Below are 230,686 nucleotides of genomic sequence, written 5' to 3'. Positions count from 1 at the left end.
CTGACGCTCATGGGGGGTAATGCGCTGGATCCGCTGCCTCCTCGACTCTTCTTCGAAGCGGTCGAGCAGTCGCCCGTGGCCATCTCCATCACGGACCACAAGGCGGCGATCCTCTACGCGAATCATGCCTTCGAAACCTTGACGGGATACAGCCGCGAGGAGGTCCTGGGACAGAACGAGTCGATCCTCTCGAGCAACGCGACGCCGCTGAGCGTCTATCAGCAGCTGTGGCGAACCATCCAACGCAAAGAGACCTGGACCGGCACCCTGGTGAACCGCACGAAGGCGGGCCTCGACTATCTGGCGGAGCTGATCATCTCCCCGGTTCTGGATCGCGACGGGGATCTTCAGTACTTCCTCGGGATGCATCGCGACGCGACCAAGGTCCACGAGCTCGAGGGGGCGCTGCGTCAACAGAAGGCCCGCATCGAGACCGTCCTGGATGCGGCCCCGGTGATCGTCGTCCTGCTCGACAGCAAGGGCCGGATCATCCTGGACAATCAGGAATACAAAAAGCTGCTCGGGGATCTGCGCGGCAAAGAACCGGCCGATGTCCTTCGCGCGGCGGTCAGCGAGCAGCTCGGCGTGGATGCCTTTGCGGCCTGTTTGGAGGGGCGCGGCTTCAAGGATGTCGAGGTCGCCATCGAGATCCCCGGTTCAATGGGACCACGCTGGTTCGCCTGCTCCGGGACACCGGTCGAGGAGAGCGACGCCAGCGCCCGGACCTATTTCGGTCGCCAGGTCCCCGGTGACCGGCGCCTGTTGCTGCTCGCAAGCGAGGTCACCGCACGGCGGCGCGAGATCGAGCGCGCCCATCTGGAAAACCTGCGCGCCCGACTCGCCGAGCAACAGCTGATGCACGGGATGCGCGAGGCACTCGCTGCGGCCATCTATCAGATTCAGGTGCCGCTCAACGTCATCAACGCCGCTGCGGCCATGGTGCGCGGCGGTGCCGGCAACGTCGACACCCTCGCCGGGATGCTCGACCAGATCAGCGTCTCCGGCGCCAAAGCACTCGCGACCCTGACCTCGGCACTGCCCGAGGAGCCGCGCGAGGCCGGGGTCATGGTCAACGTCAACGAACTCCTGCGCCAGGTCCTGGAGCTGGAGACCGACCGCCTCTTGGCCACCGGAATCGTGGTCGACTGGCGCCCGGCGCATGTTCTACCCGAGCTGCCTGGCCACAAGAACCAGCTACGCGCCTTGTTCAAGCACCTGATCGACAATGCCATTCAGGCACTCTGCGAGACCAACCGCGCGCACCGCGAGCTGCGCCTGACCACCCGCCGGGTCGACGAGGCCGTTGAGGTCGAGATCGAAGACAACGGCGCGGGGATCCCGGCCGAAGACCGCTATAAGGTCTTCGAGCCCTTCTACATCGGTTGGCGCAACCGTCGCGGCAAGGCCGGTATGGGTCTCGCGCTCAGTCAAGAGATCGTCAACGCCCACGGAGGCAGTATCGAGGTCGACCCGACGATGACCGATGGCTGCCGCATTCGCCTGTCACTGACCGCCGTCCCCGACGACGACTGAGCTTGCACGAACCCTCATGAATGCCGACTATCCCGTCCCCGGCAGCGCCGAGCAGGCCTGCCGGTTGGATCTGCTCGAATCCCAACTGGGCGCACTCTTCGAGGTGAGCTCGGTGCTCAGCCGTTCGCTCGATCTGCGCCAGACCCTGAGCGAGGTGCTCGGCGTCCTGCACGAGCGCGGGCGCCTTCAACACGGGATGGTCAGTCTGCTGAGCGAGGATCGCGGCGAACTCTTGATCCGCGCGCTTCACACCGACGACCCCCACGCGACCGACCGCATCGCCTATCAGCCCGGCGAGGGCGTGATCGGCAGCATCCTCTCCCGGAATCGGCCCTGGATCGTGCCGCGCATCGGCGACGAGCCACGCTTCCTCGATCGACTCAGTCTCTACGATCCGGACCTGCCCTTCATCGGTGTCCCGATCCGACTCGGCGAAGGCGGTGCGATCGGGGTCTTTGCGGCCCAGCCTCCCGTAGCCGACGGGCTGCTCGAGGAGCGTGCACGTTTTCTGGAGATGGTCGCCAATCTGATCGGCCAAGCGGTGCGTCTGGCCCGCAGCGTCGAGGCCGAGCAACAAGCCTTGCGCGAGGAGCGCGACAAGCTCCGCCGCGAGGTCAAAGGCACTCACGGATTCGACAGCATCATCGGACACACGGACACCATGCGCCTGGTCTTCGATCAGGTGCGCCAAGTCGCGAAGTGGAATACGACCGTCCTGATTCGGGGCGAATCGGGCACCGGCAAGGAGTTGATCGCCAACGCCATCCATTACAACTCGCCGCGCGCCCGTGCCGCCTTCGTCAAGCTCAACTGCGCGGCCTTGCCCGACAATCTGCTGGAATCCGAGCTGTTCGGGCATGAGAAGGGCGCCTTCACCGGCGCGATCAGCCAGCGCAAGGGTCGGTTCGAGCAGGCCGACGGCGGCACCCTCTTTCTCGACGAGATCGGCGAGATCACGCCTGCCTTTCAGGCGAAACTGCTGCGCGTGTTGCAGGAGGGCGAGTTCGAACGGGTCGGCGGCGGTCGCACCCTCAAGGTCGATGTCCGCGTCATCGCCGCGACCAATCGCGACCTCGAGGCCGAGGTACGTGCCGGCGAATTCCGCGAGGATCTCTATTATCGCTTGAATGTCATGCCCATACGCATGCCCGCGCTGCGCGAGCGCATCGAGGACATCCCGGACCTCGCCCGCTTTCTCGTGGAGAAGGTCTCGCGGATGCAGGGACGCGAGCTCTCGATCACCGACAGCGCCCTGCGCATCCTGATGCGACACGACTGGCCCGGCAACGTCCGCGAGCTCGAGAACTGCATGGAGCGCGCCGCGGTCATGAGCGAACAGGGGGTCATCGATCGCGCCGTGATCGAGCTGACGGGTCTGAACGTGGCCGCACTCGCGAGCGAGCCGCTCCCGGCCACGCCTGCGAAGATCTCCACGATCGACTTCAACGACCCCGACATCGACGAGCGCGAGCGGGTGATCGCCGCGTTGGAAGAGGCCGGCTGGGTCCAGGCCAAGGCCGCACGACTGCTCAACATGACGCCGCGTCAGATCGCTTACCGGATCCAGACGCTCAATATCAAGATGCGGCAATTTTAAACCGCGTCCAGAGCGAGATGCTCATCTTCGAGTGAGTTCGACGTTTGCCGCACCCACATCCCTTTGTGGAGACGCGATTTAAAATACTATATTTTTTAATATCTTAAACCGCGCCAACTCCAACGATCGTCAAGTCTGCCGAGGCCGATCCCATCCAGAAGCATCGCATACCGCACTGAGCGCGGTTTAAGCCCGCACCACGCGGATGTGTCTGCCCTGCGGGCTGCGCGTCTCGACGCTGCCCGTGCGCTCGGCGATCGGCGGTTGGCCGGCGCGGCGGTCGAAGATCACGAGCCAGCCGGCGTCGAGCCCGAGACCGGCGAGATACCCATCCAACTGCACCAACCCCTCGGCCAACGGATCGGGCGCACCGTCGCGCCAGACCTTCAGCTCGATGCCGAGCGTGACCGCTCCGTAACGCAGGCACAGATCCATCCGGCCTGAACCGATTGCATATTCGCGTTCCAACGTGCCCTCGCCGTTGGCCACGCGATGCAGAAAGGCCATGAGAACCAGATGCGGGGCGATCTCATGGTAGGCGGCGCTGCCCAAGAGAGGTTGGCCGTGTTGGCGCCAGAAGACCAGGAAGGCGCTCAGGAGACGGTCGGCGTTCAGGCTGGCGTCCGGATTCAGCCAGGTCGGGGCGATCTGCGGCAGGGACGCCTGAGGTGTGAAGGTCAAAATTCGGGGCAGGACCTCGCGGTAAATCGGATTGGCGATCGTCAGGCCCCGACCCGGCGCCATCCGGCAGAGACCGAGATCGATGAGGTATTGGATGTCGTCCTCGGGCACCTCGCCCAAGGCGGTCCCGGCCAACATCGGCTCGATGACCCGGCGCACACGCGGCTCGCGCAGCTTGTCGGCCAGCTGATCCAGATGCGTGACCCGGCGCAGGATAAGGTTCTCCTTGGCCTGCTCGATCATCTCCAACCCGATCGGGCGGCTGCGGTCACGGCCCTCGGGCATCTCGAAACAGGTCTCGTAGGCCAGCGCGTTGACCAGCCAGGGTTGGCCTTGGGTCAGAGTCCACACCCGATCCAATGTCTCGGGCGCGAAGACTTGGCCGGTCTCGGCGGTGTGCTCCTGCAACAGCGCCCTGACCTCCGCGGCATTGAAATCGCCCAAGCGCAGCGACTTGGCCTTGATGTTGATGTTGAACGCACTGCCGCCGGTGATCGGCGCCTCGGAGCTGGAATGGATGCGATAGTCGCGCAGATCCCGCACCCCGCAGAGGATCACGGTCTGCGGAAAACCCGTGGGGCGCTGGGAATAGCCCGCACGCAACTGGCGCAGCAGCGAGATGAGCGTGTCGCCGACCAGCGCATCCACCTCGTCCAGAAGCAGGACGGTCGGCCGCGGCGACTGCGCGCACCAGCGGGCGAGAAACTGACCCAGCGCGACCGTAGCCGACTGCTCGGCGAGCACCTCGCGCGCCAGAGCTTGTGGCGCGGAGTCGCCGAGCCAGAAGTGTGCGCTGTTCGCCAGCGTCTGCACGATGCCCGTCATCGCCAATTCCACATTCTCGCGCGCGGGCTGCGCCGTCTCGATATTGGCGTAGAGCGCCAGATAACGCCCTTCCCGATTCAGATACTCCATCAGCGCCAGCAGACAGGTCGTCTTGCCGGTCTGCCGAGGGGCATGCAGGAGGAAGTATTTCTCCTGATCGATGAGCGTAAGCACCTGCGCCAGATCCCACCGCTCCAGCGGCGGAAGGAAATAATGCTTGTCTTGCTTGATCGGGCCTTCGGTGTTGAAGAAACGCATGGAAACAACTCCGGGGCTGTCGCGGCGGACCGAGCGTCAAATTACCATATGCGTTCGGAAGGGCATGCTGCCGACACGCGAAGGTGACGGCGTCTCGTCACGCCAGGTGGCCCCGTCGAATGCGGCACCATCGTCAGTGTGCAGGAGCTGAACCGCGGACAGAACTTAAAGGTCCCGCAAGTTCCGGGCGAACTGGGTAGCCCGGCACCCGGGCCGGCAGAAGCACAGGATTGAGCCGGGATCAGGTGACTGTTCGGCCATCGAGCTGGAGGAGCACATCCATCAGGCGCTCCGCGAAGCCTCGTGGTTGATTCTGTGCCGATTTCACACTATCGTTATCGACAACACGGCCCCTCTCGGTCGAGCCGCTCCGGCGGGGAGATCGCTGAGGGGTTTTTTGTTTCCTCTCAGTTTTTCAGTCGATAGAAGTCAGCTTTCCGGCATCCTGAAGTTTTTCACCAGGCATCTTCCCAGTCCGCTGGTGCACCCAACCCTCGCAGATCGATCCCAAGGCGGGACAACTCCGGAAACTCCCGCAGATGCCGTCGCAGTCGCGTAGGCCAGGTCGACCGCGGATTGACCGTTGCCAGTAGAAAAATCGTCAGCGTTCGTCCACCATCCGGTGTGCCTGCCATCTATTCGCTCAGAGTGACTCGGTCACGTCGAGCCACGGCCTACCGGGATGGCGAGTTCATGCGTCTGTTGACGATTGCACCGGACCACGACCGAACCGACGGCAAGAAATGACGCCCATGCGTCAGCGGCGTGGTCCCGCGCAGGCCACGGCGTTCGGGTCCCGGCCGATGCCGGCGGGGTAACCACGCACCGGGACGAGCGCGTCGTAATCGGATTCGAAGCCGGCATGAAGCAGGGCCTCGCGCAGCGGTGACTCAAGCGACGGGAGACCGTCGATCTGTTGGATGGCAAGGCGCTTGCGCCCACGCTGCGGGACGCGATGCAGGGCCGCGAGCGCAAGGGCCAATTCGCCGCCTTCTTCGCTGATCGAGCCGGGAAACCGCGTCAATTGGCGCCCGCCCGAGCCGAGATAGAGCACCGGCTTGCCGGCGACTAGGATCAGGTAGGCGCCGTTGATGCGTTTAGGTGGCGGACCGCCGGCGTGGTCGGGCCAAGGCAGGAGCGCACCGAAGGGATTGGCCGGGTCGATCGCGGCGAGGATCCGGACCGCGTCAGCGCCGAAACCCTCGATCGGGATCTCCTCGATCCGGGCGCTGCGCAGTCGATCGATCGCGCCGTTCAGGGCGAACTGCGCACCGGATAGCCCCTCGACGAAATAACCCCGGCGGACCTGTCCGCCCTCTTCCATCTGTTTGAAGACCCGATAGAGCGGCCCGAAGCCTCCCGGGATGCCCTCGGCCTGCACCGCCTCGCGGCTGACCACGCCGTAGCGTTCGAGCAGGATCCGGGCGCGGGCGAGCAGGCGCTCGGTGTCGCTCGCATCGCATCGCAGATCGGCCACGCGTGACCAGCGCCCGCCAGCCAAGGTGACGCCGCGACCGCGCTTGGGTGCGCGTGTCCCGCCGAGCGCACGCAGGGGCGCGAAGGTGTCGTTGGTGATCTCGCCGGCCCAGACCAAATCCCAGAGTGCGGACTCGAAGGCGTCCTTGCCGAGCTTGAGCCCGGCACGTTCGAGGGCCTGCATCAGCTCCATGAGGAAGGAGGCCCCGCGTGTGCGCAGGTGGTCGAGCAGGATCCGGCGGACGTCGGGAGCGTCCGCGGCGGTATCGCGCGTTGCCGTATCCACGACCGCATCCGAGGAAGCACTTGGCCGATCCGAGTGACTCGGTTCGCTATCGACGACACCCAGATCGGGGCTACCGCGCCGATAGAGCGCGACCCGCCCGTCCTTCGGGCCTGCCGCTCCGCGTCCGACCCAGACGATCTGTCCGGTAGCGGCGAGCATGTCCAGATCCTCCGAACGGTAACCAGACACCCGGGCCGGCAGGAGCACGCGATCGAGCTGGGACCAGGTCACGTTCAGTCCCTCCAGTTGAAGCAGCGCCTCCATCAGGCGATCCGGTCCCTTGATCTCCTCGCCGATCCCATGCCAGGCGGGCAGGAACCGACCCAGGGTCGCCGCATCGACCGGGGCGACTGCATCGCGCGCCTTGGCCAGGGTGCGGCGGCGCAAGCGGCGCAGAACCTCGGGGTCGCACCACTCGGGCTCGCTGCCGAGCGGTCGGATCTCGCCGCGGATCAACTCCTCGCGCGTCTCCAGAAGACGCAGGACGGGTTCGAGCTGGGTCGCCCTCAGACCGTAGCGTGCGGCCGGGTCGCGTGTCGGAAAGGGGCCGTGCGTGCGTGCATAGCGGTGCAGCAGATGCTCCAACGGCGCATCCGCGGAGACCAGGAAGGCATCGGGCAGACCGGGCGGCGGGACCAGACCTAAGGCGTCGCGATAGAGACCGGCATCCTCGGCCGCGATCCAACGGGGTCCGTCCATGAACCGCAGCGCGACCGCCCGGCGCTGCTCGGCCAAGGTCGCGAGCCAGGGCGCGGGATCGCCCTCTGTGCGCTCCTCCAGCTCCGCAGACGAGAGATCGCCGAGCCTGCGCAGCAGGTCATGCAGCTCGTCGGCATCCCGCGCCTTGCGGCCCTCGGCCGTGTGTTGAAGCTCCCGTTCCAGATCATCGAGCACCGCCGGATCGATCAGCTCGCGCAGCTCCGCCTGACCCAGCAGCTCGGCGAGGAGACCGCGATCCAGCGTGAGTGCTTGGGCACGGCGCTCGGCGAGTGGGGCGTCCTGTTCGTAGATGTAGGCGGCCACGTAGGCGAAGACCAGCGAGCGCGCGAAGGGCGAAGCGCTGCGGGTCTCGACCTCGTGGACGCGGATCGAGCGGTTGCGGATCCCGGTCAAGACGTCCTTGAGACCGGCGAGGTCGAAGACATCGCCGAGCGCCTGTCGATAGGTCTCGAGCACGATCGGAAAGGCCGGATAGCGGCGCACCACCGCGAGCAGATTCTGCGCCTTGAGCCGTTGCGCCCAGAGCGGTTGGCGGCCCTTCGCCGAGCGGCGGGGCAGGAGCAGCGCGCGGGCGGCGTTCTCGCGGAAGAGCGAGGCGAAGAGCGCGGTGTCGGCGAGCTGCTCGGTGGCCCGGTCGTCCAGCTCCTCGGGTGCGGGCAGGAGGTCAGTCAGCTCCGGCAGCGTCTCGCCGTCCGCGAGGCGCAAGACGATGCCGTCGTCGGTGTACATCATCTGGATCTCGAAGCCCTCGCGGCGCCCCAGATGCCATTGCAGGGCCATGGCCCAGGGGGCGTGGATGCGCGCGCCGAACGGGGTGAGGATGCAGATGCGCCAGTCGCCCAGTTCGTCGCGGAAGCGCTCGATGAGGATGGTGCGGTCGCTCGGCACCTGGCCGGTCGCGGTGCGCTGATCCAGGATGTAGGCCGCCAGGTTCGCCGCCGCAAGTGCATCCAGCGGCGTTTGCTCCCGAATCCAGTCGGCGGCACGCTCCGCCGGGATGGCCGCGACCGCTCGCGTGAAGGCGCCGACCGCCCGTCCCAGCTCCACCGGCCGCCCCGGACCGTCGCCGCGCCAGAAGGGCAACCTGCCGGGCTCGCCCGGTGCCGGCGAGACCAGCACCCGGTCGCGCGTGATGGCCTCGACCCGCCAGGTCGAGGCGCCGAGCAGGACGCAGTCGCCCGCCTTGGTCTCGAAGACCATCTCCTCGTCCAACTCGCCGATCCGCGGCCCTTCCTCGCCGAGATGCACCGCATAGTTGCCGCGATCCGGGATGGTGCCGGCGTTCAGGCGGGTGATCATGGCGGTGCCCTTGCGCACGCCGAGCGTATCCGCGGTCCTGTCCCACACCAGAAGAGGCTTGAGGTCGGCGAAATCGCTCGACGGATAGCGGCCCGAGAGCATATCCAGCACCGCCTCCAGTGCGGAGCGCGACAGCTCGCGATAGGGACCGGCACGGGTCGCCAGACGATGGATGTCGGCAACCGAACGCTCGGTCTCGACACAGTGGGCGGCGATCTGCTGGGCCAGCACGTCCAGTGCGTTGCGCGGCATCCGGAAGGGCTCCAGCTCGCCTGCGAGCATCCGCGCCCCGATCACCGCGCATTCCAGAAGATCGCCCCGGAACTTGGGGAAGATGCGCCCGGTGCTGACCTGCCCGACCCCGTGCCCTGCACGTCCGACACGCTGCAGGCCGCGCGCCACCGAGCCGGGCGACTCGACCAGCAGGACCTGATCGACACCGCCCATGTCGATGCCCATCTCAAGCGAGCTGGTGGCGACGATGGCCTTGAGGTCGCCGCGCTTGAGCCCTTCCTCGATCTGGGTGCGCTGCTCGAGACTGACGCTGCCGTGGTGGGCGCGGACCAGCTCGGGACGGTCCGCCTTGGCCAAAACGTCCGGGGCTGAGTCCGAATCCGGGTCCGCCTCGGCCAGCTCGTTCAAGCGCTGGCAGAGCCGCTCGCAGAACCCGCGGCTGTTGACGAAGACGATGGTCGAGCGATGCGCGCGGATCTCGGCGAGGATCGCCGGATGGATGGCCGACCACAGTCCTTTCTCGGCGGGGGCCTGAGGCTTCGCTTGGCGATACAGCTCGCCGAGGATAGATCCGCCTTCCGGCTGAAGCATGAGGGTCTCGGGCGGGCGCTCCATGTCGGGCACCGGCACCTGAACGCGCAGATCGAGATTCGGCGGCGCGGCGGCGTCGACGATCTCGACCGGCCGGTCGCCCCCGAGATAGAGCGCGGCCTCGGCCAGCGGGCGCACGGTGGCCGAGAGCCCGATGCGTTGAGGATCGCTTGTGCAGCGCTCGGCCAGGCGCTCCAGGGAGAGGGCGAGATGCGCACCCCGCTTGGTCGGCGCGAGCGCGTGCACCTCGTCGATAATGAGTGTATGAACCCGTGTGAGGTTGGCCGCAGCCTTGGAGCCGAGCAGCAGGTACAGGGACTCGGGCGTGGTCACCAGGATCTCGGGCGGATCCTTAATCTGCTGCTGCCGCTCCTTCGCCGGGGTGTCGCCGGTGCGGATGCCGACCCGCGGCAGACGCACCAGCACGCCCGTCGCCTCCGCCGCGCGCGCAATCCCGGCGAGCGGGGCGCGCAGGTTGCGCTCGATGTCGTAGACCAGGGCCTTGAGCGGCGAGACGTAGAGGACTTGGATCCCGGCGGGAGCGGCCTTGGAATCGGTGATCGGCCCGCCCTGCATCAGCCGATCGATCGCCCAGAGAAAGGCCGCCAAGGTCTTGCCGCTGCCGGTCGGGGCCGTGATCAGGGCATGCCGGCCCGAGGCGATGACGGCCCAGCCCCGGATCTGAACCTCGGTCGGTGCATCGAAGTTCTGCGCGAACCAGCGGCGGGTGGCGGGGCTGAATATATCCATGCCCGACACATGGGGGGGATGGGTCCGGTCTTCGAGCTGCCGACCATGGCAAGGGCAAGGTCATGCGCGATGCCCGATCGACTCGCAGTCGGACTAAACCGCGTCCAGAGCGAAATGCGTCATTTTCACGCTGTGTTCAGCGTCGGGGGCTTCCTCGATCTCGGCGCGACGCGGTTTAAAATTTAATCTTTATTAATATTTTAAATCGCGCCGGCTCCGACAGTCGTCGGAGCCGGCGCGGCCAAGCCATTCCAACAAACAACGCATACCGCACCGGGCGCGGTTTAGAATACCTGCGAGGCATGCAACGCGACGGTCGTCGAATCCGGCGGATTCCCGGTCAGGGCGCTTCGCATTCCGCTCTGGAGAAGGATACCGATGAGGAGATTTAAACCGCGTCCAGAGCGAGATGCTCACTTTCGAGTGAGTTCGAGGTTTGGTGCATCCACGGCCCTTAGCGGGGACGCGGTTTAAGATCATATATTTTTTAATCTCTTAAACCGCGCCGTCTCCAGCGATCGTCAAAACTGCCGGAGCCGATCCCATCCACAAACATCGCATACGGCGTGGGGCGCGGTTTAAACCGCACCAGCTCCAACAATCGTCAAGTCTGCCGGGGCCGATCCCTTCCAAAAACATCACATGCCGCGCTGGGTGCGGTTTAGGTCGAAGACGATGGCACGGAAGAACCCAATGAAGGCATTGATTCAGCGTATCGGCTGCTTGCTCTGCGTCTGCGCTGCAGCGGCCGGCGCCGCTCCCGGCCCGGACGATATCGAGATCCCTGTCCTCCCCTACCTCAGCACCGAGCGCCTTCTGACCCTTTACGAACCGCTGCGCCGACATCTCCAAGAGACCCTCGAGCGACCCGTCCGGATCGTCACGTCCCCCGATTATCGGCGCTTCGTCGCGGACGTGTCGCAAGGCAATCATCTGCTCGTCCTCAACGCCGCTCATCTGGCACGACTCGCGGAGGTGGATTCCGGCTACCGGTCGATCCTGCAGACCACCAATCCTCTCTACGCCGTGGTGGTTGTCCGGGCCGGGGATCCCGTTGCCGAGGTCGCGGATCTGCGGGGCACCAGGATCGTGACCCCGGATCCTCTGGCGCTCATCACCCTGATGGGCCACCGAATGCTCAGGGAGGCTGGCCTGACGCCGTCGATGGATGTCGAGATGTCGACGGCCGACACCCACAACAATGCCTTGATGCTGTTGCTCGGCGACCAGTCGATCCTGGCGGCCATCGTCTCAAACCGGGCCTTCACGACCCTCGACGCGGACACGCGCGCACGCTTGCGAATCCTCGCCGACGGCGCGGATGTCGGCGGGATTCCCTCGATCGTCTATCAGACCGGCCCCGGCCACGAGGCTGCGGACCGCGCCGTTTTGACACGTGAGATCCTGCACTTCACCAACGACACTCCGACAGGTCGCGCCATGATGCAAACCCTTGGACACGGCGGATTGCGCGAGACCACGGAGGCCGACCGAGAGGCAATCGACCCCTTCCTTCCGGAAACACGAGAGGTCTTGGCTGCGCCATGAGGAGCCTTCTCGCGCGTGTCCCGATCGGCTTGCGGTTCGGCGTGTTGATCCTGATCACCCAGGCCGCCTTGATCGCCTGGGTCGTCTACGACAACCAGCGTCTGAGCAACGCCGCCCTGACCCAACTGCACGAGACGCGACTGACCGTCCTGACCACGCTCCTGAGCGAATCCTTGACCCCTTTGCTCGTGCAGCGCGACATCGCCGCGCTGCAGGAGTCGCTCGACCGGTTCGGCCATCTGCCGGCGGTGCGCTATCTCAAGGTCGACGACGTACGGGGACGGCGCCTCGCCGAGCACAGCCATCCACATGACTCGCCGTCTCCCGCCGGTGGAGATCGGCACCATGATTCGGCTTCGGGAGAGGCGGCCCTGTGGGAAACGGCCATCCCGCTGCAGCTCGTCGGCCAAACCTACGGCACTCTCCATGTCGGTATCTCCACAGATATCTTCGCCGAAACGCGGCAGGGCTTGATCCGACAGAGTCTGCGCAACGGCATGATCGGGCTGCTCGGACTCCTGCTGGTGATCATCCCGCTAGCGGTCTGGGTCGGCCGTCGACTCGGGCACTTGGATGCCGCCGCGCGGTCGATCGCCGCCGGGGATCTCGATCAACGTCTCGACGATACCGGCGACGACGAAATCGGCCGCTTGGCTGTTTCCTTCAACCGCATGGCCGACGCGCTCGGTCAACGCGAGGCCGCCTTGCGCGAGGCGAAGGCCGACCTGGAGCGCATTGAGACCTCGAAGTACCGGACCCTGTTCGAGGCGACCACGGATGCGGTGATGCTGTTCGATCGGGACCGGGGACTGTTCGACTGCAATCCCGCCGCGCTGGGACTCCTCGGCTGCACTCGCGAAGCGCTGCTCGGCGCACGGCCGAGCGACCTCGCGACGACGCCCGTGCCCATTGCAACCGATGTCCTCGCGCCCGCTCCGCCGGCGGAACATGCCCGGGAGAACAGAGGCTTCGAGTGGTGTCTGCAACGCCGAGATACCGGCGATCCGGTCGAGGTCGAGGTCCTGCTCACCTCGGTTCCGCTCGACGGCTCGACCCTCCTGCAGATGGTGGCGCGCGATATCGGCGCGCGCAAAGGGGCCGAGGCGGCGATCAAGCGCTCAGAGGAAAAGTACAGGTTCCTGCTCGAATACAGCTACGACATCATTTATCTTTTCTCGACCGACGGCAGCTTCATCTTTGTCTCGCCGAGCTGGTCGCGGCTGATGGGCTATTCGATCGACGAGACCCTGGCCACGCACTTCTCGGTGTATGTCCATCCTGACGACCTATACATCTGCGACGACGCCTTCAGCGCCGTTGTTCAGACCGGGGAGATGCGTCGGGATATCGAGTATCGCGTCCGGCATCGGGACGGCACCTGGCGCTGGCACGGCTCGAGCGCCATGCCGTTTCGCAACGAAAACGGCGTGGTCGTCGGCTTCCAGGGAATCGCGCGCGACATTACCGAACAGAAGCAGGCTCGGGAGCAGCTGCGCATCGCCGCGATCGCATTCGAAGCCCAGGAGGGCATGGTGGTGACCGACACCGAAGGGGTCATCCTGCGGGTCAACGGCACCTTTACCCGGATCACCGGCTACCGCGCCGAGGAAGCGATCGGTCAGACCGCCCGACTGCTCAAATCCGGACGCCATGAGTCCGATTTCTACGTCGCCATGTGGTCGAGCATCCTCGAGACCGGATCCTGGCAAGGCGAGGTCTGGAATCGGCGCAAGAGCGGCGAGATCTATCCACAATGGCTGACGATCTCGGCCGTACCCGGCCCCGGCGGCGAGATCACGCATTATGTCGGCACCATGACCGACATTACCCAACGCAAAGCCGCCGAAGACGAGATCCGCGAGCTCGCCTTTTACGATCCGCTGACACGTCTGCCGAATCGCCGCTTATTGCTGGACCGTCTGCAGCAGGCCCTCGCAACGGGTCGCCGCCAAGGCGGTTGCGGGGCGCTCTTCTACATCGACCTGGACGATTTCAAGACGCTCAACGACACCCTGGGCCACGATCAAGGCGATCGACTGCTCCAACTGGTGGCACGGCGACTGTCGACACGCCTCCGCGAGTCCGACACCTTGGCGCGTCTGGGCGGAGACGAGTTCGTGGTCATGGTGGAGCACCTGAGCCCGAACCCGGTCGAGGCTGCGAGCCAGGCCGAGATCATCGGCAACGGGCTTCTCGGCGTGCTGCGCCAGCCCTACGACCTGGCCGGCCAGACCCACTACAGCGCAGCCAGCATCGGGATCACACTCTTCGATCCGCAGCCGATCCGCGTTGAAGAGTTGATGAAACAAGGCGACATGGCGATGTACCGAGCGAAGGCCGCCGGACGCAATACCATGCGTTTTTTCGACCCGAGCATGCAGTCGGAGGTCAGCGCCCGTGCGACCCTCGAGTCACAGCTGCGTTACGGTCTTCGTGACGAGCGCTTCTTGCTTTACTACCAGATCCAGGTCGATCGCGACGGCGCAATCGTCGGCGCCGAATGTCTGCTGCGCTGGCAGGATGAGCACGGCGGTTTGATCTCGCCGGCGGTGTTCATCCCGCTCGCCGAGCAGAGCGGGCTGATTCTGCCGATCGGGCACTGGGTTCTGCACACCGCATGCACGCAGTTGGCGGTCTGGTCCGAGCGGAGCGAGACTGCGCAACTGACACTGGCCGTGAACATCAGCGCACGTCAGTTTCGCCGGACGGATTTCGTCGACCAGGTCTTGGCCTGCATCCAAGACACGGGCGCGAATCCATACCGACTCAAGCTCGAAATCACCGAGAGCCTCTTGCTCGACGACGTCGAAGACACGGTCGGCAAGATGATGGCTTTAAAGGCCCGAGGTGTGGGTTTCGCGCTGGATGACTTCGGCACCGGCTACTCATCCCTGTCGTATCTGAAACGCCTTCCCTTCGATCAGCTCAAGATCGATCGCTCCTTCGTCCTGGACGTCCTGACCGATACAAACGCCGCCGCGATTGCCCGAACCATCATCGCACTCGGCCGAACGCTGGAGCTGGCGGTGATCGCCGAAGGCGTGGAGACCGAGGAGCAGCGTGACTGGCTGGCCGCTCATGGTTGCCATGCATACCAAGGCTATTTCTTCGGCCGGCCCGAGCCGTTGGAGCGTTTGTCGCTGGAGGCGCCGAAAACCCTCCTCCGACCCACTGCGCGCGGGTGAACTCTCCACCAGGCTCGAGGCGGAAACCATGCCATCGCCTCAACGATAAGCAGCGATCAAAAACAACCCATCCTCCCCCGCTCCGCCCCCCACTCCCGGCACCAACAGAACACAGCGAAACCCATCCAACCGTCTACCGTGAATCAAGATGATGGCGCTCACCCATCTGCACACTATGTTTACGAACCGTCACTAGGGCCAAGCCCTTGGGTTGAACTCAGACCCGTAGCCCTGTAGGGTAAAAAAGCTGTCGTCGGAGTTCGGGTCTTGACCTGGACGATCCGGCGCGATTCATCGTCCCCATGCCCGCCGGATGCTCAGGCTCGCCCTGCCGGTCGATCGGGACACGCGGCGTCTTTTGCCGCAAATCAAGTTGCGGGGCCAACCCCGGCCGCGCACATCAAACTTCCGTCAGGACCATCAGGGCCATGCCCGCAGAACAATCCGTCAAGATCGCCGTGCGCGGTCTCACCCGAGCAATCGGGGCCTTCCTCTTCGGGATGCTGTGCGCACTCCCGGCGGCGGCCTCGGCCGATGTCGATGCGCTCGAGCAGCGCGTTGCTGAGCTCACACGCCAGCTCGAAGAGGCTCGGCGCACACTCGCCGCAGCGAAGGGCGAACCCATCGGCACGGGCGCACTCGATACCGGAGCAGACGACGCGGCGGTTGTCTCTCAGAAGATGATTGCCCCGGGCGTCGTCGCCGAAACCGATGCGGCACTGGACGAATCCGCCCCGGAAAGCACGGTGCTCAAGATCGGACCCCTGACCGTGGGCGGCGCCATGCGCGTCAACTATGTCCTGGGCAGCTACAAGGTGCAGGAGGCCGTCGCCGGACCGAACCGCGGCGGCAACGGCGGCAATATCGAGCTGGATACCTTTCGGATCAATCTCGCGCTCGACTATGAAAACATCATTGGTCGGCTCGAGTACCGTTGGTATGCGGCGGGGACCGGCAAGAGCTACAACTTTCTGCATACCGGCTGGCTCGGCTATCGGTTTGCGGACGACAGCGAGGTCCAGGTCGGTGTCAATCGCGTGCCGTTCGGCCCCGGACCCTACGGCGTCTCGCAAAGCTGGTTCTTCGATCAGCACTATTATGTCGGGCTGTCCGACGACATGGATCTCGGCATCAAGTACAGCACCGCCATCGATCAATGGACGCTGGACGTGGCCTACTATCCGTCGAGCGAAGGCAGCTATTTCGGTCGTAGCCTCAACAGCACCCGCTACAGCTACGACGCGGTGCGTTGGGAGGAGTCGGTCGATGGCGACGGCAATGTGTCGTTCGGCGGCGAGCACAACGGCTTCGACGAGCGTAATCAGCTCAACCTGCGCGCCATCTACAGCTTCGCCGACACCACGATCCCGACCGATCTAGGCGTCTCGCTCCAATACGGTCAACTCAAGGGCCAGCGGACCGACGACGGCAGCCATTGGGCAGCCTCGGCACACATGGTCAACCGGATGGGGCCGCTCACCCTCGCCTCGCAACTGACCCGCTACGAATTCGATATCGATAGCGACAATCCCTGGGGCACGGATACCTTGATCCCGATGGGCGCGTATGACTTTGCTTGGCCGGTCGCGACCAAGGCGTGGATTCCGGCGGTCTCCGTCAGCTACTTGGTGGAAACGCCGCAGATCTCCTGGCTCGACTCCGTGCTGCCCTACATCGAGTACAGCAGTATCGTGAAGGACGAAAGCACGTTCAACGACAGCCAGATGTGGGTGGCCGGAGCGGCATGGGCCAGCGGTGGCTGGTACATCTACAGTGATCTCGCCTACTCCAACGGCAATTACTTTGTCGGGAACGAGGCCGCCGGAGGCGGCATGGATGATTACGGACGCATCGACGGCGTCGGGGATTTCGGCGTGAACGGAAACGACAAATGGAACTATCGCTTCAACCTTAATCTCGGGTACTACTTCTAAATCGCGTGCGGTGCGGGATTCAGGTTTCGGACACCTGTCGAAGACGTCGGTTCGTCACGTCGCACCGCTCACGCACTCACTGGTTTATCGCCCGACTCGGGCGGCTCCGCTCACGCAGCGGTGAGGCGCTTGCTCAGATCCGACGGCGTCTTCAGCCACCAACATCACTCCCGTTCCGGGAGCCAGGAGGTGACATGAAGCTCGAACGCACCAAGCAAGACTACGGGACCAATCCGCTGAAGGTCCGCGACACGAATCATTACCAAGCCGAATACATCCAATCGTTCGTGGAGAAATGGGACGAGCTGATCGACTGGGACGGACGTGCCCAGAGCGAAGGCGACTTCTTCATTCGGCTCCTCGAAGAGCACGGCGCGCGCAAGGTCCTTGACGTTGCCACCGGAACCGGATTCCATTCGGTGCAACTGCTGCGGGCCGGGTTCGAGGTGACCAGTGCCGACGGCAATCCGGTCATGCTGGCGAAGGCCTTCGAAAATGCACGACGCCGCGAGAAGATCCTGCGCACCGTGCAAGCGGACTGGCGATGGCTCAATCGCGATGTCCACGATTACTACGACGCCGTCATCTGTCTGGGCAACTCATTCACCCATCTGCACGACGAGAACGACCGCCGCAAGGCATTGGCCGAATTCTATGCCACCTTGCGACACGACGGCATTCTGATCCTCGATCAGCGCAACTACGACGCGATTCTGGATCATCAGATTCCCCCGACGCACAACTACTATTACTGCGGCGAAAATGTCCGTGCTCAGCCCGAGCATGTCGACGACACGCTTGCGCGTTTTCGCTACGAGTTCCCCGGCGACCATGTCTTCCATCTCAACATGTTTCCCTTGCGCAAAAATTACACGCGCCGACTGCTCCACGAGGTGGGATTTCAGCGCGTCACGACCTATGGCGACTTCAAAGAAACCTATCGCGACGACGAGCCGGACTTCTTTATCCACGTTGCCGAGAAAAGCTACGTGGAGGGAGGCGACGACGCATGAGCGACACCTATTCCGCGGTCGTCGAAACCGCGCGCACCTATTACAACAGCGAGGATGCCGACAACTTCTACTTCCACGTCTGGGGCGGGGAAGACATCCATATCGGGATCTACGACGCAGCTGACGAGGCGATTGCCGCTGCGAGCCGTCGCACCGTCGAGCGGATGGCGGGGCTGGTACCCGGTCTGGGACCCGACACCCGGGTGCTCGACATGGGCGCCGGTTACGGCGGGGCGGCCCGTTGGCTCGCCGGGCATCTCGGCTGTCGGATCACGGCGCTGAACCTGAGCGAGCGGGAGAACGCGCGTCACCGAGAGATGAACCGTGAACAGGACCTCGAACACCTGATCGAGGTGGTGGACGGGAGCTTCGAGACCGTCCCCTCACCCGGCGGGAGCTACGACCTGGTCTGGTCGCAGGACGCCATTCTGCACAGCGGGCGGCGTGAGCAGGTTATTGCGGAGGCCGCGCGCGTGCTGCGTCCTGGAGGGCGCTTCGTGTTCACGGATCCAATGCAGGCGGACGACTGCCCGCCCGGCGTGCTCGAGCCGGTGCTCGCCCGGATCCATCTGGACAGCTTGGGATCCATCGGCGCCTACCGGGAAGCGGCCGCCCGCCATGGACTCGCGCCGATGGAAGTGATCGAGATGACGGACAACCTGGTCACCCACTACAGCCGCGTGCGCGAGGATCTGATTCAGGCGCGCGGGTCGCTCGGCGGGAAGGTTTCGGATGCCTACATCGATCGCATGATCGCCGGCCTCGGGCATTGGGTCGACGCGGGAAGCTCAGGCTATCTTCGGTGGGGAATCCTTCACTTCAAAAAGGCTGCCGACTAAACCGCGCCTTACCGAGATCGAGGATTTCTCCAAAGCCAAACGCAACGTGAAAACGACGCATTTCGCTCTGGGCGCGGTTTAATACGGAAGGATCACGACCATGAACGACACGAACGAATCGGACCCGGCCGCGGAGACCAAACCCTGGATTCAGTGGAATCCCCCGGTCTTCATCATCTCGGCGGTGCTGACGCTGGCCTTGGTGCTCTTCGCCACCCTCGCCACGGAGACCGCCGAGCCCCTGTTCAAATCCATTCAGGGCTGGGTGATCGGATCGGCCGGTTGGTTTTACGTGATGGCCGTGGCCGGTTTTGTCGTCTTCGTGATCGCGCTCGCCGTCTCGAGCCTCGGGCGAATCAAGCTCGGACCCGATCACTCCGAGCCGGACTACAGCTATGTGTCCTGGTTCGCGATGCTGTTCTCCGCCGGCATGGGGATCGGTCTGATGTTCTTCGGGGTGGCCGAGCCGGTGATGCACTTCGTCGCCCCGCCGGTCGGCGACCCGGAGGTCGCCGAGGCCGCCCGCCAAGCCATGCGCATCACCTTCTTCCATTGGGGCGTACATGCCTGGGCCATCTACGCCGTCGTGGCGCTCTCGTTGGCCTACTTCGCGTTCAGGCACGGCCTGCCCCTGACCATCCGCTCCTCGCTCTACCCGCTCATCGGCGATCGTATCTACGGCCCGATCGGCCATACGGTCGATATCTTCGCCGTCTTGGGGACCATCTTCGGCGTGGCGACCTCGCTCGGATTCGGGGTGATTCAGATCAACTCGGGGCTCAACTATCTCTTCGATGTGCCGACATCGATCGGCGTCCAGGTGATGTTGATCGCCGGCATCACGGCCATTGCGACCCTCTCCGTGGGTCTCGGACTCGACTCGGGGATCCGGCGCATCTCGGAATTGAACATGATCCTGGCCGTGGCCTTGATGGCATTCGTCCTGATCGCCGGACCGACCGTCTTTCTGCTTCAGTCACTTGTTCAGAACACCGGGATGTATCTGTCCAGTCTGTTCGAGATGACGTTCAATCTTTACGCCTACGAGCCGACCGACTGGATCGGCGGCTGGACGCTCTTCTATTGGGGCTGGTGGATCGCCTGGGCGCCCTTCGTCGGCATGTTCATCGCGCGCGTCTCGCGCGGACGCACCATCCGTGAGTTCGTCACCGGCGTCCTGCTGGTGCCGCTGGGCTTTACCTTCATGTGGATGACCTTCTTCGGCGGCACAGCCATCCACATGATCATGATCCAAGGGATCGGCTCGCTCGCCGCTGCGGTGTCGGCCGATACCTCGGTGGCGCTCTTCCAGTTCTTCGAGCATCTGCCGTTTTCGAGCGTATCCGCGCTGCTCGCGACCCTCCTGGTCGTCACCTTCTTCGTGACCTCGTCGGACTCCGGATCCCTGGTGGTGGACATCCTGACCTCGGGCGGCAAAGAGGAATCACCGCTCTGGCAGCGCATCTTCTGGGCGGTCGTCGAAGGCGTGGTCGCCGCAGCCTTGTTGGTCGCAGGTGGGCTGGCCGCACTGCAGACCGCCACCATCGCCAGCGCACTGCCCTTTACGGTCGTGATGATTCTCATGTGCTGGGGCTTGCTGCGGGCGCTGCGCATCGACGCGATCAAGCATCTGAGCCTGCGCGAGGCGCGGGTGACACCCGGCGGCCCGCAGAGCCCGGTGAACTGGCGCCGCCGACTGCGCGCACTCGTGCACCAGCCGACCCACGACGAGGTGTTGCGTTTCATCCGCGACACCGTCAAACCGGCCTTGGGCGAGGTCGTGGAGGAATTGGGCAAGATGCGCCTGGATGCCGGGCTCGTGGAAGGCGAGGACGGTCGCGTCTGGGTCGAGGTCCGTCATGGCGCCGAGATCGATTTCTTCTATTCGGTCCGACCGCGCCCCTACGAGGCACCCAGCTTCGTGATGCGCGACACCCGCGCCAGCCGGGCGAAGGCACTCGAGTATTTCCGCGCGGAGGTCCACCTGCGCGAAGGCGGCCAAGACTACGACCTCATGGGTTGGAGCGCGCAGGACATCATCGGCGACGTTCTCGACCAGTACGAGCGGCATATGCATTTCCTGCAGACGATGCGGTGACGGTCCGAGTCGCATACCGCGCCGGGCGCGGTTTAGGGTCGCCGCGTAAAGCGTGATTGGCGGGCCATGAGTCCTTCGATGCGCTGGCGGATGTCGCGTAGACTCAGGCGCCCGACCGGCTGGCGGCTCGCAGCCCTGGCCGCATCCGCGGCATCGACCCGCTCCTTCACGATGCGGGCGAAACGCTCGGCCAGCTCGGGGCGTTTGGCCAACAACGACCGCAGGCAATCCAGGTCGATCCGGATCAGGTTCACATCGCTCTTGGCCCGCAGCTCCAGGAAGGAGGGTTCGTCGGTCAACATGGATGTAATCCCCAGGTGATGGCCGGGACCGATGACCTCCGTGACCTTGCGAGTGCGATCCGGCAGCGTAATGGCGGCCTCCACGAGTCCGCCGACGATCACGTAAAAGGCATCGCTCGGGGCGCCTTCGGCGAGGATGACATGCCCGCTGTCGAAGTGAGAATAGACGCTGCGCGCGGCCACCTGCTCGAGCTCCTCCTGCGTGAGCAAACCGGCCACATCCAGACCCTTGAGCGCGAGCAGGATCGTCGGCGGCTCGGCCTGGACCACGGCGGCTCGACGTGTGTGAAGCTCGTGGACCTCCGGCGCGATGCTGATCCCCGCGCGTTGCATGGCCCAATGAATCTCGCGGAACAGCTCCTCGCGACCGCGAAACACCGCGGGATAGTTCTTCAAATGGACCCACACCATGTACTGGTAAGGGATGGTCGTCGCATCCGCGAGGCGAACGATCGGATAGGGGAACTTCAGAACGCTTTCACACCGCAAGGCCGCGTCGAGAATAAGTGCCGTGGCGAAGCGCGGATCGACCTCGGCCGGGATCCGGACGAAATACCATGGGGCGAAGAGATGCTGGTCGTCGTGCAGATTTTTCAGCGGCTCGCCCGCCATCTTGGAATTCGGGATGACATGCGTGGCATTGTCCCAGCCACGTAGGCGGGTGGCACGCCAGTTGAGGTCGATGACCTGACCGACGGTGCCGTCGCGCAGCTCCACCCAATCCCCCATCTTGAACGGCCGCTCGATGCCGAGTGCGATCCCGGAGAAGAGATCCCCGAGCGTGCGCTGGAGCGCAAGACCGAGCACCGCCGCGGCGACACCCGTGGAGAGCCAAATCCCGGCGAAGGAATAACCGCGCTGCCAGAGCACGATCGCAATACCCACGAGCATGAGCGCGACATAGATCAAGCCGACGACCAGCTTCGGCACGCGCTCGGGTAGGGTATCGTCGGCCTTGCGCAGGATCATCACCTCGATCAGGCGCGCGAGCAGCCAACTGGCGACCAAATAGCACACGACCAGGGTCGCGGTGCGCACCCCGGTGTTGGCATTCTCGACTTCCAGCCACGGCGTGAGCAACAGGAGCAGGCTCCCCGCCACCAACACCAGGAGAGGCCACAAGAGCAGATCGCCGACGGCGAGCATGATCGGAACGCGCTTGCGCAGCCAGCGGCCCTGAAGCGGCCCCGACCCGAGGCGCCAGAGCATGAGCACGAAAGCCACTCCCAGTAAAATGGGCCAATGCAGTTGAGCCAGTCGTTCGAATAGGATCATCTTCTCTCCGGGCGGTCTGCGTACGACCCGGGGCACGCGCCGGGCGGGCAGATTCGACGGCGTACCGTCGCGAGGTCACCTCGATCGGATCAGTGTTGGCAATGGATGCAAAAAAAACTTGAGCGTTGCCCGATGCGCCGCTGGCGAACAGGCACACCGCAGGCGACGCAGGGCTCGCCGGTGCGGCCGTAAACCCGCAGCGATTGGGCGAAATAGCCGGGGTTGCCGTCCTCCTGCACGAAGTCGCGCAGCGTGGTACCGCCTTGTGTGATGGAGGCTTGGAGCACGCCGCGGATCACCTCGGCCAAACGGCGGTAGCGCTCCAGACCGATTCGATGGCAGGCGCGAGCGGGATGGATCCCGGCCAGAAAAAGCGACTCGTTCGCATAGATGTTCCCGACCCCCACCACCACCGAGGCATCCATCAGGAAGATCTTCACGGCGACCCGCCGTTCTCGGCTCAGGCGATGGAGATGATCGCCGTCGAACGCCGTCCCCAGCGGCTCGGGGCCGAGGCCGCGCAGCAGCGGATGACGGCTCTCGGCAAGCTCGGGGGTCTCCGGGAGCCACAGAAAAAGACCGAAGCGGCGAGGGTCGTGAAACCGAAGACAACGCCGATCGCCCAGCACCAGATCGAGGTGGTCGTGTTTCTTCGGCGGGCTGTCCGCGGGGACGACCCGCAGGCTGCCGGACATCCCCAGATGGATGAGGAGACTACCCTGCTCCAATCCGATCAAGAGATATTTGCTGCGCCTGGACAAGGACCGCACGCCCTGACCCGCCACCCGCTCGGCGGTCTCGGGCGGGATTGGCTGGCGCAGTCTCGGGTCGCGCACGATCAGACGCTCGATGCGACTGCCCTCCAGATAGGGGCGGATGCCGCGGAGCGTGGTCTCGACCTCCGGAAGCTCGGGCATCAGGGTTGTCCCCTCGGCGGATCGGGCTCCGGGACTGCGAGATCGGCATCCGCAGGATCCGGGGCGAAGGGATCCAGACCGAATCCCTCCGGGAGTTCTCGCCCCTCCTCGACCCCGAATCCCTCCCGCTCGAAATCGTCCCGCGTCAGCACCTCCTCGCGAATCACATCATGCGGACGCAGCCGGACCTCGGGTGGAGAGCCGAGCGGAAGTTCACCGGAGAGGGGGGCGTCCGGATCCATCAGCGCATCCAACGTGCCCGGCGATTCCCGCCACTCGGGTTCCGGGGCAAAGACATCCGACCCCGGACTCAAGGGGGACTCCGGCCAAACGGTGTGGATCGGCGCGGCGTCCGTGTCGCCATCGGGGTCGGCAAAAGGCACCGCAAGCGAGACCGGCGGCGTCGGGTCGATCGCACTCGGGTCCTCGATCAGCTCGGGGGCCTCGCCGAGCACGTAGGTGAGCCTCAGATCCGGGCGTGTCCAACGTCGACCGTCCTCGGAGACCCGGAAGAGCATCCGCGTCCCGTCCATTGCGACCAGCTCGAGCGGCGCGCCGGCGGGCTCGCCGACCAAGGGCTCGATGCGTTCGGCGATCAGGCCCGAGAGCCGGGCCAAGGTGTCGCTACTCAACGGGACGGTGTCGCGCGTCGCGAAGACAGGCACGGGATCGCGCGGGAGCGGCATGCAAGCCACATAGTCGATCGGCGGCGCGATCAACAGATGCTGGAAACGGTCCGGGATGAGGTGGACCAGGTTGTCGCTCGCGACATAACGCCATTGCGCGATCGGGTCCAGACCGCCCATCGCGATGTCGGTCGTATCCAGGCGCAGACGCAGCTTGACCGGGTCCAGACCCAGCGTGTCGAGCGCGGCGGCCTGCGCCGGCACGCTGCGCAGGAGCGGCGCATCGCGGATCGCCAGCAGAGCGGCGACGCGTCCCGGGTCCGCATCGACGTCCCAAGGAGAGCGCATCCGCCAGCCGGAGGCGAGACGCTCGAGCGCGATGGTCGGCTCGCCCTCGCGGGCGATCTCGATCAGGTGGGGCTCGGGTGCGCCGGAGCCGCCCAATGTCGGCGGGGCTCGCGTGACGGCAAGCTCGTGACGAATGGCCCAGACGAGTGCCGAGAGGACGAGGATCAAGACCAGATTCAGGATCCAGCGCGACCTCATGTCCCCCTCCAGCGCAGCCAGCGGATACCGAGCCCGATCAAGAGGAAGAGCCCGGGAAAGATGACCAAAGATCCGAGCCCGATGCGCAGCCGTTGCTGCTCGTCGAGGATGAGCGCAGCGGGCTCGCGCGGGTCGGGCGGGAGCACCGTGAGGTCGCCGGGATCGCTCAGCCAGGCCAGCAGGGCGAGCGCGAGCGCCCGGTTTCCGTAGGCGCCGATCTGGGCGTTGCTCGCGAAGTCGCCGTCGCCGACCACCAGGACGCGCTGCTCGCGGCCATCCTCCGGCACCGGGCGACTCATGGCCAAGACGACCGGGAGCGGACCGGCCTGCTCGCCGATGACCTCGTCGCGGTCGATCGGGCCGTCCAGCCGACCGACCTCGTTCCAGCTCCGCGCGCCGGTCGCCAGGTAGGTATCCAGAAGCCAACCGGGTGCGAGCTCGGTTCCGAAGGCGATACTGCCGGGCAGCAGGGCCGGGACGTCGAGATCGACCGAAAAGGGGTGATCCGGATACTCGGCGATGACCGCGACGGCCGGGATCGCGACACCCAAGGCGGCGGCGTCCGCATCGACGACCGTGCCGGGCAGGATCCTCAGACCCAGAGTGTCGGCCAGGGGCTCAAGTCCGTTGAGTGCTCCTGGATCCATGAGCCAAAGCAGATTGCCGCCCCGATCCAGATACCGGATCAGGCGCTCGACCACGCCCGGAAAGAGCGGGATACGCGGCGTGGAGAGGACCAGGATCCGGGTGTTGATCGGCACCTCCTCGACCCGGCCGAGATCGAGCGGACGGGCGAGAAATCCGCGCTCGGACAGCTCGCGACCCAGACGCCCGAGGTCCGCACCCGCCTCGCCCTGAATGGCGCGTTCGCCGTGACCCTCGATCACGGCGACCCAGGGGACACGGCTGGCGCCGAGCCGTGCGATGGCGGCGCTGATCGCCCGCTCGCTGACCTCCGCGAGGGTCTCGCGCCGTCCGCGATAGTCGAGCAGGATCTGGCCGATCAGCGTGACATCGGCATCGCGGGTGCGCTCCGGGAAGAGCTGCGGGTCCACGACCTCGATCAGCATGCCGGGCTGCGCCTGTCGATAGCGCATGAGCAGCCGCTCGATCCCCTTGCCGAGCGGACTCGCGGGATCGGCAAAGACGGTGGCGCGCAGCGGTCCGTCGAGTCGACCGAGGATGGCCAGACTCTCGGGCGCCAGGCTGTTGGTGCCGACGGCGGTCCAATCCCAATAGCGGTCATGGCGGGCAACCAACCAGCCGCCCGCGATCAGGACGGCCAGCAGAAGCACGAGGAACAGGACATCCGCGAGCGGTCGCTCGAGCCGACGGAGCTGCGCCGTCGCGAAAGGCAGGATGCGTCTCACTGCAGAACCCGGTTCGCGAGCCGACGGTGGGTCAGGGCCAGAAAGAGACCGGAAAACCCGAGCAGATACGCCAGATCGCTCAAACGCACCGCCCCGAGCAGAAACCACAAGAGATGCTCGTTCCAAGAAAGCCAGCCGAAGAGCGAGAGATCACGCGCGCCCAACGTCTCGACCCGACCGATGACGGAGAGGACCAGCAGGATCGCGAAGGCGGCAATCACGGATGCACCCGTCTGAGCGCTCAGGCTGGAGGCATAGAGCCCCACCGCGCAAAACATCAGGCCGACCAGCCAGAGCCCGAGTGTTGCGGCGGCGATCTGCCCCGCGTCGAGCTGGGCGCTGCCGGCCAGCAGCGCGATGTTGAGGACCGGCAGCACACACAGCGGCGTCATCAGGAGCGTCAACGCGAGAAACTTCCCCGCCACCAGCTCGGCGATACGCACCGGCGCGGCGGCCACCAGCTCGAAGCTGCCGTCGCGAAACTCCCCGCTCAGCATCCGCATCGCCATCAGCGGCGCCGCGAGCATGAGGATCACCGCAGCGAATCCGAACAGGTTCAGGGCCAGCTCCACCGTCAGACTCGCGACCCGCTCGTCGGCCCCCAGACCCGTGAAGTCGTCGACCACCTTCAGAAAGATCCAGGCGAGCACGACCTGACTGCCGCCGAGCAGGATCCAGGGCAAAGGCGAGACCAGCGCACTGCGCAGCTCGCGACCCGCGATCACCCCGATCATGCCGTCCCTCCCGCGCCGATCAGATCGAAGAAGACGCGTTCCAGGTCCGGTCGCTCCGGACCCAGCTCGCAGAGATCCAAGCCGGCGGTCAGGATCTGGCGGGCCAGATCGGCAGACTCGGCCCCCTCGGTCAGGATCACCCGAAATCGCTCCGAATCCTGTGCGATTGCAGCCTCGACACAGGGCAGGCGCTCGAGTCGCGCGGCCTGCGCAGACCTACCGGAGTCGCCCCGCGGGCGCAGACGCACCCGCCAGAGCACGGTCGGACCGAGCGCGCCGAACCGCTCGCTGCGCAGCATCCGGCCCTGATAGAGCACCAGGACACGATCGCAGACCGCTTGGACCTCCGAGAGGATATGGCTCGACAGGATGATGCCGCAGTCGCGCGACAGGTCTCGGATCAGACCGCGGACCTCGCGGATCTGCACGGGATCGAGTCCCTCGGTCGGCTCGTCGAGGATCAGGAGCTTCGGTCGATGCAGGATCGCTTGGGCGATCCCGAGCCGCTGGCGAAAACCCTTGGACAGCTTGGCAATGAGCGTCCGCCCGACAGCATCGAGCCCGCAGCGCTGCTTCGCCCCATCCACGGCATCGGCGACATCGGCGCGCGGGACGCGATGCAACCGGGCGCAGTGGCGCAGATACTCGTCGACACGCAGCTCGGGATAGAGCGGCGGGCGCTCCGGCAGATAGCCCAGATGCCGCTTGGCCGCGACCGGGTGCCGCGCAAGATCGATATCCAGGATCTGGACCCGCCCACCGCTGGGCGCAAGTGTCCCGCTCAGCAGGCGCAGACAGGTTGTCTTGCCCGCCCCGTTCGGCCCGAGCAGGCCCAGCACCTCGCCCTGCCGCAGCTCGAGATCGAGGCCGCACAAGGCCCGACGGGCTCCGAAGCGGCGGCTGAGATCGGTGACGCGGGCGAGTGTGTCCATGACGAGGGAACGATACCCTGTGCGTGCGGCATTGCCAAACCGCCCCCTATCGGACGGTGGACGGATCGACGATCACCTTGAATAATGTCGGGGACTCGCCCCGACCCCCGCCTCGAGCGGGGCCCACCTTAAACCGCGTCCAGAGCGAGATGCTAGATTTTCGAGTGGGCTCGACGTTTGGTGCCTCCACGGCCCTTAGGGGGACGCGGTTTAAAATGATCTTTTTCTTAAAATCTTAAACCGCGCCGGCTCCAGCGGTCGTCACGTCTGCCGGGGCCGATCTCATCCAAAAAACATCCCATACCGCGCTGAGCGCGGTTTAGCAGACCCCCGGAGCAGAGAATAAAACATGTGGCTGAACCTGGTTTTCCTGTTGTTGCTCGCCCTGATCATCATGCCCACGGCCGTTCTGCTCCTGGGGATTTCGCGCTGGCAGTCCGGCACGACACGCCTGCAATCGCGCCTCGAGGCCGGGCGCGGCAGGATCATTCCCAACACCTATGAGTCGAGCGAGCTGGAAGGGCTGCCCGCGCCCGTGCAACGCTACTTCCTCGCGAGCTTGACGGACGGCCAACCCATCATTTCCGCTGCCGAGCTGGGGCTCGAAGGCGAGATCGACCTCGGCCGCGGTCAGGGCAAGTGGTCCTCCGCCAGAGCGACCCAATCGGTGGTCATGCAACGTCCGGGATTCCATTGGGACGCCCGGGTACGCATCGCTCCGGCGACGAAGATCTTCGTGCTCGATGCCTATATCGCCGGCACGGGCGTCTTGAAGGCCGCGCTCTTCGGTCTCTTCCCGATCGTGAAGATCCCGAGCAGCCCTGAACTCACACATGCCGAGCTGATGCGTTTCCTCGCCGAGGCACCCCTGTACCCGACCAAGCTCTTGCCGAGCCAAGGTGTCGTTTGGGAGCCGATCGACGATCGCTCCGCCCGCGCCACGCTCGCCGACGGCGATCTGAGCGTGTCGCTCGTCTTCGATTTCGACGAGGCCGGCTTGATCTGCGGCGTGCGCGCAAGCGGGCGTTACCGTGCGTTGGACGGGAAGATGGTCCAAACGCCCTGGGAGGCCAGCTTCTCGGATTACAAGAACCGCAGCGAGATGCAGATCCCGGTGCGGGCCGAGGTCGCCTGGATCCTGCCGGAGGGGCGCACGCCTTACTGGCGGGGTCGGGTGACCGAGGTGATGTACAAGTTCTCGGCCTAAACCGCGTCGCTTGAGCAACAGACTGCGTCGGCGGGAAACGGGGCCGCTCGCGCGACAATTACCCTTTTCGTTGACGCGGTTTAGAAGATTAAAAGCAAAAGAATCAATTGGTTGGGTTTTATATTCGCGGCGGCGCCAGGGGGGCATGGCCGCTGCGTCGGCGAATCCAATTGATTCCGCTGAGGATGCGCCGGTTGCTTGCGAGTCGGCGCTCGAGCGCGTACTTCCCGGGGAAATCGCTCAGCACCAAGCCCATGATGATGGTGAGGATGCCCTGCCCGGGGAGCACCAGCATCAGGATGCCCGCCAGGACCAAGACCCAGCCGACCAGGTTCTTGAGCAACCACAGGCCGAGATAGACGAGCGGATGGAGGCTTTTTAGCCGCGCGGAATGCCGGTGCGGGTCCGCGAAATAATCCTCCGGGATCCGCGCCAAGAGGAACGGCAAGGCGATCAAAGATCCCACGAACATCAGGACCGAAAGTCCGGCCAAGGACAGCAACAGGCCCTGATGGGCCTCGACCCAACTCATATTGATCGTCACCCTCGCCTCCTCACCCTCGGCGGGCTCTTCTTCGTGCACGGCACCCGAGCGCCATCTGCGGCAGGCTCGGGAGGCAAAACGAGACCCGTGTTACAAACCTTGCCCTCCACCGTCGCGTCGATCCACTCGGCGCCGTCTATGTTGGAGAGGCGACACGGGGACACTTTGACGGTCGGGGAGCAGGCTCGCGCCTCGTTGCGAAGACACCACATCAACGCGAAAAAATCAAACTCACGCGTGTCTCGGAGTGTCCGGAGGGTCGGAACGCGCGTCTCGAACGGCCGCGGATCAGCAGATCCGCGGCAGCTGCTCTCCTGCGAGCCAATCGACGATCCGGCTTCCGCCGAAACCGGTCTCCATCTGCACGAAACGATGCGGGTCCTCGACGACCTCGCCGATGATGGCGGATTCCGCCCCAAGCGGATGGGCACGCATGGCTGCGAGAAGACGCTCGGCCTGATCGGGCGGGCAGATGGCGATCAGCTTACCTTCGTTGGCGACATAGAGCGGGTCGAGCCCGAGCAGCTCGCAGGCGGCGGCTACTTCGGAGCGAACCGGGATGGCATCCTCGCGGATCTGCATGCCGACGCCGGACTGATGGGCCAACTCGTTGAGCGTCGTTGCCAAGCCGCCGCGGGTGGGGTCGCGCAGACAGTGGATGTCCGGAACAGCCGCGATCATGGCGGCGACCAACTCATGCAGCGCGGCGCTGTCAGAGCGGATCTCGGTCTCGAAGCCGAGGTTCTCGCGCTTGGAGAGGATGGCGACACCGTGGTCACCCATGCTCCCGCTGACCAGGATCACATCGCCCGGCTCGGCACGATCGCCCGAGATCAGGATGCCCTCCGGAACCACGCCGATCCCGGTGGTGGTGATGAAGACCCCGTCGCCCTTGCCGCGCTCCACGACCTTTGTATCACCCGTCACCACCGGCACGCCCGCGGCATTCGCGGCTTGCGCCATGCTCTCGACGATACGGGCCAAATCGCCGAGCGGGAAGCCCTCCTCGAGGATAAAGCCGGCAGCCAGATAGAGCGGCCGAGCACCGGACATGGCCACATCGTTGATGGTGCCGTGCACGGCGAGCGAGCCGATGTCGCCGCCCGGAAAAAAGAGCGGCGAGATCACATGACCGTCGGTGCTCATCACCAGACGACCGGGCGGCGGCGTGAAGAGCGCCTGATCGTTGCCCAGCGTCAGCAGCTCGTGGTCCAGATACCGCTGAAAGAGCTCGCCGATGAGCTGTGCCATGGCGCGCCCGCCGGAGCCATGACTCATGTCCACGGCGCCCTTCTTGAGATCGAGCCGCACGGGAAAGCGCCGATCGGATGTCATTCTGAGACCTCGTTGTGAGACGACTAGGTCGGCCGGGGGATGCCTCCTGCCTCCTGCCTCCTGCCTCCTGCCTCCTGCCTCCTGCCGCCAGCTATCAGCTATCAGCTATCAGCTATCAGCCGCCAGTCTTGTGCTTTGAGACGATCAAGTCGTTGCATCCTCGGCGACACTCAGTCGAGCATCAAAGCCGGAGGCTGGGTGCTGGTGGCTCTGAACCGCCCGTAACTCCAATAGGCCGCACAGGCGCCTTCGGAGGACACCATACAGGATCCCATGGGGTTGTCGGGTGTGCAGGGGTTGCCGAAGAGCTTGCACTCGGTCGGTGTCTTCACGCCACGCAGGATGGCCGGGCACTCGCAGCCTTTGATCTCTTTGGCCGGGGCGATCTCGACCGGAAAGCGCTGCTCGGCATCCAGGTCCGCGTAGGCGTCGGCCAGCGCCAGGGCGCTGTTGGGCAGGAAGCCGAGCCCGCGCCATTCGAACTCGGGGCGGATCCGAAAGACCTCCTCGATCAGGTCCTGCGCCTTGCGGTTGCCCTCTTCGCTCACCGCGCGGGTGTACTGGTTCTCGACCTCGCAGCGGCCCTCGTTGAGCTGCCTGACCAGCATCAAGGCAGACTGCATCACATCGAGGGGCTCGAAACCGGCGATCACGACAGGCACGCCGAACTGCTCGGCCACGAAGCGATAGGGCCGGCTGCCGATGAGCGTGCTCACATGGGAGGGGCCGAGGATGCCGTCGAGCTGCACCCCGTCGGGTCCGGCGGTGCTCAGGATCGTCTGCAGTGCCGACGGGGTCAGTACATGATTGCAGAAGACCGAGAAATTGGTCAGCCCCTCGGCACGCGCCGTCTTCACGGCCACCGCGGTCGGCGGCGTGGTGGTCTCGAAGCCGATGGCAAAGAAGACGACCTGACGATCGGGGTTGTCGCGCGCGATCCGCAGGACGTCTTGGGTCGAGTAGATCATGCGGATATCCGCGCCATCGGCCTTGGCCTTGAGCAGACTCTTGCGCTCGCTGGCCGGTACGCGCATCAGGTCGCCGTAGGTGCAGAGCGTGACAGCATGCTGTGTGGCGAGCGCGATCGCATGGTCGATCCGGGCCATCGGCAGCACACAGACCGGACAGCCGGGGCCGTGGATAAACCGCAGGTTCGGCGGCATCAGATGCTGCACGCCGTAGCGGAAGATGGCATGGGTATGACCGCCGCAGAACTCCATCAAGCGATAGTCGCGCCCGGGATGTGCCTCGGCAGCGATCGTCTCGGCGAGCCGGCGGGCGAGCCCCTTGTCGCGGAACTCGTCGATGTATTTCACCGCTGGTCCCCGGTCCCCGCGGTGGCCGATGTCGGCTCGGACTCGGGCTCGAGTTCCAGCTCCTCCTCGAGCAGCCCCATCTCCGCGATCAGCTCGAGCGTTCGCTGCGCCTCCTCTTCACTGATCTTATTCAGGGCGTAACCCACATGGACGAGGACATAATCGCCGACGGCCGCGTCCTCGATCAGGGCCAACGAGATCTCTTTGCAGACGGGTCCGAGCGCAACCTTCGCGGTATCGGCGGCGACATCGATGGAGGTAATGCGCGCAGGAATGGCAAGACACATAAACAAAAGACCTCGCAGGATAAAACGCGTCCAGGGTGATCAATGAAGCGTATAGATCGGGACGAACCTCCTCGCCAACCGGAACCTTGGCGAGACGCGTTTTAAATTCTAAACCGCGTCTCAACGGAATGGAGGACATCTCCGAGGCCAAAGGCAAAATGAAAACAACGATGTCTGCCTGGACGCGCTTTATATCAATAAATTAAAAATCTTAAAACGCGCCATCCACGAGGGTATCAGACTCGCAGCCACCCTGCGCCGAACGACGACATCACATGTCGCTCGGGGCGCGTTTTAACAGGTGAGCTTGAAGGCGACACAGGGATCGATCGCCGTGATCAAGAGTTCGGCTTGTCGACGCAACTGCTCCTCGGGGCCGGGCGGCAGACTCTCCAGCGCTCGGGCAACGACGCCGCGCGGGTGAAAATTCCACTCGGTCGGCGCAAGGATTCGATACTCGCGGACCCGGCCGTCCTCGACGTGGACGAAATGAGCCAGAAGCCCGCGTGCCGCGAAGACGCGCCCGAGTCCGATCCCGTTGCCTTCCGCGCTCGGAGCTGCCGGGACGGCACGCCCCGAGACGTTGCCGCCGAGGAGGCGCAAGCCGGTTGCGACCTCCGTGAGTTGAGCGGCAAGACGGACCAAGAGGCCCGTCCCGTAAACCTCGATCAGCGGCAGCGGGTTCACACGCGTGAAGGGGCTGGTCTCGCGCGGTTGGCCCTGCCAGGTCGGACGGGCGACGAAATCGGCCCAATCCGGTGCGCTCATCCGTGCGATCAGATCCTCGGCGGAGAGTCGCGGCAACGCAGTAATCGGGGTCTGTCCGAGCGATGCCTCGCCCGATTCCAGCAGTGAGCGCAACAGGCGAGCCGCGACCGTCTCCGTCGCGCGACACCAGCGCGCGAAGCCCGACGGGTCGCCGATCAGGCTCAACCAATGCTCGGGCGAGACCCCGAGGACCTTGTGCGTCAGCAGGTCGGTCAGATCGGTGAGCAGGACATCGAGGCCGGGGGCGGGGGCGGGAGCGGGGGCTTGACCCGCCGCCGCACTCGCTCCGGCGCGGAACAGATCGCCGGCGGGGTCGATCCGCGCCAGGATGCGGTTCGATAGTGCAAGGACCGCAGCCATGTCGTCACGACTGGGCGACTCGCCCAAGATCGGGGGCCAATCAAGCAGGATTCGCCACAGGTGCTCGCGGATCGTCTCCGCGGCGATCGCCGCCTCGCGCCGTCCGCGGAGGATCGGGCTCGCAACCCACCCGGAGGCGTGCTCGAATGCCGCCGCACAGGCGCCGGCTTGAGCGCGTGCGCAGATCGAGAAGAGCAGCGGCAGGCGCGCCGTCGTCTCTTCGGGCGAGCGCCCGATGAAGGCCGACGCGGCAGCGACCGGGCGTGTCGAGCCGATCGTGCAGACGAGACCACCCGAAGACGGCGTCAATTGGATGTCGAGACTTCCACCCGGATCGGACATGCGGCTTGCGGACCTCCGGATTGGCGATGCAATGCTTGCAGTGTAGCCGATCGGGCTGCAGGATAGCTCAAACCGCGTCCGTGGTCCGGGTGGGACAGGAGATTGAGAGACAACGCACGGTGCAACCCGAATGACTTGGAGCTGACGCGGTTTAAGGATCTGAAAAGCGCTGGGGTTGATGCCTTCGTCCCCTACACCGCAAGTCTCTGACAAACCATCGCAGAATTTCTCGTTCCCGGCGCAGTATCGCCGATCGCCCAACCACATCACCTCCCGGCAGGACAATCCCACGTGCTGACGCCCGAACAACTCGCTGCCCTTCGCCGAGACATCGTCTTCAATGCCGAGCTCGGCGGACGCGACCTGACGCTGCACAGCACCTGGGGTCTGTTCTCGCCGCGCGAGATCGACGAGGGCACCCGTCTACTGCTGTCGCATCTTCAGGTCCGACCGGACGACGACTGCTTCGATCTCGGCTGCGGATATGGTGCGATCGGCTTGGCAATGGCAACGCTTGCCCCGCAGGGCCAAACGCTGATGGTCGATAAGGATTTCGTGGCGGTGGATTACGCCGCGCGCAACCTCAAGCTCAACCGGCTGGAGAACGCACGCGCGCAGCTCAGCAACGGGTTCGATCAGGTCGACCCCGAGTTGCGGTTCGACCTGATCGCGAGCAATATCCCGGCGAAGGTCGGCAAGGAGCTGCTTGCGCTCTTGCTGCACGACGCGCACGCCCGCCTGCGCCCGGGCGGGCGGCTCTATCTTGTGACCATCAACGGGTTGCGCCAGTACATGAAACGCAACCTGACCGAGGTCTTCGGCAATTACGACAAGCTCAAGCAGGGGGCGCATTACACGGTGGCGCTCGCCGAGCGGGCTAGAGTGGTTAGTGGTTAGTGGTTACGTCGCGCGGCGGGGCCGGGTCGGACGTTTGAGGAGGGCCGCCGCGACGACGACGGCCGTCGATCCGGATCACTGCTCCTCGATCAGGTCCAGCAACCGGGTCGCCTCCTGACCGACACCCGTGTCGGCACCCAGGTCGCGGGCGCGCTCGAGCGCCGTGCGGGCCTCGGCTGCATCGCCGGCCTGCAGGCTCACGAAGCCAAGGGTCAGCCAGATCCGCTGGTGCGCCACGTCTTTGGCTGCACCGGCGCGCAGTTGTGTGCGTGCGCCGTCGGAGTCGCCCATGTAGTGCAGTGCCAAACCGAGATCGTTGTGAGCCTCGACATCGTCCGGCCTGAGCTCGAGGAGACGACGATAGACGGGCACGGCCTCGCTGTAGCGGCGCTCTACGAAGAGCGCGTCGGCCTGTTGCGCCAAGAGATCGGGGTTGGTCTCGGTGATGGTCTTCGGGATCACGGTCGGCGCCGGGCGCGGAGCGGTCTGAGGCGGCATCCCGTGGGGAACGGACGGCGCGGCGGCGACGGCAGGACGCGCGGCGTGGCGGATGTAGTAGTCGCGCGTGACCGCAAAAACCGTGAAGCCGTAGAAAAACATCAACACGGCGAAGAGCAGCCACTGCAGCGGCGAGAGTCTGGGCATGGGATTGAGGGCGCATTGAGGAGGAAGGGGTCGCGCGATCCTAGGAAGACGGGCGATGCCTGTCAAACCGGGCCAACCGGCGCACTCCGAAGCGGCGGGGTGACGACCGGCAGATCGCCGAGCAAGCCGACGGCCGTCCTCGTGCGCAGACGCGACCTTGTCTGTGCTAAACCGCGTCGCCGCTAAGGGCCGTAGATGCACCAAACGTCGAGCTCACGCGAAAGTGAGCATCTCGCTCTGGACGCGGTTTAGAGGCGAGGAGCGTCGGTCCGCTCGGAGGGTTCGGTGGTCGGGCCGCGCACAAAAAAAGGTCGCGACGGCAGGGTGTGTAGCTGCCGTGGCGACCTAACTACTGGCTTGCTGCTCGTTTGCGGTTCCGACTCAGGACCGACGGTCGGATCCATCGGTCTGCCCGGCACCGGATATCGGTGAACGACGAGGCGCGTCGGCATCGTCGCGGTTGATGAGTGCAATCAGAAAGCCGGCGCAAAGGACGGCGGCGATCAAACCCGTGATCGTGAGTGCATCGAAGCTCATGCGTGCTCTCCTGTCTCCATCGGACAACTGCTCCAAAGATCCGCAGACCCGGAGATCCCATCGGTCTCGATCTCGAGCCTCCGAGTACGCTGCCATCTTGCACGCGTGTGATCGCCAGAGTATTTCTACTTAGCCCAATCTTGTAACAAGTTGTTACGGTCCGTTGACTCCGGCTGAACGAGAGCCTGCCGAGATGCCCGATACACCGATCCAAATCCTGGTTGTCGACGACGATTCGGCCCTGCGCGCCCTGCTCGGAGACTATCTCGCCGGGGAGGGCTTCAGCGTGGCCGGAGCCGAGGACGGCGTGGCGATGGACGCCTGGCTGGCGGAGCATGAGACGGACCTGGTGATCCTCGACCTGATGCTCCCGGGCGACGACGGACTGACCCTGGCACGCCGACTGCGCGCCCGCGCCGATACCCCGATCATCATGTTGTCGGCCCGCGGCGACGACATCGATCGGATCGTCGGCCTGGAGGTCGGCGCCGACGACTACATGCCCAAGCCCTTCAATCCGCGGGAGCTTTTGGCGCGAATCCGTGCGGTATTGCGCCGCCGCACCCCGAGCGCGCCAGCCGAGCCCCGCGAGGACGAGGGGGTTATCCGCTTCGGACCCTATCGGTTCGACTTCGGCCAACGCGAGCTGCGCCGCGGCGATCAAGCCGTCGTGCTCACCTCCGGCGAGTTTGCGCTGCTGCGGATCCTTGCCGAGCATCCGGACCGCGTCCTGGATCGCGACCTGCTGCTCGATCTGCTCAAGGGCTACGAGCGCTCGCCCTTCGATCGCAGCATCGATGTGCAGATCGCGCGTTTACGCGCAAAGATCGAGCCGGATACGAAGCGCCCGCGCTACATCCGCACCATCTGGGGCAAGGGTTACATGTTCACGCCGGCCGGCGACGCATGACGCTTTTTGCCAAGTTGATCCCGGCAAGCCTGTTCGGGCGCGCGCTGCTGACCTTGGTCTTCACGTTCGGATTGTTCGGACTCATCACCTTCTGGGTCATCGTCTCGTACGCGCTGACGCCGGTCGCGCAGCGCTCCGCCTCGGACCTGGCGAGCATCATGGTGCTCTCGGCTCGGACGTTGCGTCAGCTGCCCGCCGAGATGCGCGACGACTATCGCTCGCGGCTGGCGCGGGAGTACCAGATCCGACTGGCCGAGGAGCGTCCGCTCACGGATGTGAACCAGTTCTTCTTCCCGTATATCGGCCAGCTCAAACGCGCCCTGGAAGACCGGCTCGGCGGCGAGGTGGAAATCGTGACCAGTGTCGCCAACAACGAGCGGTGGTTCTGGGTCGCACTGGATGCGAGCGGAGAAACGCTCTGGGCAGGGTTCCCCCGCAGCCGGGTCGAGACGCGCCCGATCGAGGGCCTTTCCGTCATCATCGGTGTCGCGGTGCTCTTGATCGTCGGGAGTGCGCTGATCCTGGCGGGCCGCGTCACCCAGCCGCTCAACCGCCTCTCCAAGGCCGCCGAGCAGGTCGCGCTCGGCTACTCGCCGGCTGTCTTGTCGGAAAGCGGCCCCAAAGAGCTCGCAAACCTCGCGCGTCAGTTCAATACCACCAGTCGACGTATCCGCGAGCTGATCGCCAATCGCACCCTGCTGCTGGCCGGGATCTCGCACGATCTACGCACGCCGCTGACGCGCCTGCGTCTCGCCGTGGAGATGCTGCCGCGCGGCACCGCACCGGCGCTCGTCGCCCGGATGGAGCGCGACATCGAGGAGATGAACGCACTCATCACCCAGGCGATCGATTTCGGAAAGAGCCTCGAAACAGGCAATCGCGAGGACGTCGATCTTGCCGCCTTGATCGACGACCTGGCCGCCGGTCGACCGCGGGTGATCTGGCAACGCGGTCGATCGTGCCGTTATCGCGCCGACGCGTTGGCGTTGCGCCGCATCCTGAGCAATCTGCTCGAAAACGCCCTGCGCTACAGTCAAGATCTGGTCGAGATCCATCTCGACTGCAAGACAGCAACACCCGTGATCTTCGTGCTCGATCGCGGGCCGGGGATCCCGGAAGCCGAACGCGAGGCCGTCTTTCGTCCCTATTACCGACTGGAAACCTCGCGCAGCCGACTGACCGGCGGCACGGGCTTGGGTCTTGCCGTGGCTTATCAGCTCGCCTTGTCCAACCAGATGGAGCTTCATCTGGACACGCGTCGCGGCGGCGGCACCGTCGCGAGCGTTCGCTTGCCACCGCTCGAGCCCGAGCCTGCCCTTGCGCTTCGCAACGGCAAGGCGGTTGACGTGCCGTGCGAGGGTGCCTAAATTCCGCCCTGACATCCATCAATCCGCTCGACCACCCGGAGCCCTTCGCGATGCTGCAACCTGGCGATCACGCGCCCGTCTTCACACTCCCCAACGCGGACATGGGGCGGGTGAGCCTCGATCGGCTCCTCGGGCAACGCAACCTGGTGATCTACTTCTACCCGAAGGACGACACGCCGGGCTGCACGATGGAGGCGCTCGACTTCACCGATCTGCAAGCCGACTTCGACGCCGCCGAGACCGATGTCGTGGGCATCAGCCGCGATACCTGCACCAGTCACGGTGCCTTCCGCGACAAATACGGCTTGACCGTCCAACTGCTCGCCGATACCGAGGGCGAGGCGTGCGAGGCTTACGGCGTGTGGCGCGAGAAGGAGGCGCACGGCGAGAAGCGCATGGGGATCGTTCGTTCGACCTTCGTCGTCGACAAGAGCGGCGTGATCCGACACGCGCTCTACGACGTCAAACCCAAGGGTCATGCCGCCCAGATCCTGGAACTGGTCCAGGCGCTCTGACCCGCAATCCGAAGCGGCCCTCGAGATGCTCTCGCCGCCAACCGAGGAGAGAAGCCCGATCTCCTCGGTCGAGTCGGGATTCGCGTCGGGTTCGGGTTCGGGTTCTCCGGCGCTCGACTCCGAGCCACGCTCGGAGACCTCGCGAAGCGTGAAGCTGCGCGCCTACATCCTGATCTTTCTCCTGATTTTCGGCCTGACCCCGCTGGTGTTGGCGGTGCTGATCAACCTCCCGCTGGTGCTGGATCGCACCGCGATGTTCTACCAGCGCGCCTATCTGCAGAATCTACGCGCGGACTTTCGTGATCTCGACCAACATCTAGCCAGTCGGCACGAGATGATCAGGCTGCTCTCGAAGCTCCCCGAACCCGGCCTGATTCTAGGCGAGCAGGGTGATGCGGATCAGATCGATGTCGCACGCGCACGCTACACCGCGTGGATCAATCAAATCCTCGCCGATCAACGCGACATCATCCAGATCCTCTTCGTCGGCGACGACGGTCAGGAGCGTTTCTGGCTGGCTCGCGATGCGCGCACGCAGGAATGGCGACCGACCGCCGCGCCCCCGCAGGTCCCGAATCGCGAGTTCCTGACCGCGGGGCTCGATCTGCAATCCGGCGCGGTGATGGTGAGTCGAATCCGTATCGACCCCTTTGCGGGTGTCGATGACGCGCGCCAGCTCATGACGCTGAGTCTCGTGAGCCGAATCGGCGGGGAGAAGCCTGAAGACCCGCGAGGAGTGGTCGTGATGACCATCGATGTCGGCGGACTCGCCCAGTTCTATCGGGACACGCTTTGGGTGAATCACGACGGCAGCTATCTGCGTCCCGGTCAGCCAGCAAGCGGCCAGCCGGAAGCCTTCGACGCCTTCCCCGGCTTGGCCGAGATCTTTGCCGGCGGCACCCTTGCCGTCTGGAAGGGCCGACAAGGACGCCAACTGCTCTGGGTGCCGATGTTTCTAACCGAGGACGGGGTCCCGCTCTGGGTCGGCCGCGCGGTGGACCCTTCGCCGATCGAGGAGTTTCGCGACGCCTTGATCGTGCGCGTCCTCTCGATCATCTTCCTCCTGGTCTTGGTGGTGATGGTGCTGGCGCGGTGGATCGCGGCCCGTGCCGAGCATTTCGGCCAGGAACTCCGGGGCGGAATCGGACAGGTGCTGCGCGACGGTCGGCCGCTGCGCTTTAGTTGGCGCGGTCCGCGGGAGATCCGCGAGCTCGGCGAGCAGCTCACCGTACTGGCGCAGACCCACGCCGAGCACCTGCAGGCGGCGCAAGCCCATACCCGCGAGCTGGAGCGATCCAATCGGTACAAGTCCGAGTTCCTGGCCAATGTCAGCCACGAGCTGCGCACGCCGCTGAACTCGATCCTCCTGCTCTCGAAGATGTTGGCCGCCGAGACCAGCGGACTCAATCCGGGGCAGCGACGCCAAGCGCAGGTGATCCACGAAGCCGGGCGCGATCTGCGGACCATGATCGACAACATCCTGGACATCTCGCGGATCGAGGCCGGGCACGTTGCCGTGACCTCCGACTGGGTCGAGCTGCGTCCGATGCTCGAGGAGCTGATCGAGCTGGTTGAACCGATGGTGGCGGAGAAACCGGTGGTGCTCGACCTCGAGATCGACCCGCGCGCCGCGACGCGGGTCTACACGGACCGCGACAAACTGCGCCAGATCCTCAAGAACTTTCTCTCGAATGCCGTGAAGTTCACCGAGCAGGGTCGCATCACCCTGGCGGTCAACGCGGGAGGAGACCCCCAAAAAGAGGTCGCGCTCAGCGTCGCCGACAGCGGAATCGGGATCCCCCACGACAAACAGGAGATCATCTTCGAGGCATTCCAGCAGGCCGACGGATCGACGCGCCGCCGCTACGGCGGCACGGGGTTGGGACTCTCGATCAGCCGCGAACTTGCGTTGTTGCTCGGCGGACGGATCCAGGTCGAGAGCTCACCCGGAGCCGGCGCCTGCTTCACCCTCTACATGCCCGTCGCCGCGGTGGCCGTCGAGCCGGAAGGGGTCTCGGCGGCCGCTCCCGCGAGCGCACACGCCACGCCCCTTCCGGTGGAGGACTCTCCCGAGGACTCTCCCGCTGCGCTGCGTCCGACCTCGGCCCGAGGTAACGGCTCAGGTTCGAGCGGCGGCTGGGTACTGATCGTCGAGCGCGACGTCAAAACCCTCGTTCAGCTCGCCTCCGAGCTGTCGCGGCGCGACCTGCGCGTTCAAACCGCGGCCGATCTGGACGAGGCACTCGAAACCCTGCAGGACGAGGGCGAAGGCTGCGAGCTGGTGCTGCTGGCCGCCGGGGTGTCCGACGAAATGACCTGTGCTACGATTCGAACACTGTTGAGCCGAAATACGGGGCCTCACCCGGCCGTTGCCGTGCTCGGCGATCGATCGGCCAAGACCCGGGTTGCCGACTGCTTGGGTGCGGGTGCCGTCGAATTTTTATCGAAACCCATCGATCCCGATCAACTCACGGCGCTGCTCGCCGACGTTCTGCCGGACAGATACGTCCCGGAACCATCCGCAGCGATCCGCGAACCGATCGTTTGAGCCGCCGAGTCCAGCTCGCGACGGTTCCGGGCGCACAAGGGCAGACGACATGACCCGCTACGCCGGCTTCAAGCTGCTGATCGTCGACGACCACGCTCACAATCTCTTCACGCTCCGAACCCTGATCGAGAGCGAGATGGATGTCGAGGTTCTCGAGGCCACGTCGGGTCAGGACGCCATCGACCTGACCCACAGGTATCCGGACATCGATCTGATCATCCTCGATGTTCAGATGCCCGAGATGGACGGCTTCGAGACCGCGTCCATGCTCAAATTGCGCAAGCGCACGCGCGATATCCCGATCATCTTCCTGACCGCGGCCTTCAAATCGGAAGAGTTTCAACAACGCGGATTCGCCGTCGGCGCCGTCGACTATCTGCTCAAACCGATCGACGACAACCTTCTGATCAATAAGATCAGCACCTACTTCAGGCTGATCGAAAAGGAGCGCGAGCTCAACCGCACCCTGGAGCACACGGTCGCGGAACGCACGAGAGAGCTCGCCGAAGCACGGCAGTACCTGGAGAACATCATCACGCACATGGGCGAAGCGCTCTTGGTCTTGGATCCGAGCGGCACCATCACGCACACCAATCCGGCGGCGTGGAGGATGCTCGGCTACCGCGGGGAGGATCTGCGCGGCATGCCCATCGGAGACGTCTTCGAAGAGGAAGGCGACGCCGAAGCAGGGGCCTTTATGGGAACCTGGCTGGAAGCGCTGATCCGCACCGGGGCCTTGAGCCGGATCGAGGCCCGATTCATCGCTCGCGACGGGCGGCGGGTCCCGATCCTCTTCTCGCGCACCGCGGTAAAGGATACCGAGGGGCGGATCAGCGATATCATCTGTATCGCCAAGGATATGACCGGCTACGTGCGGGTCGGAGAGAACGGGAACGCGAGAGCCCTGCCGACAGGGGGATAAGCAACGAGACGATAAGATTGAAGCCCCTAGGGAGGAGCAAGAATGAGTGAACCGATGGTCCCCGAGACCCCCGAAGACGATGAAAACACGACCCTGACCGCCAACGCCCTGAAAGCCATGGCCCACCCGCTGCGCTGGAAGATCCTCTGCTCGCTCGGCGACAAGGAACTCTCCGTCGGCGAGATCGTCGACCGCACCGGGACCTCGCAAAGCAACATCTCCCAGCACTTGGAACAACTGCGCAACAAGAACATCGTGGTCGCCCGCAAAGAGGCCAATCGCATCTATTACCGCATCCGCAACGATCAGTTGCTCGACCTCATCGGCATCATGCGCGACGTGCTGTGCCCAGCGAACCTGGACGACCGATTCCCCAAATAGGCCGCGCGTCTTTTGTACCGTTCTTATAGAGAACGACCGCCCACCCCACTCAGGACACTGCCCTCATGCTCGACCCCAACACCTGGTTCTCCGAGGTTGCCGCCGCGGACGGTGCCGCCTTCTCGCTTCGTATCTCCTCGAAACTCCACGAGGAGCAGAGTCCCTATCAGCACATCGAGATCTACGAGACCGAGGGCTTCGGCAATCTCATGGTCATCGACGGCTGCACCATGCTCTCGACCCGCGACAATTTTCTCTATCACGAGATGATGTCGCACCCGGCGCTCTTCACACATCCGGATCCCAAGCGGGTTTGCATCATCGGGGGCGGCGACTGCGGCACCTTGCGCGAGGTGTTGAAGCACCCCGGCGTCGAGCAAGCGGTTCAGATCGACATCGACGAGCGGGTGACGCGTCTCGCCGAGATGTTTTTTCCGGAGCTCACGGCCTCCAACGGCGATGCGCGCGCACACCTGTTGTTCGAGGACGGGGTGCGTTGGATCCAGGAAGCGGATGCCGGCAGTCTCGACATCATCATCGTCGACAGTACCGACCCCGTCGGGCCTGCGGTCGGCCTCTTCACCAGCGACTTCTACGCCCACTGCCGACGCGCCTTGGGCCCGGGCGGCATCCTGGTTCAGCAGAGCGAATCCCCCCTGTATCACATGCGCATCCTGACCGAGATGCACACCGCGATGCGCAGCGCCGGCTTCCGCGACACCCGCACCCTCTTTTTCCCCCAAGCGATCTATCCCTCCGGCTGGTGGAGCGCGACGATGGCGGGCACCGACCTGTCGCTCGCAGATTTTCGTGTCGAAGACGCTGCTCGCAAGACCTTCGACACCCTCTACTACAACGCCGAGATCCATCGCGCCGCCCTGGCGCAACCGGAGTTCTTTCGCCGCGCGCTCGCCGAGGTTTAAACGCGTTTCGCTGCGCTCCTACCCATCCGACGACGTCGGGCGGGGGCAAAAAAATGGGGCCCGACGGGCCCCGAAGAATTCACAACAGCGCAAATCAGGCGATTATGAGGCGCCGCGAGCTCCGACAAACTCGGGATAGGCCTCCAGCCCGCACTCCCCGATGTCGACACCCTCGTATTCCTCTTCCTCGCTGACCCGGATGCCCATGATGAGCTTGAGGATCAGCCAGACGACAAAGGAGGTCACGAAGACCCACGCCAGAATGGTACCGAGGCCGATTCCCTGCGCGGCAAAGCTGGCGTCACTGTTCGTGATGGGCACCGCCATCAGGCCCCACATCCCGACCACGCCGTGCACGGAGATAGCACCGACCGGATCATCGACCCGCAGCTTGTCCATGGTCACGATCGCAAACACGACGATCACGCCGCCGATGGCCCCGATCATGGTCGCGAGCAAGGGCGAAGGCGTCAGTGGCTCGGCCGTGATCGCGACCAGCCCGGCGAGAGCACCGTTGAGGGCCATCGTAAGATCGGCCTTGCCGAACAACAGCCGCGCCGTGATCAGACCGAAGATGGTACCGCCGGCTGCGGCCATGTTGGTGTTGACGAAGACCGCCGCCACCGCATTGGCATCCTCGATGTTCGAAATCACCAGCTGCGAGCCGCCGTTGAAGCCGAACCAGCCAAGCCAGAGGATGAAGGTGCCGAGCGTGGCGATCGGCATGTTGGCGCCGGGGATGGCGTTGATGGAGCCGTCTTTGCCGTACTTGCCCTTGCGCGCGCCCAGCAGGAGGACGCCGGCGAGTGCGGCCGAGGCGCCGGCCAGATGCACGACGCCGGAGCCTGCGAAGTCAAGGAAGCCCAGCTCGTCGAGGAACCCGCCGCCCCACTTCCAGTAACCCTGCATCGGGTAGATGAAGCCGGTCATCACGACCGCGAAGAGCAGGAAGGCCCAGAGCTTCATACGCTCGGCCACGGCACCCGAGACGATCGACATGGCGGTCGCCACGAAGACCACTTGGAAGAAGAAGTCGGCCATTGCGGAGTAGTAGGTCTCTCCGTCGCTGCCCATGACCTCGTCGACGCTGTTGTCGCCGCCGAACATGAAGCCCCAATCGATGGCGGGGATAAAACCGTTGCCGTCGGCCGGATACATGATCCCGTATCCCACCAGCATGTACATGATCGAGGCGATCGCGAAGAGTGCGATGTTCTTGGTCAAGATTTCGGCGGTGTTCTTGGCACGGACCATCCCGGCCTCGAGCATCGCGAAGCCGGCGGCCATCCACATGACCAGTGCGCCGGAGATGAGAAAATAAAAGGTATCGAGCGCGTAGCTCAACTCGGTAATTGCTTCCACGTAAGAATCTCCAAGAGGTTCGAGGCGAGGCAGGCGCCGAGGCGAACGCATCCGCCTCGGCTAGCGGCTTAAAGGATGTAACCGCGCTCGCCGTGCTGGGAAAGATCGAGACCTTCGGTTTCCTGCTCCTCGGTGACGCGCAGCCCGATGACCAGGTCGACAAGCTTGAGGATGATGTAGGTCAAGATCACGGTGTAAACCAGGGTGAAGAGAACCCCCTTGATCTGGATCCAGACCTGCCCGAGCATACTGAGGCCCTCCTCCAGACCCGCCCCGCCGAGTGCGGCGGAAACAAAGACGCCGGTCAGGATGGCGCCGACGATCCCCCCGACGGCATGGACGCCGAAGACATCGAGCGAGTCGTCATAGCCCAAGGCCCGTTTAAGCTTGGTTGAAGCCAAGAAACAGATGATGCCCGAGGCGGCACCGATGGCGAGAGCACCGAGCGGGCCGGCCGTTCCGGCCGCAGGCGTGATCGCGACGAGTCCGGCGACGGCGCCGGTCGCGATCCCCAGTACGCTCGGCTTGCCGTGCGCCAACCACTCGGAAAACATCCAGGTCAGAGCCGCAGCCGCCGTGGCGACTTGAGTCACCAGCATGGCCATTCCGGCGCTCTCGTTTGCCGCAAGCGCACTGCCGGCATTAAAGCCGAACCACCCGACCCAAAGCATCGAGGCACCCAACAGGGTGTAGCCCAGGTTATGCGGAGGCATGGCCGTGTTCGGATAGCCCCGACGTTTGCCCAAGACCAGAGCGGTGACGAGACCCGCGATGCCGGCATTGATATGCACCACCGTGCCGCCGGCGAAATCCAAAACGCCCCAGTCCCACATCAGCGCCCCGTCGCCGCCCCAAACCATATGGGCAATCGGCAGATAGACGATGGTGAACCAGATCGCCATAAACCAGAGCAATGCGGAGAACTTCATTCGCTCGGCGAAGGCGCCGACGATCAATGCCGGGGTGATGATGGCGAAGGTCATTTGGAAGGTCGCAAAAACCGTCTCGGGGATCGCTTCCGTGAGACTCTCGCGTGTCACGCCACCGAGCAGCACCTTGTCCAACCCGCCGATGAAGGTATTGATATTGATGGCGCCCTGCTCCATACCCTGCGCCGAGAAAGCCAAGCTATAGCCATAGAGAACCCAGAGGATCGTCATGAGCGCAGCAATGGCGAAACACTGCATCAAGACCGACAGTACGTTCTTCGCGCGGACCATTCCGCCGTAGAAGAGCGCCAAACCCGGGATGGTCATGAATAGAACGAGTGCAGTCGCGGTCAGCATCCAGGCCGTATCGCCGCTGTTCAGAACAGGGACCTCCTCGGCCAATGCCAGTGCAGGCGTCAGCAGCGCGAGAGCCGCCAAGGCCGGCACGGCCAGTCGTCGCGGTTCCAATGTGTACATCGTTGCGATCCTCTCGGCGACGACTAGAGTGCGTCCGATCCGGTCTCGCCGGTACGAATGCGGATGACTTGCTGCAGATCGAAGACGAAGATCTTCCCGTCGCCGATCTTGCCGGTCCGCGCCGCGCTGCTGATGGCCTCGATCACCTTCTCGACCATCGCGTCGTCTACCGCGATCTCCACCTTGATCTTGGGAAGGAAATCCACGACATACTCGGCACCGCGGTAGAGTTCCGTATGCCCTTTCTGACGACCGAAACCCTTGACCTCGATGACGGTGATACCGGAAACGCCGATGTCCCCGAGTGCCTCGCGGACGTCGTCCAGCTTGAACGGCTTGATGATGGCTGCAACCAGTTTCATTGCAATTGGTCTCCTGTAGAGGCCAAGGGAGAACCCTTGGCCGAGGGATTGGAATCGCGAGTGCGGGGAGGGAGGATTTAGAATTCCTTCAGCCAGCCGACCCAGAACTGAGGATCGGTGTTGTAGGTATCGCGCCCGACTTGGTCGTAATTCAGGCTGAAGGTGCCGAAATCACCGGCTTCGCGGCTGATCGTGAGCCCCCAATGACCATAGTCGTTGCCGCCGTCGTTGTAATCGAAGTCATAATAGCCGCCGCGAATGCCGAGACCGAAATCGTAGGGCAGGGCGAAATCGAGGCTGGCGTAGTAATACCAGTCACCTTCGACGAAGAGCGCTTCGCCGGAGGGCACGCCGGGCGCATCGTCGGCCTGACCATAGACCGTGTAGGCCAAGCCGGCCGTCAACCATTTCCAGGTGGCGCTGCCGCCGACTTCCGCGAAATCGAGATCCTTGCCGTCAGGGTAGGCGTAGTAGATGGCATTGACGTCGAAACTTAGATCGTCGTTGATGGCCATGCTGTAGCCGAGGTAACCATCAAGCTCGTAACCGGGCGATTTGAAGGTGTCCACGACATCGAACGTCTTCTCGTCGAAGTCGACGTTGTATTCGACTCCGTCGCCGAAATCGACGTTGGAGATCCAGGCGCCCGCATAGAAACCGCTGCTGTGCTCGTAATCGAGCCCGCCTTGAACCGCCGGACCGTCGTCGGTCTGCGTCAAGCCGCGGAACAGATAGTTGCTGACCACACCGATATTGGCGCTGAAGTTATGCGTCTCGTTGGCCGCGGCGATCTGGAAGGTACCTGCGCTCATGGTCAGCGCCCCAAGCGCCAAAACGGTTCCGATGCGTCGTGTTGTCATTGCTGTGTGCCTCTCGATGATGCGGGCTTGCGTGTCGAGGTTGGAAGAAGACCGGTTGGTGCCCGAGTGACCTCGCCGGTTGTGACGTTGTAAAGTCGTGAAAGCAGATAGCATGCCAGGCGCAAGCACACCCGCCAAAAAGAGGTATTTCGGCATCATGTTGCAAAGACACAACGCCGCGCCGCACCACGACGAAGCATAAGCAGGCACCCAAAAGAACGACCGCACCAGAAAGGTGCGTCGCCGCGGACTCCGATCGAAAGCCGGCCCACTTGCCCGCCGGGCCGTCCTATAATGGCGGCTGCAGCGAGTCACGACGGCGCTCGCGACCATGGAGTCGCCGCGGATTCGGCACTCGCATCCAGGTTGGACCCACGGGTCAAGCACAGACCGCAGCACAGAGGAACCTCCATGTTGGATCCAAAACAGCTCGACGATCTCGCCCAGCGCCTCGCATCGGCGATGCCCAAGGGCCTTCAGATGTTGCAGGAAGACATCGGCCGCAATCTTCGGGCGTCGCTCGAATCCGGCCTGGACAAGCTCGACCTGGTCACCCGCGAAGAGTTCGACGTCCAGTCCGCCGTCCTGGCGCGCAGCCGCGAGAAGCTGGCGGTGCTTGAAGCGCGCATTGCCGAGCTGGAGCGTGCGCTCTCGCCCGGGCGGCCGGGAGCGGATTGAGGTCACGATACCGAGCCGGTCGTGGCCCTCTGTATCCTGCACAGCCGCGCCCGGGTCGGCATCCACGCCCCCGCCGTCACGGTCGAGGTCCATCTCTCCGGAGGGCTGCCCTATCTGTCGATGGTCGGGCTGCCCGAGATGGCGGTCAAAGAGAGCAAGGACCGCGTGCGCGGCGCCTTGCTGAATGGCCGGTTCCAGTTTCCGATCGGCCGGGTCACCATCAACCTTGCACCGGCAGACCTTCCCAAGGAGGGCGGGCGCTTCGATCTGCCGATCGCGCTCGGCATCCTCGGCGCCTCCGGACAGATCCTCACCGAGCGGCTCGAGCAGCACGAGTGGATCGGCGAGCTCGCGCTCTCGGGGGCCTTGCGGCCGGTCAACGGCGTCCTGCCCGTCGCCGTGGCGGCACGCGAGGCGGGCCGCGAGCTGATCTTGCCCGCCGAGAATGCCGCCGAGGCGTCCCTGGTCTCAGGACTCGAGATCCGGCCGGCGCGACACCTGATGGAGGTGTGCGAGCATCTGAACGGGACGCGTGTGCTGCCGACCTTCGTTGCGGGCGAGCGGGATTTCGTCGAACCCGTCTATCCCGAGCTCGCGGAGGTCAGGGGTCAAGAGCATGCGAAGCGGGCCTTGGAAATCGCTGCCGCGGGCGGCCACAGCCTGCTGTTGATCGGTCCGCCCGGCACCGGAAAGTCGATGTTGGCGAACCGACTCCCCGGACTCTTGCCGCCGTTGAGCGAGGACGAGGCGCTGGAGGCGGCGGCGATCCGCTCGGTGAGCGACCGCGACCTGTTCGAGCCGGCGCGCTGGCGCGAGCGTCCGTTTCGCTCGCCGCACCACACGGCATCGGGCGTCGCGCTGGTGGGCGGGGGCAGCAACCCGCGACCCGGCGAGATCTCGCTCGCGCACCAAGGGGTCTTGTTTCTCGACGAGCTGCCCGAGTTCGACCGCAAGGTCCTGGAGGTCTTGCGCGAGCCCTTGGAGTCCGGTCATATCGACATCTCGCGAGCCGCGCGGCAGGCGCGCTTTCCGGCGCGATTCCAATTGGTTGCGGCGATGAACCCCTGTCCATGCGGTTATCTCGGGGACAACAGCGGGCGCTGTCGTTGTACCCTTGACCAGGTGGCACGCTATCGCGGGCGTATCTCCGGACCGCTGCTCGACCGGATCGACATGCACGTCGAGGTCCCCCGGCTGGATCTCTCTCGGCTCGGCGAATCCGCCTCGGAGACGCGGGAAACGACAGCGCTGGTGCGACAACGCGTGGATTGCGCTCGCGCCCGTCAGATCGGGCGCGCAGGCAAGGCCAATCATGTCCTCGGACCCGCCGAGATCGAGCGCGACTGCGCCCTGGAGCCCGACGGCCAACGCATGATCCAACAGGCGATCACTCGCCTGGCCCTATCGGCACGGGCCTACCACCGGATCCTGAAGGTGGCCCGAACGATTGCCGATCTCGACGGGCTGCCGCGGATCGAGCAGCGACATCTCGGCGAGGCGATCGGTTATCGTCGACTCGATCGCGGCAACCCGACGCCGTGATCAAACCGCGTCCGGCAAGACATGCACTGTTTGATGCATCCACGGACCTTAAACCGCGCCCGGTGCGGTATGCGTCATGTGCTGGAATGGCTTGGCCGCGCCAGCTCCGACGACTGTCGGAGTTGGCGCGGTTTAAAGTATGAAAAAATATAAGATTCTTAACCGCGCCGACTCCAGCGGACGTCAAGTCTGCCGAGGTCGATCCCATCCAAAAACATCCCATACCGCGCTAGGCGCGGTTTAGACCCGACACCATGCTCCAGCTCCAATCACTCAGCCTGCGCCGCGGCCCGCAACTCTTGATCGAGAGTGCGGACGTTACCGTGTATCCGGGTCAAAAGGTCGGCCTGGTCGGCTACAACGGCTGCGGCAAGTCGAGCCTTTTCGCGCTGTTGCTCGGGGATCTCCACGCCGACGCCGGCGAAGCGAAGATCCCGACCGGCTGGGAGGTTGCCCACGTCGCCCAGCACACCCCGGACAGCGAGGGCCCGGCAATCGACTTCGTGCTCGACGGCGACGCGGAGCTGCGCCGCATCCAGGCCGAGCTGGCGCGGGCCGAGGCGGCCGGCGACGGTCTGCATCAGGGCGAGCTGCTGGGGCGGCTGGAGGCCATCGACGCCTACGGGGCCGAAAGCCGTGCCGCGCGACTCCTGCACGGGCTCGGCTTCGCTCCCGGCGACGAGCGCCGCCCGGTGAACAGCTACTCGGGCGGCTGGCGGATGCGTCTCGCCTTGGCGCGTACCCTGATGTGCCGCTCGGACCTCTTGCTGCTCGACGAGCCGACCAACCATCTGGATCTCGATGCCGTGATCTGGCTCGAAGGCTGGTTGAAGGCGTATCCCGGCACGCTGCTCTTGATCTCGCACGACCGCGACTTTCTCGACGCCGTGACCGGACACATCCTGCATCTCGAGCGTCAGCGGTTGACGCTCTATGCGGGCAACTACTCGGCCTTCGAGCGCCAACGCGCCGAGCGGCTCGCCCAGCAACAGGCCGCAAGCGAACGCCAGCAGCGCGAGATCGCGCACATGCGCAGCTTCGTCGACCGCTTCCGCGCCCAAGCCACCAAGGCGCGGCAAGCGCAGAGCCGACTCAAGGCGCTCGAGCGCATGGAGCTGATCGCGCCGGCCCACGTGGACTCACCCTTTCGCTTCGAGTTCGCCCCGGCCGAGAACCTGCCGCGGCCGTTGCTGCGCCTGGACGAAATAACGGCAGGCTACGGCGACAAACCCGTGATCGAGGGGGTTGGACTCAGCCTCAACCCCGGGGATCGCATCGGACTTCTGGGCCGCAACGGCGCCGGCAAATCCACCTTCATCAAGGTCCTGGCCGGCGAGCTGACCCCGTCGAGCGGGCGTCTGGAACGCGCTCAAGCCCTGAAGATCGGCTATTTCGCCCAACACCAGATCCACCAACTGCATCTGGACGACAGCCCGCTCGGCCATCTGCGGCGTCAGGATCCGGGCGCGACCGAGCAGAGTCTGCGCAGCTATCTGGGCGGATTCGGCTTCGAAGGCGATCGCGCACTTGGCCCGGTCGGCCCGCTCTCGGGCGGCGAGAAGGCGCGGCTGGTGCTCGCGCTGCTCATCCGCCAGCGGCCCAATCTGCTGCTGCTCGACGAGCCGACGAACCATTTGGATCTCGAGATGCGCCATGCCTTGACCGAGGCGCTCCAGGGCTTCGATGGGGCCTTGGTGCTCGTCTCCCATGACCGTCACCTGCTGCGGGTCACCGCCGACACGCTGCTCTTGGTCGACGCCGGTGCAGTGCGGGCGTTCGACGGCGATCTGGACGACTACCCCGCCTGGCTGGCCAACAACGATCCGAGTCGCGGCTCCGAGGGTGCGCGCCCGAACGGGGCGCTGTCGATTGCCCCCGGCGACGGCAGCGACCGCAAGCAACAGCGTCGGCAGGCGGCACAATCGCGTCAGACCTTGCAGCCGTTGCGACAGCAGGAGAGAACGCTGGAGAAGCGCATGGAGGCGCTAACGACCCGCCGCGCAGCCCTTGAGCAGTCACTCGCCGATCCGGACCTTTATGCCGCGGAGGCCAAGGTCAGACTGCTCGCGCTGCTCGAAGAGCAACGCCAGGTCAGCGCCGACCTGGAAGCAACCGAGGAGGCCTGGCTCGAGATCAACGAAGCGATCGAGCAGGCCCGATAGTTGCTTAATTGACTCGACGAGACCGTCAAGGAGACCTTCACTCAGCGACAGATCCCGCTCGACCAAGCTGTCGATATCTCTCGCACCCGATGCGAATCGACACCTCGGCTCGCGCTCAACCCCAACCGATCAAGGATCCAGCGGCGCCATGTCACCGTTTAAAAATCTCATCAGTGCCCGACCGAACGAGCAATTCTTCGACCTCCCCCCGCTACCGATGACCCCGGAGGGTATCGCACGCGATTTTCAGCACTACTACGCCTACACCTTCGGCCGGGACCGCGACTGCCAGTCCGCTTACTATCCTTACAAGGCGCTCGCCATCGCCCTGCGCGACCGTCTCATGGAGCGCTGGAAAGATACGCGTCATGCGTATGAAGACTCCGGCTGCAAGCGCACCTATTACCTGTCGCTCGAATTCCTGATGGGACGTACCCTATCAAACGCGATGCTGAATCTCGGGGTCAGCGATGCCGCCGCCAAAGGCCTCTACGACCTGGGGATCGCACTCGAAGAGATCGCCGGCAACGAGCCCGATGCCGGACTGGGCAATGGCGGTCTCGGCCGACTTGCGGCCTGTTTTCTCGACTCCTGCGCCACCTTGCAGCTTCCGGTCAGGGGCTACGGACTGCACTACGAGTACGGGATGTTTCGTCAAGTCATCGAGAACGGCAACCAGATCGAGGAGCCCGATCACTGGGTGCGCGACGGCAACCCCTGGGAGCTGGAACGCCCCGAGTTCACCCAACGCATCCAGTTCGGCGGCCATACCGAGACCCACAAAGACCACGCGGGCCGCGATGTCGTGCGCTGGGTCAATACCAACGACGTGCTCGCCGTCCCCTACGATATCCCGATCCCCGGCTATCGCAACGGCACCATCAATACCCTACGGCTCTGGAAGGCCGCCGCGACCGACGAGTTCGATCTCGGTGAGTTCAACTCGGGCAGTTATCCCGAGTCGGTCGCGCAGAAGAACGCCGCCGAGCACATCACCATGGTGCTCTACCCCAACGATGCGAGCGAGAACGGCAAGGAGCTGCGCCTGCGCCAGCAGTTCTTCCTGGCCAGCGCCAGCATCAAGGACGTGCTGCGCGATTGGATTCGTCTGCACGGGCAAGACTTCAGCACCTTCGCCGAGAAGAACTGCTTCCAGCTCAACGACACGCACCCCGCCGTCTCGGTCGCGGAGCTGATGCGCCAACTCATGGACGATCATGGTCTAGAATGGACGCAGGCCTGGGCCATCACCCGCAAGACCATGGCCTATACGAACCACACCTTGCTGCCGGAGGCACTCGAACGTTGGCCGGTGCGTCTCTTCGAGCGACTGCTGCCGCGCATCCTGCAGATTATCTACGAGATCAATGCCCGCTTCCTCGGGGAAGTGGCGACCCGTTGGCCCGGCGACAACGATCGCCTCAGGCGCATGTCCCTGATCGAAGAAGGCTACGAGTCTCAGGTCAGGATGGCCTATCTGGCGATTGTCGGCAGCTTCTCGGTCAACGGCGTCGCAGGGCTCCATTCACAGCTCTTAGTCGAAGGCCTCTTCCGCGACTTCTACGAACTCTGGCCCGAAAAGTTCAACAACAAGACCAACGGCGTGACCCCGCGTCGCTGGTTGGCCATGTGCAATCCCGGACTGCGCGAACTGATCGACGAGACCATCGGCACCGACTGGGTCAACAATCTAAGCGAGCTCGAACGCCTCGCGCCCTATGCCGACGACCCCGCCTTCAGAGAACGCTGGCACGCAATCAAGCAACACAACAAGCGCCGTCTGGCCGAGACGGTCGAGCAGGTCTGTCGGGTATCCTTCCCTCTCGACGCGCTCTTCAACGTCCAGGTCAAGCGCATCCACGAGTACAAGCGACAGTTGCTCAACGTCCTGCACGTGATTCATCTCTACAACCGCATCAAGCGCGGCGACACGCGTGACTGGACCCCGCGCTGCGTGCTGATCGGCGGCAAGGCCGCGCCCGGCTATCAGATGGCCAAGCAGATCATCAAGCTGGTCAACAACGTCGCCCGCGCGATCAACGGTGATCCGGAGACCGAAGGTCTGCTGCGGGTCGCCTTCATCCCGGACTACTGCGTCTCGCTGATGGAAGTCATCGCACCCGGCACGGACCTCTCCGAGCAGATCTCCACCGCCGGCAAGGAGGCCTCCGGTACAGGGAACATGAAGTTCATGATGAACGGCGCCATCACCATCGGCACCTTGGACGGGGCCAACATCGAGATCCGCGAGCAGGTCGGGGACGAGAACTTCTTCCTGTTCGGCCTCACGGCAGCCGGGGTCGAGTCTCGGCGCGCCCACTATGACCCGAACGGCATCATCGCCAGCGACTCCGCGCTCCTCGAGGTGATGAGTTTGCTGGAGTCCGGGCATTTCAACCAGTTCGAGCCGGGGATCTTCGATCCGATCATCCTCTCGATCCGCAACGCCCATGACCCGTGGATGACCGCCGCGGATTTCCGCAGCTATATCGACGCACAAGAGCAGGTCGATGTCGCCTACCGAGACCGGGAGCGTTGGCTGCGCATGAGCATCCTCAATACCGCTTACAGCGGCCATTTCTCCTCGGACCGCACCATTGCGGAGTACAACCGAGACATCTGGAAACTGACCCCGGTTTCCCCCAAGGCCCCGGGCTGAGCGAGGCGGCGCGCACGTGTCCGTTAGGACACCTGCGCGCCTATGGTATAAGGCACGGCTAGCCGGTCTTTGCGGAGCCAGTTTTTAGGCCATGCGTATCCTGATAGCCGACGACGCCAGCGACGCGAGAGAGATCCTCGGACGTCTTCTCAAGCGTTGGGGTCATGAGGTCGTCACCGCCAGCAATGGCCGGGAGGCGTGGGAGATCCTGAGGCAAGAGCCGCTCCGCCTGGTCATCAGCGATTGGATGATGCCCGAGATCGACGGCCTTGAACTCTGCCGGCGCGTTCGCGAAGCCCAGTGGGAACACTACGTCTACTTCATCCTCCTGACAGCCCGCGACGACAAGGAAGATCTGATCGAAGGCATGACGGCGGGTGCCGATGACTTTCTGACCAAATCATTCAATTTCGAAGAACTGCGTGTCCGGCTGCGTGCCGCCGAGCGCATCCTGAGCCTCGAAAGCCAACTCGCCTCGCGCAACAGCAAGCTCGAAGAGACCAACGGCAAGCTCCACGCCGCACTCGACCGAATCCAGCAGGACCTGCGTGCCGCCGCCGCCCTGCAGGCCAGCCTCCTGCCGAAAGATCCGAACGTCTCGCCCGCCGTGGCTTTGGCTTGGCTGTTTCTGCCCGCAACCGAGATCGGCGGAGACATCTTCGATTTTTTCCGTTTAAACGACCGCGATCTCGGGTTCTATCATCTCGATGTCGCGGGGCATGGCGTTCCCTCGGCGATGATGTCCGTCACCCTGAGCCGAACCCTGTCCGCGGAGCTCGGCGAGGGTCATCTGGCCGCCCCACCCGCAGACGAGCGTCGCGTCAAAGCTCCGGATGCCGTCGTCGCCGACCTCAACCGGCGTTTCCAATCCGGCGAGAATGCACCCTACTTCACCATGGTGTATGGCTACATCGACACCCACTCGGGCCGCGGCGAGCTTTGTCAGGCGGGTCACCCCCATCCGCTGCTGGCCCGCCACGACGGACGCGTCGAGCAGGTCGGACACGGCGGCTTCGCCGTCGGGATGCTCGAAGGCGTCCCCTATGACTCGGTCGACTTCACGTTGGAGTCCGGCGACCGACTGATCCTCTACTCGGACGGCATCACGGATTGTCGCAATGCCGAGGGCGAGAGCTTCGAGCTCGAGCGTCTCATCGGCCTGGCCGGCAACTGCATCGATACGCCTCCGGCGAGCTTGACGACGCGGGTGGACGACACCTTAAGACGCTGGCGCGGAGCGGGAGAAATCGAGGACGACATCTCGCTGTTGGTGCTCCAGCGGCGATGAGCGATCGGGCGCAGGCGCGAACCCCCTGCCCCGGAAAGTGAACCAAGACACTGCCCAACGCCCGCCCGGAGCGCTATCCTTAGGTTTAAGCGCCTCGCCTCGCCTCGCAACCGAACACCACCGACATCAAAGCGGCTCGAGTGCGCGAGCGGCCCGGTGTATTCGATCACCGCAGGGCCTCGGATCGGTCACACGACGCCCGGGGTCTCGCGCGACGACCACAATAGATATCGGATGGACAGCATGTCAGGTTCAGGAGAAGATCGAGTCGAGACCGTCATCGACACAAACGTCCTTGAAGACATCCGTGATCTGATGGAGGATGATTTTCCCGACTTGGTGCGGCGTTTTCTCGCGGATTCGTCCGATCTGCTCGCTCAACTGGATCAAGGCATCGCCCGCGGCGATGCCGATTCGGTGCACCACGCGGCCCATACGCTCAAATCGAGCTCCGCGGCCCTCGGCGCGCTGACTCTCTCCGACCGCGCCAAGCATCTGGAGGCTCTCGGTCGCTCGGGGGTTCTCGCCGGCGCGGAGGCAGAAGCGGCCGCGGCCCGCGTCCAGTTCGAACGCGCAAAGGAGGCGCTGGAGAGGCATCTCGAGGAGGGATCCCTACCATGATTGCCGACCTGATTCGGGCGCACGTCGACCTGCTCGGCAAGCGTCGTGCAAACGCACGAATCCCGAGGCGAATACTACCGCCCGAGTGCTGGAGTACATGAGGATGAAGGCAACCGTTACCCATCGAACGATCGGCAACGTCGACAGCGTCGCCATCGCCGGACGCTTGACCGCCGCCGAGGCACCGACCGTTCGGCAAGAGATCCTCCAGGTCATGGAGCGCGGCAACGCGCGCGTCGTCCTTGACCTGTCGGAGATGACCTTCTGCGATTCGAGCGGCCTCTCGGTGCTGATCTCCGCACTCAAGGCGGCGCGCGGCAACGGCGGCAACGTCTCGTTGGCCGGACTCACACCCTCGGTTCGCGCGCTCATCGAGCTGACCCGCCTCCAGCAGGTCTTCGAGATCTTCGACGACGCAGAGGTCGCCGCCGCGCGAATGGGTTAGGTCGATATTGCCGGGCAAACACTCGTCCGGATGAACGGGATCAAGCACTCGATCAAGTCGGGGGACTTGGGCCGACTCGGGCGTCTGCGTCCCCTTTCACATCGCGTGATCCGAATCGGGCTCGTTCTTCTGTGGGCGTCCATCCTGAGCGGATGCGGCGCTTGGGAAATCGTCCCCGGTTCGACCCCGTCGGCGGCATCGGATTTCGAGGTGCCTGAACGACGGATCGAGGCATCGAGCTTCGAGCTCCTCAAGCAGTTCGAGCAAGCCGGCGAGCCGATGTATCGGTTTGGTCCGGGCGACGAACTCGTCGTCTCGGTCGCAGCTCGACCGGAAATCTCCGGCCCGCATCTTGTAGGCCCGGACGGCATCATCACGATACCCTTTGCCGGTCCCGTGCTCATCGGCGATCTGACACGCGAAGAGGCCGCATCGCGGGTCGTCGAGGCGCTCGAGCCCTACTATCTCGATCTGTCGGTGACGGTCGGCGTGACACGCTACGGCTCGAATCGGATCGTGGTCCTCGGGCGTGTGGAGAATCCGGGCGTCCTGCAGTTCGACTCCCCGCCGAATCTGCTTGAAACCTTGGCCCAAGCCGGCGGCCTGCCGCTTCTGCGTCCCGAGCAGCTGCTGACGCGCTGCGCCGTGATTCGCGGCGACAGCATCCTCTGGGTGGATGTCGCCCGCCTGCTCACCGGCGACCTGTCGCTGAACATCCGTTTGCAGCGCAACGACATCGTCTACATCCCGGACTCCACCGACACACCGGTCTATGTCCTCGGCGAGGTCCAGACGCCGGGTGTCTATCGCCTGACGCCGCAGATGTCGTTCCTGGATGCCTTGAGCCAGGCCGGCGGCCCGACCCGGGATGCGAATCTCAATCGAATTCATGTCATCCGTCCGGCCGATCGAGTCAATTTCAGCTTCTCCTTCATGGAGATCCTGAAGCCGGATCCCGGGCTGAACGTCGCCATGAAGGAGGGCGACATTGTCTATGTGCCGCGCAGCGGCATCTCGCAGATCGGCTATATCCTGGAAAACTTCAATCCGTTCAGCTCGATCCTGATCATCAATCAGCTGATGAGCGGCGATTGATGAGTCGCCGGACCCACAGCTCCCCGCCATATCGGCCGTGCGACGACACGGAGGCTCGTCCGTGAGCGCACCGCCCGCACAGCCGGCCTCCTCCGGTGCCTTCCAGCCGCTCAACAGCATCTGGAATCACAAGCTTCTGGTCATCCTGGTTGCCTTCATCGTCGCGGTCGGCGGGACCTATGTCGCCTACATCAAGGGTACGGCGGTCTATCGCGCGACAGCGGTCATCTATGTCGCGCCTCGGTTCGCCAATATCCTGGAGGACTCCAAGGAACTCGAGTTCCAGTCCTTCAGCCAATTTCAGCAGTTCATGAAGCAACAGGCGCGCACCATCAATCGGTACGACATCGTGCTCGAGGCACTTGCGCGGCTCGGCAAGCGCGCTGACGACCTTTGGCGTAGGCCCGATGAAACCGATCGGCAGGCCGCCGAGCGCCTGCAGCAACAACTGCAGGTGCGTGACGTCCGAGATACCTATCTGATTACCGTCAGCCTCGAGTCCGAGAATCCGAACGGGCTCGACGAGATCGTCAACAGCGTCGTAAAGGTTTACTTGGAGAAGGCGAAAAGGGAGGAGATCTATGCCGGAGAGGATCGCATCGAAATCCTCTCTGCGCGACGCGGGGCGCATGTGCTGCGGATCCAGGCGCTCACGAAGCGGCGTGGCGAGCTGTCGCAGACCCTGGGCGTCACCACCTTCGTCGATGGCGCGCTCAATCCCTACGATACCCTCTTGATCGAGAGCACGAGCGCCCTGCTCCAAGCCGAGCGCGCGCGTATCTCGGCGGATGCCGAGCTGGCGACCTACGACGCCGCGACGGGCGGCGAGGCAGCCCGGCTGGCATTGACCGCGGCGGCGAGCGAGCTGGCCTCGAAGGATCCCGGGCTCAACAGCCTTAAGGCCAATCTCTACAAGCGACGCAGCGAGGTCCTCGAGCAGACCACCGGCCTCACGGAGAACCATCCGGTCAGACGCATCGCTCAGCGCGAACTCGATGATCTGGAGCGCGAGGTTACGAGCGCCTCGGCACACCTGATCGCCGAGAAATCCGCGATGCTTCTCGAGGAGCGCAGGGCGCGCGTGCGCGAACGTGCCGCGGTGGAGGAGGTGTTGCGCGCGCAGCTTCGCGGGCAACAGGACCAGGCGGCCTGGTTCGCAAACCATTACAACGATGCGCTGGACGTCAGCAACGAGATCGCACGCGAGCGCAAGGCATTGGACGCGATCGACGATCGCGTCGAGTTCCTGGAGATCGAGGCCACCGCACCCGGCTACCTCCGCGTCTCGACCTGGGCCATGCCGCCGATCCTGCCGGTGAGCGGCGGGCGCACCAAGCTCGCGGTCATCTTCGCCGCGCTCGGCGGCATCCTGGGCCTGGTGGCGGCGATTGCGGTCGACCTGCTCGACCGGCGTATCCAGACGAGTCGACAGGTACAATCGCTCGTCGGGTTTCCGGCATTGGCGGCCTTTCTCGAACCCTCCTCGGATCCGGCGCACCGAGCGTTGCTCGCTGATCAGATGCGGCGGCTCGCCCTTGCACTGAGACGCGAGCGCGACGCAAACGGTGTGCGCCGCCTCCTTGTCACGGCGGTCCGCCACGGTTGCGGTGCGACTACGATCGTGCTCGACTTGGCGTGCGAGCTCGAGCGGCAAGGCTTGCGCGTCCTGGTCGTCGAGGCAAATCTATTCGTCACCGACCCGCGCTACCGAACAACACCCGAACGTCCCGGACTATTGGACATCCTGAAGGACGATCTGGAACCCGCGGCGGCGATCGTGCCGGGAGATGCAAACTTGCCCGACCGGATCGGCACCGGAGCGTCCGCGGAAGGTCAACTGAGCGACTGTCGGCATCTGCAGGGTTTTCTGGAGCGTCTGGACGCCGATTACGACATGGTGCTCATCGACGCGGCGCCCATCCGACTCTCCGCCGACACGGAATATCTTGCCGGGATCTGCGACGCGACCTGGCTGGTGGTCAGGGCGCGGCTGGCACAGATCGGCGAGGTGAAGGGCTCGGCCGCACGGCTCGAGAAGGCATCGCCTCCGGCCGTGGGACTGATCATGACTGGTCTTACGGTCTTTTTGGGCGGCGGCTATTATGGGGCCATCCTGAAGGAATATCGAAGGTCTCTGCTCGCGAAGACACAACACGGACGCAATGGAGCACCCACATGAAGCCCCGGCTCTTGTACGCCCTGCACAGCGGCAATCTCTACGGCACCGAGCGCATGGCCTTGGCAACGCTCGAAGGGCTGCGCGAGGACGTCGATCCACTGCTGTGCGCGCCGCCGGGTCCGGCACTCGCGGAATCCGCTCGACGGGGGATACCCGGCATCGCCTTTACGGGACCTCGGGATCTCGCCGCCCTGATGCGTCGCGAGCTGGCGGCGCACCGAGAGGTCTCCTTCGCCGCGACGGCGGTCACGCATTCACTTCTTTTCGTTGCACTCAATGCACTCTACCGCCGGCCCGGCGTCCATCTCCACATGGTTCACGGCGGGACCGACGAGCGCGACAGCTACGGGCGTAAGAAGCTCCTGAATCATGCCGGGATCCGCTTCGTCGCGGTCTCCGACTATGTGCGCGAGCGCCTGATTGCAAACGGGGTCAGAGCTTCGCGGATCCAAGTCATCGAGAATTTCCTGAGCCCCGAGGATGTCGCCTCGCGACCGCGACGCACGCCGTTCAACGCCGCAGGGATCCGGCGCGTCCTGATCGTTTCGCGCGTGGATCCGATCAAGCGCATCGATCTGTTGCTGGACTGTCTCGACCGTCACCCTGAGCCGCGGGCACTCGCGTTTCGGATCCTCGGCACCGGATGGGATCTGGATGTCCTGCGCGCGCGCGCCGAAAAGACCCATCCGAACGTCACCTTCGCCGGCTTCTCGGACGATGTTCCGGGCGAGCTGGCCCGCAGCGACCTGCTCCTGCATCTGTGTCCCGTCGAGCCCTTCGGGCTTGCAATCCTCGAGGCGATGGCGGCAGGCGTACCCGTGCTCGTCCCGGACAGCGGCGGCGCCGGGTCCTTGGTGGACGACGGGGTAAGCGGCCTGCGGTTTCGCGCCGACGACGCCGACGCACTCGCACGCCGTCTCGCGGCCATAGACTGCGCAGACGGCGACACGCTCAACGGCTTGGTCGCGGGTGCCGATCGGCAGCTGGCGACCCGCTTCTCCGCTGCGGCACGCATCGCTGATTATCGGCGGATTTTCAATGGAGTCGAGACATGAACCCGAACGGATCCAGCTGTGCGCTCTCGGTCGTCGTCATCGGCCGCAATGAAGGTTCGCGCCTCATGCGCTGCCTGCGTTCCGTGCAGGCGATTCGCGGGGTCCGCGGCAGGATCGAGATCATCTACGTAGACTCGGACTCCAAGGACGGCAGCGCCGAACGGGCCAAGGCACTCGGAGCACAGGTCATCGTTGTCCATCCGCAACGCCCGTCCGCCGCGCTCGGTCGCAATGCCGGGTGGCGCGCCGCACAGGCGCCCGTGGTCCTCTTCCTCGACGGCGACACCCTCCTGGATCCGGATTTCGTCGCGAGCGCGTTGCCGCTGCTGAAGGATCCAAACGTCGCCGTCGTCTGGGGACACCGACGCGAGCTGCACCCGGAGGCGTCGATCTACAACCGGGTGCTGGATCTGGACTGGATCTATCCACCGGGTCCGAGCGAGTTCTGCGGCGGCGATGCCCTCATGCGCCGCGCCGCCTTGGAGCGCGTGAACGGCTTCGACGAGCGCCTGATCGCTGGCGAGGAGCCCGAGCTCTGCCAGCGGCTGCGCACGCTCGGTTACCGCATCGAGCACATCGACCAGCCGATGACCCTGCATGATCTCGCGATGACCCGCTGGGAACAGTATTGGCGTCGTGCCGAGCGCGCCGGCCATGCTTATGCGGAGGTCGCGTCGCGATTCCGCGACAGCGACTATCCGCTCTGGTCGGCGGAGGTTCGTCGCAATCGAATCCATGCGGCCATCCTGATCCTTGCCGCGCTGGGCGGGATCGTCTTCGCGGTCGTCGAGGAGAGTCTCTGGCCGCTGCTTCTGCCGGTTGTCTTTTATCTCGGGCTGATCGTGCGCACCGCGCGGCGGGTGGAGTGGAAGGATCCGAGCCTGGTCACCCGGCTGCTGTACGGCGTGCATTCGCACCTGCAGCAAATTCCGATTTTGATCGGCCAGTTGAGCTTCTACCGCGATCGTCGCGCCGGACGCCGACGACGCCTGATCGAGTACAAATAGCCCACATATCGGTCGCGCACGAGGCATGGGAGAACGCGCAATGAGCAAAGGCATCAAAGGTCTTGCGGTTTCCGCGCTGACTCCGCTCGCGCGGCTGCGACGTCGGCTTCTGGAGCCCCTCGGACGTCTTTGGAACCATGCGCGTCTGCGCGAGCGGATCACGTCCGCGCTGGATCCCTCGGTCGTGGTACTCGGTGTCCCCGAGATCCACGGCACGGGCAACATCCGCTTGGGCCGCCAGCTCTATCTCTACCCCGGTCTCTACCTCGAGACCCAAGGGGCGGGCGAGATCCGGATCGGCGACGAGGTGGTGATCTCGCGTGGGGTTCATCTGGTCGCCTTCGAGCGGATCCACATCGGCGAGGGCAGCATGATCGGCGAATACAGCAGCATCCGCGACGCCAACCATCGTACCGGGACGGATCGGGCGTTGCGTTGGTCCGGACACGAGAGCCGTCCGATCGCGATCGGGCGTCAGGTTTGGATCGGGCGAGGGGTCACCGTGCTGCCGGGGGTGACGATCGGCGACGGTGCCGTCATCGGCGCCAACGCCGTGGTGACCCGGGATATCCCGGCCGGTGCGGTCGCGGTCGGGATCCCGGCACGCCTCATCAAGTCGTCCTCGACGGCCCAACGGACCGAGCCGTCGAGCTGACAACCCTCCTCGACTGAGGGAGCCGACCCGGTGCTTGCCATCATTGCGCTGATTCCGGGCCTTCTGGCGGCCTGGATCGGACTCACCCGCGGACCCCACGCGGCATTCCTGATGGTCTATCTCCCGACCATGCTCCTTCTGCCGGAATACTATCGGTGGAACGCACCGGGGCTGCCGGATCCGACCTTCGGTCAAGCCGCTGCCGTCGGAACCGCATTCGCCTTCTTCGCGCGAGGAATGCCGGGGTTTCGCTTTCACGCGATGGATCTCCTGGTCTACGGCTTTGCGCTCGCCGCGAGCATTTCCGAATACCGTGCATCGGGTTACAGCGATGCCCAGAACCTCATGTTCAACATGCTGACCTGGGTGGTGCTGCCCTACATCTTCGCAAAAAGCCTGATCGAGCCGGCCGGGAATCGGGTGCGGTTCGCCAAGATCCTGGTGGTCTGTCTCTTCATCATCTCGGCGGTCTCGGTCTACGAGTTTCGCTTCGGCACCACGCCTTGGCGGATGATCCTGGATCCCTTTTTTCCCGGTCAGGCGCGTTGGGTCACGACCTTCCGCTGGGGTTTCGCACGGGTCGCCGGCCCCTACGGTCATGCCATCCTGGCCGGCGTCGTCTTGGTGATCGGCTACCGGATCCAGCGCTGGCTCGAATGGAGCGGCGCCTGGGAGCCGAAACCCCGTTTCGCCCCTTGGCTGCCGATCAGTCAGAGCCGGCTCATCACCCTCGGGCTGCTTGCCGGTGTCATCATGACCATGGTGCGCGGACCCTGGATGGCGGCCATCCTGGCGGCGATGCTGGTCATAATCGGGCGCTCGCGCCAACGGGTTGCGGCGATCGGTGCCGTCATTGCGGTCCTCGTCTTCGTCGGCATACCCGGTGTCATTTGGTTCCTCGACTATGTCTCGGTCGGGCGCGAGGGCGCGGAAACAGTCGCCCAAGAATCGGCCGCCTACCGCTGGGAGCTCTTGACCGAATACTCCGAGATCGCATCCGAGAAGCGCTGGTTCGGCTGGGGCCTGACCGCTTGGCCGAAGGTGCCGGGGATGCCCTCGATCGACAACTACTATCTGCTGCTGCTCTTGATGCACGGGCTGATCGCCCTGGTCTGCCTGCTCGCGATCATCCTGATCATGCTGGTGCGCCTGACCGCGCACGGGATGCGCCAACCGCTCGCAGAGCCTCGCGGGAGCTCTCTGGCCTTTACCCTGGCGAGCCTTTATCTGGCGATCGCCTTCTCGATCGCCACCGTCTACCTCGGACTGCAGACCGTGCCGCTCCTTTTCCTGATCACCGGATGGGGTATCGCCTATATGGACTCGGGCGTGGAAGGCATCGGCACCGAGACAGCCGTGCCGCCCGAGCCGAAACCGGCCCATCGGTTCCGCCGAGTCATGACATGAGTCACCTCTCGATGCCGTCTGCATCCTGTATTCTTTGGTCCGCGGTCAGTGTGGCGTCCAGGCATCGACTCGGACGCAGGCCGTATCTCGGGCGACAAACACCGACAGCGTGACAGGGATTCAGGGCAACCGACCCGGGCCACCGAGGCCGTAGCACAACGAGCCGACAATTATGACGGACAGCGATTCACCCAAGGACAGCACCTCCGCGGCAGCCCGCGGCGAGCCGCTCGACGCGGGCGGTATGAACCGTCTCGTGAGCCGCAACATCTTCAGCTCGGTCGGCGCCAAGCTCCTCTATCTGGCCACCCGCTTCTTTCTCCCGCCGATCATCCTGGCCTACATCAGTCTGGAGGAATACGGCATTTGGGCGATGTGCTTCATCCTGATCGGCTATTTGGGGATGAGCGCTTTCGGGGTCTCCAACGTCTACATCCGCTACGTGGCCCAGTATCATGCCCAAGGCGAGGAGCACCGGATCGGCGATCTCCTCTCGACCGGGGTGACGCTGGTCAGTCTCATCGGTGTCGTCGCGCTCGGGCTTCTCTGGATCGGACTGCCGACCCTGATCGAGGCCCTCTCGGTCTCGCCCGAGCTGCAGACCACCGCGTTCGTGCTCATCTTCGGCAGCGCAGCCATCTTCGTGCTCGAGCTGAGCTGGGGCGCCTTTGCCTATGTTCTCACCGGGCTGCAACGTATCGTGCAGCAGAATCAGGTCTGGGTCGGGACCTTCCTGCTCGAGACCCTGCTGGTCGTGGTCTTCCTGCTGGCTGGATTCGGCGTCTATGGCCTGCTGTATGCCTTCGCGATCCGCTATCTGATATCGATCAGCGTCAATGTCCTGCTCTGCTTCCGCAACCTCCCGGGCTTGAGGCTCTCGCTGCGGCGCTTCAACCGGGCCGATCTCGCGCTCTTTTACCGCTACGGCGGGATCGTGCAGCTCTCGGGCTTTCTCGGCATGTTTCTGCGTTCGATCGAAAAGCTGATCGCGGGACTCTTCATCAATGTGCAGGCGACCGGACTGTTCGACGTCGCCCAGAAATTTCCGGTGATGGCGACATCCATCCCGTCCTCCATGAACGCCGTCCTCTTGCCGGCAACCTCCTACATGCACACGCAGGAGCGCCGCGGCGAGCTGCTTGCGCTTTATCTGAAGGGCGCGCGTTACATCAATCTGGTGACCGGCTTCATGATGGGCTTCATGGCTGCCTTCGCCGCTCCCCTGATCGTCGCCTGGCTCGGTCCGAATCCGGAATTTGCCCTGGCCCCGCTGATCCTGGCCTGCTTCACCCTGCCCTTCCAGCTCAACGTCCTGACCGGTCCGGCCTCGAATATCTACCGCGGTATGGGGATCCCGGCACGCGAGCTGATCTACCCGCTATCGCAGCTTGCGCTGGTGATCATCTTGGTGGGTATCGGCTTCCTGATGTTCGGGATCGATGTGGTGGTGATCACCGTGGCGGTTGCCCTGGCCATGATCCTGAGTGCGCTGATCTATATGATCTATACCAATCGGTTCCTGGCACTGGGCCAGTACCGTTTTATGCGCGACGCCCTCCTGCCCGGTCTCTGGCCCTATCTGACCGGATTCGCACTCTATTTGCTGGCTCGGCCCTGGGTCGAGTCGGTCGGCGACGATCGTTGGGGCAGCGTCCTGCTGGTCTTGGTCGCCGGCATCACCTACTGCACACTCCAGGCGGGCTTTCTGTGGCTCGTTCAACTCGATGCGGGCGAAAAGGACTTCGTTGCGGGCAAGCTCAGGGGTTTGGTCGGACGCTTGAGCGGTACTCGGCGTCAACGCAAGAGAGGGCATCCGAATGAGCATTGATCTGCGGGCCTCGGCGCGCGTCGAAGACTATCGTCTCGCCGACTTCAAGCTACTCCTTCCGATCGGCCCCGAGATCCGCACCCTGGTCCTCGGCGTGCGCGAGCCGGCCTTTCTCCCCCATCTCGCCGGGGAGCTCGGCACGATCGATCTGGTCGTCGAGCCCCCGCACGACAGATTGCAGGAAAACACGCTCGCAGCGATGGCCGCCCTCGCGGCACCCGAGCGCGTACGCCGAATCGAGGCACCCGAAGGTCCCTATGACCTTGTCTTCTCGGACGACATCGCGGCCGGACGTTACCTGCGCCCGGGTGGTGTCCTGTGCCGATTTATCGGCCTGAAGGTCGTTGCGGCACCGGCTGGATTGACACCGGTCGGTCGCTGGCGCGCCTATCCGGACTGGCCCGCCTTCCGGGTGCTGATCCCCGACAACCTCGCTGGCTGGCGTGCCGCCGCGCGCGACCTTCGGCTCTTCCCGTCGCGCTCCGCGACAGGTCTGCGTGCACGTCTGTGGCCCCGCGCCGCGGCGCGGCTTCTGCCCGAGCTCGGGATCGCGCTCTATCGTCGCGATGGCGGCGAGCCGCTTCCGACACTGCTCGCAGCCCTGCGCCTGGCTCTGGCTTCCATCGGAGAGGACGCCATCCGATCGACGCCCCCGGAGCGCTGGTTGTTGGCCTCGGGTCGCCTTGGGCCGGGCAACCCGATCCTGGCCTTCAGTTTGGACGAGGACGGACGACCTCGACGCCTGATCAAGGCCGCACGCTTTGCCGGCGGGCAACACCTGCAGGCCGAGGCCGAGCAGCTCGATCGGATCGAGCGGGCCTTGGGTCCGGCCGAAGCCGTCCGAGTCATCCGCCCGACCGACTCCGCCGTGGTGGCGGGACGCTGGGCACTCGCATATACCTACGAGCCCACGCACGCCTTTTTCGGGATTCGCTGGCGTCTGCGCAGCCGCACACGTTTTTGCCTGGCCATGGCCGATTGGTTGGCGACGCTCGGATATACAACCCGACAGCAGCCCACGCGGGCAAACATCCAGGCCCGTCACGTCGCCCCCCTGCAGCGCTTAGTTGCGCGCGGTATCTTGCCCCGCAATGTCCAGCACCGGGCCGAGACCGCACTGGATGACCTGCAGCGCCTCGCGCCATCTCTCCCGATGGTCCTCGAGCACGGCGATCTAGGCATCTACAATACGCGCCTGACGCGCGCCGACGGCTCGGATTTTCGTGTGCTCGACTGGGGCTCTTCGACCTTCGAGGGCATCCCGCTCGGGGACCTCGCCTACCTGCTCTGCTCCGCTCGCGCGCCGAAGGCGCTGGCACGCCGCTGTCTCGGCGACTACCTCGTGCGCATGCACCTTCCGACCGGCGACGCTCCGGCCTTGTGGTTCAGCTACCTCGCTCGGCGCTGGGAAGAACTCGACGGCATCCGAACGCCGATCGCCGGTGACCCGACCTCCGGCGGCGGGCTCCTGCTACCCATTGAAGGTCGTGTCGCGTCTTACCTCGATGGCTTAACCTGAATGTGCGTACGCGCGCCCGCCAGGCACTCGATTCGAGTCTGCGTCAAGGCAACCTGAGCTGTTTCGAGTCGTTGTCGATGTAATTGCTGTAATGCTTTCCCGAGACCGTCGTGCCGTTTGAGAAGCGAATGTGTTGTGTACCGCCGATCTGCAAATAGACGCCAGACACCTCCGATGTCGGTTTGCCATTTGCGTCGCGCTTGTAGAAGACCTTGAAATTCGAGATCGGCTCATATCCGCTGCGATTGAAGTCAGTGATGCCTGCGAACTCAAAGAAGCCGTCCATGAACACGGTCGAGTTATTCCATGAATAAGAGCCGCTGTCTTGGTGTAAGAGGGGCAGCGCCCCGCCGCCCGCCAGGAATTTTTTCGTGAAATCCTCAAACGCTCGAAAAAGCTCCGCGACAGTGTCTTCGATGGCCTTTGGATCCGTCGACGTCTTGTAGCCTTCGGGGATCTCGTCCTCGGCGACCTCGTCTCCGGCAACATCTTCACGGCAGTTCGGCGGAACCTGACTCGCGAGCGTTTCCGATGTCTTCAGACAGCGCCAGACGATGCCGCCGTTCTCGCTCGGAACCAATTTCAGCACGGGATCAACCGTCGCCCCGGTGTTTTGAGTCGTCACCGAAATCACGCCGAGCCCCTCGATCGCAAGGTCTGCGACATAACGACTCACCTGCGGCGCGTCGCCGTCGCCGTCGCTATCTCCGGACAGACTCGCGAGCCCGCCGTTCGCCGCCTGTTCGACCACGCCGACCTTCAGCGAAGACGCCATGCCTAAGGCTTCGCTGACCTTGGAGCGAATGCTGTAGTCCCGATAGGCCGGAACGGCGATCGCTGCAAGTATACCGATCACGGCAACGACGACCATGATCTCGATGAGATTGAAACCCTTCTGCGCGCTGTTCATTAGACGATTCATTCGAAGACCTACTCCCTTTAATAGCTGTTGTGATCCGATTCGAGCACCCGCTCCGCAGCCGACACCGAACGAGCCAAAGGTCATCCGAGGGATCGAAACGGCGGTCTTCGATCCATCCGCATCACGGCCTCATGGCTTGAGGCAAAAAACAGACCATTCTGCACAAGGTAATCCGGCTAAATGATCTCCTCGGAGCGTGCCGGACCCGGCCGATCGACCCGATCAAGGGTCTTACGGGGCTGCAAGCCGCCTGATTCCTCATCGGGACATGGCCTTGAACGTGCTGCCCGCTCGGCCGCAGTGCCGGGGAATGGGGCAGCCGCCTGTCGGGGGGCAGAGGGCCGCTGTCGGTCGAAATGTGACCCAGGTCGCAGGTTCGCGTGACGCCCTCGTCCATGCTCTCGGGGAACGACTGGCGAACGCATCGGCACGATGCCCGCCCCGGTCGTTCTGCGGATCACACCGAATCCGGACGATATCAACGAGACTGCCGGCATCGACCCCGGGGCCGATCCTGTCGATGGGACTGGAGCCGGGCATCACCGGCATCTACACTGATCGTACGGGAGCATGAGAACAACGACAACGGCGGGACGGGAACGCTCATGAGTGCAGCACGAGGACCGCGTTTACTTCTGTCCGCCTACCAATGCGGCCCCGGCATGGGCTCGGTCTCGCAGATCGGCTGGCACTGGTACAGCCGACTCGCCCGTAGGCTGCCGACGACCTTGCTCACCCATGTCCGCAACCGCCCCGCCATCGAGGCGGCTGGCGGGCCGGTGGCCGACAGCCGAATCCTCTATATCGACACCGAATGGTTTGCCGGTCCCTTGTACCGGGTCGCCTCGCGGATCTTCCCCAAGAGCGAGCATGCCGTCTTCCTGGTCTCCTCGCTGGATTTCTATGTCTACGACCGCGAGGCGCTGCGCATCGCACGGGAGGAGTCACGGGACGGCACGCCCTGGGACATCGTGCATGCCCCGACGCCGGTCTCGCCGCTCGCGGCCACGCGCCTCCACCGTCTGGGCCTGCCGGTGGTGCTCGGACCCTGGAACGGCAACTTGGGTCTGCCGCCCGGGTTCCGCGACATCCTCCGTGCGGACGCGGCCTGGCTCTACCCGGTGCGCCATCTCGGGCGGGTCTTCGATGCACTGACGGGCGGGACGCGTCATGCGACGGCCATCCTGACTGCGACGCGCTCCACAGTCGAGGGCATCCCGCGCCGCTATCATCGCCTCTGCCTGCCCGTGCTGGAGAACGGGGTGGAGCTCGAGACCTTCCCGGCCGCACCCTGGCCGACTGCGCCCGGAGTGGCGGGCGAGCCGCTGCGGTTGGTCTTCGTCGGACGTCTGGTGCCCTTCAAAGGGGTTGGCATGTTGCTCGACGCGGTTGCGCGACTCGCTCCCGAAATGCCGGTCCGGCTCTGCATCGTCGGGGAGGGTCCCTTGTCCGGCGAGTGGCGCGAGCAGACCACGCGGCTCGGGCTCGACGAGCAGGTGCGTTTTACCGGCAATCTTCCGCCCCCCGAGGTGGCGGCCGAGATCCGCGCGGCACATGTCTTCTGTCTTCCCTCGGTGCGCGAGTCCGGCGGTGCCGTGCTCTTGGAGGCCATGGCCTGCGCCCGTCCGGTGATCGCGGTGGATTTCGGCGGGCCGGCGGAGATCGTCGACCCGGCGGTCGGCCTGGCTCTGCCGCCGAGCGGACCCGAGGCGGTCGTCGAGGGACTCGTGGCCGCGCTGCGCGATTTAGTCCGCGACCCCGAGAGCTGGCGACAGCGCGGGGAGGCCGGGCGACGCCGGGCCGAAGAGCGCTACGCCTGGGACGCGAAGGTGGAGTCGACGATCGAGCTCTATCGGGATCTGCTCGCCGACCCGGTCGCGGCCCGCAACCGGCGCCGGACCAGCGCCGGCTCATGAGCCACAGCAGACCTTAGCACTCTCGAATCGCCAAGGACGCAAGACACATGAACGACACCGTACGTACGCCTCTCGCGCTGGCCTATCTGGTCAGCCAATACCCGGCTGCCTCGCACACCTTTATCCTGCGCGAGGTTCGCCGTCTGCGCGAGCTCGGCATCCGCATCGACGTCGCCTCGATCAACAGTCCCGACCGCCCCGCCGCGTCCTTGGCCGAGGAGGAGCGCGAGGAGGCGGCGGCGACCTATTACGTCAAGGCGGACGGTGTGCGCGGGGCGCTGCGTGCGCATTGGACGAGCCTGCGCGCGCGCCCCGCCGCCTATGCCAAGGGTCTGCTCTTTGCCCTGAGACTCGGCGGCACCGATATCCGCAAGCTCATCTACAGCCTCTTCTACTTCGTCGAGGCCGTCATGATCGGCCACTGGCTGACCGGACGTGGGCTCGGTCATCTGCATGTCCATTTTGCGACCCCGGCCGCGACCGTGGGGCTGATCGCCGTACGGATCTTCCCGATCGGATTCTCGATGTCGGTCCACGGTCCGGACGAGTTCTACGACGCACCCGGCTACCGCTTGACCGAAAAGATCCAGGGCGCCGACTTTATTTGCTGCATCGGCTATTACTGCCGCAGTCAGCTCATGAAGCTCTCGACGCCCGCGCACTGGTCCAAGCTCGAGATCGCCCCGCTCGGGGTCGACCCGAGCGCCTTCGGCCCGCGGCCCTTCCGTGAGCACCCTTCGCCGTTCCAGATCCTGTGCGTCGGGCGCCTGGTCCCGGCCAAAGGGCAGCACATCCTCGTCGATGCGGTCGCGGCCCTGGTACGCACGGGTCACGACGTCCGCCTGCGACTGGTCGGCGGCGGTCCCGACCGTGAGTCGCTCGAGGCGCAAGTGCGCCGGCTCGGGCTGGAGGATCGCGTCCTCTTCGAGGGGGTCGTCAACCAGGATCGCATCCGTGCCATTTATGCCGAAGCCGATTGTTTCGCGCTGGCGAGCTTCGCCGAAGGCATCCCGGTCGTCCTGATGGAGGCGATGGCGATGGAGATCCCCTGCGTGACCACCTTTATCACCGGGCATCCCGAGCTGATCCGCGACGGGGTCGACGGCGTGCTGGTTGCACCCTCGGACGAGACCGCGCTGGCCGAGGCGATCGCGGTTCTGATCGCGGATCCGGAGCTTCGCCGCCGCCTCGGCGAGGCCGGACGCCGACGGGTGATCGAGAAGTACGACCTCGAGACCAACACCCGACGCTTGGCGGACATCTTGCGGCGCCGCCTGGGAGAGACGCCATGACACATCTGCGATCGCTGAGCGCGGCCGCGCTGGCCGCCCTGATCGCAGGCACAGGCGTCGCCCGCACGGAGCCCCTGCTTGAGACACCGACCAATCTGCGGATCCTGTCCGCTGCTCCCGTCTCGGTCGAGGCGCGCGTCGAAGACACGCCCTTGGTCGCGAACGTCGAGCGCATCGGGATGAATCTCGGTCATTCGAACTACTGGGGCGCGGAGCAGCTGTCGCGCAACGTCCTCAAGAATCCGGGCTTCGAGGGCATCGTCGACCGCGCATTAGTACGGGTTGCCCACGCCGATCGCGACCGCTTCAGCGACGATCAGACCTGGCTCGCCCGCGAGGACGGCTTCTGGTCCGGCGCCACTTACGAGATCCTGACCGGTGCTGCGGCCGGCGTACAGGGGACCCTCTTCGACTCGCGCGCCGTGGGCCGCCACGGTCTTCCGGAGCTGATTACCAACGGACTCGACGATCGACTCGCCCCCGGAGACATCGTTGCCTTGACAGGTATTCGCGACGATCTTCCGCCGACACATTGGTGGCTACCCGACAGCACGAAGGGGCGTGTACAGGTGGATCCGGCACGGATCGCCCCGGAGAGCCCCGGCCGGCGCTCATTGGCACTCTCACCGCTCTCCGGCGCGACCTTGCGCCTGAGCAGCCATCTCGACACCATCGGGACGCGTGCCGGGAAGCTTCTGCCGGTCGAGGGGCGGTGGTTGTTCTCGCTCTGGATCCATGCCGAGACCGGCGATCCGCCGCAGGTGCGCATCTTCTTTCGACGTCACGGCTCGGCGCCCTTTCTCGACCTGACACTGCGCCCGGAGCCGGGCTGGCAGCACATCGAGCAGAGGTTCGAAGCCGCGGACACGGGGCCGATCGGTGCACTGGAGCTCGCCATCGATGTCAGCGGCCCGGGGCAGGTCCATCTCGACGACATCTGGCTCGGCCCGATCACGGCGGAAAACGAGACGGCGACGGAATCCGACGGTCCCGCAAACCCGGGTATGAGTGCCTTCCGCCCCGAGGTCATCGCCGCACTGATGCAGTTGCGCCCCGGCTATCTGCGCGACTGGCAGGGTCAACTCGGCGACACGCTCGACAACCGCCTGGCCGAGCCGCATGCAAGGCGTGCAAGCCGTTATCGACCGGGCACAGGTGCCGAGTACGGCTACGGCTTGCCCGAGTTTTTCGACCTCAGTCGTAGCGTCGGGGCCAACCCGTGGCTGGTCATGCCGACAACCTTTTCGACCGACGAGGCGCGGCGTCTCGGCGCCTGGCTCGCCGAGCGCATCGAGACCGACGGGTTCGAGGAGGTCCTGATCGAATTCGGCAACGAGAACTGGAACGCCATCTTCCGCCCGGCCGGCATCCAAGACGCGGCACACCACGGCGCCGCTTCCGACCGGCTCTTCACCGCGCTCGAAGAGGGCGCGGGCGACCATCCGGCACTGCGCCGCGTCGTCAACGCTCAACACGCCAACCCCTATGCCGCAGGTCAGGTCGCCGCGGCGACGACGAAGGCCGACATCCTCGCCGTCGCGCCCTACATGCTGTCGCGCCTGCATGCGGCTGATCGGGATCGGGCGCTCGAGCTGTTGTTCGCGGATGACAATGGCCGTCTGGAGGAAATCGTCGCCAGACAGCCCGCCGAACAGGAATTGGCCGTCTACGAGGTTAACCTGCACACGACGCGAGGCGACGCCGACGACGAGGATCGCGCAGCGATCGTCACCGGCGCCGCCGCAGGTCCTGCCCTGGCCAAGCGGTTGCTCGAGGCGATGGCCTTCGGAGCACGACGCCAGTGCGTCTATACGCTCGCTGGCTTTGACACGCGCCTCGAGGGCCACGCGGGGCTGGTCCCGTTGTTCGGCGTCACGCGCGACCTGACCCGCGGCGACCGCCTGCGCCCGACCGGATGGGCGGTCGCCATGCTCAACGAGGTCATCGGCGGCGATCTCCACCGGGCATCCATGAGCGACGAGGGCGCCGGATTGCTCGTCGCACCCTTCCGCGGCTCGCATGGCTGGTCGGTCGCGATCGTCTCCGCTGCCCCCGAGTCTCGACGCCTGACATTGCGCTTTCCCGACACGCAGGTCGCTAGGCCGACCCGCGGGCAGGTCCTGGATGCCTCCGACCCGTTCAAAGGCAACGAGACCGCCGATGAGGTCCGACCGCAACCCCTTGCCTTGCAGCCGATCGGCAAGGACCGGATCCGGGTCACGGTTCCGGCTTACAGCCTGGTCGTCTTGGGCCCGACGGAGGTGCTGCCGTGATCAACGAGACCCTTTGGCCCTGGATGCTGCTCGGCATCCTGCTCGCCCTGCCGAGCCTGCCCGGCACGATCGAGCTGCTGCTCCTGACGCTCGGCGGAATCCTCCCGCCGCGGCGCGAAACGCAGCCGAAGATGGCGACGCCCATCGGATCCATCGCCATCCTGGTCCCGGCCCATGACGAAGCGGAGGGCATTGCAAGCACCGTCGCCTCGCTGCGCGCCTGCGATCCGGGCGATGCGGGTTTCGATGTCGTGGTCATCGCCGACAACTGCACCGACGACACCGCCGAGCTGGCGCGCTCCGCCGGGGCGCGCGTCTTGGAGCGTCATGACCCGCAGCGCCGCGGCAAGGGCTATGCGCTCGACTTTGCCTTCGGCATCCTCCTCGAGGAACCCTTCGATGGCTTCATCGTGGTCGATGCCGACACCCGGGTCGCGCCGAACCTGGTGACCGAACAGCGTCGACTGATGCGCCGCGGCGCCGCAGCGATCCAGTGCGGCTATCGCATCAACAACCCACAGCATAGCCTCCGGGCGCGGCTAAGGGGCATTGCCTGGATGGCGTTCAACGTGCTGCGGTTACGCGGACGCGAGCGCTGGAAACTCTCTGTTGGCCTGCTCGGCAACGGCTTCGGGCTGACCCGCGAAACCCTTCTGAAAGAACCTTACGAGGCAACCAGCGTCGTGGAGGACATGGAATACCATCTGCGCCTGGTCGCCGCCGGTCGGCGCGTGGTGTTTGCGCCGAACACCGGGGTTTGGTCGGACGCGCCCTACACTCGCGAGGCCGGTGCCGGTCAACGCGCGCGCTGGGAAGGCGGTCGCTTCAGGATGATTCTCGACTGGACCCCGATCCTGCTGCGCCGCGTCATGTCCGGCGAGCGTCGTCTGATCGAGCCGTTGCTCGAGCTATTGTTGCTGCCGTTGGCCTTTCATGTGTTGTTGCTGCTGGTGGCATTCCTGCCGCCCTTCGGACCCACCAGGACCTATGCGCTTTTGGGTCTGACCCTGGTCGCAGTGCATGTCTTGGCAGCGATTCGTATCGGGGGCGGCGGTTGGCGCGATCTGCTCGCCCTGGCGACGGCACCGTTCTACATCCTGTGGAAGCTCACCATCCTGCGCGCCATCGGACGGGCCTCCCGAACCGATGCCGCCTGGGTGCGCACCGAGCGCAACGATACCGAGCGGAAGGACTAAACCGCGTCCAGGGCGAGATGCTCACTTTCGCGTGAGTTCGACGTTTGGTGCATCCACGGCCCTTAGCGGGGGACGCGGTTTTGAATTTTATATTTTTTAATACTTTAAACCGCGCCGCCTCCGACAATGATCGGAGCCGGCGCGGCCAAGCCAGTCCGACAAACGACGCATACCGCACTGGGCGCGGTTGTAAGAGGGAGCCATGTCGATGTCCGATCCAACAACACCCGACGTCTCGGTCGTCATCGTCTCCTTCAATACCCGCGATCTGCTCGTGGACTGTATCGAGACCCTGATCGCGGAGGCCGGCGCGGTCAGCTACGAGATCATCGTGGTCGACAACGCCTCGCGCGACGGCTCGGCGGACCGGATCGCCGAACGCTTCCCGCAGGCGACCCTGATCCGCAGCGCGACCAATCTCGGCTTCGCGGCGGCCAACAACCTGGGATTCGAGTCGGCGCGCGGGCGCTATCTGGTCCTGCTCAACTCGGATGCCTTCCTCGAGCCGGGCGCGCTGGAGCGCGCGGTGCGCTACATGGATGCGGACCCCGGAATCGGTCTGGGCGGGGCACGGCTGATCGGACGCGATGGGGAATGGCAGCCCTCGGCCCGAATGTTTCCGTCGTTGCTCATCGAGCTCCTGACCCTCTCCGGGCTGGCGGCACGCTTCCCGCACAGCCGCTTCTTCGGTCGGTTCGACCGCACCTGGGCGGACCCGATGGAGCCGGCGGACGTCGACTGGGTCCCGGGCGCCTTCTCGATCATCCGCCGCGACCTGCTGGCCCGCATCGGCGATTTCGACGAGGCGTTTTTTCTCTATTACGAGGAGGTCGATCTGTGCCGACGGATCCGCGCAGCAGGCTTGCGGATCCGCTATTGGCCGGATGTTGTCGTAGTCCATATCGGCGGCGAGTCCTCGCGCACCCATGGCGACCTGGACATGAGCGCCGCCGGCAAGGGCGCCCAGCTCACACTCTGGCGGATGCGCAGCGGACTTCTCTACTATCGCAAGCACCACGGCTGGCTCGGCGCTTGGGCGGTGCGTCAACTGGAGGCGAGCTGGCATCGCGTCCGCGCCTGGCGCAATCGCGGCGACGACCCGCAGCGCGGGGCCAAGCGCGCCGAGTCGTCGGCGATCGTCGCGCTGCTCGATCGGGCCTGGCGCGAGACGGCCGGCGGGCGTCGCTCGCCGTCGAGACCCTGGTAATTACCGAGTCGGGAGCACGCCATGTTCGAGAACATTCGTGAAGACTGGCAGACCTACGAACGCGACTGGGCACGCCAAGGGTTCTGGGTCATGCTCGTCTATCGCTTCGGGCGCTGGCGCTACCGGATCGAGAACCGCGCTTTGCGCTGGCCGTTCTCGTTCCTCTACAAGCTCCTCAAGGTGCTCTCCCAAATCATGACCGGCATCGACCTGCCCTGCGAGGTGCAGCTCGGCCGGCGCTTCCTGATCGAGCACTTCGGCGGCATCATCATCAGCGGAGACGCCGTCTTCGGCGACGACTGCGTGGTGCGCAACGGGGTGACGGTGGGACTGCGTCATCGCGGGGTGCGCGGGGCGCCCGTGATCGGCGATCGGGTCGACATCGGGGCCGGCGCCAAGGTGCTCGGCCCGATCCGCATCGGCAAAGACGTCGCGATCGGGGCCAATGCGGTGGTGATTCAGGACGTCCCCGACGGCTGTCTCGCGGTCGGGGTCCCGGCCCGCATCATTTCCCGAGGCGATGCGACATCGATCCGCGCTTCGTCCGGTGCAGCGATCTCGTCCGGGAAAGACTCCCGATCCGAAGCCGGGGCGACGACGTCATGAAGCGCAAGCCCGACTTGCAGATCCCCGGTCCGCTCGGCCGCCGGCAGCGGCCGTGGCGCGCACTCTGGCTGCGGAGTCTCTTGCCGCCGCTCACCGTCCTCGGGGTTGTGCTCTCGCGTGCACTCGACCTGATGCTCGCGCTGCTGCTCATGGCGATGCTTGCTCCGCTGCTGCTGTTGCGCGGCGTGGTGGCACGCGGGCGCGAGGGTCGGATCTTCGACCGCGAGCCTTTGGTCGGGCGTTTCCGTGCACCCTTCGAGCGCCTTTACTTCGCCGGCTCGACGCCGGGTCGCGGTCTTGCGGTGCTGCTGAATATCCTGCGCGGGGACTTGGCCGTCGCCGGACCACGTCCCTTGACTGCGCGCGAGGCGGCGGTCGTCGGTGTCGAGGCGGCCGTACGCTTCACGGTCAGACCCGGTGTCTTCTCGCCCTACCGACTCAAGAGCCGCACCGGTGTGGCCTATGCGCCCGAGGCACAGATCGACAGCGATTATGCCTACGGGCAGAGCGCGCGCGGCGACGCCGGCTTGGTGGTGCGCTCCCTGATCGGGGAGGTTCTCGGCGGAGGCGAAGCGCCCACACCGCCCATCCTCGAGTTCTTCGGTGTCCCGATCGTCAACACCACCATGCCCGAGGCGGTGGACTGGATCGCGGCTCGCGCCGTCGGCGGGGACCCCGCGTTGCTGGCCTTCGTCAACCCGGATTGCCTCAACATCGCCTATGTCGATGCCGAGTATCGCCGGATCCTGCTCGATGCCGCGCGCGTGCTGCCCGACGGTATCGGTATCCACATTGGCTGTCGTATGCTCGGGGTCGCCCTGCAGGCCAATGTCAACGGTACCGACCTCTTCCCGCAGCTGTGCGAGCGGGCAGCGCAGACGGGCCTCGGGCTGTTCCTGCTCGGCGCGCGCCCGGGGATCGCCGAGGCGGTGGCGGCCAACATGCAGGCGCAGTTTCCGGGTCTGCGCATCGACGGGGTTCAAGACGGCTATTTCGACCCGGCCGACGAGGACGCCGTCATCGACCGGATCAACGCCTCGGGCGCCGCGATCCTGCTGGTCGCCTTCGGTGTGCCGCGTCAGGAGAAATGGCTCGCGCGAAACCATGCGCGCCTGACACTGCCGGTGCGCATGGGCGTCGGCGGTCTCTTCGACTTCTACTCGGGCCGCATCCCACGGGCGCCGGTGTGGATGCGCGAGATCGGGCTCGAATGGACCTGGCGGCTGATGCAGGAGCCGGGTCGCATGTGGCGGCGCTATGTGATCGGCAACCCCTTGTTCCTTTACCGCGTCTGGCGACAGGCGCGCGGCGGGGAGACCTCATGACGAGCAGCGACGAACGACCGAGCCAGACCTCGATGGAAGAGCTGCTGCTGCGCCGCTACAGCCGCGCCGGCCAGCCCGCGTGGTTGATCCGATTGCGCATCGGTGCCAAGCGGTTTGCCTGGGTGGCGGTCGTGCGCTCGGCCTATCTGCTCAAGCGCGCCCTGGATATCCTGCTGGCCGGCCCCTTGTTCATCCTGCTGTTGCCGATCTTCGGTCTGCTGGTGCTGGCGATCCGGCTCGAATCACCCGGTCCGGCGTTGTTTAAGCAGACACGCGTCGGGCGCTGGGGCCAGATCTTCACCATGTACAAGTTCCGCTCCATGTATATGGACGCCGAGGCGCGCAAGGCCGAGCTGCAGGACGAGAACGAGATGTCCGGCGGGGTCACCTTCAAGATGCAACGCGACCCGCGCATCACCCGCATCGGCCGGTTCATCCGCAAGGCATCGATCGACGAGCTGCCGCAGTTGTGGAACGTGATCAAAGGGGATATGTCGCTGGTCGGTCCGCGCCCGCCGGTCCCGGCGGAGGTCGACGAATACTCGCTCTCCGACCGGCGGCGCTTGGAGGTCACGCCCGGCATCACCTGTATCTGGCAGGTCTCGGGACGATCCGATATCCCCTTCCCCCAGCAGGTCGAGCTGGATGTTCGCTATATCGAATCACAGTCCCTGTGGACCGACCTCAAGCTCCTCTGGCAGACGGTGCCTGCCGTGTTGTTCGGACGGGGTGCCTACTAAACCGCGTCCAGAGCGAGATGCTCACTTTCGAGTGAGTTCGACGTGTGGTGCATTCACGGCCCTTAGCGGAGACGCGGTTTAAAATGATATATTTTTTAATACTTTAAACCGCGCCAGCTCCGACAATTGTCGGAGCCGGCGCGGCCAAGCCAATCCAACACACTACGCATATCGCGTCGGGCGCGGTTTAATACAGTCCCGGACATGATAGGTACCCGTGTCGCGTCGGCGCGACCTCGAAGACCACGACGATCGTCGCAGCCGACGCCCTTCGGACCTTCTCGCATTCCATCTCTTGGGTGATCGATATGGACCAGGCCGTCCTCTTTGCCGACCGTCTCGGCGCCGAGCTCACACCGCTGACCGAGCGCACCAGCATCGCGCTCTTACCGGTCGCCGGCAAACCGATGATCGAGCACGCCTTGGAGTCGCTCGCCAAGGCCGGTATCAAACGCATTCTGGTCGTGGTCTCGCCCTTTGCCGACGAGATCCAGCGGGTGATCGGCGACGGAACGCGTTGGGGCCTACGCCTGACCTACACCCTGACCCGCGGCGAAGAGGATCCGACCGCGGTGGTGGATCGACTGGGTACGCGCATGGATGGACCCATCGTCGCGCTGCGCGGCGACCTGATCCACGGCTTCGATGTCCCCGGTTGGATCTCCGCGGCCGAGACGACCCCCGGCGACTCGGTTTGGGCCGATGCCGACGGCGTATCCGCGGCCTGCGGGATCCACCGCGCGGGCGCGATCGACCTGACCCCGCTGTCGTGGCCGCCGACCGACCGAGCGGCGTCGCCTCCGCAGACCGCCTGGATCCCCGTCGCGGCCGAGCAGGTTCGCACCGTCCAGAGTCTCGCCGAGTATCACCGGGTCAATCTGGATGCGGTCGCGAAACGCCTGCCCGGTCTCATCCTGCCCGGCCGACAGGCCGCCTTGGGGTTGACCCTGGGGCGTGGATCGCGCGTCTCGCCGCGCTCACTGAAACAGGGCGTCTGCCTGGTCGGTGCCCGCTGTCGGATCGCACCGGATGCCGAGCTGACCGGGGAGGTCGTGATCAGCGACGACGTCATCGTCGATCGGCGTGCGACCATCAACTCCAGCGTCATCCTGCCGCACACCTATGTCGGCGAGCTGGTGGAGATCACCAATGCGATCGTCAGCGCCAACACCATGATTCGGGTGGACTCGGGCGCCGTCCTGCAGGTGACCGATGCGTGCCTCTTGGCCGATCTCGAGCAGGCAACGCTGAGCGGCGGGATCGCCGACCCCGTCCACCGTCTGCTCGGAACGCTGGGCTTGATCCTGTCGCTCCCGCTGTGGCCGATCGCCGCGTTGGCCGCACTGCCGAATCGCGAGCAAGGCTGGTTCGATACGATCACCCTGCGCGGCAACAAACGCGACCTCGACGCGTTCGGGCAGGTCACACGCCGAGACGTCCGCGTGCGAGAGTGGCGCACCCGCGTGCCGATCCTGCGCGCACTCCCGCGTCTGCTGGCCGTGGCCTCGGGCGATCTGCGGCTGGTCGGGGTCACGCCCTTGTCACCCGAGGCGGCGGACGGTCTCGGGGATGATTGGGAGCGGATCCGCGAAGAGGCCCCCGCCGGGCTCGTGGGTCCGACGCAGCTCGACGTCCCCGCGGATGCCCCGTTCGAGGAAAAGCTCATGAGCGACGTCTTCTACGCCCGACAGAGGCGCATCGGACGCGATCTCGTCTATCTGCTCAGGGGTCTGCTCGCCATCCTGCGCCCGGCAAGCTGGCTTGCGCCGCCGCGGCAACCGGATCTCGGTTAGGGTCTTTGCGCTGCAATGGGCTTGGCCATGAGCAGGCAGGTGGAGTCCCCGTCTGACTCCACCTCGCACGTGGACATGATGGACTTAATGATCCTGATGCCGCGGCCGCGCGGCTCGCAATCGAAGGCATCGAGTCCGCTCGGCAGATCGTCGAAACCCGCCGGTGTTGCCGCCACCCGGGCCGCATCGAGCGGCTCGCCGTGTTGACACACGCGCACCCGGAGACATCCGGCGTCGACCTCTGCCGTCACCCGAACCTCATGCCCTGGTTCGTTGCGGTAGGCATGTTCCACTGCATTGACGAAGGCCTCGTAGACACAGAGCTCGATCTGCGAGAGTTCGATCTCGCTCCAACCCAAGCCGTCGCAGAACGCCCGCACATCGGACGCCGCCTCGTGGGCCGCCTCGAGTCGACTGTCGAAGACTCGGGCGTCCGCCTTGACCGGCGTGCGGCGACTGGACCCATCCGATACCGCCGCCGCAAGCGCCCCGCCAGCCGCGTCATCGCGATTCCTGCTGTTCATAAGATGCCTTGATCGACGAGTCATCACCGACAGCAAGTGTAACGATTTTCAGCGGAGGTCGTCTCGGTCTTCGCGCGCTCGGGATCGACCCTCGCGCCGGCGGGCCTTCAGATGGTGGTCACTTTCGATGACTCGACCCCGAACTGAAGCCCGCCCCAGGCACGAACACCGAAAGCACCGGGGGTCTATTCCAGCTCGACTTTGGCCAATCTAGGCGGTCGCCGCGAGCTGCTCCAGCAGGCGATCGAGGCGATCGGGCGAAATTAGGAGCCGATCCTGCTCCGATGTTGAGTTGACGTAAATGTCTTCGGCCCAAATCGTGCGCCGCACCAAGGCCAGGCAATCCGAGAAGGTCGCATGGGACTTGAGAGACCAGCCGGTGGAGCGCGGCAGCGTCTCCCAGCGCTCGCGCCACCGGTAGACCATGAGACAGACCAGCGAGAACAGCGCCATCAGCATCGGCGTGGTGCGTGCGATCGCCAGCTCGTTCCACTGGCGCTGGGTCTCGACGCCGAGGTGGCGACGGACTTCCTCGAAGGTGACCTCGATCGACCAGCGCTGGACGAACAGCTCCACCACGCGCGCCGGCGCCATGTTCAGGTCGGTTGTGAAGAAGGCTTGCGTCGGCAGCCGGCCCTCGGGATCGACCACGAGCACCCAACGCATCGGCAACGGCGGCCATCCCGGGGTGTGCCACAGACACACCTCGCTGAGCAGGCGCAGCGCCTTGGGCCGTCCATACCATTGAACCGCGACCTCCTCGCCCCGGCTGCGCGCCTCCTCCTCGCGCGTGGCGAGCTTGGCCAGCACGCCGCCTTTCTTGGGCTTGGGACCACGCCGCCCGACGGGCACCGGCTCGGGAAAGGCGAACAGGCGTGCGTCCAGGCGCAGGCGCGTGATCAGGGTCGCCTGCGCGGCCAGCACTTCCCACCCCAGCTGGATGCAGGAGTCGCTGCCGTCGCCGAGCAGGATCCAGCGTCGTTGCTTCAGCCAGCGCGACACCAGCCAGACCATCCCGATGGTGAGCTCCACGACCGTGCGGTGGCGCCGCCCGGCCGCCTCGTTGGCCCGCTTCGACGGTGCCAAGCGGGTGAGAAAGGGCAGCGCCCAAGGCCGCGTGCTCCACGGCACGGGCACCAACACCGCCATGCAGATCCACTCCAGCCCCAAACAGGTCACCACCGTGCTGCGCGAGGAGCGCACCGCATCGCGATACATCCCCTTCGCCCGAATGCGCACCCCCTTGCGCCGTTCCAGCGTCTCGTCGACCGCCACCACGATCGGCACCTGCGCCGGCAACATCCCGAGCAACAGCCCCAGCAGAATCCGCGCCCCCTGCCGCGACGACCAGCGCGCCCGATTCAGCACCCGGTGATAACGCTCGAAGCGCCGCTCCGCGCTCAGCCCCATCGCCCGCAGCGCCGCCGTCACCGTGCGCGGCCCTTGCGCCAGCAGCGTCCCCGTCAGCAAGACGTGCAGATGCGCCAAAGTCGGCGCGGTGAACAGGCAGGCAAAGGGCTGCAGAACAGATACAATCGAGGCTGACAGAGGGAACATCCGCGGGCAGGTCCGAGGTTTTGGTCGACAGCGGACGATACCGTCTGCGGCCCTCTGCCGCTAAATCAATCGGGTCCGTCACTGTCGCTCTGGGGCACCTCGCGGCCCTGTCGCCGAGGCTCGGAAATGGCCTAAGTCGAACTAGCCACTTTGCTTGATCCAGATTCCCCCATCCAATATATAGGTCCCCGCGCCACCATTTTCTGATGCGTAGGCATCCCTGAAGGCATTGTTGCCGTTGATTGAGCCTTCTAATAGGTGATGTCGTCCATCTGGGTGAATATTGAAATTCAAATTCCCCCCAACCGTGATTTTTTGAAGTCCTGTAAATGCCTTATTTTCTATCGTCGTCACACTCTCTGGAATGACAACGGAAGTGATGTTGTTACCGTCAAAGGATAGCTGATCGATTCTTCGTAGACCTGGAGGTAGGGTCACTTCTGTCAATTCGTTGTCTCGAAATGCTCTGGCATGAATGTGTACGATTTGACTGTCATTTTCGAATGCAACGGTAGTCAACCCTTTGTTATTGAATACATCTTGCCAAATGCGGGTGATGGTTGTTCCCTCAAGCGTGGTTGGGATCTTGATGTTCTTGTCTTCCCCTTCATACTCACCGGTCAAGAAACTGGCACTCCAGTCATTGTTAGTTGGACGAAAGCGAAGTCCATTCCCCAATATGATTGTGTAGCTTCCATCGCCTGTCTGAATTCCACCACGACACATTGCCGGCACATGCCGAGGAAGGCCAGCTAACAATTGGCATTCCCAGTTGATCGAACCACCGCTCATGCTTGGAATGAGTGCGAGGATGGGATCATTGATGGCGCCAGTACGCTGAGTCTCAAGTTCGATCACGCCCAGGTCCTCGATCCGCACCTCTTTCACATAACGCGTTTCAGAGACTTGAGCGAGGTTTGCGCTGTTGCCATCAGTGATGCTCTCGAGCCCACGCATGGCGGCGGCCTCGACGACGGCGATCTTGGGCACGGACGCCATGATGAGCGCCTCGCTGACTTTTGCGCGAATCGTGTAGTCTTGATAGGCGGGAACGGCGATCGTCGCGAGGATACCGATCGCAGCAACCGTCACCATCAACTCGATCAGGCTGAATCCCTGCTGCGGATGAAACGTATCGTGGTGCATCTGTGAACTGCTCCTGTTCGAATGCTACGCGGATTCCGGCGTGTTTGATGGCCGTAGACGTAGACGGGCTCCGGACGGCGACCGGCCCTTGTGCATCCACTCAAGTCGAGACCGGGAGACGCCTATCTTCCGGTTTTGCGCCGTCTTCAATCGACCTAAACCGCGTCCCCGCTAAGGGCCGTGGATGCGCCAAACGTCGAACTCACGCGAAAGTGAGCATCTCGCTCTGGACGCGGTTTAGATTGGCAAAATTTAGGCCGACTTGAGATCTCGGAGCGTCGACCCGCTGTCCGCGCCGAGTTACCGTGTTTTCGCTGCGCGGAACCGGGGCACGCGAATAAACCTGGACCTTGTCGGCGTCACGAAGCGTCGGAATGTGACCGGGTTAACAAAAATCAGCTCCTGCCGCCGCACGGCGTCGCCCGATTCGCAGCCGCTTCGGATATCGGTTAGGTGTTATGCTCGATTTTTGGCTGGCTTCAGCGCGCCCACATCAACTCAGTGCGTCAGTCAACCGGGACGAAACCCGCGGAGTTTTAAAGATGCAGATCCGAATCGGATACGAGATGATCTTCGAGTGTCCTCAGCCGACACCCATGATCCTGACGCTGAACGTCCACTTCAGCAGGGTCTCCGACATGCTCCGGGCCGACCCCGTCGTCACCCGCCCGTCGGTCCCCATGACCGCCTATCGCGACGGCTTCGGCAACTGGTGCACCCGCATCGTGGCACCCGCGGGCGAGATCCGGATCTTTGCCGATGCACTCGTCATGGACAACGGCCTTCCGGACCCGATTCATGCGGACGCGATGCAGCATGCGGTGGAGGACCTACCCGGCGAGACCCTGGTCTATCTGCTGGGTAGCCGCTATTGCGAGACCGATTGCCTCTCCGAGATTGCGTGGAAGCGCTTCTCCCAGACACCGCCCGGTTGGGCGCGGGTCCAGGCGATCTGCGACTTCGTCCATGGCCATATCGAATTCGGATACCAGCATGCGCGCGCGACCAAGACCGCGCTCGAGGCCTACAACGAGCGCAAAGGTGTCTGTCGCGACTACACCCATCTGGCGATCGCCCTCTGTCGCTGCATGAACATCCCGGCGCGCTACTGCACGGGCTATCTCGGCGATATCGGGGTCCCCGCCTCGCCGGACCCGATGGACTTCTCGGCCTGGATGGAGGTCTATCTGGGCGGGCGCTGGCACACCTTCGATCCGCGCAACAAGATCCCGCGCATCGGACGGATCCTGATCGCGCAGGGCAGGGATGCAGCGGATGTGGCCATCAGCAATGCCTTCGGTCCGAATGTGTTGAAGAGCTTCAAGGTTTGGACCGACGAGGTATGAGCGCAGCGCCTCGAAGCCACGGGGTGCCGGGGTTGTTGGACCCGGACGAGCCACCGGCCTTTGAGATCGTCAATGCAGCAGGTGCCGGCAGTGCCGTCCTGGTCTGCGATCATGCCTCGAATAGGATCCCCCTGCGATTGGGCACACTCGGTCTCGCGCCCGAGCAGTTGGCGGATCATATCGGCTGGGATCCGGGTGCGGCCGAGGTGGCGCGCCGGCTCTCGGGGCATCTCGATGCGCCCTTGGTGTCGAGCGGCTATTCGCGCCTCGTGATCGACTGCAACCGCCCGCTCGCCAACACGGGATCGATCGCGGAAGAGAGTGCGGGCGTGCCCGTCCCCGGCAACCTCGGACTGAGCGCGGAGGCGCGCGCAGTCCGTGTCGAGACCCTCTTCCAGCCTTACCACGAGGCCATCGATCGGCTCCTCGACACCCGATCGAATCGCCCGAGCCTCTTGCTCAGTATCCATAGTTTTACGCCGGTCCTGAACGGCGAGCAACGGCCCTGGCCGGTCGGTGTCTCGCACTGGCGCGACCGCCGCTTCGCGGCACTCTTGTCGAAGGCGCTCGTCGGCCACGTGGACGGTATTGTCGGGGACAACCAGCCCTACCCGATCGAGGAGGCCGTCGACTACACGGTCCCCGTCCACGGTGAAGGGCGCGGGTTGCACGCCATCATGATCGAGATCCGCAACGACGGGCTTCGCACGACGGCGCAGTTCGACGCTTGGGCGGAGCGCCTGGCCGCCGCTTATCGCGAGATCGAGGCCGATGCGCTCAAGCTCGGCAGGTCGAGGGCAGATATCTGACGGGTATGCCGTCCTTTCCGGGCGCGTAGCAGGTCCAAAACGCTTGACCGGATGCATTGAATCCCGCCTTCAGATAGAGAAGCTTGTCATCGACGGGCGCGAATCCGTACTTGATGCGGATCTCCTTCTCCGTATTGTTCCACCAGATCCTCTTCGCAAAGCTGCCGGATGCCGCTCCCGAGACCGCACTGACGTTCAAACCCAGCTCGCTGAGCAGGGCGAGCGTGTTATTGCCTGGCACGTCCGGCAGACGCCCATGCGAGGCATAGTATTCGACCACAGCCAGCTTGACCGGACCGAGCAGCACCAGCCCCTCGCTGATCTTCGCCCGCGTGGTGAAGGTCTGATACTGAGGCACGGCCAGAGCTGCGAGGATGCCCAGGATGGCAACGACGATCATGACCTCGATCAGCGTGAAACCGCGCTGCTTCCCGATGACCTGCATGTCGGCTCCTGCTTGGATGGTCGCGGATTCAAGGCCCCGCCCGGCGGTCTGTCTCGATGCCGAGGACGACGGCGCGAACACGAAACGAGTATAGCGACTTCGTCTTCCATCATCCACGACCGATCGCGATTAAACCGCGTCCAGAGCGAGATGCTGACGTTCTAGTGAGCTCGACGTCTGATGTGTTCACAGCCCGCAGCGGGGACGCGGTTTAAAATGATATATTTTTTAGTATCTTAAACCGCGCCAGCTCCAACGGTCGCCGGAGCTGGCGTGGATAATCCATTCCAGCAAATGACGCATACCGCGCCGGGCGTGGTTTAAACCGCGCAGCCTCCCGCGGTCGTCAAATCTGCCAGGACCGATCCCATCCAAAAACATCGCATACCGCACCGGTGCGCGGTTTAGCCCTCGCCCAACACCCTCCGCCGCAGCAATCGATAGTCGATCGGCACCAAGATCAGGATCATCAACAGAAAGAGCCCGAAGGCTGCGGCGAGATGCATGCTGATCTCGCCGTTGACCAGAATCAGCCGCGTGCCCTCGGCGAGGTGATGCAGCGGATTCAGGGTCAACCAGGCGAGCGTCCAGGGCGAGTCGCCCTCCATCGGGAAGTAGGTGCTGCTGGCGAATCCGAGCGGCATGATCACCAGGAAGAAGGGGATATTCATATGGTCGATGCTGGGCACGATCGCCGTGAAGAGCAGACCCAGGGTCGCGAACGCCAGCGAGGCGAGAAACAGCAACGGTAGGGCGAGCAGCGCGCCGGTCCAGTTGAGATCCAGCCATCCGACCAGGGTGAAGCCCGCCAACACCAGCGTCACGATGAGGGCATAGGCGGTCCCCAGGGTCGCGGCCCAGAGGAGCTCGCCCCACACGACATGCTCCAACCGGATCTGGGTGATCAACTGGCCCTCCCAGGTCTTCTGGTAGTGCATACGGATGTAGGCCGCAAAGAGCGCTTGGAAGAAGGCGGTCATGAAGGCCGTGTAGGCGAGCATGCCGGGTGCCAGATAGGCGAGATAGGAGATCGACTGTCCGCGCCAGGCGAAGTTCGGAATGAAGGCACCCAGCCCGAAACCGAACGCCAGGAGCAGGATGATCGGCTCGAGCAAGGGCGGCAGGGCGGCGGTGTGCCAGTTGCGCAGATAGACGCTGAGATGCCGACCCAGGACCGCCCGGCTCTGCCACTGGAAGACCGCGAGATAACGGGAGAGGGTCAGGTCGCGGCGGCTCATGCCTGCTCCGAAAGCTTCATGAAGAGGTCGTCGAGCGATGGGCTTCGGACCTCGAATCGGATCTCGCCGAACCGGGCACTGAACTGTGCCAGACCCGGGCCGTCGAGTGCCAGATGCAGCGCCGAGAGAACCCGTGCGGGCTCGGGCAGACCGGCTTGGCGCGCCCAATCGCACACCGCGGGGACGGCCGGGTCATGCGCATCCAGCACCAGCATGTGCTCGCCCACCAGATCACCGAGGACCTTGCGGGGCAGGCCCTCGGCGACGACACGTCCGCCGCGCAGGACCAAGAGGTTGTCCGACAGACGCTCGGCCTCGTCCATGTAATGGGTCGTCAGGACGATCGCCAAACCCTCCCGCCTTAGGGTATCGATCAGCTCCCAGACGCCGAACCGCGCCTGCGGGTCGAGCCCCGTCGTCGGCTCGTCCAGAAAGAGGACCTTGGGCGCATGGACCAAGGCACGGGCGATCATCAGTCGACGGCGATAGCCACCCGAGAGTGTATCGGGCTTCGCCTGCGCGAAACGCTCCAGACCGAAGCGCGTCAGCAGCGCCGAGACCCGTGCCTGCACATCCGGCAGCCGGGGACGGAAATAGCGGCTCACCCGCTCCAGGTTGCCGCGCACGGTGAAATCGCTGTCGAAGGTATCGTCCTGCGTACAGACGCCGACCAGGCGCGCCGCTGCTTCCGGATCGAGGGCGCGGTCGATCCCGGCGATGCGTACGGTCCCGGCGTCCGGCTGCAGGAAGCCGTAGCACATGCGCAGCGCGGTGGTCTTGCCTGCCCCGTTGGCGCCGAGCAGGCCGAGGACCTGACCGGCACGACAACGCAGGTCGACGCCGTCGACCACGCGCGCTCCGGCGAAGCTCTTGACCAGACCGCTGGCGAGCAACACGGGTTCGTCCTCCGTGACAGCGTCGTTCATCACGAGAGGGGGCACTCGGCTAAACCGCGTCCGGTGCGGTATGCGTCATGTGTTGGAATGGCTTGGCCGCGCAGGCTCCGACGACTGTCGGAGCCTGCGCGGTTTAAGGTATTAAAAAGATGAAATTTAAACCGCGTCTCGCCAAGATCAAGGACGTCTCCGACGCTAAACACAACATGAAAATGACGCATTTCGCTCTGGACGCGGCTGAGTTGGGGATATCGGAATATTTGAACCGCAAAGCCACGAAGGACGCAATCGGCTATGGCCTTTTGTCGTGGATCGGGCGAAACAGCAGTAGCGGGCGCTGAGGCGGAGGATTTGAGACCGCGAGGGGTGAGCCATCAACCATGGGGGCGAAGGGCCGGCGTCTGCCGTGGCTCCCCGGAACGGCCCGGAAAGGGACACCGGCGACAGCGGCGGATCGATTCCGCCGCTTCTCGAGAGAGGGGCAGGTCAGGGCGCGAAGTGATCGAGCGGCGTTGCGGTGACGTGATTCGCGTAGCTGCTCAAGGTGACCAACGCGATTCCGGTGATGACCTCGAGGAGGTTCTCCCGGGTGAAACCTGCTCTCAGGAAGGACTCGACGTCCGCTTCCGGTACCCATCCGCGGTGCTCGGTCATGGTGGCGGTAAATCGGCGCAGCGCCTGCAGACGCACGTCGACGAGTCGCTGGCCGTGACGGATCGCCGTGGTTACTTCGACGGCTTGGTCGTCTTCCCCCAGCATCGGATTCGGAGCGGTGCAATAGTGGCACTGGTTGGTGTGTGCCGCAGTCACGTAGACGACCTGTTGCTCGATCGACGTCAGGCTCGAGCGGCTCAGAAGCGTCGCGAGCTGACGATAGGCGTCGAGCGCGACCGGAGACTCTGCGAGCGTACGCAGAAGGTTGGGCAGCTCCCCGCCGTGGCTTTGCATATCCGCCATGATGGCGCGCGAGGAGTGCGGTGCGGTCTGCATGTCGTGAAGTTCAAACGGCATCATGTGCGGTACCTGCTCGGGTGTGCGGGGTAAGTCCGGAAAGTGAACCTGAGTATAATAGTCAGGAATTCACCCGCAATCCGCCGACGCATCGAATAAGCTCACGAGATGCTTCGGTTTTTATCGTTACTCGCAGCAGGATGCAGTTCGCCCCGGACGAGATCTGTGCCGTTGTTCCGGGTCGACGCCATCACGAGGGCCGCTGCTTGATTCATACAGGCATTGGCCGTGTCCTTCTCGAGGACGCCGAGCCAACGTCGCGGAATCGCGGACGGACCGTAAAGCGCCCCGGCAATCATCCCGAGGATGGCCCCGGTCGTGTCCGCGTCGCCGCCGCGGTTGACGACATCCACCAGCGCCGTCTCGAAGGTGTCGGTCGCGAAGAGCGCTTGGAAGACAGCCCGCAGTGTTTCGACCAGATAGCCACCCGGATTCTCCATGCGGCGCCGATCGAAGCGATATTGCGGCTCGGCCGCGACCAACGCTTCCGCGAGCAGGCGCAGATCGCTCTTGGGCCGGCCCAGCAAGGCAAACTGGACCATGCGAATGACGGTCAGGGTGCCCGCGTCGCCCAAGCGGCTATGATGGGTCACGTGAGATTGAATACGGTTGGCCTCGGCGACCGCCTCATCGTCGGCCCCGAGCGTATAGAGCGCGATCGGCAGACAGCGCATGCAGGCACCGTTGCCGGCGTCGTGCTCGTTCTCGGGAACCTCGAGGGTGCCGTTCAGGCGATATTGGCTGATCCCGCGGCGAACCGTATGGCCGATGTCCACGGGTTTGGTACGCATCCAGTCGCTGAACGCCTCGGCGATCGTGTGCGCATCGACAGAACCGGCCGCGAGGATGCTGTTTCCCAGGGCGAGGCTCATCTCGGTGTCGTCGGTCACGCGCCCCTTGCGCAGTCTCAGCCACCCGCCGCCGATCAGATTGCGGTGCTCGCCGTAGACCTCGCGAATCTCACGCGGGGTCATGAACTCGACGGTTGCGCCGAGCGCATCTCCGACGGCGAGCCCCAGATAGGCTCCGGCCGCTCGGTCATAGAGGGTATTGATCTTGGATGGGTTCCAAGTCAGCTCAGTGCTCAGGTCCGAAACAAGCATGATAGTCGGTGCATACCTCGCACGACGGCGCTCGGCAGGTGTAGATCCCTTCCGCCTCGCAGAGCTGTTTGTAGAGGAACCGTTTCCATTTCATGTCGTTGACGTTGCGCCCGGCCAAAGAGGGGAAATTCCGGCGCATCAGCGCAGTCAGATCGGCTCGGTTCCAGAGTCCGAGATCCTGCCAGAGATGGTCGCTCGCCAGACAGCCGGCGGCCACCACGTGGGCCATCCAGACCTCGGACGGCGAGTCGCCGGCCTTGTGCATGAGCATCAACCGGACCAGCTCCTCGCGCTCGTCGCCGCGCACCTCGGGCGAGGCTGTCGCGCAGTCGATCGTATCGAGAAAGTCGCGCGTAGCCGCTCCGGGAAAATGGTGCCGCATCAAGCAATGAAACGCGGCCGGCTCAAGACCGAGCCAAGGCGGCATGGCGCCGCCGCCCGCGGCACGGGTCGCGATCATACTCGCAAACGCTTGATCATTGCCGGCCCCGATCGCCCTCACCATCAGGCGGGCATAGATGCGGGCGGCATCCTGTTCCGAGTCGAGGGCGAGGGCCGACATGACCTCAGTACTCCACGAGGATGTCTTCGTCGCGCACGATCATCTGGCAAGCCAGACGCCATTCGCTCGGCATGTCGTCGACGGCGATCCGATCGATGTCGTCCTTGGTCAGCTTGCCCAGCTCGACGAGCACGCCGCGCTCCTTGTCGGTCAGAAATCCGCTCATGCGGCCCTTGCGGTCGACGCTGGTGACACGCACCAGACAGTTGCCGCACTCGCCGTCCTGGCAGTCGTGGTGCAAAGGCACCTTGTACTCCTTGGCCAGCTTGAGGATGGTCTCGGTGTGGCTTCCCGCCACGGCATAGACGGTCTTGTCTTTGTAATCGGGGTTTGAAAAGGTCACGAGTGGCATCTTGAGAATCTCTCCGGGTCTCGGTTTCGGGGATCGGCCGCCGCACAGGCATCATGGCGATCCCGGGTTGGTCGCGAAACGGGGCGATAGGGGCGTCGCGCCTCGGCGTGGCGGCCCGTCGCGGTGAATCAGGCCGGCTTGACCTTGCAGTCGCCGAGGATCTGGGCCTGGCAGGCGAGCCGGTCATGACGGCTGGCCATGTTCTCGCGCAGGACCTTTTCCTCGAGCACGGAGGGCTCGGTCAGATTGTTCCAACCCTCCTCCACATGCATCATGCAGGTGCCGCAGTCGCCCTCGCGGCAGCCGTAGATGATGCCGGCACCGATCCGCTCGGAGACCTCGATGACCCGGGTTCCGGCCGGGACGTTCACGGTCTGCTCGATGTCGGTAAATGTAATCTTGGCTTTCGCCATGGTGTCTGACTCCTGAATAGTCGATGGTTGTGGATGGTGAAGTGGTTTAAACCGCGCCCAGCGCGGTATGCGTCGTGTATTGGATTGGCTTGGCCGCGCCGGCTCCGATCATTGTCGGAGCCGGCGCGGTTTAAAGTATTAAAAATTATAAAATTCTAAACCGCGTCTCCGCTAAGCTCCGTGGATGCACCCAACGGCGAACTCGCGCGAAAGCGAGCATCTCGCTCTGGACGCGGTTTAGCCCAAATCGGCGAAATCGATGACCCGCCCCTGCTCGCCGCGCACGAGGGCGCCGGCCAGCGCTCGCCCGAAATCGCGGCACTCCTCGAGCTCCTCGTCGGTCGGGATCAGCTTGATGCGCAGACCCGCAACCGGCACACGGAGCTTCAACCCGCGCAGACGATCCTCGATCATCTTCACCGCCTCGCCGGTCCACCCGTAGGAGCCGAAGGCAGCGCCGAGCTTGCCCTTCAGATCGATCACGGCGAGCGAGGAGAGCAGATCCCAGATCGGCTTGGCCGCGTCCCCGTTGATCGTCGGCGAGCCGAGAACGAGTGCATCGGCGGACTCGATCAGATCCACGAACGGCTGGATCTCACCGCCCTCCAGATCGTAGAGCGAGACGCGGATCCCGCCCGCCTCCTCGGCCCCGGCGCGGATCGCCTCGGCCATGCGCGCGGTGCTGCCGTAGGCGCTCATGTAGAAGATGATCAGCGAGCGCTCGCCCTGATCGATGCGCTCGGCCAAGCTCGGCGTGGACAGCTCGCGATAGCGGGTGACATAGCGGCGCGGGCGATCGCGCAGGACAGGCCCGTGCGTCGGGGCGATCAGCTTGATCGGCAGTGGCTCGATCAGCTTGAGCGCGTCGACCACGTAGCTCTTGAACGGCCGCATGATGTGCGCGTAGTAGTAGTCGAACGCGAAGCGGAAATCGCCGCAGAGGTCGTTGAAGAGCCGCGCATCGCAATGATGACAACCGAACACATCGCCCGAGAAGAGCACCCCCTCTTCCACCAGCCAGGTGCACTGGGTATCGGGCCAATGCAGGAACGGCGTGTGCAGAAAGCGCAAGGTCCGTCCGCCGAGCGAGACCTCGTCGCCTGTTGCGACCGTCTTGTAGACCAGCGGCCGGTCGTCGCTCGGTTTGAGCAGCGCCTTGAGCATGGCCGTCGCGCGCTTTGAGATGTAGAGCTGCGCTTGTGGCGCACGACGCATCAGCTCGGGCAGCGCCCCGGTGTGATCCGGCTCCAAATGGTTGAGCACGATGACGCGGATCTCGTCATAGCGGGCGACCGACTCCAGACGCGCAAAGAAATCGTCGGCGAACTCGGCCTTGACCGTGTCGATGACCGCGACCCCGTCGTCTCCCCGCACCAGATAGCTGTTGTAGGTCGTGCCGTTGGCCGTGCGCAGGATGATGTCGAAGGTGCGCAGACCCGGATCGAGCGCGCCGATCCAATGCACGCCGGGCGCGACCTCGACGGCCGGAGCCTGATCGGCAGCATCCCGCGCGATGACCGACGCGGCAGGCGACATCATGCTGCCGCTCCGTCGGTCGGAAGATCGCACCGGGGATCGGGGCCGCTCCGGGAACAGGACTGCAGATCCTGATCGACCGCGATTGCAACACCGAGCGCAGCCAGCAATGGTCCCGACTCGAAACCGCAGCCCATTCCATACTCGGATTCGATCAAAGGCCGGCGAATCAGAAGCGGATCTTCCACCATCAGGGCCAAAGCCGTCGGCTCGTCCAGCGTCTCGGGGAGAACCTCGCCCTGCTTGATGCGAGGGGCGGTCGGATTGAACCACTCACGAACCGGCAGAACCCCGAAAAACGGCCGCAACCGCTCGACGGTCCAGGGCTCGGCGAGCAAGTTCCGCACGCTCAGACGATGCCCGAGCGACGTCAACAACGCCTTCTGCTTGGCGTTGGACAGACACCCCGGCTTCTCGTAGAACAGCACAGACGACATCAACTCACCTTTCTGCATCAACCGAACAAAAATTCCTGAACCGCGCCCCGCCAAGGCTGCGGACGGAGCCGAAATCGGCACCACCCCAAGGTCGCGGATCACACTGAGCGCGGTTCAGCGCGCCTGGATCTGGGTGCGAATCTCCGCCCACCGATCCGGCGGGATCCCGGTCAGCGACCCGGGCGGATTCAGCGGCACGCCGAGACTGTCCAGAATGACCCCCTCGATCGGACAGATACTCGCGCACTGCGGATCGGCGAAGTCGCCCTCGCACTCGGTGCAGGCGCGCGCATCGATCGTGAAATGCGGGAGTGCGTCGCGGATCGCCTCGCTCGGACACAAGGGCAAGCACGCCCAGCAATTCACGCAACCCTCGATGATCTTGTATGCCATGAGTGAACCTCCGCTGCCTTTGCGATCGAAACCGCGTCCAGAGTGAAATGCATCGTTTTCATCGTGTGTCGGGCTCAAGAATTTTTCCGACCTTTACGGAGACGCGGTTTAGAATTTAATATTTTTTAATCTCTTAAACCGCACCGGGCGCGGTTTAAGCGCTCATCCGCTGTGTCGCACCGGCGGCCGGCTCGAGCAGCCCCGCCTCCCCCATCTCGCGATAGACCACGGCAATCGCGTCCTCGATCGGCTCCATCGCATGCTCGCCGTTCGGCGCGATGCCGGCGGCTTCCAACTGGCCCCAGGGCTCGTAGCCGATGCGCGAGCAGAGCACGACCTCGCAGCCGTCGAGCACACGGATGGTCTTGGCCAAGACCGACTCGCCGTCGCCGCAGGTCTCGTCGCCCGAGCAATAGAGATCGACCTTGCGGTGACCGACGAAGCGCACGTCGTTCGCGCTGGCCTCGTAGACCAGGAACTCGCGGGCGTGGCCGAAATGCTGGTTGATCACGCCGCCGCCGGTGCTCGCCACCGCCATCAACACCGGACGCGGCTCGGGGCGCGCGGGGCGGCGCCGGGTCAGGGAAGCGATCGAGACGAAGGTCTCGCTGGACTGGCGACGTTGCGCCGTGCGGCTGGCCTCGATGGCGGCATGGACCTCGGCGCGTCGGGCCATCGCCGCGGCGTAATCCACCTCTTGTTCTGCGATCTTGTCGAGCGTGAACTCATCCCCGCGATCCTCGCCGAGCATGCCCACCGCATCCGCGCGGCATTGGCGGCAATGGCGCATCATGGCCATGTCCCCGGCGCAGGCATCCTGCAGCGCGCTCAGCTCGTCGTTGGTCGGACCGCGCTGGCCCATCAATCCGAAGAAGGTGCCGTGCTCGGGCTCGGCAATAAGCGGCATGACATTGTGCAGGAAGGCGCCCTTGGCCTTGACGACCCGGCTGACCTCCTTCAAGTGCTCGGCGTTCACGCCCGGGATCAAGACCGAGTTGACCTTGACCAGTACACCGCGCGCGACCAGCATCTCAAGCCCCTTCTGCTGCTGCGCGATCAGGATCTCGGCGGCCTTGCGCCCGGTCACCCGGCGATTGTTCCAGAAGATCCAGGGATAGATCTTGGCGCCCACATCCGGGTCGACGCAGTTGATGGTGATGGTCACGTGCTCGATGTTGTGCTTGCAGATCTCGTCGACCAACTCCGGCAGCGCGAGCCCGTTGGTGGAGACGCAAAGCTTGATGTCGGGTGCCTTCTCGGAGAGCTGGCGGAAGGTCTCCAGGGTGCGCTGCGGATTGGCGAGCGGATCGCCCGGACCTGCGATGCCGAGCACCGTCATCTGCGGAATGGCCGCGGCGACGGCAATGACCTTTTTCACCGCCTGATCCGGCGTCAGCACCTCGGAGACAACACCCGGGCGCGACTCATTGGAGCAGTCGTACTTGCGATTACAGTAATGACACTGGATGTTGCAAGCGGGAGCGACGGCCACGTGCATCCGCGCATAATGATGATGCGCATCCTCGGAGAAACAGGGATGGTTGTTGATCTTGGCGCGGATCGCCTCGGGCAAATGGGCGAGCTTGTCGCCGCCGGCACCGCAGCCGCTCGACGCACAACCGCCGCCGGGCGCGCCCGCGGCTTCGGCAATAACCTTCAACTCCATCACGCAGCCTCCGGAGATGGGGCACAAGCCCCTCGATAAAGATGTCTCTGGAAGCATTGAAGCAAAGACCGTACCTAGTCTTTGCGATCGCTTAACCGACTGAAAAATGGTGCTCGGATTCCGCCGGAGCGACCTGCCTGTCGGGATCACGACAGCCTAGACCCAAACGATTTGTGGGAATCGACACGACGCCCGCGGCAATCGGGGGGTTCGCTCCGTAGGAACACGGATGGTCGCTGCTTCGGACCCTCATTATCCTGTCTCTACCGTATCAACTGACCTGATGTGAGGTGAGGATGAGCAAACGCGCGAAATCAGCGGACATGGCGTTCACTCCCGAGGCCGGCACATCACGAAGCGCTGCGGCCCCCTCGCCGGTATCGATCCACCGCACATCGGCACGTGCCGAGGAGCATGCCTGACTCGCCTGTCCACGACCTGGCGCCGACAGGGGGCGAATGACCCAGGGGCGCCGCAGCCTCAAAGCGTGTCTGCCGCACGGCCCGCACGAGCCAGTGGATCCTGACGGTAAAACGCTTTGAGCCGGTCGTAGACCTGCGGATATTCCCGGTGCAGCAGATCGGGAAGCTCGAAAAAGCACTCGCTGACGACGGCGAAGAACTCCGCGGGCGACTCGGTCGCATAGGGATCGATCGGGGTGTCCTCGTCGGCGTCGACCCGTCGACACAGGTCCTCGTAGGCGGCCGAGAAGGTCTCGGCCCAAACCTTCGGAGACATGCCGGCGTGCAGCGGCGGACAGCCGTTTGCGGCCCCGTCGCGCATATCGAGCTTGTGTGCCAGTTCGTGGATGACGACGTTGTAGCCGTCCCGCTCCATCCCGGCCTCGACATCCGCCCACGAGAGGATGACGGGGCCTTGCTCCCAGGCCTCGCCGCTCTTCGCCTCGTGCTCGGTCCAGACCACTCCGTCGTCGCCCATGACCTCGCGCTCGGGGACGAACTCCTCGGGATAGACGATGACGGCATACCAGCCGCGGTACCAATCCAGCCCCAGCTCCAGGACGGGAAGGCAGGCCTGCAGCGCGATCGCCAGACGCATCGCATCCGTCAGCTCGAGCCCCTGCGCGGGGTCCAGACGTTTGTCGCGCAGGAAGAGGAGCGCCAGATCGGCGAGACGCTGCATGTCCTCCTCGGTCAGGTCCTCAAGCAGCGGGAGTGCGTCGCGGACCCGCGCCAAGTCGTGCGGATCAACCGACGCACGCGCGCGCTCGAGCACCCGCTCCTGCCACCACGCGGTTAGGCCGCCCACGGATGATCCGCCTCCCGGCGAGGTCGAGCACGGCGGGGGCCGTAAAATCGGGGCGAATGACGCAGTGAACGGGTCCCATCGCACAAAAGCCCGAGCCCATCGGGGCCTTTGCCGTAAGATTGATGTGCGTCAAGGCGAATCGCACCCCGCGGCCCAAGATGGGCGGATAAACGTTTCCCCGCGGGGCTCTCGATCATGACGCGAAAGCTGTTGGTCATTGCTATCTTGGTCCTCGTCGGACTTTTGGCATGGCTGTTGTTTTGGACGCCGACCGCGGTCGATCTCGATCCGGAAGGGCCGCGACACGGCACACTGGATCTGGCCTCGCCGCCGCAAGGCGGAGACTTCGTCCTCGACTCCGTCGACGGCCCGGTCGCCCTCGCCGATCTGCGCGGCAAGGTGGTCCTGATCTACTTCGGCTACACCTGGTGTCCGGATATCTGTCCGACCAATCTGGTCCTGATCGCGGGTGCACTCAAGGCGCTGACGCCCGAGGAGCTGGAGCGGGTCCGGGTCCTCTTCGTGAGCGTCGATCCCGAGCGGGATTCGGTCGAGCGGCTCGCCGAGTATAGTGGCTATTTTCACCCCGAGATCATCGGCCTGACCGGAACGCCCGAGCAGATCGCCGAGGTCGCCAAGCTCTACGGCGCGGCCTACCGGCGCACCGATCTGGTCGATTCGGCGATGGGCTATGTCGTCGACCACTCCGCCTACAGTCATCTTGTGGACACGCAAGGTCAGCTCGTGCGCAACCTCGATCACGCCACACCCTCCGCGGAGATCGTCGCGGCGATCCGAACACTGTCGGGAACGACGCGCCCGTCCACCGAGAATCAGTCCGAGCCATAACAAGTCGAATCCCGTAACCCATACCGTCTGTTGGAGGACCTAATCATGCCCGGATACGCTTCGCCCCTGCTCGCCGCCACACTCTTCACCGCCGTCTCCTTCTCCGCTGCTTTTTCCGCTATGGGCGCAGACGTCTCGATCGGCGATCCCTACGCTCGTGCGGTGCCACCCGGCCAGCCCAACAGCGCCGTGTTCATGTCCCTGGAAAACCAAACCGGGGAGAATCAGGCCCTGGTCGGTGCCGAGAGCCATGTCTCGGAGACCGTCGAGCTGCACACCCATGTCGAAGAAGGCGGGATGATGCGCATGCGTCGGATCGAGAAGATCGAGGTTCCCGCGGGGGAGACCGTCACCCTGAAGCCGGGCGGCCTGCACGTGATGCTCATCGGCCTCAAACAACCGCTGGAGCCTGACGACGCGGTCGATCTCACACTGATCTTCGAAGACGGCTCGCGCATGCCGGTGCAGGCGCCGGTGCGCCGCATCGAGGTGCAAATGCAACATATGAACCATTGAGGCCGGACCCGCGCGGAGGACGGAATTATTCGTCTCCCTGCCTGTCTTCCAGCAGGTGAGACGGCGTCTTCCCGGCGGATAACATGACTCCGCTGGTTTGACCCATATGCGGATGTTCTGATATACATCCGTGGATTTTCTCGCCCCCCGACCAGGCCGTCGATCCGCGCAAGGTGTCGCGGCCATGAATCACGACCCGATTAGGCATCCTCCATGGTTAAGAATTGGCTGATAACGATTACGGTGGCAACGGCATTGGCGAGCGGCGCGGTCCACGCGTCCGCAGGGAATCAAGCCGCCGCGCCTCAGGTTGGAGACCCGCAAGCCGGAGAGGCGAAGGCCAACGGCGTGTGCATCGCCTGCCACGGCCCCCAAGGCAACAGTATCGTGCCGATCTGGCCCAAGCTGGCCGGTCAGCACCCGGAATACATCGTGAAGCAGTTGATGGATTTTAAGGCCGGTCGACGCGAGAACGCGCAGATGACCCCGATGGCAATGCCGTTGACCGACCAAGAGGTCCTTGATCTCGCCGCCTACTACGCGACGCAGCCCAAGGCCCCGGGCATGGCGGATGCCGAGTTGGCGAGCAAGGGTGAATCCATCTATCGTTGGGGCAATCCCGAGACCGGCGTCCCGGCGTGCGCCGGTTGTCACGGCCCTGCCGGCCAAGGCCAGTCGCTCGCGAAATTCCCGCGGGTCTCGGCGCAGCATGCGGACTATACGAAGCAGACCCTCGAGCACTTCCGCGGTGCGCTGCGTGCCAATGATCCAAACGGCATGATGCGCGGCGCTGCAGCTCGATTGAGCGATCAGGAGATCGCCGCGGTGGCACAGTACATCCAAGGGTTGAGCAAGTAGGTCACGCACGACAACCGGAACGGCTCACGGAGGAGTCGTTTCCGAACCATCGCTTTACACCCCCCGCCCGCACAACAGCCTTCGTTTTCGGAGATTGGTCATCGGAGCACTGGACTCAGGGCCGACAGATCCCGGCTTGATCACAGCCGAAGGAGGCGAGCGCTCGGCGGTCGCGGCAGATCAAACGGCGCAAGCCGGATCGGCAGAACCTGTCGATCCCGTCGATGTCGTGCCCGGACATGCACACCACCAAACCGTCTCCCGAGCCTCCTCGCTCTCGACCGACGCACGGCGACTCAAGCTGCTGAGTTTCAATGTTCAGGCCGGGATCTACTCGCGCAGCTACAGCGACTATTTCACCAACAGCTGGAAGCACATCCTTCCACACCCCGAGCGACTGGCCAATCTCACCCGTATCGGCCAGCTGCTGCATCAGTTCGATCTGGTCGGACTCCAGGAGGTTGACGCCGGCTCGCTGCGCAGCGCCTATATCGATCAGATTCAGTATCTGGCTCGCCACGGCGCCTTTCCGCACTGGTACAGGCAGGTCAACCGCAACCTCGGCCCCTTCGCACAGCACAGCAATGGGCTGCTCAGCCGTTTGCGTCCGCAGCAAATCACCGAGCACAAGCTCCCGGGCCTCCCCGGCCGTGGCGCCGTCGTGGCGGAACTCGGGCTTTCGGACCATGAGACCCTTGCCGTAGCGATTGTCCATCTGGCGCTCGGATGGCGCGCACGGCGGCGCCAACTCGATTACCTGATCGCACTGTCCGAACAGCACCCGTATCTCGTCATCATGGGCGACTTCAACTGCGGGTGCGACTCGAAAGGGCTGCGGGCCATGGTCAAGAAGGCCGAGATGCGCGGTCTGGATTGCGAGCTCAAGACCTTCCCGAGCTGGCGTCCAAAGCACAACCTGGATCACATCCTCGTCTCTCGACCGCTGCGCGTGATCGCCGCCCGCGTGGTCGATTACGCCTTGTCGGATCATCTGCCGATCAGCATGACGATCGAGTTGCCCGAGGGCGTCACCTTCTCGGCGGACGCGGACGGACCGGCTCCGAAATCGGCGCGCTGAAACGGGCGCGCCGGGCTTACCGGTGCCGCCGATCACATCACCGCCTAACTGGACCAATCACTGGGTGGCGCACTTAAACCGCGCCGGCTCCAGCGGTCGTCAAGTCTGCCGGGGTCGACCCCATCCAAAAAAATCGCATACCGCACCGGGCGCGGTTTAATCCTGCACGTAAAAGTAGCGCCACGCGCAGCCGCTTTCGCGCTCGAGCAGTGCGAGTAAGGCGTCAGTCGGCACCGCCTCGCCCGGAAAGATCTCCTCGACCTGGATGAGCAGTCGCGCAAACCCGCCCTGCTGCTTCCAATCCCAAGACCACATCGGACGGCGCTCTCCGCAACTCGGGCAGACCACGGCTGAATGCTGCCGATCCGATCCGGGCGTCCTCGCCGATTGCTCGAATTGCTCGACGCGCAGCGCCCAATCGCTCAAGCGCGCTCGACAACCGGGGCAACGCGGTGCGCGCGTATTGCGGCCGAGACACCCGCGCGGAGAGACCGAAGCCGGCGGGATCACGACGTGACAAAAGGGGCCGTCGGACTGCGGATCGCTCGCGATCGCGACCGCGCAGCCGACGAAGGCAAGCAGCTCGAAAAATTCGGGGCCGACGCGATAGGCGCACTCGCGATCCCAGATGCGATCCCAGATGCGATCCCGGTTGAGATCCGCGATGAACCCCGCCTCGAACAGGACGCGAACGAGACGGTCCCGATCCGGACAGCGCTCGGCATCGCGGGGCGCAAGGATCAGACGGCCCGCGTGATTGGCCGGCTTTGCGACACCCTCAAGGCGTCCGAACTCCTCGTGCGTCATTGCCTTTGATCCCCGAGCCGCGTCCACCACGAATCCCGCGGCGTCCACAGGCGGTCGCCATCGCATGAAACAGGACGGATCACTCGGAAAGCGACTCAGATGTCGTCGGTGGAGTGATGGAAATCGTAGCTCAACTCGCTGCTCGGCATCTGGACCGAGTTGCCTTGAATATAGTCGGGCCGACAATTCCAGACCCGAGCAATCGTGGCCTGGTCTTCGATGCCGGCCGCGATGACGGATGCGCCATGCGTTCTGATCTGCTGAACCACTTGGAGCAGCTCGGCCGGATCCGCGTTGATGAGCGTCGCGAAGGAGAGCTTGGCGAGGGCAACCGGCAGATCGGCAAGCAGGTCCAAATCCGCTGCACTGCCCGTGACATTGGCGACGCAGACCTGAATCCCGTACTTGCGCAAGACCTCGACAAGCGGTTTGGCCGTGACCAAGTGTTCTCGAACGTCGTGCATCTGGAACTGAAGCAACGGACGACGGCGGATCAGATTGCGCCGAACCATCTGTTCGCGGAACCAGGGAAGCCATTCTTCCGCCGCGACCGACCCCACGGTTTGATGGATCAAGAGCCGCAGCTTCGGATGCGACTTGCGCTCTGCGTCCATGATATCGAGCGCGTGCTCCAGCACCCAGCGATCGATCCTCGGCATCAATCCGCTGCGCTCGGCCACAGGGAGAAAATCGCCGGCAGGAACGTGTTCTCCGTCGAGTGTGCGCAACCGAAGCTGCACCTCGTAGAGCTCTCCGACGTTTGCCCCGAGCGAGACGATCGGCTGAAACATCAGCAGGAGTCCGTCCTGATTCACGGCGGTGTCGACCAGCTGCTTGAGCAGTCGCTCATAGTCCGAGCCGCGATCCGGGGCGATGACCGGAGTCCAGACCCGCACCCGATTGCCGCCCGCATGGCGCGCCCGCGCCACGGTGGTGCGGCTGCGCGAGACCATCGTGATGGCGTCGTCCGCAGGGGGCGTGAAGAGCCCGATTCCGATCGTTACGGTGAGCGCGAGGCGCTTGTCCTCAGCCCGGAGCTTGGTGGCACCGAAGGTCCGCAGAAGCTGCTCTCCGAGCCCCTCCAATGCCTCGCGGGTCGCCCGTCGAGCCAACACGGCAAAGGTAAAATCATCCAGACGGGCAGCGCACTCCTGCGCTGCGAGTTGGGCGACGAGCTTCTCCCCGAGCTGACGCAACAACCGCTCCATCCCGTCGACACCCACCGCCTTGGAGATGTCCTGAAACCGATCGAGTTCGATCAGAAGAAGGCCGACCCCGGGCGACGGCGCTTCTCGGTCGTGCACCACGCGATCGAGACCGCGCAGAAACGCCTCCTTTGAAAGCACACCCTGGAGAACATCGCTGCGCTCTTCCCCGACGCGACGATCCTTGAGCAAGCGCGACAACCGGATGCGATGCTCGATCGCGCCGATGAGCTGCTCACGCTGGATCGGCTTGGCGATAAAGCTGTCGCCGCCGACGCGCAACGCCTCCAATTGCTTGTCCGGGTCCGTCTCGGCGGAGAGAAAGATGATGGGCGTGTCGAAGTACTCGCCGTGGTCCCGGATGATCGCCGTCAGCTCGGTACCGCTCGCATCCGGCATGTAGAGATCCATCAGGACCAGATCCGGCTGGACATCAGCCATCTTCCGGAGGATCTCCAGCGGTTGATCGACGATGTGCGGCTCCATACCCGACTTGCTCAGCAGCAACGCGATGTATTTGGCTTGCAGCGGGTCGTCCTCGACCACCAGGATCCGGGGTTGGCTATCCTGAGCCGGACCGCTCAGCTCGATGAGGCGCTTCGCCAGGTCGGACAGGGCAACCGGGGTCGGAAAAAAGCCGCGCGCACCGGCGCGCATCACCTGGAGCCGCGTCTCGATGTTCTCGCCGTCGGCGATGCAGAGCACCTCGGGCTCGGTGGTCCCGGTTCCCGCGAGGGCTCCCGGCAGAGCCCCCGTCAGGCGCGCGATCAAGCCGGCTGGGCCGGTGCCGGAGGAGACGTAGCGCAGATCGAGGATCAGCACCCGAGGCCGCGTCCGCCCGAGCGCGGCTTCGAGGGCACCGAGATCCTCGAAGGCATCGAGCTGCAATCCGGCCGGCTGAATCAAGCTTGCGAGCCCGGTCAGTAGCGTCGAGTCATCGCCGAGGTAGAAGATCCTGTTTTCAGAAGTCGCGAAACGTGCGTCATTCATGAGCGAAAGCGCCTCGGTGGGGCGTCGAGAGATCCTGTCTGCCGTTGCCTGGTCCGACACCGTCACGCGAGCAGACTCCCTTGAGACCGACTTCAGGATCCGCAGCCCGAGCCCAAAGGTCAAGCCTAAAGCCTGCCCGCGGCGTACCCTCGGTTCGATCGGGTTGAAATCCCGGCGGCCTTTCGTTAGTTTCTCGCCACATGCTGCTGGGGGTGTCCGGCACGCGTGACCGAATCCGACCGAAAGGCCAGTCGATCGACCGGCGCCGTTCGGTCGAATGATGCAGTCACGCGACGGGCTGAGAAAGACCCTTCGAACCTGATCCGGATCATGCCGGCGCAGGAAAGCAGGCGACGAGGATGGATCAAGGGCGCCGGTCCGCAACGATGACCTCGCCCGCCGGGCACCGCCATCGAACGGCCGGCCCGACGATCCGGGTAGTGTATCGCATGAGCTTCGTGAGCTCTCGGTTCCTGCCGCCTCGACTCGGGATTCGTTTGAGTCCCGATCATCCCGCCGCTCCTCCCGCCGGATGGTCCCGACCATCGTCTGTTCGGACCGCAGCCTAAACGGCCGATTCGGCCCCCACATCTATGGCGCCACCATACGCCACGCGTCCGTCGAGAGGAGATTCCATGAGCGCCATCCCCCAGGCCTTCGTCCAGAAGACCGCCGAGCTGTCCGACGAGGTCACGCGGCCCTTTCCAAGTTCGCGCAAGATCTACGTGACGGGATCGCGCCCGGATCTGCGTGTCCCGATGCGCGAGGTCACGCTGACTCCGACGCAGACGAATGCGGGGGTCGAAGAGAATCCGCCGATCATGGTCTACGATACCTCGGGACCCTACACGGACCCCACGGCGCACATCGACCTCCTCGCCGGCCTGCCCGATCTGCGCGAGGCATGGATACGGGAGCGTGGCGACACCGAGCTGCTCGACGGACCCACCTCGGCCTTCGGACGCGAACGCCAATCCGACCCGCGGCTCGCACATCTGCGCTTCGAGCACATCCGCACCCCGCGTCGCGCCAAGCCGGGCCGCAACGTTACCCAGATGCACTACGCGCGTCAGGGCATCGTCACCCCCGAGATGGAGTTCGTCGCCATCCGCGAGAACATGCGCCTGGACGCGCTGCGCGCCGATCCGCGTTATACAAAGCTCCTGCGCCAGCATCGCGGCCATTCGTTCGGCGCCAGCTTGCCCGAGACGATCACCGCCGAATTCGTCCGCGACGAGATCGCCCGCGGGCGCGCCATCATCCCGGCGAACATCAATCATCCCGAGCTGGAGCCCATGATCATCGGGCGCAACTTCCGGGTGAAGATCAATACGAATATCGGCAACTCGGCCGTCACCTCCAGCATCGAGGAGGAGGTCGAGAAGATGGTGTGGTCGGCGCGCTGGGGCGGCGACACCCTGATGGATCTCTCCACCGGCAAGAACATCCACGAGACGCGCGAATGGATCCTGCGCAATGCGCCCGTGCCGATCGGCACCGTGCCTATCTACCAGGCGCTGGAGAAGGTCGACGGCAAGCCCGAGGAGCTGACGTGGGAGATGTTCCGCGACACCCTCATCGAACAGGCCGAGCAGGGTGTGGACTATTTCACCATCCACGCCGGCGTGCTGCTGCGCTATGTCCCGCTGACCGCCGAGCGCCTCACCGGCATCGTCTCGCGCGGCGGCTCCATCCTGGCCAAATGGTGTCTGGCACACCACCAGGAGAACTTCCTCTACACGCACTTCGGCGAGATCTGCGAGATCATGAAGGCGTACGACGTCTCCTTCAGCCTGGGCGACGGACTGCGCCCGGGCTCGATCGCCGATGCCAACGATGCCGCCCAGTTCGCGGAGTTGGAGACCTTGGGCGAGCTGACCCGCTTCGCCTGGGAGCACGACGTTCAGGTCATGATCGAAGGCCCGGGCCATGTGCCGTTGCAGATGATCGAGGAGAATGTCACCAAGGAGCTCAAAGATTGTGACGAGGCGCCTTTCTACACCCTCGGCCCGCTGATCACGGACATCGCCCCCGCCTACGACCACATCACCTCCGGCATCGGCGCCGCCAACATCGGCTGGTACGGCACCGCCATGCTCTGCTATGTCACGCCCAAGGAACACCTGGGCTTGCCCGACAAGCAGGACGTGCGCGACGGCATCGTTACCTACAAGATCGCCGCCCACGGCGCGGATCTCGCCAAGGGGTTGCCCGGCGCGCAGATCCGCGACAATGCGCTGTCCAAGGCCCGCTTCGAGTTCCGTTGGGAGGACCAGTTCAACCTCTCGCTGGATCCCGAGCGCGCGCGCGAATTCCATGACCAGACCATGCCGCACGAGTCGCACAAGGTCGCGCACTTCTGCTCCATGTGCGGGCCGCACTTTTGCTCGATGAAGATCACCCAGGACGTCCGTGACTATGCCTTGGCGCATCGGCTCGACGACGTGGAGATCGCCCTCGAAGCGGGCATGAAGGAGAAGGCGAGCGAGTTCCGAAAGGAGGGGGCGCAGATCTACAAGGCCGTCTAAACCGCATCGAATCGCTCCGACGTCATGGCCCGCGCGGCCTCGCGCATAAACCCGGCCACGTCGCCGATCGCAGCCGTGGACAAGCGCTGTAGGGTGGAGAAGCGCAGCGCAGTCCACCAGCGCCGGCGCGGGGTTCGGTGGACTTCGCTCTCGCTCGTCCACCCTACCGGCCAAGCCGCGTCGAATCGCTTTGACGTCATCGTGGCTCGGGGACTTGCGAAGCCGGTTGATTCGATCACCGAATATTCACGGGCGTAGGGTATATACTCTCGCGCTGGCTCGGCACCAAGATTTCCGCTCGCATCGCACCCATCGCCCGGCCCTACCCCCGATATCATCTTCTCCGGAGCTCCACTCGTGATCGAGACGTTACGCAATATCGCCATCATCGCCCATGTCGATCATGGCAAGACCACGCTGGTGGACAAGCTGCTGCAGCAATCCGGAACGCTGGGGGATCGCTTCGGGCCGGTCGAGCGGGTGATGGACTCCAACGCGCTGGAGAAGGAGCGCGGCATCACCATCACCTCCAAGAACACCGCGCTGCGCTGGCGCGACTACCGCATCAACATTGTCGACACCCCGGGCCATGCCGACTTCGGCGGCGAGGTCGAGCGCGTGCTCTCCATGGTCGACTCGGTGCTGCTGTTGGTCGACGCCCAGGAAGGGCCGATGCCGCAGACGCGCTTCGTGACCAGCAAGGCGTTCCAGCACGGTCTGCGCCCGATCGTGGTCATCAACAAGATCGACCGTCCGGGTGCGCGACCCGACTGGGTCATCGACCAGGTCTTCGATCTGTTCGACCGGCTCGGTGCGAGCGACGAGCAGCTCGATTTTCCGATCATCTATGCCTCGGCCCTGAACGGCTACGCCGGGCTGGACAACGAGGTGCGCGCGGGCGACATGACCCCGCTCTTCGAGGCGATCGTCGAGCACTGCCCGGCGCCCGAGGTGGATCCGGATTCGCCCTTTCAGATGCAGATCTCTACGCTCGACTACAGCTCGTTCGTCGGGGCCATCGCACTCGGGCGGATCCGCCACGGCAGCGTCCGGCCCAATCAGCAGATCGTCGTGGTCAAGCCCGACGGCGGGCGTTACAAGGCCAAGGTCGGCATCGTCTACGGCTATCTCGGGCTGGAGCGCCATGAAGTGCCGCTCGCCACCGCCGGGGACATCGTCGCCCTGACCGGCATCGAGGCGCCGAACGTCTCGGATACGCTCTGCCATCCGGAGCATGCCGAGGCCCTGCCCCCGCTCACCGTCGACGAGCCGACCGTGACCATGACCTTCCAGGTCAACACCTCGCCCTTCGCCGGGCGCGACGGCAAGTATCTGACCTCCCGCCAGCTCAAGGATCGCCTTGAGCGCGAGCTGATCCACAACGTCGCCCTGCGTGTCGAGGAAGGCAACGACCCGGAGAAGTTTCGCGTCTCCGGTCGCGGCGAGCTTCACCTGTCGATCCTGCTCGAGACCATGCGCCGCGAGGGCTACGAGCTGGCCGTCTCGCGCCCCGAGGTCATCTTCCGCGAGATCGACGGTCAGATCTGCGAGCCTTACGAACAGCTCACGGTCGACGTGGAGGAGACCTCGCAAGGCGCGATCATGCAGGCGCTCGGCGAGCGTCGCGGCGAGCTCAAGGACATGGTCCCGGACGGCAAGGGCCGGGTGCGCCTGGATTACGAGGTTCCTTCGCGTGGCCTGATCGGCTTCCAGACCGATTTCATGTCCATGACATCGGGCACCGGGCTGAAGTATCACATCTTCGATCGCTATCGCCCCGCCAACCCGGGCGGCATCGCCCCGCGGCGCAACGGCGCACTCATCTCCAACGGCACCGGCAAGGCGCTCGGCTACGCGCTCTTCAGCCTGCAGGAGCGCGGGCGCATGATGGTCTCCCCGGGCGACGAGGTTTATGAAGGCCAAGTGGTCGGAATCCACTCGCGCGACAACGATCTCACGGTCAATCCGCTCAAGGCCAAGCAGTTGACCAACATCCGCGCCGCCGGCTCGGACGAGAACATCCTGCTGACCCCGCCGGTGAAGTTCACCCTCGAGCAGGCGCTGGAGTTCATCGAAGACGACGAGCTCGTGGAGATCACGCCCACGGCGATCCGGGTGCGCAAGCGGCATCTCACCGAGAACGACCGCAAGCGGGCCAGTCGCGGCTAAACCGCGTCCGGAGCGACAGGCATGGCTTGAGCGCGGGTTTAGCCTCGACGCAACAACCGGCGACGGCAAGACGCGGTTTAGGTTAAAGAAAACGAATAAGGCGCGATACGGCTGTCGCGGCTCGGCTTTAAGAGCTGAGCCGAAGCGATGTTTGCGAGGTCATCGTCGCGTCCGCCTTTGGACCGAGCCGACCTCGAACAGGACGCCAAGACCCGTCTATCCTGCTGCTGAGAGCTGAGAGCTGAGAGCTGAGAACTCTATGCTACGCCAAGGGACGACCCCTGGCGGCTGGCGGCTGGCGGCTCAACCATAACGAATCACACCATCAAAGAACCGCCCATGCCCGATCTCTATCGCCCCGTCGAGCCTTTTGCGACCCATCGCCTGGACGTCGACCACGATCACCGCATTTATGTCGAGGAATGCGGTCGGCCGGACGGCATCCCCGCGGTTTTTCTGCACGGCGGGCCGGGTGCGGGTTGCGAGCCGGCCCACCGCGCCTTTTTCGACCCGGCACGCTATCGCGCGGTCCTGTTCGATCAGCGTGGCTGCGGACGCTCCACACCGCACGCATCCCTGACGGCCAACACGACCGGGGATCTGGTCGCCGACATCGAGCGGATCCGGGAGCGACTCGGGATCGAGCGCTGGCTGGTCTTCGGCGGCTCCTGGGGCTCGACCCTGGCCCTCGCCTATGCAGAGACCCATCCGGATCGCGTCACGGCGCTGGTGGTACGCGGGATCTTTCTCTGCCGCGACGAAGAGATTCGTTGGTTCTATCAAGAGGGTGCGAGCTGGATCTACCCGGACTATTGGGATCAGTTTCTCGCCCCGATCCCGGTCGAGGAGCGCGGCGACCTGCTCTGCGCCTATCACAAACGCCTGACGGGCGAGGACGCGGCGACCCGTCTCGCTGCGGCGCAAGCCTGGTCGGTCTGGGAGGGACGCACGGCGACACTGCGGGCAAATCCGGACATCGAGGCGCACTTCGCCCATCCGCACGTCGCGCTTAGCCTCGCGCGGATCGAGTGCCACTACTTCATGAACCGGTCCTTCTTCCGGCCGAATCAGTTGCTCGAAGACGCCCATCGCCTCCGAGACATCCCAGGCATCATCATTCAGGGCCGCTACGACACCATCTGCCCGATGCGCTCGGCTTGGGACCTGTACCACGCCTGGCCGACGGCCGAGCTGCAGGTGATTGCGGATGCCGGTCACTCGGCCTTCGAGCCCGGCATCCGAACGGCCTTGGTGGCGGCGACCGACCACTTTGCCGATGCGCTTGGTTAAACCGCATCCAGAGCGAGATGCGTCATTTTCATTTTGTGTTTAGCGTCGATGGCTTCCTCGATCTTGGCGAGACGCGGTTTAAATTTAATCTTTTTAATACCTTAAACCGCGCCGGCTCCGACAGTCGTCGGAGCCGGCGCGGCCAAGCCATTCCAACACATGACGGATACCGCACCGGGCGCGGTTTAATGTCGTGGATCAAGACAAGTGCGGCCCAACCCACTAAAGTAGCTTGCCACTCCGGACGCGATTCAGTGTGATCGGTTTACTGCAACGTGTCTCCCACGCTCATGTCGAGGTCTCCGGCGAGACGATCGGCGCCATCGAGCGCGGCCTCTTGGTCTTGGTCGGCGTGCAGCGGGGCGATACGACCGCCCGCGCAGAACGCCTGCTGGAGCGCCTGCTCGGTTATCGGGTCTTCCCGGACGCCGACGACCGCATGAACCTCAGCCTGCGCGACATCGGCGGCGGCCTGCTGCTGGTGCCGCAATTCACACTCGCTGCAGACACCCGCAAAGGAACCCGTGCGAGCTTCACCTCCGCCGCACCGCCGGAGGAAGGCGAGCGCTTGTTCGACGCGCTTGTCGCGCGGGCTCACGCGGCTCATCCCCGAGTCGCGACCGGGCGCTTCGGCGCAGACATGCAGGTCGGCTTAGTCAATGACGGACCCGTGACCTTCTGGCTGGAAACCTAAAGACCCGGGGCCAGCATCAGAACACCGATCGTCTCTTGCTCGCTCGGCCCGTTCCAGGGCCACGAATAGGCGGCGCCGGTCAGCCAAGCATCGAGTTGATCCGTTCGGTGGCGCGAAAAGAGGTGTCCGGACTGGCCGAGCGGGAGCACGCCGCGGGTACCTGCCCAATTCGCGGGGATGTAGACGACCCGCATTGAGGGGATAAAGACGGACTCCTCGGGCGCGAGCGGCATCGGCTTCATAACGTTCACCGTATCCGCACCCCCGCCGACACCGATCGGACCGACGTTGAAGAGACGCCCGACGAGCGGCAGAGTACCGAAGGCATGCGGGAAGGTCAGGGTGCGAATCCGGTCCAGACGCGCATCCTCCGGGTTGGAGATCCGGGCATCGAGATCCGCCTTGGCGGCCCTCAGCGCCCGCGCCCAGATCTCGGCCGGACCCTCGGTCCAGGACGTCGTCACATCGTCCCAGAAGCTCGACCGGCCGCTGCGGAGCATCTCCTGCAAGGGGCTGTAGGCAAACATGGCCATCGCGGCCATGGCTTCGAGATCCTCGCCCAGCTCGTCTTCGTAAAGCGCCCTGTAGAGCGCGGGCTCGAGCATGGCGTAGAAGGCCGCGGACCGGCTGGAACCCGCCATGTCGCCATCCCAATCGAGCAGCTCTTCGGCGGCGATACGCCAGGCGGCCTCATCGACCGCCTGGAGCTCGACCGCGATCCTGCGCAGGGCGGCTTGGGCGAGCCGTGCGTGAGTGCTGATGCGATCGGTCTGGATCTGCGCCATCGCCTCGGGCGTCAAGGAACCTGCCGCATCGAGCCGCTCGGCAATGCGCTCGGCCCGAAAAGGCGCCATCCAGGCGTTGCTGATGGTCACCGGATACTCGACCGGGACGATGCGGTTGTTGGCGGTGATCAAGGCCGCACCGGGCGGATCAACGCGCTGCGGGTTGTGCTTCTGGGGCACGAGCCCCTGCCAGGCATAGCCGTCCACCCAACCCGGCGAGGGAAAAGCGCCCGAGCCCTTGCCGCGCTGCGGCAGGACCCCGCTGACCTGCAGAGCGATGCCGCCGTCGCGGTGCGCCGACATGAGGTTCAGAACGACGTGCTTGAACTCCAGGATGGCCTCGCCGGCTTCCTCGAGCGTCTCGGCCCGGTTGAGACGCAGCAGCCCGGCGAAGGCGCGATCCGGGAGATCATTGGTCTCGCGCAAGGCCAGCAGATGGGGCGTGTCCAGGCTCGGCAGGTCCATCGGCGTCTTGGTGATCGGCCCCAGGATGTCGTTGACGATCACGCCGTTGTCGGTCGAGCGGATGACGAGGTCGACCGGATCAGCGCCCTTGACCGAGATGCGCTCGACCCGAATCGTGATCGGCTCGGATCGTCCGCCTGCCCGCTCGACGCTCGTGCCGTCGGCCATGAGACGCTCGACGAAGATGTCCTGCGTATCGGCGATGGTGCTGGTGAAGCCCCAGGCGAGATCCCGGTTGTGCCCGATCATCACCAGGGGGACACCGGGCAGGCTCGCCCCGGCGACATGCAGGTCCGGTGCAATCAGCTCCAGCAGGTACCAGATTCCGGGCATGGAACCGGCCAGATGCGGGTCGTTGGCGAGCAATGCCTCGCCGTTCGCCGTTCGCGGCCCGTTCACCGCCCAGCCGTTGCTCGCCGCCGCGGGCAAGGGCAGGCCGAGGCGGGCGACGATCTCCAGCACGGGCTCGATCGTCGGCCCATGCCGGTCGCCGCGCATTCGAGTCCGCCCCTGCTCCAGCGCCAGCTCACGCACCAGCTCGGGCGACACCTCCGGCGCCGGGATACCGGCATCGGTGGGAAAGAGCTCGCGCGCCCGCTCCGGACCGATCCGGGCCGCCAGACGCAGGAAGGTCAGCTCGGCGCGAAGGTTGTAGGATTGGGTCCAGGCCATGTAGCCGCCGATCAGAAGGCTGTCTTGCGGGGTCCATGGCGCGGGTTCGGCGCGCACGACCAGGTACTCGAGCGGCAGGCGACGCTCGGCCGCCGCCTCGGTGCGATAGGCGTTCACGCCCGCCGCATAGGACTCGAGGAGAGACATCTCCTCGAGGTTCAACACAGCCAGACTGCGCTCGGCCTCGCGATCGAGCCCCATGGTGCGAAAGAAGCGATCCGCCGGCAACACCAAGGGTCCGAATACCTCCGCCAGACGCCCGCCGGCGAGACGGCGCAGCAAATCCATCTGCCACATCCGCTCGCGTGCCACGACATAGCCCTGTGCAAACAACAGATCATGTACGCTGTCGGCCTCGATCGTCGGGATGGCGTGGGGTCCGTAGCGAACACGCACCGGGGCTTCAAGCCCCGGAATGGCCAGGCTGCCCGCGTAGCTCGGCTCGCCGCGCTTGGCGATCCACACCAAACCGACGGCGCCGGCCGAAAGGCCGATGACCAGGATCGCGACGATGAGCAACAGGATCCGACGTGGCATGCGGCTTGACTCCCGAAGCTTGGCTTACGGCGTTGTCTGGCCGACCGGCTGGATTCCCTTCACGAACGCGACGAAGCCCTCGCGTTGTGCGGCGACCAGCTCCGCCGGGCCGTGCATCTGCGGGAAGAGGTTGCCGTCGGGTGTCTCGATGACACCCGCAAGGAGCATCCGATCCGCCTGCACGTCGTCGCCCGGACCCATGCCGACACTGCGACCGTAGCTGCCGCGCAGCTCGACCAGCGTGGCCGGGATCGCCTCCGTACCGATCTGCGTGACGGTCGGCTCGACCGGCGCACCGTCGGGGCCTCGGAACTGCGACTGCCAGCGCTCGATGTTGGCCTCCAGCGTCCCGCCCTGATCGGGTCCGAAGAAATAGACGACAAACTCGGCCCCGTCGCCGACCTCGTCGCCGGGGGACGCGAGCACCTTGAATTGGAGTTGGCGCATCTCGCTCTTGGGCGTCTCGGCGACCCAGGCATCCGGGACCGACGACCGAAAGGACAGAAAGTCGACGGCTTGATCGGCCGCGACGAGAGCGGAGCCGGCGAGAAGTACGGGGGCAATCAGCAGCGAGCGCAGGGCGATGGACATCGGGTTGTCTCCTGATGGTGTTATGGCTCGCGGGACTCGAAGGACCGAGGGTCCAATCAATTCGAGCTCGGCGAGGGGGACCTCAATGGATCAACATTCGGTACTATCCGACCAGCCGTCTCATCATAACCGCACCTGCGAGGAGTTGCCGCGATGTCCGATCGACCCGACGCCGACGCCGTCAAGACCTATCTGCTCGATCTACAGGACCGCATCTGCGCGGCGTTGCGCGAGACCGACGGCGGAGCAGGCTTCCGCGAAGACGCCTGGGAGCGACCGGGCGGCGGTGGCGGACGCACGCGCATCATGCAGGACGGAGCCGTCTTCGAGCGCGGCGGCATCAACTTCTCGCACGTCTTCGGCGAGCGCCTGCCGCCCTCGGCGAGCGCGAATCGGCCCGAGCTGGCCGGGCGCGGATTCCAGGCGATGGGCGTGTCCTTGGTCGTGCATCCGCAGAACCCCTATGTGCCGACCTCGCATCTGAACGTGCGGTTCTTCATCGCGGAGCGACCCGACGCCGAGCCGGTTTGGTGGTTCGGCGGCGGTTTCGATCTGACGCCCTATTACGGCTTCGAGGAGGACGTGCGCCACTGGCACAGCGCGGCGCGCGAGGCATGCCTGCCGTTCGGCGAGGACGTCTATCCGCGCTACAAGGATTGGTGCGACCGCTATTTTTATCTCAAACATCGCGAGGAACCCCGCGGGGTCGGCGGTCTTTTCTTCGACGATCTGAGCGAAGGAGGATTCGATCACAGCTTCGCCTTCATGCGCAGCGTCGCGGAGGCCTATTTGCCGGCCTATCTGCCCATCGTGAATCGCCGCTGGGCGAAGCAATACGGCGACGAGGAGCGCGCCTTTCAGAAGTACCGCCGCGGGCGCTATGTGGAGTTCAACCTGGTCTACGACCGGGGCACCCTGTTCGGGCTGCAATCGGGCGGACGCACCGAGTCGATCCTGATGTCGCTCCCGCCGGAGGTGAGCTGGCGCTATGACTTTCGCCCGGAGCCCGGCAGCCCGGAGGCCGAACTCTACGAGCGCTTCCTCAAGCCGCGCGACTGGCTTGCCGACCATCCACCCGCGGCTTGATGCGGTCGAGCGCTCTTGGGAACGGTAGGGTGGAGAAGCGAAGCGCAGTCCACCCCTCCCTGCAACGGCGTTGGTGAATTGCGCTTCGCGTCTCTACCCTACTGGATCATCCACTCTGGCTCGAAAACCCGACCGGTCTTGACGAACCAGGAAGCAAAGGCGAGCAGTTCAACCGCGCCCGGTGCGGTATGCGTCATTCGTTGAAATGGCTTGGCCGCGCCAGCTCCGACGACTGTCGGAGCTGGCGCGGTTTAAGGTATTCAAAAGATTTATTTTTTAAACCGCGTCTCACTGAAATCGAGGATATCTCCAAAGCCAAACGCAAAGTGAAAATGACGCGTATCGCTCTGGACGCGGTTTAGCCCTTGCCGTATTCGGCCTTCGACCCCGTCATATCCCAAGCGAATGTACAGTCCAGATGCGACAGGACGGAGATCAACCCGCTCTCGCCGTCCTCGACCATCACGGCGATCGGCGCGCGTTTATTGAATTGCTTGTTGGCGCGTTTGACCCAGAGGTGACGCATCTCCGGGTTGCGCGGGAAGTAGGTGTGCAGCGCGTCTTCGATTCGCACCAGATACGAGAGCCGCCGATTGACCTCCGGATCATCCGGAAAGCACTCCTCGTCCCGATAGCGCGAGAGGTTGCGCGCTTTGATGCTTGCCGGCAGTTGAAGGAGCACCAGGATATCGCTCGCACCGAGGCTCCAGCCTTCCAGAAGCGACATGATGCGGCGCGTGAGCGAGCAGCGCTCGTCGAGCGTAAGTTCGGACATGAGTCGGCCCTTGTCTGAAGCGCGCTCGCGGGCGCACCGTGGAGTGATCGCAGGTCGGACGCTTTCCAACCGCGTTACTGGTGAGGGAGGTGGCGCCGACGGCTTTCGGATGCAACCCGTCACCCGATATCCGGCTCGGCGCTGTGGGGGTTCGCTTTGCTCTACCCGGCCGGGAGTGGGGACTTCGGCGTTGGAGCGGGGAGGATGGGTTTCGCTGTGCTCTACCTGGCCGGGAGTGGGGACTTCGGCGTTGGAGCGGGGAGGATGGGTTTCGCTGTGCTCTAACCATCCTACGGGAAGATCTGCGAGGGTCAGCGCGGGACGCGGGTGATGCGCAGGACGAGCGGGATCTGTCTCAGGCGGCGCATGATGCGTGCGAGATGCACACGGCCCTTCACGAGGATCAGGAACTCCAACGCGGTGGTCATGCCGTCCTTCTCGCGCGAGTGGACGTTCTCGATGTTCGAGCCCAGCTCGGCGATGGCGCCGGCGACGATCGCAAGCGCGCCGCGTCGATTGCCGATCTCCACCCGGATCTCGGTCGGGAACTCGCCGTCCGGCTCGTTGGCCCATTCGACATCCAGACGTTTGTCGCGCTTGGTCTCAAGGCTGCCGAGGTTGCGGCATTCACTGCGATGGACCACGATTCCGCGGCCCGGGCTGAAGAGCGCGGCGATGGTGTCGCCCGGGATCGGCCGACAGCAGCGCGCGAAGCTCACCACCATCCCCTCGGTACCGCGAATCGCCAGACGGTGGGGATGCAGATTCTTGTCGGCCTGCATCGCTTGGGTCGCCTCGTCGTCATCGCCCCCGGCCAAGCGACGCGCCACGAATGCGGCCAGACGATTCCCGAGTCCGATATCACCGAGCAGGTCGTCGAGGGTGCGCTGATTGGCCTCTTCCAGGTAGGCCGCGACACGGACCGGGTCGAGGCTGTCCAGATCCACCCCGAATGTGCCGAGTTCCGCACTGAGCAAGCGCCGTCCCAGCACCTGGGCCTCGCGCTGTTTGAGGTTCTTCAGGTAGCCCCGGATGCTCGCGCGGGCCTTGCCGGTCACGACGAAATTCAGCCAGGCCGCATTCGGCTTGGCGCCGGGTGCGTTGATGATCTCCACCGTCTGGCCGCTGCGCAGATGCGTGCTCAGCGAGACCATGCGCCGGTCGATCCGCGCAGCGACACAGGTGTTGCCGACATCCGAATGGATTGCGTAGGCGAAGTCGATGACCGTTGCACCCCGCTTGAGCGTCAGGATCCGCCCCTTGGGCGTGAAGACATAGACCTCGTCGGGGAAGAGGTCGATCTTCACGTGGTCGAGGAACTCCACCGAATTGCCGGCCGCACGCTGCATCACGAGGAGATTTTGCAACCACTCCGAGGCCAGTGTCGTGGCCTTGGCCGTGGATTGCTCGCCGCTCTTGTAGAGCCAGTGCGCGGCGATCCCGGACTCGGCCATGCGCTGCATGTCCTCGGTGCGGATCTGGATCTCGATGTGGATGCCCTGAGGGCCGATGAGCACCGTGTGAAGCGATTGATAGCCGTTCGCCTTGGGGATGGCGATGTAGTCCTTGAAGCGCCCCGGCACGGGTTTGTAGAGATTGTGGACCAGCCCGAGCACGCGATAACAGGTGTCGACCCGATCCACCGTCACCCGGAAGGCGAAGACGTCCACCACCTCCGAGAAGGCTCGGCGCTTCTCGCGCATCTTGCGATAGATGCCGTAGAGGTGTTTGCGCCGGCCATCGACCTCACCGTGGATCTCCTCCTGATGCAGGGCCTGTTTGAGGGCCGTCTCCACGGTGCCGACCATCTCGACGCGCGCACCGCAGGTCTTCTGCAAGGCGCGTTGAATGACGTGACGTCGCCAAGGCCAATGGTGCAGGAAACCCAGCTCTTCGAGCTCGACCCGGACGCGGTTGATCCCGAGACGGTTGGCGATGGGGGCGAAGATGTCGAGCGTCTCGCGCGAGATCCGTCGGCAGGCATCCGGGTGCATGGACCCGAGCGTACGCATGTTGTGCAGACGATCGGCGAGCTTGATCAGGATGACGCGGATGTCGCGCGTCATGGCGAGCAGCATCTTCTGCAGGCTCGCCGCCTGGGCCTCGGCACGCGACTCGAACTCGATCTGCGAGAGCTTGCTCACCCCGTCGACGAGATCGGCGATCTCCTCGTCGAAGACCTCCGCGACCTGCTCCTTCTCGACCGGAGTATCCTCGATCACGTCGTGCAGCAGGGCCGCGATCAGGCACTTATAGTCCATGTGCATCTCGGCCAGGATGCGCGCGACCGCGACCGGATGGTAGATGTAGGGCTCACCCGATTTGCGGCTTTGACCCTCGTGCGCCTCGGCCCCGAACAGATAGGCGCGATAGAACTCGCTGACCTGCTCGGGCGGGAGATAGGTCTCGAGATAGGTGCAGAGGTCGCTGATCAAATAACGGGCCACGGGCGCGCGGTCGGATGCCTCCACGGCGGACTGAATCGGGTGCTCGGTGGCCGGGGCAACGACGGGGAGGAGGGCGGTTTGCATGGATCCGGCATCGAACGGGCTCATGACGAAGCGCACAGCACCCGGCCGCCGACCGCAGAACGACCGCGCTCTCCGGTGTCTCGCCGCGTCTCGTCCGTGCGCATCGAGGTTCTACTCGCGCGGATCGCCCTTGGGCTCCGCCTCGCCGAGTTCGGAGGCCAACTCCTCGGCGAGTGCCTGCTCCAAGGCGGCCGTGGTCTCGTCGATCTCGCGCTGCGCGGCCTGCACCATCGCGGTCGAAATATGGCCCGCGGCAATCTCGCGCAGCGCCATCACGGTGGGCTTGTCGTTGGCCCACGGCAGGATCGGCTCGACGCCGTTCGCCAACTGGCGGGCACGCTTGGTTGCGAGCAGCACCAGGTCGAAGCGGTTGTCGACGTGATTGAGGCAGTCCTCAACGGTAATTCTGGCCATGCGAAATCATCTCCATCGGGGTCTCGAAAATTCGGGGGCGCCGGCGTAAAGAACCGGGAATGCGACGGACGCGGGTGCGAGGACTCGTCGTTCTTCGACAGGCGGACGGGCGCGCCGTTCATGCCCCTCCGAGCCGACCGCCCACGCGGCAGCCTTGTGCTAAGAGCCTAACATATACCGAGCACACGCGGATTCTTCACCGCATTGCACGCCCTGCGCACGCATCAGGTCATGGCATCGAGCAGGAACCCCAGCCGCGGCCGCTGCCGCTCGAAACGCTGACGCTCGGCGAGGACGATGGCAGCCAGCGCATCCAGGGCCGTGTTGAACAGGTCGTTCACGACCAGATAGGCATACTCCTCGACATGCGCCATCTCGTCGCGCGCCTGGGCCATCCGACCCGCGATCACCGCATCGCTGTCGGTTCCCCGCCCGCACAGACGACGCTCCAGCTCCGCGATCGAAGGCGGCAGGACGAAGATCCCGACCGCCGAGCGAAATCGCTCGCGCACCTGCCGCGCGCCCTGCCAGTCGATCTCCAGGATCAAATCCCGCCCGGCAGCCAGTGCCTCGCGGACATCGGCCTCGCGCGTCCCGTAGAGATTGCCGAAGACCTCGGCATGCTCCAAAAACGCACCCGCGGCCACCGACTCCCGAAACCGCGCCTGATCGATGAAGTGATAGTGGACACCGTCCTGCTCACCGGCGCGGGGCGCACGCGTCGTACAGGAGACCGACAGCGAAAGGCCCGGATCACGCGCCAAGAGCGCCTTCACCAATGAGGTCTTCCCGGCGCCGGAAGGGGCCGAGACGATAAAGAGGATGCCTTCGCTCATGGATGCGCTCGACTGCTTATAGAGAGTGGTTTTTCGACCGATGTCTGCCGCGGCCGCACGGATGCGGGACTGCCTGGGCACCCGGAATGACTTCGAATGTCGAGACGAGGCACGACAGGCCGGCCTGAACGCAACCCCGGCGACCCGGAAAGACCTCATGAGAATATCGCGTGCGCGCCGGGCGCGCACGCAGATCCGGCTCGATCACCCGTAAGATCGGGTCAAACGCATATCCATCCCTTCCTGCGTGTCTGCTATTCGGTCTTCCAACCCGCCTTGACCTGCGCAAGGATCGCGTTTGCCTTATCCAAGACCGCTTGCTCGATTTGGCCGCCGTCGCCGATCTCAACCGTCACTCGAATTCGCAGCACATGACCGGCCGTCGCCTCACGCAGGGCGTCGATGTTGTCGGCGAAATCCTGCACCTCATGGGTCTGGAGATCGGCGGTGGCCGCCTTCGATCCATACCGATCAGGCGAAGTCGGCTCCTTGGCCTCGCCTTTGCCCGCCACGATCTTGACCGCCGCGGCACCGCCGAGATCGCATGGCCATGCGCCGGAGTCGACGGCACGCTCGATCAACCCCAGCCTGAATGCCTCGGTCAGTGCGCCGACGACCCGCGTCCAGGGCAACACCTTGCCTACCTTCGACGACAGCGCAACATGGATATGGTGCGCGTTGGTTGCTTCACCCTGCCATGCCGCGGGCAACTGCGCCGACAGGACGTCGACGCTGGCCAGCGGAAGGGGCGGCGACAAGAGTTGCGCCGTGTCGTTGACGAAGCCGGTCGGGACATCCTCCGCCAGCACACTGACCGTCCCGTTGACCAGCCAAACCCGGCCGGCCTTGACGGCGCTTGTGACCGAATCGGTGATCGCCTGCAGAGTTGCGGCCGGGATCAGCAGATTCTCGGTGTAGCCGCCCTTGTCCACGTCAACGAAGTACTTGCCGGAAAAGTACGCCGACAGATCGGCAAGGCTCACCGGCTCCTTGCCCCAAAGCCCGGGCAGATTGCCCGGTGCCAGGAGCTGCGGATCCAATTCAGAGAGCACTGCGGCATCCGAGAGGACGACTTCCAGACTCGAGTCCTGGATCGCGTTGTCATCAGGGCGGCACTTCCAGAAGGTCCGAGTCGACTTGTCGGCTCGCGTGATCCGCAGCACGAACTCACCCGCCTCGCACCCCTGGAGCAGCGTCTCCAGAATGGCCTCTCGATTCAGCATCTTCGGCAGCCTGGCCGTGGCCGCGAAGGCGCCGACAAGGTCCTTGACGAAACGCGCCTTGTCGCCGGCACTCCACAGGTCGAAAGGCCCGCCGGGCAGCAGTGCCTCGGCGTTCACTGCAGTGCTCTCGATCCGCAGGCGCTTGTCCGCCACCATCTTGGGGAACAAGGGATCGTTGTCGACATTGATGCGGTACGCGGCCACCTCGTTGCTGTCGTTGACCGTCACGGCGATGCTGTAGGCCATGACGATCTGCGACACCATCTCGCCGCGCGCGGCGCGAACATTGCCCTCCAGGCGAGTCGTCGCAGCCGTGTCGATGTCGCTGCGCTCCTTTAGCATTTCGCGGACCTTCTCCCAGCCGAGCAGGTCGCGGACCTTCTCGCGGGCCACGTCGATGCCATCCTTGGACGGCACCGCGAGCACGACCGCATTGCGATTCTGCGCACGCGGCTTCTCGGGACCGGTCGTCTCATCGATGAAGCGCTTGGCCTCGGCACTGGGCTTTCCGTTGCTCGCCGCCTTCGGGCCCAACACGGCGTAGTGAAACTCGCCGTCGTCCTCGATGTCGGCAGGGCGCGCCGGAAGCACGTGTACCTTGGCACCGGCGCCGCGCGCACTCTCGGTCAGCTTGCCCGCACCGCGAATCTCCTTCTCGAGAACCTCATCAACCAGGGTGGCGCTGACGTTCTGGCGGGCATCGTGGTGCATCTGCTTCAGGTTCGGCTTGGACCCAAGACGCCACACCTTCGGCAAGCCACCCTCGCGGTCGCCGGTGAACGTATCGTCGAGATACCAGGAGCCGTCGGACCAGCGTGACAAGCCCTTGTCCAACTCGATCCGGTCAGGCGCTCCAACGCCAATCAGCACCTTGAGATCACGCGTGGTGGCACGCTGACCGATGGGCTGCGAGTGCAGGAAGGTCGCCATCACCGCTTGCTCGACTTCTCGCTGCTGGACGCCGTACAAACGGTCCTGGGCCTTGCGTGCGTGACCCAGCTCAGCCTCCAGGATGGCCGTCCAGTTCTGGCGGCGGCCTTCGTACTGCTCCAGCTGCGCGACGTTCGCCAGCTCGCGTGCCGCGACACTCAGCCCATCGGCCTGCGGTTCAACCAGGAAGATCTGCGCGCCGATGAGCGGCTGCCGGTCCCACTTGACCGCGTCGCGCAGCGCCGAGGCCAAGGTCTTGAGGATGCCGCGCGTCTGCTGGAACCCTTCGAGCTGCGTCCATTTTTGATACAGGGTCTCGATCAACGCAGGATGGAAGGGGTAGGCGTCGGTGTAGCGCTTTTCCTCGGCTGCGCGGTTCTTCGCCGTGTAGTCGTCGATCCCCTGCACCCCGTTGAGCGCGCCGAACACCTGGCTGGGCCACTCGGACCGGTCGGTGTAGCTTTCCAGCTTGAGCAGGCGCCGCCGCAGGATCTCCGGCACGTCCTGGCTCTCGACCGGCTGGATGCCCTCGTCGGCCACCCGCTTGAACTCGTCATACAGCTCCTTGCTGATCTGCTTGCCGAGTTCGTCCATCTTGCCGGGGTCGGACGCCAGCAGCGAGGCCACCAGGCAGCACTGCGGCACCTTGGCCACCGCCTGGGTCAGGCTGTGCATGAACTCACGCATGCGACCGATCCACGCGGGGTCGACGTCCGCCATCACGCGCACAAACCACAGCACCTCATCGAACAGGATCAGCACACCCGCTCCGTCATCCCGTGCGAGCTTGAGCAGGTCCTCCATCACGCCGGTCGCAGGGGGTGTGGCGCGCTCTGTGCCGTCGTCCTTCAGCAGCTTCATGCCGGCCGGGCCGGCGAGCTGCCACGCAATCGCGCTCCAGGGCATCTTGACCGTCGCCGCGCTGCCGTCGGGCGCGGTGACTTCCATGCCCTTTTCCGCGTCCAGCCGGTCGAACACCACCGAAGCCACACGTGCCTTGGGCAAGCCCCCTTCAAGCGCGCAGTGCGCCTTGAACTGCTGCACAGCCGGGATATCGGGCAGGGTCGCGGGATCACGAACCAGATGCACCAGCGTGATGAGGGAATGCGTCTTGCCGCCGCCGAAGGTCATGTGCAGCTGACGCACCGCCTTCTCGGACTTGCCCGCCAAGCGGTGCGTGACGTCCCGCGCGAGATCGCGCAGCTTGACCGTGGGGTACGTGAGCGCGAAAAACTCCTCGGCGTCGTGGTACACGCCCGGGTTGCGGCCCGTTACCACGTCGTACAGGTCGGCGGCAAACTGCTTCTGCGATAGTTCCTGGTTGGTGATGTCGTCGCGCAACTGCACGACCTGGTGCCAGGGCTTGGTGTTGCCTCGCTTCATTGGGTTTCGCCTCCGCGATTGGCGGCGTAAATGGTCAGCAGCAGCTCGCTGTCGTTGATGAGGCGATACTCGGGTATACGGCCCGACAGCTTCTCGCTACGTGCCAGAATCACCGGCACACCCTCGCCACGCCGGTCCATGAACGTCGTGCGATTCGTTTCGATCCAGCCGGCATCCGTTGGTATCGGGCAACGCGCGAGCAAACTGGCCAAGGTTTCGTTGCGCGCGACCTGACGGTAAGGCAGGCTCTCCGGGTCAAGGGTATTGGGCAGCCCGCCCGGCGAATACAGCTCCAATCGATCGGCGAACAGGCGCAGGCGAACCTTCGATCCATGCAAGGAATAATCGCGGTGCACAACGGCATTCACGAATGCCTCGAACACCGCGGTCATGTCGAATTGCGGCAAATCCTTGCGACCGGTCCGTTTCACCGCACCGACCTTCATATTCCTGTAAACGAAGCGGCAGGCTTCGATGACCTGTGCATCCAGTGGGCCGGTGAGGTCCCGCGCGTCGAGCTGATACATGTCGTTGTCGTCGAACGGAACCACCGTGGTCCCGCGATAGGCAACCGCCTGGATGTAAGCGCTGGACAAAAATCGGCATGGATCGGCGCAGGCCATCAAGATCCCGCTCACCGTGGGCCGCCAGAGTCCCGATTCATCCTGACGGGCCATACCGAGCTTGCCGAGCAACACCGGTTGCGTATCCCTCGAGCGCGCGGGCCTGAAGCGACGCCACAGTGGCGCGCCGAGCGCATTCAACTCGGCACCCGGGACGATCTCCTCGTCGAAACGGATCAATCCGGTCTGGCTGCGATGCTGAAACAACCGAGCCAATTGCTCCGGCGTCAATTGCCTGCGCGTGCTGCCCGAACGCAGCAGATAACCGCTAGGGCTGCGGTGGACAAACAGGCTGCGTGGCACCTCGATCTTGATCACCGCCTGCCCGCCACCCTGGTCATCGGGTATCCACATACGTTCGATGTGAGGCGCAAGCGGGGGCTCGACCAAATCATGACAAGCGGCTTGGATGTGCTGCTCGACGCGATCGAGATCCTCCGTCGCGATGCCGAGGATTCTGCGCGAGCCATCCTCCACGCCCAGAACACAGATGCCCCCCTGCGCATTGGCGAAGGCGGCAAGCTCATCAGCCAATCCATTGCGATGGGGGGCAACGACTCGGCCGGACTCCACGCGGACCTCCTTGAGCTCGAGCGTCGAATCTTCCCCTAAGGCAATGTGGCGGAGCAGTTCTTGCGGGTCGGCAAACATCCTCATCCTCCCAAACCCAGCTCAGTCTGTGCCGTGCTACCCACCGAGCGCAGATAGTTCTGCAAACGCTCCAGGATCGAGCACTCCTCCGTGCAGCCCTCGGCGCGGCTCTTCTCGATCAATGCCTGGATCAGTTGGATGAACACCTGGCTATGGCGCAACGCGCGGCTGTCCAGGAACGCGTTGACCTTGACGACGTCGCCCGCCACCCAGAACTGCATGAGTTTATGCACTTGGTCGATCAACGGAATCGCTCGGCCACTGGCCGTTTCCATTCCCAGTGAACGGTGCTTGCGAGCACGCCAGTCCTTGAGCTTGTACTTACCGCCACCACCCGAGGATGCGGCTTTCTCTTCATCGCCGTCTTCGTCGTTATTCGGGGCTTCCTCGTCTTCGACATCTGCCGCACCACCGCTACGGGCCAGCAGCTCGTACTGGTCGGCCAGCTCGCGCTCCGACAAACCACAGGACACGGCGTAAAGGATGCACGGACCGGCCGGTGCTTCCTTCAGGCCGAAGTCATTGCGATGCAGCAGGTAGTAGGTCGTCACATCGTCCAGCGGATGGTCGCCCGGTGTCGCCTCGGCCTGTCCATGCGACAGCACGCGGCCGACGACGAAATCCACCACGAGGCGCCGCACGTGGCCCAGGAAGTCCGTCACCGACATCACCCCACCCGCCTCGGACGCCTTCTTCACCGCCGGGTAGCGGCTGTAAGACTCCAGCGCCGGGCCGGTGGCGGCCCAGATGAAGTCGGGTCCGCGGATGCCGGCGTCCCAGAAGTCGCGCAGCTTGGTCGTGATGCTGGACTGCATGTCGTTGAGTACCTGGGTGTCCCAGCCCGCCTTCGCCATCGGGTCTCGCTTCCTGCAGACTAACCAGACCGAAGATGAGAGCGAAGCACGCCTAAGGTTGCGCAAGCCACCAGGCATCTCCGTCATGACCGGCCAACTACCGTCGACAACAAAGCCTGACTTGATGATTGCCGCTACCAAGGTTTCCCAAGCATTGGGGTGCTTGTGTGCAAAGACGATGACTAGCCGACCACCTGGAAGCAAAGCCTTATGGCAAGTAATGAAGGCCCGCGCCATGCCGTCTTCGTAGTTTCGCTTTGATGCGTCGCGACTTCCACCAAACCTCGCAGCATCGTCAATTAGTTCGCCATCATTTCGTTTATGGTCCCACTTGGGGGCTAGGTCAGAGGCAAATGCATCGTCGAATTCCTTAGACACACCGGAAAGGGTTCTTCTGAGCCAAACATAGAAGAAGTCCATCAAATCCGAGTAAGGGATCGCATCGTAATATGGTGGATCAGTAACGATCACGTCGTAAACAGGCTCAAGCGCCTGGATCGCCGACCCCCTAATTACGGTTGGAGCGCAGCTGTCCTTCCAAGATGTTTCATGAAGCTTCCCAATCGTACCTGCTACAGACGATACCGCCCCACGCCAGTAGCGATCAGCGGGACCGAAAGGATTGGCTTCCGCGAAGTCCCATGTGATGGGTAGAGCCCACCTCATAAATGTATGCTTGACTTCCTCCGCGCTCTTTTCCCATACGCAGAGTGAAGCCAAGTAGTCAGTTGTCCGACTAAAAGTACAAGCAAGGTATGAAATAAGTGCAGCGGCCCAGTCCGCCGAATAATATCGGTTGATAACCTCGCTCTGCGTACGAATCTCTTGTGCGAAACGGCAAAGCGTGACCAGCTGCGTTGGGGCAAACAACTTTGCCCACTCATCAAGCCCATAAAGGCTAACAGTAAACGCAGATCCACCAGCGGACCGGCTTGCTCCCAAGGGAATAGATTCCGTAGGGAGACCATACGGAAGATTCTGCGATACATAATTCAGCATGTCGAGGGCGATTGCTGCACGCGACAACTCCTCTTGGGTAGGCAATCGATATTCCTTACCATTGAGTCCTTCTGTCACGACCGCGATGGGCCGATGCGTTAGTCGGCCTGACCGAGCCTCAAGTCTCAAATCCTCCGGCGTCATAATGGTCCCGCAACATGGGCAGGTCGCACCAGCGCGGGACATGGTTCCCGAGCCAACACGTTTATCATGCTCGCGCCGCTGAGCCGCATTTCCACCGTGTTCTTTCGCGTGCGAGTCAATAGAAAACTCAACGTCAGACATACTCTCAAGCGGTCGCATGACAAGGACGACCCGCTTTTTGTCACTTTTTGCAAGCCATCGAGTTTTCAGCAATGGAATCTCTGCGCGGCATGCTTTACACGTAACTGCCCGCGACCACAAATAGGCGGTGGTTCGCTTAGGAATCCAACGTGGATTGGCCGGGTTGTCCAGATACTCTGGGTCGAAACCCGCATTGAGCAGATCGATCTGAGGCTCGCCGGCATCGTTCAGGGGTACGAGCCTGAGCGGCTCGTCCCTATCCAAGGGCACGCGGGCGTAGGGCTTCAGCGTGCAGTATTCGGCATAGGTTGGATAGAAGCGCGCCATGTCTCGGCGTGCTTGCCTCAACACCCAGCTCCCCCAAGCGCGCACATGCCAGGCCAGATCGGCGTCCAGAAGGGTCGGGGCGAGCTTTGGGTGATCGAGCAAGCCCAGGGTTTCCCCGTAATCGAGCCCTCCCAGGGTCTGATCCGAGGCACGCGGCGCCAATGCGTCGGCCAGCTCGCGCAGGTGGCGCTTGACCTGGGACGGCGTGAGCCCTTGAGCCTTGAGATAGGCGGCCATGAGCTCGCCGTCCTGCAAGGCGAAGTCGGGCAACCTTCGTTTTTGGCCGGCAAGCCTTTGCGGGTACTCAAGCGTGCATTTCAGAATAAACCAGGCCACCGGGTTGATGTCGATAGCCGTCACTTCGCAGCCGAGCCGCATCGCCTCGAGCGGAATTGCCCCGCCACCGGCAAAGGGATCCAGCACCCGAGGCGCACGCCCGCCGTAAGCCAGCCGGATCTGCTGCCGGAACCAATCCATGTCCGGGCTGGACTCGTTGCCCCAGTGCAACACGCCGCCCTCGGTCTCCAGAGCTTCGATCTCCTCCACGCGACCGTTCGGCATCTTTTTTTTCTTCAGCGTCTTCTTGAGCGTTCCGCCAAGCCGCTTCAGCAGCTCGTCGCGCTTTTCCTTGTCGCCCGGGTCGGGCAACAGCGTAGCGATCAGCGCCGCGCGGCAGGCCGCAAGGGGGCGACGCGCCGGCCAGATGTGCAGCGTCGAGATGTGCCCATGGCGCACGTTCTTTTCATGCACCGAGTCGATGGATGTCTGCTTAAGCGGAAAGGCGACTTCAATGAGCCGTTTGTCGTTGTTGTGCATATTGATGGCTCCGGCACCTGCGGTATCGTCTAGGTTCAACCCCGCCGGAGATCGCATCTTCGGCCCGACGCCTCCATCGCGGGGGCGTTTCTCTTTCCGGCCCTCGGGACTCATTCGACGGCCTCCGACGCGTTGGCGATGTCGCTGTAGGCGATGGCCATGCTTCCGCGTGCCTTGGCGATCAGCTTGGCGAAGGGGTCCTGCACCCTGAGGAGGCGTGGCTGGACGCCCCCGCAGTCGAACACGGCATAGAGCCAGTAGCGCTCGCGTAGGTTGCAGGCTCGGGCCCACTCGTTCTCGGTCAGCTCGATCTCGCCGACACCCACACGCCCCTTCACCTCGATGCCGCGTTCCTCGCCGGCGCGCTTGGACATGAGGTCGAAGCCGGGGTAGTCGTTCAGGCCGGCCAAGCGCGCCTTCGGGGGCGTGGACACATCACGCACATCCGCACCTTGGGCCGCTTCGAATGCGATGGCCACCTCGACGGCAATGCGTTCGACTTCGGCATCACGCGCCTTGATGTCGTCGGGATCGGTGGATGGCTGAATGAGCGCGGTGGCCAGCATCTCGACGCGGCCGGGCTGAATCAGCTCGACCTCGCGCCGCGCCTGCAGCAATGCCTGCTCACGGCGGTGGGCCAGACTTTTCTGCTGGGCCTTGATGCGATCCAGCTCGGCGTGGGCGATCCGGTTGCCGTCGCGGGCCTTTTCGGTGAAGCGCTTGCGCGCTGCCGCCAGTTCGGACTCTTGGTAGTCGAACGCCCGTTGCAGGTACTCCTCGGTTTCCGCGAGTCGCGTCGTGGCGTTCATGCGCTGCAGGTCCGCCAGCTTGGCAACCAGGTCGCGCCGGATGTGTTCCTGCGCGGCCAGGCGCCAGGTGTCGCTTTGGGCCAGGAAGACGACGCTTCCGGGACTGGGCTTGGGCGTCGGTTTCAGGAGCAGCAAGTGCTCGACCGGAGTCTCGATCAGTCTTCCGTCGGCGTACTGCTTGAGCCCGACCAAGCGCTGCTCGATAGCCTCCGGGCTGTGGAAAGCCGGCAGCCCCGGATCGACGCCGCGCTCGACGCTGACGCGTGCCACATGAAACAAGTACGGGGCGGTGGCGCCGACGTCGGTGAAGATCGCGCCACGCAGCGCCTGGTTGCGGGCGCTCTCGATGGCAATCGCCGAGAGGCGCTCGAAGACGGGCTCGCCTGGATATAGGAAGATGGCATCGCGCCCGTCATCGGGGCGGTACACCGTGAACCGGTTACGCGCCGACTCGGGGTAGGTTTCGAGCAAGGGAAGGATGCTGTCGAGCACCCCGCGTTTGCACGGTCGCATGAAGAAGTGCTCATCGAGATCACCGACGAAGTCGATGCCGACGACCGGAGCGGCGTGTTCGAGGTAGCGGCGAACATAGCCGGGCAGCAGGCGGCGCATTTCTTCGATGGCCATCGCCTCGCGCAGCTGGGGCAGATCGCTGCGCACGTCGCCGCCGGGGCCGTAGATAGACGCCTCGCGCGCCTCGATGGCCTTGATCTGCTCCGGCGTCAATTGACCGGAGAGCTCCAGTGCCTTCTTGTCCGCCTCGTCGTCGGACTCGACGGCTCGCTGGATGTAGTCGGTGATGGCCATGCCTTCGAAGATGCGGCCCACCACGTCGAACACCTTGTCGGAGCCGAGCTGCTTGCGGATCTCCTCGAGCTTATCGAGCAAGGTCTTGATGACCCGGCCCTCGCGCGTCTTGCCGGCGACGAGGTTGACGATCGCGACGCGGTCCCGTTTCTGGCCGTAGCGGTGAATACGGCCCATGCGCTGCTCGAGCCGCGCCGGATTCCATGGCACGTCGTAGTTGAACAGGATCCAGCAGAACTGGAGGTTGATGCCCTCGGCCGCAGCGTCGGTGCCGATGAAGAAGCGCGCACCTTTGCCCTCGGCGTCATGGGGTCTGCGGAAGCGCTCGACCTGGGCGTCGCGCTCCTCGAAGCCAAGCCCACCATGGATGTAGGCCACCTGATCGGCGTAGCCCATGCCTTCGAGCCGTCGGCTCAGGAACTCCAGCGTGTCCCGGTGTTCCGTGTAAACGATGACCTTTTGGTCCTGGTACTGAGGCGCGCGCAGCAGTTCGGCCATGCGCTCGAACTTTGACTCTTGGCCGCTCGCATGAACGGTCTCAGCGAGGGTCATCAGCTCTTGCACCTGGCCGCGTTCGTCCATGAGCTCCGCCAAGCTGGTTGCAACGAACGTCCCGAGCGCTTCGGCCTCACTCTCTTCATTCTCCTCGGCCCCGTCTGTCGAGGTCTCCTCGTCTGCCGTCTTCGCGGCCAGGACGTCCACCAGCCGGCCCTCGCGCACCTTGCGTTTCAGGCGCTTCTGCTGACTGCGGAGCTCTACCTCGGGCACCCGACCGGACTGGATGTCGTCGATCAGGGCATCGAGTTTCGCGAGGCGGTTTCGGAAAGAGCAGAGCAAGGCCCAGGTGCTGCTGGCCATGCGCCGCTGGAACACGGTCATGGCGAACCGTGCGGCCTGCGGGTTCAGCAGGCGGGCCTGGTTGTAGTAATCGCGGATGTAGGCCGTGGTGCGGTCGTACAGTGCTTGCTCGCTGATCGCGCCCCGCGAGAGGTCGTAGCTCACCGTGTCGCAGAACCGCTCTGCATACAAGGACTTCCCGTAAAGGTCGACCATCTCCTCCTTGACGCGGCGGACGAAGTAGCGGTCGCGGGACTCGCGCGGGAAGTTTGCGAAAGCGGTCTCGGTGCTGAAGATCTCGGGCTCGAGCAGCCGCCACAGACAGTAGTAGGGGTACTCTTTCCCCATGTGCGGCGTTGCCGTGAGCAGCAACAGGTGATGCGCCGCCCAAGGTAGGCGCCACTCATCGGGCAGCTCCCGCACCCCCGCAATCGCTTCGGCCAGGCGGTAGCGGTCGGTCGCGCGGAAGGATCCGTCCAGGTCGCGGTTGGCCGAAAGCTTGTGCGCCTCGTCGAACACGACGAGGTCGTAAGGGGCGACCTGCGAGTCGCGCAGGGCGTTGAACAAACGCGGCGAACGCAGGCTGTCGAGGCTCACCACGACGAGGTCGCTGCCGGGGCCGACGAACGGATTACCGTTCTTGGTGTCGCCGCCCGTCACGATCTTGAACTGCAGCTGAAAGAGCTTGCGCAGCTCGCGGTACCAGTTGCCCACCAAACCGGCCGGCGCCACGACCATGACCCGCCGGATCGTCCGGCGAGACAAGCTCTCGCGAACGTAGAGCCCGGTCATGATCGTCTTGCCGGCACCGGCATCGTCGGCCAGCAGAAAGCGCAGGCGGTGTTGGGGCAGCATGCGCCGGTAGACCGCGATCCGCTGATGCGGCAGAGGGTCGATCTCGCTGATCTCGGTTGCGAAGACAGGGTTGAACAGATGCCCGTAGGACAGCCGCTCGCCTTCGACGAGTACGCGAAGCGCGTTGGCGTCACCCAGAAAGTCCAGCCGTGGAAGCTCCGCTGACGTGTCGGAAGACACCGAGCGGCCCCCTAAAGCGCCCGCTTCCGCTGCCCCGCTGTCGGTTCGAGCCGCGAGATCCTGTAACTTAGCCAAACCCATTGCGGAGGGCTTCGACTGTCCGTTTTCCCAGCGATTCAGCGTGACGAACGACACCCCGAGCAGATCTGAAAATTGCTGCTGCGTCAGGTCCAGTGTCATGCGAAGGCGACGTACCTGCTCGGGCTTCATAAGCATCCGCGTGATCTTATAAGCATCTTATATCATACGATATATTCCTGAACCGATGCGCTAGCGCAGTTTGGATCATTGACGACGGCATCGAGCTTGAAAGGGTGCATGTCGTTTGTTGGGTGCGGGAAGCGACTAGACACCCGCTCGGTGCGCGGTCCCGGAGCCCCCGAAGGGTCGGCGATCCGCTTGACTGGCCGTCAAGGGTCAAAACCATGAAAACTCAAAGGTTGAAACCTTATCCGGAGTGGTAACCCAAAGCTACACTCTCGGTGGATCGATGCGTTTTAGTGATCCTGCTTTGCCTTCGCAGCTTCGGGCCGACAACGGCCGGACTGGGACCTGGGAGGACGCTGATGCAATCGAACGTGGATCCGTCGACACCCGGTCTCTGGTCGGGCGGTCTGGTCATTGCACTTCTGATCTCGATCGGGCTGATCAGTTGGGTGCAGCTTCCGTTCAAGCCGGATCGGCCGCCCGAGCCGCGCGAGGGAGTGGGCTATGCCGGAGTTCAGGACGTTGATGCACGGCTCTGGCAGGACCCCTTCGCGGCAGTCGTGGCGGTACGCAAGGAAGCGCGGGCCGCGGATTCGCGCTGCTGGACGATCGGGGAGGAAGTGCGTAGCGAAGACGGAGCACGCGGGATGTCAGTCTTGACGCAGCAAGCCTGCAAGAAAATGTCCCCAACCGATGCCCCCCCGCCACGTCGGAGTTGTAAGCAATTTATTCAAGGCATGGAGAGTCGGATCGCCGCGGGAAAGACGGTACGTATCTTCGCCGTCATGGCGTCAGGCGGGCCCTCATCCGGTGCCGCGGAGGCGCGGCGGCGCGTGCGCTACGCTATCTTGTCCGGTTTGATGCTAGATCACTTCGAACCAGAAGACGACGAACATGTCGGTTACTTCGAGCTTGGGATTCAGGGTCTGCCGGAGTATGTGCCGTACGAGTGGCTCACGCTCAATGCTCGGCCCCCGTCCGAAACGGGCGAGAGCCTCGTGCTGCTGTGGCTGGATGAGGACGGTTTTAGATCCAGCGCGGGAAGCAAGTCAGCCACGGAGCTCGCTGCAACATGTCCCCAAGCCGCGCCGACCGGGAAAGATTCCTCGAGTGACAACCAAGAGAAGCCGAAACCGCTTGAAGATGGCCTGATCCAGCGAATGGGTCAGTTGCTGGAAACGATTCGCACCTGCCATTGCGTCCATATCGACGTGATGGGTCCGGCCGACTCGACGACCCTACAGCGCATCCTTGCGGAGGTTCCTCAAAACGAGTGCCTCCCCGGCGACATCCCATTCGACAAGCTCTGGTCGCCCAATGCGACCATACCAATCGACGCATCGTACCGCGGCGGATGGACCGACACCTCCAGCGCCTGCGACATCGTGCTGCGACGCACCATCGCCGACGACGACCGGTTGGCCGAGCTACTAGTCTGCGAGTTGAAGACGCGTCGCGTGGCGAATGCGGAAAACATAGCCATCGTCGGTCAATTGGACACAGCCTATTCGCGTCGCCTAAGAGACGCAGTCCAGCGGCAGTGGTGCGTCGCGACGTGCAACGAAGAACCCGAATCCGAACGGAAGGGACGCCAACCCAAGCACACGGGCTCCGAAATCCCTGATACTACGTCCATGGAGACATGCAAGAGCGAATTCGTTTCGTTCGGCTACCTCCGAGGGATTGACGGACAAACGCCAGGAGCCAGCACGGCAGCCGCGAGCACATCCAACTCGGGTGGCATCGAGCGTGCAGCGGGCGATGCGCAGATCGACTATCTGCGCCGCATGCGCGGAGCTCTCCTAATCAAGGACGAAGCGCTACGCTCGGCATGCAGTATTCGCGACCGGTTCAAGCGCCAATGCGGCATCCAGGCGATCGGCGTGCTCGGCAACGACTATTACGACAAAATTTTGGTGCTGCAGGCACTCAAGCCCGCCTTCCCGAATGCGGTTTTCTTCACGACCGACATCGAAGCGGACATGTGGCACCCCGAGCACAACCCCTATACCCGGAATTTGATCGTGGCCTCCGGCTTCGGTTTGACATTGAGCGATGCGTGTCAGTTGAGCGTTCCGCCGCTGCGCGATAGTTACCAAGCTGCTTCCCTACTGGCCACCCGACTCATCGTTGGAGGTCGGGGGGAGACGGTGAATCAATGTCCGGACGCTCTTCAATCACCGCTTCCACGTCCGCGCCCGCGTCTGTTCGAGATCGGGCGCACCCAGGCCATCGAGCTGGGCGGCGGAGCGGAGTTTCCCTCGGATACCGGGAGCTCGGTTTGCTCTGTCGAAAATGCACACCCGGAAGACGAGCGCCGCCGTTTCTACCTAGTAGCACAAAAGGGTTACTCAGCTGAGCCCGACTCGGGGGATGGACTCCCATGGACAACTTTGCGTCTGGTCGCAGCCTCTTTGCTGCTCGGTGGCCTCCTGTTTATCGCGGTCGTCAGACGGGATCAGATGCAGTATTGGGTTGGGGTCAATCTCCACCCGGCTTGGCGACTCCAGTCGAGCCGCGAGCAACAGCGCGAAGGGAATCGTAATGCACCATCCGCGGAGCGCGACAGCCCGGGCGGTTCCGCGAATGAAAGCCCCCGTGGTTTACGCGCCGCCGGCTACTCGCGTCTGGCGACCACGGTCTTCGTAGTCATTCTGTTGTTCTGGGCGATCTTGCTCGGACCGTTGCCGGCCGCGCTCGCCGCGTTCGGCATTTGGGTAGTCATATTTCTCCATTGGATGTCTCCGAAGCGGTTGTGGCTGCTGATCGTGCTGGTGGTGGGCAGCCTTTTGGCCGTGGCGGGCTATTTCGTGTTCGACGACCTTCAGAAAGGAGGGGAGCCTTTCTCGATCCTTGAAGGCGTCAGCATCTGGCCAAGCGAGATCATCCGCGTCGTCGCCGGGTTGCTCGCAATCTATTTCTTTGTTCGGGCCTTCCAGACCCAAAAGCTGAGCATGGAGGAAATCGGGAGGAATTTTCATCTCGCGCCCACGGATTCAGATAATCCTGCGGTCGCGACCCAATCCGGCAGAGGGCGACCGAAGAACGATCCGGGGTGCGCAGGGGTGTTCTCGGACCCCGCCCCCCAGGTGACGCCTCGCTGCGCAACGGAGATCTGGAGCGAGTTCCGATCGGGTTGCAGTATCCCGGCGACTTTGAGGCGTATCGCCCCCGAGACGGTCCTCTTTTTCGTCTTGGCCTTTGTGTTGATGCTTGCGTTCGGGATGCCCAACCGGCCGACACGCAGCGATCTCTCTTGGACCCTGGATTTCGTCGTCATCATGAGCGTGCTAATCCCTTTCCTCGGACTCCTGTTCCTGATGGTCGACGCCACGAAACGGACGCGGAAGCTGGCGGACGCGCTCAGTCGGCCAGTTTTCTGGCCTCCCCAAACACTTGAAGCCATGAACCTCGCCAGTTATGTTCAGAAGCCCCGAAAAGCGTGGCTGGTCCGAAAAGACTCTCACGACGGTAAGCGCGAGCCTCCGTGCGCACCGCAAGGTACGGATGTCGTCTGGTTGGATGTCAAGTTGATCGCGGAGGTGACGCGGCCGGTTGGGAATCTGGTTTGGTATCCAATGTGGGTACTTCTTCTGCTGATCGCGGCCCGTCATCCGGTGTTCGATGCCTGGTCCATGCCCGCCGCTTGGATCGTCGTGGTCGGGGCCACAGCCCTCTATGCCGCCGGCTGTGCCTGGGTGCTGCGACAATCCGCCGAGCGGGTTCGAGACGATGCGAAGAGTCAGCTTGACCACGCAATCCGCAAGACTTTGGACGATTCCGGCTATGCAGGCTGCAAGGAACAGCTCGCCTTCTTACGAGACGAAGTGCAAGGGATCTCGGACGGCGCATTCAGGCCCTTCACCCAGCAACCCTTGGTGCGCGCGGCCTTTACCGCCATCAGCAGTCTGTCGGGTCTTGCGCTCCTGCAATACTCGTCGATCTTCAACCTCTGACCTGCGCTCGGGCTGTTTGGCATCGGAACATGTCTCCGGGCAACGCGGGCACGCGGGTTTGTCGCGACCCCTGGGCAGGTCACGCCAGTCTTGAGGCATCCGGGACCGGTCGGGGGTAGGTTCGGAATGCGTAGACCTGGGCGGGACATCGGAATCGGTCGGAGCGCAACCCCCTCCGCCTGAATCGGGAGATCCTCATCCAACCGACCTGCTCGGTATGAGAATCGGCGGAAGTCGTCTTATGGAATGCTCAGTGCACCGGATACACCCAGCCGGCGATGCGACCGCCATCGGCACTGGAGCAGCTGTTCGGCTCAACATCCAACAGCGTGAAGCGGCCGTTGATCTCGAAGAGCTGGATGCGCCGCGCGAAAGCCTGCGGATTTTCCCATGGCCGGTTGTATTAGTCCTCCTCGGCCGGCGCGACCAAGCCCTGTTCGCGATCCAACCGCGGCGACATGCCCGGCGCGCCATTCCGGATTCTCGCGATCAGCGAGATTGACCAAAAGGTCGCCGCGCTCGGGCGGACGGTGCGCAGTGCCGTTGAGCGAGCACCCAAGCGGCACGATCGAGCCGGTGCGGGGGTCGGTCACCTCGGTCAGGTAGAGAATTTCATTGGCGGTGTTGACGTCGCCGAAAGTCAGGGAGCGGCTCTTCATCCACCAAAGCCGCGCGTATCCGAAACATTGGTTAGGTGACGCCGACGTACTGCTTCGGGCTGTCGGGCACCGGCTCCTGCGAAACCGCGACCTCGCCGCTCGCCAAGTCGACGAAGCTGCGCTTGAGGTGCACCCAGGTCGAGGCACAGTTGGAGTGCCTGCGCCGCGTCGGCCACCCCAAGCACCTGCCCGAAGGGTGTCACGCACGGACCCTCGCATGCACGGCGACTCAGGGTGATCAACCCTGGCCACTCAAGGGGGCCGTTGAACGGCATCGGTCGCCATCGCAATGACAAACCGCAAAGGGGCTTGAGCCATTCCGGAAAATCATCGAGCAAGTTGATGTAGCTCAGCGCAACCCTCTATGTGCCGAGAATTATCAATGCTTCTGAATATGCTTATATGCAGGCATTGACCAAACAACGTCAGGAGGTGCGCCATGTTTCAAGCTCGATCGATCGCCTTAACGACCCTGTTCGTGCTGATGGTCGGATTCGGCACGACTGGCTGGACCTACGATGCGAATCTCGCCGGCAGCTACGCCGAGCTCTTCGCACCGGCGCAGGGCGCACAGGCCGGCAAGGGGCTGAACTGCATCAAGCCCGAAGCCTTCGTGAACATGATCAAGCGGGGCGAACCGGTCGCCACGATTGATATCCGCACTCCCGCGGAGGCCAATGTGTTCAGCACCGCACTGCCGGAGGATCTGAGCATTCCGCTCAATGAGCTCTTTCTCCCCGCAAATCTTGAACGGATTCCGACGGATCGCACGGTCGTGGTCATCTGCAAATCCGGGATCCGGGCCGCTGCAGCGGGCACGGCGTTGCGCCATATCGGCTTTGATCGGGTATTCATCCTGGAGGGTGGGTTCAAGGCGCTGATCGATTATCTCGACCCGGTGGTCGCCAATAGTCCTCCCACCGAGCCGTTGCCCAAGAATTAAACCGCGTCCAGAGCGACATGCGTCATTTTCATGTTGCGTTTGCCTTCGGAGATGTCCTCGACATCGGTGAGACGCAGTTTAAAATTTATTTTTCAACAATTTAAACTGCGCAGGCTCCGGCGGTCGTCGGAGCCGGCGCGGCAAAGCCAATCCAACAAACTACGCATACCGCACTGGGCGCGGTTTCATTCTCGGGATGCCCCGACCGATGGCCCCTGTGCCTGCGCAGGGGTCATTTGTTTTGCGCCTCCTGAGCAGACCGCGGGCCTTGTTCGGCACTCCCGCCGTCGTGGCACGTGGCGCAAAGCGCCACTGGGCATGCGTGACACCGCAGAGCGGGTGTCACGAGCTAGGGCTGGTGTCATGAGCTAGGGCAGGTATCGCGAGTTCGTGACGGTTTGGGCGGCCGGCCCAAGGAGCGAGGCCGGTATGCGGGACCGGATCCTCAGCCCCCCGGAACGACGGAGGCCAGCGCTGCGGCGCGGATCCGCACGTCCATCAGTCAATAACCTCTGCGGCAACCGAAAGGTACTCGCGCCCTTTCGTCTTGACCGTGTCGATATCGGCGGTTTCCGAGGCGATGTGTACCTCTTCCAACGTCTCGGCCAAAGCGGTCAATTCGGCGTTGATCTTCGCCAGCGCGGTTTCGAGGGTGTAGGTCAGCTCATGGACGGTCGCGAGATCCTGTCCTTCGAGATCGCCCTTGTCGAGGATCGCCCTCAGCTTGCCGTTGTACTCGGAGAAGTTCGCGACAGCCTGCTCGAGCGTATCGGCCGGAAGGCCCTTGAAGTGTTCGACCCGATCGGTCTGCGCGGACGCACCCGCGGCCATACCGACCAGCAGAGCGGCTACTAGACATTTGTTGAGCATCGCGATGACCTTCAATTGAGAGGAGGAGATGGTTGGTCCCGATGGACCCTGCAGGATGAAGCAAGGCACACATCAGGATGGGACGACTGCCACAGAATAATAACGATTCGCATTAATATTTCAAGACCGGCTCCGGCGAGAAGATCGCCGTCGGGAGCGTCGAGACGTCTCGCGGAACCGCCCCGTCACTCCAAATTCTGCACCTGCTCGCGCATCTGCTCGATCAGAACCTTCATCTCGACCGCCTCGCGGGTGACCTCGACATCGGCCGACTTGGAGCCGAGGGTGTTGGCCTCGCGATTGAGCTCCTGCATGAGAAAATCCAGGCGGCGCCCGACCGGCTCGCGGCGTTTGAGCACGTCCCGAACCTCGGCGACGTGGGCCTCGAGACGGTCCATCTCCTCGTCCACATCCAGGCGGGCCGCGACCAAGGCCATCTCCTGCTCCAAACGGGCAGGATCCAGCTCGGCGCGCAGCTCGGCGAGTCGATCCGCGAGACGTCGTCGCACACTCGTCATCACCTCGGGCATCCGGGCACGCACGCGCACCACGCTCTCCTGCAGGCGATCGCAGCGATCGACCAGCAGTCGCTCGAGACGCTCGCCCTCGCGCTCGCGGGTCGCGAGCAAGGTGTCGATGGCGCGCTCCAGCAGATCCAGCGCGGCGGCCGTCACCTCGTCCAGATCGCGGTCCTGCTCCTGGAGTACGCCGGGCCAGCGCAGCAGCTCGAAGGGCGAGGGCTCGACGCCGCGACCGATGATGGCGCCGACCTCCTGCCCGGCAGCCAGGAGCTGCTCGACGAAGGCGCGGTTGACCCGCAGGCTTCCGGAGAGTCCGACGGCCGGGACGTAGCGCAGGTTGCAGTCGAGCTTGCCGCGTTGGACACGGGCGGCCAGGCGGGTGCGCACGCTGGTTTCGAGCGCGCGCAGCTCCTCTGGCAACCGCAGATGCGGCTCGAGATAGCGGTGGTTGACGGCCCGCAGCTCCCACGTCAGCTCGCCGAAATCACCGGAGCGCGACTCGCGCGCGAAGGCCGTCATACTTTTGATCATGGGGTCGTCCCTTGGGTGGTGATGTTGTGGTGTGCGGGTGACGATTTGGGCGTCGGCGCTCGCGCTCGTCGAGCGGCAGCGAGGCCGAGTGCGTAAGACCGCTCGCATGGATTCGGACTCGAGGGGCCATTATCCGGGTCGACCTGTCCGACGCAAAGGCGAAAAGCCTTTTGCGACGCATGAGTCCCGGTCGGCCGGAAGCAACGTCGCGAAGCGGCGTGCCCCCGGGATAGACGACTTGCAGTCGTCCTCTTCCACGGGCCTCGCTCGCACGACCGTCGCGTCGGGCAACACCTGAAAGGAGAGGAAAATCGCGAACGGATAAGCAAAACGGACACCGGTGCCGAAGCGCGTTCGGCGCGGTTCTCGCGTGCGTCGCGTTGACCGCGACCTCGCGGGCCGTCGGGCCGGCTGAAGAGGACGACTGCAAGTCGTCTATCCCGGGGGGTGTCGCCGCTTCGCGACGACCGTCGGCGTCACTGCCGGCCGATCCTCTGGGCAGTTGGGATTTGGCTTTGGAGATATCCGCGACCTCGGTGCGACGCGGTTTAGATTCGGTGCTCAACCTATTTCCGACAGGCTAGGAAGGAGCCCGGACCGGTGCCCGACGGACGGGCATCGACCGCGCCTGCACGCCGATCCATTGCCTTGTCGCGCGCGCGGGCGCAGGATTCCGTCCCGGGCGCTCGACGCTCCCGCGGCACGCTGCGTGCCGCCGAAACCTCAACGGAGACTGACAGGCACCATCATGGCCGTCGCCCGAGACAGCCTTCCCGCGGGCACCTTGCTGGGTCCGTATCGGGTCGTGAAGACCATCGCGCAGGGTGGGTTCAGTCTCATCTACCTCGCCTATGACGAGGACTCGGGCGAAGAGGTTGTCATCAAAGAATACATGCCCAAGAAGATCGCGCGGCGCGACAGTGCTCGGCGCGTGACGGCGAGCGAGCCGCAGCTCGCCGAGAACCTCCATCAAGGGCGCAAACTGTTCTTTCAGGAGGCGAAGGCCCTCGCATCCTTAAAGCACCCTTCGATCGTTCGGGTGTTGGATTTCTTTCTCGCCAACGATACCGGCTATCTGGTCATGCCCAACGAGCGCGGGCGCAATCTCGGAGCCTATGTGCAGGCGCGACGCGGCGGTCTCAGCACGACCTTCATCCTCGATGTCTTCGTCCCGGTCCTCGATGCCTTGTCGCTGCTGCATCGCCGCTCCATGGTCCATCTCGACGTCAAACCCGGCAACATCCACCTGAGGCATGGCAATCGACCCATGCTGCTCGATCTCGGCGCCGTTCACCCCTTGGCGAAGAGCCGCGCCCGGGGCGGACAGGTCGTCACCGCCGGTTATTCGCCGATCGAGCAGTACATGCGCGACGGTCACATCGGACCTTGGACCGATGTCTACGCGGTCGGGGCCAGCATCCGCGCCTGCATGGAAGGACGCACGCCGCCCCCCGCACCCGAGCGTCAAAAGGAGGACACCCTGATTCCGGCCACGGTGGAGCTGAAAACCCGGTATCCTTTCCCCCTGCTCAGGCTGGTCGATTGGTCGATGTCGATGCAGGTCGGCGACCGTCCACAGGATGCCGGAGAGCTCCTCGCGGCGGTGCTCGACGAGGTGGCCTCGAGCCCGGACAGGGTTTCGGGCACACCGCCGAGCGCATCCGAATAGTCCCGCCACGCCAAACCCTTTCTGGTTTCGAGATCGAGCATCGCCATGACAGACACCTCTGCAAACGCCCTTGTGCGACCGTCCGGACGCCGCCCCGACGAGCTGCGCCCGATCCGACTGACCCGCGGCTTCACCCGCCATGCGGAGGGCTCCGTACTGGTCGAGTTCGGCGAGACGCGCGTGCTCTGCACGGCGAGCGTGGAGTCACAGGTCCCGCCTTTTCTCAAGGGCCAAGGCAAAGGCTGGGTGACCGCCGAATACGGGATGCTCCCGCGCGCGACCGATACACGCAGTCCGCGCGAGGCGGCGCGCGGCAAACAGGGCGGGCGCACGCTCGAGATCCAGCGCCTGATCGGTCGGTCGCTGCGCGCAGCGATGGATCTGAATGCACTCGGGGAGCGCTCCATCACGCTCGACTGCGACGTCCTGCAGGCCGACGGAGGCACCCGCACCGCATCAATCACCGGCGCCTGGGTCGCCCTGCGCGACGCGATCGACGGGCTGCTGGCGCGCGGGGAGATCACGACCGATCCGCTGCGCACGCAGATCGCCGCCGTCTCGGTCGGCATCGTGCAGGGTGTTGCGGTCCTCGATCTAAACTATGCCGAGGATGCGACGGCCGAGACCGACATGAATCTGGTGATGGACGGCGAAGGCCGCTTCGTCGAGGTGCAGGGGACCGCCGAGGGCGTGCCCTTCAGCCGTGCCGAGCTCGACGCACTCATCGCGATCGGCGCCGCCGGCATCCGCGAGATCCAGGCCGCTCAGCGCGCCGCGCTGGAAAGCGCATGATCGGGGTGCTCGCACCCCGTCAGCCGACAAGGAGAATTGCATGAGTATTCCGCACGCCGGCGAGGCCCTCGTCCTGGCCAGCAACAACCCCGGAAAGGTTCGAGAGATCAATCAGCTGCTGTTGAGCGCCCGCATCAAGGCGGTCCCTCAAAGCGATTTTGCCGTGCCGGACGTCGAAGAGACGGGCTTGACCTTCGTGGAAAACGCCATCCTCAAGGCGCGGCACGCCGCGCGCTACAGCGATCTTCCCGCCCTTGCCGACGATTCCGGCCTGGAAGTCGATGCGCTCGACGGCGCACCCGGTATCTATTCCGCGCGCTATGCGGGACCCGGCGCATCCGATACCGCGAATCTGCAAAAGCTGCTGGCCGACCTGGAAGGGGTGGAAGCATCCAAACGCACCGCCCGATTCCAGTGCGTCCTGGTCTATCTGCGCCATCCCGCCGATCCGACGCCACTCATCTGCCAGGGCACCTGGGAGGGCTCGATCCTCACCGCTCCTCGCGGGGAGCGCGGCTTCGGGTACGACCCCGTTTTTTGGGTGCCGTCGCATGGATGCAGCTCCGCGGAGCTGGATCCGGAGACCAAGAACCGGCTGAGCCATCGGGGTCAGGCCCTGCGCGCGTTGCAGGGCCTTTTGGCGTCGGTTGGCGCCGACGTCTAAAAGGGCCGGGATGATGGAACCGGACGAAGCGATCGGCGATGACGGCATCCAGGAACGTCTGCGCGAGGTGCAAGCCCGCATCCGCGCGGCCGTCGAGCGGGCACAACGCCCGCCGGGCAGCGTTGCGCTGCTCGCCGTGAGCAAGACCCACGGCGCCGAGGCCGTGCGCGCGGCCTATGCGGCCGGTCACCGGGCATTCGGCGAGAGCTATGTGCAGGAGGCGATCGAGAAGATCGCCTTGCTCGCCGACCTGACCGACATCGAGTGGCACTTCATCGGCCGGATCCAAGCCAACAAGACCCGTCAGATCGCGGCCCGTTTCGATTGGGTCCACGGCCTGTCCGATCCGACCCACGCCCGTCGCCTGAGCGAGCAACGTCCGACCGACCTGCCGCCGCTGAAGGTCTGCATCCAGGTCAATGTCAGCGGCGAGAACACCAAGGGCGGTGTCGAGCCGAGCGAAGTCGCGGCCCTGATCGCCGCCTGCGAGGCGCTGCCCCGCCTGGATGTCTGTGGACTCATGACACTCCCCGCACCCGCCGAGGACGAAGACGCTCAACGCACACCGTTTCGCGCCCTGCGTCTGCTGCGTGATCGGCTGGCTACCCCGAGCCGCCCGCTTGCGTGTCTGTCGATGGGCATGTCCGACGACCTGGAGGCCGCGATCCTCGAAGGCGCGACCCTCGTTCGGGTCGGCACGGCAGTCTTCGGGCCGCGGCCGTATAATGTCGGCTGATGGTTCCTCAAACCGCGTCCAGAGCGAAATGCTCACTTTCGCGTGAGTTCGACGTTTGGTGCGTCCACGGCCCTTAGCGGGAACGCGTTTTGGATTGTATATTTTTTCATACCTTAAACCGCGCCGGCTCCGACAATTGTCGGAGCCGGCGCAGCCAAGCCAATCCAACAGACGACGCATACCGCACCGGGCGCGGTTTAACCTACGATCTCTTTAGGGCTCGACATGACGACAACCAGGATTGCCTTTATCGGTGGCGGCAACATGGCCACCAGTCTGATCGCCGGTCTCGTTGCCGACGGCTACGCACCCGACGCGCTCCAAGTGGCCGAGCCAGGGCCGGATCGCCGCGAGATGTTCGAGGCACGCTACGGGGTCCGGGTCTTCGCTGACAATCGGGACGCGCTGGCCGACGCCGACACGCTCGTGCTCTGCGTCAAACCGCAGCTCGCCGCACAGGTCTGCACCGAGATCGCCGATGCCGCATCGGCACGCGCCCCGCTCGTGATCTCCATCATGGCCGGAGTACCGGAGCAGGCGATTCAGCGCTGGCTCGGGGGCACCTTGGCGGTCGTGCGGGCCATGCCCAACACACCCGCGATGGTGCAGACGGGTGCAATCGGGCTGCATGCCAGCCCGGAGGTCGGCGAGGAAGGCCGTAACCGTGCCGAGACCATCCTGCGCGCGGTCGGCTTAACCCGCTGGGTGGAGAGCGAGGCCCAGATCGACGCGGTGACTGCACTCTCGGGGAGCGGCCCGGCCTACTTTTTCCTGTTCATGGAGGCGTTGGAAGAGGCCGGCATCTCGCTGGGACTGGACGCCGAGACCGCCCGCCTCCTGACCATCCAAACCGCGCTGGGGGCGGCCAAGATGGCCGTGGAGAGCGAGGACACGCCCGGGCAGCTGCGCGAGCGCGTCACCTCGCCCGGCGGTACGACGGAACGTGCACTCGAGCACCTGCTCAAGGCCGATCTGCACGCCCTGATGAAGCGCGCCGCGCACGCCGCGCATGATCGCGCGGTCGAACTCTCACGGAGCCTGTCGGAGCAATCATGAGCGGTTCCTATCTGACCAACCCCGCCGTTTTTCTGATCCAGACCCTCTTCGGGCTCTATATCACGCTGGTGGCGATCCGCTTCCTGCTGCAATGGGCGCGGGCCGATTTCTACAACCCGATCTCTCAGTTCGTCGTCAAGCTGACCTCGCCGGTGCTGCGCCCGTTGCGTCAGGTCATCCCGGGCTATGCCGGCATGGATCTGGCCGCCTTGGCGTTGGCTTGGCTGCTCAAGTCCGTCGAGCTGGGTCTGCTGGTCCTGGTGCTGGGGCTGAACGTCTCCCTCTTCGGTGCGCTGGGTTGGGCGGTGCCGGCAGTCATCCAGCTCTTCATCAACATCTTTTTGTTCGGGATCCTGATTCGCGTCATCCTGAGCTGGGTCAATCCGGACCCCTACAACCCCGCGGTCGCGCTCCTGACGCGCCTGACGGATCCAATCATGCGCCCGGCACAACGGCTGATTCAGCCGATCGGCGGGATCGACCTCTCGCCCATGGCGGTGATCATCGGGCTGATCCTTCTGGAAATGCTGCTGATCCCGCCGCTCAAATGGCTGGTCGGCAGTCCGTTCTGAGGCCGCGCTCGAGCAGGGCGCCGGCCATCGCGCACGACGCCGCGTCTTGGTACCGATGGGACGGGGAAGACTTGGAGCTGGCGCTGCGCGTCAAACCGCGCGCACCGAAGGATGCCTTCATCGGGCCGGAGGGCGATTTTTATCGGGTCGCCATCAAGGCACCTCCGGTCGAGGGCAAGGGGAATGCTGCGCTGCGCAAGTTCATCGCCGATGCCTTCGGTGTGGCGCCGTCCAAGGTGTCCGTCATCGGCGGCGAGCAGTCGCGATACAAGCGGCTGCGGATTGAAGCGCCACGGACATTCCCGATCCCGGTTAAACCGCGCTTGCCGTGACATGGCCTGTTGCATCCTGCCCTCGGTGCTGCAGCAACTCTGTCGTCTCGGCGCCAAACCGCGTGAGTTCCGACGCTCAAGGATCAGGCCGAGGCGGCTCCAATCCAAAAAAGGATGCATATCGCTCTGGACTCGGTTTAGCGCGGTTTAGAGATTTTTTCTTAACTTCCTGAACCGCGTCGACTGGGACGGTCGTTGATTCATCGACGTCCGAGCCCACGTGTCGAGAACGCATGTCGCAACGGACGCGGTTCATCTCATCCCCCAAACGAGGTTTCACCATGATCATTCAACGGACCCTTGGGATCCTGATTGCCGCCGGCTTGCTCGCTGCTCACACCGCGTCGGCTGAAGGCCCGGTCATGGCAGGCGAGTACAGCATCTACGCCAATGCCATGACGGCCGAGACGCTTAATCCCGAGATCGCGACTCTCTACCGGATCCAGCGCAGCAAGCTCAACGGTATTCTGACCGTCTCGGTCGTCAAGCCGAACCCGGAAGGGACGCCTGCAAATGTCCCCGCGCGCGTCGAGGCCACTGCACGCACCGGCGACACGCCTGCGAGCGTGATCCCGATGCGCGAGATCCGCGTCGGCGAAGGCGTCTCCTACGTCGGCCAGTTTCCGATCGCGAACCTCCAGATCGTGGATTTTGCGATCCAGGTCACCCCCCCAGGCGGCGAACCGACGGCGATCGAGCTGCAGCAACAGTTCTTCATCGATTAAACCGCGTCTCCTCGCGACAGGAGAGGTTGAGCTTGAATCGGATGGATGCGGCCATCAACGAACCTTGGAGCTGACGCGGTTTAAGTTAAAAAATCCAAATACTTAAACCGCGCCAGCGCCGGCATTTCCAGTGCGCACAACACCGACCCATCTGATAACGGGGCATATCACTCCAGGGCGCGCTTGAATAGCGATTTAATAGAGCTGCCAGAGGGCATAGACGCCGAAACCGATAACCAAGAGCCCGGCGACTTGCTTGACCCATACGCGCTCGGAGATGCGCGCGGCAGCGCCTGCCAGGAGACCGATGCCGAGCAGGTTCGGGAGCGTGCCGGCGCCGAAGGCCAGCATGACGAGCGCCCCGTTCAGAACGCTTCCGGTAGCGACCGCCGTAATGAGGACGCTGTAGACAAGACCGCAGGGGATCCAGGCCCAGAGATAACCGAGCGCTGCGGCCTGCAGCGGGGTGCGAACCGGTAGGACGCGTCGACCCAACGGCTCGAGACGCCGCCAAAGTGCGGCGCCCGCGCGCTCGACCACGGCGATGAGACGCCACCAGCCCCCGAGATAGAGCCCGAGCAGGATCATCACGATTCCGGCGAGGCCGTAAAGGACACGCTGCATGACCTGAAAGGCGTCGAGCTGCAGCAGCAAGGCGCCAAGTCCGCCGAAGAGCGCACCCGCGGTGGCGTATCCCGCAATGCGGGCCAGGTTGTAGGTGACCTGGTAGGGCAGCATCAGCCAGGGGTCGCGACGGATCCGCGGGTCCAAACCCAACGTTAAGGAACCCACCAGGCCGCCGCACATGGACAGACAATGGACGCCGCCCAGCAGGCCGACCAGAAATGCGGTCAGGTAGATCCCAAGCGGGGTCTCGATCATGCTCGGTGCCTCGTCTTAAACCGCGCCCGGTGCGCGATGCGTTGTTTGTTGGATTGGCTTCGCCGCGCCAGCTCCGACAACTGTCGGAGCTGGCGCGGTTCAAAGTATTCAAAAATAAAGTCTAAACCGCGTCTCACCGGGATCGAGGATATCTCCGAAGCTAAACGCACAATAAAAACGACGCATGTGGTTCTGGACGCGGTTTAGTTCGCCCATCAGCTCATAGGTTCGAAAGGAACCCCGTATGAAAGACTACCAACGCGAATTTTTGGCCTTCGCCGCCGAGATCGGCGCATTGCGCTTCGGCGACTTCACGCTCAAGTCCGGGCGCCAAAGCCCGTACTTCTTCAATGCCGGCCTCTTCAACACGGGCGAGCGGCTGTCCCGGCTCGGGAGCGCCTATGCGCGCTGCATCCTGGATTCCGCACCCGCATTCGACGTGCTGTTCGGGCCGGCCTACAAGGGTATCCCGCTGGCGGCGGCGACCAGCATCGCACTCGCCGCGCAATCCGGCCGAGACACGGCCTACGCCTTCAATCGAAAGGAGGTCAAGGATCACGGAGAGGGCGGAATCATCGTCGGCAGTCCATTGGCCGGGCGGATCCTCATCATCGACGATGTGATCACCGCGGGCACCTCGGTGCGCGAATCGGTGCAGATCATCCGCGACGCCGGAGCCGAGCCGGCCGGGGTCGTGATCGCACTCGACCGCCAGGAGCAGGGACAGGACGGACGTTCCGCCGTCGCCGAGGTGACCGCGACCTTCGGCATCCCGGTCTACAGCATCGTCAGCCTGACCGACCTCGTCACCTACCTCGACGAGCAGCCCGAGCTCGATGCCTTCGCCGAGGCCGTGCGGGCCTACCGGGCACGCTACGGGGTTTAGGTATTTTCCGAAACGATCGGTTTCACCGAGTCACTCCGGCCATCGTGCCCCGTGGCGCGGAGCGCCGCGGAGCATGCGTGACACCGCAGAGCGGGTGTCACGAGCGAACCCTGAACCCTGAACCCCACCTCACCGACTGCGGATCAGGGTCCCGACACCTTCGTCGGTAAAGAGATCCAGCATGACCGCATGCTCCACCCGCCCGTCGATGATGTGCGCGGACTTCACCCCGCCATTCACGGCGTCGAGCGCGCACTGCACCTTCGGCAGCATGCCGCCGGCGATCACCCCTTCCTTGATCAGGGTCTCGACCCGTCCGATGTCCAGCTCCGGGATCAGGTTGCCTTCCGCGTCGAGCAGACCGACCGTGTTGGTCAGCAGCAGCAACTTCTCCGCCTTCAACACCTCCGCGATCTTGCCGGCGACCAGATCGGCATTGATGTTGTACGAGCGGCCGTCCTCGCCGACGCCGATCGGGGCGATGACCGGGATAAAGTCACCTTCGACCAGCATGTGGACAACGGAGGCGTCGATACTCTCGACCTCGCCGACATGGCCGATGTCGATGATCTCAGTGGCCTTCAGCTCGGGCGCATCGCGCCGCAGCAGGAGCTTGCGAGCGCGGATCAGGTCGCCGTCCTTCCCGGTGAGGCCGACCGCGGAGCCGCCGTGCCGATTGATGAAGTTGACGATCTCTTTATTCACCAGCCCGCCGAGCACCATCTCGACCACGTCCATGGTCTCGTCGTCCGTCACCCGCATGCCTTGAACGAACTCGCTCGCCTTGCCGAGTCGTTTGAGCAGCGACCCGATCTGCGGCCCGCCGCCATGCACGATCACGGGATTGACCCCGACCATCTTCATCAGGACCACGTCGCGTGCGAAGCCCTGCTTGAGGGTCTCGTCCACCATGGCATTGCCGCCGTACTTGATCACGATGGTCTTGCCGCGGAAGCGCCGGATATAGGGCAGCGCTTCGATCAGGACGTGGGCGATGGTGTGGGCACGTTCGTTGAGGATGGACATGGCTTGGTGTTGCTCGGGTTGGAATGGGTCGGAATAAGTCAGAAGGGCAGCGCCAGCCCGGGCGCGGCCTCGGCCATGAGCAGGCGAAACCGCTCCTGCATGGCCCGCAGCGCGGCCGGATCGTCGCCTTCGAAGCGAAAGATCAGCTTGGGCAAGGTGTTCGAGGCCCGCACCAAACCCCAGCCGGCCGGGCCGTCGAGCCGCAGACCGTCGATGGTCTGTACCACCAGATCCTCGATGCGATCGGCCAACAGGATCACCTGCGCCATGATCCGCTCGGCCTCGCCCTCGGGCAACGGCAGGGCCAGCTCGGGGGTCGCGATGCCGCCGGGAAAGTCGCGAAAGATCGCATCCGTGGGGCGAGGATCGCGCGACAGGATCTCCAAGAGCCGGGCTCCGGTATAGAGTGCGTCGTCGAAGCCGAGCCAGCGCTCCTTGAACATGATGTGCCCGCTCAGCTCGCCGGCGATCTGCGCATCGGATGCGCGCAGCCGGGCCTTCAGAGGTGCGTGACCCGAGCGCCATGGCACCGGGCGACCGCCCGCGCGACGGATCACCTCGGCGAGATGGCCCGTGCATTTGACGTCGAAGATGACCTCGCTTCCCGGATGCCGTGTCAGGACATCGACGGCGAGACACATGAGGACCCGGTCGGCCGCGATGTAGCCGCCGCCGGCATCGATCACGCCCAGACGATCACCGTCACCGTCGAACCCGAGCCCGAGATCGGCGCCCTCCAGCACCACCCGCTCCGAGAGTGCCCGGAGACACTCGGGGCGGGCCGGATCCGGGACCCGCTCGCCCATCCCGGCGGCCGGGTCGCAGTCGAGCGGGATCACCTCGCAGCCGAGCGCGCGAAAGACGGCAGGCGCGATCGCGGAAACGGTAGCGTTGCCGCAGTCCAGCACGACCCGCATGGGCCGGGCGAGGTGGATGTCGCGGACGATGCGCTCGTGGTAGCGCTCGGAGATATCGCGCTCGATGAGACCACCGTCCCCGCTGGTCAGGTCGCCCTCCAGGATGCGTCTCCGCAAGCCCTGAATCGTCGCTGCATCCGCGCTCGTGCCGCCGAAGACGACCTTGACCCCGTTGTAATCGGGCGGGTTGTGGCTGGCGGTGACGATCGCCCCGGCACATGGGCAAGCCTCGCAGCAGGCGAAATAGACCAGGGGCGTCGGGGCGATGCCGAGGTCGACGACATCGATGCCGGCGGCGCGGATCCCGGCGATCAGGGCTCGGCTCAGGGCCGGACTGGAGGCGCGGCAGTCGCGTCCGACCATGACCGTGCGATCGCCACGCGCGGCGGCCTCGCTGCCGACGGCGCGACCGATCGCCTGCATGATCTCGGGTGTCAATTGGCGCTCGAGGATGCCGCGAATGTCGTAGGCGCGGAAGATCTCGGGCGGCGCGGCGGGGGTGACCTCGGCCATGGGCGGCGGCGCGTCAGTGCTGGCCCGTGTGCCCGAACCCGCCGCTGCCCCGCACGGAGGTGTCGAAGTCATCGACGATCCTCAACTCAGCCTGCAGGACCGGCACCAGCACGAGCTGGGCGATGCGCTCGCCGATCTCGATCCGAAACGGCGCCGTCCCGCGGTTCCAGCAGGAGACCATGAGCGGCCCCTGATAGTCCGAGTCGATCAGACCGACCAGGTTGCCGAGCACGATGCCGTGTCGATGTCCGAGACCCGAGCGTGGCAGGATCAAACCGGCGACGTTCCGCTCGGCGATGTGCACGGCCATGCCGGTCGGCAGCAGCTCGGCCGCGCCGGGTGCAAGGTCGAGCGGGGCCTGGAGCATGGCACGCAGATCGAGCCCGGCCGAGCCTGGGGTCGCATAGGTCGGCACGGGAAAATCACGGCCCAAGCGCGGGTCCAGGATCTTGACCTCAAGAGGATGCAGCATGGCGTTCGGCATAGTGTTCCGCGAGGAGCATGGCCAGCTCGCGCGCGAGCTCGACCTTCGACATCATGGGCAGCACGCGCTGCCCCCCGTTCCAAAGTACGAGCAGCGCGTTCTCGTCGCGCTCGAAGCCGCCCGAGTCTCCTCCGACCCGATTCGCCGCGATCATATCCAGCCGCTTGTCCTTCAGCTTGCCGCGGGCGTATTGCTCGACATCGTCCGTCTCGGCCGCGAAGCCCAGCGTGAAGGGCGGCGTCGGCAGGGCGGCGACCTCGGCCAGGATATCCGGATTGCGCACCAGCCGGATCTCCAGCGCATCGGCGGCCTTCTTGATCTTGCTCCCCGCGGGCTCGGCGGGCCGGTAGTCCGCCACCGCAGCGGTGGCGACGAAGATGTCGCAGTCGCGGGTGCGCGCTGTCACGGCGGCATGCATCTCCAAGGCCGTCTCGACCTTGACCAGCTCGGCCACCGCAGGCGGTGCCAAGGCGCTCGGTCCGCTGACCAGGACCACGCGAGCGCCAAGATCGGTCAGCGCAGCCGCCAGGGCATAGCCCATGCGCCCGGAGCTGCGATTGCCCAGGTAGCGCACCGGGTCGAGCGGCTCGCGGGTCGGACCGGCGGTTAGGAGGACCCGAACGCCGGCCAGCGGTTGCAGGTCCGAGCCGCTCAGCGCCTCGACGATCTCAAGCGGCTCGAGCATCCGTCCCGGGCCTTGGTCGCCGCAAGCTTGGATGCCGACACCGGGTCCCAGGATTCGCGCGCCGCGCGCGACCAGTCGGGCCAGGTTGTCTTGGGTCGCCGGGTGACGCCACATCTGTTGATTCATCGCCGGGGCGAGGATCAAGGGCGCCTCGGTCGCCAGGGCCAAGGTCGTGAGCAGGTCGTCGGCGATCCCGGCGGCCAAGCGGGCCATCAGGTCCGCGGTCGCCGGGGCGATGAGGAGTTGCCCCGCCCAGCGCGCCAGCTCGATATGGCCCATGCCGGCCTCGGCCGCCGGATCGAGAAGGTCGGTCCGCACCGGATGCCCGGAGACCGCCTGAAAGGTGAGAGGGCCGACAAACGCCGTCGCCGCCTGCGTCATGACCACCCGCACGGCATAACCGCGCTCGCGCAGGCGCCTGACCAGGTCGACCGATTTGTAGGCGGAGATGCCGCCGCCGACACCGAGCAGCACCTGATTACGGGGGCTTGGATCCATGACCTAAACGTGTACACTGCGTCTGCGGAACAGGCCGCAGTTTAACGCAACCCATCGACGGAGGTCGCATGCCGATCAAGGACTGGCCGGAGGGTGAACGGCCGCGGGAGAAGCTCCTGGAGCGTGGGGCGGGCGCACTCTCGGACGCCGAGCTGCTGGCGCTGTTTCTGCGCACCGGCGTGCGCGGCAAGAGTGCTGTGGATCTGGCGCGAGAGCTGCTGAATGATTTCGACGGTCTCGTCGGGTTGCTCGCCGCAGACAAGAAGCGCTTTTGCGAGGGCAAGGGGCTCGGCACCGCCAAGTTCGCCGAGCTTCAGGCGGTCCTCGAGCTGAGCCACCGCTACCTGCTCTCGCGGATTCGAGGTCAAGACGTCCTGACCAGCCCGGAGGCCACACGCGACTATCTCAAGCTGCGCCTCTACGGCTCGCCGCACGAGATCTTCGCCTGCCTCTTCCTCGACAACCGACACCGTGTCATCAGCTACGACGAGCTGTTCCAAGGCACAATCGACGGGGCCAGCGTGCATCCTCGGGTGGTCGTACAACGGGTGCTCGCCACCAACGCCGCCGCCGTGATCTTCGCCCACAACCACCCCTCGGGTGTCGCCGAGCCCAGCCAGGCGGACCTGCGGATCACACAGCGTCTCAAAGAAGCCCTAAGTCTGATCGATGTGCGTGTTCTCGATCACGTCATCATCGGCGACGGTGAGGGGACTTCGCTGGCTGAGCGAGGGCTTCTTTAGGTTTGCGTGAGCTGTCAGCTGTCTGCCTCCTACCTGTAATGTGCCGATTCCATCATCGCGCGCAGCGTCATTTGTCCGGGAAGCAGCTCTACAGATAAAGGCCCACGCCTGACAGCTGAAGGCTGAAAGCTGAAAGCTGAAAGCTGGACGCAAGCGGCAAGACCAACGACACCCTCACGGCGTCAAGGTGCAGGCACCGCCCTTACAGCGGCGACTCAACCGCCAGTCCGCGAAGTGCGCGTACCCCCAATCGAGCGGCCCGACCAAGCGCAGACCCTGCACCAGGGCCGCGAGACGGCGGTAGCCCGGCAGTCGACGCCAGATCGCGACGAAGGCAGGCACTCCGATAAGGATGCGGCCGTCGGCCTCCTTGGCGTGGATGCGGCGCATGGCGTCCGTCCGGTTGATCCCCGCTTCGGCCAACGCGCCGCCGTCATCGGTAATGTCGACCCAACGGATTGCGCCGGCTTTGTCGATCCGGCGGTAATGGGCAATCTCTTTGCTGCACAACGGGCAGCCCCCGTCGAAATAGGCCGTGAATGCGATCATGGTGTGGTTGCGTCGACGTCCGGGAAGATCTTCGGGATGACGCGCAGATGGATGCGCAGGCGCAATCACTCAACCCCACTGCTCGACGCGTAACCCCTCGACCCGCGCAAACTCGCGGATGTTGTTGGTCACCAGGGTTGCGTCGAGACTCACGGCATGGGCCGCGATCAGGAGATCGTTCGCGCCGATCAGGCAACCTGCGCGTTTGAGCTCGACGCGAAGCCGTCCGTAGCGGCGCCCCGCTTCGGCGTCGAACGGAAGGATCTCCAGCGGCAACAGGAAGCGCTCCAGCCGATCCAGATTGTCGTCGACGCGGCTACTGTTTTCCACGCCGAAACGCAGCTCCGCATAGGTGATCGACGAGATACCGACCTCGCCGATTCGATAGTTTCGGATCTGCCGCAGGATTTCCGGTCGCTTTTGGTTGATCGCATAGATGCAGATGTCCGTATCCAGAAGGACGATCACGCGATCGGCTCCCGCTCCTGCACATCCGGCTGCTCACGCGTCAGTGTCAAGTCATCCGGGAACTCCGCCAGGGCATCGAACATCACCTGCCAGGGATCTTCCTTGGGCAACAGGACCACGGCATTGCCCAGGCGCTTGATCACCACCTCGTCACCCCGGAAGCGGAATTCCTTGGGTAAGCGAACGGCTTGGCTGCTGCCATTTAGAAAGAGTTTTGCAGTTTCCATCGGAACCTTCGGCGCAAAAAGTATATACGCCTGATATAGACTTCCGCGTATCAATCGTCAAGTCACCCCATACGTGGGCCGCAGCCGCACATAGCGCCGCCCGCGGCTATACTCGGCCCTCTGCAAAAAACGACAGGATCGACTCCCTTGAACGAGCCCGCCGCCCGGCTGCGCACACTCCTGGATCGTGGCGACATGCTCGTCATGCCCTGCTGTTTCGATGCCCTGTCGGCGCGATTGATCGAGCAGGCCGGGTTCCCGCTGACCTTCATGAGCGGTTTCGCCGTCTCGGCGAGCCGCCTCGCGCTGCCCGACACCGGGCTGATCTCGGTGACCGAGATGCTCGACCAGGGACGCGGCATCTGCGATGCGGTGCGAATCCCGGTCATCGGCGACGGCGACACCGGCCACGGCAATCCGGCCAATGTCCGACGTACCGTCGATCAGTATGCCCGTGCCGGCTTCGCCGGCGTCATGATCGAGGATCAGGTCATGCCGAAGCGCTGCGGCCACACCGGGGTGAAGGAGGTCGTGGAACGCGACGAGGCGATCCGCCGGGTACGCGCCGCCGTGGATGCACGCGACGCCGGAGCAGGCACCCTGATCGTCGCGCGCACGGATGCGCGCAATGCCCTCGGCTTGGAAGAGGCGATCCGGCGGATGCAGGCATTCGCGGACCTCGGCGCCGATATCCTCTTTCTCGAAGCACCGCGTGACGAGGCCGAGATGCGCCGCTTCTGCAAACAGGTACCGGGCATCAAGATGGCCAATATGCTCGAAGAGGGCATCACGCCCATCCTACCGCCCGCCATGCTCGCCGAGATCGGCTACGGCATCGCCGCCTATCCGCTGACCCTCTTGAGCGCCGCCGTCTTCGCGATGCGCGAGGCCCTCGCCGACCTGGCCGCCGGACGGACACCGGAGCGAAGAGTCGACTTCCGCACGCTGCGCGAGCTGGTTGGGTTCGATGCCTATGACGATTTGCTGAAGCGCTACTGAGGCCCGAGAGGAACCCTCGATATCCGCATACGCGCGCGGCCGACCCTTGGCCGGCAGGCACTCCAGTCGAAACGCGACGTAATCAGCCCAGCGGGATCAAATGCGACCCTAATAATCCTCATACTTGAACACCAGGCGACCATTTTGACCTATCCTTCACATTCGCTGATATCGTACGTCTCCCGATTCTCTCAACCGCCAGGAAGCCCGTCGCAATCGTTTGGCGGTTGCCCCCACGCAGGCGGGCTCAAGAAACGCTTGTCGACGAACGCCGCGCCGGAGACGCCGAAGTCCAAATGTTGACCCAAGAGCAACTGATCGATCTCCTCCACGACCTCGAGGCTGACTACGTCGAGCGAACCACTTCGGTCAACAAGACCGACAAGTTCGCCGAGGCCATCTGCGCTTTTGCCAACGATCTGCCAAATCACCGATTTCCGGGGTATCTGTTCATCGGGGCGACGGACGATGGCGCGTGCTGCGGTCTCAAGGTGACGGACGAGCTTTTGAAGAACCTGGCAGCGATCCGTTCCGACGGCAATGTGTTGCCCCAACCAGTCCTCATCGTTCAGAGATATTCCCTGGACAGCGGTGACCTTGCGGTCGTAGAGGTCCAGCCCTCGGACCTACCGCCGGTCCGCTATCGAGGTCGGGTTTATATCCGAATCGGTCCGCGTAAAGGCATCGCCAACGAGCAGGAAGAACGCATCCTGAGCGAGCGCAGAGTCTCGTTGACGCGCTCTTTCGACGCCAGACCATGCCGCGAATCCGCCATCGAAGACCTCGCCCTCGGCCAGTTCGACGCCTATCGAAGGGAGTCCCTCGATCCGGAGACCATCGCCGCCAATAACCGGCCGATCGATCTACAGCTGGCATCCCTGCGGTTGTACGACATCGACCAAGGCTGCCTGACCAACGCAGGCATCCTCCTCTTCGGTAAGAATCCGCGCTTCTTTTTTCCGGGCGCCTACATCCAATACCTGCGGCTTCCCGGTACCGACCTGACCGACATGCCTGTCGATCAAGCCGAGGTCTCGGGCGACCTGACCAGCACCCTGCGAGAGATGGAGGCGCGCCTTCGACAGCTGATTCAAACAGGGATGCGACCCGTGAGCGGTCTGCGGGAACGGCTGCTGCCCGATTACCCGGAATGGGCTCTGCGCGAGCTGCTGATGAACGCGGTGATGCACCGCAACTACGACAGTAACACCCCGATTCGTTTCTATGCCTTCAGCGATCACATCGAGATCCAAAGCCCGGGCGGTCTCTACGGCGAGGCGACGCCCCAGAATTTCCCCACTCGCAACAGTTATCGCAACCCCGTCATTGCGGAGGCCATGAAGTCGCTCGGTTTCGTCAACCGGTTCGGCTACGGCGTCCTGCGCGCTCAGTCCCTGCTGGCGCAGAACGGAAATCCGCCTGCCGAATTCCAGTTCGACGAGCACAGCGTCTTGGTCAAAATTTTCCGGAGGCCGGAATGAAGACCATCGCCTTTTTCAACAACAAGGGTGGTGTCGGAAAGACATCGCTGGTCTATCACCTCGCCTGGATGTGCGCCGACCACGGCATCGATACCCTCGCTGTTGACCTGGACCCCCAGGCGAACCTGACCGCCATGTTCTTGGACGAAGAGCGGCTGGAAGCCCTTTGGCCGGATGACGATCATCCGGATACGGTTTTCGGAAGCATTCGCCCGATATTGCGGGGCATCGGGGATATCGCCATCCCCCATGTCGAACGTGTCGCAGAGAAACTCGGCCTGATACCCGGGGACCTTGGCCTGTCTCGTTTCGAGGATAAGCTCTCGGATGCCTGGCCTCGCTGCCATAACCGCGACGAATCGGCCTTTCGCACTATGACCGCCTTTCACCGCCTGATCCAAGCGGGCACTGCAGAAAGCGCCGAGCTGGTCCTAATCGACGTCGGACCCAACCTCGGCGCCATCAACCGTGCGGCGTTGATCGCGTCGGACCAAGTCTGTATCCCCCTGGCACCCGACCTGTTCTCGCTGCAAGGTCTCAAGAACCTTGGCCCGACCCTGCGTGAGTGGGGTGCCATTTGGGGCGACCTCGTTTCCAAAGCCCCCGCTGGCCTGTCGCTGCCCAAAGGAAGCATGCAGCCGATCGGCTACATCGTCATGCAGCACGGCCTGCGGGACAGCCGCCCGGTTCAAGCCTACAAGCGCTGGATGGATCGCATCCCCACCGTGTATCGCGAGGCCGTCCTCGACGACCCCGGGGGTCATACCTCCCCAGCCGTGGATCGCGACCCTTATTGCCTCTCTTTGCTCAAACACTACCGCAGCCTGATGCCGATGGCGATGGAGGCAAGAAAGCCGATCTTCTTCCTCAAGTCCGCCGACGGTGCCATCGGCGCGCACATCGAGGCAGTGAAGAGTTGTTACAGCGACTTCCAGGGTCTTGCGTCCCGCATTGTCGCGAAGGCAGGCATCCCTTTCCAATGATCGGTATAGGGTTGGGGCCTATCAGCAGGAGCAGTGTGTGATCGAGTCGCTGGAACTGTTCCTGTTGATGGCTTCTGGCCTGGTCTTGCTCAGTGTCCTCATGAGCCCGCTCGCAATCCGCCTCGGCGCACCGATCCTGCTGATCTTTCTCGGGATCGGCATGCTCGTCGGTCAGGACGGGCCGGGGGGTTATGCATTCGACGACTTCGAGCTTGCCTACCATGTCGGCAGCATCGCACTGGCGGTGATCCTGTTTTCGGGCGGTTTGGGCACCCGTGTGCGCGATATCCGGGTCTCCTGGGGTCCGGCATTGATGCTCGCGACGTTCGGCGTAGTGATCACCGCTGCCGTGGTCGGCGTGTCGATCTGGCTGCTGGGCGTTTCCTTGTTGGTGGCCCTCTTGCTCGGCGCCGTCATCGGATCGACGGACGCGGCGGCGACCTTCCTGCTGCTGCAAGGACGAGGTATCAAGCTGAAGGGTCGGGTGATGGAGACCATCGTCGTCGAGTCCGGCCTCAACGATCCGATGGCGATCTTTCTGACCATCGTCCTGGTGTCCTTCGTCGATGCCGGAGGTGCCGAGCTGTCGTGGGCGCTGGGCGTGACCTTCGCGCTGCAGTTGGGTGTGGGCGCTATCGCGGGGCTCCTCGGAGGGCTGATCCTCGCCTGGCTGATCAACCGCCTGGATCTGGCGAGCGGGCTCTTTGCCGTGCTGGCCTTGTCCGGCGCTATGGCCCTGTTCGGCGGGACCCAATTGATCGGCGGCAGCGGCTATCTGGCAGTGTATCTGTGCGGGGTCGTCCTGATGGATCGCGTGAGCGGGTTGCGCCGGGAAGAGCTGAACATCACGCACGGCAGCCTCGCCTGGCTGAGTCAGATCCTGATGTTTCTCATGCTCGGCTTGCTGGTCTCGCCGCATCAGTTCACCGGCGAGATCATGCATGCGGCCGGCGTGGCATTTCTTCTGATCTTCATCGCCCGGCCGCTCGCCGTGGCCGTCAGTCTGGCACCCTTCAGATTCAGTCTCCAAGAGCGCATCTTTATCTCTTGGGTGGGCTTGCGCGGCGCCGTCCCCATCTTTCTCGCGATCATTCCGGTCGTGAGTCCCGGCCCCGTGGACGTGAACTTCTTCAATGTGGTCTTCATGGTGGTCATCGCCTCGCTCGTGTTGCAGGGCTGGACCATCCCATGGCTGGCGCGGCGATTGGATCTGGAGGAGAAGCGAGAGGCGCCTGCGTCAACATCGCTCGAACGCCCGGAACAATGAACCCGTTGCTGCCGCAACCCTGAACCCGCAGGAGAACGACATCGTCCGAAATCCACAAACGCCTTGCGGCAATGCGAGTGCCCGACTATGCTTTTCCCCCGCCGATCCGGGGGTTTCCGAGAGATCCGAATCGCCCGCCAAGACGGCGACCAAAACGGCGATAGGCGAGTTCCTCGGTATCTTGATTCATCGTTCCGGTGATCGACGCAGTCGCACGGGGGGCGGGTGTGGTGCTCAGTCTCAATGCAATGCGAGGCCGCCGGAGCCACGTCGAAGGTGTTCGATGCGTGTTGATGAAAACCGCCCGCTCGCGGGTTTTTTGACAGCCAACCCCGGTTAAGGATGAGATCGACATGTTCAAGAAGTTTATCGAGAGTACTTTGCAAAAGACCCGAACCTTGCCGCGCATCAGCTTGGCGAGATCGTTTACGCGGCTGGGCTGGACCGGATTCTGGATCCAGATCGTGGTGGGGGCGATCCCGATCGTGCTCATGAGCTACACCTTCGTCTTCGCACAATCGCCCACCGGACCGCGTGCCGGTTTGCCGATCGTCGAATATCTGACGATGGGAAGCCTGGCGATCCTGGTTTTCACCACCTTCTGGTTCTATCGCTATACCCGGATCGCCAAGCGGATCGCCGGCCCGGAGCAGTCCCCCTCGGAAGAAGACTTGGCCGGAACCGTCTGGGTCGGTCTGGTTGCAAGCAGCGTGGCGATCCTCTTCACCATCATCGTGATGTTCATCGAGGTGGCGCACCTGCTGTTCTATTTCCTCTCCACGCCGCAGGGTGGTGTTCCGGTCTTCCAGACCACCGGGGCCGGACCGGCTAGCTGGGTCTCGGCTGTCGACATGCTCAGCCTGATGTCCATGGTGATGACCCTGTTGGCCGAGCTTGTGGTCATGGTCTTCAGCCTCTGGCTGCTGTTCCGAGTCACCGAAGGCTCGCCCGAGTACGGCGGGGGCAAGGTCGTCGTCTAAACCGGGTCTGTACGCTCGGTCATCCCGCCGCGTCGCGCGTAGGGCCGACGCGGCGGTCGTCCTCGACAGGCTTCTACGGCACCGATGACCGACCTGCCCGATTCCGATGACCCACGGGCGCCGGTCGATGCGCATCGGCCGGTGCTCGGTGCTGAATCCGATCCCGACCCTGCGCAACCCGCTATCACGACCGCCCTCGTCTCGCATCGGCCTCGACGGCAGCGCCCCTTTCGCGTCCAGAATCCGCGCCCTTTTGCGGGATTTCCTCTCGTTCTAATGCTGTTCCTGCTCTGGCTGAGCGCGACCCAGTCCGGTCTGCGCACGCTTCTGGATCTGGTCACCGAGCTGAACCCGGAGCGCTTTCACGTTGGCCTGGTCGAGGGCCGACTCTTCGGTCGTATCGCCGCCTCCGATCTCTCGATCCAGTTGCCGACCTTCGCGATCCGCATCGGCCGCATCGACCTCGCGTGGTCGCCCCTGCGCGTGTTCGGAGGAACCCTCTCGATCGCCGAGTTCCGTGCGACGGACGTCGACGTGATTCCGAGCGATCGCGTGCGTGACTCGGAAGACCTCCTTGTACTGCCCGATCTTCTCTTGCCGCTGTCCATCGAGCTGGTCTCCGCACGCGTGGAGCGCCTGCGGATCTTTACGGCGAACAGCGAAGGAGCCGTTGCCGTAGTTGATCGGGCCGAGCTCTCCGGACGGCTCGCCGACGGCCTGCTGTCCATCGAGCGCGTCGGGGTCGTCCTGATCGAGCCGGCGTTCGAGGCGCAGGGCAGCGGCATGGCTCGGTTGACCGGGGCTTACCCGCTCGACCTCGACATGAACTGGGAGCTGCGGCCGACCCGGAGCGCGCACCTGCTGGGCCATACCCGTCTGGACGGAGACCTGGCGGATCTCGCCGTCCTGAGCACGGTAACCGGTTCGGTCGACCTGGATCTCGATCTCGAGATCAGCGATCCGCTCGGGCACCCGCGGTGGAGCGGCACGCTCGGGCTTGTGGCCCTGGATCTGCCCGCCTTCGACGCCGATCTGCGCGAGGTGGCGTTCAGCGGCACCCTCGCGATACGGGGAGACCGGGCATCGACCTCGGTTGTCGGCGAGATCCAAGTGGAACCCGCCGACCGGCCAGCTCTCGGCCTTCTCACCGCCTCGCTGGATCTGCTGTGGAAAGACCTTGCGCTCGAGATCCGGTCCCTGGATCTGCGCCGTATCGGCTCGCGCATGCAGCTCTCGGCGCGGGGCCTGATCGATCTGAACAGCAGCGCCGAGGTCGCGTCAGCCCGAGCACAATCGAATGCGGCCGGACCCGACGCTCCGGCCACGGCACCGGCTTGGGACATGCACCTGAGCGGCACGGCACTGAACCCTGCCGAGTTGCTCGCCGCATTCGTCGTGGATGCCGACCCGGAGCGCTGGTCGGGCCTCCTCGATCTAAAGGTCGCCAGCCGCGGCCGGCTCACCGAGACAGGTCTCGCCTTAACGGCGGCACTCGAAGGGCTGAGCGGCGAGCTGCGGGGGTATCCGGTTTCCGCGACCGGTGACTTTGCGCTCGCCGAGGGCCGACTGGCCATCGATGGCTTTCGCGCCGAATCCGGGCCGAGCACACTGCAGATCGACGGCGCGCTGGATCAGTCGCTCGATCTGCGCTTCGCACTCGACTCGCCCGACCTGGCGAGCCTCTATCCTGGGGCAGCGGGCCGAGTCCAAGCCACAGGCTCGGTCTCCGGCGCCGTCGGCTCGCCGCGTCTGCAGGTCGAGCTGAACGCCGCAGACGTCGGTTTCGCCGAACAGGGCATCGCGCGTCTGTCGGCCCTCGCCGACCTGGATCTCGCGTCCGAGGGACGTCTGGAGATCCGCTTGGACGGACAGGATCTTCTGATCGAGGGCCGCCGTTGGAAGCATCTCTCGATCCGCGGCGAGGGCCGCCGAGCGGACCATCGGCTGGATCTTTCCCTGGCGGGGGATCCGTTTTCGGTCGCGTTGAGCCTCGCGGGCGGCCTGGAGGACACCGGCAGCTATCGGGGAGAGATGACCGCGTTGCGGTTGGACAGCCTCGATGTCGAGACCTGGGACCTCGGGCGGCCGAGTCCCTTCGCGGTGACCTGGCCGTCCTTTGCCGTCGGACCACTCTGCGTCCGGCATGCGCGGGGATCCGGCGGTTGTCTGGAAATCTCGCGAGGTGCGGACGCAGCCGTGACGCTCGGGGTTGCTCTGGACCGACTCGATCTTGAACTTCTCGCGCCCCTCTTGCCGTCGGATCTCCTGCTGGAAGGCGACGCCGCGCTCGATGGACGATTCGTGGCCAACGGAGCGAGCTTGGAAGGACGCGCCGCGGCAACCCTGTCGACGGGTTTGCTGCGCGTGCCGAGCACCCGCGGCGCGGGAGAGGTCATCAGGCTGTCGGGCACCCGACTCGACATCGACGCAACGGCCGGCAACCTGAGAGGCCGTCTCGCCCTCCCGCTGGAGGGATTGGGCCAGGCCGATGTCGATCTGGAGCTGACCGGTTGGCGGCTCGACGATCCGATCCGCCCCGCGCAGCCGCTGAGCGGCCGCATCCGCGCCCGACTCGACGGCTTGGAACGGTTCGGAGACCCGATCCCCCAACTCTCGCGCTTGAGAGGCCATCTCAACGCGGATGTCGCGCTCGGGGGCACGATCAGCATGCCCGATCTTCGCGGTGAGGTTCGGGTCGAGCGCGGGGGTTTCAATGTCCCTCTCCTCGGCCTGGATGTTTCAGACCTGACGCTGTCGGCACGCGCCGCTTCGGCGGGGCGTATCCAACTCTCGGGCGGGGCCGACGTCGGCGACGGGCGTCTGGAGATCGGCGGCGACGGCGGATTCGGCCCCGAAGGTGCGCGTGCGCGGCTTCGGGCGACCGGAGAGCGGCTCGTCCTCGTCGACACGAGCGAATACTTCGTGCGGGTGTCGCCGAGGCTCGATCTGGATGCAACCGTACAGGGCGCGCAGGTGCGCGGCGAGATCCTCATCCCGGAGGCGCGCATCAGCCCACGCGCGCTTCCTGCCGGGACGGTGAGGCCCTCGAACGACGTCGTCATCAAGGGGACGGACCGCCCACCCCGCTATCCGATCGATCTCGCCATCGGGCTGCGCGTCGGCGATGGAGTGAGCCTGGATGCCTTTGGTTTGACCGGCAGTCTTGCAGGGAACCTGGACCTGATCAAAACCCCCGGCCGCGACCTCTCGGGCGACGGGCAATTGCAGATTCGCGACGGCCAATACCGGATTCCGACCGGTTTGGGGATCGCGGCCGATCTCGTCGCGCCTCTGAGCATTTCACGCGGTCAGCTGATCTGGGTCCGAAACCCGATCCGGAATCCGGGACTGCTCTTTCTAGTGCAGCGCGGAAGCGGCAGAACAACCGCAAACGTCCGGGTGATCGGCACACTCGCCGACCCGCAATTCACCTTCTTTTCGAACACGGACCCGGCGATGAGCCAGTCCGACGCGATCACCTTTCTGGCCACCGGAATCGCGCCCGGCGGCACCGCCGCCGACCACAGCGCGGCATTCGCCTTCGGCCGGTACATCGCTCCCGGAACCTTCCTCGAATACCAGACGGGGCTCGGCGATGCCCGGAATCGGTTCAGGCTGCGTCGAAACCTCACCGATCGCATTCAGCTCGAAGCCCAGAGCGGGGCGAGCCAGAGTGTCGATCTCTTCTGGAGTTTCGAACCTGCACGGTCCGACAGACAGACGCTCGCCCCCGCGCCGGGAGACGCGATCGACAGGGAATAACCGGCATCGTAGGCTCGGGTGTCGAGACCCGCTCGCATGAGCGTCCGGGGCAAGGCGGTCCGGAACCGCCCGCCCCGACGCAGCTCAGCTCGGCTCAGCTCGGCTCAGCTCGCGCCCTCCAGAAACGCCTTCAGACTTTCTTCCTGATCTTTTTCCAGCGAGGTTTGCAGCACCTTGCCTTTGCCCTTGAACTCCGCAAGACCCTCGAGGACCTTGTCCGCCGTGACCTTGCGCACGAGGATGAAGACCGCGGAGCAGCCGGGTTGGAAGTTCTGCGCCAATCCCTTCATGAAATCGTCGTTGATGCCGATATCCGAAAATTTGCCGGACAGCGCACCGGCACCGGCCCCGACCGCCGCGCCGAGGAGCGGGTTGAGGAAGACCAAACCGATCAACATTCCCCAGAAGCCGCCGCCGACCGCGCCGACCGCGGAGAGATTCACGGCCTGATGGAGCTTGACCTTACCGGAATCGTCTTTGGTCACGACGACCACGTCTTCCATGTCGATGAGATACGCCTTCTGCATCTTGGCAAGCTCGGCGCGCAACTCGAACGCCAGATGTTCCTCGGGGAACGAAACGACAATCAGATCACTCATGGATGTTTCCTCCGATCAGGGTTCAAAGGTCGACCCGAGTGTTTCCCGTTCATGCGGAAAACCCTCGCGCGGCCAAGCTGAGACAACTCTCGGATGTCTCGGAATCAACGCGGTGCGGGCGGGTTGCGGTCCCGCACAGCCAGACTACAGATTGCCCTTTTTATGCTCGTCGACGAGATAGCCTCCGAGCGCTCCGACACCGGCACCGATCAACGCGCCCGCTCCGGCCTGGGCACTGAACGCCCCGATCGCAGCGCCGGTTGCAAGACCGAGTGCTGTGCCGGTTCCGACACGGGCCCCCGTGGTATTTCCGCAGCCTGAGAGCGCAACGGCAGCCACAAAAGCCAAAGGGATAGCGATCGTTTTCAAGTTGGTCTCTCCTAATCTTCAGTGTCAACGCCACGCGAACGGGCAGTTTCCTTCATGATCGAGCGATCGGTGACCTATCGTCGAGCGGGTCGAACGGGGCCGCCCGGCCATCCGGTCAACGCCCCGTCAACGCAGTCGATCGACGGGATCGGCCGCTCGCGTTCGGAACGTCGCCGGAGCATCACGGCCCTGGTCGGCTTGTTCACCGACGGCCTTCAGCGTATCTTCCGGCAGTCGGACGCGCACAGGGTTGTGGTCGTTTCCGACCCTTTCGAGCCGGAATCCGGCTTCGCGATCATAGCTCAGATTCTCCGGTAGGAGGGTGACGATGCCGGCCGGCACTGTGACGGAAACGACGACTTGGCCAACCGGGAAACCGACCAAGATCTTTTTTTCGGACTCGGCGCCGTCGGGTCAGCGCTTTTGATCTGCCTCTCCGAGCGCGACGACGTCCCCGTGCGCTTCGTCGTCGATGCGGTGAACCCGGACGCCGCGCGCGGCACCTCGGAAACCTAATGTTGCGTTGCGGCACCGACCATCGCGCCTGTTGAGGAACCGTCCCATGCTTGCGAGGACCGCCCGAATCCTGAAATTGGTTGCACAGCTCATTGCCGTGAGTGCATTGACCTTCCTCGCCGTGCGTACCTTCGACGCGTACCAAAGCGCACCGCTCGCCCCGTGGCACACCTTCGTCCCGAACGAGATGGCGGCCGAGGAGCTCGACGAGGCCGATTGGGACGCGTATCTGGCGCGGGAGCAGAGGCTGTTCGATGAGGTACGCGCGGAGGTCACCGAGAAGCTCGCACCGCAGGAGCGCATCCCCTCCAACCGCTACTTCGAAGGAAGCCCGCTCTATCCGGGGCGCTTCGTCCGGGACTGGAACCGTTCCTATGTCCTCGAGCCCGAGGGCGAGCCCCGGGGCGCGGTCGTCCTGCTGCACGGCCTGACGGACTCGCCCTACAGCCTGCGTCACATCGGCCGACACTATTCCGAATCGGGCTATGTCGTGATCGGGATCCGCCTGCCCGGACACGGGACCGTCCCGGCCGGACTGACGAACGTACAGTGGAAGGATTGGTCGGCCGCGACGCGCTTGGCCGTGCGTGAGGCGGTGCGCCGGATCGGGCCCTCGGCCCCCCTGCAGTTGGTGGGCTTCTCCAACGGCGGGGCGCTCGCCCTGAAGTACGCGTTGGACGCCGTCGAGGATCCTTCCTTACGGCAAGCGGATCGGGTCATCCTGATCACGCCGATGATCGGGATCACCGAGATGGCTCGATTTGCGGGATTCGCCGGCTTGCCCGCGATCTTTCCGGCGTTCGCAAGTGCGGCTTGGCTCGGCGTCATCCCCGAGTTCAATCCCTTCAAATACAACTCCTTTCCGGTCAACGGGGCACGTCAATCGTCGCTCCTGACGCGTGCCTTGCAACCACGCATCGCCCGCCATGCGCGCGACGGGCGTCTCGACGCCCTCCCGCCGATCATCACCTTCCAATCCGTGGTCGATTTCACCGTCAGCACGCGCGCCATCGTCACGAGCCTCTACGCGCAGCTCCCGCAGAACGGCAGCGAGCTGGTGCTCTTCGATATCAACCGCAACACCAAATTCGGGCCACTGATCCGACCCGGAACAGAGACGGCACTCGAGCGGCTGCTGCCGCCGACGCCGCGCGCTTTCAAGACGACCGTGATCGCCAACGCCGGCCCGGACAGCAGCGAGGTCGTCGAGCGTGTGATCGACGCGGGCGAAATCCAAGAGCGGACCAGTGCCTTGGGATTGACCTATCCGCGCGAGGTCTTTTCGCTCTCGCACGTCGCGCTGCCGTTTCCGATCGACGATTCGCTCTACGGGCTGGAGCCGAACGAGGACGAGGATTTCGGTGCCCATCTCGGGGCATTGGCCATCCGCGGCGAGCGCGGGGTCCTGGTGATGAGTTTGGACTCGCTGGTACGCCTGTCGTGGAATCCCTTCTTCCCTTACCTGCTCGAGCGGATCGAGGAGGGGATCGTCGATGCGCCACTCGGCGGCGACGGACCGAGAGTCAGGGCGGACGCCGCAATCAGCGCCGAGGCGATGTGATCAAGAGCAGTAGATCCGCCGAGGCGCCGAGCTGCGACGAATGTCCGCGACGGCTGGCCATTGTGTTCAGGGATTGACCGCCATACTTGACAACTTGTCTAGGTCATGAACAACCCGATGAGGTGTCGAAGATGCGAATGTTCGTCCTGCTCCCCATGCTCGGGGCTCTTCTGCCGCCCGCTGCGGCTTCCGCCGCCTGCGCCCCGGCGCTCGATTTCGAGATGCGTCGTCTCGCCGGCGACGAGACCCTGCGCCTTTGCGATGCCTATCAGGGCAAGGTGATCCTTGCGGTGAACACCGCCAGCAAATGCGGCTTCACCGGCCAATACGAGGGCCTCGAGGCCCTCTACCGCGAATACGGCGATCGCGGATTGGTGGTGCTCGGCTTCCCGTCCAACGATTTTGCGAATCAGGAGCCCGGCACCGAGAAGGAAATTCAGGAGTTCTGCCGCCTGACCTATTCGGTGGAATTTCCGATGTTTGAAAAGGTGCAGGTTCGCAAGGGTACCGCGGCCCCCTTCTTCGAGCATCTGGCCGGGGAGACCGGCGTCTACCCCGAGTGGAACTTCTATAAGTACTTGATCGACCGAGACGGCAAGGTTGTCGAGGTCTTTCCGAGCCGAACCGGCCCGGAGAGCAAACCGATGATCCAGGCCATCGAACGCTTGCTCTGAGCACCGTCGGCCGTCCGGCATTTTCTGCATTCAAGGTCGACCCATAGGGTGGACACGCGCAGCGCAGCGCAGTCCACCCTTCCGCTCCGATCGGCTCGCGACGCCGAACCTCAGTTGCCGCTGCCGGACCCGAGCCGGTCGCGCGCCATGGCCGCCGCATCCTCGATCCCCTGCTGTGCGCGATCGATGATTGCCTTACCATGGGCAATCATCGCCTGTTTGACCGCCTCGGCGAGTGCGGGTCTGGAGAGCGACTCGCCGTCGATTGTCATCGTCTCCGGGGAGGTCGAATAGACAGACAGGGGATCGCTCAGCGTCAACGCCGTGTCCTCGACCGCATTGTAACGATAGTGACAGGTCGCTTGCCGAGGCCGGCTCACGCCGTCGGACTCAAACCCCACCTGAACTGTAAGTCCCGAATGGCCGCGGGGCTTCGTCTCCACGCCGGTCCAGCGTATCGAGCCCGGCGAGCCGACCTGTGTTGTCACCAACGCCTTGCAGAAGCTCACGCGCACATCCTCGCGCGAGCCCGAACAGCTCGCGACCAGAACAGATGCAGTCGCGAAAGCGACGATGATTCCCGCCGAAGCTGTCGTGCGTTTGGTCATAGCCATACCTTCTGGGAAGTGATCCGGGGCTGCCGCATTGTCCCGACGGGGTCTTGCGAGCCTATCGGACGGACATTATGCTGCGCCGCACATCGCCGGGGTACCTCGAGACGCAAACCCTGGCCTCGCAGCCCGTTTTGATGGAGCAACGCCGATGGACTTCTCGACCCGGCATCGCCTGACGCTCGCCGACGGCCCCGTCGTCTATCGTCAGGTCACCACCGGCAAACCGCCTCTCCTGCTGATCCACGGGTGGGGCGGATCCTCGCGACACTGGCAGCACACCGCGGAACACCTCTCGGACATCCGCGATCTCTATGCCCTGGATCTTCCGGGTCACGGGGATACCCCCGCTCGACCCGGCGCGACCGGACCCGAAACACTGGCAGACTTGGTCATCGACTTCGCCGACCGCCTGGGTCTGGATCGCTTCGACCTCAACGGCCATTCTTGGGGTGCTGGCGTCGCGATCCTGGTCGCGGCGCGCCGTCCCGAGCGGGTCGATCGGCTCATGCTGACCAGCTTGGGTATCGCCCGAAACGCGCTCGAGCGTCTCGCCTTGACGCAGACCTACCATCAGATGAACCTCGCCCTGTCGCTTTGGCGGCCCTGGCTGGCCATGTCCCGGCCCTGGATCGCGCTCTCGCGCCCGGCAATCGACTGGTTCGGCGCTCAACCGTTGGTGTATCGCGCGATCGCTGCCCACGTCCTGCGCCAGCTCCCCGCGGACGAGGAAACGGTGCGTGTCGGTGTCAGGGAGTTTTTGAGCACGGATCCGCTCAGCGCGCTGGAGTGTGCGATCGGGGCGGGCAGTCCGGCCTTCTTGACCGCCTTGGAGACCATGGCGACGCCGACCCTGTTGGTCCATGCGGATGCGGATCCCGTGATGCCGCCATCCGGTGCCCACGCCCTTGCGGCACGGATCCGAAACGTCCGGGAGGTTTGCCTCGACGACTGCGGCCATCTTCCGATGATCGAGCAACCCGAAGCGTATCACCGAGCGATACGCGAGTTCCTCACCACGACGGCGCTCGATCCGCGATCGAGCACGCACCCCGACGCCCGATAACCCGCTCGGCTCAAACAACGGACAGACCCGTCGCGACCCGCCCTAAAGATGATGGTACAGGTGGGCCATCTGACGGTCGATCTGCCGCTGCTTGATCATCTGCGCGCGCTTGATTGTCTCGACAAGCTCAACGCAGGCCGAACCTTGCCTCGCGAGATAGTCGATCGATAGGACTAAACCGCGTCCAGAGCGAAATGCGTCATTTTTACTTTGTGTTTGGCTTTGGGGACATCCTCGATCTCGGTGAAACGCGGTTTAAATTCTAATCTTTTTAATATTTTAAACCGCGCCAGCTCCGACAGTCATCGGAGCTGGCGCGGCCAAGCCAATCCAACAAACTACGCATATCGCACCGGGCGCGGTTTAGATTCTGGCTGACGATGATCTCGTTGCCGAGGGTCATGGCTCGGGGACATCGGCAGCTCCGCCGTAGATCCGGACACAGTTACGTCCTGCGGTTTTCGCGGCATACAGCGCCTGATCGGCATGATCGACGAGGTCGTCGAGGTTCTCGACGCCACCCCCGAGCGTCGCCACGCCAATGCTCGCCGTGATCGGGATCGGCCCCTCCGTGGTGTCGATGTCGTGCTCGCACAGTGCCAGACGCAGTCGCTCGGCGAGACGTTCGGCCTCTCGCGCACTGGTCTCGGGGCATAGCGCCACCAGCTCCTCGCCCCCGTAGCGGGCCAGGATGTCCGACACGCGAACCGCGCGAAGCCGCTCGGCAATGGCCTTGAGGACCTGATCGCCGACGCCGTGTCCGTAGGTGTCGTTGACCTGCTTGAAGTGATCGATGTCGAGCATGATCACCGCGATCGGGTTGGAATAGCGTTTGGCACGGGCAAACTCCACCGCTGCGAGTTCGGAAAAGCGGCGGCGGTTGAGCAGCTCGGTCAGGGGATCCGTATCGGCCAAGATCCGCACCTGTTGGAACAAGCGGGCATTGATGTCGCGCTCACGGCGCAGGTTCCGCTCGGCTTCTTGCAGCTTCACGAAGGTGCGCGCATTGGAGATCGCCAAACCGCAAAGGTTGGAGATCGCCAGGCCGAGATTCAGATATTGATCCCGATAGGCCGGGAACGGGATCTCGCGCACCAGCATCAACCCCAGAACGGCATCCTTATAGTCGATCCGAAGGAAAAAACCGTTCCCGGACGGCATGATCAGATAGCCTTCGTGCAGCGCATCGAGCGCCTGCTGGAGATCCAGACGATCCCGCGGTTGCTCCTCCGCGGCGAAGATCTCCTTGACCCGCCCCTCCTCCACCTGGGCGTAGACCAGGTTGGTGCACCCGAAGAGCATCGCGAAGAGCTCCTGAATCGCCGCGATCGTGGCCTCCTCATCGGTGATATGCGACAAGCGAACCAATAGGTCGAAGGCCATGGCGTAATCGGCGACCTTGCGGTTGGCCTGTGCCAGGACCTCTTTGGTGTTCGCCTCTGCGGCGAGACTGCGCCACTTGGCAATGGCACCGGAAAGAAAGAGCCTCAGATAGTCCAATCCGACATAGCGGCTGCGGCACGGCAGACCCAGATACCGAGCCAGCGCCTCGAGCTCCCCGACGGCGTGCGGGTCGTTGCCCGTATCCAGGAGCAGAAGCTCGCGCGTACATTCGCGGAAAAACTCTCCCGCCGTCTCCCGATCGAAGCCCATCTCGCGCAGATGCTCGCGCCACTGCTTGAGCCAGCCGGCCGTGACGAGATAGGCACCGGCCCGCATCTCGGGCTCCAGGATATCGCCTCCCGCCAAGAGGTGAATGCAGTGGTCGAGCTTCACGAAATGCACGCGGGGATCCAGCGGCGCCGCACGCGTCGCGGCATCGCACCCGAGGAGCACCAAAACGCCGTCGCAACCCTCGGGCGGCGGCGTCTCGCGTACCTCGGCGAGGTTGCACCGTCCGGGACGCAGGGTGCAGACGGCGGGATATGCCTGGACGCGCACCCCCTCCTCGCCGAGGCCCGCGAGAGCGGTCTCGACATCCTGTCGAAAATGGCTGCAGACCCTCAGACAAAGCGTTTCCCCCACGGTCAGCTCCGCGGAACCTTCGGTGGCGGGGCGCTTGCGCGCTCGCCGGAGACAGCCAGCGGATAGGCTCCCCAGCGATGAACCGCCTCGGAGACGGCCAACAGCGTATCTTCAGGGACTTGGTAGGGGATCTCGCCGTGGTTGTCGGAGAGGATGAATCCGCCGCCGTGACCGGCCGCGGCGATCGCCGCCTTGACCTGCGCCTCGGCCTGCTCCGGCGTCCAACGTCGCATCTCCACACCGTTGAGGTTTCCGAGCAACGCCATCTTACCGGCCGCACGCTGCTTGAGTGCGGCGAGATCGTCGAGCACGCTGACGCCGATGACCGCCGCACCGGTGTCGGGGAGATCATCCAGGATCGGCGTGCAGCGACCGGATGCGAAATGCATCGCCACCGGCCCCTTGATCCCGGCCAGCGTGCGCTTCGCGACCTGAAGCCCGGTCCTGCGAAAGTGCTCGGGCGAGACGATGGTCGAGGACGAGACCGGGTCGAAATAACAGATGGCCGTGGCACCCGCGGCCAACTGGGCGTTCGCCCAGTCGATACAAAAAGCCTCGTTCAGACGCATCAGGTGCTCGAAGAGGTCGGGCTGCTCGAACATGAGAATAAGATAGGCTTCGAAGCCCATCTGCATCACCGGCACCGAGAAGGGCGACATGACCACGCCGATGATGGGGGTCTCGCCGTCGCCTGCCGCCTTCAGGCCACGGGTGGCCTCCAGCACCTTGACCAGACAGGCACAATCAGCGACCCGCGGCGGTTCCAACGTGCGGATCTGCTCCGGTGTCCGAATGACGGGGCGGCCGGCATTGGGCGGGCCGTCGTCGGTATAGAGCACATCCCCGCCCCACGCCTCGGTCTCGACCGAGGCGTAGAAGAAGGAGTAGAGGCAATCGTTGCGATACTTGCGTTGGAGCCGCAGCTGACCTTCGATCACATACTCCGGTCGCGAGAAGTAGGTCTCGATGGAGAGTCCGAGCTCTTGGGCACCGTGCATGGTGAGCAGGAGAAACAGCGGAACCCGGTCCGGCTCCCGATGGCCGAGCGCGGTCAGTACGCGTTCGAGCGAGGTCATGGGGCGAGTGCTCATGCGCGATGCTCCTTGGGCAGGTCGTCAAGGAACTTGCGGACCAGGGTGACGCCCTCGGCCGCGGTACCGGCCATGGCGTCGGCGCCGACCTCCCGCCAAAGTTCGGTATCGAAACGAAAGGGCGCGCCGCCAACCAGGATGAACGGACGACAACCGGCCCGATCCATCGCCTCTCGGACTCTTTTGATGTGCAGCGCCGAGGGAAGCATCAAGACCGAGATCAGCAGCACGACGATGCCGTCGCGAACAACCCGACTGACCAGGGTATCGGCGTCGAGTGTACCGTAGTCCTTCAACTCGTAGCCGCTGGCGCGCAGGACCGAATACACCATGCGTTTTCCGAGCAGGTGATAGTCGTCGAGCACAGCGATCGCCATCGGCGGCTGATCCACCCGACGCGGATCGCACGGAGGCAGGATGGCGTCGACCATCTCCTCGCACATCCGACCGCTCATATAGACCTGCGACAGAGAGACCTCGCCGCGCTCCCAGAGATCCCCGATACGCTCGAGGGACGGCACGACCAAACGCTCGACGACATCGAGCCGGGCAGCGGCCTCGCCCGGGCCGCCGAGCGCCCGCTTCGCCGCGACGCGGTCCATCGCCAGCAGAGCGTTGAGGAAGGTCTCGACCGGATCCGCATCTGTCATTGCTGCTTTCGCGACCTTTGGTGGAGCACATCGGATAAGGAATCGCCCAGCACTCCGAGCATGAACGACCGGTTCGCCCGGCACGGTATGAAGCGGCCGGGATGCTTCCGACATATTACCGGAAATCGCTCCTTTCCCCCTTCCATAGGATGACCTGACCAGAGCCATTGCGAGCCGGATATGAAGGGCGTCGGACGGGACGAAAGTGGTTGTCGCTGCGGCCAAGAAAGGATTCTTAAACCGCGTCAGCTCCGACAGTCGTCGGAGCTGACGCGGCCAAGCCATTCCAACACATGGCGCATACCGCACCGGGCGCGGTTTAGCCGCATCACACGAATCGTCGGCCCTGCCTCCCGGAAAACCCACGCGCACTCGGGATACCACGAAAATCATTGCGCCTCGTCAGGGAAAAAGCGACGCATCTGAACTAGTCTGCCAGAGCGTAATCGGGCGGGCGGCAGCGGTAGCGGTAGCGCATGTCCTGACCACGACCGGGCATAGAACCGGCCCCAGCTCACCTTCCGGAGCCACACCATGCGAGCCTCGATCGGCGCCGTCGCCGGCCTTCTTTTGATCGCACTCTTCAGCGCAAGCTCAAGTGCCCGGGATAACTGGCCGACACCGCCGGCGACAGCCGTTCCGGCTCCCCAGATCTCCGGCCCACTGCAAGGGGGCACCGCCGATCACACCAAGTTCGACCAGCTCCGAGGGCCGTTCAGCTCCGGACCCGAGGTCACGGTCGCTTGTCTCGGCTGCCACACCGAGGCCGGCGATCACTTCATGCGCAACATCCACTGGACCTGGTCCTACACCAACGAGGAGACCGGCCAGCAGCTCGGCAAACGGTATCTGATCAACAACTTCTGCACCAACTCCCGCGGCAATGAAGGGATGTGCGCCCAGTGCCACGCCGGCTACGGCTGGAAGGACGAGAGCTTCGACTTCACCGACGAGACCAACATCGACTGTCTGGTCTGCCACGAAACCACCGGCACCTATTACAAGACCCCGAACAGCGACGGACATGCGGCCTGCTCGGTCATGTTCGAGGGCAAGCCCCCGATCGACCTGGCCGCGGTCGCACGCAGCGTGGGACTTCCGCAACGCGCCAACTGCGGGGCCTGCCACTTCAACGGCGGCGGCGGCGACAACGTCAAGCACGGCGACCTGTCCACGGCCCTGAAGAACCCGCCGAGAACACTCGACGTCCACATGGGTGTCGACGGTCTCAACTTCGCCTGCACCGCCTGCCACGTCACCAACCGCCATATTTGGGCCGGCAGCCGCTACCAAGTCATCTCCAAAGACACCGAGGGCATGGGCAAGCCGGGACAACGCAGCGACGTGGCCACCTGCGAGTCCTGTCACGGACTCTCGCCGCATCCGGTGAATTCGCTCGCGGCCTTCAAGCTCAACGATCACGTGCAGAGCATTGCCTGCCAGACCTGCCACATCCCCGAGATCGCGCGCGGCGGTGTCGCAACCGTCGTCAGTTGGGATTGGCGCACCGCCGGCAAGACGCGGGACGGCGAGGGCTATCACGAGGAAGGCTACATCCAGGGCAACGGCGACCACCGTTACACCTACAAGTCGATCAAGGGCGATTTCACCTTCGACGAAAACTTTCCCCCCAGCTATGGCTGGTTCGATGGCCAGATGCTCTACACCACCATCGACACCACATTCGATCCGCAGGCCGAGTCCATCGAAATCAACGGTTTCACCGGCTCGCGCGAGGATCCGAAATCTCGGATCTGGCCCTTCAAACGCATGCAAACCTGGCAGCCCTACGACAAAGGCAACGGCACCCTGGTCTACACCCATCTGTGGGGCGAGGACGACGCCGCCTACTGGGGCAACTACGAGATGGGCAAGTCGATCGCCAAGGGCATGGCCGACTTCGGACTGCCCTATTCAGGCGAGTTCGGCTTCATCCAGACCATCTCCTGGTGGCCCATCACCCATATGGTCGCGCCCAAGGAGCAGGCACTGAGTTGCGGCGACTGCCATATCCCGACCCGCAGTCGGTTGACCTCGGTCGAGGGTGTCTACATTCCGGGCCGGGACCGTAACCGCTGGGTGGACATCATCGGGACGCTTCTGGTCGCCGGCACCTTGGGCGGCATTCTCATCCACGGCCTGGTTCGCTTCTTCTCGCCGTCCCATGGCTCCAAAGGAGAGCACCACTGATGGCCACACGCCGCGTCAAGATCTTCAGCCTGTTCGAGCGCTTCTGGCACTGGTCCCAGATGCTGCTCATCGTCACACTCTTGATCACCGGCTTCGGGGTGCATGGTTTCCATAGTCTCTTCAGCTTCGAAGACGCGGTCACCCTGCATACCTCGGCCGCCTTCGCGCTCCTCCTGCTGTGGATCTTCAGTGTCTTCTGGCTCTTTACGACGCGCACCTGGCGCCACTTCATCCCGTCCGCAGCCGGGATGTGGGGCGTGCTGCGCTTCTACAGCTACGGCATCTTCAAGGGCGAGCGCCACCCCTACCGCAAGGCCTATTGGCGCAAGCACAACCCCTTGCAGGCGCTGGCCTACCTCATGCTTAAGATCGTGCTGTTTCCGGCGATCTGGATCACCGGACTCGCCTATCTCTCCTATTTCGCCTGGCGCAACCTGCCCGATGCCACGCAGTGGCTCAGCGACGTCGCGATGGTACACACGGCAGCGGCCTTTCTGATCCTGGCGTTCGTGCTCATCCATGTCTACATGCTCACGATCGGGCACTCCTTCCGCGAACACCTGATGCCGATGATCAACGGCTTCGACGAGGTGGATCTATCCCCCGAGGAAGAAGCCTATCTGAGCAAGGATCAGCCGGGAGACATCCGCTGAGCCGAAATCCGGTGGTGGCCGGCGCGTCGGTGCGAATAAATTCGCGCCGACGTGCTGGATCCGAACGGATCCGTCGGCAGCCGAGTCCGGACCGGAGGCCCTCGTTTGCTCCCACGCCCGAGGTCCACACCCCGCCGTAAGCACCCACGACATCGCAGGCGCGCGCGAGGCTTCCGGGGCCGACCCCGCCCCGATGCGGATGCCAAATACGTCGGACGGCGGTTAGAATGCATCCGGTCAAGCGCCTCCCATCCCGACCTGCGGAAGTCCCACATGAAGTTAGTCTCCACGCTGTTGTTGCTGATCTGTGTTTTTGCGCTTTCGCCTGCGATGGCGCAAACCCGGCAACCCGTCCCGGATCCGCCCCAGGTCGCGGCCAAGGGCTACCTGCTGCTCGATTTCAACAGCGGGCAGATCCTCGCCGAGATGAATGCGGACGAGCGCTTGGAGCCGGCGAGTCTGACCAAGATCATGACCGGTTACGTGGTGTTCCGAGAGATTGCGGCCGGCAAGGTTGCCCTGACCGACAATGCCTACGTCAGCGAGCGAGCCTGGCGCACCGGCGGGTCGAAGATGTTCATCGAGGTCGGCAAGCAGGTCACGATCCAAGATCTGCTCATGGGCATGATCGTACAGTCGGGCAACGATGCCAGCGTCGCACTCGCCGAGCATGTCGGGGGGAGCGTCGATGCCTTCGCGGGGCTCATGAACGCCCACGCACAGCGGCTCGGGATGACCGGAAGCCACTTCACCAATCCGCATGGTTTACCCGATCCGGAGCTCTATATCACCGCGCGCGACATCGCCACGGTCGCCATGGCGATCATTCGGGAGTTCCCCGAGTTCTACGCCTGGTACAGCACGCGTGAGTTCACCTTCGGCGGGATTACACAGCAAAACCGCAACCCCATGCTGCGTCGCGACGAGACCGCGGACGGGATCAAGACAGGTTATACCCAGGCCGCCGGGTACTGTCTGGTGTCCTCGTCCAAGCGCGACGACATGCGGCTCGTCTCGGTGGTGATGGGCTCGCCCACGCCCAATGCGCGGGCCGAGGCCAGTCTTGCCCTGATGAACTACGGTTTTCGCTTCTACGAGAGCCATCGCCTGTATCCCGCCGACGAGCCGGTCGAAACCTTGCGCGTCTGGATGGGCGACAAGCAGATGTTGCCTGTCGGCCCCGAGGCGGATGTCTTCGCGACCTTCCAGCGCGGGCGTTACGCCGAACTCAGCGCGCGCCTGGAAAAATCGGTCGATAGCCTGACCGCCCCCATCGAACGCGGTGCACAGGTCGGCGAGATCGTGGTTATGCTCGGCGAGGAAGAAATCAATCGCGTGCCTTTGGTTGCGCTCGAAGAGGTCGGCAAGGGCGGTCTTTGGCAGATGGCCAAAGACAGTGTTCTCAGATTGTTCTGATCGAGTCAGGCCGATATCCAGGTGCGAGATGGCCGAATCTAAGCCCCCGTCGAAACCGATCTCGTCCCGGGCGCCGGCGCCGGACATGCCCGAACCCGACGCGTCCGAGCCCGTTTTCGTCTTTCCCTGCCGCTTTCCGATCAAGGCGATGGGGCGTGCCGACGGGCATTTCGAGGCATTGGTGATCGAGATCGTCAGCCGGCATGCACCGCGACCCGAGCCGGCGGACGTGAGCGCCCGCTCGAGCAGCGGCGGCAAGTGGATCTCGGTGACCCTGACCATCCAGGCCGAGAGCCGCGCGCAGCTCGATGCCATCTACTGCGATCTCACCGCACACGAGTCGGTCGTTTGGGTGATTTAAACCGCGCCCGATGCGGTATGCGTCGTGTGTTGGATTGACTTGGCCGCGCCAGCTCCGACAACTGTCGGAGCTGGCGCGGTTTAAAGTATTCAGAGAATTAGATTTCGAACCGCGCCTCCACAAGGTCGGAAAAATCCTTGAGCCCGACACAACATGAAAATGGCGCACTTCACTCTGGAGGCAGCCTAAGCGCGGCCAACGATGGCTCGCGTCCGCTCCTGGTGCGTCGTCTACCGGGCCTTCGGGACTATCTTCCGACCTTGGAGGGGATGCGCGAATTCACCGACCTGCGCGGCCCGGACACCCCGGACGAGCTCTGGCTGCTCGAGCACCCCCCCGTGTTCACACTCGGCCAGGCCGGCCGCGAGGAGCATCTGCTGGACCCTGGCCCAATCCCGGTGATCAAGGTGGACCGCGGGGGGCAGGTGACCTATCACGGTCCCGGACAGTTGGTCGTCTATATTCTGCTCGATCTGCGTCGGGCCGGGCTCGGCGTCAAGCGCTTGGTCGGTCTCCTGGAGCAGGCCGTGATCGACCTGCTCGCAACCCTGGAGGTGGCGGCCGAGCGCCGTGCGGACGCTCCCGGTGTCTATGTCGCGGGCGCCAAGGTCGCCTCGCTGGGTCTACGCATCCGCAACGGCTGCAGCTATCACGGACTCGCCCTGAACGTGAGCCTCGATCTCGACCCCTTCGGTCGGATCAACCCCTGCGGCTATCCCGGCCTTGCCGTCACCCGGGTGTCGGATCTGGTCCCGGACGTGTCGATGCCCGAGATCGAGGCCGGCTTGGTCCGGTTGCTCGCCGCCTCGCTCGGAATGACGGCGACGCCGCGCGCGGTTTAAACCGCGTCCAGAGCGAAATGCGTAGTCTTCACGCTGTGTTCAGCGTCGGGGGCTTCCTCGATCTTGGCGAAACGCGGTTTAAAATTTAATCTTTTTATTACTTTAAACCGCGCCGGCTCCAGCGGTCGTCAAATCTGCCGGGGCTGGCCCCATCCAAAAACATCGCATACCGCACAGGGCGCGGTTTAATGCAGCGTTCGGGGCGGTTCCCGCTCGCCGTCCTTCACGGGCAAGAGGTCGACGAACCGCCCATTGGCCTCGGTGAAGTGCTGGAACTCCGGTCGGCCGAAGGTGCGCTGCGTCTTCGAGGCGCCCTTCGGCTCGATCGGGATCTGTGTCACCCAGAGTCCGTGACGGGTCTCGAGCGCGAAGGAGGCGACGTCGACCCGGTAGGGCGAGGCGCCGATCGAGCCGTATTCCTCGATGATCTCCTTGAACTGACCGACCTTGCTCGGCGGCAGGGACCAGGCTTCCATGATCATGAAGATGAAATCGGCCTCGTGCAGCTCGGCGAGCCGGCGAATCATGGCGGCCGCGGCGTCTTTTTCCTCCTCCGTGGCCGTGCTCAGCAGGACCGGAAAGGTCTCTCCGGTCGTGAGGTTGCCGACGAACGCGAAGGGGCTCAGGCTCTCGCCGCGTTCGAGGATCTCCCTGGCCGTTTCGATCAGCGGCGTAATGATGCCGAGGTAGGTTGCGGGAAGTGCGCTCATCACGTCATGCCTCGCATCAATGCACGCCGGCAACCGGACGCATCTCCTTGTCGCAGACGCCGCCGACGCTGGCCGTTCGGGTCGTGGCGGGGCTGCGGCAGGACTCGCCCCGGTCCTGGATGCTGCAGGTGATCTCCACCGGTTTGCCGGCTGAGAGCCAGCTCGGGGTCGTACGGTAGCGGCCGACGTTGCCCGAGCGGCAGCCGCTCGGGATCCCGTAGGGCGGGCAGGATCGGGGCGTGCGCAGCGAGACCTTGCGGCCGTCGACGATGAAGCCCGGATAATTGTTCTCGGTGCGGACGATATCGCGCTCCGGGGTCTCGTCGAAGCGGAACTCCTCGAACCGATAGCCATCTCCGCTCGCGGGTCCGACCTTGATCCGCGTGTTGGCGATCAGCGCGAAATCGCCCCCGTTGCGGGCGACCGCGCCTGTCATGTACTCGACGCGGTCGTGCGTGGGGAAGCACTTGCCCATCGCGGGTGCGTGATAGTAGTGGCGCATCGAGGTCAGATCGGCCAGACGATTGTTCGGAAAGATCGCCTGCAGATCGCGCTCGCTGCCGAAGAGGATCCGCTCGGCATCCCCGACCGACTGGGTATACATGGCTTGGAGCTTGGCATAGCGGTCATTGTCTGCGAGATCGGGCCGCAGGTAGCAGGCGGTGAGGCCTGAGATCTGAGTCAGGTATTCGTCCCAGATGTTGTATTGGGACACGGAGGAGGAGACCCCCTGGAAGTCGCCCGGGAACTTGCATCCCTGCCGGGTCAGACACTGACCGACCGCGCGGTTGCGGATCGAGAGCACGATGATGTTGCGCTCGCAGGCCCCATAGGCGTTGCAGCCGCGCTCGAGATGGCCCTCGTAGATGGCCGTTCGCATGACGTAGTCGAGATGCTTCGCACGCGCGAGCGTGGCATCGGAGCCGAGCCGCCCGTTGCTGCGGATGAAGTCGCCCCAGGCACGGTCGAGTGCGGCACGGCGCCCGGTCAGGTTGCGATTCGCACCCTCGCATTGGCTCGATGCGTGGAAGCTGCGCACGATGCGGTCCAGCTCGCTCGCGCCGCCCGGGCTGCCGGCACGGCCGCTGGAGGGCGGATCGAAGAAGGGTGCCTTCTCGAGTGCATAGAGCTCGCGCACGTTGATGACGTTCTTCACGCTCGATGGGCAGTGATGGTTTTGAACCTTCATCGACTTGCGCGCCGCGACGGCACTCCTGAAACGCTCGGTATCGCTGCGGCTCGCTTTCCTCGGGTCGACGACGACCTCGAATCCCACGAACGGCGTCCCCGAGCCGTCGGTCAAGGGTTTGCCGTTTCGGATCATCAGGCAGGGGATCACGGAGGTGCCTTGGGTGAGGGTTCCGGCGGGGGATGTCGCGCCCGAGCGCGCGAAGCTGTCGGCGTTGTAGTAGGGCACCTCCATCGGGCCGTTGAACTTGTAGAGGGTCATGACCGGTGTCGCCGGGATGGCCGCCTGAACGGGGATGGACGCGGCTAGCGCAAGGGCGCCGAGCAGATAACGCATTCTTTGGCTCCTGAGATGGATGGGTTGGTGTGCGGGTGTTCGCACTTAAGCCGCGCCCGGCGCGGCATGCGACGTTTTCGGATGGGATCGGCCCCGGCGGACTTGACGACCGCTGGAGACGGCGCGGTTTAAACTATTAAAAAATATATCATTCTAAACCGCGTCTCCGCTAAGGGTCGTGGATGCACAAAACGTCGAGCTCACTCGAAAAGGCGTATCTCGCTCGGGACGCGGTTTAGATCACAGCCTCCCGGCGCGCTTGATCGCGAGATAGCGCTCGACCAAGGCGCCCGGCAGCTGCGCCGGCAAAAGGTCGAGGATTTCGACGCCCAGATGGCGCAAACGCTCCCGATGGTGTCGCCGCGTGGCGAGCCAGCCATGCACCGCATGCAAACGCAGTGCGCCCGGCAGGTCCGTGATCTCGCTCTCCAGGCTCCGATCGAGAGCCGACTCGCGCAGGTCCGCGACCATCAACAGATGACGCCGTCCAAGCAAGCGCGCCGCCAGCTCCAGCCCGGACTGATCCTCGTCTCGGCTGTTGGTGATCATCACCACCAAGGCCCGTCGCGGCATCCGATGCAGCAGCTCGCGCGCCGCCTGCAGAGGATCCGAAACCTCGAGGCTCGGCTGGATGTCGTACACCTGTTCAAGCAGCCGGCGCATGGTCTGCGCCTCTTTGCGCGGAGCGCACCAGCGTCGCGACCCGCCATAGGTCATGAGTCCCACGGCATCGCCATACGCGATGGCAACAAAGGCGACCGTCAGCAGTGCACTCAATGCCTCGTCCAGATGAGAGCGATCGGCATCGCGATGGCGCATCCGGCGCCCCGTATCGAGCAGGAAGACGAGATGTCGGTCGCGCTCGTCTTCGTACTCTCGGGCGATAAGCTTACGCATCCGCGCCGTCGCCTTCCAGTCGATCCGTCGTAAGCCGTCGCCGCGATGATAGTCGCGCAGTTGAAGAAACTCCGCCCCTTCACCCCGTCTCGACCGGCGTCGCTCCCCGGTGCAGGTGCGCCGATCCTGCATCGCGGGCAGGGCGTCGCGGCCGATTCGGGCAAGATTCGGGAAGACCTGCAGGGTCGTCGACAGGGTCAGGGTGCGTCGACCGACCCAGAGACCGAGCGGCGAGCGCAAGGCGATCTCGCAACCCGGGACGGCGAAGCTCCCGCGCTGCGACGGGGTCAGGCGATAATCGATCTGCGCGGTTGTGCCGGCCTCGAGAGTGATCTCGCGCGGCAGACCCTGTACCGCGAACATGCTCGGGTGCAGATCATGGAGACGGAACCGAAGGTGTCGGAGCGAGGGATTGGCGAGCGTGAGGCGAACCCGGCCCGGCGCACCGAGCAACAGGACGCCGTGCATACGGCCGCGCAGTTCGGGCGAGGGCAGCCGGACGAGGGCCAGCAGGTCGGCCGCGGCACAGGCCCCGAGCAGGATACCGACGCCTTGCCAGAGAAGACCGGCCTGCGGGAGCCAGGCGGCGGCCAGGCCCAACGAGGTCCAGCCGACAAGGGCCACGACCAGCGGGGTGCGTGGTCTCATGCCAAGCCAGGTCTCGAATGATCGGGGGCCGCTTCGCGCGTGTGCAGGCTCCTCGGCCCTCATGGAGATCGGCACGGACGCGGTTTCGGTTTACGTCCGTGGGGCAGGCACGCCGGCAAGAAGATCACGCAGGATATCCTCCGGGCCGAGACCCTCCATCTCCAGATCGGCGCCGAGTGCTAGCCGGTGGCGCAGTACGGCGGGGGTCATCGCCTTGACGTCGTCGGGCGTGACGTAATCTCGGTCGCCCGCGAGCGCATGTCCGCGCGCGGCACGCACCAGCGCAATCCCGGCACGAGGGCCGGGTCCGGTCTCCACACCGGGCCAATCACGCGCCGAGCGGACCAAGCGCACGGCATAGGCGAGGACACCGTCGTCGATCCGCAGCCGCGCGGTGACCTGCTGCAGATCCAGCAGATCGGTGGCGCTCAGCACCTCGCGCACGCCCGAAACGTCGAGCCGGTCGCCGACCCGGTCGTGCGTGATCTGGCGGACCATCGCCAGCTCTTCGTCCGCATCCGGGTGATCGACGATCACCTTGAGCAGGAAGCGATCGAGCTGCGCCTTGGGCAGCGGATAGGTCCCCTCGTGCTCGATCGGGTTCTGGGTTGCGAACACCAAGAAGGGTGGGGTGAGCGCGAGCGGGGTGCCCTCGATCGTCACCTGCTGCTCCTGCATGGCCTCGAGCAGCGCGGCTTGGGTCTTCGCGGGTGCCCGGTTGATCTCGTCGCCGAGCAGCAGGTTGCAGAAGATCGGGCCGCGCCGAATCCGAAACGCCTCGCTCTTCATATCGAAGACGGCATGTCCGGTCACATCGCTCGGCATCAGGTCGGGAGTGAACTGGATCCGCGAGAAGCGCCCGCCGACGGCGGCCGCGAGCGCGCGCACCAAGAGCGTCTTTCCGACACCGGGCACGCCTTCGAGCAGCACGTGGCCGGCCGCGGCCAAGGCGACCACGGATTCGCGCACGACCTGAGGCTGACCCACGAGGGCGCAGCCGATGGCGGCTTCGAGCGCTGCCAGTGTATCGGCGCAGCGTTGGACGTCTGCCGACAGGCTCATGCCCCTTCGCTCCACGCGGACTCTTCTGTACCGCTCCCGAGCCCCAGCCCCAGCCCCAGCCAGCGTAGATCCAACGCATAGGGCGTGAGGGCCTCGGGCGGCGGCGCGCGCAATGTCTCCTGCGCGGGCGGGGATGCGGGTTCGACGACGCAGCGTTCGGCCCGTCGCGCGGCGGCTTCGGCCAGGTCGGCGGGGAGACCGTCGTAGCCGCCGCCGCTCGGTCGCCAGTCGTGCAGGGTGGCGTGAAGGGCATCGGCGTGCGCGGGGTGCCAAAGCGTCAGCGACAGCGGGCCTTGGGCGGGCAGCGCCGGGTGCAGCCCCTGCCAGAGCACGAAGCTGCGATAGCGCAGACCGAAGACCTTCGCCGGCCCCCGCGGATCCTGCTCCAGTCGCCAGGGGAGTTGAACGTCGCCGACGGCGATCCGCCAATCGGCGAAGTCCTCGGCGGCTGCCCGGTCCAGGGCGCACAGGCGGATCTCCACGCGCGTCGTGCTCGCGTCCACCAAGCGGGAGGTCTCCTGATCCTGTCGACCCACGTCGCCGATCAAGGGCCAAAACTCCACCGCGCGACGGATCGTCAGCTCGCAGTCGCGATGCCGCACCCGGGCAATCAGACGCAGGCTGTTGCGTCTCAGCAGCTCGGCCAAGGGCGCCCCGAGGCCGAGGCCCGCCGCGCTTAAATCGCCGAGCACCTCCTCGAGGTCGCGTTCGAGGTAATAGGGCAGGGCGTAGCGGTCGTGCAGGTCATCGCCGTGATCGCACAGCGGGGCATCGAACTCTCGGACAGCGAGCATCGCAATGATGGCGCGCAACAGGGCGGCGAGCGCCGCAGCACGCTCGGGCGTGTGCTGCATGCGCAGGGCACGCAGCTCGACCAGACCCAGCTTTCCGCGTCCTGGGATATAGGGGTTCCAGAGCTTCTCGATGTTGAGCTCGGCGCGATGGCTGTTCCCGACGGCATCGGTCAACAGTTGCGACAGTCCCGACCACAGCGTCTCGGCATCGGGAGGCGGTCCGCGCTCCAGCAAGGCGAGTGCGAGGCCCAGCTCGCGGAAGGCGTCGCGCCCGCGCTCGTCGGCGCGCACCGCTTGTCCTGAGCCGCCGATATGGTCGTGGGCGAAGAGATAGGACAGGGCCGGATGTCGGTTCAGATAACGCACGAGGCGCGGCAGGACGCGCGGCGCGACGAAGAAGGGACTCTCCTGCGGGCTGGGTCCGCCGAAGGTGATCTGTCCGCCGCCGCCGGAATCCGCAACCGAGCCGTTGTAATAGAGGCGGTAGGGGGCGAGTCCCAGCTCGGTGCTTGCAGCATAGAGTGTGCGCGTGGCAGCGAGCAACCCGGTCACGTCGGCATAAGGCGCCATATTGATCTCGATCACCGCCGGATCCGGCGTGATCGTGGTCCAGGAGACGGTCGCATCCACGGGTGGCGGGTGCCCGGTCAGCAGAAGTGCCGGTAGGCCGGCGTCGGTGGCCGCCGCGCCGATCGCGTCGAGACAACGGGAAAACTGCTCGACCGACTCACAATCGGGCAGCGCGATCCGGGCCACCGCAGCACCTTGCCAGGTGATGCGGTCTAGGACGAAACAGGGGAGCCCATCCGCCGCGTTCGCGTCGTCGAGAGCGTCGTCGGCACGACCGGGGTCCGCGAGCCCTTCCCCGATGAGGCTGCTGCGCGGGTCGTCCTCGAGAGCCGCGCTGCCGGCGGCGGGAAACAGGGCGACCACATGGAGACAACCCGCGTCTCCGGCGAAGGATCGCACACCGCAGCCGATCTCGCGCAGGCGTGTGCAGAGTTCGCTGCGCAACCCATCAAGATCGCAGTCGCTCTCGGGGGGGCTGCCGAGTGCGGGATCGGGCGGTCCGTGCCAAACGGGCGTGCCATCGCGCCGCGCATAGAGTCCGAGGCTCCAGCGCGGCTGATCCTCGCCGGGGTATTGTCGGCCTTCGGTACGCAATACCAGGCCGCCCATGCGGGCTTGCATGGCGCACAAGAGCTGCTCGGCGCGGGTCGCCTTATCCTCGCCCAACGCGCTACTCAGCCACTCAGGGGCCTCGGAGAAGCGGTCGGTGAAGGTCGGCTCGGTACCGACCCAAATCGCCAGCCCCATTGCAGAGATCGCCGCCGCGACGGCCTCGTCATGTGCAAGGACGGCCTCATCGAAGTCCGTCGCGTCCCGGTCCTGCTTGCTCATCGCCGGTCCTCGCCGTCCGCGGCTGCGCCGACAGGGCCGTTCTGCGGCACGGGGGCGTGGTCGCGGTCGATGAGCGATGCGGCGAGTGCCGTAGCGACCGGCCGTGCGTGAATCCCCTGTGCGGTCTCTGTGATCTCGCGTTGCATGCCCGACAACCTCGTCAGCCCGGGGTATCGGAATGATCCCCGGTCGATCTCGCGCGGGATCATGCCACGGGTGGAGGCGACGGCGACAGTCCCGCGGGGTCGGGCGGGGCACGCGTGTTGGTTCCCCGTGCGGCCCATGCCGATCCGGAACCTCCAGCGGCGGCCTCCGAGGCTTGCCCGTGTCTCTCATCGCGACTAGCATCGACCGCAGAACCTGCGCTGGACGCCTGAATCTTCGCCTTCGTTTTTCCGCGCACCGGCTTTGGTCATCCTTTCGTCCAGGCATCCCGGGTTCCCCGCCCGGATGCCAAACTCCGGCCGCACGCCCGGGTACGCCGACTTTAGTCGGCTCCCGGGGAGACGGACCTCAGTCCGCCGTACGGGCGCGCTCGGGCGACTTCAGTCGCCCGAGCGCGGGAGCCGACTGAAGTCGGCGTACCCGGGCGGCGATCTGGACACTGCCGATGCGGCCAAAACGATGATCGAGGCCCGCGCACCCGCGTTCCCCCGGTGCGTGGCACACGGGCGAGGCAGTCATCGCCGGTCATCCCTTTCTCCGTCGACGAGGGACCATCATGCATCCGAACAGCGCGAGCGCGACCCGTTTTCATGTGGAATTGATCAAGCCGTCGCACTACGACGACGCCGGCTATGTGATCCAGTGGGTCAAGGCATGGATCCCGTCCAACTCGCTCGCGAGCCTCTACGGGCTGACCCGCGCGGCCGACCAATCCCGCGTTTTGGGCGAGGGCGTGCACATCGAGGTCAACGCCTACGACGAGACCAACATGCCGGTCCCGGTGAAGCGAATCATCCGTCGCATCCAAGGCAACGGCGGTCGGGGTCTGGTGTGCCTCGTGGGGGTTCAGTCCAACCAGTTCCCCCGCGCGATGGATCTGGCCCGACGCTTTCGCGCGGCAGGGCTGCAGGTCGTCATGGGCGGCTTTCACGTCAGCGGCTCCTTGGCGATGCTCCCGGGCGTGCCCCCGGAGCTGCAAGGGGCCATGGATCTGGGCGTCACCCTGTTCGCCGGCGAAGCCGAGGAGCATTTTGCCGACCTGCTCCGTGCCGCCTACGCGCGGCGTCTGGAGCCGCTCTACAACCACATGGCGGAGCTCCCGGACCTGCAGGGCAAGACCATGCCCTATCTCCCGCCGGAGGTGGCGCGGCGCTATGCCCCCATGCCCGGGACATTCGATGCCGGGCGCGGCTGCCCCTTCCTCTGTAGCTTCTGCACCATCATCAACGTGCAGGGCCGAAAATCGCGCTTCCGCGACCCGGACGACATCGAGCAGCTGCTGCGCGCCAACCTGGCTCACGGCATTCGGCATTACTTCATCACCGACGACAACTTCGCACGCAATCGCAATTGGGAGCCGATCTTCGACCGCATCGCCGCGCTGCGCCGCGAGCTCGGGGTGAAGCTCAACTTCACCATCCAGGTCGATACCATGTGTCACACCCTGCCGGGGTTCGTGACCAAGGCACGTGCCGCGGGCGTGTCGCGGGTCTTCATCGGGCTGGAGAGCGTCAACGCGGACAATCTCAAATCCGCGCACAAGAAACAAAACAAGATCGCCAACTACCGCAACATGCTGCTGGCCTGGCAGCAGCAACGCGTGACGACCTATTGCGGCTACATCCTGGGCTTTCCGGACGACACGCCGGAACGCATCCTGGACGATATCGAGACGATCAAGCGGGAGCTGCCGCTCGACATCCTGGAGTTCTTCTGTCTGACCCCGCTGCCCGGCTCCGCCGACCACCAGGCGCTGCATGCGAAGGGCGCTCCGCTCGACCCGGATCTCAACCGCTACGACCTCGAGCATGTCTGCACGACCCATCCGCGGATGAGCGCGCCGGAGTGGCAGGACGTCTATCGCCGCGCGTGGGACAGCTACTACTCGATGGCGCACCTGGAGACCCTGATGCGGCGCGCCGCGGCCTTCAACCGCAATCCGAAGCGCATCATGGAGATCGCACTGGAGTTCTACGGCTGCTTCAGGTTCGAGCGCGTGCATCCGCTGCAGGGCGGGTTTCTGCGTCGCAAGATCCGCACGGAGCGGCGCTCGGAGCTGCCGATCGAGCCTGTATGGGTCTTTTACCCGCGCCGTGTCGGGGAGGTCGCGACCACCTACGGGGGTTTGTTCGCCTACGCCTGGCGGGTATGGCGGCTCTATCGGCGGGTAAAGGAGGATACGCGGCGGCCGGGGTACCGCTATGTCGACGAGGCGATGGAGCCGGTCCATGAGAAGGTCGATGAAGGCTCGGAGGCACGTCCGGCGATGAGGTCGGCTGCCGCGTAAACGCGGCAGCCCGTGCGGGGAGCGCAGGCCGCGCGATGCGCGGCCTTGGGGCATGGAATTAAACCGCGCCCGGTGCGGAACGCGATGTTTTTGGATGGGATCGGCCCCGGCAGTTTTTGACGACCGCTGGAGAAGGCGCGCTTTAAGATACTAGAAAATATATTAAACCGCGTCTCCGTCAAGGCCGTGGATGCACCAAACGTCGAGCTCACTCGAAAGTGAGCCTCTCGCTCTGGACGCGGTTTAAGCGGAGTGGTCGTTCAGCCACTTCCCGATGGCGGGGGTGACCTCCTTCTGCGCCTTGCCGCTGACATAGATTCCGATGTGCCCGCCGGGGAAGGCGAGCTCGGTGTAGTCGGCGCTGCTGGTCAAGCCCTTCAATGCCTTGGAGGCATCCGGCGGCACCAGGTGGTCCTGCATCGCATAGATGTTGAGCACCGGGCAAGAGACGTTCTTCAGATCCACTTCCTGGCCCGCCAGCATGACGCCGCCGTTGATGAATCCGTTGCGCTGATAGAAGTCCTTGATGAACTGACGGAAGGTCTCGCCGGCCTGATCCGGGCTGTCGAAGATCCATTTCTCCATGCGCAGGAAGTTCTTCACCTTGTCCGGATCGTCGAGCACGTCGACCATGTTGACGTATTTCTGACCGGTCAAGCTGAAGGGCTTGAGCGACAGGAAGGTCCAGTTCAAGAGTTCGCCGGGGATATTGCCCATGGTGTCGACGGCGAGGTCGATATCGACGTTCTGCACCCAGGCGGACAGGAGGTTGTCCGGGGTCTTGAAGTCCACCGGGGTGACCATGGTCACCAGGCTGTTGACCTTCTCCTGATGCATCGAGGTGTACATCAAGCTGAAGGCACCGCCCTGACAGATGCCGAGGAGGTTGATCTTCTCGACCCCGTGCGCCTCGCGGATATGGTCTACGCAGCGGTCGATGTAGCCGTTGATGTAGTCGTCGAGCGTGATGGCACGGTCGGCCTGATCCGGGTAACCCCAGTCGATCAGATAGACGTCCTGCCCGGTCGCCAACAGACCCTTGATCGTCGAGCGGTCTTCCTGGATGTCGGTCATGTAGGGCCGGTTGACCAAGGCGTAGACGATCAGCAGCGGGACCGGGTCGGGGGTCACGCCTTCGGGCGTGTCGTAGCGGTAAAGCACCAGCTTGTCTTCGGCATAGACCGGCTCCTTAGGGCTCACGCCGGTGTCGATCTTCTCGGCGTTGAGCAGGTTTTCCATGCCTTGCCCGAGCTTGCGGGAATAGTCCAGCATTTCTTGGGTGAGCTTGTCGGGCCGGATATCGATCGGGAGCATCACGGTTGGGTTCCTCGCGGTAATCGTTGGATACGCGTCTGCGGCGCCCGGTTTGTCGGGCGCCTCAGGGCGCATGAATGCTGTGGTGACGGCCCGAGCTAGTCGGTGCTGGTGCTTTTGGTCGCGGACTTTTTGCGCACCGGCGTCTTGGCGGGCGCAACAGACCTGATAGCGGTTGCGGGCGCCTCGAGCGGGGTACCTGCGAGGGCTGCAACCTGGCGCTCGAGCGCGCGCATGCCCTGGCTGAGCTTCTTGTTCTCGCGCCGAGTCTCCTGCAGGCGATCCTGAAGGGTGCGCAGCTCGTTTCGGCTCGGCATGTTCATAGCGCCGAGGTTCTCGTCGACCAACACCGCCATGCGCTTCTTCAGGGCCATCTGGGCGTTGACCAGGTGGCCGTGGATCTTCGCGTATTCCGGCGTCGCGACCTCTTCGGCGTAAACAGCCTCGCACGACATGACCCAGTGATCGTAAAGGGCACGGGCCGAATCGATGCTCTTGCCGCTGTCGATGACCTCTTGGATGTAGCCGCCCATCCGCTGCACGGATTTAACGCCGAGCTGGGCATAGAAGCCGTTGTACTCCTGCAGCGCCTTCTGGTAGTCCATGGACGCGCGGATCAACTCCTGATACTGGCCCTGCTCCTCGCGGGTATAGCCCAGTCCGGGGGCCGACAGCACGCGGTTGAAGCTATCCTTGACTTGGTCGTGCGGCATGTAACGCAGGGCATCGCCGGGCATCGGCGACATCGAGGACATCATGCGCTGCCAGTTGTCGAGCGGCATTTCCCAGAAGGACATCATGCGTTGCATGACGTTGCCGCCGTCGTCCATCGAGCCGCTGAAGCCCTTCTGGATGTCTTCCAGCGCCTTGTTCCAGAACGCCATGCCGTCGGTCGGCGAGACGCCGTCGCCCGGTTTCCCGCCGGCAAATGCCTCCCCGAAACGGAAGAAGACCTTGCCCTGCTCCATCATTTTTCCCATGAAGTCTTTGGAGGCATCCGGCGCGGCCGGCGCGAGTGCCTTCCACCAGTTGTCGAGCGCGCTCTCCCAGGGGTTGGTGAGCTGGCCGATGCCGCCCTCCGTGCCCATCGCCTTGCGGCTCATCTCGGTCCAGCTGTCCCAGTACTTGCGTTGCAGATCCATCCAGCTGTCGTTGAAAAAGGTTTCATTACTCATGGTTTTGCCCTCCTTTGGGTCACTTTGCGTCACACGTTAGCACGTCGATTTGTGCACTGCAACAAAGCAGCGTAAACTCGGGGTTGCTCAATCGGCGCGAGCGGGGCATTTTAGATCCCGCGGCCGGGTCTTCGCTGAACGACCAGCCACATTCGACTTGACGTCCACTCCAATTATTCATAAGGCATTCACACCATGAGCGACAACATCGTGATCGTCGATGCGGGCCGTACCGCAGTCGGCACCTTTGGCGGCAGCCTCTCGTCACTCCCCGCGACCGACATCGGGGCCGCCGTGCTCAAGGCGTTGATGGAGCGCACCGGAATCTCCCCGGATCAGGTCGACGAGGTGATCCTCGGCCAGGTTCTCACCGCCGGCGTAGGCCAGAATCCGGCGCGCCAGACGACCCTGAACGCGGGCCTTCCGCACTCGGTGCCGGCCATGACCATCAACAAGGTCTGCGGTAGCGGCCTGAAGGCCGTTCATCTGGCCATGCAGGCGGTGGCCTGCGGCGACGCCGATATCGTGATTGCCGGTGGCCAAGAGAGCATGAGCCAGTCCGCGCATGTCCTGCCGCGCTCGCGCGAAGGCCAACGCATGGGCGACTGGTCGATGAAGGACACCATGATCGTCGACGGTCTTTGGGATGCCTTCAATCAATATCACATGGGCGTGACGGCCGAGAATATCGCCAAGAAGTACGAATTTACCCGCGATGCGCAGGATGAGTTTGCGGCGGCATCGCAGCAGAAGGCCGAGGCGGCGATCAAGTCGGGACGTTTTGTCGACGAGATTATTCCGGTTGCCATCCCGCAGCGTAAGGGCGACCCGGTCGTCTTCGCCACCGACGAATTTCCGCGCCCCGGCACCACGGCCGAGACGCTCGGCAAGCTGCGCCCCGCCTTCGACAAGGCCGGCACGGTCACCGCCGGCAATGCCTCGGGTATCAACGACGGGGCGGCAATGGTGATTGTCATGAAAGAGTCCAAGGCCAAGGAGCTCGGTCTGAAGCCGATGGCCCGCCTGGTCGCCTTCGCAAGCGCCGGTGTAGATCCGGCCATCATGGGCACCGGCCCGATCCCGGCTTCGACCAAGTGTTTGGAGAAGGCCGGTTGGACGCCCGGGGATCTCGACCTGATCGAGGCCAACGAGGCCTTCGCCGCGCAGGCGATGTCGGTCAATCACGAGATGGGCTGGGATCTGAGTAAGGTCAACGTCAACGGCGGTGCCATCTCGATCGGCCACCCGATCGGTGCCTCCGGTGCTCGCGTGCTGGTGACCCTGCTCTACGAGATGCAGAAGCGCGATGCCAAGAAGGGTCTCGCGACCCTCTGCATCGGCGGCGGTCAAGGCGTGGCTCTGGCCGTCGAGCGGGTCTGATCGGAGCCCGAGCGGGGAGTCCCCCGGCGAGGGATGCCGGGCCCCGCAGGTCGTAACCCGTCTCGACTGGGGTACACTTCTTCGGACTGAAGGACGACACGGCCAGATGCCCATGAACGACGAGCGCATCATCAAGAAGTATCCGAATCGGCGCCTCTACGACACCGAAGTCAGTCGTTACATTACGCTCGCGGACGTACGTGATCTCGTCATGAGCTGCACCGCCTTCAAGGTGGTCGACACGGCGAACGACAACGACATCACGCGTTCCATCCTGCTGCAGATCATGCTCGAAGAGGAAAGCGGCGGAGAGCCGCTGTTCAGCGCGACCATGTTGTCTCAGATCATCCGCTTCTACGGCGGTACCCTCCAGGGCATGTTTGCCCGCTATCTGGAGGGCTCGCTGGACCTCTTCTCGAAACAGCATCACGAGCTGGTTCGCTCGCTTGGCGAGACCCCGTTCGATGCCATGACACGCATGACCCAGAAAAACGTCGAGCTGTGGTCCGAGATCCAAGGCGAGCTGATGCGCGCGGCGGGATTCGATCTCGGCGGCAATCCACGGGGCAAGACCGATCGCAAGACACCGACCCCCACAGACGTCGAAGGCAAAGGCCGGGACGGGTCGTCGACCTGAGCACATCTTCAATGTTTTTGATTGAAGGATTCGGGGTTGACAGAGGCAGATCGGACGACTATTGTGCACTGCAACAATTGCTGCACTGCACAACACATCGGAGCAACGACTATGACCAGCACCAACGACACCCTGAACACCGTCAACGAACTCACCAGCAAGAACGTCGAGCGCCTGACCAGCCTCGGCGAGCTGAACGTCCGCATGTTCGAGAAGATGTCGGCGCGTCAAATGGATGCCATGAGCCTTTACATGGAGCACGCCATGCGTGTGATGAAGCTCGCGACCGAGTCCAAGGGCTACAACGAGTTCTTCAAGGGCCAGGTCGAGGCCACCAAAGAGCTGAGCGAGCGCGTCCTGGCCGAAGGCAAGACCAGCATGCAGGCCGTCACCGAAGTCCGTGACGACTATCGCACCTGGATGGAGAAGAGCCTGGCCGACGTTTCCGCCGACCTGCGCAAGAGTGTTCCGGCTGCCTAAATCTGCAGTCCGTGACGCTTGACCGGACCCGGCAGCCCAAGGATGGGCCGCCATTCGCAAGTCTCCTTCGCAGGGGACTTGCGAATAGCTTGTTATTCGAAGATCTTGAACCCCGTGAGCGGATCGCGCGTTGATCGCTCCGGACCCCGACGAAAGACACACACCAATAAAAACCTGGAGGAAAAGAGACATGGCCCGCATCGCACTCGTGACCGGTGGTATCGGCGGAATCGGCACCTCGATCTGTACGCGTCTGGCACAAGACGGCTGCACGGTCGTTGCCAATCATCATCCTTCCGAGGCCGCTGCTGCGGAAGCCTGGAAGAAGGATCGCGAGGCCGAAGGCTTCGCCATCGACACCATTGCCGCGGACGTGTCGTCCTTTGAAGACAGCGCGCGCATGATCAAAGAGATCAGCGACAAGCATGGCCCGGTCGACATCCTCATCAACTGTGCCGGGATTACCCGCGACAAGACCTTCAAGAAGATGGAACATGCGCAGTGGGATGCCGTGATGCGGGTCAACCTGGACAGCGTCTTCAACGTGACACGCAACGTCTGGGAAGGGATGCTGGATCGCGGCTTCGGTCGGATCATCAACATCTCCTCGGTCAACGGACAGCGCGGGCAGTTCGGCCAAGCCAACTATTCCGCCGCCAAGGCCGGTATGCACGGCTTCACCATGGCCCTGGCCCAGGAAGGCGCATCCAAGGGTGTTACGGTAAACACCGTCTCGCCCGGTTATGTCGAGACCGCCATGACCCTGGCGATGGACGACACCGTGCGCAACAGCATTATCTCGGGTGTGCCGATGCGCCGCATGGCACAGCCGACGGAGATCGCCGCGGCGATCGCCTTCCTGGCCGGCGACGAGAGCGCCTACATCACCGGCGCGAACCTTCCGGTGAACGGCGGCCTCTTCATGCATTGAGGCGCTCGTCACATCTGAACCGCGCCCGGTGCCGTTAAGATGGCACCAGCTGAGATCAGCCTCGCCGCAGACAATGACCTCGGCGAGGCGCGGTTTAGAGATCGAACGTCGGAAAACAGAACATCGATGTTCCGGGACTACCGACGACACGCGGAGCCCGAGACTTTAAAGATCGATACCAGTGTCCTCCTCGTCTCTCTCATCATGAGACGTTTCCAGCCCGGCTCCCCGCCGGGCTTTTTTTTAACTCTATTAAGCGCCCGGTGCGATTTGCGTAGAGGGATACCTCGGGGATACCTCAGGATACCTCAGGGACAGGCCACGGTTTTCGGGCTAGACCGGTAGATTCATCCGCAACGAGGTCGCGATGTTTGCCGTTCAACGCCCTCCCGCGCCGGCCGCATCCATATACTGACGCTGGACGATACGGAGTGCGACCTCGGCGTGGCGGATTGAACGGGAGGATGACGCCAAGACGGATCTGGCCAATGGTGAGGCTGCCGCGCCGGTCGTCGGCGGGGTCCGGCGCGGCGGGCGGCCAACCGCGGTGCTATGCTCCCCCATAGCCCTGCTGCCGATGAATCCGCCCGATGCGCTTCTTCAACACCGAAGGCCCGGTCCGTGCCGACGACCACTACACCCTGCCGCCACTGTCGCGCTGGGATCTGGACGAGATCCTCGCCCTCATCGATCAGAAGAAATACTCCCTGCTGCATGCGCCCCGCCAGACCGGCAAGACGAGCTGCCTGCTGGCGCTGATGGAGCATCTGAACCGTGAGGGGCGCTATCGGGCGGTCTATGCCAATCTGGAAGGTGCGCAAGCCTGGCGCGAGCGCATCGCCGACGCCATGGCGACCATCGTCACCGATGTCGCCAACTCGGCCCAGGTCTGGCTCGGCGACGACGAACGTCCGAGCCATGCGCGCGAGGTGCTGGCCACCACCCCGCCCGGCTCGGCGCTGAACGTCTTTCTGGGGCAGTGGTGTCAACAGACGTCCCAGCCGCTGGTGCTGCTGCTCGACGAGGTCGATGCCCTGATCGGCGACACCCTGCTCTCGCTGCTGCGCCAGTTGCGCGCCGGCTATCCGCAACGTCCGACGGCCTTTCCGCAGACCGTGATTCTGTGCGGGGTGCGCGACCTGCGCGACTATCGCATCCATGCCAGCTCCGAGCGCGAGGCCATCACCGGTGGCAGTGCATTCAACATCAAGGCCGAATCGCTCCGCCTGGGGGACTTCAGCGCCGCCGAGACGCGGGTTCTGCTGCTGGAGCATACCGCCGAGACCGGGCAGGTGTTCACCCCCGAGGCGCTGGATCGGGTTTGGGAGTTGACCCAAGGCCAGCCCTGGCTGGTCAATGCCCTAGCCTATCGCGCCTGCTTCAAACTCCCCGCCGGCCGCGACCGCGCCAAACCGATCACGGTGGCGCTGATCGACCAGGCCAAGGAGGCGATGATCCTCGAGCGCGTGACCCATCTGGATCAATTGGCCCACAAACTCCGGGAACCCCGGGTGCGCCGCGTCATCGAGCCGATGCTGGCGGGGACGGCCCTGGGTGACGTCCCCGACGACGACATCCAGTACCTGCTCGACCTGGGTCTGCTGCGCCAGATCGGTGGCAGCGGCCTGGTGGTGGCCAATCCCATCTACCGCGAGGTGCTGCCGCGCATGCTCGCCTTCACCCCCCAGGCCTCCCTCCCGCAGATTAGCCCCACCTGGCTCGATGCCGACGGCCGCCTGAATCCGGACGCCCTGCTTGCGGCCTTCCTCGCCTTCTGGCGCCGCCACGGTCAGCCGTTGCTGGGCAGCGCCCCCTATCACGAGATCGCCCCGCACCTGGTGCTGATGGCCTTCCTGCATCGGGTGGTCAACGGCGGCGGGGCCTTGAAGCGCGAATACGCCATCGGCATGGGACGCATGGATCTATGTCTGCGTTACGGCGCGGTGACCCTGGGTCTGGAGCTGAAGGTCTGGCATGACCACGAGGCCGATCCACTGGTCGAGGGTCTGGTGCAACTGGACGGCTATCTGGCCGGTCTGGGGCTCGACACCGGCTGGCTGGTGATCTTCGACCGCCGTTCCGATCAACCACCGATCGCCGAGCGGACCGCGTGCCACACCGCGACCAGTCCGCAGGGCCGAGCGATTGCCGTGATCCGCGCCTGAGCCCCGAGGGCACGTCCGGGGTGTCGGCACACCGCTGATAAGACGAAAGCTGTCTGCCGTCCAGCACCTTTCCGGACCAATGCCCCTACAGCACCGAGCAACTGTTCGATAAGACCTTCTACCCGGTGCAGCCCGAGAGGCAGGTCCAGTCCGGGCGCACTGAACCCTGATCGGTCGGCAAGTACGCCATGACGTGGCGCGTTAAGTTGTCGGGCGAGGTCCAGCGACACATCAGGCGCATGTCGACCGCTCGCGGTCAATCGCCCGATAGCCGATGTCGCGCCGGAACTGACAGCCCTCCCAACGGATCTTTTCGACTGCCTGATAGGCCAGTGACTGGGCGGCCGAGACGCTGTCTCCGAGTGCAGTGACGCAAAGGACACGTCCGCCGTTGGTCAGGATCTCCGCTCCATCCGCCTTTGTGCCGGCCTGAAAGACCTGGACGTCCGCGGGCAACGCAGCGCCCAGCCCGGAAATCGGGTGGCCGGTTTCGTAGCCATCCGGATAACCGCCGGCCGCCATGACCACGCCCAGCGCGGGTCGCGGATCCCAGACGGCCGTGACCTGATCGAGACGACCGTCGATCGCGGCGAGACACAGCTCGACCAGGTCCGACTCCAGACGCATCAGCAGCGGCTGGGTCTCCGGATCGCCGAGCCGGCAGTTATATTCCAACACCTTGGGCGTCCCATCAGCGGCAATCATGAGCCCCGCGTAGAGGAAACCGACATAATGGATGCCCTCGGCGGCGAGTCCGGCGACCGTCGGCTCGATCACCTCGCGCATCACGCGATCGTGGATTTCAGGGGTGACGATCGGCGCCGGTGAATAGGCGCCCATGCCGCCGGTGTTGGGTCCGCGGTCGCCGTCGTCGCGGGCCTTGTGATCCTGGGAGGTGGCAAGCGGCAGGATGTGTGTACCGTCGACCATGACGATGAAGCTCGCCTCCTCGCCGGTCAGGAACTCCTCGATGACCACGCGGTTGCCCGCGCTCCCGAAGCGCCCGGCACCGAGCATATCCTCAACCGCTGCCTCCGCGGTCGCAAGATCCTCGGCCAGAATAACGCCCTTGCCCGCGGCAAGCCCGTCGGCCTTGACGACGATCGGTGCGCCGACCCGACGCAGATAGGCGAGCGCGTGCTCGGTTTCGGTGAAGACGCCATAGGACGCCGTCGGGATGCTGTGATGCGCGAGAAAGTCCTTGGTGAAGGCCTTCGAGCCCTCGAGCTGAGCGGCGTCTCGGGTCGGTCCGAAACAGCGCAGGCCGGCCGCCTTGAAGGCATCGACGACACCCGCGACCAGCGGTGCCTCCGGGCCGATGATGGTCAGGTCGATTGCCTGCTCGGTCGCAAAGCGAACCAATGCCGGAACGTCGTCCGCCGCGATCGGCAGATTCTCCACCTTGGGCTCGTGCGCGGTCCCGCCGTTGCCGGGTGCAACGTAAACGTGTTCGGCCAGCGGCGATTGTGCGGCCTTCCAGGCAAGGGCATGCTCACGCCCGCCATTGCCGACGATCAAGATCTTCATACCTGTCTCTTCACCTTTTAAACCGCGCCCAGCGCGGCATGCGATGTTTTTGGATGGGAGCGGCCCCGGCAGATTCCACGACCACTGGAGCCGGCGCGGTTTAAAACGAGACGACGCCGCGTCGGCTCGACTGAATGAATTGGACGATGGCTTGGGTTTCGGGTCCGGGATACTCCTGCTCGGCTCGGGCGAGTGCCTCGCCGGAGCGCAGACCGGAACGAAAGACCAGCCGATAGACGGCCTTGATGCGCGTGCGCTGCTCCTGCGAGAAACCGCCGCGGCGCAAGCCGACCACGTTGAGCCCCACGATGCGCGCCCGGTGACCGTCGACCAAGGCGAACGGCGGCACGTCCTGCGCGACACCCGTCACCCCGGCGACCATCGCGTAGGCGCCGATCCGACAGAATTGATGCACGGCGACCTGCCCCGAGAGGAAGGTCCGATCCGCCACCTCGACATGACCGGCGAGCGTGGCCGTGTTGGCGAAGATGTTGTGGTCGCCGACGATGCAGTCATGGCCTGCATGCGAGAAGGCCATCCAGTAGTTGTGGCTGCCGATCAGTGTGCCCGCCTCGGATTTGATGCCGCAACTGACGTTCACCCCTTCCTTGAAGTGATTGTGGTCGCCGATCACGAGCGGGCGCGCAAGCTCCGGCTTGAAGCCGAGATCCTGAGGCTCCGAGCCGAGCGTCGCCCCGTGACAGACGCGGTTGTGCGCACCCATCCGCGTCGTGCCGAAGATGCGCACGCACGACTCGATCCGACAGCCTTCGCCGATGACGGCCCCGGACTCGATGATCGAATAGGGGCCGACACTGACCGAGGGATGCAGCTCGGCGCCTTCTTCGATGATGGCCGTCGGATGAATGCCCATTGAACCGCGTCCTGTGTCAGTCAAGGAGGTGATGGTGTAGATCAATGTCGGAGTGACCCGAGAACTCTGAGTCGACGCGGTTCAAATCATTAAAAATAAAAATCTCTTGAACCGCGTCGACTCCGGCGTGAGTTGGTTGCTCCGAGGCCAAGCCGAAACGAAAACACTGCATGTCGGGCCGGACGCGGTTCAATGCCTGAAGTGCCGCATCCCCGTGAAGACCATCGCGATCCCATGCTCGTTGGCCGCGGCAATGGTCTCTTCATCGCGCATGGAGCCGCCGGGTTGGATCACGGCCGTGATCCCTGCCGCCGCGGCCTGGTCGATCCCGTCGCGGAAGGGGAAGAAGGCATCCGAAGCCATGACGGCGCCGGCGACCACGAGACCCGCCTGATCGGCCTTGATGGCGGCGATGCGAGCGGAGTTCACACGGCTCATCTGGCCGGCGCCGACACCGATCGTCATGGCGTCGCGGCCGTAGACGATCGCGTTGGATTTGACGAACTTGGCGACCCGCCAGGCGAAGAGCAGGTCAGCCAGCTCCTGCTCGCTCGGCGCGCGCTCGGTGACGGTCTTCAGCGACTCGGTCAGACGCAGGTCCGCATCCTGGACCAGGAGCCCGCCGTTGACCCGCTTGAAGTCGAGTCGATGCACCAGCTCGCTGTCCCAGTCGCCGCATTCGAGCAGACGGACGTTCTTCTTGGCCGCGACCGCCGCGCTCGCCTCGGCGGTCACGCGGGGGGCGATGATGACCTCGACGAATTGACGCTCGACGATGGTTCGGGCGGTCTCGCCGTCGAGTTCGCCGTTGAAGGCGATGATGCCGCCGAAGGCCGATTCGGGGTCCGTGCTGTAGGCGCGCTCGTAGGCCTCGAGCAGGTTGGCGCCCAGGGCGACGCCGCAGGGGTTGGCGTGTTTGACGATGACGCACGCCGGACCCTCGGAGAACTGCTTCACGCACTCGAGCGCCGCATCCGTATCGGCGATGTTGTTGTAGGACAGCTCTTTGCCTTGGATCTGGCTGGCGGTGGCGATGCTGGTTTCCAGGTCGCCGTACTCGACGTAGAAGGCCGCGTTCTGATGCGGATTCTCGCCGTAGCGCATGGATTGCTTGCGGCCGAGCTGCAGGCTCAGGGTGCGCGGGAAGGCACCGGGCACGTCGGTCGCGAGCCGCGCGCCGAGATGGTTCGCGATCGCGCCGTCGTAGCGGGCGGTGTGCTCGAAGGCCTTGACTGCCAGATCGAAGCGCGTGGCCTCACTCACCCCGCCGTGCTCGGCGATCTGGGCGGCGATGCGCGGGTAGTCGGCCGAATCGACCACCACGGTGACGCTCGCGTGATTCTTGGCCGCGGCGCGCAGCAGCGTCGGGCCGCCGATGTCGATGTTCTCGATGGCCGTGGCCAGGTCGCAGGCCGGATCGGCCACGGTCTGCTCGAAGGGGTAGAGATTCACGACGACCAGATCGATCGGCTTGATCTCGTTCTCGCGCATGACCCGATCATCGACGCCGCGACGACCGAGGATTCCGCCGTGGATGCGCGGATGCAGTGTCTTGACCCGACCGTCCATCATCTCGGGAAAGCCGGTGTAGTCCGAGACCTCGGTGACGGGGATGCCCTCTTCGGTCAGGAGTCGAGCGGTCCCGCCGGTGGAGAGAATCTCCACACCTTTGGCTGCAAGCTCGCGGGCGAAAGCGGCCAAGCCGGTCTTGTCGGACACGCTGATCAGGGCGCGATGAATGGATTGCATGTGGGTCGATCCGGGTCTGATGATCTGAAAGGAGGCCGGCGGTGCGGCCGACGATGCGGGTTCAGCGCGCGCGCTCGATCCCGTGAGCGGCGAGCCGCTTGCGCAGGGTGGCACGCGTCAAGCCGAGGATCTTCGCTGCGTGGCTCAGGTTGCCGTTGGTGTGGTCCAGAACGGTCTCGAACATGGGGCGCTCGACCTCCTCGAGCACCAGGGCGTAAAGGTTGGCCACGTCATGGCCGGCCATGTTCTCCAGATAGAAGCGCAGGGCATCCTCCACACACTTGCTCAATGGATCGGTGCGACCCGCCTCCACCACGTGCAGCCCCGTCGATGTCGGTTCGGATACAGTGTCCAAGGCGACTGAATTCATGCTGCTTGATTCTCCGTTTCGGGGCATTGCTCGAAGAACGCGGCGACCCGCGACAACTGCTCCGCCGGGGTTTGTGTCCCGTTGACGATGTCTCTGAAGGCCGCTGCACCCGGTAAGTGACGGCAGTACCAGGAGATGTGTTTGCGTGCGATCCGCACGCCGGCATGGGCGCCGTAAAACTGATACAAGGCATCGAGATGCTCGCGCAGGAGCGCATGGATCCAGTGCCTTTGCGGCTCGACCGGCAGGGTACCCGAGGTTAGGTAGGCCGCGACGTCGCGGAAGATCCAGGGACGCCCCCGGGCCGCGCGTCCGATCATGATAGCATCGGCACCGGTGCAGTCCAGGACCTGTTTCGCCCGTTCGGGGCTCGCGATGTCGCCGTTGGCGATCAGCGGTATCGACACGGCCGCACGGATGGCACGGATCGTGTCGTACTCGGCGGGCACCCCGTAACTGCAGGCGCGCGTACGCCCGTGAACAGTCAAGGCGGCGATCCCGGACTCCTGCGCGATCTGCGCAATCCGCACGGCATTGCGGGTCTCGGGCGACCAGCCGGTGCGAATCTTCAAGGTGACCGGGACGGGGACCGCAGCGACCACCGATTCCAGGATCCGCCCGACCAGGACCTCGTCGCGCAACAGCGCGGAGCCCGCCGCGCGTTTGCAGACCTTCTTCGCAGGACAACCCATGTTGATGTCGACGATGTCGGCGCCAAGGTCGACATTGATCCGGGCCGCTTCGGCCATGTCGAGCGGATCCGCGCCGACGATCTGCGCCGATACCGGACCGGCCTCGCCCGCGTAGTCCAGCCGCCGCACCGACTTGCGCGTACCCCAAAGCGCAGTGTTCGACGAGACCATTTCGGCGACCGCAAGTCCCGCCCCCAGGCGCCGACAGAGCACGCGAAACGGCCGATCGCTGATCCCGGCCATCGGCGCGAGGATTAGATTGTTCTCGAATCGGTGTGGGCCGATGGTGAAGGCGCGGTGCATGGGAGGAGTCGATACCGTCGGTGCGATTGAACCAGGCATGTTTCGAAGCGAGCCTTCGTTTCCAAACCGGCGAGGTCGTTGATCCTGGCGATAGAGTGTACAAGCGCAGCGCAGTCCACCCTACCAGCTCCGGCCGGTCCGATGAGCAATGCCTCGAAACGATTCAAAGGAACCGGGATGAGGTCGGGATCCTCGGAGCGAACCCCGCGCTCCAGCCAACGAACAACCCCCCCGTACCTACAAACGCGTCCCGCAGATGAACGCCCAATCCTCGCGCAGGCGTGTCGGCGCGAGCGCGATCGGTTCGGCATAGGCCGCGCGGACGCCCTCCACCTGATTGGCGAGTACGCCCGAGACGGCCAGCACGCCGCCGGGCCGCAGCGACGCGACGAGCCGAGGGGCCAGCGACATCAGCGGCTCGGCGAGGATGTTGGCGACGGTCACGTCGACCATCAGCTCGGGCACCTCGTCCGGTCCGTAGATCGCGAGGCGGTCGGCGACCCCGTTGGCGAGGGCATTGTCCCGCGTCGCCTCCAGCGCCTGAGGGTCATGGTCGACGGCGATCGCACGTGCAGCGCCCAAGCGCAGCGCCGCAATCGCCAGGATCCCCGAGCCGCAGCCGTAATCCAGGACCGTCTTGCCGTCCAGGTCGGTCCCGTCGAGCCACTCCAGGCAAAGCGCGGTGGTCGGATGATGCCCGGTCCCGAAGGCCAGACCCGGATCCAGCGCAACGACGACGGCCTCGACGATGGCCTCGGGATCATCCGGATCCTGTCCGTGCGGACAGACCCAGAGACGCCGACCGAAGCGGGTCGGCTTGAAGGTGTCGAGCCAGACGCGCTCCCAAACCTGATCCTCGATCCGCTCGACAAGAGGCGCGCAGGCACGACCGGAGCCATGCTCACGAGCCAGCTGATCGACCAAGCGGCCGACCAATGCCTCGCTCTCGGCATCCGCATCGAACAGCGCCGAGATCTTGACCTGCGACCAAAGCGGTGTTTCCCCCGGCCCAGGCTCGAGCTGAGGCTCGTCCGCAGCATCGGCGAGGGTCACGGATAGAGCGCCGGCATCCTCCAGGAAGGCGGCGATCTGCTCCGCATCCGGCTTCGAGACCTCGATGGAAAGCTGCAGCCAGCCCATTTAAATCGCGTCCCGCAGGATATGCGCAGTGTTCATTCGGTCTCGACCTCGTACGAGTCCACATGCGCCGGAGCGGACGCGATTTAAGTGTTTAAGAAGATAGAAAGTTGACTATATTGCGTGGTGACCGAGCGGAGTCCGATTCTGCCCCGAGAGCCAACTGCCTCGAAGCCGGCACAAGCATTCACTGCTTTTAAACCGCGTCTCGCCAAGATCGAGGAAGCCCCTAACGCTGAACGAAACGTGAAAATGACGCATGTCGCTCTGGACGCGGTTTAGGTGATATCCGGAAAAAAATTTACTCGTTGTCGTTATCGTTATCGTTGTCGTTGTCGTTGTCGTTGTCGTTGTCGTTGTCAGCCTCGATCATCGTTTCGGCCACATCGGCAGTGTCCAGGTCGCCGACCGCGACCGCACGGGTACGCCGACTTCAGTCGGCCCCCCCGAGCACGCCCGCACGGCGGACTGAAGTCCGCCTCCCCGGGGGCCGACTGAAGTCGGCTTACCCGGGTGTGGGGCCGAAGTCTTGCGTCCGGTTGGGGAACCCAAGAGGCATGGACGAGAGGGTGACGGCATCAAGGACTCGATGCCTTCCAGGCACTCGCTGTCGGGATGACTATTCCCGGAAATCACCTTAACCTCCCTGAATCGCGTCGCGCCAAACCATCGAATCGCGCCGAGGCTGGCCTGACCCCGAACATCCCATGTCGCTCGACACGCGGTTCAGTCCTACATGCCGAGCTTCTTTTCGAGATAGTGGATATTCGCCCCGCCCGCCAGAAACGCCCCGTCTCTCAGGATCGAACGCTGCAGCTTGATGTTGGTGTTGATCCCGTCGATTACGGTTTCGCGCAGCGCATTGCACATGCGCGCAATCGCGGACTCGCGATCCTCGCCGTGGGTGATCAGCTTGCCGATCATGGAGTCGTAATAGCGCGGCACCGTGTAGCCGGTATAGATGTGCGTTTCGAGCCGCACGCCGGGGCCGCCCGGGGCATGGAACTCGGTGATCTTGCCGGGGCTCGGCATGAAGGTCTCCGAGTCCTCGGCGTTGAGACGGCACTCCACGGCATGCCCGCGGATCACGATGTCGTCCTGCTTGTAGCGCAGCGGCTCGCCGGCGGCGATCAGGATCTGCTCTTTGACGATGTCCACGCCCGTAATCATCTCGGTGACCGGGTGCTCGACCTGCACGCGCGTGTTCATCTCGATGAAATAGAAGCAGCCATCCTCGTAGAGGAACTCGAAGGTGCCGGCGCCGCGATAGCCGATGGTGCGGCAGGCCTCCGCGCAGCGCTCGCCGATCTCGCGGCGTTGTGCCTCGGTGATGCCGGGCGCGGGCGCTTCTTCGACAACCTTCTGGTGGCGGCGCTGCATCGAGCAGTCGCGCTCGCCGAGATGGATGGCGTTGCCGTGCTGGTCGGAGAGCACCTGGAACTCGACATGACGCGGGTTCTCCAGATATTTCTCCATGTAGACCATGTCGTTGTTGAAGGCCGCGGCCGCCTCCGCCTTGGTCAGGGAGATGGCGTTCAGCAAGGTCGCCTCGGAATGCACGACCCGCATGCCGCGGCCGCCGCCGCCGCCGGATGCCTTGATGATGACGGGATAGCCGATCTGGCGGGCGATCTCGAGGGTGCGCTTCTTGTTGTCGTCGAGCGGGCCATCGGAGCCGGGCACGCAGGGCACGCCGGCCTTGTTCATGGCGGCAATCGCCGAGACCTTGTCGCCCATCAGGCGGATCGTCTCGGGTCGCGGGCCGATGAAGATGAAGCCGGAGCGCTCGACCCGCTCGGCAAAATCGGCGTTCTCGGAGAGGAAACCGTAGCCGGGGTGGATGGCGACCGTGTCGGTCACCTCGGCCGCGCTGATGATGGCCGGCACGTTGAGATAGCTGAGCAACGATGCGGCCGGGCCGATACAGACCGATTCGTCGGCCAAGAGGACGTGCTTGAGGTCGCGGTCCGCTTCGGAGTGCACCGCGACCGTCTTAATGCCCAGCTCGCGACAGGCGCGCAGGATCCGGAGCGCGATCTCGCCCCGGTTGGCGATCAGGACCTTCTCGATCATTGCAGGCATGGTGGCGATGTCTTTGCTGGAGGAGGCGAGGCGCACCGGGGGAGGGCGCCTACGCTTGACGACGGGGGCATTGCCCTCCGCCCTTATTCGATGACGAACAGCGGCTGGTTGTATTCGACCGGCTGACCGTTCTCGACCAGGATACGTCTGATGGTACCGCCTTGCTCGCACTCGATCTGGTTGAGGATCTTCATCGCCTCGATGATGCAGAGCGTATCGCCGGACTTCACCGTCTGGCCTTCCTCGACGAACGACTTGGAGCCGGGAGACGGCGCGCGATAGAAGGTGCCGACCATCGGCGAGCGCACGACCTCGCCTTCCATCTCCTCGGCATCGTCATCATCGGATGCCTTTCCGGCTGCCGACGCCGCAGCCGGCGCGGCGCCGATGCCCATCGGCATGGTTTGAGGCATGTACATCGGCATGGCGCCGCTGCCGTGTCGGCTGATGCGGACCGATTCCTCGCCTTCGTGGATCTCGATCTCGGCGACGTCGGATTGCTCCAACAGCTCGATCAGCTTCTTTACCTTGCGGATATCCATGGTCAATGGTTCTCGTTGGAAAGGTCCGGCGCGAGCCGACCGGCCGCCGCGCGCAATGCTGAAAAGTAGCCCTCGGCCCCGAGTCCGCTGATCACCCCGACGGCGATGTCGGAGAAATAGGAATGGGCCCGAAACGGCTCCCGGGCGTGCACGTTGGACAGGTGCACCTCGATAAAGGGAATCCCCACCCCGAGCAGCGCATCGCGCAGGGCAACGCTGGTGTGGGTGAAGGCGGCGGGATTCAGGATGATGAAGCGAACCCCGTCGTGCGCGGCACGGTGGACCGCCTCGATCAGGACGTGCTCGGCGTTGCTCTGAATGCACTCCAGCGTGAAGCCCTGAGCCCGAGCCGCATCCTCCAGGCCCTGGTGGATCTCCGCCAGCGTGGTGCGGCCGTAATGCTCCGGCTCGCGGGTTCCGAGCAGGTTGAGGTTGGGTCCGTTCAGAACCAGGATCGCCGCCATCCGGTCAATGTGCTCCAACGCGTCCGAGACTCAGTGTACCCGCCGGTCCTTTTGGGATCGGCAGCAAATCGGCGCGAATTGTGCGGATTTTACGCGATGTTGTCCAGCTAAGACGCGTCCTCGTCGGGTGCCGGACGATCCTCCGCCTTGACCAGCGCGTCGAGCTCGACCTTGAGCTCGGCGGCCGTGATCTCGCCGGTGCGGCTGAAGACGCGGCGCCCGCGGCGGTCGAAAATGACCGTGAAGGGCAGCCCTTCGACCCGGTTGCCGAGACGCTTGGAAAGGGCCACCGCCTCCGGGTTGGCCATCAGGATCGGGTAGTTGACCGGGTAGTCGGCGACGAACTTCTCGACGTCTTCGAGGCGATCCACGGCGATCCCGACGACCTGCACGCCGGCTTCGCCCAGCGCCTCCTGGGTTTGAATAAAGAGCGGCATCTCGCGCACGCAGGGCGGACACCAGCTTGCCCAGTAGTTGATCACCACGACCTTGCCGGCCCACGCCTCGCTGCTGACCTCCAGCCCGGCGAGGTCGGTTAGGCCGAAGTCGGGCAAGGTCTGAAGAGGCGCGGATTGGCGGACCGACAATCCCGCATCGCGCTTGGGCGCTTCGATCCAGCGTTGGCCGAGGATGGCGGCCCCGACACTGATCCCACCCGCAAGCAGAATGACCATCCCAACCCGAACGGCGCTCATGGCACGGCTCTGCGCAGGTGCTCGACGAAGGCATCGGCGGGCTTGAAGCCGACCAAACGATAGTTCTTGAGCTCTTGCCCGGCGGTGTCGAAGTAGAGGATCGCGGGCGGCCCGATGATGCCGAAGTGCTTCATCAGGGCCTGATCATCCGCGTCGTTGGCCGTGACGTCGGCCTTGAGCAGGACAAACCGGCCCATCTCCGCGATCACGGCGGGATCGCTGAAGGTGTAGCGTTCCAGCTCTTTGCAGGTCACGCACCAGTCCGCATAGAAGTCGAACATGACCGGTTTGCCGAGCGCCCCGGCCTTGGCGACCTCGCGATCGAGATCCTCGACCGTCTTCACGGTGGTAAAGACCGCCTCCGCGGCGCCACCACCGCCGCCGCCCACGGCGAGCCCACGCAGCGGCTGGACCGTGTCCTTCCCTCCGGCCGCCGCGCCGAGCAGCATGAGCGCGCCGTAGATGAGCAGGAAGACGCCGAGCCCCTTCCAGAGCTTGCTCCAGCCGCTTGCAGCCTGCGGCAGTTGGGTCAATGCGCCCATGTAGACCGCGGAGCAGATCAGCAGCAGCCCCCACAGCAGCATCGCGACCGCCGGCGGCAGGATCCGCTCGAGCATGAAGATGGCCACGCCGAGCAGGGCGACACCGAACACCGCCTTGACCGCATCCATCCAGCCGCCGGCGCGCGGCAGCAGCTTGCCGGCCGAGGTGCCGATGGCGATCAGAGGCACGCCCATGCCCATACTCAGCGCGAACAGGGCGATGCCGCCGAGCACCGCGTCCCCGGTCTGACTGATGTAGATCAATGCGCCGAAGAGCGGCGGAGCCACGCAGGGTCCGACGATCAACGCGGAGAGCAGGCCCATGATGGCCACGCCGATCAGGGTGCCGCCTTCCTGCTTGTTGCTGATCTCGGCAAGCTTGGACTGAAAGCTCGACGGCAGCTGCAGGTCATAGAAGCCGAACATCGACAGCGCGAGCAGCACGAAGATCAACGCGAAGGAGGTCAGGACCCAGGGGTTCTGGAAGGCGGCCTGCAGATTCGCGCCGAAGAGCCCCGCCAGCACGCCGACAACCGTATAGGTCAGGGCCATCGCCAGGACATAGACCAACGAGAGCGTGAATGCCTTGCGCGTGGTGATGTTCGGGCCTTGTCCGGCGATGATGCCCGAGAGGATCGGGATCATGGGGAAGACGCAGGGCGTGAAAGCGAGCAAGAGCCCGAACCCGAAGAAGGCCGCAATCACCACCCACACACCGCTGTTGGCGAGGACGGAAGCGATCCGGTCCTGCTCGGAGACCGTGTCGTCCACAACCGACTCGGCATTTGCCGGCGTCGCATCGACCGTCGTGGCCGCCGCTGCGGCCGTCGGCAGAACCGCCGTCACCAGCGCCTCCGGCAAGCTCAAGGTCACCCTCTGCGTTTGCGGCGGATAGCAGATGCCGATCTCGGCGCAGCCTTGGTACTTGGCGACCAGGGTCACCTCGGTCGGCTCGCTCGACCCGCGCAGCAGGGGCAGGGTCAGATCGACCCGGTCGTGATAGACCTCGATATCGCCGACGCTGCCGTCGGGAAGGATGGAGTCCTTCTTGATGTCGCCGACGGGCCGCTCGAACGGCCCGATGGCGACCTCGCTTCCGTCCTCGAGCGCGAGCTCGAGCATGTGACTGTAGAGATAGGTTCCCTCGGCGACGTCCCAGGTCAGTTGCAGCCGGTCCGGGCCGGCGACCTCGGCCGAGAAGAGGAACGCCTCCTCGGCGGGGAGGATGTCGTCGTCCGCACCCAGGCCGAGCGACTGGCCGAAGCCCGCCAATGCCTTCGGAGATGGCTTGCCCTGAATCGGTAACGGGGCCTCGGCGGCGGTGACGGTCTCGGCGGCGGCAGGCATTGCGGCAGCCATCTCCGGCAGCTCGAGCAACAGGCGCTGGCGATGCGGCGGGTAGCAGAGCCCGGCATCGGCGCAGCCCTGCGAGGTGGCCTCGAGGGTCAGGAAGTTGCCTGCGCCGGTCGCGCGCGTGACCGGCACCCGGATCTCGACGCTGTCGCGGTAGACCTGGACCTTGCCGAAGAACTCGTCCTCCTTGGTCTGCCCGGCGGGCATCTGCGGGCCGCCGGTCGAGATCCCGACGGTGTCCGCCTGGAACCCGAACTTACTCTGATACATGTAGTAGCCGTCGGCGATCTCCCAACGCACCCGCACCGCGTCCGGTCCGTCCGCCTCGCCCGAGATGCGGAAGGCCTGATCGGGCATCAGGAATTCGTCCTCCGCCAGCGCTGTCGGCGCCGCCGCGGCGAGGAGCAACCAGGCCAAGGCGACGCTTAAGAGCCGTCTCGCGGTGGATGTCACGCGCGACGGCCGATGCTCCGGATCCTCTTGTTCGGTGGCGGTGTTGTCGATGGCGGTTTGGCGCCGTTCGACGGCGGCCCCGATCCAGGGGCTCAGTCGTTGTGGTCGGTGCATGTCGTTACCCAGCTCAGATAGTCGGGGAGTCCCTCGGTAACGGGGACCGCGATAATTTCCGGAATCTCGTAGGGATGCAATTCGCGCAGGCGCTCGGTCAATGCGGCGACGCGCTCGGTCGTCGTCTTGATCAGGATCAAGACCTCGGGATCGCGCTGGATCTGCCCCGCCCAACGGTAAATCGAGATGATGCCCGGCAGCAGATTCGCGCAGGCAGCAAGGCGCTCGTCAACCAACGCCTCGGCGATACGCCCGGCTGTGGTCTCGTCGGGGCAGGTACAGAAGATCAGGCGATGGTCTGCCGTCATGCGGCGGCTCGGCGGCGTTTCATAAGGTTCGGGGTTCCACTATCCTGCAACGGATCGACCTACTTCTACCATAATGTTTGTCGGTTTAAGGGAACTCGGTCGACCGAGCGCGGACCGACCGACCACTTCGGGAGACCATTATCGTGCCTTTTTTGTTTCTACTGATCATCATCGGAATTCCGATGATCGAAATCTACATCATGATCCAGGTCGGCTCCGAGATCGGGGCGTTTCCGACCATCGCCCTGGCCATCCTCACCGCCATCGTCGGGATCTGGCTGGTCCGCCACCAAGGTTTCGGCCTGCTCATGCGGGTGCGCGAGATGACCGACCGCGGTGAAGTGCCTGCCTTGGAGGTCTTGGACGGCGCGCTGCTCCTCGTTGCGGGACTCTTTCTGCTCCTTCCGGGCTTTATGACCGACACGATCGGGTTTTTGTTGCTCGTCCCGCCCCTGCGGCATTGGATCGTCGGGCGCTATGTCCGTGTGATCCCGGTCCGGCCCGGCACGCCTCCCGGAGGTGCCGAGGGTCCAAGGGTCATCGAGGGCGACTACCGCCGCGAAGATTGAGGCCCGTCGAACCCTCCGGCGCTTGACAGACGAGGATAAGGCTCTACTATTAGCACTCGTTTGAGATGAGTGCTAACAGAGCGGGCCGAAACGGACTGCTCACCTGCGCTCCGAACCCGTCAACCGCACGAGGAGACCACCACATGAAGATTCGTCCCCTGCACGACCGCGTTGTTGTCCGTCGCATGGAAGAAGAGCGCACGACCGCCGGCGGCATCGTGATCCCGGACTCCGCCACCGAGAAGCCAATCCAGGGAGAGATCATCGCCGTGGGCAAGGGCAAGATCCTCGACAACGGCGAGAGCCGTCCGCTGGATGTGAAGGTCGGCGACCGCGTCCTGTTCGGCAAGTATTCCGGCACCGAGGTCAAGCTCGACGGCAACGATTTCCTGGTGATGCGCGAAGAAGACATCATGGGTGTCGTCGAAGGCTGATGCCGAGTGCTTCCCCTCCGGGAAGCCCGCATCCAAGCCAGCCGTAAGCCCCGTGAGCGAGCCGTGCTGGCTCGATCCGCATCCCCTACAGCATCGAATTCCAAAGCATCGAATCAAGGATCAACACTATGAGTGCAAAAGACGTCAAGTTCGGCGGTGAAGCCCGTGCCCGTATGATGGAGGGTGTCAACATCCTCGCCAACGCCGTGAAGGTCACGCTGGGTCCCAAGGGCCGCAACGTGGTCCTGGAGAAGTCCTTTGGCGCCCCGACCGTCACCAAGGACGGCGTGTCCGTCGCCAAAGAGATCGAACTCAGCGACAAGTTCGAGAACATGGGCGCCCAGATGGTGAAGGAAGTGGCTTCCCACACCTCCGACATCGCCGGCGACGGCACCACCACCGCGACCGTTCTGGCTCAGGCCATGGTCCGCGAAGGCTTGAAGGCCGTCGCGGCCGGCATGAACCCGATGGACCTGAAGCGCGGCATGGACAAGGCCGTCGAGGCCGCCGTCGAGGAGCTCAAGAACCTCTCCAAGCCCTGCACCGAGAGCAAGGCGATCGCCCAAGTCGGCACCATCTCGGCCAACTCGGATGAGTCGATCGGCCAGATCATCGCCGAGGCGATGGAGAAGGTCGGCAAGGAAGGCGTCATCACCGTCGAGGACGGCACCTCCCTGCACAACGAGCTGGATGTTGTGGAGGGCATGCAGTTCGATCGCGGCTACCTCTCGCCCTACTTCATCAACAATCAGCAGAGCCAGAGCGCCGAGCTGGATGACCCCTTCATCCTCCTGCACGACAAGAAGATCTCCAATATCCGCGAGCTTCTTCCCGTGCTGGAGTCGGTCGCCAAGGCGGGCCGTCCGCTGTTGATCGTTGCCGAAGATGTCGAAGGCGAGGCGCTGGCCACCCTGGTGGTCAACACCCTGCGCGGCATCGTCAAGGTCTGTGCGGTCAAGGCCCCGGGCTTCGGTGACCGTCGCAAGGCCATGCTGCAGGATATCGCCATCCTCACCGGCGCGACCGTGATCTCCGAAGAGGTCGGTCTGTCGCTCGAGAAGGCGACCCTGAACGATCTGGGTACCGCCAAGCGCGTGCAGGTCGCCAAGGACGAGACCACCCTCATCGACGGCGCCGGCTCCGAGATCGACATCAAGGCGCGTTGCGAGCAGATCCGCGCCCAGGTCGAAGAGACCAGCTCCGACTACGACAAGGAAAAGCTCCAAGAGCGTCTTGCCAAGCTGGCCGGCGGTGTTGCCGTCATCAAGGTCGGTGCCGCAACCGAGATGGAGATGAAGGAGAAGAAGGCGCGTGTCGAAGACGCCCTGCACGCCACCCGTGCGGCCGTCGAAGAAGGCATCGTCCCCGGCGGCGGTGTTGCACTCGTCCGTGCCCAGACCGCGGTCAAGGGCCTGACCGGTGCCAACCACGACCAGGACGTCGGCATCACCATCGCGCGTCGCGCCATGGAAGAGCCGCTGCGTCAGATCGTCGCCAACGCCGGCTGCGAGCCGTCCGTCATCCTGCACAAGGTCGTCGAAGGCACGGGTAACTTCGGTTACAACGCCGCCAACGGCGAATATGGCGACATGGTCGACATGGGCATCCTGGATCCCACCAAGGTCACCCGTTCGGCGCTTCAGAACGCCGCGTCGGTCGCCGGCCTCATGATCACCACCGAGGCCATGATCGCCGACGAGCCCAAGGACGACGCCCCGATGCCGGGCGGCGGCGGAATGGGCGGCATGGGCGATATGGGCGGCATGGGCATGATGTAAGCCTGCCCGTCTGCGTCCATTCGCAGATAAAAGCCCCGCCCCGGTGATCGACCGGGGCGGGGCTTTTTTGTTGGATCTAAACCGCGTCCAGAGCGAGATGATGAATTACGAGTGAGTTCGAGACCGCGTCAGATACCTACACCGCAAACGCCCCCTCGGGCTGATACGCCGCCACTGGTTGGGTAAACTATTTCGGGCATCCATCCCAACGTGGACTGCCCAACCAAACCGGAGGTTTATTTTGATTCAACCAGCCAACCCTGGACGCGGGCCCGACGATCTGCACCAGAAGTCCCCGAACCATCGTCGACTGGACCACGGCTCGCCAACCCACCGATCCGCCGCAGAGGTACCGCAACCCCAAGACGGCTACAGCCGCGAGTTCGCGGATCATCCGGACATCTTCAAGCGCATCGGCGTGACGCTGCTACGCGGCCTGTTGATGGCGCTGTTCTTCATCCTCTTCGAGATATTGAACTACACCATCTTCGGTATCGCTATCCTGCAATATCTTGCCATCGTGCTCTTCGGTCGCCCGATGGATCTATTGCGCAGCATCAACGAAGGCCTGTCTGCCTACATGGGTGACATCGCCGGATACCTGACCTGTGTCGACGACCGCGCCCCGTTCCCCTTCTCGCGTCTCCGCGGCGCTCGGGGTATCCCGCTGCAACCGGAATGGCGGCGACGCAAGACTCCAGACAACACCGACATAGGCGCCGCCCGCGGGCCCGCCGATGGCGTCGATACCGGGACCTGAAGCGGCGCAGTGGAAACCGGTGGGACAACCAATCAGCGCGTTTCACGATATAGCCCGGAGGCCGTGGTCTGTCTTTGATGGATCCCTCGTGTGCCGAACCGGCGCGCCTTCGACGAACGGCCGCACCTCCGGACCGTGCGCTGGACCCGCTTTTGCCGCGCGTTCAGATTGGATTTTCCAATGTCGCAAGCGGTCCTATCATGAGGTCGCAACATCACGCCGATCGCCGGGCAAGCAACGTCCTGGCCGTGGAATCAACGTAAGAGCGCCGTCGAACGATGTCCAAAAAATCTCTCGATCACGATCACGCCCCCCGAGACACCACACCGCTGATCGTACCGCCGGGCTGCGGTGCCGTGGCGGCGCTGCAGCCCGTTCCAGGCGATAGGATCGGACGCGGATCGAAACGCGGCGATACGCGATGCGGTTGTCTTGGGCGATTCTCCGGCGCCGGGCGCGCACGCGAGCGGTCGGATGCGCCAAAACGACGGGCGTGGGTTGTCTGGTCCGTTCGTCTGTTCGGCGTTCTGACCTTGGCGCTCATCGGATGGTGGTTGTGGATCGCCTACGATTGGGACCATACCGCCTTCTGGGAATGGACGAGCACCGCCGACCCATTGGCCTTCTTCCTGCTGCTTGCGGTCCTTCCCGCCATCGGGTTTCCGACCTCGCCCTTCTATCTGCTCGCGGGAGCAACCTTCGGCGCAGGCACCGCGCTCGTCGGCTCGGGGCTCGGCATGGCGGCCAATCTGGTTCTGTGCTGGTGGCTCGCCCACACGAACTTGCGTCCTTGGATACAATCCCGGCTCGCTAGGACATCCTTCAAGCTCCCCGAGCTGACCTCCCCCGCACAGGCAATTCGATTCGCTTTATTGGTCAAGGCCGCCCCCGGAGTCCCCGGAACACTCAAGACCTACCTCTTATGTCTGAGCGGCTTAACCTTTCCCGTCTATTTCTGGGTATCCCTGATCGTCTCGATGATCTACGCCGCCATCTTTATCCTTCTCGGTGAATCGGTCTTGGAGCACGACTTCCGTCAGATCGGCTGGATGCTGCTGATCCTGGCACTGCTTGGCGGACTGGTCTGGTGGATTCGGCAACGCTGGCGGCGGCAGCTACTCAACTCTTAAACCGCGTCCAGAGCGATACGCGTCATTTTAAGTTCAACTCAGGAACACCCGGGCCCGCATCGGCGGACTCGGTCAAGAGGTCGACCGGCGCGACAGGCGAAGCATGACGAGGATGGGCGTCCCTGCCCGATGTTGATCCCGTTAGCGGCGTAAGCCGCTGCCTCACAGCCCCGCAACGCGGCCGTCTTCGCGGGTGATGACGATGGTTGCCGAGCGCGGGCGCGGGCCGTTGGGGTTCGACATCACGTCGGGATCGCCCGGATGCCGGTATACGGCGCCGCTGTCCGGCCAGTTGCTCGTGAAACTGCCGACGAATGTGTCCGGTCCGATTCACCGCGCGCGGGTTCGCTGCGTCGATGTTGTCCTCGGTGCGCGAGGTGTTGTTGGTGAGGGTCATATAGACCTCGCGGGTCCGCGGATGCACCGCCCCCCACTCGGGCCGGTCCATCTTGGTCGCCCCGACGACATCGGCTGCCAAGCGGGTGTTGACCAATACGTCGGCCTGATCCCGGAAATCCACGCCTGCTGCGGCAGCCGCCGCGAGGAAGTCCTGATCACCGATGTCGAGCGCAAGCCAGTCGCCGCTGCCGTCTTCGTTGAAACGGGCCACGTACAGGGTGCCCTCGTCCAGCACATTGCCTTTGAGGTCGTTCCTGTAACGCGCCTTGGTCCATTAAGACGCGATGACGACTTTATGAACGATAATGCAAGCTACCGATAGAGGCTAATATTTTCCATAGGTGCTTTCGGTGCCGAGAAGGCTTTCTTAATAATACCCACTTGCGATAAGGAAGGCGCTTACTAAATGAATAGAAACCTATCGTGCAGCTTTCGTGAATCGACGCGCGTATCGAACCAGAGGCACCATTTCATTATCCGTGCGGTTCACACGTCGTTAAAACCAGTATCAAACGCGTGGATGAGCGGATGTTGGGGTCAGTAAGCCGCCTGACATTGGTCAGTCGGCCCGCGTCGACCGGCGTGGGCGCCACGGCTGAGCCGACCGCGGTGAGCGTGCACCGACACCCACTCCGGGTGAGCGGGGTCTACCAGGTTGAAAATCGCCCGGCGTCATCCATGTCCTGCTCTCCGACCATGACGGAGAGACCGATGCCACGACCCGGGGTGCAAGGACTCGGCTTGCCGAGGCATGTCGTGCAGACCGAGACGCCGACTCGGGCGGCCGGCCTTGCGCGTTTGGCGTCCTTCGTTCCGCACGGGGCCGCCTATGCGCGCGAGCGCAATCGGGTCGTCCCGCCGCATGATCGGGTCTCGCGGCTCTCGCCCTATCTTCGGCATCGTCTGATCCTGGAGCGCGAGGCGGTCGCCGCAGTTCTGGACGCCCATCCGCGAGATGTCGTCGACAAGTTTATCTCCGAGGTGCTGTGGCGGACCTACTGGAAAGGCTGGCTCGAACACCGCCCGCACGTCTGGGACGCCTACCTCGACCAGCTCCGGCACGACCGCGACGGGCTTGCGGGGAGGACGTCGGTCCGCTATGCCGAGGCGATCACCGGTCGGAGCGGGATCGCCTGTTTCGATGCCTGGGCTCGCGAGCTGATCGAGACCGGCTATCTGCACAACCACGCCCGTATGTGGTTCGCGAGCATCTGGATCTTCACCCTGCGTCTTCCCTGGACCCTCGGTGCGGCCTTTTTTCTGCGTCACCTTCTGGACGGTGATCCAGCCTCCAACACACTCTCCTGGCGCTGGGTGGCGGGACTCCATACGCGCGGTAAGCACTATCTGGCGCAGGCCGAGAACATCGCCCGCTACACCGACGGGCGCTTCGACCCTAAAGGCGAACTCGACGAGCAGGCGTTGCCCTTGACCGAGCCGCCGCTCGATCTCAAGCCCCGTGCGCTCTCCGCATCGGTCGATCTGCCCACAGACCTTCAGAGCGGGCTGCTTCTGACTCCGGAGGATCTCGCCCCGGAGGTCTCTCACCTGTCGAAGCTCGGGTTTCGAGGCGTCGCCGGCGGCTGGGACGAGACGGTCGGGGAGGCCCTCGACCTAGCCCCTCCGGTCGGCGACTTCTCGCGCGTTGCGATTGGCGATGCCCTGTCTCGGGCCGAGGCGCATTTCGCGGTCCCGACACACGCCTTGGACGAGGGCGATTGGCTGGCCGCGGCCGAGGCATGGGCGTGCGGCCTCGCAGTGCGCCAAGTCGTGACGCTCGAAACACCGGTCGGCCGCTGGCGGGAACGCATCGATCAGCTCGACGCGCGACTCGCCAAGCACGGCATCGCACTCGTCCGATCTCGCCGGACCTGGGACAGCAGTCTCTGGCCCGGTGCGACCCGCGGCTTTTTCCCCTTCCGCGAGCATGCCCGCCGGCAAGGCCATCTCGATGGTCTTACGCGCATCGATGATGCCTAAACCGCGTCCAGAGCGAGATGCTCACTTTCGAGTGCGTTCGACGTTTGGTGCATCCACAGCCGTTAGCGGGGACGCGGTTTGAAATGATCTGTTTTTTAATCTCTTAAACCGCGCCAGCTCCAGCGGTCGTCAAGTCTGCCGGGGCCGGTCCCATCCAAAAACATCACATACCGCGCTGGGCGCGGTTTAAACCCGAATGAAACCCATGCAACTTGTCTGGTTCAAGCGCGACCTCCGGGTCTACGACCACGCTGCACTCGCCGAGGCCGCAGGGCACGGCCCCGTCCTGCCGCTCTACATCGCCGAGCCCGGATATTGGTCCCAACCGGATTCCTCCGGTCGCCACTGGGCCTTCATCGCCGAGTGTTTGGTTGAGCTGCAAGCGGATCTGGCCGCGCTGGGACAACCCTTGGTGATCCGAGTCGGCGAGGCCATCCCGGTGCTGAACGCGCTGCTGGATCGTCTGCCCATCCAGGCCGTTTGGTCGCACGAGGAGACCGGCAACGGCTGGACCTATGCGCGTGACATCGCCGTCGGCGATCTGCTGCGCAGCCGAGGCATCCCCTGGCATGAGCGGCCCCAGAACGGTGTGGTCCGCCGCCTCGAAACGCGCAACCGATGGTCGCAGATCTGGGAGCACCGGATGCGTATGCCATTGGAGCCTCCGCCGACCCTCCGACCTTTGGGGACCCTGTCGGAGATCGGCGGGCTGGGTGCCACTCCCGACACGCGGGACCTCGGGATCGCCGACGACCCCTGCCCGCAACGCCAACCCGGCGGTCGGCGAGCCGGCGTCGTAACGCTCGAAAGTTTCCTGCGCGAACGCGGCGAAGCCTATCACCGCGAGATGTCGAGTCCACTGACGGCATACGAGTCCTGCTCGCGCCTGAGCACCCATCTCGCATGGGGGACGCTCTCGATTCGCGAGCTGGTCCAAGCAACGCGCCATTACCGGGAGCAGGTGGCGGCGCTCGTCCAAACCAGCGGGCAACGCAGCACTTGGTCGAAGGCACTTTCGGCGTTTGAGGGCCGGCTCCACTGGCACTGTCATTTCATGCAAAAGCTCGAAAGCGAGCCCCGCATCGAGTTCGAGAACATGCACCGCGCCTGCGATGGGCTCCGTGATCCGACACCGGACCGGGAACGCCTCGATGCCTGGCGCCAGGGCCTAACCGGCTTCCCCTTCGTCGACGCCTGCATGCGCGCCTTGACCCACAACGGCTGGATCAACTTTCGGATGCGCGCCATGTTGGTGTCCTTCAGCTCCTACCATCTCTGGCTGCATTGGCGCGAGCCGGGCCTGCACCTAGCCCGCGTCTTCACCGACTACGAGCCCGGTATCCACTGGTCCCAGGTCCAGATGCAATCCGGTACCACCGGCATCAACACGCTGCGCATCTACAACCCGGTCAAGCAGTCCCAAGACCAGGACCCGGAAGGCGTCTTCATTCGGCGCTGGATTCCCGAGCTGGCCGATGTAGCGGATGCCCGGATCCACACTCCATGGAAGATGTCCGGACCCGAGCAAGACGCCTGCGGGTGCGGGATCGGTCGCGACTACCCGTACCCGATCCTCGACCATGAAGCCGCCGCCCGCGAGGCCCGCCGCCGGATGGGCGCGATCCGTCGCCGCGCCGAGTCCCGCGCCGCAAGCCGAACCATCTTCGAGACTCACGGCAGTCGTCGGCGTAGTGGCGGCTCAAGCCGGACGCGCACGACCACCACGAAGATAGGCAGCAAAAAGAGGCAGCCCCCGAGCCCCGAGCCGACCTCATGAGCCACAAGAAGCCCCACCTCCCGACCAAGATCTGCGCGACCTGCGCTCGCTCCTTCACTTGGCGCAAACGCTGGGCAACCTGTTGGGAGTCGGTCCGCTATTGCTCCGATGCGTGCCGCGGTCGACGCCGCGTGTCCAACGCCGAGGCGAAAAGGATCAAAGAACGCCCATGGAAGAAGACAAACAGGCAGAGTACGCTCGACTAAACCGCGCCCGACGCGCTATGCGTAGTGTATTGGATTGGCCGCGCCGGCTCCGACAGTTGTCGGAGCCGGCGCGGCCAATCCAAACCACCAAACCACGCATAGCGCACCGGGCGCGGTTCAAGTTCGGTCTAAACTCCCGCATCGGATCGCGTGCGCCGAGACCGGATTCCGATCGAGACGCCAACGGGTTTTGTCATTGTGCATGGGCGCGGTCTGTTCGTATAACCGGCTCACTGTTCCGTTATCTTCGATCCACACCACAGAGATTCCAAACATGCACCTGTTCTCCGCACTGGCCACCGCCACCGCCATCGCTCTAGCGCTCGGCGGCACGCACATCGTCATCGCTTCCGAACCCGATGCTCAGGGGTCGCCTCCGGCGGCGGTGCCGGCGGGCGAAACCGTCGCCGCGTCCGGCAACCCCGCGGATGTCGTCGTCAGGATCAACGGTGTTGCGATCCCTCGCGCAGAGCTGGATCGCAATAGCCGCCCCTTGTTGGCCAGGATGGGCCCCGCGGACGCCATCACTCCCGATCAACGCAGGCTCGTCGAGGAAACCGCAAAAGAGAACCTGATCCGCTCCGAGCTCCTGTATCAGCTCGCCATGAATCAGGACATCCCCGATCTCGATCAACAGGTCGATGAGCAGTTTGCTCTGATCAAGTCCCGTTCGCCGAGCGATGAGGAGTGGAACGACGCGCTCGCACAGAAGGGAATCACCCCTGACGGACTGCGTGAGCAAATCAAACGCGGGCTTATGATCAATGCGTTCGTCCAGAACGAGGTGGTGTCCAACATCGAGATCACCGACGCACAACTGAAAGCATTCTACGAGGAGAATCCCGAGGCGTTCAGCAAGCCGGAGTCGATGCGCGCGAGCCACATCCTGATCGGAGTCGATGCGGGGACAGGCGCCGAGGAGAAGGAGATTGCCAAGCGGAAGGCCGACGAGATCCTCGACAAGCTCAAGTCCGGTGCCGATTTCGCCGAGCTGGCCAAGAGCGAGTCGACCTGCCCTAGTGCTCAGCAAGGGGGCGACCTCGGCGAGTTCGGACGGGGTCAAATGGTCGCGCCCTTTGAAAGTGCCGCGTTCGGTCTGGAGCCGGGCGACCTCAGCGAGGTGGTGGAGACGCAGTTCGGGTATCACATCATCAAGGCCGTGGGCAAAAACGCGGCGGGAGTCGTGCCGTTCGAGGAGGTGAAGGGACGCATCGAGAAACAGCTGAAGACCCAGCAGGTGCAACAAGATCTTATGGCCAAGGTCGAGGCGCTCAAATCGACCTCCGTGATCGAGTTCCCGGATCGGAACCCTTAACCACGCCTGAAGGACCTTTTCGTCCGCAACCGATCTCGGGATTCCGAATGGCTGAGCCGAGATCGAGCGCAAAACCCAATACCCGACTCCCTTCACTCCAATAATCGCTGAGGTAAACGGCGTCACGAAGTCGCCCCGGCACCAGACGGCGCCGGGGCGCGCAGCATCAGAGCCCGCCGATCTCGCCTCCGTCGTCGCGGGTGATGACGATGGTCGCGGAGCGCGGGCGCGGCCCGCGGTCCGGCCAGTCACTGATCGCGGTCGGGTTGGTCGTCGTGCCGCCCTCACCCGGGTGCTGGAAGTTCACGAACATGGTCTTGCGGTCCGGCGTGGTGACGACACCGGTTACCTCGCAGCCGCGCGGGCCGGTCAGGAAGCGGCGGATCTCGCCGCTCTCGGGGTCTGCACAAAGCATCTGGTTGGTACCGATGTTCTCGTTGAGGCCGCCAGGGTTATAGCTCGAGCCGCTGGTAGTCGCGTCGGTCTGGATCCACAGCCGGCCGGCACCGTCGAACCAGAGCCCGTCCGGGCTGTTGAAATCGTCGCCGATGGTGTTGCCCTGCAACCTTGGATCGGTCCGGGTGCTGTCACCGGCCAGCACGAAGATGTCCCAGGTGAAGGTCGGCGAGGTGTTGTCGTCATCGTCTTCGTGCCAGCGGATGATGTGGCCGTAGACGTTGCCGGTGGGCACCGGCACCGGGCCCGTGGTATCGGCGTCACCGCCGCGGGGGTTGGCGTTGTTCACCGGCGGGCGGGCCGAGCCGGCGTTTGTGGTGCCGTCCGGGTTGTTGCCCGTCGGAATCCCCGACCGGCCGCGGTTGCTGTTGTTGGTCAGCGTGCAGTAGACGTTGGCCGGGGCCATCGGGTCGGCGGCAATCCACTCCGGGCGGTCCATCATTGTCGCGCCGACGGCATCGGCCGCCTGCCGGGTGCGGATGCAGATCTCGGCTTGGGTCCAGTTGTCGAGCGCCGGGTTGTTCGGTGTCAGCTCCAACCACTCGCCGGTACCGTCGTCGTTGAACTTGGCGACATAGAGCGTGCCCTCGTCGAGCAGGTCCATGTTGGTGCGACGGTTGCGTGGGTTGTAGCTGCCGGCGGTGACGAACTTGTAGATGTACTCGTTGCGCTCGTCGTCTCCGGTGTAGAGCACCACCCGCCCGTTGGCGGCGACCACGTGCTCGGCGTTCTCATGCTTGCAGCGACCGAGTGCGGTGCGCTTCTTGGGCATGCTGCGCGGGCTGTACGGGTCGATTTCCACGACATAGCCGAAGCGGTGCGGCTCGTTGGGATTGAGGTCGGCGCGGAAGCGCGCGTCATGCTCGTGCCAGCGGTAACCGAAGCCGGTCTGGGTGATGCCGTAACGGGTCTGGCCAGCCAGGATCTCAAGCTTCTGATCGTTTCCGGGCAGTCCCTCGACGTCGCCGGTCGGGTTCGCGAAGTAGCCGTTCCAGTTCTCCTCGCAGGTCAGATAGGTGCCCCAGGGGGTATAACCGTGGGCACAGTTGTTCAGTGTCCCGAGCACGCGGGTGCCGGTCGGGTCCGCTGCGGTCTTCAGCAGGTCATCGCCGGCCGCGGGACCGGTGATCTGCATCGGTGTATTGCCGTGGATGCGACGAGCGAACGGCGACGGGCGCTTGACCTCCCAGCGCCCGGTACGCGGATGGCGCCAGACTGCGACGATGGACACGCCGTGGGCGTGCTGGGACTTACGCACCTTCTCGATGTTCCAGGTGTCCATGCCGTCCGGAAACAGGAACAATTGGTCGTTGTACTCGTGGTTCACGCAGAGTAGGCCGCGGCTCGAACCGAGGCGGCCCGGAAGCGGGAAGAAGTGCATGCCGTCATGGTGGTCGCCGGACTGCAGCGTCTGATCGATCGAGTCGTTACTGGCATCGTCGCGCCAGGCCGGCTCACCGGGCCGCTGCCCGAGCGCCCCGATCGGATCGCCCCAGCGATACAGCACCTGGTAGCTGTAGCCCGGCGGCAGGCGCACGTCGTCGATCAGATTAGGGTCCAGCGCCCGAGTGTTCGGTTCGATGCCCTCGAAACCGATGCCGCCAAAGCCGGGGCGGGATCGGATTGGCCCCGCGCCAACCTCGCGCACGCCACTCAGCATGGAGAGGCCCGGTACGCCGAAAAAGCCAACAATGGCGGCTCCGAGCCCCCCAGCGAGTAGTTGCCGGCGCTTGAGGTTGACCTGCAGAATATCGTTGAAGTGACTATTTTGACTGGAGTTACTGATCGGGTCGTCGTCGTGGTTCAGCATCTGAAGCCTCGCAGCTCGGCGTCAATGGGGGAGTGAAGAACAGAGAGCGGTGGGCACCCAGCTCGGTGGACCCATGCGACGCGCGACGTTACGTTGCGACTGTTACGTCCATGGTGTCGGTTTGATTGCAATTTTGAGTCTTTTAGTCGGATTTCGGGCGCGTCGGAATCTCGGCGAACGCACACCCGCTCGGAGGCGGTTCAGCAGTTCCGTCCTCTTGCGTGCGAGTTCTTGATCGGTGGGTAGGCCGTTTTCGCTCAGCTGGCCGAGTCGCTCAACCGCGGCAAGGACGTCGATGTTCTGCACGGCACGGTCCCTCAGTTGTGTACCGAGCGCCGGCGCCACAGTGCCATATCGTGCCGGGCTGCTGCTGCGGACGGCAATCATCATGTCCCCGACGGGAGCGTGGTTTAATCCGTGGCGCGGTGACGGGTCGTTGACAATCCTCTGGCCGTCGCCTGTAAACTGCCGCATCGCCCTCTCCGAATTGGATATCCTCGGTTCTCTGCATTCTGGACCAGTCGCGTCATCGCAAGAACGGTATCCGCAGGCTTCGTTTTACCGAAAATCTGATCTTTATCCGGATGGGCGATAAGGGCTTGTGATCTGGGTGAAGCGGTTTCTCATGGAATCCGATCTCATAGAAGCGCCGGCGCAAGGCTGAATAGCGATTGACTGCCCGTCATTTCAATCTGCACAGGAGGAGTACGCCATGTCCGATCGAGTCGATGTCGCGGTTATCGGGGCGGGTCATGCCGGTTTGAATGCCGTGAAGGAGATCCGCCGTGTCACGGACAGTTATCTCCTGGTCAACGGCGGCAGCCTCGGGACGACCTGCGCACGGGTTGGCTGCATGCCGTCGAAGGTCGCCATTCACCTGGGCGACATCTACGCTATGCGCAAGCATTTCCAGCGGTACGGCATCGATGGTGCCGATTCCCTGCGCATCGACGGGGCGAGCGCGCTCGAGCATATCCGCGATCTGCGCGACACCTTCGTGGATCTGGTCCTCGCCAACACCACCGACGAGATGGAGGACGAGCTGGTCGATGGCCATGCGCGCTTCATCGATGCGCACACCATCGAAGTCGGAGACAGGACCATCCGGGCGCGTGCCTTCGTGATCGCGACCGGGGCATCGACCGTTGTACCGGCGGATTGGCGGGAGTCGTTCGGCGACGCCATCCTGACGGTCGAGGACCTCTTCGAGCTGGAGAGCCTGCCCAAGTCTCTCGCGGTGATCGGTCTGGGTCCGATCGGCCTGGAACTTGGGCAGGCCCTGCGGCGTCTCGGGGTCGATGTGGTCGGATTCGAGTCGAGTACCAACTTGGCCCGTCTGCAAGACCCGATCATCAATCAGGCCGCCGTCGAGATCGTGCGGCGCGAGTTTCCGATTTGGCTCGGCGCGCCCGCTCAGATCGAACGCGCGGAGGGCGGGGTGCGCGTGCGCGCCGCCGATCGAGAGCAGGTGGTGGAGAAGGTGCTGGTCGCGATCGGGCGTCGGCCGAACCTGGCCGGTCTGGGACTGGAGGGTATCGGCTGTCTGGTCGACGAGCACGGCGTGCCGCTCTATGACTCCAGGACGCTGCAGATCGGGCGACTCCCCATCTTCATCGCGGGCGATGCCACGGGCGGGGTCGCGAACCTGCAGATTGCCGCCGAGCAGGGCCGGATCGCCGGCTACAACGCCTGTCATGAGATACACCGTCATTACGAGCGCCGCACACCGATGGCGATCGTCTTCAGCGATCCCAACATCGCCTCCGTCGGCGTTCCCTGGTCCGAGCTGGACCAGAGTCAGGTGGTCTTTGGCCAGCAGCGCTTCGGCCCGGTCGGCCGCGCACTCATCCTCGGCCAGAACCGTGGTTTACTGCATCTCTATGCAGACCGTCGCACCGGCGTGGTGCTCGGAGGGGCGATGGTCGGACCGCGTTGCGAGCACCTCGCTCACCTGCTCTCCTGGGGAGTCCAGCAGCAGATGACCGTCAAGGAGATGTTGCGGATGCCCTTCTATCACCCGGTGATCGAGGAGGCGCTCCAGGATTGTCTCCACGGGCTGGAGAAGAAGCTCGACTCACTCCCCCCCAAGCCGGGGTGGCTCGAGCGCCTCTTTCCCGGTCGCGGACGCCGTCCCGCCGGCGCCGAGGCCAGTGCCTGAGCGCGGTCCGATCGGCCGGTGAGTGGGTCGTCTATCCGCGGGAGCTCGGTGTCGGCCTCATCGCGACGGTCGCGCCCTTACGATCGAGCGCCTCTCCGGAAACAACTCCTCCCGCCAGCCGCGCGCCGAGGTGCGCAGCATCCAACGGGTCAGGCGCAGATTCAGCCGACACAGGAGAATGGGGGCTTCGGTCTTGCGGGGCGGTACTCGCGCGGACGTTCGCCCTCGCAGCGGCAAGCGGTCGAGCGCGCGCACCGGTTGACCGAGCGTTGTCGTCCAATCCGCCAGGCCCCGTCGTACGCGAGACCACCAGCGCTGGAATGCGCGATCGACCGGAGGCGCGTGCGGCGCCGTCACCGACGCGGCCGGATTCAAGAGGGCATGGACACGCTCTTGGATTGCCGGGGCGTCCAGTGTCCCGACCTCGTAATGGACCACCAAGCTCGCGCAGGCCGGATTCGCCCGGACCGTCGCGATGCCGGCTTGTCCACGGAGCGCTGATTCCAGTCGCGCCGCGACCTCTCGATCCTGATGCAGGGCCGAAATGCGCAACCGCAAGCGCCCGCTTGTCTGATGACACACCTTCATCTCGGTTCCGTCCCGATCGACTCGGCTCTGAAAAACACAGGCACGATAGTAATAATAACGATTCGTAATCACAAGCTTCCCTGTGATCGGGCCTTCATCGACGCCGATGGGTTGCGGGCATCTTCACATCACCCGGATACCTCCTCCCACCGCAGACTCAGCAGCGACCCGGCCAGCCCGGCGAGCCCGAGCAGGAGAATGGCGCCTTCGACCGAGACGGTTGCCGCCAATGCGCCGAGCAGGCCGGAGACCAGCAGAAGAGCGCCGATGACGCTGTTGCTGACCGCGACATAGTCGGTGCGCTTGTTGCCCTCGGCCATGTCGACCAGATAGGTCTTGCGCCCGAGCCGGACACCGGCGTGCGCGATACCGAGCCCAAAGAAGGCGATCGGGTAGAACCAGATCGCTGCAGCGGTGGACATCGAGAGCCAGGACCAGACGGCGACCGCAATCGATAGGACCGCAGCCAGCCCGCAGGCCGCGGCAAAGACCTGTCGACTGGAGCGATCCGACCAGCGGCCCCAGACCGGCGAGCTGACCAGGCCGGCGAGTCCTTCCACGGCGATGAAGATGCCGAGCAGCGAAATGGCTCCGCCGAGATCGTCGCGGGCCAATGCCACATAGAAGGGGGCCGCGAGCCCGGAGCCCATCGCCAGCGCACGGGCGATGACGAATTTGCGGAAGGGTGCATCGTCACGCAGGATCGCAAGCCGGGCGATGGCCTCGGCCAGCGCATTGGAGCCGCCCTCGGTCGCGCCGGGGAACTCGACGATGCGGCTGAATGACCAAGCGGCCAGCAACCAGAGGATGGCCGCGCCCGCCAGGAGCGCGACATAGAGGCCGGTCGACTCGGCGCCGTCCTGCACGGCGCCGAGCCCCAGGCCGACACCCATGGCGCCGAGTCCCGCGATGGCGCTGATCCAGCCGGACAGGCGGCCGCGGCGGGTCTTGGGGATGGTCTTGCCCTGCACGTCCTTGTAGGCGACCGAGCAGGCGCCGCGGGCCAGGCTGAAAAGGATCAGAAGGCCGATGACGGTGGCGCCGGCCGTCGCCCCTTCGAGCGCGACGGCAACCCAGCCGATCGCGGCCAGACAGAGGCCCTGGACGACGCCGCCCCAGACCCAGACCCATTTGCGGATGGCCTGGCGCCGGACCATCTCACCGATGAGGATCTGCGGCAGCATCGAGCCTGATTCGCGGATCGGCACCAGCAGGCTGAGCATCCAGGCCGGTGCACCGAGCTGCAGGAGCAGCCAGGGCAGGGTGGTCTTGGCACTCGCGAGGCGATCGGCGATGTTGCTGAGCGTGTTGGCGATCAGGGTGTGCAGGAAGTTGCCCGGTGTCTCGTGACAGGCCTCGGCGCTGATCTCTTTGCAGGTGCGCCCCTCGTCGTCCTCGGCGAGGCGCTCGTAGAGGCTTTCAAGCCATTCGCGGTGGCGGTTGGGTGGCGTCGGGTTCACTGACATCTTGTCCATAGACTCGGTTGGGATCCTGCTTCGGCACATCTTGGATCGATTGTCTCGGGAGGGGCAAGCCCCGCGTCGGCCACCGCGGCATCCATCCGGCACATGAGTGTCGGCTCCAACAATGCTCTCACGGAGACACGGAGGCTCGGAGAACACGCGAAATCGTTCTCGTCGCTCTCCGAGCCTCCGTGTCTCCGTGTCTCCGTGTCTCCGTGAGAGATCTTAAGTAACCGATCGGTTGCAAGGCGCCACCATGGGTGCCTTGCGGAGCAGGGCCGCGGGAGCTACGCTCCGGGCCACCCGTCGCGATCGCGCTCGGCCCTCCGCCGAGAATGGGGGATGCCGAGTGTGCGAGCCCCGCCGGTCCCCGGATTCCTTGCCACATGGGCCTTTCCAGACGAATCGCCCCACCGACCTGGAGAATCATTCATGGACATCGAAGCATTGAACGCCGAGCACGGCATCGACGGCATCCTGCGCTTCACCGAAGGCCGCGGCGGCCTGACCATGATCGAGATTACCAACGCGCAGGCGACGGCCCTGATCTCGCCCTACGCAGGACAGGTGCTGGCGTACCGACCGGTCGACGCGGCGGATGACCTGCTCTTCGTGAGCGAGCGGGCCTATTTTGCCGAGGGCAAGGCGATCAAGGGCGGCATCCCGATCTGCTGGCCGTGGTTCGGCCCGGATCCCGAGGCAAAGGGACGGCCGGCCCACGGGTTCGTGCGGGCCTGGCCCTGGCAGGTGCTGGCGACCGAGTCGCTTGCGGACGGATCCACGCGGGTCCAGCTCGGGATTGCGGACGACGCCGAGACCCGCGCCATCTGGCCGCAATACTTCAATCTCTTAGTCGACATCCATGTCGGCGCAACCCTGTCGATCGCCTTGAGCACCCTGAATGCCGGCGACCGACCCTTCAGCATCACCCAAGGTCTGCACGCCTATTTCAAGGTCGGCGACGCAAGCCGGGTTCGGGTCACGGGGCTGGACGGACGCAGCTACATCGACAAGGCCGCCGACGGCGGGGATGCCGTGATCCACCAGGAGGGACAGGTTGCGTTCGATCGCGAGGTCAATCGCATCTACGAGGATGTGCCCTCGGTCCTGACCATCGTCGACCCGACCCTGGATCGGCGCATCCGCATCGAATCCGAGCACAGCCGAACGGCCGTGGTCTGGAACCCCTGGGTCGAGACGGCGAAGGCGATGGACGACCTCGACGATGAGGATTACCGGCGTTTCGTCTGCGTCGAGACGGTCAACACCGCCTCGGAGGTGATCGAGATTCAGCCCGCCGAGACCTATCGTCTTGCGGCGCGCTATGCCATCGAGCCGCTCTGATCGAGCCATCATGGATCATTTTCGCAATCTCGACCCGGCGACCGAGGCCCATTGGCAGACCTGGCTCGACTGGGCCGCAGAGCAGGGCGTCGAGGTCCCGGATGGCCCGGCCTTCGCCGAGGCGCGGGCGCGGGTCTGGGAGGCCAGCGACTACGTGGCCGTCTCGGTCGCCCGTCATCCGGAGGTCCTCGCCGAGCTGATCGCAAGCGGCGAGCTCGAGCATCCGCAGGATCCCGCCGCACTGGCTCGCGGTTTCGATGCCGCGCTTGCGTCGGTCACGGACGAGCCCGGTCTGCACCAAGCCCTGCGTCGCTATCGCCGGCGCGAGATGATCCGCATCATCTGGCGCGACATCGCCGGTTGGGCGGAGCTGGCGGAGACGTTGGAGCATCTCACCGCTCTGGCCGACCTCTGCATCCAGGGGGCTCTGGATCGCCTCCACACCTGGACCTGCGCCGAGCTCGGCACGCCGCACGACGAGACGGGTCGCGCGCTGCACATGGTCGTGTTGGGCATGGGCAAGCTCGGTGCCCGCGAGCTCAACCTGAGCTCGGACATCGACCTCATCTTCGCCTTTGCCGCCAACGGCGTCACCGAGGGTGGTCCACGCAAGCTCGCCAACGCGCAGTTCTTCACCAAACTCGGCCAACGCTTGGCGCAGGCGCTGGGCAGCCAAACGGTGGACGGCTTCGTCTTTAGGGTCGACACGCGTCTGCGACCCTTCGGCGAGTCCGGTCCGCTCGCCATGAGCTTCAACGCGCTGGAGGACTACTACCAGACGCAGGCGCGCGAGTGGGAGCGCTACGCCATGATCAAGGCGCGCGTCGTCGCCGGCGACCGGGACGACTCGCGCGAGCTGATGGCGATGCTGCGTCCCTTCGTCTATCGGCGCTATCTGGATTTCGGTGCCATCGAGTCTCTGCGCGATCTGAAGCGGATGATCGCCAAGGAACTCTATCGCCGCGGCATGGACGCCAACATCAAGCTGGGTCCGGGCGGCATCCGCGAGATCGAGTTCATCGGTCAGGCGTTCCAGCTCATCCGCGGCGGGCACGACGCGGATCTCCAGATCCGCCCCATCCGCGAGGTGCTCGCACTCCTGGCGCAGCGGCAGTTGATGCCGGAGTCCGCCGTGCGGGGGCTGGACGAGGCTTATTGTTTTCTCCGTTTGGTCGAGAACCGCATCCAAGCGTATCGCGACAAGCAGACCCATTTGCTGCCCGCCGACGAGCCGGGCCGGGCGCGCCTGGCACGTTCGATGGGGTTTGCCGACTGGCCGGCCTTCGAGGCGGTCCTGGACGCGCATCGTCGTCATGTTCAAGGCCAGTTCGACGAGGTCTTCGCCGCACCCGAGACGGAAGAGGTGCCGCATGAGCTGGATTCGGTCGCGCTCTGGCACGGCGAGGGCGATGCGGCCCATGAGGTCTCGGCATTGAGCGAGGCGGGCTTTGCCGAGCCCGAGGCGATCCAGGCTCGGTTGATCCAGTTTCGCGATGCGATCGCGCGCAAGGGGCTGAGTCGGCGCGGTCACGATCGCATGGAGCGGCTGATGCCGATGGTCTTGCGCGAGAGCGCCGCGAGCGAGCAGCCCGACATCGCCCTCGAGCGCGTGCTCAAGGTGATCGAGGCCGTCGCGCGCAGGACGTCCTATCTGGCGATGCTGAGCGAGCACCCGGTGATCCTCGCGCAGCTCGCACGCCTGGCGAGCATGAGCCCCTGGTTCACCGATCGGATCGCGCGTCATCCGCTGCTCTTGGACGAGATGATCGACACGCGTCGACTCTATGCCCCTTTGCGGCGGGCCGATCTGGAGGCCGAGCTCGATGCGCTCCTGCTGCACGTCGACGCGGATGACTTGGAGCAGCAGATGGAGCGACTGCGCCAGTTCGCGCAGGGCAACATGTTGCGTGTCGCGGCAGCCGATCTGACCGAGGTCATCCCGCTCATGGTGGTGAGCGACTATCTGACCGAGATCGCCGAGGTGTCGATCCGTCGCGTCCTGCGGTTGGCATTCGATCACCTCATGCAACGGCACGGCCGCCCGACCGAGATCATCGGCGAGGAGACCGGTTTTCTCGTGCTGGGCTACGGCAAGCTCGGAGGGATCGAGCTGGGCTACGGGTCGGACCTGGATCTCGTGTTCGTCCACGGCACCGAGTCGCAAACCGCGATGACCGACGGTGCGAAGGAGATCAGCAACGAGCAGTTCTTCGCGCGTCTCGGCCAACGCATCATCCATTTGATGACCACCCAAACCCCCTCGGGCGTCCTCTACGAGATCGACATGCGTCTGCGCCCGGACGGGAACCGCGGGTTGCTGGTGCGCTCGTTCGCGGCCTTCGACGCCTATCAATCGAACGATGCCTGGACCTGGGAGCATCAGGCATTGATCCGCGCCCGCCCGGTTGCCGGCGATCCGCAGTTGGCCGCGCATTTCGGCGCGCTGCGACGCGCGATCATCTGTCGCGCGCGCGAGCCCGAGCAGCTGCGCAAGGACGTGCGCGAGATGCGCGCGAAGATGCGCGCGAATCTCGACAAGAGCGGCGGCGGTCGGTTCGATCTCAAGCAAGGCCCGGGCGGTATTGCGGATATCGAGTTTATGGTTCAATACGCGGTCTTACGCTGGGCGTCGGAACATCCGGCGCTGGCCGACTGGACGGATAACGTCCGCTTGCTCGAAACACTCGGACGGCTCGATCTGCTGCCCGGGCGAGCGGCCGAAGACCTGACTGCCGCTTACAAGACGCTGCGCGCGGCCTATCACCGCAGCGCCCTACAGGAGCAGCCCAAAACGGTCGCGGACGCGGATCTTCTGCCCGAACGCGAGCGCGTTCAGTCCTTGTGGCACGCCTTGATGGACGAGCCTGCGTCCTGAGGGCGGTCTCTCGAATCGAAACGGGATCTGATCCCGATACAACCGGAGTGAGTCGACGATGGCAACGATGGAAGACCGTGATGGCCTGATCTGGCACAACGGCGAGATGGTGCCCTGGCGGGAGGCCAAGACGCATGTCCTGACTCACACCTTTCATTACGGCATGGGTGTCTTCGAAGGCGTGCGCGCCTACCGCACCGAGCAAGGCCCGGCGATCTTCCGTCTGCGCGACCATACCGATCGCCTCTTCGATTCGGCGCATATCCTCGGCATGAAGGCGCCGTTCGACCGCGAGACCATCGACGAGGCCCAGCGGATCGCCGTACGCGAGAACAACCTCGACTCGGCCTACATCCGTCCGATGTTCTTCTACGGCCCGGAAGGCATGGGTCTGCGTGCCGACAACCTCAAAGTGCATTGCATCGTCGCCGCGTGGGAGTGGGGCTCCTATCTCGGCGAAGAGAACATGACCAAAGGCATTCGGATTCGGGTGTCGTCCTATACGCGGCATCATGTGAACATCACCATGTGTCGCGCCAAGGCCAACGGCAATTACATGAATTCCATGATGGCCTTGCAGGAAGCCCTGCGCGACGGCTACGACGAGGCCCTCCTGTTGGATGCCTCCGGTTATGTGATGGAAGGCAGCGGCGAGAACGTTTTCATCGTGCGTAAAGGCGTGCTCTATACGCCGGACCTGACCTCCGCCCTGGACGGCATCACCCGGCGCACCATCATCACGCTGGCGCGCGAGCTGGGTATCGAGGTGGTTGAGAAGCGGATCACCCGCGACGAGGTGTATATCGCCGACGAAGCCTTCTTTACCGGGACGGCTGCGGAGGTGACGCCGATCCGCGAGGTCGACGGTCGCGTCATCGGCAACGGCGGTCGGGGTCCGATTACCGAGCGGCTCCAGACGCTGTATTTCGACCTGGTGCACGGTCGGCTCGAAGCACATCCGGAGTGGTTGGCGCCTGTTTAAACCGCGCCCGACGCGGTATGCGATGTTTTTGGATGGGATCGGCCCCGGCGGATTTGACGACCGCTGGAGCCGGCGCGGTTTAAGAGATTAAAAAAGAGATGCTTTTAAACCGCGTCCCCGCGAAGGGCCGTGGATGCACCAAACGCCGAACTCAATCGAAAACGAGCATCTCGCTCTGGGCGCGGTTTCGGTGATTTCCGAGAAAGAATCTGCCGGCCTGTCGGGGCGAATTCATTCGCCCCGACAGCGCCTTTTGGCAAGCTCAGTAGGGATTCTTGTTCCCGGAAATCGCCTTGGCCGTACCTGCCCGTTCATCTTATCCGATGGAGACTTTGCCGATGTCCAACGCCGCCGTCGAGACGCCGAGCGAGCATGCGCTGATCGAGGTCAGCCGCAAGGATCTGCCGCTCTCTTGTCCCCTGCCGGGTGCACCTGTCTGGAACATGCACCCGCGGGTCTATCTGCCGATCGAAGACGAGCCGAGCCATGAGGCGACCTGCCCCTATTGCGGGGCGCGCTATCGGCTGATTTGAGATGACCGAGTTCAAGGAGCTTTGCATTACCCGGCCGGATGACTGGCATCTGCATCTGCGCGATGGCGAGGTCCTGGCCGATGCGCTGGCCCATACCGTGCGCTGCTTCGGGCGCGCGATCGTCATGCCCAATCTCAAGCCGCCGGTCGTGGATACCGCTCGGGCATTGGCTTACCGTGCCCGCATCCTGGATGCGCTGCCGCCCGGCAGCGATTTTCAGCCCTTGATGACGCTCTACCTCACGGACGAGACGAGCCCTGCAGAGATCACCACGGCCAAGACAAGCGGTCAGGTCTTTGCCTGCAAGCTCTATCCGGCGGGTGCGACCACCAACTCCGAGAACGGGGTCACGGACCTGCTCGGACGCTATCCGGTCTTCGATGCCATGCAGCGCGTCGGTCTACCGCTCTTGGTG

The 230,686-nt window shown here is 64.4% G+C and carries 191 protein-coding genes, 1 pseudogene and 1 riboswitch (2 of these 193 running past the window's edge); of the genes and pseudogenes, 100 read left to right on the top strand and 92 right to left on the bottom strand.

The genetic code is table 11. The features are described from left to right. Together nifL and nifA are read left to right on the top strand one after the other, a co-directional pair. Positions 1-1,533: the 3' portion of a nitrogen fixation negative regulator NifL gene (gene nifL / locus BDD21_RS08405; protein ID WP_120796777.1), read on the top strand. Its footprint begins 108 nt before the window's first position; 1,533 of the gene's 1,641 nt are visible here — the last part of the coding sequence; its start codon lies off the left edge, out of view; it ends in the stop codon at positions 1,531-1,533. Between the two features lie 16 nt (positions 1,534-1,549). Continuing rightward, positions 1,550-3,130: a nif-specific transcriptional activator NifA gene (gene nifA / locus BDD21_RS08400; protein ID WP_120796776.1), complete on the top strand. Its 1,581-nt coding sequence runs from the start codon at positions 1,550-1,552 to the stop codon at positions 3,128-3,130. Positions 3,131-3,316: 186 nt separating this feature from the next. On the opposite strand, the gene BDD21_RS08395 is transcribed toward nifA, so the two are convergent. Beyond that, a complete protein-coding gene (locus BDD21_RS08395; protein ID WP_120796775.1) occupies positions 3,317-4,894 on the bottom strand; it encodes an ATP-binding protein in 1,578 nt (525 codons plus the stop codon). A gap of 757 nt (positions 4,895-5,651) precedes the next feature. Beyond that, positions 5,652-10,250 (bottom strand): DNA glycosylase AlkZ-like family protein, encoded by a 4,599-nt coding sequence (locus tag BDD21_RS08390; RefSeq protein ID WP_120796774.1) that lies wholly within the window; start codon positions 10,248-10,250, stop codon positions 5,652-5,654. Between the two features lie 693 nt (positions 10,251-10,943). Between BDD21_RS08390 and BDD21_RS08385 the strand changes: the two genes are divergently transcribed. The 6 genes from BDD21_RS08385 to BDD21_RS08360 all read left to right on the top strand — a co-directional run bounded on the left by BDD21_RS08385 (position 10,944) and on the right by BDD21_RS08360 (position 20,867). Beyond that, complete coding sequence (locus tag BDD21_RS08385; protein WP_170164713.1) at positions 10,944-11,798, top strand: phosphate/phosphite/phosphonate ABC transporter substrate-binding protein; 855 nt, start codon at positions 10,944-10,946, stop codon at positions 11,796-11,798. Then, on the top strand, positions 11,795-14,983 hold the full coding sequence (locus BDD21_RS08380) for an EAL domain-containing protein (protein ID WP_170164712.1): 3,189 nt from the start codon (positions 11,795-11,797) through the stop codon (positions 14,981-14,983). The genes BDD21_RS08385 and BDD21_RS08380 overlap by 4 nt, the downstream gene beginning before the upstream one ends. Before the next feature lie 428 nt (positions 14,984-15,411). Beyond that, complete coding sequence (locus tag BDD21_RS08375; RefSeq protein WP_120796772.1) at positions 15,412-16,917, top strand: hypothetical protein; 1,506 nt, start codon at positions 15,412-15,414, stop codon at positions 16,915-16,917. A 194-nt stretch (positions 16,918-17,111) separates the two neighbouring features. Further along, positions 17,112-17,930: a glycine/sarcosine N-methyltransferase gene (locus BDD21_RS08370; RefSeq protein WP_120796771.1), complete on the top strand. Its 819-nt coding sequence runs from the start codon at positions 17,112-17,114 to the stop codon at positions 17,928-17,930. Beyond that, positions 17,927-18,769, top strand: coding sequence for an SAM-dependent methyltransferase (locus BDD21_RS08365; protein WP_120796770.1), 843 nt, complete (start codon positions 17,927-17,929; stop codon positions 18,767-18,769). Before BDD21_RS08370 ends, BDD21_RS08365 begins: the two co-directional genes overlap by 4 nt. Before the next feature lie 100 nt (positions 18,770-18,869). Continuing rightward, positions 18,870-20,867: a BCCT family transporter gene (locus tag BDD21_RS08360; RefSeq protein ID WP_120796769.1), complete on the top strand. Its 1,998-nt coding sequence runs from the start codon at positions 18,870-18,872 to the stop codon at positions 20,865-20,867. A 32-nt stretch (positions 20,868-20,899) separates the two neighbouring features. Here the strand turns inward: BDD21_RS08360 and BDD21_RS08355 are convergent, their stop codons facing one another. The 6 genes from BDD21_RS08355 to BDD21_RS08330 form a co-directional block, all read right to left on the bottom strand. Beyond that, complete coding sequence (locus tag BDD21_RS08355; protein ID WP_120796768.1) at positions 20,900-22,444, bottom strand: mechanosensitive ion channel family protein; 1,545 nt, start codon at positions 22,442-22,444, stop codon at positions 20,900-20,902. An 89-nt stretch (positions 22,445-22,533) separates the two neighbouring features. Further along, positions 22,534-23,361 (bottom strand): bifunctional DNA-formamidopyrimidine glycosylase/DNA-(apurinic or apyrimidinic site) lyase, encoded by an 828-nt coding sequence (gene mutM / locus BDD21_RS08350; protein WP_120796767.1) that lies wholly within the window; start codon positions 23,359-23,361, stop codon positions 22,534-22,536. Beyond that, on the bottom strand, positions 23,361-24,533 hold the full coding sequence (locus tag BDD21_RS08345) for a hypothetical protein (protein ID WP_120796766.1): 1,173 nt from the start codon (positions 24,531-24,533) through the stop codon (positions 23,361-23,363). Before BDD21_RS08345 ends, mutM begins: the two co-directional genes overlap by 1 nt. Beyond that, positions 24,530-25,903: a GldG family protein gene (locus tag BDD21_RS08340; protein ID WP_120796765.1), complete on the bottom strand. Its 1,374-nt coding sequence runs from the start codon at positions 25,901-25,903 to the stop codon at positions 24,530-24,532. The genes BDD21_RS08345 and BDD21_RS08340 overlap by 4 nt, the downstream gene beginning before the upstream one ends. Further along, complete coding sequence (locus tag BDD21_RS08335) at positions 25,900-26,637, bottom strand: ABC transporter permease (RefSeq protein ID WP_120796764.1); 738 nt, start codon at positions 26,635-26,637, stop codon at positions 25,900-25,902. Before BDD21_RS08335 ends, BDD21_RS08340 begins: the two co-directional genes overlap by 4 nt. After that, positions 26,634-27,569: an ABC transporter ATP-binding protein gene (locus tag BDD21_RS08330; protein WP_120796763.1), complete on the bottom strand. Its 936-nt coding sequence runs from the start codon at positions 27,567-27,569 to the stop codon at positions 26,634-26,636. Before BDD21_RS08330 ends, BDD21_RS08335 begins: the two co-directional genes overlap by 4 nt. Positions 27,570-27,918: 349 nt before the next feature. Between BDD21_RS08330 and BDD21_RS08325 the strand changes: the two genes are divergently transcribed. Next, on the top strand, positions 27,919-28,776 hold the full coding sequence (locus BDD21_RS08325) for a DUF6920 family protein (protein ID WP_120796762.1): 858 nt from the start codon (positions 27,919-27,921) through the stop codon (positions 28,774-28,776). Between the two features lie 118 nt (positions 28,777-28,894). Here BDD21_RS08325 and BDD21_RS08320 read toward each other — a convergent pair whose 3' ends face one another. From BDD21_RS08320 to BDD21_RS08300, 5 genes are all read right to left on the bottom strand, one after another. Next, positions 28,895-29,320, bottom strand: coding sequence for a PGPGW domain-containing protein (locus BDD21_RS08320; protein ID WP_245969474.1), 426 nt, complete (start codon positions 29,318-29,320; stop codon positions 28,895-28,897). Between the two features lie 288 nt (positions 29,321-29,608). Further along, on the bottom strand, positions 29,609-30,655 hold the full coding sequence (gene hypE, locus BDD21_RS08315) for a hydrogenase expression/formation protein HypE (protein WP_120796761.1): 1,047 nt from the start codon (positions 30,653-30,655) through the stop codon (positions 29,609-29,611). A 170-nt stretch (positions 30,656-30,825) separates the two neighbouring features. Then, positions 30,826-31,971 carry a hydrogenase formation protein HypD gene (gene hypD / locus BDD21_RS08310; RefSeq protein WP_120796760.1) on the bottom strand — a complete coding sequence of 382 codons (1,146 nt, stop codon included), beginning with the start codon at positions 31,969-31,971 and terminating at the stop codon, positions 30,826-30,828. Then, on the bottom strand, positions 31,968-32,258 hold the full coding sequence (locus tag BDD21_RS08305; RefSeq protein WP_120796759.1) for a HypC/HybG/HupF family hydrogenase formation chaperone: 291 nt from the start codon (positions 32,256-32,258) through the stop codon (positions 31,968-31,970). The genes hypD and BDD21_RS08305 overlap by 4 nt, the downstream gene beginning before the upstream one ends. 294 nt (positions 32,259-32,552) lie before the next feature. Next, complete coding sequence (locus BDD21_RS08300) at positions 32,553-33,728, bottom strand: nickel-dependent hydrogenase large subunit (protein WP_120796758.1); 1,176 nt, start codon at positions 33,726-33,728, stop codon at positions 32,553-32,555. 291 nt (positions 33,729-34,019) lie between these two features. Between BDD21_RS08300 and BDD21_RS08295 the strand changes: the two genes are divergently transcribed. Next, positions 34,020-34,625, top strand: coding sequence for a class I SAM-dependent methyltransferase (locus BDD21_RS08295; protein WP_120796757.1), 606 nt, complete (start codon positions 34,020-34,022; stop codon positions 34,623-34,625). 75 nt (positions 34,626-34,700) lie between these two features. Here the strand turns inward: BDD21_RS08295 and BDD21_RS08290 are convergent, their stop codons facing one another. Then, positions 34,701-35,270 carry a tetratricopeptide repeat protein gene (locus BDD21_RS08290; RefSeq protein WP_120796756.1) on the bottom strand — a complete coding sequence of 190 codons (570 nt, stop codon included), beginning with the start codon at positions 35,268-35,270 and terminating at the stop codon, positions 34,701-34,703. Between the two features lie 381 nt (positions 35,271-35,651). Next, positions 35,652-35,807 carry a hypothetical protein gene (locus BDD21_RS27770; RefSeq protein WP_170164711.1) on the bottom strand — a complete coding sequence of 52 codons (156 nt, stop codon included), beginning with the start codon at positions 35,805-35,807 and terminating at the stop codon, positions 35,652-35,654. Between the two features lie 193 nt (positions 35,808-36,000). On the opposite strand from BDD21_RS27770, the gene BDD21_RS08285 reads away from it, so the two are divergent. From BDD21_RS08285 to speE, 7 genes are all read left to right on the top strand, one after another. Then, positions 36,001-36,717 (top strand): response regulator, encoded by a 717-nt coding sequence (locus tag BDD21_RS08285; protein WP_120796755.1) that lies wholly within the window; start codon positions 36,001-36,003, stop codon positions 36,715-36,717. Continuing rightward, positions 36,714-38,084, top strand: coding sequence for an ATP-binding protein (locus BDD21_RS08280; RefSeq protein WP_120796754.1), 1,371 nt, complete (start codon positions 36,714-36,716; stop codon positions 38,082-38,084). Before BDD21_RS08285 ends, BDD21_RS08280 begins: the two co-directional genes overlap by 4 nt. Positions 38,085-38,134: 50 nt before the next feature. Further along, the gene (locus tag BDD21_RS08275; RefSeq protein ID WP_093029590.1) at positions 38,135-38,599 is read left to right on the top strand and encodes a peroxiredoxin; all 465 of its coding nucleotides are present in this window, start codon (positions 38,135-38,137) and stop codon (positions 38,597-38,599) included. A gap of 148 nt (positions 38,600-38,747) precedes the next feature. After that, positions 38,748-41,147, top strand: coding sequence for an ATP-binding response regulator (locus tag BDD21_RS08270; protein ID WP_120799821.1), 2,400 nt, complete (start codon positions 38,748-38,750; stop codon positions 41,145-41,147). A gap of 49 nt (positions 41,148-41,196) precedes the next feature. After that, positions 41,197-42,069 (top strand): response regulator, encoded by an 873-nt coding sequence (locus BDD21_RS08265; RefSeq protein ID WP_120796753.1) that lies wholly within the window; start codon positions 41,197-41,199, stop codon positions 42,067-42,069. 42 nt (positions 42,070-42,111) lie between these two features. Further along, positions 42,112-42,450 carry an ArsR/SmtB family transcription factor gene (locus tag BDD21_RS08260; protein ID WP_120796752.1) on the top strand — a complete coding sequence of 113 codons (339 nt, stop codon included), beginning with the start codon at positions 42,112-42,114 and terminating at the stop codon, positions 42,448-42,450. A 65-nt stretch (positions 42,451-42,515) separates the two neighbouring features. Further along, positions 42,516-43,373: a polyamine aminopropyltransferase gene (gene speE, locus BDD21_RS08255; protein ID WP_120796751.1), complete on the top strand. Its 858-nt coding sequence runs from the start codon at positions 42,516-42,518 to the stop codon at positions 43,371-43,373. 102 nt (positions 43,374-43,475) lie between these two features. On the opposite strand, the gene BDD21_RS08250 is transcribed toward speE, so the two are convergent. The 4 genes from BDD21_RS08250 to BDD21_RS08235 all read right to left on the bottom strand — a co-directional run bounded on the left by BDD21_RS08250 (position 43,476) and on the right by BDD21_RS08235 (position 47,363). Then, complete coding sequence (locus BDD21_RS08250) at positions 43,476-44,735, bottom strand: ammonium transporter (RefSeq protein WP_120796750.1); 1,260 nt, start codon at positions 44,733-44,735, stop codon at positions 43,476-43,478. A gap of 68 nt (positions 44,736-44,803) precedes the next feature. After that, positions 44,804-46,141 (bottom strand): ammonium transporter, encoded by a 1,338-nt coding sequence (locus BDD21_RS08245; RefSeq protein ID WP_120796749.1) that lies wholly within the window; start codon positions 46,139-46,141, stop codon positions 44,804-44,806. A gap of 23 nt (positions 46,142-46,164) precedes the next feature. Beyond that, complete coding sequence (locus tag BDD21_RS08240; protein ID WP_007194091.1) at positions 46,165-46,503, bottom strand: P-II family nitrogen regulator; 339 nt, start codon at positions 46,501-46,503, stop codon at positions 46,165-46,167. A gap of 77 nt (positions 46,504-46,580) precedes the next feature. Next, positions 46,581-47,363, bottom strand: coding sequence for a TorF family putative porin (locus BDD21_RS08235; RefSeq protein WP_120796748.1), 783 nt, complete (start codon positions 47,361-47,363; stop codon positions 46,581-46,583). A gap of 411 nt (positions 47,364-47,774) precedes the next feature. On the opposite strand from BDD21_RS08235, the gene ubiK reads away from it, so the two are divergent. The 15 genes from ubiK to BDD21_RS08160 all read left to right on the top strand — a co-directional run bounded on the left by ubiK (position 47,775) and on the right by BDD21_RS08160 (position 67,503). Next, on the top strand, positions 47,775-48,041 hold the full coding sequence (gene ubiK / locus BDD21_RS08230; RefSeq protein WP_120796747.1) for a ubiquinone biosynthesis accessory factor UbiK: 267 nt from the start codon (positions 47,775-47,777) through the stop codon (positions 48,039-48,041). A 21-nt stretch (positions 48,042-48,062) separates the two neighbouring features. Continuing rightward, complete coding sequence (locus BDD21_RS08225; protein WP_120796746.1) at positions 48,063-49,583, top strand: YifB family Mg chelatase-like AAA ATPase; 1,521 nt, start codon at positions 48,063-48,065, stop codon at positions 49,581-49,583. A 254-nt stretch (positions 49,584-49,837) separates the two neighbouring features. Further along, a complete protein-coding gene (locus tag BDD21_RS08220) occupies positions 49,838-51,745 on the top strand; it encodes an ATP-binding cassette domain-containing protein (protein WP_120796745.1) in 1,908 nt (635 codons plus the stop codon). Between the two features lie 148 nt (positions 51,746-51,893). After that, on the top strand, positions 51,894-54,404 hold the full coding sequence (locus BDD21_RS08215; protein WP_120796744.1) for a glycogen/starch/alpha-glucan phosphorylase: 2,511 nt from the start codon (positions 51,894-51,896) through the stop codon (positions 54,402-54,404). Between the two features lie 91 nt (positions 54,405-54,495). Then, the gene (locus BDD21_RS08210) at positions 54,496-55,692 is read left to right on the top strand and encodes a PP2C family protein-serine/threonine phosphatase (RefSeq protein WP_120796743.1); all 1,197 of its coding nucleotides are present in this window, start codon (positions 54,496-54,498) and stop codon (positions 55,690-55,692) included. A 243-nt stretch (positions 55,693-55,935) separates the two neighbouring features. Continuing rightward, a complete protein-coding gene (locus BDD21_RS08205; protein ID WP_170164710.1) occupies positions 55,936-56,313 on the top strand; it encodes an Hpt domain-containing protein in 378 nt (125 codons plus the stop codon). Between the two features lie 103 nt (positions 56,314-56,416). Further along, entirely contained in the window at positions 56,417-56,758 is a 342-nt protein-coding gene (locus tag BDD21_RS08200; RefSeq protein ID WP_120796741.1) for an STAS domain-containing protein, read from the top strand. 210 nt (positions 56,759-56,968) lie between these two features. Next, positions 56,969-57,853 (top strand): SLBB domain-containing protein, encoded by an 885-nt coding sequence (locus tag BDD21_RS08195; RefSeq protein WP_245969473.1) that lies wholly within the window; start codon positions 56,969-56,971, stop codon positions 57,851-57,853. A gap of 61 nt (positions 57,854-57,914) precedes the next feature. Beyond that, a complete protein-coding gene (locus tag BDD21_RS08190) occupies positions 57,915-60,032 on the top strand; it encodes a GumC family protein (protein ID WP_147431014.1) in 2,118 nt (705 codons plus the stop codon). Beyond that, positions 60,029-61,087: a glycosyltransferase gene (locus BDD21_RS08185; RefSeq protein WP_120796738.1), complete on the top strand. Its 1,059-nt coding sequence runs from the start codon at positions 60,029-60,031 to the stop codon at positions 61,085-61,087. Before BDD21_RS08190 ends, BDD21_RS08185 begins: the two co-directional genes overlap by 4 nt. Further along, positions 61,084-62,094, top strand: a complete 1,011-nt coding sequence (locus tag BDD21_RS08180; protein WP_120796737.1) for a glycosyltransferase family 2 protein — start codon at positions 61,084-61,086, stop codon at positions 62,092-62,094. The genes BDD21_RS08185 and BDD21_RS08180 overlap by 4 nt, the downstream gene beginning before the upstream one ends. 40 nt (positions 62,095-62,134) lie before the next feature. Then, positions 62,135-62,749: an acyltransferase gene (locus tag BDD21_RS08175; protein ID WP_120796736.1), complete on the top strand. Its 615-nt coding sequence runs from the start codon at positions 62,135-62,137 to the stop codon at positions 62,747-62,749. A 30-nt stretch (positions 62,750-62,779) separates the two neighbouring features. After that, positions 62,780-64,156 carry an O-antigen ligase family protein gene (locus tag BDD21_RS08170; protein WP_120796735.1) on the top strand — a complete coding sequence of 459 codons (1,377 nt, stop codon included), beginning with the start codon at positions 62,780-62,782 and terminating at the stop codon, positions 64,154-64,156. Positions 64,157-64,328: 172 nt separating this feature from the next. Further along, positions 64,329-65,984 carry a lipopolysaccharide biosynthesis protein gene (locus tag BDD21_RS08165; RefSeq protein ID WP_120796734.1) on the top strand — a complete coding sequence of 552 codons (1,656 nt, stop codon included), beginning with the start codon at positions 64,329-64,331 and terminating at the stop codon, positions 65,982-65,984. Further along, positions 65,974-67,503, top strand: a complete 1,530-nt coding sequence (locus BDD21_RS08160) for a phosphotransferase (protein WP_120796733.1) — start codon at positions 65,974-65,976, stop codon at positions 67,501-67,503. Before BDD21_RS08165 ends, BDD21_RS08160 begins: the two co-directional genes overlap by 11 nt. 43 nt (positions 67,504-67,546) lie before the next feature. Here BDD21_RS08160 and BDD21_RS08155 read toward each other — a convergent pair whose 3' ends face one another. Continuing rightward, a complete protein-coding gene (locus tag BDD21_RS08155; RefSeq protein WP_170164709.1) occupies positions 67,547-68,413 on the bottom strand; it encodes a pilin in 867 nt (288 codons plus the stop codon). Between the two features lie 617 nt (positions 68,414-69,030). Between BDD21_RS08155 and BDD21_RS08150 the strand changes: the two genes are divergently transcribed. The 9 genes from BDD21_RS08150 to BDD21_RS08110 all read left to right on the top strand — a co-directional run bounded on the left by BDD21_RS08150 (position 69,031) and on the right by BDD21_RS08110 (position 80,773). Then, on the top strand, positions 69,031-70,341 hold the full coding sequence (locus tag BDD21_RS08150) for a glycosyltransferase family 4 protein (RefSeq protein ID WP_120796731.1): 1,311 nt from the start codon (positions 69,031-69,033) through the stop codon (positions 70,339-70,341). Between the two features lie 47 nt (positions 70,342-70,388). Then, positions 70,389-71,633: a glycosyltransferase family 4 protein gene (locus tag BDD21_RS08145; protein ID WP_120796730.1), complete on the top strand. Its 1,245-nt coding sequence runs from the start codon at positions 70,389-70,391 to the stop codon at positions 71,631-71,633. Next, entirely contained in the window at positions 71,630-73,906 is a 2,277-nt protein-coding gene (locus BDD21_RS08140; protein WP_120796729.1) for a hypothetical protein, read from the top strand. Before BDD21_RS08145 ends, BDD21_RS08140 begins: the two co-directional genes overlap by 4 nt. After that, positions 73,903-75,102, top strand: a complete 1,200-nt coding sequence (locus tag BDD21_RS08135; RefSeq protein ID WP_245969472.1) for a glycosyltransferase family 2 protein — start codon at positions 73,903-73,905, stop codon at positions 75,100-75,102. Before BDD21_RS08140 ends, BDD21_RS08135 begins: the two co-directional genes overlap by 4 nt. Positions 75,103-75,310: 208 nt before the next feature. Then, the gene (locus tag BDD21_RS08130) at positions 75,311-76,309 is read left to right on the top strand and encodes a glycosyltransferase family 2 protein (protein WP_120796728.1); all 999 of its coding nucleotides are present in this window, start codon (positions 75,311-75,313) and stop codon (positions 76,307-76,309) included. 21 nt (positions 76,310-76,330) lie between these two features. Continuing rightward, positions 76,331-76,915, top strand: coding sequence for a serine O-acetyltransferase (locus BDD21_RS08125; protein ID WP_120796727.1), 585 nt, complete (start codon positions 76,331-76,333; stop codon positions 76,913-76,915). Further along, positions 76,912-78,240 (top strand): WecB/TagA/CpsF family glycosyltransferase, encoded by a 1,329-nt coding sequence (locus BDD21_RS08120; RefSeq protein ID WP_120796726.1) that lies wholly within the window; start codon positions 76,912-76,914, stop codon positions 78,238-78,240. Before BDD21_RS08125 ends, BDD21_RS08120 begins: the two co-directional genes overlap by 4 nt. Further along, positions 78,237-78,980, top strand: a complete 744-nt coding sequence (locus BDD21_RS08115; RefSeq protein ID WP_120796725.1) for a sugar transferase — start codon at positions 78,237-78,239, stop codon at positions 78,978-78,980. The genes BDD21_RS08120 and BDD21_RS08115 overlap by 4 nt, the downstream gene beginning before the upstream one ends. 308 nt (positions 78,981-79,288) lie before the next feature. Continuing rightward, positions 79,289-80,773, top strand: coding sequence for a nucleotidyltransferase family protein (locus tag BDD21_RS08110; RefSeq protein WP_120796724.1), 1,485 nt, complete (start codon positions 79,289-79,291; stop codon positions 80,771-80,773). Here BDD21_RS08110 and BDD21_RS08105 read toward each other — a convergent pair. The 3 genes from BDD21_RS08105 to BDD21_RS27765 all read right to left on the bottom strand — a co-directional run bounded on the left by BDD21_RS08105 (position 80,770) and on the right by BDD21_RS27765 (position 84,000). Beyond that, positions 80,770-81,297: an ATP-binding protein gene (locus BDD21_RS08105; protein ID WP_170164708.1), complete on the bottom strand. Its 528-nt coding sequence runs from the start codon at positions 81,295-81,297 to the stop codon at positions 80,770-80,772. The two genes, BDD21_RS08110 and BDD21_RS08105, sit on opposite strands and share 4 nt — an antisense overlap. Before the next feature lie 210 nt (positions 81,298-81,507). Beyond that, positions 81,508-82,854, bottom strand: coding sequence for an IS701 family transposase (locus BDD21_RS08100; protein WP_120796722.1), 1,347 nt, complete (start codon positions 82,852-82,854; stop codon positions 81,508-81,510). A gap of 141 nt (positions 82,855-82,995) precedes the next feature. After that, on the bottom strand, positions 82,996-84,000 hold the full coding sequence (locus BDD21_RS27765) for a leucine-rich repeat protein (RefSeq protein ID WP_170164707.1): 1,005 nt from the start codon (positions 83,998-84,000) through the stop codon (positions 82,996-82,998). Between the two features lie 542 nt (positions 84,001-84,542). Between BDD21_RS27765 and BDD21_RS08090 the strand changes: the two genes are divergently transcribed. After that, the gene (locus BDD21_RS08090; RefSeq protein ID WP_120796721.1) at positions 84,543-85,346 is read left to right on the top strand and encodes a transglutaminase-like domain-containing protein; all 804 of its coding nucleotides are present in this window, start codon (positions 84,543-84,545) and stop codon (positions 85,344-85,346) included. Further along, positions 85,343-86,155: an N-formylglutamate amidohydrolase gene (locus BDD21_RS08085; RefSeq protein WP_120796720.1), complete on the top strand. Its 813-nt coding sequence runs from the start codon at positions 85,343-85,345 to the stop codon at positions 86,153-86,155. Before BDD21_RS08090 ends, BDD21_RS08085 begins: the two co-directional genes overlap by 4 nt. Here the strand turns inward: BDD21_RS08085 and BDD21_RS08080 are convergent. The 3 genes from BDD21_RS08080 to BDD21_RS08070 form a co-directional block, all read right to left on the bottom strand. After that, positions 86,124-86,600: a pilin gene (locus BDD21_RS08080; RefSeq protein WP_120796719.1), complete on the bottom strand. Its 477-nt coding sequence runs from the start codon at positions 86,598-86,600 to the stop codon at positions 86,124-86,126. The genes BDD21_RS08085 and BDD21_RS08080 overlap by 32 nt on opposite strands. A gap of 404 nt (positions 86,601-87,004) precedes the next feature. After that, complete coding sequence (locus tag BDD21_RS08075; protein ID WP_120796718.1) at positions 87,005-87,838, bottom strand: ABC transporter permease; 834 nt, start codon at positions 87,836-87,838, stop codon at positions 87,005-87,007. Beyond that, complete coding sequence (locus BDD21_RS08070; protein ID WP_120796717.1) at positions 87,835-88,764, bottom strand: ABC transporter ATP-binding protein; 930 nt, start codon at positions 88,762-88,764, stop codon at positions 87,835-87,837. The genes BDD21_RS08075 and BDD21_RS08070 overlap by 4 nt, the downstream gene beginning before the upstream one ends. A gap of 119 nt (positions 88,765-88,883) precedes the next feature. Here BDD21_RS08070 and BDD21_RS08065 point away from each other — a divergent pair, with 119 nt between their 5' ends. Then, positions 88,884-89,075: a hypothetical protein gene (locus BDD21_RS08065; protein ID WP_120796716.1), complete on the top strand. Its 192-nt coding sequence runs from the start codon at positions 88,884-88,886 to the stop codon at positions 89,073-89,075. Between the two features lie 145 nt (positions 89,076-89,220). On the opposite strand, the gene BDD21_RS08060 is transcribed toward BDD21_RS08065, so the two are convergent. The 10 genes from BDD21_RS08060 to BDD21_RS08015 form a co-directional block, all read right to left on the bottom strand. Then, entirely contained in the window at positions 89,221-89,748 is a 528-nt protein-coding gene (locus tag BDD21_RS08060) for a carboxymuconolactone decarboxylase family protein (RefSeq protein ID WP_120796715.1), read from the bottom strand. Between the two features lie 98 nt (positions 89,749-89,846). Continuing rightward, positions 89,847-90,848 carry an ADP-ribosyl-[dinitrogen reductase] hydrolase gene (draG, locus tag BDD21_RS08055; RefSeq protein ID WP_120796714.1) on the bottom strand — a complete coding sequence of 334 codons (1,002 nt, stop codon included), beginning with the start codon at positions 90,846-90,848 and terminating at the stop codon, positions 89,847-89,849. Then, positions 90,823-91,410 (bottom strand): nitrogen fixation protein NifQ, encoded by a 588-nt coding sequence (locus BDD21_RS08050; protein ID WP_120799819.1) that lies wholly within the window; start codon positions 91,408-91,410, stop codon positions 90,823-90,825. The genes draG and BDD21_RS08050 overlap by 26 nt, the downstream gene beginning before the upstream one ends. 4 nt (positions 91,411-91,414) lie before the next feature. Next, entirely contained in the window at positions 91,415-91,762 is a 348-nt protein-coding gene (locus BDD21_RS08045; RefSeq protein ID WP_120796713.1) for a 2Fe-2S iron-sulfur cluster-binding protein, read from the bottom strand. A gap of 128 nt (positions 91,763-91,890) precedes the next feature. Then, the gene (locus tag BDD21_RS08040) at positions 91,891-92,175 is read right to left on the bottom strand and encodes a 2Fe-2S iron-sulfur cluster-binding protein (protein ID WP_093188822.1); all 285 of its coding nucleotides are present in this window, start codon (positions 92,173-92,175) and stop codon (positions 91,891-91,893) included. A 237-nt stretch (positions 92,176-92,412) separates the two neighbouring features. Continuing rightward, positions 92,413-93,714, bottom strand: coding sequence for an FprA family A-type flavoprotein (locus BDD21_RS08035; RefSeq protein WP_120796712.1), 1,302 nt, complete (start codon positions 93,712-93,714; stop codon positions 92,413-92,415). Beyond that, the gene (locus tag BDD21_RS08030; RefSeq protein WP_120799818.1) at positions 93,711-94,148 is read right to left on the bottom strand and encodes an ArsC/Spx/MgsR family protein; all 438 of its coding nucleotides are present in this window, start codon (positions 94,146-94,148) and stop codon (positions 93,711-93,713) included. Before BDD21_RS08030 ends, BDD21_RS08035 begins: the two co-directional genes overlap by 4 nt. A 114-nt stretch (positions 94,149-94,262) precedes the next feature. Beyond that, positions 94,263-94,541 (bottom strand): 4Fe-4S dicluster domain-containing protein, encoded by a 279-nt coding sequence (locus BDD21_RS08025; RefSeq protein WP_120796711.1) that lies wholly within the window; start codon positions 94,539-94,541, stop codon positions 94,263-94,265. A 154-nt stretch (positions 94,542-94,695) separates the two neighbouring features. Further along, on the bottom strand, positions 94,696-96,207 hold the full coding sequence (gene nifB / locus BDD21_RS08020) for a nitrogenase cofactor biosynthesis protein NifB (RefSeq protein WP_120796710.1): 1,512 nt from the start codon (positions 96,205-96,207) through the stop codon (positions 94,696-94,698). Positions 96,208-96,687: 480 nt separating this feature from the next. Further along, positions 96,688-97,476: a M90 family metallopeptidase gene (locus tag BDD21_RS08015; RefSeq protein ID WP_120796709.1), complete on the bottom strand. Its 789-nt coding sequence runs from the start codon at positions 97,474-97,476 to the stop codon at positions 96,688-96,690. Positions 97,477-97,671: 195 nt separating this feature from the next. Between BDD21_RS08015 and BDD21_RS08010 the strand changes: the two genes are divergently transcribed. The 4 genes from BDD21_RS08010 to BDD21_RS07995 all read left to right on the top strand — a co-directional run bounded on the left by BDD21_RS08010 (position 97,672) and on the right by BDD21_RS07995 (position 100,777). Then, a complete protein-coding gene (locus tag BDD21_RS08010) occupies positions 97,672-98,325 on the top strand; it encodes an SCO family protein (protein ID WP_120796708.1) in 654 nt (217 codons plus the stop codon). A gap of 45 nt (positions 98,326-98,370) precedes the next feature. After that, the gene (locus BDD21_RS08005; protein ID WP_120796707.1) at positions 98,371-98,841 is read left to right on the top strand and encodes a copper chaperone PCu(A)C; all 471 of its coding nucleotides are present in this window, start codon (positions 98,371-98,373) and stop codon (positions 98,839-98,841) included. Between the two features lie 213 nt (positions 98,842-99,054). Beyond that, positions 99,055-99,699, top strand: a complete 645-nt coding sequence (locus tag BDD21_RS08000; RefSeq protein ID WP_120796706.1) for a c-type cytochrome — start codon at positions 99,055-99,057, stop codon at positions 99,697-99,699. 301 nt (positions 99,700-100,000) lie between these two features. Beyond that, positions 100,001-100,777 carry an endonuclease/exonuclease/phosphatase family protein gene (locus tag BDD21_RS07995; RefSeq protein ID WP_120799817.1) on the top strand — a complete coding sequence of 259 codons (777 nt, stop codon included), beginning with the start codon at positions 100,001-100,003 and terminating at the stop codon, positions 100,775-100,777. Between the two features lie 156 nt (positions 100,778-100,933). Here the strand turns inward: BDD21_RS07995 and BDD21_RS07990 are convergent, their stop codons facing one another. Next, the gene (locus BDD21_RS07990) at positions 100,934-101,584 is read right to left on the bottom strand and encodes a hypothetical protein (protein ID WP_120796705.1); all 651 of its coding nucleotides are present in this window, start codon (positions 101,582-101,584) and stop codon (positions 100,934-100,936) included. 95 nt (positions 101,585-101,679) lie between these two features. Further along, entirely contained in the window at positions 101,680-103,779 is a 2,100-nt protein-coding gene (locus BDD21_RS07985) for an EAL domain-containing protein (RefSeq protein ID WP_120796704.1), read from the bottom strand. Between the two features lie 198 nt (positions 103,780-103,977). Further along, a riboswitch (TPP riboswitch) is annotated at positions 103,978-104,141 on the top strand. 273 nt (positions 104,142-104,414) lie between these two features. Here BDD21_RS07985 and thiC point away from each other — a divergent pair. Next, entirely contained in the window at positions 104,415-106,307 is a 1,893-nt protein-coding gene (gene thiC / locus BDD21_RS07980) for a phosphomethylpyrimidine synthase ThiC (RefSeq protein WP_120796703.1), read from the top strand. Here thiC and BDD21_RS07975 read toward each other — a convergent pair. Continuing rightward, a complete protein-coding gene (locus BDD21_RS07975) occupies positions 106,304-106,507 on the bottom strand; it encodes a hypothetical protein (protein ID WP_120796702.1) in 204 nt (67 codons plus the stop codon). The genes thiC and BDD21_RS07975 overlap by 4 nt on opposite strands. A 157-nt stretch (positions 106,508-106,664) precedes the next feature. On the opposite strand from BDD21_RS07975, the gene typA reads away from it, so the two are divergent. From typA to dtd, 3 genes are all read left to right on the top strand, one after another. Beyond that, on the top strand, positions 106,665-108,476 hold the full coding sequence (gene typA, locus BDD21_RS07970) for a translational GTPase TypA (protein WP_120796701.1): 1,812 nt from the start codon (positions 106,665-106,667) through the stop codon (positions 108,474-108,476). Between the two features lie 339 nt (positions 108,477-108,815). Next, positions 108,816-109,766, top strand: a complete 951-nt coding sequence (gene pip / locus BDD21_RS07965) for a prolyl aminopeptidase (RefSeq protein ID WP_120796700.1) — start codon at positions 108,816-108,818, stop codon at positions 109,764-109,766. A gap of 256 nt (positions 109,767-110,022) precedes the next feature. Next, the gene (gene dtd / locus BDD21_RS07960; protein ID WP_120796699.1) at positions 110,023-110,460 is read left to right on the top strand and encodes a D-aminoacyl-tRNA deacylase; all 438 of its coding nucleotides are present in this window, start codon (positions 110,023-110,025) and stop codon (positions 110,458-110,460) included. On the opposite strand, the gene BDD21_RS07955 is transcribed toward dtd, so the two are convergent. Further along, positions 110,457-112,919: a penicillin acylase family protein gene (locus BDD21_RS07955; protein WP_120796698.1), complete on the bottom strand. Its 2,463-nt coding sequence runs from the start codon at positions 112,917-112,919 to the stop codon at positions 110,457-110,459. The genes dtd and BDD21_RS07955 overlap by 4 nt on opposite strands. Positions 112,920-112,943: 24 nt before the next feature. Next, entirely contained in the window at positions 112,944-113,510 is a 567-nt protein-coding gene (locus BDD21_RS07950) for a hypothetical protein (RefSeq protein WP_120796697.1), read from the bottom strand. A gap of 153 nt (positions 113,511-113,663) precedes the next feature. On the opposite strand from BDD21_RS07950, the gene hemF reads away from it, so the two are divergent. Next, positions 113,664-114,596 carry an oxygen-dependent coproporphyrinogen oxidase gene (gene hemF, locus BDD21_RS07945; RefSeq protein WP_120796696.1) on the top strand — a complete coding sequence of 311 codons (933 nt, stop codon included), beginning with the start codon at positions 113,664-113,666 and terminating at the stop codon, positions 114,594-114,596. A 358-nt stretch (positions 114,597-114,954) separates the two neighbouring features. Here hemF and BDD21_RS07940 read toward each other — a convergent pair whose 3' ends face one another. The 8 genes from BDD21_RS07940 to BDD21_RS07905 form a co-directional block, all read right to left on the bottom strand. Further along, complete coding sequence (locus tag BDD21_RS07940; protein ID WP_120796695.1) at positions 114,955-115,371, bottom strand: DUF2384 domain-containing protein; 417 nt, start codon at positions 115,369-115,371, stop codon at positions 114,955-114,957. Positions 115,372-115,682: 311 nt separating this feature from the next. Further along, positions 115,683-117,902: a RelA/SpoT family protein gene (locus BDD21_RS07935; RefSeq protein WP_120799816.1), complete on the bottom strand. Its 2,220-nt coding sequence runs from the start codon at positions 117,900-117,902 to the stop codon at positions 115,683-115,685. A 111-nt stretch (positions 117,903-118,013) separates the two neighbouring features. Then, positions 118,014-118,316 (bottom strand): DNA-directed RNA polymerase subunit omega, encoded by a 303-nt coding sequence (rpoZ, locus tag BDD21_RS07930; RefSeq protein ID WP_007193609.1) that lies wholly within the window; start codon positions 118,314-118,316, stop codon positions 118,014-118,016. A 224-nt stretch (positions 118,317-118,540) separates the two neighbouring features. Next, on the bottom strand, positions 118,541-119,152 hold the full coding sequence (gene gmk / locus BDD21_RS07925; protein ID WP_120796694.1) for a guanylate kinase: 612 nt from the start codon (positions 119,150-119,152) through the stop codon (positions 118,541-118,543). Positions 119,153-119,406: 254 nt separating this feature from the next. Next, positions 119,407-122,688, bottom strand: a complete 3,282-nt coding sequence (locus BDD21_RS07920) for a DUF499 domain-containing protein (protein WP_120796693.1) — start codon at positions 122,686-122,688, stop codon at positions 119,407-119,409. After that, entirely contained in the window at positions 122,685-123,962 is a 1,278-nt protein-coding gene (locus BDD21_RS07915) for an ATP-binding protein (protein WP_120796692.1), read from the bottom strand. Before BDD21_RS07915 ends, BDD21_RS07920 begins: the two co-directional genes overlap by 4 nt. Positions 123,963-123,964: 2 nt before the next feature. Then, positions 123,965-127,243 carry a DUF1156 domain-containing protein gene (locus BDD21_RS07910; RefSeq protein ID WP_120799815.1) on the bottom strand — a complete coding sequence of 1,093 codons (3,279 nt, stop codon included), beginning with the start codon at positions 127,241-127,243 and terminating at the stop codon, positions 123,965-123,967. A gap of 110 nt (positions 127,244-127,353) precedes the next feature. Next, entirely contained in the window at positions 127,354-130,947 is a 3,594-nt protein-coding gene (locus BDD21_RS07905; RefSeq protein WP_120796691.1) for a helicase-related protein, read from the bottom strand. A gap of 350 nt (positions 130,948-131,297) precedes the next feature. On the opposite strand from BDD21_RS07905, the gene BDD21_RS07900 reads away from it, so the two are divergent. Next, entirely contained in the window at positions 131,298-134,894 is a 3,597-nt protein-coding gene (locus tag BDD21_RS07900) for a hypothetical protein (protein ID WP_120796690.1), read from the top strand. A 314-nt stretch (positions 134,895-135,208) separates the two neighbouring features. Here BDD21_RS07900 and BDD21_RS27385 read toward each other — a convergent pair whose 3' ends face one another. After that, on the bottom strand, positions 135,209-135,553 hold the full coding sequence (locus BDD21_RS27385; protein WP_147431010.1) for a hypothetical protein: 345 nt from the start codon (positions 135,551-135,553) through the stop codon (positions 135,209-135,211). A gap of 31 nt (positions 135,554-135,584) precedes the next feature. Beyond that, entirely contained in the window at positions 135,585-135,734 is a 150-nt protein-coding gene (locus tag BDD21_RS27760; protein WP_170164705.1) for a hypothetical protein, read from the bottom strand. 258 nt (positions 135,735-135,992) lie between these two features. Here BDD21_RS27760 and BDD21_RS07895 point away from each other — a divergent pair, with 258 nt between their 5' ends. Beyond that, the gene (locus BDD21_RS07895) at positions 135,993-136,496 is read left to right on the top strand and encodes a rhodanese-like domain-containing protein (protein ID WP_120796689.1); all 504 of its coding nucleotides are present in this window, start codon (positions 135,993-135,995) and stop codon (positions 136,494-136,496) included. A gap of 498 nt (positions 136,497-136,994) precedes the next feature. Here BDD21_RS07895 and BDD21_RS07890 read toward each other — a convergent pair whose 3' ends face one another. Both BDD21_RS07890 and BDD21_RS07885 read right to left on the bottom strand, forming a co-directional pair. Further along, positions 136,995-137,366: a DUF6746 family protein gene (locus BDD21_RS07890; RefSeq protein WP_120799814.1), complete on the bottom strand. Its 372-nt coding sequence runs from the start codon at positions 137,364-137,366 to the stop codon at positions 136,995-136,997. 185 nt (positions 137,367-137,551) lie between these two features. Next, positions 137,552-138,418 (bottom strand): YicC/YloC family endoribonuclease, encoded by an 867-nt coding sequence (locus BDD21_RS07885; RefSeq protein ID WP_120796688.1) that lies wholly within the window; start codon positions 138,416-138,418, stop codon positions 137,552-137,554. Between the two features lie 748 nt (positions 138,419-139,166). On the opposite strand from BDD21_RS07885, the gene BDD21_RS07880 reads away from it, so the two are divergent. The 8 genes from BDD21_RS07880 to BDD21_RS07845 all read left to right on the top strand — a co-directional run bounded on the left by BDD21_RS07880 (position 139,167) and on the right by BDD21_RS07845 (position 144,964). Further along, positions 139,167-140,087: a serine/threonine protein kinase gene (locus BDD21_RS07880; RefSeq protein ID WP_120796687.1), complete on the top strand. Its 921-nt coding sequence runs from the start codon at positions 139,167-139,169 to the stop codon at positions 140,085-140,087. 72 nt (positions 140,088-140,159) lie between these two features. Beyond that, positions 140,160-140,879 carry a ribonuclease PH gene (gene rph / locus BDD21_RS07875; protein WP_120799813.1) on the top strand — a complete coding sequence of 240 codons (720 nt, stop codon included), beginning with the start codon at positions 140,160-140,162 and terminating at the stop codon, positions 140,877-140,879. 40 nt (positions 140,880-140,919) lie between these two features. Beyond that, positions 140,920-141,543 (top strand): XTP/dITP diphosphatase, encoded by a 624-nt coding sequence (locus BDD21_RS07870; RefSeq protein ID WP_120796686.1) that lies wholly within the window; start codon positions 140,920-140,922, stop codon positions 141,541-141,543. A 13-nt stretch (positions 141,544-141,556) separates the two neighbouring features. Then, positions 141,557-142,279, top strand: coding sequence for a YggS family pyridoxal phosphate-dependent enzyme (locus tag BDD21_RS07865; protein WP_120799812.1), 723 nt, complete (start codon positions 141,557-141,559; stop codon positions 142,277-142,279). A 225-nt stretch (positions 142,280-142,504) separates the two neighbouring features. Beyond that, positions 142,505-143,335 carry a pyrroline-5-carboxylate reductase gene (proC, locus tag BDD21_RS07860; protein WP_120796685.1) on the top strand — a complete coding sequence of 277 codons (831 nt, stop codon included), beginning with the start codon at positions 142,505-142,507 and terminating at the stop codon, positions 143,333-143,335. After that, a complete protein-coding gene (locus tag BDD21_RS07855) occupies positions 143,332-143,907 on the top strand; it encodes a YggT family protein (RefSeq protein WP_211335004.1) in 576 nt (191 codons plus the stop codon). Before proC ends, BDD21_RS07855 begins: the two co-directional genes overlap by 4 nt. Continuing rightward, positions 143,883-144,239: a DUF167 domain-containing protein gene (locus BDD21_RS07850; protein WP_120796683.1), complete on the top strand. Its 357-nt coding sequence runs from the start codon at positions 143,883-143,885 to the stop codon at positions 144,237-144,239. The genes BDD21_RS07855 and BDD21_RS07850 overlap by 25 nt, the downstream gene beginning before the upstream one ends. 281 nt (positions 144,240-144,520) lie before the next feature. Continuing rightward, positions 144,521-144,964: a DUF4426 domain-containing protein gene (locus BDD21_RS07845; RefSeq protein WP_170164704.1), complete on the top strand. Its 444-nt coding sequence runs from the start codon at positions 144,521-144,523 to the stop codon at positions 144,962-144,964. A 195-nt stretch (positions 144,965-145,159) separates the two neighbouring features. On the opposite strand, the gene BDD21_RS07840 is transcribed toward BDD21_RS07845, so the two are convergent. After that, on the bottom strand, positions 145,160-145,846 hold the full coding sequence (locus BDD21_RS07840; protein WP_120796681.1) for a sulfite exporter TauE/SafE family protein: 687 nt from the start codon (positions 145,844-145,846) through the stop codon (positions 145,160-145,162). Positions 145,847-146,090: 244 nt separating this feature from the next. On the opposite strand from BDD21_RS07840, the gene pyrE reads away from it, so the two are divergent. Continuing rightward, positions 146,091-146,732 (top strand): orotate phosphoribosyltransferase, encoded by a 642-nt coding sequence (pyrE, locus tag BDD21_RS07835; RefSeq protein WP_120796680.1) that lies wholly within the window; start codon positions 146,091-146,093, stop codon positions 146,730-146,732. A 129-nt stretch (positions 146,733-146,861) separates the two neighbouring features. Here pyrE and argB read toward each other — a convergent pair whose 3' ends face one another. The 4 genes from argB to coaBC are packed head-to-tail and all read right to left on the bottom strand — an operon-like array spanning position 146,862 to position 150,855. After that, positions 146,862-147,758, bottom strand: coding sequence for an acetylglutamate kinase (gene argB, locus BDD21_RS07830; protein WP_120796679.1), 897 nt, complete (start codon positions 147,756-147,758; stop codon positions 146,862-146,864). A gap of 38 nt (positions 147,759-147,796) precedes the next feature. Further along, on the bottom strand, positions 147,797-149,188 hold the full coding sequence (locus BDD21_RS07825; RefSeq protein ID WP_120796678.1) for a phosphomannomutase/phosphoglucomutase: 1,392 nt from the start codon (positions 149,186-149,188) through the stop codon (positions 147,797-147,799). A 13-nt stretch (positions 149,189-149,201) separates the two neighbouring features. Then, positions 149,202-149,660 (bottom strand): dUTP diphosphatase, encoded by a 459-nt coding sequence (gene dut / locus BDD21_RS07820; protein ID WP_120799811.1) that lies wholly within the window; start codon positions 149,658-149,660, stop codon positions 149,202-149,204. Next, positions 149,644-150,855: a bifunctional phosphopantothenoylcysteine decarboxylase/phosphopantothenate--cysteine ligase CoaBC gene (gene coaBC, locus BDD21_RS07815; protein WP_120796677.1), complete on the bottom strand. Its 1,212-nt coding sequence runs from the start codon at positions 150,853-150,855 to the stop codon at positions 149,644-149,646. Before coaBC ends, dut begins: the two co-directional genes overlap by 17 nt. Before the next feature lie 68 nt (positions 150,856-150,923). Here coaBC and radC point away from each other — a divergent pair, with 68 nt between their 5' ends. Further along, positions 150,924-151,598, top strand: coding sequence for a RadC family protein (gene radC / locus BDD21_RS07810; protein ID WP_120796676.1), 675 nt, complete (start codon positions 150,924-150,926; stop codon positions 151,596-151,598). 174 nt (positions 151,599-151,772) lie between these two features. On the opposite strand, the gene BDD21_RS07805 is transcribed toward radC, so the two are convergent. The 3 genes from BDD21_RS07805 to vapB all read right to left on the bottom strand — a co-directional run bounded on the left by BDD21_RS07805 (position 151,773) and on the right by vapB (position 152,842). After that, positions 151,773-152,147, bottom strand: coding sequence for a thiol-disulfide oxidoreductase DCC family protein (locus tag BDD21_RS07805; protein WP_120799810.1), 375 nt, complete (start codon positions 152,145-152,147; stop codon positions 151,773-151,775). Between the two features lie 69 nt (positions 152,148-152,216). Further along, positions 152,217-152,615, bottom strand: a complete 399-nt coding sequence (gene vapC / locus BDD21_RS07800) for a type II toxin-antitoxin system tRNA(fMet)-specific endonuclease VapC (protein WP_120796675.1) — start codon at positions 152,613-152,615, stop codon at positions 152,217-152,219. Next, positions 152,612-152,842 (bottom strand): type II toxin-antitoxin system antitoxin VapB, encoded by a 231-nt coding sequence (gene vapB, locus BDD21_RS07795; RefSeq protein WP_120796674.1) that lies wholly within the window; start codon positions 152,840-152,842, stop codon positions 152,612-152,614. The genes vapC and vapB overlap by 4 nt, the downstream gene beginning before the upstream one ends. 147 nt (positions 152,843-152,989) lie before the next feature. On the opposite strand from vapB, the gene BDD21_RS07790 reads away from it, so the two are divergent. From BDD21_RS07790 to BDD21_RS07765, 6 genes are all read left to right on the top strand, one after another. Continuing rightward, the gene (locus BDD21_RS07790) at positions 152,990-153,841 is read left to right on the top strand and encodes an isocitrate lyase/PEP mutase family protein (protein ID WP_120796673.1); all 852 of its coding nucleotides are present in this window, start codon (positions 152,990-152,992) and stop codon (positions 153,839-153,841) included. A gap of 296 nt (positions 153,842-154,137) precedes the next feature. Beyond that, complete coding sequence (locus BDD21_RS07785; RefSeq protein ID WP_120796672.1) at positions 154,138-155,322, top strand: RNA-binding domain-containing protein; 1,185 nt, start codon at positions 154,138-154,140, stop codon at positions 155,320-155,322. Then, positions 155,319-156,305, top strand: coding sequence for a ParA family protein (locus BDD21_RS07780; RefSeq protein ID WP_120796671.1), 987 nt, complete (start codon positions 155,319-155,321; stop codon positions 156,303-156,305). Before BDD21_RS07785 ends, BDD21_RS07780 begins: the two co-directional genes overlap by 4 nt. Positions 156,306-156,342: 37 nt before the next feature. Continuing rightward, the gene (locus tag BDD21_RS07775; protein WP_120796670.1) at positions 156,343-157,572 is read left to right on the top strand and encodes a potassium/proton antiporter; all 1,230 of its coding nucleotides are present in this window, start codon (positions 156,343-156,345) and stop codon (positions 157,570-157,572) included. A gap of 353 nt (positions 157,573-157,925) precedes the next feature. Further along, entirely contained in the window at positions 157,926-158,552 is a 627-nt protein-coding gene (locus BDD21_RS07770) for a DUF3611 family protein (RefSeq protein ID WP_120796669.1), read from the top strand. 84 nt (positions 158,553-158,636) lie between these two features. Further along, entirely contained in the window at positions 158,637-162,314 is a 3,678-nt protein-coding gene (locus BDD21_RS07765; protein WP_120796668.1) for a translocation/assembly module TamB domain-containing protein, read from the top strand. A 104-nt stretch (positions 162,315-162,418) separates the two neighbouring features. Here BDD21_RS07765 and BDD21_RS07760 read toward each other — a convergent pair whose 3' ends face one another. The 3 genes from BDD21_RS07760 to BDD21_RS28240 form a co-directional block, all read right to left on the bottom strand. Next, positions 162,419-162,913, bottom strand: coding sequence for a DUF1269 domain-containing protein (locus BDD21_RS07760; RefSeq protein WP_120796667.1), 495 nt, complete (start codon positions 162,911-162,913; stop codon positions 162,419-162,421). A gap of 144 nt (positions 162,914-163,057) precedes the next feature. Continuing rightward, a complete protein-coding gene (locus tag BDD21_RS07755; protein ID WP_120796666.1) occupies positions 163,058-163,282 on the bottom strand; it encodes a glycine zipper domain-containing protein in 225 nt (74 codons plus the stop codon). A 126-nt stretch (positions 163,283-163,408) separates the two neighbouring features. After that, complete coding sequence (locus tag BDD21_RS28240; RefSeq protein ID WP_211335003.1) at positions 163,409-163,666, bottom strand: hypothetical protein; 258 nt, start codon at positions 163,664-163,666, stop codon at positions 163,409-163,411. A 178-nt stretch (positions 163,667-163,844) separates the two neighbouring features. Between BDD21_RS28240 and BDD21_RS07745 the strand changes: the two genes are divergently transcribed. Together BDD21_RS07745 and BDD21_RS07740 are read left to right on the top strand one after the other, a co-directional pair. Continuing rightward, entirely contained in the window at positions 163,845-165,359 is a 1,515-nt protein-coding gene (locus tag BDD21_RS07745; protein ID WP_120796664.1) for an alpha/beta hydrolase, read from the top strand. 131 nt (positions 165,360-165,490) lie between these two features. Further along, entirely contained in the window at positions 165,491-166,033 is a 543-nt protein-coding gene (locus BDD21_RS07740; RefSeq protein ID WP_120796663.1) for a glutathione peroxidase, read from the top strand. Between the two features lie 110 nt (positions 166,034-166,143). Here the strand turns inward: BDD21_RS07740 and BDD21_RS07735 are convergent, their stop codons facing one another. Beyond that, a complete protein-coding gene (locus BDD21_RS07735) occupies positions 166,144-166,542 on the bottom strand; it encodes a hypothetical protein (protein WP_245969471.1) in 399 nt (132 codons plus the stop codon). 253 nt (positions 166,543-166,795) lie between these two features. Between BDD21_RS07735 and BDD21_RS07730 the strand changes: the two genes are divergently transcribed. After that, complete coding sequence (locus BDD21_RS07730; RefSeq protein WP_120796661.1) at positions 166,796-167,710, top strand: alpha/beta fold hydrolase; 915 nt, start codon at positions 166,796-166,798, stop codon at positions 167,708-167,710. 399 nt (positions 167,711-168,109) lie between these two features. On the opposite strand, the gene BDD21_RS07725 is transcribed toward BDD21_RS07730, so the two are convergent. From BDD21_RS07725 to BDD21_RS07715, 3 genes are read right to left on the bottom strand one after another with little or no spacing between them, the layout of a single operon-like run. Beyond that, positions 168,110-169,735 carry a diguanylate cyclase gene (locus BDD21_RS07725; protein ID WP_120796660.1) on the bottom strand — a complete coding sequence of 542 codons (1,626 nt, stop codon included), beginning with the start codon at positions 169,733-169,735 and terminating at the stop codon, positions 168,110-168,112. 2 nt (positions 169,736-169,737) lie between these two features. After that, a complete protein-coding gene (locus BDD21_RS07720) occupies positions 169,738-170,826 on the bottom strand; it encodes a uroporphyrinogen decarboxylase family protein (protein WP_120796659.1) in 1,089 nt (362 codons plus the stop codon). Then, a complete protein-coding gene (locus BDD21_RS07715) occupies positions 170,823-171,476 on the bottom strand; it encodes a cobalamin B12-binding domain-containing protein (RefSeq protein ID WP_120796658.1) in 654 nt (217 codons plus the stop codon). The genes BDD21_RS07720 and BDD21_RS07715 overlap by 4 nt, the downstream gene beginning before the upstream one ends. Before the next feature lie 534 nt (positions 171,477-172,010). Here BDD21_RS07715 and BDD21_RS07710 point away from each other — a divergent pair. The 5 genes from BDD21_RS07710 (at position 172,011) to lipB (ending at position 176,938) form a co-directional block, all read left to right on the top strand. Continuing rightward, the gene (locus BDD21_RS07710; protein WP_120796657.1) at positions 172,011-173,666 is read left to right on the top strand and encodes a tetrathionate reductase family octaheme c-type cytochrome; all 1,656 of its coding nucleotides are present in this window, start codon (positions 172,011-172,013) and stop codon (positions 173,664-173,666) included. Continuing rightward, positions 173,666-174,319 carry a cytochrome b/b6 domain-containing protein gene (locus BDD21_RS07705; RefSeq protein WP_120796656.1) on the top strand — a complete coding sequence of 218 codons (654 nt, stop codon included), beginning with the start codon at positions 173,666-173,668 and terminating at the stop codon, positions 174,317-174,319. Before BDD21_RS07710 ends, BDD21_RS07705 begins: the two co-directional genes overlap by 1 nt. A 273-nt stretch (positions 174,320-174,592) precedes the next feature. Further along, positions 174,593-175,735: a D-alanyl-D-alanine carboxypeptidase family protein gene (locus BDD21_RS07700; protein WP_120796655.1), complete on the top strand. Its 1,143-nt coding sequence runs from the start codon at positions 174,593-174,595 to the stop codon at positions 175,733-175,735. 85 nt (positions 175,736-175,820) lie between these two features. Continuing rightward, positions 175,821-176,096, top strand: a complete 276-nt coding sequence (locus BDD21_RS07695) for a YbeD family protein (protein WP_120796654.1) — start codon at positions 175,821-175,823, stop codon at positions 176,094-176,096. A gap of 218 nt (positions 176,097-176,314) precedes the next feature. Next, positions 176,315-176,938: a lipoyl(octanoyl) transferase LipB gene (gene lipB / locus BDD21_RS07690; RefSeq protein ID WP_211335191.1), complete on the top strand. Its 624-nt coding sequence runs from the start codon at positions 176,315-176,317 to the stop codon at positions 176,936-176,938. Positions 176,939-177,123: 185 nt separating this feature from the next. Here lipB and BDD21_RS07685 read toward each other — a convergent pair whose 3' ends face one another. The 6 genes from BDD21_RS07685 to BDD21_RS27750 form a co-directional block, all read right to left on the bottom strand. After that, complete coding sequence (locus tag BDD21_RS07685) at positions 177,124-177,648, bottom strand: hypothetical protein (protein WP_120796652.1); 525 nt, start codon at positions 177,646-177,648, stop codon at positions 177,124-177,126. Between the two features lie 16 nt (positions 177,649-177,664). Next, positions 177,665-179,173 (bottom strand): hypothetical protein, encoded by a 1,509-nt coding sequence (locus BDD21_RS07680; protein ID WP_120796651.1) that lies wholly within the window; start codon positions 179,171-179,173, stop codon positions 177,665-177,667. Positions 179,174-179,413: 240 nt separating this feature from the next. After that, positions 179,414-180,718: a DUF58 domain-containing protein gene (locus BDD21_RS07675; RefSeq protein WP_245969470.1), complete on the bottom strand. Its 1,305-nt coding sequence runs from the start codon at positions 180,716-180,718 to the stop codon at positions 179,414-179,416. Positions 180,719-180,808: 90 nt separating this feature from the next. After that, positions 180,809-181,780 carry an AAA family ATPase gene (locus BDD21_RS07670; protein ID WP_120796650.1) on the bottom strand — a complete coding sequence of 324 codons (972 nt, stop codon included), beginning with the start codon at positions 181,778-181,780 and terminating at the stop codon, positions 180,809-180,811. After that, positions 181,777-183,975: a transglutaminase family protein gene (locus BDD21_RS07665; RefSeq protein WP_170164702.1), complete on the bottom strand. Its 2,199-nt coding sequence runs from the start codon at positions 183,973-183,975 to the stop codon at positions 181,777-181,779. Before BDD21_RS07665 ends, BDD21_RS07670 begins: the two co-directional genes overlap by 4 nt. Beyond that, positions 183,972-184,121: a hypothetical protein gene (locus tag BDD21_RS27750; RefSeq protein WP_170164701.1), complete on the bottom strand. Its 150-nt coding sequence runs from the start codon at positions 184,119-184,121 to the stop codon at positions 183,972-183,974. Before BDD21_RS27750 ends, BDD21_RS07665 begins: the two co-directional genes overlap by 4 nt. 575 nt (positions 184,122-184,696) lie before the next feature. Between BDD21_RS27750 and BDD21_RS07660 the strand changes: the two genes are divergently transcribed. Then, positions 184,697-186,427: a B12-binding domain-containing radical SAM protein gene (locus tag BDD21_RS07660; RefSeq protein WP_120796648.1), complete on the top strand. Its 1,731-nt coding sequence runs from the start codon at positions 184,697-184,699 to the stop codon at positions 186,425-186,427. Between the two features lie 243 nt (positions 186,428-186,670). On the opposite strand, the gene BDD21_RS07655 is transcribed toward BDD21_RS07660, so the two are convergent. Together BDD21_RS07655 and phaE are read right to left on the bottom strand one after the other, a co-directional pair. Further along, positions 186,671-187,741, bottom strand: coding sequence for a class III poly(R)-hydroxyalkanoic acid synthase subunit PhaC (locus BDD21_RS07655; protein ID WP_120796647.1), 1,071 nt, complete (start codon positions 187,739-187,741; stop codon positions 186,671-186,673). A gap of 98 nt (positions 187,742-187,839) precedes the next feature. Beyond that, positions 187,840-188,916 carry a class III poly(R)-hydroxyalkanoic acid synthase subunit PhaE gene (phaE, locus tag BDD21_RS07650; RefSeq protein WP_120796646.1) on the bottom strand — a complete coding sequence of 359 codons (1,077 nt, stop codon included), beginning with the start codon at positions 188,914-188,916 and terminating at the stop codon, positions 187,840-187,842. Between the two features lie 195 nt (positions 188,917-189,111). Here phaE and BDD21_RS07645 point away from each other — a divergent pair, with 195 nt between their 5' ends. The 5 genes from BDD21_RS07645 (at position 189,112) to BDD21_RS07625 (ending at position 194,509) form a co-directional block, all read left to right on the top strand. Beyond that, complete coding sequence (locus BDD21_RS07645) at positions 189,112-190,296, top strand: acetyl-CoA C-acetyltransferase (RefSeq protein WP_120796645.1); 1,185 nt, start codon at positions 189,112-189,114, stop codon at positions 190,294-190,296. A gap of 112 nt (positions 190,297-190,408) precedes the next feature. Continuing rightward, a complete protein-coding gene (gene phaR / locus BDD21_RS07640) occupies positions 190,409-190,933 on the top strand; it encodes a polyhydroxyalkanoate synthesis repressor PhaR (protein WP_120799808.1) in 525 nt (174 codons plus the stop codon). Positions 190,934-191,044: 111 nt separating this feature from the next. Next, complete coding sequence (locus tag BDD21_RS07635; RefSeq protein ID WP_120796644.1) at positions 191,045-191,413, top strand: phasin family protein; 369 nt, start codon at positions 191,045-191,047, stop codon at positions 191,411-191,413. Positions 191,414-191,603: 190 nt separating this feature from the next. After that, on the top strand, positions 191,604-192,344 hold the full coding sequence (gene phbB, locus BDD21_RS07630; RefSeq protein ID WP_120796643.1) for an acetoacetyl-CoA reductase: 741 nt from the start codon (positions 191,604-191,606) through the stop codon (positions 192,342-192,344). A 590-nt stretch (positions 192,345-192,934) separates the two neighbouring features. Beyond that, positions 192,935-194,509, top strand: coding sequence for an AAA family ATPase (locus BDD21_RS07625; protein ID WP_120796642.1), 1,575 nt, complete (start codon positions 192,935-192,937; stop codon positions 194,507-194,509). Between the two features lie 231 nt (positions 194,510-194,740). Here the strand turns inward: BDD21_RS07625 and purD are convergent, their stop codons facing one another. The 12 genes from purD to cutA form a co-directional block, all read right to left on the bottom strand. Next, complete coding sequence (gene purD, locus BDD21_RS07615) at positions 194,741-196,036, bottom strand: phosphoribosylamine--glycine ligase (RefSeq protein ID WP_120796641.1); 1,296 nt, start codon at positions 196,034-196,036, stop codon at positions 194,741-194,743. Positions 196,037-196,136: 100 nt separating this feature from the next. Continuing rightward, entirely contained in the window at positions 196,137-196,910 is a 774-nt protein-coding gene (gene lpxA / locus BDD21_RS07610; protein WP_120796640.1) for an acyl-ACP--UDP-N-acetylglucosamine O-acyltransferase, read from the bottom strand. A 189-nt stretch (positions 196,911-197,099) separates the two neighbouring features. Beyond that, positions 197,100-198,659, bottom strand: a complete 1,560-nt coding sequence (purH, locus tag BDD21_RS07605; protein ID WP_120796639.1) for a bifunctional phosphoribosylaminoimidazolecarboxamide formyltransferase/IMP cyclohydrolase — start codon at positions 198,657-198,659, stop codon at positions 197,100-197,102. Positions 198,660-198,720: 61 nt separating this feature from the next. Beyond that, a complete protein-coding gene (locus BDD21_RS07600) occupies positions 198,721-199,029 on the bottom strand; it encodes a helix-turn-helix domain-containing protein (protein WP_120796638.1) in 309 nt (102 codons plus the stop codon). Then, on the bottom strand, positions 199,026-200,024 hold the full coding sequence (dusB, locus tag BDD21_RS07595; protein WP_120796637.1) for a tRNA dihydrouridine synthase DusB: 999 nt from the start codon (positions 200,022-200,024) through the stop codon (positions 199,026-199,028). Before dusB ends, BDD21_RS07600 begins: the two co-directional genes overlap by 4 nt. 237 nt (positions 200,025-200,261) lie before the next feature. Beyond that, positions 200,262-201,164 carry a 50S ribosomal protein L11 methyltransferase gene (gene prmA, locus BDD21_RS07590; RefSeq protein WP_120796636.1) on the bottom strand — a complete coding sequence of 301 codons (903 nt, stop codon included), beginning with the start codon at positions 201,162-201,164 and terminating at the stop codon, positions 200,262-200,264. A 729-nt stretch (positions 201,165-201,893) separates the two neighbouring features. Next, positions 201,894-203,234 (bottom strand): acetyl-CoA carboxylase biotin carboxylase subunit, encoded by a 1,341-nt coding sequence (accC, locus tag BDD21_RS07585; protein ID WP_120799807.1) that lies wholly within the window; start codon positions 203,232-203,234, stop codon positions 201,894-201,896. Positions 203,235-203,326: 92 nt separating this feature from the next. Next, a complete protein-coding gene (gene accB, locus BDD21_RS07580) occupies positions 203,327-203,785 on the bottom strand; it encodes an acetyl-CoA carboxylase biotin carboxyl carrier protein (protein ID WP_120796635.1) in 459 nt (152 codons plus the stop codon). 2 nt (positions 203,786-203,787) lie between these two features. Beyond that, the gene (gene aroQ / locus BDD21_RS07575; RefSeq protein WP_120796634.1) at positions 203,788-204,249 is read right to left on the bottom strand and encodes a type II 3-dehydroquinate dehydratase; all 462 of its coding nucleotides are present in this window, start codon (positions 204,247-204,249) and stop codon (positions 203,788-203,790) included. Positions 204,250-204,356: 107 nt separating this feature from the next. After that, a complete protein-coding gene (locus tag BDD21_RS07570) occupies positions 204,357-204,944 on the bottom strand; it encodes a TlpA family protein disulfide reductase (protein ID WP_120796633.1) in 588 nt (195 codons plus the stop codon). Beyond that, positions 204,941-207,406: a protein-disulfide reductase DsbD gene (gene dsbD, locus BDD21_RS07565; protein ID WP_245969467.1), complete on the bottom strand. Its 2,466-nt coding sequence runs from the start codon at positions 207,404-207,406 to the stop codon at positions 204,941-204,943. Before dsbD ends, BDD21_RS07570 begins: the two co-directional genes overlap by 4 nt. Continuing rightward, complete coding sequence (cutA, locus tag BDD21_RS07560) at positions 207,385-207,714, bottom strand: divalent-cation tolerance protein CutA (RefSeq protein WP_120796632.1); 330 nt, start codon at positions 207,712-207,714, stop codon at positions 207,385-207,387. The genes dsbD and cutA overlap by 22 nt, the downstream gene beginning before the upstream one ends. A gap of 182 nt (positions 207,715-207,896) precedes the next feature. On the opposite strand from cutA, the gene BDD21_RS07555 reads away from it, so the two are divergent. From BDD21_RS07555 to BDD21_RS07535, 5 genes are all read left to right on the top strand, one after another. Next, a complete protein-coding gene (locus BDD21_RS07555; protein ID WP_425470226.1) occupies positions 207,897-208,283 on the top strand; it encodes an FxsA family protein in 387 nt (128 codons plus the stop codon). Positions 208,284-208,426: 143 nt separating this feature from the next. Continuing rightward, complete coding sequence (groES, locus tag BDD21_RS07550; protein ID WP_093029859.1) at positions 208,427-208,717, top strand: co-chaperone GroES; 291 nt, start codon at positions 208,427-208,429, stop codon at positions 208,715-208,717. Between the two features lie 128 nt (positions 208,718-208,845). Further along, positions 208,846-210,495 (top strand): chaperonin GroEL, encoded by a 1,650-nt coding sequence (gene groL / locus BDD21_RS07545; protein WP_120796630.1) that lies wholly within the window; start codon positions 208,846-208,848, stop codon positions 210,493-210,495. 241 nt (positions 210,496-210,736) lie between these two features. Next, positions 210,737-211,255 (top strand): DUF4389 domain-containing protein, encoded by a 519-nt coding sequence (locus BDD21_RS07540; protein ID WP_120796629.1) that lies wholly within the window; start codon positions 210,737-210,739, stop codon positions 211,253-211,255. A 278-nt stretch (positions 211,256-211,533) separates the two neighbouring features. Continuing rightward, the gene (locus tag BDD21_RS07535; protein WP_120796628.1) at positions 211,534-212,385 is read left to right on the top strand and encodes a VTT domain-containing protein; all 852 of its coding nucleotides are present in this window, start codon (positions 211,534-211,536) and stop codon (positions 212,383-212,385) included. 292 nt (positions 212,386-212,677) lie between these two features. Here the strand turns inward: BDD21_RS07535 and BDD21_RS28540 are convergent. Then, positions 212,678-213,025: pseudogene (locus BDD21_RS28540) on the bottom strand (alkaline phosphatase PhoX); the annotation flags it as partial. A gap of 470 nt (positions 213,026-213,495) precedes the next feature. Between BDD21_RS28540 and BDD21_RS07525 the strand changes: the two are divergent. The 4 genes from BDD21_RS07525 to BDD21_RS07510 all read left to right on the top strand — a co-directional run bounded on the left by BDD21_RS07525 (position 213,496) and on the right by BDD21_RS07510 (position 218,062). Further along, positions 213,496-214,764, top strand: coding sequence for an FAD-binding domain-containing protein (locus BDD21_RS07525; protein ID WP_120796627.1), 1,269 nt, complete (start codon positions 213,496-213,498; stop codon positions 214,762-214,764). 205 nt (positions 214,765-214,969) lie between these two features. Beyond that, on the top strand, positions 214,970-216,541 hold the full coding sequence (locus tag BDD21_RS07520; RefSeq protein WP_120796626.1) for an FAD-binding domain-containing protein: 1,572 nt from the start codon (positions 214,970-214,972) through the stop codon (positions 216,539-216,541). Beyond that, complete coding sequence (locus BDD21_RS29015; RefSeq protein WP_120796625.1) at positions 216,538-216,747, top strand: DUF2256 domain-containing protein; 210 nt, start codon at positions 216,538-216,540, stop codon at positions 216,745-216,747. Before BDD21_RS07520 ends, BDD21_RS29015 begins: the two co-directional genes overlap by 4 nt. Before the next feature lie 202 nt (positions 216,748-216,949). Next, positions 216,950-218,062 carry a peptidylprolyl isomerase gene (locus BDD21_RS07510; RefSeq protein ID WP_245969466.1) on the top strand — a complete coding sequence of 371 codons (1,113 nt, stop codon included), beginning with the start codon at positions 216,950-216,952 and terminating at the stop codon, positions 218,060-218,062. A 166-nt stretch (positions 218,063-218,228) separates the two neighbouring features. Here the strand turns inward: BDD21_RS07510 and BDD21_RS07505 are convergent, their stop codons facing one another. Beyond that, positions 218,229-220,328 (bottom strand): PhoX family protein, encoded by a 2,100-nt coding sequence (locus BDD21_RS07505; RefSeq protein WP_120796623.1) that lies wholly within the window; start codon positions 220,326-220,328, stop codon positions 218,229-218,231. Between the two features lie 712 nt (positions 220,329-221,040). Here BDD21_RS07505 and BDD21_RS07500 point away from each other — a divergent pair. Then, complete coding sequence (locus BDD21_RS07500) at positions 221,041-222,486, top strand: dihydrolipoyl dehydrogenase (protein ID WP_120796622.1); 1,446 nt, start codon at positions 221,041-221,043, stop codon at positions 222,484-222,486. Positions 222,487-222,543: 57 nt separating this feature from the next. On the opposite strand, the gene BDD21_RS07495 is transcribed toward BDD21_RS07500, so the two are convergent. Next, complete coding sequence (locus tag BDD21_RS07495; RefSeq protein ID WP_147431009.1) at positions 222,544-223,068, bottom strand: HMA2 domain-containing protein; 525 nt, start codon at positions 223,066-223,068, stop codon at positions 222,544-222,546. 134 nt (positions 223,069-223,202) lie between these two features. After that, on the bottom strand, positions 223,203-224,549 hold the full coding sequence (locus BDD21_RS07490; RefSeq protein ID WP_245969464.1) for an MFS transporter: 1,347 nt from the start codon (positions 224,547-224,549) through the stop codon (positions 223,203-223,205). A gap of 420 nt (positions 224,550-224,969) precedes the next feature. Here BDD21_RS07490 and BDD21_RS07485 point away from each other — a divergent pair, with 420 nt between their 5' ends. The 5 genes from BDD21_RS07485 to pyrC all read left to right on the top strand — a co-directional run. Then, a complete protein-coding gene (locus tag BDD21_RS07485) occupies positions 224,970-225,881 on the top strand; it encodes a D-hexose-6-phosphate mutarotase (RefSeq protein WP_120796620.1) in 912 nt (303 codons plus the stop codon). Between the two features lie 10 nt (positions 225,882-225,891). Then, complete coding sequence (glnE, locus tag BDD21_RS07480) at positions 225,892-228,756, top strand: bifunctional [glutamate--ammonia ligase]-adenylyl-L-tyrosine phosphorylase/[glutamate--ammonia-ligase] adenylyltransferase (RefSeq protein WP_120796619.1); 2,865 nt, start codon at positions 225,892-225,894, stop codon at positions 228,754-228,756. Between the two features lie 58 nt (positions 228,757-228,814). Next, entirely contained in the window at positions 228,815-229,738 is a 924-nt protein-coding gene (locus BDD21_RS07475) for a branched-chain amino acid transaminase (protein WP_120796618.1), read from the top strand. A gap of 338 nt (positions 229,739-230,076) precedes the next feature. Further along, positions 230,077-230,271 (top strand): zinc-finger domain-containing protein, encoded by a 195-nt coding sequence (locus BDD21_RS07470; RefSeq protein WP_120796617.1) that lies wholly within the window; start codon positions 230,077-230,079, stop codon positions 230,269-230,271. A 1-nt stretch (position 230,272) separates the two neighbouring features. Continuing rightward, positions 230,273-230,686 carry the 5' end (the start) of a dihydroorotase gene (gene pyrC, locus BDD21_RS07465; RefSeq protein ID WP_120796616.1) on the top strand. 630 nt of this gene lie beyond the right edge of the window, so only the first 414 of its 1,044 coding nucleotides appear in the window; its start codon is at positions 230,273-230,275; its stop codon lies beyond the right edge, outside the window.

It is taken from the genome of Thiocapsa rosea, from assembly GCF_003634315.1.
GTDB lineage: Bacteria > Pseudomonadota > Gammaproteobacteria > Chromatiales > Chromatiaceae > Thiocapsa > Thiocapsa rosea.
The sequence above is the reverse complement of the archived record's forward strand: the minus strand, read 5'-3'. Positions and strand labels throughout refer to the sequence as shown.

Excerpts from the sequence above, each read along its gene's own strand:
- nifA (WP_120796776.1), top strand. The coding sequence starts at position 1,550 with ATGAATGCCGACTATCCCGTCCCCGGCAGCGCCGAGCAGGCCTGCCGG.
- BDD21_RS08395 (WP_120796775.1), bottom strand. The coding sequence starts at position 4,894 with ATGCGTTTCTTCAACACCGAAGGCCCGATCAAGCAAGACAAGCATTAT.
- BDD21_RS08390 (WP_120796774.1), bottom strand. The coding sequence starts at position 10,250 with ATGGATATATTCAGCCCCGCCACCCGCCGCTGGTTCGCGCAGAACTTC.
- BDD21_RS08385 (WP_170164713.1), top strand. The coding sequence starts at position 10,944 with ATGAAGGCATTGATTCAGCGTATCGGCTGCTTGCTCTGCGTCTGCGCT.
- BDD21_RS08380 (WP_170164712.1), top strand. The coding sequence starts at position 11,795 with ATGAGGAGCCTTCTCGCGCGTGTCCCGATCGGCTTGCGGTTCGGCGTG.
- BDD21_RS08375 (WP_120796772.1), top strand. The coding sequence starts at position 15,412 with ATGCCCGCAGAACAATCCGTCAAGATCGCCGTGCGCGGTCTCACCCGA.
- BDD21_RS08370 (WP_120796771.1), top strand. The coding sequence starts at position 17,112 with ATGAAGCTCGAACGCACCAAGCAAGACTACGGGACCAATCCGCTGAAG.
- BDD21_RS08365 (WP_120796770.1), top strand. The coding sequence starts at position 17,927 with ATGAGCGACACCTATTCCGCGGTCGTCGAAACCGCGCGCACCTATTAC.
- BDD21_RS08360 (WP_120796769.1), top strand. The coding sequence starts at position 18,870 with ATGAACGACACGAACGAATCGGACCCGGCCGCGGAGACCAAACCCTGG.
- BDD21_RS08355 (WP_120796768.1), bottom strand. The coding sequence starts at position 22,444 with ATGATCCTATTCGAACGACTGGCTCAACTGCATTGGCCCATTTTACTG.
- mutM (WP_120796767.1), bottom strand. The coding sequence starts at position 23,361 with ATGCCCGAGCTTCCGGAGGTCGAGACCACGCTCCGCGGCATCCGCCCC.
- BDD21_RS08345 (WP_120796766.1), bottom strand. The coding sequence starts at position 24,533 with ATGAGGTCGCGCTGGATCCTGAATCTGGTCTTGATCCTCGTCCTCTCG.
- BDD21_RS08335 (WP_120796764.1), bottom strand. The coding sequence starts at position 26,637 with ATGATCGGGGTGATCGCGGGTCGCGAGCTGCGCAGTGCGCTGGTCTCG.
- BDD21_RS08330 (WP_120796763.1), bottom strand. The coding sequence starts at position 27,569 with ATGGACACACTCGCCCGCGTCACCGATCTCAGCCGCCGCTTCGGAGCC.
- BDD21_RS08325 (WP_120796762.1), top strand. The coding sequence starts at position 27,919 with ATGTGGCTGAACCTGGTTTTCCTGTTGTTGCTCGCCCTGATCATCATG.
- hypE (WP_120796761.1), bottom strand. The coding sequence starts at position 30,655 with ATGACATCCGATCGGCGCTTTCCCGTGCGGCTCGATCTCAAGAAGGGC.
- BDD21_RS08305 (WP_120796759.1), bottom strand. The coding sequence starts at position 32,258 with ATGTGTCTTGCCATTCCTGCGCGCATTACCTCCATCGATGTCGCCGCC.
- BDD21_RS08300 (WP_120796758.1), bottom strand. The coding sequence starts at position 33,728 with ATGTCCGATCCGGGTGGAAGTCTCGACATCCAATTGACGCCGTCTTCG.
- BDD21_RS08290 (WP_120796756.1), bottom strand. The coding sequence starts at position 35,270 with ATGCCCAGACTCTCGCCGCTGCAGTGGCTGCTCTTCGCCGTGTTGATG.
- BDD21_RS27770 (WP_170164711.1), bottom strand. The coding sequence starts at position 35,807 with ATGAGCTTCGATGCACTCACGATCACGGGTTTGATCGCCGCCGTCCTT.
- BDD21_RS08285 (WP_120796755.1), top strand. The coding sequence starts at position 36,001 with ATGCCCGATACACCGATCCAAATCCTGGTTGTCGACGACGATTCGGCC.
- BDD21_RS08280 (WP_120796754.1), top strand. The coding sequence starts at position 36,714 with ATGACGCTTTTTGCCAAGTTGATCCCGGCAAGCCTGTTCGGGCGCGCG.
- BDD21_RS08275 (WP_093029590.1), top strand. The coding sequence starts at position 38,135 with ATGCTGCAACCTGGCGATCACGCGCCCGTCTTCACACTCCCCAACGCG.
- BDD21_RS08265 (WP_120796753.1), top strand. The coding sequence starts at position 41,197 with ATGACCCGCTACGCCGGCTTCAAGCTGCTGATCGTCGACGACCACGCT.
- BDD21_RS08260 (WP_120796752.1), top strand. The coding sequence starts at position 42,112 with ATGAGTGAACCGATGGTCCCCGAGACCCCCGAAGACGATGAAAACACG.
- speE (WP_120796751.1), top strand. The coding sequence starts at position 42,516 with ATGCTCGACCCCAACACCTGGTTCTCCGAGGTTGCCGCCGCGGACGGT.
- BDD21_RS08245 (WP_120796749.1), bottom strand. The coding sequence starts at position 46,141 with ATGTACACATTGGAACCGCGACGACTGGCCGTGCCGGCCTTGGCGGCT.
- BDD21_RS08240 (WP_007194091.1), bottom strand. The coding sequence starts at position 46,503 with ATGAAACTGGTTGCAGCCATCATCAAGCCGTTCAAGCTGGACGACGTC.
- BDD21_RS08235 (WP_120796748.1), bottom strand. The coding sequence starts at position 47,363 with ATGACAACACGACGCATCGGAACCGTTTTGGCGCTTGGGGCGCTGACC.
- ubiK (WP_120796747.1), top strand. The coding sequence starts at position 47,775 with ATGTTGGATCCAAAACAGCTCGACGATCTCGCCCAGCGCCTCGCATCG.
- BDD21_RS08220 (WP_120796745.1), top strand. The coding sequence starts at position 49,838 with ATGCTCCAGCTCCAATCACTCAGCCTGCGCCGCGGCCCGCAACTCTTG.
- BDD21_RS08215 (WP_120796744.1), top strand. The coding sequence starts at position 51,894 with ATGTCACCGTTTAAAAATCTCATCAGTGCCCGACCGAACGAGCAATTC.
- BDD21_RS08210 (WP_120796743.1), top strand. The coding sequence starts at position 54,496 with ATGCGTATCCTGATAGCCGACGACGCCAGCGACGCGAGAGAGATCCTC.
- BDD21_RS08205 (WP_170164710.1), top strand. The coding sequence starts at position 55,936 with ATGTCAGGTTCAGGAGAAGATCGAGTCGAGACCGTCATCGACACAAAC.
- BDD21_RS08200 (WP_120796741.1), top strand. The coding sequence starts at position 56,417 with ATGAAGGCAACCGTTACCCATCGAACGATCGGCAACGTCGACAGCGTC.
- BDD21_RS08185 (WP_120796738.1), top strand. The coding sequence starts at position 60,029 with ATGAAGCCCCGGCTCTTGTACGCCCTGCACAGCGGCAATCTCTACGGC.
- BDD21_RS08180 (WP_120796737.1), top strand. The coding sequence starts at position 61,084 with ATGAACCCGAACGGATCCAGCTGTGCGCTCTCGGTCGTCGTCATCGGC.
- BDD21_RS08175 (WP_120796736.1), top strand. The coding sequence starts at position 62,135 with ATGAGCAAAGGCATCAAAGGTCTTGCGGTTTCCGCGCTGACTCCGCTC.
- BDD21_RS08165 (WP_120796734.1), top strand. The coding sequence starts at position 64,329 with ATGACGGACAGCGATTCACCCAAGGACAGCACCTCCGCGGCAGCCCGC.
- BDD21_RS08160 (WP_120796733.1), top strand. The coding sequence starts at position 65,974 with ATGAGCATTGATCTGCGGGCCTCGGCGCGCGTCGAAGACTATCGTCTC.
- BDD21_RS08155 (WP_170164709.1), bottom strand. The coding sequence starts at position 68,413 with ATGAACAGCGCGCAGAAGGGTTTCAATCTCATCGAGATCATGGTCGTC.
- BDD21_RS08150 (WP_120796731.1), top strand. The coding sequence starts at position 69,031 with ATGAGTGCAGCACGAGGACCGCGTTTACTTCTGTCCGCCTACCAATGC.
- BDD21_RS08145 (WP_120796730.1), top strand. The coding sequence starts at position 70,389 with ATGAACGACACCGTACGTACGCCTCTCGCGCTGGCCTATCTGGTCAGC.
- BDD21_RS08140 (WP_120796729.1), top strand. The coding sequence starts at position 71,630 with ATGACACATCTGCGATCGCTGAGCGCGGCCGCGCTGGCCGCCCTGATC.
- BDD21_RS08130 (WP_120796728.1), top strand. The coding sequence starts at position 75,311 with ATGTCCGATCCAACAACACCCGACGTCTCGGTCGTCATCGTCTCCTTC.
- BDD21_RS08125 (WP_120796727.1), top strand. The coding sequence starts at position 76,331 with ATGTTCGAGAACATTCGTGAAGACTGGCAGACCTACGAACGCGACTGG.
- BDD21_RS08120 (WP_120796726.1), top strand. The coding sequence starts at position 76,912 with ATGAAGCGCAAGCCCGACTTGCAGATCCCCGGTCCGCTCGGCCGCCGG.
- BDD21_RS08115 (WP_120796725.1), top strand. The coding sequence starts at position 78,237 with ATGACGAGCAGCGACGAACGACCGAGCCAGACCTCGATGGAAGAGCTG.
- BDD21_RS08110 (WP_120796724.1), top strand. The coding sequence starts at position 79,289 with ATGGACCAGGCCGTCCTCTTTGCCGACCGTCTCGGCGCCGAGCTCACA.
- BDD21_RS08105 (WP_170164708.1), bottom strand. The coding sequence starts at position 81,297 with ATGAACAGCAGGAATCGCGATGACGCGGCTGGCGGGGCGCTTGCGGCG.
- BDD21_RS08100 (WP_120796722.1), bottom strand. The coding sequence starts at position 82,854 with ATGTTCCCTCTGTCAGCCTCGATTGTATCTGTTCTGCAGCCCTTTGCC.
- BDD21_RS27765 (WP_170164707.1), bottom strand. The coding sequence starts at position 84,000 with ATGCACCACGATACGTTTCATCCGCAGCAGGGATTCAGCCTGATCGAG.
- BDD21_RS08090 (WP_120796721.1), top strand. The coding sequence starts at position 84,543 with ATGCAGATCCGAATCGGATACGAGATGATCTTCGAGTGTCCTCAGCCG.
- BDD21_RS08085 (WP_120796720.1), top strand. The coding sequence starts at position 85,343 with ATGAGCGCAGCGCCTCGAAGCCACGGGGTGCCGGGGTTGTTGGACCCG.
- BDD21_RS08080 (WP_120796719.1), bottom strand. The coding sequence starts at position 86,600 with ATGCAGGTCATCGGGAAGCAGCGCGGTTTCACGCTGATCGAGGTCATG.
- BDD21_RS08075 (WP_120796718.1), bottom strand. The coding sequence starts at position 87,838 with ATGAGCCGCCGCGACCTGACCCTCTCCCGTTATCTCGCGGTCTTCCAG.
- BDD21_RS08070 (WP_120796717.1), bottom strand. The coding sequence starts at position 88,764 with ATGAACGACGCTGTCACGGAGGACGAACCCGTGTTGCTCGCCAGCGGT.
- BDD21_RS08065 (WP_120796716.1), top strand. The coding sequence starts at position 88,884 with ATGAAATTTAAACCGCGTCTCGCCAAGATCAAGGACGTCTCCGACGCT.
- BDD21_RS08060 (WP_120796715.1), bottom strand. The coding sequence starts at position 89,748 with ATGATGCCGTTTGAACTTCACGACATGCAGACCGCACCGCACTCCTCG.
- draG (WP_120796714.1), bottom strand. The coding sequence starts at position 90,848 with ATGCTTGTTTCGGACCTGAGCACTGAGCTGACTTGGAACCCATCCAAG.
- BDD21_RS08050 (WP_120799819.1), bottom strand. The coding sequence starts at position 91,410 with ATGTCGGCCCTCGCCCTCGACTCGGAACAGGATGCCGCCCGCATCTAT.
- BDD21_RS08045 (WP_120796713.1), bottom strand. The coding sequence starts at position 91,762 with ATGCCACTCGTGACCTTTTCAAACCCCGATTACAAAGACAAGACCGTC.
- BDD21_RS08040 (WP_093188822.1), bottom strand. The coding sequence starts at position 92,175 with ATGGCGAAAGCCAAGATTACATTTACCGACATCGAGCAGACCGTGAAC.
- BDD21_RS08035 (WP_120796712.1), bottom strand. The coding sequence starts at position 93,714 with ATGATGTCGCCTGCCGCGTCGGTCATCGCGCGGGATGCTGCCGATCAG.
- BDD21_RS08030 (WP_120799818.1), bottom strand. The coding sequence starts at position 94,148 with ATGTCGTCTGTGCTGTTCTACGAGAAGCCGGGGTGTCTGTCCAACGCC.
- BDD21_RS08025 (WP_120796711.1), bottom strand. The coding sequence starts at position 94,541 with ATGGCATACAAGATCATCGAGGGTTGCGTGAATTGCTGGGCGTGCTTG.
- nifB (WP_120796710.1), bottom strand. The coding sequence starts at position 96,207 with ATGGAGTTGAAGGTTATTGCCGAAGCCGCGGGCGCGCCCGGCGGCGGT.
- BDD21_RS08010 (WP_120796708.1), top strand. The coding sequence starts at position 97,672 with ATGACGCGAAAGCTGTTGGTCATTGCTATCTTGGTCCTCGTCGGACTT.
- BDD21_RS08005 (WP_120796707.1), top strand. The coding sequence starts at position 98,371 with ATGCCCGGATACGCTTCGCCCCTGCTCGCCGCCACACTCTTCACCGCC.
- BDD21_RS08000 (WP_120796706.1), top strand. The coding sequence starts at position 99,055 with ATGGTTAAGAATTGGCTGATAACGATTACGGTGGCAACGGCATTGGCG.
- BDD21_RS07990 (WP_120796705.1), bottom strand. The coding sequence starts at position 101,584 with ATGACGCACGAGGAGTTCGGACGCCTTGAGGGTGTCGCAAAGCCGGCC.
- BDD21_RS07985 (WP_120796704.1), bottom strand. The coding sequence starts at position 103,779 with ATGAATGACGCACGTTTCGCGACTTCTGAAAACAGGATCTTCTACCTC.
- thiC (WP_120796703.1), top strand. The coding sequence starts at position 104,415 with ATGAGCGCCATCCCCCAGGCCTTCGTCCAGAAGACCGCCGAGCTGTCC.
- BDD21_RS07975 (WP_120796702.1), bottom strand. The coding sequence starts at position 106,507 with ATGACGTCAAAGCGATTCGACGCGGCTTGGCCGGTAGGGTGGACGAGC.
- pip (WP_120796700.1), top strand. The coding sequence starts at position 108,816 with ATGCCCGATCTCTATCGCCCCGTCGAGCCTTTTGCGACCCATCGCCTG.
- BDD21_RS07955 (WP_120796698.1), bottom strand. The coding sequence starts at position 112,919 with ATGCCACGTCGGATCCTGTTGCTCATCGTCGCGATCCTGGTCATCGGC.
- BDD21_RS07950 (WP_120796697.1), bottom strand. The coding sequence starts at position 113,510 with ATGTCCATCGCCCTGCGCTCGCTGCTGATTGCCCCCGTACTTCTCGCC.
- hemF (WP_120796696.1), top strand. The coding sequence starts at position 113,664 with ATGTCCGATCGACCCGACGCCGACGCCGTCAAGACCTATCTGCTCGAT.
- BDD21_RS07940 (WP_120796695.1), bottom strand. The coding sequence starts at position 115,371 with ATGTCCGAACTTACGCTCGACGAGCGCTGCTCGCTCACGCGCCGCATC.
- BDD21_RS07935 (WP_120799816.1), bottom strand. The coding sequence starts at position 117,902 with ATGCAAACCGCCCTCCTCCCCGTCGTTGCCCCGGCCACCGAGCACCCG.
- rpoZ (WP_007193609.1), bottom strand. The coding sequence starts at position 118,316 with ATGGCCAGAATTACCGTTGAGGACTGCCTCAATCACGTCGACAACCGC.
- gmk (WP_120796694.1), bottom strand. The coding sequence starts at position 119,152 with ATGAGCGAAGGCATCCTCTTTATCGTCTCGGCCCCTTCCGGCGCCGGG.
- BDD21_RS07920 (WP_120796693.1), bottom strand. The coding sequence starts at position 122,688 with ATGAAGCGAGGCAACACCAAGCCCTGGCACCAGGTCGTGCAGTTGCGC.
- BDD21_RS07915 (WP_120796692.1), bottom strand. The coding sequence starts at position 123,962 with ATGTTTGCCGACCCGCAAGAACTGCTCCGCCACATTGCCTTAGGGGAA.
- BDD21_RS07910 (WP_120799815.1), bottom strand. The coding sequence starts at position 127,243 with ATGCACAACAACGACAAACGGCTCATTGAAGTCGCCTTTCCGCTTAAG.
- BDD21_RS07905 (WP_120796691.1), bottom strand. The coding sequence starts at position 130,947 with ATGCTTATGAAGCCCGAGCAGGTACGTCGCCTTCGCATGACACTGGAC.
- BDD21_RS07900 (WP_120796690.1), top strand. The coding sequence starts at position 131,298 with ATGCAATCGAACGTGGATCCGTCGACACCCGGTCTCTGGTCGGGCGGT.
- BDD21_RS27385 (WP_147431010.1), bottom strand. The coding sequence starts at position 135,553 with ATGAAGAGCCGCTCCCTGACTTTCGGCGACGTCAACACCGCCAATGAA.
- BDD21_RS07895 (WP_120796689.1), top strand. The coding sequence starts at position 135,993 with ATGTTTCAAGCTCGATCGATCGCCTTAACGACCCTGTTCGTGCTGATG.
- BDD21_RS07890 (WP_120799814.1), bottom strand. The coding sequence starts at position 137,366 with ATGCTCAACAAATGTCTAGTAGCCGCTCTGCTGGTCGGTATGGCCGCG.
- BDD21_RS07885 (WP_120796688.1), bottom strand. The coding sequence starts at position 138,418 with ATGATCAAAAGTATGACGGCCTTCGCGCGCGAGTCGCGCTCCGGTGAT.
- BDD21_RS07880 (WP_120796687.1), top strand. The coding sequence starts at position 139,167 with ATGGCCGTCGCCCGAGACAGCCTTCCCGCGGGCACCTTGCTGGGTCCG.
- BDD21_RS07870 (WP_120796686.1), top strand. The coding sequence starts at position 140,920 with ATGAGTATTCCGCACGCCGGCGAGGCCCTCGTCCTGGCCAGCAACAAC.
- BDD21_RS07865 (WP_120799812.1), top strand. The coding sequence starts at position 141,557 with ATGGAACCGGACGAAGCGATCGGCGATGACGGCATCCAGGAACGTCTG.
- proC (WP_120796685.1), top strand. The coding sequence starts at position 142,505 with ATGACGACAACCAGGATTGCCTTTATCGGTGGCGGCAACATGGCCACC.
- BDD21_RS07855 (WP_211335004.1), top strand. The coding sequence starts at position 143,332 with ATGAGCGGTTCCTATCTGACCAACCCCGCCGTTTTTCTGATCCAGACC.
- BDD21_RS07850 (WP_120796683.1), top strand. The coding sequence starts at position 143,883 with ATGGCTGGTCGGCAGTCCGTTCTGAGGCCGCGCTCGAGCAGGGCGCCG.
- BDD21_RS07845 (WP_170164704.1), top strand. The coding sequence starts at position 144,521 with ATGATCATTCAACGGACCCTTGGGATCCTGATTGCCGCCGGCTTGCTC.
- BDD21_RS07840 (WP_120796681.1), bottom strand. The coding sequence starts at position 145,846 with ATGATCGAGACCCCGCTTGGGATCTACCTGACCGCATTTCTGGTCGGC.
- pyrE (WP_120796680.1), top strand. The coding sequence starts at position 146,091 with ATGAAAGACTACCAACGCGAATTTTTGGCCTTCGCCGCCGAGATCGGC.
- argB (WP_120796679.1), bottom strand. The coding sequence starts at position 147,758 with ATGTCCATCCTCAACGAACGTGCCCACACCATCGCCCACGTCCTGATC.
- BDD21_RS07825 (WP_120796678.1), bottom strand. The coding sequence starts at position 149,188 with ATGGCCGAGGTCACCCCCGCCGCGCCGCCCGAGATCTTCCGCGCCTAC.
- dut (WP_120799811.1), bottom strand. The coding sequence starts at position 149,660 with ATGCTGCATCCTCTTGAGGTCAAGATCCTGGACCCGCGCTTGGGCCGT.
- coaBC (WP_120796677.1), bottom strand. The coding sequence starts at position 150,855 with ATGGATCCAAGCCCCCGTAATCAGGTGCTGCTCGGTGTCGGCGGCGGC.
- radC (WP_120796676.1), top strand. The coding sequence starts at position 150,924 with ATGCCGATCAAGGACTGGCCGGAGGGTGAACGGCCGCGGGAGAAGCTC.
- BDD21_RS07805 (WP_120799810.1), bottom strand. The coding sequence starts at position 152,147 with ATGATCGCATTCACGGCCTATTTCGACGGGGGCTGCCCGTTGTGCAGC.
- vapB (WP_120796674.1), bottom strand. The coding sequence starts at position 152,842 with ATGGAAACTGCAAAACTCTTTCTAAATGGCAGCAGCCAAGCCGTTCGC.
- BDD21_RS07785 (WP_120796672.1), top strand. The coding sequence starts at position 154,138 with ATGTTGACCCAAGAGCAACTGATCGATCTCCTCCACGACCTCGAGGCT.
- BDD21_RS07780 (WP_120796671.1), top strand. The coding sequence starts at position 155,319 with ATGAAGACCATCGCCTTTTTCAACAACAAGGGTGGTGTCGGAAAGACA.
- BDD21_RS07770 (WP_120796669.1), top strand. The coding sequence starts at position 157,926 with ATGTTCAAGAAGTTTATCGAGAGTACTTTGCAAAAGACCCGAACCTTG.
- BDD21_RS07765 (WP_120796668.1), top strand. The coding sequence starts at position 158,637 with ATGACCGACCTGCCCGATTCCGATGACCCACGGGCGCCGGTCGATGCG.
- BDD21_RS07760 (WP_120796667.1), bottom strand. The coding sequence starts at position 162,913 with ATGAGTGATCTGATTGTCGTTTCGTTCCCCGAGGAACATCTGGCGTTC.
- BDD21_RS07745 (WP_120796664.1), top strand. The coding sequence starts at position 163,845 with ATGCTTGCGAGGACCGCCCGAATCCTGAAATTGGTTGCACAGCTCATT.
- BDD21_RS07740 (WP_120796663.1), top strand. The coding sequence starts at position 165,491 with ATGCGAATGTTCGTCCTGCTCCCCATGCTCGGGGCTCTTCTGCCGCCC.
- BDD21_RS07730 (WP_120796661.1), top strand. The coding sequence starts at position 166,796 with ATGGACTTCTCGACCCGGCATCGCCTGACGCTCGCCGACGGCCCCGTC.
- BDD21_RS07720 (WP_120796659.1), bottom strand. The coding sequence starts at position 170,826 with ATGAGCACTCGCCCCATGACCTCGCTCGAACGCGTACTGACCGCGCTC.
- BDD21_RS07715 (WP_120796658.1), bottom strand. The coding sequence starts at position 171,476 with ATGACAGATGCGGATCCGGTCGAGACCTTCCTCAACGCTCTGCTGGCG.
- BDD21_RS07710 (WP_120796657.1), top strand. The coding sequence starts at position 172,011 with ATGCGAGCCTCGATCGGCGCCGTCGCCGGCCTTCTTTTGATCGCACTC.
- BDD21_RS07705 (WP_120796656.1), top strand. The coding sequence starts at position 173,666 with ATGGCCACACGCCGCGTCAAGATCTTCAGCCTGTTCGAGCGCTTCTGG.
- BDD21_RS07700 (WP_120796655.1), top strand. The coding sequence starts at position 174,593 with ATGAAGTTAGTCTCCACGCTGTTGTTGCTGATCTGTGTTTTTGCGCTT.
- BDD21_RS07695 (WP_120796654.1), top strand. The coding sequence starts at position 175,821 with ATGCCCGAACCCGACGCGTCCGAGCCCGTTTTCGTCTTTCCCTGCCGC.
- BDD21_RS07685 (WP_120796652.1), bottom strand. The coding sequence starts at position 177,648 with ATGAGCGCACTTCCCGCAACCTACCTCGGCATCATTACGCCGCTGATC.
- BDD21_RS07680 (WP_120796651.1), bottom strand. The coding sequence starts at position 179,173 with ATGCGTTATCTGCTCGGCGCCCTTGCGCTAGCCGCGTCCATCCCCGTT.
- BDD21_RS07675 (WP_245969470.1), bottom strand. The coding sequence starts at position 180,718 with ATGAGACCACGCACCCCGCTGGTCGTGGCCCTTGTCGGCTGGACCTCG.
- BDD21_RS07670 (WP_120796650.1), bottom strand. The coding sequence starts at position 181,780 with ATGAGCCTGTCGGCAGACGTCCAACGCTGCGCCGATACACTGGCAGCG.
- BDD21_RS07665 (WP_170164702.1), bottom strand. The coding sequence starts at position 183,975 with ATGAGCAAGCAGGACCGGGACGCGACGGACTTCGATGAGGCCGTCCTT.
- BDD21_RS27750 (WP_170164701.1), bottom strand. The coding sequence starts at position 184,121 with ATGCAACGCGAGATCACAGAGACCGCACAGGGGATTCACGCACGGCCG.
- BDD21_RS07660 (WP_120796648.1), top strand. The coding sequence starts at position 184,697 with ATGCATCCGAACAGCGCGAGCGCGACCCGTTTTCATGTGGAATTGATC.
- BDD21_RS07655 (WP_120796647.1), bottom strand. The coding sequence starts at position 187,741 with ATGCTCCCGATCGATATCCGGCCCGACAAGCTCACCCAAGAAATGCTG.
- phaE (WP_120796646.1), bottom strand. The coding sequence starts at position 188,916 with ATGAGTAATGAAACCTTTTTCAACGACAGCTGGATGGATCTGCAACGC.
- BDD21_RS07645 (WP_120796645.1), top strand. The coding sequence starts at position 189,112 with ATGAGCGACAACATCGTGATCGTCGATGCGGGCCGTACCGCAGTCGGC.
- phaR (WP_120799808.1), top strand. The coding sequence starts at position 190,409 with ATGAACGACGAGCGCATCATCAAGAAGTATCCGAATCGGCGCCTCTAC.
- BDD21_RS07635 (WP_120796644.1), top strand. The coding sequence starts at position 191,045 with ATGACCAGCACCAACGACACCCTGAACACCGTCAACGAACTCACCAGC.
- phbB (WP_120796643.1), top strand. The coding sequence starts at position 191,604 with ATGGCCCGCATCGCACTCGTGACCGGTGGTATCGGCGGAATCGGCACC.
- BDD21_RS07625 (WP_120796642.1), top strand. The coding sequence starts at position 192,935 with ATGCGCTTCTTCAACACCGAAGGCCCGGTCCGTGCCGACGACCACTAC.
- purD (WP_120796641.1), bottom strand. The coding sequence starts at position 196,036 with ATGAAGATCTTGATCGTCGGCAATGGCGGGCGTGAGCATGCCCTTGCC.
- lpxA (WP_120796640.1), bottom strand. The coding sequence starts at position 196,910 with ATGGGCATTCATCCGACGGCCATCATCGAAGAAGGCGCCGAGCTGCAT.
- purH (WP_120796639.1), bottom strand. The coding sequence starts at position 198,659 with ATGCAATCCATTCATCGCGCCCTGATCAGCGTGTCCGACAAGACCGGC.
- BDD21_RS07600 (WP_120796638.1), bottom strand. The coding sequence starts at position 199,029 with ATGAATTCAGTCGCCTTGGACACTGTATCCGAACCGACATCGACGGGG.
- dusB (WP_120796637.1), bottom strand. The coding sequence starts at position 200,024 with ATGCACCGCGCCTTCACCATCGGCCCACACCGATTCGAGAACAATCTA.
- prmA (WP_120796636.1), bottom strand. The coding sequence starts at position 201,164 with ATGGGCTGGCTGCAGCTTTCCATCGAGGTCTCGAAGCCGGATGCGGAG.
- accC (WP_120799807.1), bottom strand. The coding sequence starts at position 203,234 with ATGATCGAGAAGGTCCTGATCGCCAACCGGGGCGAGATCGCGCTCCGG.
- accB (WP_120796635.1), bottom strand. The coding sequence starts at position 203,785 with ATGGATATCCGCAAGGTAAAGAAGCTGATCGAGCTGTTGGAGCAATCC.
- aroQ (WP_120796634.1), bottom strand. The coding sequence starts at position 204,249 with ATGGCGGCGATCCTGGTTCTGAACGGACCCAACCTCAACCTGCTCGGA.
- BDD21_RS07570 (WP_120796633.1), bottom strand. The coding sequence starts at position 204,944 with ATGAGCGCCGTTCGGGTTGGGATGGTCATTCTGCTTGCGGGTGGGATC.
- dsbD (WP_245969467.1), bottom strand. The coding sequence starts at position 207,406 with ATGCACCGACCACAACGACTGAGCCCCTGGATCGGGGCCGCCGTCGAA.
- cutA (WP_120796632.1), bottom strand. The coding sequence starts at position 207,714 with ATGACGGCAGACCATCGCCTGATCTTCTGTACCTGCCCCGACGAGACC.
- BDD21_RS07555 (WP_425470226.1), top strand. The coding sequence starts at position 207,897 with ATGATCGAAATCTACATCATGATCCAGGTCGGCTCCGAGATCGGGGCG.
- groES (WP_093029859.1), top strand. The coding sequence starts at position 208,427 with ATGAAGATTCGTCCCCTGCACGACCGCGTTGTTGTCCGTCGCATGGAA.
- groL (WP_120796630.1), top strand. The coding sequence starts at position 208,846 with ATGAGTGCAAAAGACGTCAAGTTCGGCGGTGAAGCCCGTGCCCGTATG.
- BDD21_RS07535 (WP_120796628.1), top strand. The coding sequence starts at position 211,534 with ATGTCCAAAAAATCTCTCGATCACGATCACGCCCCCCGAGACACCACA.
- BDD21_RS07525 (WP_120796627.1), top strand. The coding sequence starts at position 213,496 with ATGCCACGACCCGGGGTGCAAGGACTCGGCTTGCCGAGGCATGTCGTG.
- BDD21_RS07520 (WP_120796626.1), top strand. The coding sequence starts at position 214,970 with ATGCAACTTGTCTGGTTCAAGCGCGACCTCCGGGTCTACGACCACGCT.
- BDD21_RS29015 (WP_120796625.1), top strand. The coding sequence starts at position 216,538 with ATGAGCCACAAGAAGCCCCACCTCCCGACCAAGATCTGCGCGACCTGC.
- BDD21_RS07510 (WP_245969466.1), top strand. The coding sequence starts at position 216,950 with ATGGGCGCGGTCTGTTCGTATAACCGGCTCACTGTTCCGTTATCTTCG.
- BDD21_RS07505 (WP_120796623.1), bottom strand. The coding sequence starts at position 220,328 with ATGCTGAACCACGACGACGACCCGATCAGTAACTCCAGTCAAAATAGT.
- BDD21_RS07500 (WP_120796622.1), top strand. The coding sequence starts at position 221,041 with ATGTCCGATCGAGTCGATGTCGCGGTTATCGGGGCGGGTCATGCCGGT.
- BDD21_RS07490 (WP_245969464.1), bottom strand. The coding sequence starts at position 224,549 with ATGGACAAGATGTCAGTGAACCCGACGCCACCCAACCGCCACCGCGAA.
- BDD21_RS07485 (WP_120796620.1), top strand. The coding sequence starts at position 224,970 with ATGGACATCGAAGCATTGAACGCCGAGCACGGCATCGACGGCATCCTG.
- glnE (WP_120796619.1), top strand. The coding sequence starts at position 225,892 with ATGGATCATTTTCGCAATCTCGACCCGGCGACCGAGGCCCATTGGCAG.
- BDD21_RS07475 (WP_120796618.1), top strand. The coding sequence starts at position 228,815 with ATGGCAACGATGGAAGACCGTGATGGCCTGATCTGGCACAACGGCGAG.
- BDD21_RS07470 (WP_120796617.1), top strand. The coding sequence starts at position 230,077 with ATGTCCAACGCCGCCGTCGAGACGCCGAGCGAGCATGCGCTGATCGAG.